The 199,595-nt window shown below is 68.9% G+C and carries 217 protein-coding genes and 3 tRNA genes (1 of these 220 cut by a window edge); 136 read left to right on the top strand and 84 right to left on the bottom strand.

Features of this window, described 5'->3' with window-relative positions; translation table 11 throughout:
• Nucleotides 1–67 precede the first annotated feature (67 nt).
• From HNO83_RS09470 to HNO83_RS09450, 5 genes are all read right to left on the bottom strand, one after another.
• Nucleotides 68–538, bottom strand: a complete 471-nt coding sequence (locus HNO83_RS09470; RefSeq protein WP_175337275.1) for a GbsR/MarR family transcriptional regulator — start codon at nt 536–538, stop codon at nt 68–70.
• A gap of 13 nt (nt 539–551) precedes the next feature.
• Nucleotides 552–2,246 carry an ABC transporter permease gene (locus HNO83_RS09465; protein WP_249776612.1) on the bottom strand — a complete coding sequence of 565 codons (1,695 nt, stop codon included), beginning with the start codon at nt 2,244–2,246 and terminating at the stop codon, nt 552–554.
• Complete coding sequence (locus HNO83_RS09460) at nt 2,243–3,199, bottom strand: ABC transporter ATP-binding protein (protein ID WP_175337274.1); 957 nt, start codon at nt 3,197–3,199, stop codon at nt 2,243–2,245. The genes HNO83_RS09465 and HNO83_RS09460 overlap by 4 nt, the downstream gene beginning before the upstream one ends.
• A 53-nt stretch (nt 3,200–3,252) precedes the next feature.
• Nucleotides 3,253–4,089 (bottom strand): hypothetical protein, encoded by an 837-nt coding sequence (locus tag HNO83_RS09455; RefSeq protein WP_175337273.1) that lies wholly within the window; start codon nt 4,087–4,089, stop codon nt 3,253–3,255.
• An 88-nt stretch (nt 4,090–4,177) separates the two neighbouring features.
• Nucleotides 4,178–4,798, bottom strand: a complete 621-nt coding sequence (locus HNO83_RS09450) for a hypothetical protein (RefSeq protein WP_175337272.1) — start codon at nt 4,796–4,798, stop codon at nt 4,178–4,180.
• Between the two features lie 70 nt (nt 4,799–4,868).
• Here HNO83_RS09450 and HNO83_RS09445 point away from each other — a divergent pair, with 70 nt between their 5' ends.
• Nucleotides 4,869–6,203 (top strand): MATE family efflux transporter, encoded by a 1,335-nt coding sequence (locus tag HNO83_RS09445; protein WP_175337271.1) that lies wholly within the window; start codon nt 4,869–4,871, stop codon nt 6,201–6,203.
• Nucleotides 6,204–6,274: 71 nt separating this feature from the next.
• On the opposite strand, the gene HNO83_RS09440 is transcribed toward HNO83_RS09445, so the two are convergent.
• Nucleotides 6,275–7,483 (bottom strand): amidohydrolase, encoded by a 1,209-nt coding sequence (locus HNO83_RS09440; protein ID WP_175337270.1) that lies wholly within the window; start codon nt 7,481–7,483, stop codon nt 6,275–6,277.
• Nucleotides 7,484–7,596: 113 nt separating this feature from the next.
• Nucleotides 7,597–8,667, bottom strand: a complete 1,071-nt coding sequence (locus HNO83_RS09435) for a LacI family DNA-binding transcriptional regulator (protein WP_175337269.1) — start codon at nt 8,665–8,667, stop codon at nt 7,597–7,599.
• A gap of 70 nt (nt 8,668–8,737) precedes the next feature.
• On the opposite strand from HNO83_RS09435, the gene HNO83_RS09430 reads away from it, so the two are divergent.
• Nucleotides 8,738–9,979: an MFS transporter gene (locus HNO83_RS09430; RefSeq protein ID WP_175337268.1), complete on the top strand. Its 1,242-nt coding sequence runs from the start codon at nt 8,738–8,740 to the stop codon at nt 9,977–9,979.
• A gap of 75 nt (nt 9,980–10,054) precedes the next feature.
• Here the strand turns inward: HNO83_RS09430 and HNO83_RS09425 are convergent, their stop codons facing one another.
• A complete protein-coding gene (locus tag HNO83_RS09425) occupies nt 10,055–11,101 on the bottom strand; it encodes a lactonase family protein (RefSeq protein ID WP_175337267.1) in 1,047 nt (348 codons plus the stop codon).
• A 63-nt stretch (nt 11,102–11,164) separates the two neighbouring features.
• On the opposite strand from HNO83_RS09425, the gene nucS reads away from it, so the two are divergent.
• Genes nucS through HNO83_RS09410 form a run of 3 tightly spaced genes read left to right on the top strand, consistent with a single transcriptional unit; the run spans nt 11,165 to nt 13,000 of the window.
• Nucleotides 11,165–11,860 carry an endonuclease NucS gene (gene nucS / locus HNO83_RS09420; RefSeq protein ID WP_175337266.1) on the top strand — a complete coding sequence of 232 codons (696 nt, stop codon included), beginning with the start codon at nt 11,165–11,167 and terminating at the stop codon, nt 11,858–11,860.
• On the top strand, nt 11,860–12,285 hold the full coding sequence (locus HNO83_RS09415; RefSeq protein WP_175337265.1) for an SseB family protein: 426 nt from the start codon (nt 11,860–11,862) through the stop codon (nt 12,283–12,285). The genes nucS and HNO83_RS09415 overlap by 1 nt, the downstream gene beginning before the upstream one ends.
• Before the next feature lie 37 nt (nt 12,286–12,322).
• Nucleotides 12,323–13,000, top strand: a complete 678-nt coding sequence (locus HNO83_RS09410) for an HAD hydrolase-like protein (protein ID WP_175337264.1) — start codon at nt 12,323–12,325, stop codon at nt 12,998–13,000.
• Here HNO83_RS09410 and HNO83_RS09405 read toward each other — a convergent pair.
• Complete coding sequence (locus HNO83_RS09405) at nt 12,978–13,598, bottom strand: VOC family protein (protein WP_175337263.1); 621 nt, start codon at nt 13,596–13,598, stop codon at nt 12,978–12,980. The genes HNO83_RS09410 and HNO83_RS09405 overlap by 23 nt on opposite strands.
• Before the next feature lie 121 nt (nt 13,599–13,719).
• On the opposite strand from HNO83_RS09405, the gene HNO83_RS09400 reads away from it, so the two are divergent.
• Entirely contained in the window at nt 13,720–14,163 is a 444-nt protein-coding gene (locus HNO83_RS09400; RefSeq protein ID WP_175337262.1) for a hypothetical protein, read from the top strand.
• A gap of 84 nt (nt 14,164–14,247) precedes the next feature.
• On the opposite strand, the gene HNO83_RS09395 is transcribed toward HNO83_RS09400, so the two are convergent.
• Nucleotides 14,248–16,152, bottom strand: a complete 1,905-nt coding sequence (locus HNO83_RS09395) for a BglG family transcription antiterminator (protein ID WP_175337261.1) — start codon at nt 16,150–16,152, stop codon at nt 14,248–14,250.
• A gap of 169 nt (nt 16,153–16,321) precedes the next feature.
• On the opposite strand from HNO83_RS09395, the gene HNO83_RS09390 reads away from it, so the two are divergent.
• The 10 genes from HNO83_RS09390 to HNO83_RS09345 all read left to right on the top strand — a co-directional run bounded on the left by HNO83_RS09390 (nt 16,322) and on the right by HNO83_RS09345 (nt 25,272).
• A complete protein-coding gene (locus tag HNO83_RS09390) occupies nt 16,322–16,630 on the top strand; it encodes a PTS sugar transporter subunit IIB (protein ID WP_175337260.1) in 309 nt (102 codons plus the stop codon).
• Nucleotides 16,631–16,693: 63 nt separating this feature from the next.
• Nucleotides 16,694–16,960, top strand: a complete 267-nt coding sequence (locus tag HNO83_RS09385) for an HPr family phosphocarrier protein (protein WP_175337259.1) — start codon at nt 16,694–16,696, stop codon at nt 16,958–16,960.
• 16 nt (nt 16,961–16,976) lie between these two features.
• Nucleotides 16,977–18,686, top strand: a complete 1,710-nt coding sequence (ptsP, locus tag HNO83_RS09380; RefSeq protein WP_175337258.1) for a phosphoenolpyruvate--protein phosphotransferase — start codon at nt 16,977–16,979, stop codon at nt 18,684–18,686.
• Complete coding sequence (locus HNO83_RS09375) at nt 18,683–20,311, top strand: PTS mannitol transporter subunit IIBC (RefSeq protein WP_175337257.1); 1,629 nt, start codon at nt 18,683–18,685, stop codon at nt 20,309–20,311. Before ptsP ends, HNO83_RS09375 begins: the two co-directional genes overlap by 4 nt.
• On the top strand, nt 20,308–20,748 hold the full coding sequence (locus tag HNO83_RS09370) for a PTS mannitol transporter subunit IIA (RefSeq protein WP_175337256.1): 441 nt from the start codon (nt 20,308–20,310) through the stop codon (nt 20,746–20,748). Before HNO83_RS09375 ends, HNO83_RS09370 begins: the two co-directional genes overlap by 4 nt.
• Nucleotides 20,745–21,914 carry a mannitol-1-phosphate 5-dehydrogenase gene (locus HNO83_RS09365; RefSeq protein WP_175337255.1) on the top strand — a complete coding sequence of 390 codons (1,170 nt, stop codon included), beginning with the start codon at nt 20,745–20,747 and terminating at the stop codon, nt 21,912–21,914. The genes HNO83_RS09370 and HNO83_RS09365 overlap by 4 nt, the downstream gene beginning before the upstream one ends.
• Before the next feature lie 131 nt (nt 21,915–22,045).
• Complete coding sequence (locus HNO83_RS09360) at nt 22,046–23,218, top strand: type III polyketide synthase (protein WP_175337254.1); 1,173 nt, start codon at nt 22,046–22,048, stop codon at nt 23,216–23,218.
• Nucleotides 23,219–23,243: 25 nt separating this feature from the next.
• Nucleotides 23,244–23,771 carry an isoprenylcysteine carboxyl methyltransferase family protein gene (locus HNO83_RS09355; RefSeq protein ID WP_175337253.1) on the top strand — a complete coding sequence of 176 codons (528 nt, stop codon included), beginning with the start codon at nt 23,244–23,246 and terminating at the stop codon, nt 23,769–23,771.
• Nucleotides 23,768–24,808 carry an NAD(P)/FAD-dependent oxidoreductase gene (locus HNO83_RS09350; RefSeq protein WP_175337252.1) on the top strand — a complete coding sequence of 347 codons (1,041 nt, stop codon included), beginning with the start codon at nt 23,768–23,770 and terminating at the stop codon, nt 24,806–24,808. The genes HNO83_RS09355 and HNO83_RS09350 overlap by 4 nt, the downstream gene beginning before the upstream one ends.
• Before the next feature lie 155 nt (nt 24,809–24,963).
• Nucleotides 24,964–25,272 carry a ParB family protein gene (locus tag HNO83_RS09345; protein WP_175337251.1) on the top strand — a complete coding sequence of 103 codons (309 nt, stop codon included), beginning with the start codon at nt 24,964–24,966 and terminating at the stop codon, nt 25,270–25,272.
• A 101-nt stretch (nt 25,273–25,373) separates the two neighbouring features.
• On the opposite strand, the gene HNO83_RS09340 is transcribed toward HNO83_RS09345, so the two are convergent.
• From HNO83_RS09340 to HNO83_RS09330, 3 genes are all read right to left on the bottom strand, one after another.
• The gene (locus HNO83_RS09340) at nt 25,374–27,002 is read right to left on the bottom strand and encodes a hypothetical protein (protein WP_249776611.1); all 1,629 of its coding nucleotides are present in this window, start codon (nt 27,000–27,002) and stop codon (nt 25,374–25,376) included.
• Between the two features lie 87 nt (nt 27,003–27,089).
• Nucleotides 27,090–28,025: a hypothetical protein gene (locus HNO83_RS09335; protein ID WP_175337250.1), complete on the bottom strand. Its 936-nt coding sequence runs from the start codon at nt 28,023–28,025 to the stop codon at nt 27,090–27,092.
• A 48-nt stretch (nt 28,026–28,073) separates the two neighbouring features.
• Entirely contained in the window at nt 28,074–29,279 is a 1,206-nt protein-coding gene (locus HNO83_RS09330) for an MFS transporter (protein WP_175337249.1), read from the bottom strand.
• Between the two features lie 114 nt (nt 29,280–29,393).
• Here HNO83_RS09330 and HNO83_RS09325 point away from each other — a divergent pair, with 114 nt between their 5' ends.
• Nucleotides 29,394–29,846 carry a MarR family winged helix-turn-helix transcriptional regulator gene (locus tag HNO83_RS09325; RefSeq protein WP_175337248.1) on the top strand — a complete coding sequence of 151 codons (453 nt, stop codon included), beginning with the start codon at nt 29,394–29,396 and terminating at the stop codon, nt 29,844–29,846.
• 3 nt (nt 29,847–29,849) lie between these two features.
• Here the strand turns inward: HNO83_RS09325 and HNO83_RS09320 are convergent, their stop codons facing one another.
• Nucleotides 29,850–30,350 (bottom strand): hypothetical protein, encoded by a 501-nt coding sequence (locus HNO83_RS09320; RefSeq protein ID WP_175337247.1) that lies wholly within the window; start codon nt 30,348–30,350, stop codon nt 29,850–29,852.
• A 47-nt stretch (nt 30,351–30,397) separates the two neighbouring features.
• Between HNO83_RS09320 and HNO83_RS09315 the strand changes: the two genes are divergently transcribed.
• Complete coding sequence (locus tag HNO83_RS09315; protein ID WP_175337246.1) at nt 30,398–30,760, top strand: nuclear transport factor 2 family protein; 363 nt, start codon at nt 30,398–30,400, stop codon at nt 30,758–30,760.
• A 35-nt stretch (nt 30,761–30,795) separates the two neighbouring features.
• Here HNO83_RS09315 and crcB read toward each other — a convergent pair whose 3' ends face one another.
• The 3 genes from crcB to HNO83_RS09300 are packed head-to-tail and all read right to left on the bottom strand — an operon-like array spanning nt 30,796 to nt 32,140.
• Nucleotides 30,796–31,173, bottom strand: coding sequence for a fluoride efflux transporter CrcB (crcB, locus tag HNO83_RS09310; RefSeq protein ID WP_175337245.1), 378 nt, complete (start codon nt 31,171–31,173; stop codon nt 30,796–30,798).
• Nucleotides 31,170–31,637: a fluoride efflux transporter FluC gene (locus HNO83_RS09305; protein ID WP_349627115.1), complete on the bottom strand. Its 468-nt coding sequence runs from the start codon at nt 31,635–31,637 to the stop codon at nt 31,170–31,172. The genes crcB and HNO83_RS09305 overlap by 4 nt, the downstream gene beginning before the upstream one ends.
• Complete coding sequence (locus tag HNO83_RS09300) at nt 31,616–32,140, bottom strand: universal stress protein (RefSeq protein ID WP_175337244.1); 525 nt, start codon at nt 32,138–32,140, stop codon at nt 31,616–31,618. Before HNO83_RS09300 ends, HNO83_RS09305 begins: the two co-directional genes overlap by 22 nt.
• A gap of 88 nt (nt 32,141–32,228) precedes the next feature.
• Here HNO83_RS09300 and HNO83_RS09295 point away from each other — a divergent pair, with 88 nt between their 5' ends.
• From HNO83_RS09295 to HNO83_RS09280, 4 genes are read left to right on the top strand one after another with little or no spacing between them, the layout of a single operon-like run.
• A complete protein-coding gene (locus tag HNO83_RS09295) occupies nt 32,229–32,657 on the top strand; it encodes a phage holin family protein (protein ID WP_175337243.1) in 429 nt (142 codons plus the stop codon).
• Nucleotides 32,654–32,932 carry a hypothetical protein gene (locus HNO83_RS09290; protein WP_175337242.1) on the top strand — a complete coding sequence of 93 codons (279 nt, stop codon included), beginning with the start codon at nt 32,654–32,656 and terminating at the stop codon, nt 32,930–32,932. Before HNO83_RS09295 ends, HNO83_RS09290 begins: the two co-directional genes overlap by 4 nt.
• Nucleotides 32,922–33,977 carry a YihY/virulence factor BrkB family protein gene (locus HNO83_RS09285; protein ID WP_175337241.1) on the top strand — a complete coding sequence of 352 codons (1,056 nt, stop codon included), beginning with the start codon at nt 32,922–32,924 and terminating at the stop codon, nt 33,975–33,977. The genes HNO83_RS09290 and HNO83_RS09285 overlap by 11 nt, the downstream gene beginning before the upstream one ends.
• A 9-nt stretch (nt 33,978–33,986) precedes the next feature.
• Nucleotides 33,987–34,658 carry an NUDIX domain-containing protein gene (locus tag HNO83_RS09280; protein WP_175337240.1) on the top strand — a complete coding sequence of 224 codons (672 nt, stop codon included), beginning with the start codon at nt 33,987–33,989 and terminating at the stop codon, nt 34,656–34,658.
• Nucleotides 34,659–34,668: 10 nt separating this feature from the next.
• Here HNO83_RS09280 and HNO83_RS09275 read toward each other — a convergent pair whose 3' ends face one another.
• From HNO83_RS09275 to HNO83_RS09265, 3 genes are all read right to left on the bottom strand, one after another.
• Nucleotides 34,669–35,658, bottom strand: coding sequence for a hypothetical protein (locus HNO83_RS09275; protein ID WP_349627114.1), 990 nt, complete (start codon nt 35,656–35,658; stop codon nt 34,669–34,671).
• 328 nt (nt 35,659–35,986) lie between these two features.
• Complete coding sequence (locus HNO83_RS09270; RefSeq protein WP_175337239.1) at nt 35,987–37,681, bottom strand: sensor histidine kinase; 1,695 nt, start codon at nt 37,679–37,681, stop codon at nt 35,987–35,989.
• A 4-nt stretch (nt 37,682–37,685) separates the two neighbouring features.
• Nucleotides 37,686–38,342 (bottom strand): response regulator transcription factor, encoded by a 657-nt coding sequence (locus HNO83_RS09265; protein ID WP_175337238.1) that lies wholly within the window; start codon nt 38,340–38,342, stop codon nt 37,686–37,688.
• Nucleotides 38,343–38,447: 105 nt separating this feature from the next.
• Between HNO83_RS09265 and HNO83_RS09260 the strand changes: the two genes are divergently transcribed.
• The 5 genes from HNO83_RS09260 (at nt 38,448) to HNO83_RS09240 (ending at nt 42,105) form a co-directional block, all read left to right on the top strand.
• Entirely contained in the window at nt 38,448–39,065 is a 618-nt protein-coding gene (locus HNO83_RS09260; RefSeq protein WP_175337237.1) for a hypothetical protein, read from the top strand.
• Between the two features lie 73 nt (nt 39,066–39,138).
• The gene (locus tag HNO83_RS09255) at nt 39,139–39,876 is read left to right on the top strand and encodes a YcnI family copper-binding membrane protein (protein WP_175337236.1); all 738 of its coding nucleotides are present in this window, start codon (nt 39,139–39,141) and stop codon (nt 39,874–39,876) included.
• Nucleotides 39,873–40,556: a copper resistance CopC family protein gene (locus tag HNO83_RS09250; protein WP_175337235.1), complete on the top strand. Its 684-nt coding sequence runs from the start codon at nt 39,873–39,875 to the stop codon at nt 40,554–40,556. The genes HNO83_RS09255 and HNO83_RS09250 overlap by 4 nt, the downstream gene beginning before the upstream one ends.
• A 116-nt stretch (nt 40,557–40,672) precedes the next feature.
• Nucleotides 40,673–40,816 carry a hypothetical protein gene (locus HNO83_RS09245; RefSeq protein ID WP_175337234.1) on the top strand — a complete coding sequence of 48 codons (144 nt, stop codon included), beginning with the start codon at nt 40,673–40,675 and terminating at the stop codon, nt 40,814–40,816.
• A 101-nt stretch (nt 40,817–40,917) separates the two neighbouring features.
• Nucleotides 40,918–42,105 carry a MarP family serine protease gene (locus HNO83_RS09240; protein ID WP_175337233.1) on the top strand — a complete coding sequence of 396 codons (1,188 nt, stop codon included), beginning with the start codon at nt 40,918–40,920 and terminating at the stop codon, nt 42,103–42,105.
• On the opposite strand, the gene HNO83_RS09235 is transcribed toward HNO83_RS09240, so the two are convergent.
• Together HNO83_RS09235 and HNO83_RS09230 are read right to left on the bottom strand one after the other, a co-directional pair.
• Nucleotides 42,077–42,601: a hypothetical protein gene (locus HNO83_RS09235; RefSeq protein WP_175337232.1), complete on the bottom strand. Its 525-nt coding sequence runs from the start codon at nt 42,599–42,601 to the stop codon at nt 42,077–42,079. The two genes, HNO83_RS09240 and HNO83_RS09235, sit on opposite strands and share 29 nt — an antisense overlap.
• A gap of 18 nt (nt 42,602–42,619) precedes the next feature.
• Nucleotides 42,620–43,312, bottom strand: a complete 693-nt coding sequence (locus HNO83_RS09230) for a hypothetical protein (protein ID WP_175337231.1) — start codon at nt 43,310–43,312, stop codon at nt 42,620–42,622.
• A gap of 308 nt (nt 43,313–43,620) precedes the next feature.
• Here HNO83_RS09230 and HNO83_RS09225 point away from each other — a divergent pair, with 308 nt between their 5' ends.
• Nucleotides 43,621–44,640 carry an NADPH:quinone reductase gene (locus HNO83_RS09225; RefSeq protein WP_175337230.1) on the top strand — a complete coding sequence of 340 codons (1,020 nt, stop codon included), beginning with the start codon at nt 43,621–43,623 and terminating at the stop codon, nt 44,638–44,640.
• On the opposite strand, the gene HNO83_RS09220 is transcribed toward HNO83_RS09225, so the two are convergent.
• Nucleotides 44,624–45,877, bottom strand: a complete 1,254-nt coding sequence (locus HNO83_RS09220) for an MFS transporter (protein WP_175337229.1) — start codon at nt 45,875–45,877, stop codon at nt 44,624–44,626. The two genes, HNO83_RS09225 and HNO83_RS09220, sit on opposite strands and share 17 nt — an antisense overlap.
• 88 nt (nt 45,878–45,965) lie before the next feature.
• Between HNO83_RS09220 and HNO83_RS09215 the strand changes: the two genes are divergently transcribed.
• The 3 genes from HNO83_RS09215 to HNO83_RS09205 are packed head-to-tail and all read left to right on the top strand — an operon-like array spanning nt 45,966 to nt 47,584.
• Nucleotides 45,966–46,511 (top strand): TetR/AcrR family transcriptional regulator, encoded by a 546-nt coding sequence (locus HNO83_RS09215; RefSeq protein WP_175337228.1) that lies wholly within the window; start codon nt 45,966–45,968, stop codon nt 46,509–46,511.
• A 30-nt stretch (nt 46,512–46,541) separates the two neighbouring features.
• Complete coding sequence (locus HNO83_RS09210) at nt 46,542–47,282, top strand: AzlC family ABC transporter permease (protein WP_175337227.1); 741 nt, start codon at nt 46,542–46,544, stop codon at nt 47,280–47,282.
• Nucleotides 47,279–47,584, top strand: a complete 306-nt coding sequence (locus HNO83_RS09205; RefSeq protein ID WP_175337226.1) for an AzlD domain-containing protein — start codon at nt 47,279–47,281, stop codon at nt 47,582–47,584. The genes HNO83_RS09210 and HNO83_RS09205 overlap by 4 nt, the downstream gene beginning before the upstream one ends.
• Before the next feature lie 432 nt (nt 47,585–48,016).
• On the opposite strand, the gene HNO83_RS09200 is transcribed toward HNO83_RS09205, so the two are convergent.
• From HNO83_RS09200 to HNO83_RS09180, 5 genes are all read right to left on the bottom strand, one after another.
• Nucleotides 48,017–48,670 carry a GntR family transcriptional regulator gene (locus HNO83_RS09200; protein WP_175337225.1) on the bottom strand — a complete coding sequence of 218 codons (654 nt, stop codon included), beginning with the start codon at nt 48,668–48,670 and terminating at the stop codon, nt 48,017–48,019.
• 225 nt (nt 48,671–48,895) lie between these two features.
• A complete protein-coding gene (locus HNO83_RS09195; protein WP_175337224.1) occupies nt 48,896–49,987 on the bottom strand; it encodes a substrate-binding domain-containing protein in 1,092 nt (363 codons plus the stop codon).
• Nucleotides 49,988–50,030: 43 nt separating this feature from the next.
• Complete coding sequence (mmsB, locus tag HNO83_RS09190; protein WP_175337223.1) at nt 50,031–51,383, bottom strand: multiple monosaccharide ABC transporter permease; 1,353 nt, start codon at nt 51,381–51,383, stop codon at nt 50,031–50,033.
• A 2-nt stretch (nt 51,384–51,385) separates the two neighbouring features.
• Nucleotides 51,386–52,933 carry a multiple monosaccharide ABC transporter ATP-binding protein gene (gene mmsA, locus HNO83_RS09185; protein WP_175337222.1) on the bottom strand — a complete coding sequence of 516 codons (1,548 nt, stop codon included), beginning with the start codon at nt 52,931–52,933 and terminating at the stop codon, nt 51,386–51,388.
• A gap of 119 nt (nt 52,934–53,052) precedes the next feature.
• Nucleotides 53,053–54,237, bottom strand: a complete 1,185-nt coding sequence (locus HNO83_RS09180; RefSeq protein WP_175337221.1) for an ROK family transcriptional regulator — start codon at nt 54,235–54,237, stop codon at nt 53,053–53,055.
• Nucleotides 54,238–54,355: 118 nt separating this feature from the next.
• Here HNO83_RS09180 and HNO83_RS09175 point away from each other — a divergent pair, with 118 nt between their 5' ends.
• From HNO83_RS09175 to HNO83_RS09135, 9 genes are all read left to right on the top strand, one after another.
• Nucleotides 54,356–54,727 (top strand): PIN domain-containing protein, encoded by a 372-nt coding sequence (locus tag HNO83_RS09175; RefSeq protein WP_175337220.1) that lies wholly within the window; start codon nt 54,356–54,358, stop codon nt 54,725–54,727.
• A complete protein-coding gene (locus HNO83_RS09170; RefSeq protein ID WP_175337219.1) occupies nt 54,724–55,083 on the top strand; it encodes a PIN domain-containing protein in 360 nt (119 codons plus the stop codon). The genes HNO83_RS09175 and HNO83_RS09170 overlap by 4 nt, the downstream gene beginning before the upstream one ends.
• Nucleotides 55,084–55,130: 47 nt before the next feature.
• Nucleotides 55,131–55,772, top strand: coding sequence for a LysE family translocator (locus HNO83_RS09165; RefSeq protein WP_175337218.1), 642 nt, complete (start codon nt 55,131–55,133; stop codon nt 55,770–55,772).
• Nucleotides 55,773–55,805: 33 nt separating this feature from the next.
• Nucleotides 55,806–56,621: a shikimate 5-dehydrogenase gene (locus tag HNO83_RS09160; RefSeq protein ID WP_175337217.1), complete on the top strand. Its 816-nt coding sequence runs from the start codon at nt 55,806–55,808 to the stop codon at nt 56,619–56,621.
• Nucleotides 56,622–56,703: 82 nt separating this feature from the next.
• On the top strand, nt 56,704–56,946 hold the full coding sequence (locus HNO83_RS09155; RefSeq protein WP_175337216.1) for a DUF6458 family protein: 243 nt from the start codon (nt 56,704–56,706) through the stop codon (nt 56,944–56,946).
• Nucleotides 56,947–56,968: 22 nt separating this feature from the next.
• A complete protein-coding gene (locus HNO83_RS09150) occupies nt 56,969–57,418 on the top strand; it encodes a MarR family winged helix-turn-helix transcriptional regulator (RefSeq protein WP_175337215.1) in 450 nt (149 codons plus the stop codon).
• A 63-nt stretch (nt 57,419–57,481) separates the two neighbouring features.
• Nucleotides 57,482–57,880: a MerR family transcriptional regulator gene (locus HNO83_RS09145; protein ID WP_175337214.1), complete on the top strand. Its 399-nt coding sequence runs from the start codon at nt 57,482–57,484 to the stop codon at nt 57,878–57,880.
• 146 nt (nt 57,881–58,026) lie between these two features.
• On the top strand, nt 58,027–58,287 hold the full coding sequence (locus tag HNO83_RS09140) for a hypothetical protein (RefSeq protein ID WP_175337213.1): 261 nt from the start codon (nt 58,027–58,029) through the stop codon (nt 58,285–58,287).
• A gap of 48 nt (nt 58,288–58,335) precedes the next feature.
• The gene (locus HNO83_RS09135; protein WP_175337212.1) at nt 58,336–58,890 is read left to right on the top strand and encodes a dihydrofolate reductase family protein; all 555 of its coding nucleotides are present in this window, start codon (nt 58,336–58,338) and stop codon (nt 58,888–58,890) included.
• Between the two features lies 1 nt (nt 58,891).
• Here the strand turns inward: HNO83_RS09135 and HNO83_RS09130 are convergent, their stop codons facing one another.
• The 5 genes from HNO83_RS09130 to HNO83_RS09110 all read right to left on the bottom strand — a co-directional run bounded on the left by HNO83_RS09130 (nt 58,892) and on the right by HNO83_RS09110 (nt 63,514).
• Nucleotides 58,892–59,824, bottom strand: coding sequence for a hypothetical protein (locus HNO83_RS09130; protein ID WP_175337211.1), 933 nt, complete (start codon nt 59,822–59,824; stop codon nt 58,892–58,894).
• Between the two features lie 66 nt (nt 59,825–59,890).
• Nucleotides 59,891–61,210 (bottom strand): sensor domain-containing diguanylate cyclase, encoded by a 1,320-nt coding sequence (locus HNO83_RS20590; protein ID WP_175337210.1) that lies wholly within the window; start codon nt 61,208–61,210, stop codon nt 59,891–59,893.
• A gap of 60 nt (nt 61,211–61,270) precedes the next feature.
• Nucleotides 61,271–62,032 (bottom strand): EAL domain-containing protein, encoded by a 762-nt coding sequence (locus HNO83_RS09120; protein WP_175337209.1) that lies wholly within the window; start codon nt 62,030–62,032, stop codon nt 61,271–61,273.
• A gap of 50 nt (nt 62,033–62,082) precedes the next feature.
• The gene (locus HNO83_RS09115) at nt 62,083–62,778 is read right to left on the bottom strand and encodes a hypothetical protein (RefSeq protein ID WP_175337208.1); all 696 of its coding nucleotides are present in this window, start codon (nt 62,776–62,778) and stop codon (nt 62,083–62,085) included.
• 46 nt (nt 62,779–62,824) lie between these two features.
• The gene (locus HNO83_RS09110) at nt 62,825–63,514 is read right to left on the bottom strand and encodes an SDR family NAD(P)-dependent oxidoreductase (RefSeq protein ID WP_175337207.1); all 690 of its coding nucleotides are present in this window, start codon (nt 63,512–63,514) and stop codon (nt 62,825–62,827) included.
• A gap of 101 nt (nt 63,515–63,615) precedes the next feature.
• Here HNO83_RS09110 and HNO83_RS09105 point away from each other — a divergent pair, with 101 nt between their 5' ends.
• From HNO83_RS09105 to HNO83_RS09080, 6 genes are read left to right on the top strand one after another with little or no spacing between them, the layout of a single operon-like run.
• Nucleotides 63,616–64,512 carry a helix-turn-helix domain-containing protein gene (locus tag HNO83_RS09105; protein ID WP_349627113.1) on the top strand — a complete coding sequence of 299 codons (897 nt, stop codon included), beginning with the start codon at nt 63,616–63,618 and terminating at the stop codon, nt 64,510–64,512.
• A gap of 47 nt (nt 64,513–64,559) precedes the next feature.
• Entirely contained in the window at nt 64,560–65,930 is a 1,371-nt protein-coding gene (locus HNO83_RS09100; protein WP_249776609.1) for a ferredoxin reductase family protein, read from the top strand.
• Nucleotides 65,927–66,457: an FMN-binding protein gene (locus tag HNO83_RS09095; protein ID WP_175337204.1), complete on the top strand. Its 531-nt coding sequence runs from the start codon at nt 65,927–65,929 to the stop codon at nt 66,455–66,457. The genes HNO83_RS09100 and HNO83_RS09095 overlap by 4 nt, the downstream gene beginning before the upstream one ends.
• A complete protein-coding gene (locus HNO83_RS09090; protein WP_175337203.1) occupies nt 66,454–67,215 on the top strand; it encodes an FAD:protein FMN transferase in 762 nt (253 codons plus the stop codon). Before HNO83_RS09095 ends, HNO83_RS09090 begins: the two co-directional genes overlap by 4 nt.
• Nucleotides 67,216–67,235: 20 nt before the next feature.
• Nucleotides 67,236–67,904: a response regulator transcription factor gene (locus HNO83_RS09085; protein ID WP_349627112.1), complete on the top strand. Its 669-nt coding sequence runs from the start codon at nt 67,236–67,238 to the stop codon at nt 67,902–67,904.
• Nucleotides 67,901–69,109: a sensor histidine kinase gene (locus HNO83_RS09080; protein ID WP_175337202.1), complete on the top strand. Its 1,209-nt coding sequence runs from the start codon at nt 67,901–67,903 to the stop codon at nt 69,107–69,109. The genes HNO83_RS09085 and HNO83_RS09080 overlap by 4 nt, the downstream gene beginning before the upstream one ends.
• 60 nt (nt 69,110–69,169) lie before the next feature.
• Here the strand turns inward: HNO83_RS09080 and HNO83_RS09075 are convergent, their stop codons facing one another.
• A complete protein-coding gene (locus HNO83_RS09075; protein WP_175337201.1) occupies nt 69,170–70,603 on the bottom strand; it encodes an APC family permease in 1,434 nt (477 codons plus the stop codon).
• A gap of 25 nt (nt 70,604–70,628) precedes the next feature.
• Complete coding sequence (locus HNO83_RS09070; protein ID WP_175337200.1) at nt 70,629–71,726, bottom strand: alcohol dehydrogenase catalytic domain-containing protein; 1,098 nt, start codon at nt 71,724–71,726, stop codon at nt 70,629–70,631.
• A gap of 113 nt (nt 71,727–71,839) precedes the next feature.
• Between HNO83_RS09070 and HNO83_RS09065 the strand changes: the two genes are divergently transcribed.
• Nucleotides 71,840–73,288 carry a PucR family transcriptional regulator gene (locus tag HNO83_RS09065; protein ID WP_175337199.1) on the top strand — a complete coding sequence of 483 codons (1,449 nt, stop codon included), beginning with the start codon at nt 71,840–71,842 and terminating at the stop codon, nt 73,286–73,288.
• 49 nt (nt 73,289–73,337) lie between these two features.
• On the opposite strand, the gene HNO83_RS09060 is transcribed toward HNO83_RS09065, so the two are convergent.
• The 3 genes from HNO83_RS09060 to HNO83_RS09050 form a co-directional block, all read right to left on the bottom strand.
• Nucleotides 73,338–74,351: a class C sortase gene (locus HNO83_RS09060; protein ID WP_349627111.1), complete on the bottom strand. Its 1,014-nt coding sequence runs from the start codon at nt 74,349–74,351 to the stop codon at nt 73,338–73,340.
• Nucleotides 74,348–75,946: a SpaH/EbpB family LPXTG-anchored major pilin gene (locus HNO83_RS09055; protein WP_175337198.1), complete on the bottom strand. Its 1,599-nt coding sequence runs from the start codon at nt 75,944–75,946 to the stop codon at nt 74,348–74,350. Before HNO83_RS09055 ends, HNO83_RS09060 begins: the two co-directional genes overlap by 4 nt.
• A 171-nt stretch (nt 75,947–76,117) precedes the next feature.
• Nucleotides 76,118–76,201 (bottom strand) — tRNA-Leu (locus HNO83_RS09050).
• A gap of 141 nt (nt 76,202–76,342) precedes the next feature.
• Between HNO83_RS09050 and HNO83_RS09045 the strand changes: the two genes are divergently transcribed.
• The 7 genes from HNO83_RS09045 (at nt 76,343) to pknB (ending at nt 85,262) form a co-directional block, all read left to right on the top strand.
• A complete protein-coding gene (locus HNO83_RS09045; RefSeq protein WP_175337197.1) occupies nt 76,343–77,080 on the top strand; it encodes an FHA domain-containing protein in 738 nt (245 codons plus the stop codon).
• Complete coding sequence (locus HNO83_RS09040) at nt 77,077–77,670, top strand: FHA domain-containing protein FhaB/FipA (protein WP_175337196.1); 594 nt, start codon at nt 77,077–77,079, stop codon at nt 77,668–77,670. The genes HNO83_RS09045 and HNO83_RS09040 overlap by 4 nt, the downstream gene beginning before the upstream one ends.
• 4 nt (nt 77,671–77,674) lie before the next feature.
• On the top strand, nt 77,675–78,925 hold the full coding sequence (locus tag HNO83_RS09035; protein WP_175337195.1) for a PP2C family protein-serine/threonine phosphatase: 1,251 nt from the start codon (nt 77,675–77,677) through the stop codon (nt 78,923–78,925).
• Nucleotides 78,909–80,315 carry an FtsW/RodA/SpoVE family cell cycle protein gene (locus HNO83_RS09030; protein WP_175337194.1) on the top strand — a complete coding sequence of 469 codons (1,407 nt, stop codon included), beginning with the start codon at nt 78,909–78,911 and terminating at the stop codon, nt 80,313–80,315. Before HNO83_RS09035 ends, HNO83_RS09030 begins: the two co-directional genes overlap by 17 nt.
• Nucleotides 80,316–81,770 (top strand): peptidoglycan D,D-transpeptidase FtsI family protein, encoded by a 1,455-nt coding sequence (locus tag HNO83_RS09025; protein WP_175337193.1) that lies wholly within the window; start codon nt 80,316–80,318, stop codon nt 81,768–81,770.
• Nucleotides 81,767–83,491, top strand: a complete 1,725-nt coding sequence (locus tag HNO83_RS09020; protein WP_175337192.1) for a serine/threonine-protein kinase — start codon at nt 81,767–81,769, stop codon at nt 83,489–83,491. Before HNO83_RS09025 ends, HNO83_RS09020 begins: the two co-directional genes overlap by 4 nt.
• Before the next feature lie 118 nt (nt 83,492–83,609).
• Nucleotides 83,610–85,262, top strand: a complete 1,653-nt coding sequence (gene pknB / locus HNO83_RS09015; RefSeq protein WP_349627116.1) for a Stk1 family PASTA domain-containing Ser/Thr kinase — start codon at nt 83,610–83,612, stop codon at nt 85,260–85,262.
• 27 nt (nt 85,263–85,289) lie between these two features.
• On the opposite strand, the gene HNO83_RS09010 is transcribed toward pknB, so the two are convergent.
• The 5 genes from HNO83_RS09010 to HNO83_RS20865 form a co-directional block, all read right to left on the bottom strand.
• Nucleotides 85,290–85,928 carry an anthranilate synthase component II gene (locus HNO83_RS09010; protein ID WP_175337190.1) on the bottom strand — a complete coding sequence of 213 codons (639 nt, stop codon included), beginning with the start codon at nt 85,926–85,928 and terminating at the stop codon, nt 85,290–85,292.
• Nucleotides 85,925–86,083: a hypothetical protein gene (locus HNO83_RS09005; RefSeq protein ID WP_175337189.1), complete on the bottom strand. Its 159-nt coding sequence runs from the start codon at nt 86,081–86,083 to the stop codon at nt 85,925–85,927. The genes HNO83_RS09010 and HNO83_RS09005 overlap by 4 nt, the downstream gene beginning before the upstream one ends.
• Before the next feature lie 2 nt (nt 86,084–86,085).
• Entirely contained in the window at nt 86,086–86,847 is a 762-nt protein-coding gene (locus tag HNO83_RS09000) for a class E sortase (RefSeq protein WP_217498854.1), read from the bottom strand.
• A gap of 77 nt (nt 86,848–86,924) precedes the next feature.
• The gene (locus HNO83_RS08995; RefSeq protein WP_175337188.1) at nt 86,925–88,199 is read right to left on the bottom strand and encodes an MFS transporter; all 1,275 of its coding nucleotides are present in this window, start codon (nt 88,197–88,199) and stop codon (nt 86,925–86,927) included.
• Nucleotides 88,196–88,585, bottom strand: coding sequence for a response regulator transcription factor (locus HNO83_RS20865; protein ID WP_502708426.1), 390 nt, complete (start codon nt 88,583–88,585; stop codon nt 88,196–88,198). The genes HNO83_RS08995 and HNO83_RS20865 overlap by 4 nt, the downstream gene beginning before the upstream one ends.
• Nucleotides 88,586–89,336: 751 nt before the next feature.
• On the opposite strand from HNO83_RS20865, the gene HNO83_RS08985 reads away from it, so the two are divergent.
• On the top strand, nt 89,337–89,597 hold the full coding sequence (locus tag HNO83_RS08985; protein WP_175337186.1) for a cell division protein CrgA: 261 nt from the start codon (nt 89,337–89,339) through the stop codon (nt 89,595–89,597).
• A 201-nt stretch (nt 89,598–89,798) separates the two neighbouring features.
• Here HNO83_RS08985 and HNO83_RS08980 read toward each other — a convergent pair whose 3' ends face one another.
• Nucleotides 89,799–90,653, bottom strand: a complete 855-nt coding sequence (locus tag HNO83_RS08980) for a rhomboid family intramembrane serine protease (RefSeq protein ID WP_175337185.1) — start codon at nt 90,651–90,653, stop codon at nt 89,799–89,801.
• Between the two features lie 23 nt (nt 90,654–90,676).
• Nucleotides 90,677–91,216: a peptidylprolyl isomerase gene (locus HNO83_RS08975; RefSeq protein ID WP_175337184.1), complete on the bottom strand. Its 540-nt coding sequence runs from the start codon at nt 91,214–91,216 to the stop codon at nt 90,677–90,679.
• 123 nt (nt 91,217–91,339) lie between these two features.
• Here HNO83_RS08975 and HNO83_RS08970 point away from each other — a divergent pair, with 123 nt between their 5' ends.
• Complete coding sequence (locus HNO83_RS08970) at nt 91,340–91,915, top strand: hypothetical protein (RefSeq protein ID WP_175337183.1); 576 nt, start codon at nt 91,340–91,342, stop codon at nt 91,913–91,915.
• Nucleotides 91,916–91,979: 64 nt separating this feature from the next.
• Nucleotides 91,980–92,180, top strand: coding sequence for a PspC domain-containing protein (locus HNO83_RS08965; RefSeq protein ID WP_175337182.1), 201 nt, complete (start codon nt 91,980–91,982; stop codon nt 92,178–92,180).
• Here HNO83_RS08965 and HNO83_RS08960 read toward each other — a convergent pair.
• On the bottom strand, nt 92,177–92,596 hold the full coding sequence (locus HNO83_RS08960; protein WP_175337181.1) for an NUDIX hydrolase: 420 nt from the start codon (nt 92,594–92,596) through the stop codon (nt 92,177–92,179). The genes HNO83_RS08965 and HNO83_RS08960 overlap by 4 nt on opposite strands.
• A 48-nt stretch (nt 92,597–92,644) precedes the next feature.
• Between HNO83_RS08960 and HNO83_RS08955 the strand changes: the two genes are divergently transcribed.
• Nucleotides 92,645–93,508, top strand: coding sequence for an Fpg/Nei family DNA glycosylase (locus tag HNO83_RS08955; protein WP_175337180.1), 864 nt, complete (start codon nt 92,645–92,647; stop codon nt 93,506–93,508).
• 22 nt (nt 93,509–93,530) lie between these two features.
• On the opposite strand, the gene HNO83_RS08950 is transcribed toward HNO83_RS08955, so the two are convergent.
• Nucleotides 93,531–93,965 (bottom strand): rhodanese-like domain-containing protein, encoded by a 435-nt coding sequence (locus HNO83_RS08950; RefSeq protein WP_175337179.1) that lies wholly within the window; start codon nt 93,963–93,965, stop codon nt 93,531–93,533.
• Between the two features lie 93 nt (nt 93,966–94,058).
• Between HNO83_RS08950 and HNO83_RS08945 the strand changes: the two genes are divergently transcribed.
• A complete protein-coding gene (locus tag HNO83_RS08945) occupies nt 94,059–94,523 on the top strand; it encodes an Lrp/AsnC family transcriptional regulator (protein ID WP_175337178.1) in 465 nt (154 codons plus the stop codon).
• 26 nt (nt 94,524–94,549) lie between these two features.
• Here the strand turns inward: HNO83_RS08945 and HNO83_RS08940 are convergent, their stop codons facing one another.
• On the bottom strand, nt 94,550–94,750 hold the full coding sequence (locus HNO83_RS08940; protein ID WP_175337177.1) for a hypothetical protein: 201 nt from the start codon (nt 94,748–94,750) through the stop codon (nt 94,550–94,552).
• Nucleotides 94,751–94,807: 57 nt separating this feature from the next.
• Here HNO83_RS08940 and HNO83_RS08935 point away from each other — a divergent pair, with 57 nt between their 5' ends.
• On the top strand, nt 94,808–95,311 hold the full coding sequence (locus HNO83_RS08935; protein ID WP_175337176.1) for a DUF3800 domain-containing protein: 504 nt from the start codon (nt 94,808–94,810) through the stop codon (nt 95,309–95,311).
• A gap of 66 nt (nt 95,312–95,377) precedes the next feature.
• On the opposite strand, the gene HNO83_RS08930 is transcribed toward HNO83_RS08935, so the two are convergent.
• From HNO83_RS08930 to dnaA, 10 genes are all read right to left on the bottom strand, one after another.
• Nucleotides 95,378–95,450: transfer RNA gene (locus HNO83_RS08930), tRNA-Ala, on the bottom strand.
• 11 nt (nt 95,451–95,461) lie between these two features.
• Nucleotides 95,462–95,538 (bottom strand) — tRNA-Ile (locus HNO83_RS08925).
• 50 nt (nt 95,539–95,588) lie between these two features.
• A complete protein-coding gene (locus tag HNO83_RS08920) occupies nt 95,589–96,002 on the bottom strand; it encodes a DUF3566 domain-containing protein (protein WP_175337175.1) in 414 nt (137 codons plus the stop codon).
• The gene (gene gyrA / locus HNO83_RS08915; RefSeq protein WP_175337174.1) at nt 95,992–98,544 is read right to left on the bottom strand and encodes a DNA gyrase subunit A; all 2,553 of its coding nucleotides are present in this window, start codon (nt 98,542–98,544) and stop codon (nt 95,992–95,994) included. The genes HNO83_RS08920 and gyrA overlap by 11 nt, the downstream gene beginning before the upstream one ends.
• Before the next feature lie 46 nt (nt 98,545–98,590).
• The gene (gyrB, locus tag HNO83_RS08910; RefSeq protein WP_175337173.1) at nt 98,591–100,591 is read right to left on the bottom strand and encodes a DNA topoisomerase (ATP-hydrolyzing) subunit B; all 2,001 of its coding nucleotides are present in this window, start codon (nt 100,589–100,591) and stop codon (nt 98,591–98,593) included.
• Nucleotides 100,592–100,714: 123 nt separating this feature from the next.
• Complete coding sequence (locus HNO83_RS08905) at nt 100,715–101,212, bottom strand: DciA family protein (RefSeq protein ID WP_175337172.1); 498 nt, start codon at nt 101,210–101,212, stop codon at nt 100,715–100,717.
• Nucleotides 101,205–102,371, bottom strand: a complete 1,167-nt coding sequence (gene recF / locus HNO83_RS08900) for a DNA replication/repair protein RecF (RefSeq protein ID WP_175337171.1) — start codon at nt 102,369–102,371, stop codon at nt 101,205–101,207. The genes HNO83_RS08905 and recF overlap by 8 nt, the downstream gene beginning before the upstream one ends.
• A 6-nt stretch (nt 102,372–102,377) precedes the next feature.
• Entirely contained in the window at nt 102,378–103,265 is an 888-nt protein-coding gene (gene gnd, locus HNO83_RS08895; RefSeq protein WP_175337170.1) for a phosphogluconate dehydrogenase (NAD(+)-dependent, decarboxylating), read from the bottom strand.
• A gap of 36 nt (nt 103,266–103,301) precedes the next feature.
• Complete coding sequence (gene dnaN, locus HNO83_RS08890; RefSeq protein WP_175337169.1) at nt 103,302–104,447, bottom strand: DNA polymerase III subunit beta; 1,146 nt, start codon at nt 104,445–104,447, stop codon at nt 103,302–103,304.
• 411 nt (nt 104,448–104,858) lie between these two features.
• Nucleotides 104,859–106,289: a chromosomal replication initiator protein DnaA gene (gene dnaA, locus HNO83_RS08885; protein WP_175337168.1), complete on the bottom strand. Its 1,431-nt coding sequence runs from the start codon at nt 106,287–106,289 to the stop codon at nt 104,859–104,861.
• 447 nt (nt 106,290–106,736) lie between these two features.
• Here dnaA and rpmH point away from each other — a divergent pair, with 447 nt between their 5' ends.
• The 8 genes from rpmH to HNO83_RS08845 all read left to right on the top strand — a co-directional run bounded on the left by rpmH (nt 106,737) and on the right by HNO83_RS08845 (nt 114,023).
• The gene (gene rpmH, locus HNO83_RS08880; protein WP_064110460.1) at nt 106,737–106,874 is read left to right on the top strand and encodes a 50S ribosomal protein L34; all 138 of its coding nucleotides are present in this window, start codon (nt 106,737–106,739) and stop codon (nt 106,872–106,874) included.
• Nucleotides 106,875–106,898: 24 nt separating this feature from the next.
• Nucleotides 106,899–107,282 carry a ribonuclease P protein component gene (rnpA, locus tag HNO83_RS08875; protein WP_175337167.1) on the top strand — a complete coding sequence of 128 codons (384 nt, stop codon included), beginning with the start codon at nt 106,899–106,901 and terminating at the stop codon, nt 107,280–107,282.
• Nucleotides 107,279–107,608, top strand: coding sequence for a membrane protein insertion efficiency factor YidD (gene yidD / locus HNO83_RS08870; RefSeq protein WP_115695806.1), 330 nt, complete (start codon nt 107,279–107,281; stop codon nt 107,606–107,608). Before rnpA ends, yidD begins: the two co-directional genes overlap by 4 nt.
• 9 nt (nt 107,609–107,617) lie before the next feature.
• Nucleotides 107,618–108,586 carry a membrane protein insertase YidC gene (gene yidC / locus HNO83_RS08865; RefSeq protein WP_175337166.1) on the top strand — a complete coding sequence of 323 codons (969 nt, stop codon included), beginning with the start codon at nt 107,618–107,620 and terminating at the stop codon, nt 108,584–108,586.
• Nucleotides 108,587–108,599: 13 nt separating this feature from the next.
• On the top strand, nt 108,600–109,151 hold the full coding sequence (locus tag HNO83_RS08860) for a Jag family protein (RefSeq protein ID WP_175337165.1): 552 nt from the start codon (nt 108,600–108,602) through the stop codon (nt 109,149–109,151).
• Nucleotides 109,152–109,166: 15 nt separating this feature from the next.
• Entirely contained in the window at nt 109,167–109,790 is a 624-nt protein-coding gene (gene rsmG / locus HNO83_RS08855) for a 16S rRNA (guanine(527)-N(7))-methyltransferase RsmG (RefSeq protein WP_175337164.1), read from the top strand.
• Between the two features lie 2,377 nt (nt 109,791–112,167).
• Nucleotides 112,168–113,064 (top strand): ParA family protein, encoded by an 897-nt coding sequence (locus HNO83_RS08850; RefSeq protein ID WP_249776625.1) that lies wholly within the window; start codon nt 112,168–112,170, stop codon nt 113,062–113,064.
• Complete coding sequence (locus HNO83_RS08845; protein WP_175337163.1) at nt 113,064–114,023, top strand: ParB/RepB/Spo0J family partition protein; 960 nt, start codon at nt 113,064–113,066, stop codon at nt 114,021–114,023. The genes HNO83_RS08850 and HNO83_RS08845 overlap by 1 nt, the downstream gene beginning before the upstream one ends.
• A gap of 57 nt (nt 114,024–114,080) precedes the next feature.
• Here the strand turns inward: HNO83_RS08845 and HNO83_RS08840 are convergent, their stop codons facing one another.
• The 6 genes from HNO83_RS08840 to HNO83_RS08815 all read right to left on the bottom strand — a co-directional run bounded on the left by HNO83_RS08840 (nt 114,081) and on the right by HNO83_RS08815 (nt 121,795).
• Nucleotides 114,081–115,037: a D-alanine--D-alanine ligase family protein gene (locus HNO83_RS08840; RefSeq protein WP_175337162.1), complete on the bottom strand. Its 957-nt coding sequence runs from the start codon at nt 115,035–115,037 to the stop codon at nt 114,081–114,083.
• Nucleotides 115,038–115,055: 18 nt separating this feature from the next.
• Nucleotides 115,056–116,381, bottom strand: coding sequence for an aminotransferase-like domain-containing protein (locus HNO83_RS08835; protein ID WP_175337161.1), 1,326 nt, complete (start codon nt 116,379–116,381; stop codon nt 115,056–115,058).
• Between the two features lie 137 nt (nt 116,382–116,518).
• The gene (gene trxA, locus HNO83_RS08830) at nt 116,519–116,845 is read right to left on the bottom strand and encodes a thioredoxin (protein WP_020076187.1); all 327 of its coding nucleotides are present in this window, start codon (nt 116,843–116,845) and stop codon (nt 116,519–116,521) included.
• Between the two features lie 14 nt (nt 116,846–116,859).
• Nucleotides 116,860–117,846, bottom strand: a complete 987-nt coding sequence (gene trxB / locus HNO83_RS08825) for a thioredoxin-disulfide reductase (RefSeq protein WP_175337160.1) — start codon at nt 117,844–117,846, stop codon at nt 116,860–116,862.
• An 84-nt stretch (nt 117,847–117,930) separates the two neighbouring features.
• A complete protein-coding gene (murJ, locus tag HNO83_RS08820) occupies nt 117,931–119,538 on the bottom strand; it encodes a murein biosynthesis integral membrane protein MurJ (RefSeq protein WP_175337159.1) in 1,608 nt (535 codons plus the stop codon).
• Nucleotides 119,531–121,795 carry a DUF6049 family protein gene (locus HNO83_RS08815; protein ID WP_249776608.1) on the bottom strand — a complete coding sequence of 755 codons (2,265 nt, stop codon included), beginning with the start codon at nt 121,793–121,795 and terminating at the stop codon, nt 119,531–119,533. Before HNO83_RS08815 ends, murJ begins: the two co-directional genes overlap by 8 nt.
• Before the next feature lie 95 nt (nt 121,796–121,890).
• Between HNO83_RS08815 and HNO83_RS08810 the strand changes: the two genes are divergently transcribed.
• The 10 genes from HNO83_RS08810 to HNO83_RS08765 all read left to right on the top strand — a co-directional run bounded on the left by HNO83_RS08810 (nt 121,891) and on the right by HNO83_RS08765 (nt 131,388).
• Nucleotides 121,891–123,315, top strand: coding sequence for a CCA tRNA nucleotidyltransferase (locus tag HNO83_RS08810; protein ID WP_175337158.1), 1,425 nt, complete (start codon nt 121,891–121,893; stop codon nt 123,313–123,315).
• Between the two features lie 253 nt (nt 123,316–123,568).
• Entirely contained in the window at nt 123,569–123,940 is a 372-nt protein-coding gene (gene rpsF / locus HNO83_RS08805; RefSeq protein ID WP_018189014.1) for a 30S ribosomal protein S6, read from the top strand.
• Nucleotides 123,941–123,944: 4 nt separating this feature from the next.
• Nucleotides 123,945–124,457, top strand: a complete 513-nt coding sequence (locus HNO83_RS08800) for a single-stranded DNA-binding protein (protein WP_175337157.1) — start codon at nt 123,945–123,947, stop codon at nt 124,455–124,457.
• An 80-nt stretch (nt 124,458–124,537) separates the two neighbouring features.
• Nucleotides 124,538–124,801 (top strand): 30S ribosomal protein S18, encoded by a 264-nt coding sequence (gene rpsR, locus HNO83_RS08795; RefSeq protein ID WP_018189012.1) that lies wholly within the window; start codon nt 124,538–124,540, stop codon nt 124,799–124,801.
• An 11-nt stretch (nt 124,802–124,812) separates the two neighbouring features.
• Nucleotides 124,813–125,265: a 50S ribosomal protein L9 gene (gene rplI, locus HNO83_RS08790; protein ID WP_175337156.1), complete on the top strand. Its 453-nt coding sequence runs from the start codon at nt 124,813–124,815 to the stop codon at nt 125,263–125,265.
• Between the two features lie 479 nt (nt 125,266–125,744).
• Nucleotides 125,745–127,118, top strand: coding sequence for a replicative DNA helicase (dnaB, locus tag HNO83_RS08785; RefSeq protein WP_175337155.1), 1,374 nt, complete (start codon nt 125,745–125,747; stop codon nt 127,116–127,118).
• A gap of 64 nt (nt 127,119–127,182) precedes the next feature.
• On the top strand, nt 127,183–127,779 hold the full coding sequence (locus HNO83_RS08780) for an SLATT domain-containing protein (RefSeq protein WP_175337154.1): 597 nt from the start codon (nt 127,183–127,185) through the stop codon (nt 127,777–127,779).
• 2 nt (nt 127,780–127,781) lie between these two features.
• Nucleotides 127,782–129,092 (top strand): nucleotide-binding domain-containing protein, encoded by a 1,311-nt coding sequence (locus HNO83_RS08775; RefSeq protein ID WP_175337153.1) that lies wholly within the window; start codon nt 127,782–127,784, stop codon nt 129,090–129,092.
• 549 nt (nt 129,093–129,641) lie between these two features.
• Nucleotides 129,642–129,971 (top strand): hypothetical protein, encoded by a 330-nt coding sequence (locus tag HNO83_RS08770; protein ID WP_175337152.1) that lies wholly within the window; start codon nt 129,642–129,644, stop codon nt 129,969–129,971.
• Between the two features lie 754 nt (nt 129,972–130,725).
• Nucleotides 130,726–131,388, top strand: coding sequence for a hypothetical protein (locus tag HNO83_RS08765; protein ID WP_175337151.1), 663 nt, complete (start codon nt 130,726–130,728; stop codon nt 131,386–131,388).
• A gap of 104 nt (nt 131,389–131,492) precedes the next feature.
• Here HNO83_RS08765 and HNO83_RS08760 read toward each other — a convergent pair whose 3' ends face one another.
• Nucleotides 131,493–132,551, bottom strand: coding sequence for a hypothetical protein (locus tag HNO83_RS08760; protein WP_175337150.1), 1,059 nt, complete (start codon nt 132,549–132,551; stop codon nt 131,493–131,495).
• A 1,080-nt stretch (nt 132,552–133,631) separates the two neighbouring features.
• On the opposite strand from HNO83_RS08760, the gene HNO83_RS08755 reads away from it, so the two are divergent.
• From HNO83_RS08755 to HNO83_RS08740, 4 genes are read left to right on the top strand one after another with little or no spacing between them, the layout of a single operon-like run.
• Nucleotides 133,632–134,330: a TnsA-like heteromeric transposase endonuclease subunit gene (locus tag HNO83_RS08755; RefSeq protein ID WP_175337149.1), complete on the top strand. Its 699-nt coding sequence runs from the start codon at nt 133,632–133,634 to the stop codon at nt 134,328–134,330.
• The gene (locus tag HNO83_RS20755; RefSeq protein WP_175337148.1) at nt 134,327–136,534 is read left to right on the top strand and encodes a TnsB C-terminal domain-containing protein; all 2,208 of its coding nucleotides are present in this window, start codon (nt 134,327–134,329) and stop codon (nt 136,532–136,534) included. Before HNO83_RS08755 ends, HNO83_RS20755 begins: the two co-directional genes overlap by 4 nt.
• Nucleotides 136,535–136,536: 2 nt before the next feature.
• Nucleotides 136,537–137,652 (top strand): ATP-binding protein, encoded by a 1,116-nt coding sequence (locus HNO83_RS08745; protein ID WP_175337147.1) that lies wholly within the window; start codon nt 136,537–136,539, stop codon nt 137,650–137,652.
• Nucleotides 137,649–139,637, top strand: a complete 1,989-nt coding sequence (locus HNO83_RS08740) for a TniQ family protein (RefSeq protein ID WP_175337146.1) — start codon at nt 137,649–137,651, stop codon at nt 139,635–139,637. The genes HNO83_RS08745 and HNO83_RS08740 overlap by 4 nt, the downstream gene beginning before the upstream one ends.
• Nucleotides 139,638–139,888: 251 nt before the next feature.
• On the opposite strand, the gene HNO83_RS08735 is transcribed toward HNO83_RS08740, so the two are convergent.
• Nucleotides 139,889–140,590 (bottom strand): DUF4238 domain-containing protein, encoded by a 702-nt coding sequence (locus HNO83_RS08735; RefSeq protein WP_175337145.1) that lies wholly within the window; start codon nt 140,588–140,590, stop codon nt 139,889–139,891.
• A 330-nt stretch (nt 140,591–140,920) separates the two neighbouring features.
• Here HNO83_RS08735 and HNO83_RS08730 point away from each other — a divergent pair, with 330 nt between their 5' ends.
• The 6 genes from HNO83_RS08730 (at nt 140,921) to HNO83_RS08705 (ending at nt 147,376) form a co-directional block, all read left to right on the top strand.
• Complete coding sequence (locus HNO83_RS08730) at nt 140,921–141,556, top strand: DNA-binding protein (RefSeq protein WP_175337144.1); 636 nt, start codon at nt 140,921–140,923, stop codon at nt 141,554–141,556.
• 121 nt (nt 141,557–141,677) lie between these two features.
• Complete coding sequence (locus HNO83_RS08725; RefSeq protein WP_175337143.1) at nt 141,678–144,038, top strand: PDDEXK family nuclease; 2,361 nt, start codon at nt 141,678–141,680, stop codon at nt 144,036–144,038.
• Nucleotides 144,039–144,174: 136 nt separating this feature from the next.
• Nucleotides 144,175–144,558, top strand: coding sequence for a hypothetical protein (locus tag HNO83_RS08720; RefSeq protein ID WP_175337142.1), 384 nt, complete (start codon nt 144,175–144,177; stop codon nt 144,556–144,558).
• Nucleotides 144,559–145,148: 590 nt separating this feature from the next.
• Nucleotides 145,149–145,532 carry a hypothetical protein gene (locus HNO83_RS08715; protein WP_175337141.1) on the top strand — a complete coding sequence of 128 codons (384 nt, stop codon included), beginning with the start codon at nt 145,149–145,151 and terminating at the stop codon, nt 145,530–145,532.
• A 100-nt stretch (nt 145,533–145,632) separates the two neighbouring features.
• Nucleotides 145,633–146,505: a hypothetical protein gene (locus HNO83_RS08710; protein ID WP_175337140.1), complete on the top strand. Its 873-nt coding sequence runs from the start codon at nt 145,633–145,635 to the stop codon at nt 146,503–146,505.
• Between the two features lie 22 nt (nt 146,506–146,527).
• A complete protein-coding gene (locus tag HNO83_RS08705; RefSeq protein ID WP_175337139.1) occupies nt 146,528–147,376 on the top strand; it encodes a hypothetical protein in 849 nt (282 codons plus the stop codon).
• A 78-nt stretch (nt 147,377–147,454) separates the two neighbouring features.
• On the opposite strand, the gene HNO83_RS08700 is transcribed toward HNO83_RS08705, so the two are convergent.
• The 3 genes from HNO83_RS08700 to HNO83_RS08695 are packed head-to-tail and all read right to left on the bottom strand — an operon-like array spanning nt 147,455 to nt 148,568.
• Nucleotides 147,455–148,108: a hypothetical protein gene (locus HNO83_RS08700; RefSeq protein ID WP_175337138.1), complete on the bottom strand. Its 654-nt coding sequence runs from the start codon at nt 148,106–148,108 to the stop codon at nt 147,455–147,457.
• Between the two features lie 36 nt (nt 148,109–148,144).
• Nucleotides 148,145–148,366 carry a DUF7957 family protein gene (locus tag HNO83_RS20860; RefSeq protein ID WP_502708425.1) on the bottom strand — a complete coding sequence of 74 codons (222 nt, stop codon included), beginning with the start codon at nt 148,364–148,366 and terminating at the stop codon, nt 148,145–148,147.
• A gap of 49 nt (nt 148,367–148,415) precedes the next feature.
• On the bottom strand, nt 148,416–148,568 hold the full coding sequence (locus HNO83_RS08695) for a hypothetical protein (protein WP_175337137.1): 153 nt from the start codon (nt 148,566–148,568) through the stop codon (nt 148,416–148,418).
• Nucleotides 148,569–149,013: 445 nt separating this feature from the next.
• Here HNO83_RS08695 and HNO83_RS08690 point away from each other — a divergent pair, with 445 nt between their 5' ends.
• The 3 genes from HNO83_RS08690 (at nt 149,014) to HNO83_RS08680 (ending at nt 150,784) form a co-directional block, all read left to right on the top strand.
• On the top strand, nt 149,014–149,478 hold the full coding sequence (locus HNO83_RS08690) for a hypothetical protein (protein WP_175337136.1): 465 nt from the start codon (nt 149,014–149,016) through the stop codon (nt 149,476–149,478).
• A 28-nt stretch (nt 149,479–149,506) separates the two neighbouring features.
• Nucleotides 149,507–149,689: a hypothetical protein gene (locus tag HNO83_RS08685; RefSeq protein WP_175337135.1), complete on the top strand. Its 183-nt coding sequence runs from the start codon at nt 149,507–149,509 to the stop codon at nt 149,687–149,689.
• A 309-nt stretch (nt 149,690–149,998) separates the two neighbouring features.
• Nucleotides 149,999–150,784, top strand: a complete 786-nt coding sequence (locus HNO83_RS08680; RefSeq protein WP_249776607.1) for a hypothetical protein — start codon at nt 149,999–150,001, stop codon at nt 150,782–150,784.
• A gap of 70 nt (nt 150,785–150,854) precedes the next feature.
• Here HNO83_RS08680 and HNO83_RS08675 read toward each other — a convergent pair whose 3' ends face one another.
• Nucleotides 150,855–151,406 carry a TetR/AcrR family transcriptional regulator gene (locus HNO83_RS08675; protein WP_175337134.1) on the bottom strand — a complete coding sequence of 184 codons (552 nt, stop codon included), beginning with the start codon at nt 151,404–151,406 and terminating at the stop codon, nt 150,855–150,857.
• A gap of 79 nt (nt 151,407–151,485) precedes the next feature.
• Here HNO83_RS08675 and HNO83_RS08670 point away from each other — a divergent pair, with 79 nt between their 5' ends.
• Nucleotides 151,486–152,478 (top strand): NADP-dependent oxidoreductase, encoded by a 993-nt coding sequence (locus HNO83_RS08670; protein ID WP_175337133.1) that lies wholly within the window; start codon nt 151,486–151,488, stop codon nt 152,476–152,478.
• A gap of 163 nt (nt 152,479–152,641) precedes the next feature.
• On the opposite strand, the gene HNO83_RS08665 is transcribed toward HNO83_RS08670, so the two are convergent.
• The 3 genes from HNO83_RS08665 to HNO83_RS08655 form a co-directional block, all read right to left on the bottom strand.
• On the bottom strand, nt 152,642–152,998 hold the full coding sequence (locus HNO83_RS08665; RefSeq protein WP_175337132.1) for a hypothetical protein: 357 nt from the start codon (nt 152,996–152,998) through the stop codon (nt 152,642–152,644).
• Between the two features lie 327 nt (nt 152,999–153,325).
• Nucleotides 153,326–153,613: a hypothetical protein gene (locus tag HNO83_RS08660; RefSeq protein WP_175337131.1), complete on the bottom strand. Its 288-nt coding sequence runs from the start codon at nt 153,611–153,613 to the stop codon at nt 153,326–153,328.
• A gap of 2 nt (nt 153,614–153,615) precedes the next feature.
• Nucleotides 153,616–154,194 carry a hypothetical protein gene (locus tag HNO83_RS08655; protein ID WP_175337130.1) on the bottom strand — a complete coding sequence of 193 codons (579 nt, stop codon included), beginning with the start codon at nt 154,192–154,194 and terminating at the stop codon, nt 153,616–153,618.
• A gap of 135 nt (nt 154,195–154,329) precedes the next feature.
• Between HNO83_RS08655 and HNO83_RS08650 the strand changes: the two genes are divergently transcribed.
• The 4 genes from HNO83_RS08650 to HNO83_RS08635 all read left to right on the top strand — a co-directional run bounded on the left by HNO83_RS08650 (nt 154,330) and on the right by HNO83_RS08635 (nt 156,379).
• Nucleotides 154,330–154,938, top strand: coding sequence for an RNA polymerase sigma factor (locus HNO83_RS08650; RefSeq protein ID WP_175337129.1), 609 nt, complete (start codon nt 154,330–154,332; stop codon nt 154,936–154,938).
• Nucleotides 154,935–155,441 (top strand): hypothetical protein, encoded by a 507-nt coding sequence (locus HNO83_RS08645; RefSeq protein WP_175337128.1) that lies wholly within the window; start codon nt 154,935–154,937, stop codon nt 155,439–155,441. The genes HNO83_RS08650 and HNO83_RS08645 overlap by 4 nt, the downstream gene beginning before the upstream one ends.
• Before the next feature lie 255 nt (nt 155,442–155,696).
• On the top strand, nt 155,697–155,969 hold the full coding sequence (locus HNO83_RS08640) for a DUF3892 domain-containing protein (protein ID WP_175337127.1): 273 nt from the start codon (nt 155,697–155,699) through the stop codon (nt 155,967–155,969).
• Between the two features lie 8 nt (nt 155,970–155,977).
• A complete protein-coding gene (locus HNO83_RS08635) occupies nt 155,978–156,379 on the top strand; it encodes an immunity protein CdiI family protein (protein WP_175337126.1) in 402 nt (133 codons plus the stop codon).
• Between the two features lie 57 nt (nt 156,380–156,436).
• Here the strand turns inward: HNO83_RS08635 and HNO83_RS08630 are convergent, their stop codons facing one another.
• The gene (locus tag HNO83_RS08630) at nt 156,437–157,081 is read right to left on the bottom strand and encodes a GNAT family N-acetyltransferase (RefSeq protein ID WP_175337125.1); all 645 of its coding nucleotides are present in this window, start codon (nt 157,079–157,081) and stop codon (nt 156,437–156,439) included.
• Nucleotides 157,082–157,165: 84 nt separating this feature from the next.
• Between HNO83_RS08630 and HNO83_RS08625 the strand changes: the two genes are divergently transcribed.
• A complete protein-coding gene (locus tag HNO83_RS08625) occupies nt 157,166–157,675 on the top strand; it encodes a hypothetical protein (protein ID WP_175337124.1) in 510 nt (169 codons plus the stop codon).
• A 3-nt stretch (nt 157,676–157,678) separates the two neighbouring features.
• Here HNO83_RS08625 and HNO83_RS08620 read toward each other — a convergent pair whose 3' ends face one another.
• The gene (locus HNO83_RS08620) at nt 157,679–158,386 is read right to left on the bottom strand and encodes a Pr6Pr family membrane protein (protein WP_175337123.1); all 708 of its coding nucleotides are present in this window, start codon (nt 158,384–158,386) and stop codon (nt 157,679–157,681) included.
• Between the two features lie 100 nt (nt 158,387–158,486).
• Between HNO83_RS08620 and HNO83_RS08615 the strand changes: the two genes are divergently transcribed.
• Both HNO83_RS08615 and HNO83_RS08610 read left to right on the top strand, forming a co-directional pair.
• Entirely contained in the window at nt 158,487–159,092 is a 606-nt protein-coding gene (locus HNO83_RS08615) for an HdeD family acid-resistance protein (RefSeq protein ID WP_175337122.1), read from the top strand.
• Nucleotides 159,093–159,118: 26 nt separating this feature from the next.
• Nucleotides 159,119–159,421: a hypothetical protein gene (locus HNO83_RS08610; protein WP_175337121.1), complete on the top strand. Its 303-nt coding sequence runs from the start codon at nt 159,119–159,121 to the stop codon at nt 159,419–159,421.
• A gap of 17 nt (nt 159,422–159,438) precedes the next feature.
• On the opposite strand, the gene purB is transcribed toward HNO83_RS08610, so the two are convergent.
• Both purB and HNO83_RS08600 read right to left on the bottom strand, forming a co-directional pair.
• Nucleotides 159,439–160,818 (bottom strand): adenylosuccinate lyase, encoded by a 1,380-nt coding sequence (gene purB / locus HNO83_RS08605; RefSeq protein WP_175337120.1) that lies wholly within the window; start codon nt 160,816–160,818, stop codon nt 159,439–159,441.
• Between the two features lie 69 nt (nt 160,819–160,887).
• Nucleotides 160,888–161,274: a phage holin family protein gene (locus HNO83_RS08600; RefSeq protein WP_175337119.1), complete on the bottom strand. Its 387-nt coding sequence runs from the start codon at nt 161,272–161,274 to the stop codon at nt 160,888–160,890.
• A gap of 125 nt (nt 161,275–161,399) precedes the next feature.
• Between HNO83_RS08600 and HNO83_RS08595 the strand changes: the two genes are divergently transcribed.
• From HNO83_RS08595 to HNO83_RS08530, 14 genes are all read left to right on the top strand, one after another.
• Nucleotides 161,400–162,509 (top strand): pyridoxal phosphate-dependent aminotransferase, encoded by a 1,110-nt coding sequence (locus HNO83_RS08595; RefSeq protein ID WP_175337118.1) that lies wholly within the window; start codon nt 161,400–161,402, stop codon nt 162,507–162,509.
• Between the two features lie 4 nt (nt 162,510–162,513).
• Nucleotides 162,514–163,653: a pyruvate dehydrogenase (acetyl-transferring) E1 component subunit alpha gene (gene pdhA / locus HNO83_RS08590; RefSeq protein WP_175337117.1), complete on the top strand. Its 1,140-nt coding sequence runs from the start codon at nt 162,514–162,516 to the stop codon at nt 163,651–163,653.
• A gap of 401 nt (nt 163,654–164,054) precedes the next feature.
• The gene (locus HNO83_RS08585; RefSeq protein ID WP_175337282.1) at nt 164,055–165,014 is read left to right on the top strand and encodes an alpha-ketoacid dehydrogenase subunit beta; all 960 of its coding nucleotides are present in this window, start codon (nt 164,055–164,057) and stop codon (nt 165,012–165,014) included.
• 50 nt (nt 165,015–165,064) lie between these two features.
• The gene (locus HNO83_RS08580; RefSeq protein WP_175337116.1) at nt 165,065–166,474 is read left to right on the top strand and encodes a dihydrolipoamide acetyltransferase family protein; all 1,410 of its coding nucleotides are present in this window, start codon (nt 165,065–165,067) and stop codon (nt 166,472–166,474) included.
• 95 nt (nt 166,475–166,569) lie between these two features.
• Nucleotides 166,570–167,481 carry a metal ABC transporter solute-binding protein, Zn/Mn family gene (locus tag HNO83_RS08575; protein WP_175337115.1) on the top strand — a complete coding sequence of 304 codons (912 nt, stop codon included), beginning with the start codon at nt 166,570–166,572 and terminating at the stop codon, nt 167,479–167,481.
• Entirely contained in the window at nt 167,478–168,338 is an 861-nt protein-coding gene (locus tag HNO83_RS08570; protein WP_175337114.1) for a metal ABC transporter ATP-binding protein, read from the top strand. The genes HNO83_RS08575 and HNO83_RS08570 overlap by 4 nt, the downstream gene beginning before the upstream one ends.
• Nucleotides 168,335–169,225, top strand: a complete 891-nt coding sequence (locus HNO83_RS08565; RefSeq protein WP_175337113.1) for a metal ABC transporter permease — start codon at nt 168,335–168,337, stop codon at nt 169,223–169,225. Before HNO83_RS08570 ends, HNO83_RS08565 begins: the two co-directional genes overlap by 4 nt.
• A gap of 9 nt (nt 169,226–169,234) precedes the next feature.
• Nucleotides 169,235–169,630, top strand: coding sequence for a Fur family transcriptional regulator (locus HNO83_RS08560; RefSeq protein WP_175337112.1), 396 nt, complete (start codon nt 169,235–169,237; stop codon nt 169,628–169,630).
• Nucleotides 169,631–169,662: 32 nt separating this feature from the next.
• Nucleotides 169,663–170,400, top strand: coding sequence for a PIN domain-containing protein (locus HNO83_RS08555; RefSeq protein WP_175337111.1), 738 nt, complete (start codon nt 169,663–169,665; stop codon nt 170,398–170,400).
• Between the two features lie 268 nt (nt 170,401–170,668).
• Complete coding sequence (gene rpmB / locus HNO83_RS08550; protein ID WP_115695840.1) at nt 170,669–170,905, top strand: 50S ribosomal protein L28; 237 nt, start codon at nt 170,669–170,671, stop codon at nt 170,903–170,905.
• 2 nt (nt 170,906–170,907) lie between these two features.
• Nucleotides 170,908–171,075, top strand: coding sequence for a 50S ribosomal protein L33 (gene rpmG / locus HNO83_RS08545; protein ID WP_175337110.1), 168 nt, complete (start codon nt 170,908–170,910; stop codon nt 171,073–171,075).
• A gap of 2 nt (nt 171,076–171,077) precedes the next feature.
• Nucleotides 171,078–171,383, top strand: coding sequence for a 30S ribosomal protein S14 (gene rpsN, locus HNO83_RS08540; protein ID WP_175337109.1), 306 nt, complete (start codon nt 171,078–171,080; stop codon nt 171,381–171,383).
• Nucleotides 171,384–171,603: 220 nt separating this feature from the next.
• Nucleotides 171,604–171,888: an HU family DNA-binding protein gene (locus HNO83_RS08535; RefSeq protein WP_115695842.1), complete on the top strand. Its 285-nt coding sequence runs from the start codon at nt 171,604–171,606 to the stop codon at nt 171,886–171,888.
• 172 nt (nt 171,889–172,060) lie between these two features.
• Nucleotides 172,061–173,971 (top strand): bifunctional copper resistance protein CopD/cytochrome c oxidase assembly protein, encoded by a 1,911-nt coding sequence (locus HNO83_RS08530; RefSeq protein ID WP_217498865.1) that lies wholly within the window; start codon nt 172,061–172,063, stop codon nt 173,969–173,971.
• A 12-nt stretch (nt 173,972–173,983) separates the two neighbouring features.
• Here the strand turns inward: HNO83_RS08530 and HNO83_RS08525 are convergent, their stop codons facing one another.
• Nucleotides 173,984–175,030: a hypothetical protein gene (locus HNO83_RS08525; RefSeq protein WP_175337107.1), complete on the bottom strand. Its 1,047-nt coding sequence runs from the start codon at nt 175,028–175,030 to the stop codon at nt 173,984–173,986.
• Between the two features lie 93 nt (nt 175,031–175,123).
• Here HNO83_RS08525 and HNO83_RS08520 point away from each other — a divergent pair, with 93 nt between their 5' ends.
• Both HNO83_RS08520 and HNO83_RS08515 read left to right on the top strand, forming a co-directional pair.
• Nucleotides 175,124–176,437: an ATP-dependent DNA helicase gene (locus tag HNO83_RS08520; protein ID WP_175337106.1), complete on the top strand. Its 1,314-nt coding sequence runs from the start codon at nt 175,124–175,126 to the stop codon at nt 176,435–176,437.
• Between the two features lie 36 nt (nt 176,438–176,473).
• Nucleotides 176,474–176,827 (top strand): FHA domain-containing protein, encoded by a 354-nt coding sequence (locus HNO83_RS08515; RefSeq protein WP_175337105.1) that lies wholly within the window; start codon nt 176,474–176,476, stop codon nt 176,825–176,827.
• 39 nt (nt 176,828–176,866) lie between these two features.
• Here HNO83_RS08515 and HNO83_RS08510 read toward each other — a convergent pair whose 3' ends face one another.
• The gene (locus tag HNO83_RS08510; RefSeq protein WP_175337104.1) at nt 176,867–177,409 is read right to left on the bottom strand and encodes a hypothetical protein; all 543 of its coding nucleotides are present in this window, start codon (nt 177,407–177,409) and stop codon (nt 176,867–176,869) included.
• 25 nt (nt 177,410–177,434) lie between these two features.
• Nucleotides 177,435–177,854: a DUF4383 domain-containing protein gene (locus tag HNO83_RS08505; RefSeq protein WP_175337103.1), complete on the bottom strand. Its 420-nt coding sequence runs from the start codon at nt 177,852–177,854 to the stop codon at nt 177,435–177,437.
• 162 nt (nt 177,855–178,016) lie between these two features.
• On the opposite strand from HNO83_RS08505, the gene HNO83_RS08500 reads away from it, so the two are divergent.
• Entirely contained in the window at nt 178,017–179,291 is a 1,275-nt protein-coding gene (locus tag HNO83_RS08500; protein ID WP_175337102.1) for a serine hydrolase domain-containing protein, read from the top strand.
• A gap of 18 nt (nt 179,292–179,309) precedes the next feature.
• Here the strand turns inward: HNO83_RS08500 and HNO83_RS08495 are convergent, their stop codons facing one another.
• The 4 genes from HNO83_RS08495 to flgN are packed head-to-tail and all read right to left on the bottom strand — an operon-like array spanning nt 179,310 to nt 182,497.
• Nucleotides 179,310–179,693: a flagellar assembly protein FliW gene (locus HNO83_RS08495; protein WP_175337101.1), complete on the bottom strand. Its 384-nt coding sequence runs from the start codon at nt 179,691–179,693 to the stop codon at nt 179,310–179,312.
• Nucleotides 179,690–180,580 carry a flagellar hook-associated protein FlgL gene (gene flgL / locus HNO83_RS08490; RefSeq protein ID WP_217498852.1) on the bottom strand — a complete coding sequence of 297 codons (891 nt, stop codon included), beginning with the start codon at nt 180,578–180,580 and terminating at the stop codon, nt 179,690–179,692. Before flgL ends, HNO83_RS08495 begins: the two co-directional genes overlap by 4 nt.
• Nucleotides 180,577–182,001 (bottom strand): flagellar hook-associated protein FlgK, encoded by a 1,425-nt coding sequence (gene flgK, locus HNO83_RS08485; RefSeq protein WP_175337100.1) that lies wholly within the window; start codon nt 181,999–182,001, stop codon nt 180,577–180,579. Before flgK ends, flgL begins: the two co-directional genes overlap by 4 nt.
• A gap of 4 nt (nt 182,002–182,005) precedes the next feature.
• On the bottom strand, nt 182,006–182,497 hold the full coding sequence (gene flgN, locus HNO83_RS08480) for a flagellar export chaperone FlgN (RefSeq protein WP_175337099.1): 492 nt from the start codon (nt 182,495–182,497) through the stop codon (nt 182,006–182,008).
• A gap of 386 nt (nt 182,498–182,883) precedes the next feature.
• On the opposite strand from flgN, the gene HNO83_RS08475 reads away from it, so the two are divergent.
• The 20 genes from HNO83_RS08475 to HNO83_RS08380 all read left to right on the top strand — a co-directional run.
• Complete coding sequence (locus HNO83_RS08475) at nt 182,884–183,696, top strand: sigma-70 family RNA polymerase sigma factor (RefSeq protein ID WP_175337098.1); 813 nt, start codon at nt 182,884–182,886, stop codon at nt 183,694–183,696.
• A gap of 95 nt (nt 183,697–183,791) precedes the next feature.
• Entirely contained in the window at nt 183,792–184,628 is an 837-nt protein-coding gene (locus HNO83_RS08470) for a flagellin N-terminal helical domain-containing protein (protein WP_217498850.1), read from the top strand.
• Nucleotides 184,629–184,710: 82 nt separating this feature from the next.
• Nucleotides 184,711–186,096, top strand: coding sequence for a flagellar filament capping protein FliD (gene fliD / locus HNO83_RS08465; RefSeq protein ID WP_175337097.1), 1,386 nt, complete (start codon nt 184,711–184,713; stop codon nt 186,094–186,096).
• Nucleotides 186,096–186,527 (top strand): flagellar export chaperone FliS, encoded by a 432-nt coding sequence (locus HNO83_RS08460; protein WP_175337096.1) that lies wholly within the window; start codon nt 186,096–186,098, stop codon nt 186,525–186,527. Before fliD ends, HNO83_RS08460 begins: the two co-directional genes overlap by 1 nt.
• Nucleotides 186,508–186,819 (top strand): hypothetical protein, encoded by a 312-nt coding sequence (locus HNO83_RS08455; RefSeq protein ID WP_249776606.1) that lies wholly within the window; start codon nt 186,508–186,510, stop codon nt 186,817–186,819. The genes HNO83_RS08460 and HNO83_RS08455 overlap by 20 nt, the downstream gene beginning before the upstream one ends.
• 358 nt (nt 186,820–187,177) lie before the next feature.
• Nucleotides 187,178–187,519 (top strand): flagellar basal body rod protein FlgB, encoded by a 342-nt coding sequence (gene flgB, locus HNO83_RS08450; protein WP_175337095.1) that lies wholly within the window; start codon nt 187,178–187,180, stop codon nt 187,517–187,519.
• Between the two features lie 25 nt (nt 187,520–187,544).
• On the top strand, nt 187,545–187,937 hold the full coding sequence (locus HNO83_RS08445; RefSeq protein ID WP_175337094.1) for a flagellar basal body rod protein FlgC: 393 nt from the start codon (nt 187,545–187,547) through the stop codon (nt 187,935–187,937).
• Nucleotides 187,937–188,242: a flagellar hook-basal body complex protein FliE gene (gene fliE, locus HNO83_RS08440; protein WP_175337093.1), complete on the top strand. Its 306-nt coding sequence runs from the start codon at nt 187,937–187,939 to the stop codon at nt 188,240–188,242. Before HNO83_RS08445 ends, fliE begins: the two co-directional genes overlap by 1 nt.
• Complete coding sequence (fliF, locus tag HNO83_RS08435; RefSeq protein WP_175337092.1) at nt 188,242–189,846, top strand: flagellar basal-body MS-ring/collar protein FliF; 1,605 nt, start codon at nt 188,242–188,244, stop codon at nt 189,844–189,846. The genes fliE and fliF overlap by 1 nt, the downstream gene beginning before the upstream one ends.
• Nucleotides 189,843–190,853, top strand: a complete 1,011-nt coding sequence (gene fliG, locus HNO83_RS08430) for a flagellar motor switch protein FliG (RefSeq protein WP_175337091.1) — start codon at nt 189,843–189,845, stop codon at nt 190,851–190,853. The genes fliF and fliG overlap by 4 nt, the downstream gene beginning before the upstream one ends.
• Nucleotides 190,843–191,448, top strand: coding sequence for a FliH/SctL family protein (locus HNO83_RS08425; RefSeq protein ID WP_175337090.1), 606 nt, complete (start codon nt 190,843–190,845; stop codon nt 191,446–191,448). Before fliG ends, HNO83_RS08425 begins: the two co-directional genes overlap by 11 nt.
• Nucleotides 191,445–192,758, top strand: coding sequence for a FliI/YscN family ATPase (locus HNO83_RS08420; protein ID WP_175337089.1), 1,314 nt, complete (start codon nt 191,445–191,447; stop codon nt 192,756–192,758). Before HNO83_RS08425 ends, HNO83_RS08420 begins: the two co-directional genes overlap by 4 nt.
• The gene (locus tag HNO83_RS08415) at nt 192,755–193,192 is read left to right on the top strand and encodes a hypothetical protein (RefSeq protein ID WP_249776605.1); all 438 of its coding nucleotides are present in this window, start codon (nt 192,755–192,757) and stop codon (nt 193,190–193,192) included. The genes HNO83_RS08420 and HNO83_RS08415 overlap by 4 nt, the downstream gene beginning before the upstream one ends.
• Nucleotides 193,189–193,842: a C40 family peptidase gene (locus HNO83_RS08410; RefSeq protein WP_175337088.1), complete on the top strand. Its 654-nt coding sequence runs from the start codon at nt 193,189–193,191 to the stop codon at nt 193,840–193,842. Before HNO83_RS08415 ends, HNO83_RS08410 begins: the two co-directional genes overlap by 4 nt.
• Complete coding sequence (locus tag HNO83_RS20750; RefSeq protein WP_175337087.1) at nt 193,839–195,227, top strand: flagellar hook-length control protein FliK; 1,389 nt, start codon at nt 193,839–193,841, stop codon at nt 195,225–195,227. The genes HNO83_RS08410 and HNO83_RS20750 overlap by 4 nt, the downstream gene beginning before the upstream one ends.
• Before the next feature lie 12 nt (nt 195,228–195,239).
• Nucleotides 195,240–195,698 (top strand): flagellar hook assembly protein FlgD, encoded by a 459-nt coding sequence (locus tag HNO83_RS08400; protein ID WP_175337086.1) that lies wholly within the window; start codon nt 195,240–195,242, stop codon nt 195,696–195,698.
• Between the two features lie 33 nt (nt 195,699–195,731).
• Complete coding sequence (locus HNO83_RS08395) at nt 195,732–196,904, top strand: flagellar hook protein FlgE (protein WP_175337085.1); 1,173 nt, start codon at nt 195,732–195,734, stop codon at nt 196,902–196,904.
• Between the two features lie 131 nt (nt 196,905–197,035).
• The gene (locus HNO83_RS08390) at nt 197,036–197,269 is read left to right on the top strand and encodes a hypothetical protein (RefSeq protein ID WP_175337084.1); all 234 of its coding nucleotides are present in this window, start codon (nt 197,036–197,038) and stop codon (nt 197,267–197,269) included.
• Between the two features lie 222 nt (nt 197,270–197,491).
• Entirely contained in the window at nt 197,492–198,391 is a 900-nt protein-coding gene (locus HNO83_RS08385; protein WP_175337083.1) for a site-specific integrase, read from the top strand.
• Nucleotides 198,392–199,595, top strand: partial view of a hypothetical protein gene (locus HNO83_RS08380; protein WP_175337082.1) — the 5' portion only. The gene runs 476 nt beyond the window's last position; 1,204 of the gene's 1,680 nt are visible here — the first part of the coding sequence; the start codon lies at nt 198,392–198,394; its stop codon lies beyond the right edge, outside the window.

The raw sequence follows: 199,595 nt of genomic DNA, 5'->3' as shown, positions 1-199,595 counted from the left end.
CCGCGAAGACTGCACGGTGGGCCGGCGTGTCGCGTGCAGTCTTCGCGGACTCGACGGCGGGGTGCGGCTAGGAGCCGGCGGCGCGGACCTGCTCCCACTCGGCGATGAGGGTGGGGAGACGGCGCTGCAGGAAGCGGTAGAAGCCGGCCATGTCGCGCAGGCGCTCGGTCGCGGGCGACTCCGGATCGCCGACGGCGGCGAGGCCTGCCTCCGCCTGATCCGCGAGGGTGCCGTAGATCGGGCTGTTGCGCACCATGAGCGCGTACCAGTCGCTGGGCAGCTCGTACCGGTCGCGCCGACTCCCGGTCTGCGAGAGGCGACGGATGATCCCCAGCGTCTGCAGGTAGCGGACCGCACCGGAGATCGCCGCGGCGCTCACCTCCAGCCGCTCGGCGAGCTCGGCGGCGGTCAGCCCCGGCGACTCCGTCACCGTGAGGGCCATCATGACGCGGGCCGGCATCTTGGGGAAGCCGGCCGCCGTCAGGACCGCGGCGGAGTGCTCCATCACCTCGGCGAGCGCCGCCTCGTCTGTGGCCATGGGCACCGTCTCTCTATCCGATTGCGAAGTCGCGCCGGCGGATCAGGGCCGCAGAGACCGCGAGGGCGACGACCGTGATGCCGAACATCCAGTATCCACCGGTCCAATCGACGTCGCCGACCACGACCGGCGCATCCGCGAACGGCGAGAGGTGCCGGACCCCGTCGGGCAGGTCGATCAGACCGCCGAAGAGGCCGATGAACGCGCCGAGGCCGAGAACCGACCAGGAGACCGGGATGGTCCACGACGGCAGCAGGACGAACACGAGCGTCAGCACCCCGAGGTAGACGAGCGCGACCGGGAGCTGCGCGGACGCGGCGGCGATCGAATCGCCGATCGTCGACGAGGGCTGCCCCGACGCGACCGCCGAGAGGCCGGACGCGATGGCCGCCGCGAGCAGCACCGCCACGATCGCGAGCACGCCGACGGCGACGAACGACATCAGCCAGCGGATGCGGCCGAGCGGCGTCGACATGAGCGTCTCGGCGCTGCCGGACGCCTCCTCCTGGCGCAACCGGATCACGGCCTGGACGGCGCAGGCCGCCGCGAGCACGCCCACGATCGAGAAGATCGCCGAGATGAACAGCTGCGTCAGCGGACCGGAGCCGCCCGCCCCGATCTTGCCGATCTCCTGCCGGATCCCGGCGAGGCTCGGGTCGTTCGCGATCGAGCTGCCGACCAGGCTGCCGAGCGCACCGGCGAGCAGGCCCGTGAGCGCGCCGCCGACCGTCCAGCCGACCACGATCGGCCACTGCAGCCGCCATGCCAACCCGAACGCCCCGCTCAGCAGCGGCGATGCGGACACCCGGCCCGCCCGCTCCGGGATCACGCCGGCGCCGGTGTCGCGCACGGCCTGGAGGCCGTACACGCCGGCCACCAGGACGGCCGCGAAACCGAGCATCAGCAGCAGCGGCCGCCAGTCGTTCGCCGTGTACGGGGCGAACTGCTCGCCCCACCCGATCGGGCTGAGCCAGGTGGGCCACGCCGAGCGCACGTGCGTACCGTCGCCGAACGGCGTCCCGGTCGCGTCGCCGATGCCGCGGAGGGCGAAGGCGAGCACCACCACGGCGGAGGCGAAGCCGTTGGCGCCGCGCGACGTGCTCATCAGCTGAGCGAGCAGCAGCCCGACGGCGAAGAAGGCGAGCCCTGCGCCGCCCACCGCGGCGCCGGCGACGAACGACCCGTAGACCGGCAGCCCGGCCGCCGCGAAGCCGAGCGCTGTCAGCACCGCGACGGCCGCGTCCGCCACCACGGCGTGCACGACCGTCGCCGTCGTCGGCAGCACCCGGCCCGCCTGAGTGGAGGCGACCAGCTCGGCCCGCCCCGACTCCTCCTCCGCGCGCGAGTGCCGCACGGCGAGGAACGTGTTCATCAGTCCGGCCAGCACCGCGAGGAACGCGAAGATCTCGAAGAAGGTGACGGAGGCCAGGCTGGTGCCCTGCGGCAGGCCGCGGAGCACGAGCACCGTCGGGTCGGCGATGGCGAGCCGGATGAGCTGGGTGCGCGCCGCGACGCTGCCGAAGGTCTGCTCGATGCTCCTGGCCGAGAACAGCCCGAGCGCCGCGATGACCAGCACCCAGATGAGCAGCTGCCAGCGGTCGCGGCGCAGGCGCTGGCGCAGCAGCGCGCGGAAGGTCGCGACCGGCCCCGCGCCCCGGGCGGCCTCGTGCGCGTGCGAGGGCTCGAGTCGTGCCGTCGCGGTGCTCATCGTGCCTTCGCCTCCTTCGCGGGTTCCGCGTCGGCCGCGGCGGCGCCCGCGAGGTCGTCGCCGTAGTGACGCAGGAAGAGCTCCTCGAGCGACGGGGGCGCGACGGTCAGCCCGCGCACGCGCAGCTGCGCCAGCGCGGCGAGCATGGGCGGGAGCGAGTCGCTGTCCGCCGTGAAGCGCACCCGCCCGTCCTGCACCCGCAGCTCGTGGGCGCCCGGGATCGTTGCGAGGGCGGCCTCGTCGTGGTCGCCGTCGGCGAAGGAGACCTCGGTGCGGGTGAGGTGGCGCAACTCCTCCAGGGTGCCGGTCTCGACGGTCTTCCCGGCGCGGATGATGCTCACGCGGTCGCAGAGCTGCTCGACCTCCGAGAGGATGTGGCTGGACAGCAGTACGGTCGCACCCTCGGACGCGACGCGGTGCACCTCGGACGCGAAGATGGCCTCCATCAGCGGATCGAGCCCGCTGGTCGGCTCATCGAGGATGTAGAGGTCGGCCGGGGTGGCGAAGGCCGCGACCAGCGCCACCTTCTGTCGGTTGCCCTTCGAGTAGGCGCGCCCCTTCTTGGTCGGGTCGAGCTGGAAGACCTCGATCAGCCGCTTGCGGCGGGCGGCGTACGCGGCCCGGTCGGCGGTGCCGCCGCGCAGCCGGGACAGCAGGTCGATCGCCTCGCCGCCGGAGAGGTTGGGCCAGAGGCTCACGTCGCCAGGAACATAGGCGAGTCGCCGGTGCAGCTCCACCGCATCCCGCCACGGGTCGCTGCCGAACACGGTCGCCCGGCCGCCGTCGGACTTGGCGAGGCCGAGCAGCACGCGGATGGTGGTCGACTTCCCGGCGCCGTTCGGCCCGAGGAAGCCGTGCACGTCGCCCTGGGTCACGGTGAGGTCGAGCCCGTCGAGAGCGCGGACCCGTCCGAAATGCTTCTCCAGCCCGGAGACGTCGATCACTGCGTTCATGGGCGGCATGTTACGCCCATTTCAGTAATTTGTGAAAACTGTGTTTTCTGAGATCAGGCCTGGCCGCACTGCACGGATTCGATGCCCGCGTAGTCGTAGGTGGAGGCGCTGTCCGGGATCGTGAAGGTGACCGGAACGCCCGCCGCGAAGTCGACCGTCGTGCTCCACTCGTCCAGGGTGTCGCCGTCGGGGGTGTCTGCGAATCCGGCGGTGACGGTGGCTGCGGCGCAGGAGTCTGCGGCCGTGAGCTCGAACGTCCAGCCGTCGACGTAGTGCACGTGGACGCCGTCGACGTCGTAATCCTCGACGGTCGTCGGCTCATCGGTCGGCCCATCGGTCGGATCCTCGGACGGATCGTCGGACGGTGCCTGGTACGGAGTGGGCCTGGCGGAGCTGCCGGCTTCGGCGACGCGCGCGGCACTCGCACCGATCGATGCGATGGCGAATACGGCCACCAAGAGGACGACCAGGCCCGCAGCGACACTCCCGAGAGTGATGCCGACGACGGCCCCGGTCGACATGGGCCGGCGACGGTTCGGCGGGGGAGGAGGCGCGTACCAGGCGCTCTGTGACGGCTGCGGCTGCGGCTGCGGCGCGGCGGGCTGAGAGGCGGGGTAGCCGGGTAGGGATCCGGCAGGCTGCTGCTGCGGCGGATACGCGGGCTGCTGCTGCTGCGGATACGCAGGCTGCTGCTGCGGAGAGGGCTGCGGGCCGGCGGGCGGGCGCCACGGCGACGCCGCGAGCAGCGCATCCCGGGCCGCCGTGAGCTCGTCGATCCGCCGAGGGTCGCCCCCGGCCTCCCGGAAGCGGGACGCATAGGCATACTGCACCTCGTCGGCGCTCGCGGTCGGCGGCACCCCGAGCAGCCGGGCCGCCTCGTTCGGACTCACCGCACTCCCCCGTTCGCCTCGACGCCGCCGTCCCTTCGGCGCGTCTGGGTCGATCGTAGTGGTCCGCCGCCACGGGGCGGCTGCCCGCTCAGGCGGGGATGTCGCTGAGCCCGCGGGTGAGCGCCCCGACGTCACGGCGTCCCGGACGCTCCGAGGTCGCGATCTCGCCCAGCTCCCGGACGACGCGGGCGAAGTACGCGCCCGCCACTCCCGAGCGGTAGGCCTTCGGCTGCAGGTCGGCCTCGTTGCGCAGGTGGATCTCGGCGCGCGCCGCCTCGATCGGCGAGATGATCTTGACCCCGGCGCGGTAGCGGATGAGGCGGTGCACCCACTGGTCCAGCGGCTCGGGCAGCCCGGCCGGGACGCGGTCGTGCTCCGCCGCGAGCGACACTCGCGGTCGCGCTCCGGAGCGCGCGTCGCTCACCGTGGCCACGCCGGATTCGCGCTCGGCCTTGCGGCGGTCGGCCGCGAGGACCGAGAGCAGGTCGTCGTGCCGGTTCGCCTGTCGCGACAGCACCTCGAGCTCGTCGAGCGCCGTCGCGTACTCCTCCTCGTAGCCGACGTACGACTCGGGATGCGCCGCCCGGTCGTTGGCGAGGTCCGTGCGCGCGGTCGCAGCCTGCGACCGGGTGAGCACCGTACGGCCGTTGCGGACGCGCTCCAGCCGCCAGCTCCAGGTGGCGAGAGGTTCCGGCATGAGGTGGCTCATGCATCCACTGTAGGAACGACCTCCGACATCGCTGCGGCGACACTCGAACGCCCGGGTAGCGTTGAGGGTCGTGAGCACCCGCCTGCGCCGTCCCGTCGATCGGGAGATCCTGCGGCTCGCCGTGCCCGCCCTCGGGGCGCTCGTCGCCGAGCCGATCTTCCTGCTCGCCGACTCGGCGATGGTCGGCCACCTGGGCGTCGAGCCGCTGGCCGGGCTCGGGATCGCGAGCGCGGTGCTGCAGACGATCGTCGGGCTCATGGTGTTCCTCGCCTACAGCACGACCCCGGCCGTCGCACGGCGGCTCGGCGCGGGCGACGAACGCGGAGCGGTCGCCGCCGGGGTGGACGGCTGCTGGCTCGCGCTGGGCCTCGGCGTCGTTCTGGCGGGCGCGGGATGGGCGGCCTCGCCGTTCCTCGTCTCCCTGTTCGGCGCATCCACCGGCGTGACGGAACAGGCCTCGGTCTATCTGGGCATCTCGATGCTCGGGCTCCCGGCTATGCTGCTCGTCTACGCGGCGACGGGCCTCCTGCGCGGCCTGCAGGACACCCGCACGCCGCTGGCCGTCGCCGTCGCCGGGTTCGCCGTGAACATCGTGCTCAACTACCTCTTCATCTACGTCGCCGGTCTCGGGATCGCCGGGTCGGCGCTCGGGACGGTCGCGGCCCAGTGGGGCATGGTGCTCGTCTACGTCGTGATCGTCGCCCGGCATGCACGCCGGGTCGGCGCGCCGCTCCTCCCCCACCACGCAGGGATCGGGCGCACCGCCCGCGCCGGCGGCTGGCTGCTCATGCGGACGGCGAGCCTCCGCGCGGCCATGCTGCTCGCTGTGTTCGCGGCGACGCAGCTGGGACCCGACGAGCTGGCCGCCTTCCAGGTGACGATGACCGTCTTCGCGACCCTCGCGTTCGCCCTGGACGCGCTCGCCATCGCCGCGCAGGCGCTCATCGGCAAGGGGCTGGGGTCGGGCGACCTCGAGACGGTCCGAGCGGTGCTGAGGCGCTGCATCCAGTGGGGTGTCGGGGCGGGGGCCGTGCTCGGCGCCGTCACCCTCGCGTTGAGCCCGTTCGCGGCGGGGCTGTTCACGAGCGATGCCTCCGTCGCCGCACTACTGCCGCTCTCCCTGGCGATCGTCGGCCTCGGCGCCCCCTTGGGGGGTTACGTCTTCGTGCTCGACGGGGTGCTCATCGGCGCCGGGGATGCGCGCTACCTGGCGCTGACGGGTCTGGTGAACGTCGCCGTCTTCGTGCCGCTCGCGGCGGCAGCCGCGACCTGGGGCGGCCACGACGCGGCCGGGCTCGCCGCCCTGACCGCCGCCTTCGCGCTCGGTTACCTCGGCGCCCGCGCCGTCACGCTCGGCGTCCGCGCCCGCGGGACGGCCTGGATGCGCGCCGGCGCCACCGTCTGACCCATCCGTGGGACGCAACACGCCGTAAATCGCGCGGGCTCACGGCGTGTTGCGACCCATGGATGCGCGGGCTACGCCAGCCACTCCCGGGCGGCGACGACCAGCGCGCGGACGCCGGTGTCGATCGTCGGCTGCGGGATCGGCGCGAAGAACGGCGAGTGGTTCGACGGGATGTCGGTGTCCGCCGTCCCCGCGGCCAGCGCCCGCAGCACGGTCTCGGGGTCTGCGCCGCCGAGCATCCAGTAGACGAGCGGTGCGCCGGCCGCGGTGGCCAGGTTGCCGACGTCCTCGCTGCCGGACAGCGCGCCCGGGTGCAGCACCTTGTCCTCGCCGAACTCCGCGGCGAAGGCGGCGTTGACCCGCGCGGTCGAGTCCGGGTCGTTGACCGTGACCGGGTAGCGCTCACCCCACTCGAGGTGCGGTTCCTTCGGCGCGCCGGAGGCCTGCGACTCCGCCGCGATGACGCGGTGCACGCCGTCCAGCACGCGCTGCCGCACCTCCTCGTTGAAGCTCCGCACGCTGATGCCGAGCGTCGCCTCCGCCGCGATGATGTTGTTCTTGGTGCCGGCGTGCAGGCTGCCGACCGTCACGACGGCCGTGTCGTGCGGCGCGATCTCGCGCGACACGACTCCCTGCAGCCGCATGACCGTCGCGGCGGCCATCACGACCGGGTCGATGGTCGTCTCGGGGCGGGAACCGTGGCCACCACGGCCGTGGAGGGTCACCTCCATGGTGTCGACGGCCGCCATCGCCGCACCCGGATGCGCGCCGACCATGCCGGCCGGGGCCGGGAGCACGTGCTGGCCGAGCACCACGTCCGGCACCGGCACCTTCTCGTACAGGCCGTCGTCGACCATGACCTGCGCTCCGCCGCCGTGCTCCTCCGCCGGCTGGAACAGCGCGACGAGGGTCCCCGACCACTCGTCCGTGGACCCCTGCAGCGCCTCGACGGCGCCGAGCAGGCAGGTGATGTGGATGTCGTGCCCGCACGCGTGCATGAGCGGCACGGCGTTCCCCGCCTCGTCGGTCACCGTCTCGGTGGAGGCCCAGGGCAGTCCGGTCTGCTCGCGGACCGGGAGAGCATCCATGTCGGCCCGCAGCAGGACCGTCGGCCCGTCGCCGTTCCGCAGGACGCCGACGACGCCGGTGGTGGCGATGCCGGTGTGGACGTCGAGGCCGAGGTCTCTCAGCCGCTCGGCGACGATGCCGGCGGTTCGGTGCTCGGTGAAGGCGAGCTCGGGGTGGGCGTGCAGGTCGCGGTACAGCGCTTCGAGATCCATGCCGCCAGCCTACGGCGGCCTCCCGCGCACGCAATCGAGTGGTGACTCGATGCGGGAAACCTGCTCGAGTGGCCACACCGTGTCACCACTCGGCGAGGACGGGACGAGCGCGGTCAGCGGGCCCGTGGGGCCGCCGTCGTGTTGCCCTGGTGGAACACGCTCGTGAAGACGGCGGGATGCGGCTCCTCGCCCTCCAGCATCTCGACGACCGCGCGTCCGGCTGCGCGGCCCTTGTCGACGGCGGGCTGCACCAGGGTCGTGAGGTCGTAGGGCCAGAGGCCGTCGACGCGCACGCCGTCGAAGCCGACGACGCTAACATCCCCCGGCACCTCCAGGCCGAGCTCCTCCGCGGCGCGGATGACGCCGGCCGCGAGGAGGTCGCTCTGGGCGATGATCGCGGTCGGCCGGGAGCGGGCGTCGGCGAGCAGCGCGCGCCCTGCCGCGCGGCCCTCCTCGACGAACGAGCCCCGCGTCACCCAGCCGCCGGCCTCGGGGAAGACGTCGCGGGCGCCCCGCAGCCGGTCCAGTGCCGTGGTGGAGCTCGCGGCGGCGAAGCGCTCCGGCGTCAGCGCGCCGCGCGCGCGGTCGCGGGTCAGCGAGAGGGTGACGATGGCGACGTCGCGGTGGCCCAGGTCGTAGAGGTGCTGGGCCGCGGTTCGGGTGGCCTCCCGGTTGTCCTGGCCGATGGTGGGGACGCCGTCGGCCGGGTCGCCCTCGATCGCGACGAGCGGGATGCCGCGCTGCCGGAGGGTGGCGACCGACTCGTCGAGCCGGGGGCTGCAGCCGACCAGCACCACGGCGTCCATCGGGGCGTCCTCGATGCGCTTGGCCGCCTCCCCCGCGTCGGTGAGGATGAGCAGCCCGGCGTCGATGCCGGCGATCTCCTCCGTGATGCCGTCGAGCAGGGCGATCTTGATCGGGTCGCGGAACGCGTCGCGCACCCGCTCCTCCATCACGACGCCGACGATCCCGGACCGGCCGCGCCGCAGCGAGCGCGCCCTCGGGTCGGGCCCGGCGTAGTTGAGGCGCTTCGCCGCGGCGAGCACGCGCTCCCGGGTGGCCTCGGAGACCGGGCCCGTGCCGGAGAAGGCCAGGGACGCCGTCGAGTTGGACACGCCTGCCAGGCGGGCGACCGCGGCCAGCGTCGGCCGGGGGCCCGCGGGGGCTGTGCTGGGTTCGTTCACGTGTGGTAGCTTAGTCGAATCGTTTCGAGTCGAAACGATTCGAGCCCCCGAAAAGCCCTGGAAAACGCCGATGTCACAGCCGACCCCGACCACCACGCGCTCCCGCTCGGAGCTCACCGCCTGGCGCAACGCGGTCTTCGTCATCTTCATCCTGTCCGGCCTCGCGCTCGCCACTTGGGTGGCCCGCATCCCGGGCATCCGCGACGACCTGGGGCTCGGCAAGGACCCCGCGGCGATCGGCCTCCTCATCCTCGGGATGTCGGTCGGCGCCATCCTCGGGCTCACGGTGTCGTCTCCGCTGCTGGTGCGGTTCGGACCCCATCGCGGGATGGTCGGCGGGCTCGTCATCGTCGCCGTCGGAGTGCTGCTCATCGGGTCGGGCGCGACACTCTTCCACTCCATCCCCTCGGTCGCCGTCGGACTCATCCTGCTCGGCTTCGGCAACGGGATGGTCGACGTGATGATGAACGTGGAGGCCACAGCGGTCGAGCGCGAGATCGGCAAGACTCTGCTGCCGCTGATGCACGCGTGCTTCAGCCTGGGCACGGTGCTCGGCGCCGGCATCGGCGCGGCCGCCGCGGCGCTCGGCGTGCCGGTGGTCTGGCACCTCGTCGGCATCGCCGTTGTCCTCGTCGTGATCGCGGTGGTGGCGGTGCGATACATCCCGCGCGAGGCGGAGCTGGGCGACGAGACCGGTCCGGCCGAGAAGCTCCCCTTCGGCGAGCGCATGCGCGCGACGCTCGCGGTGTGGGCGGACTGGCGCCTCATCCTGATCGGCGTCGTGATGCTCGGGATGGCGTTCGGCGAGGGCTCGGCGAACGACTGGATCTCGCTGGCGGTCGTCGACGGCCACGGCCAGGAGAACTCCATCGGCGCCGTGGTGTTCGGCTTCTTCGTGGCGGCGATGACGGTCGGCCGCGTGGTCGGCGGCCCGGTCGTGGACAGGATCGGTCGCGTCGCCGCCATCCGCATCACCGCCGGGATGGGCGCGGTCGGGCTGGTGCTGTTCATCCTCGGCGGACCGATGTGGGTCGTCGTGATCGGCACGGTGCTCTGGGGCTTCGGGGTCTCGCTCGGCTTCCCGCTCGGCATGTCCGCGGCAGCCGACGGCGCCGCGAACCCGGCCGCGCGCGTCTCCGCCGTCGCGATCATCGGGTACCTGGCATTCCTGGCCGGGCCGCCGCTGATCGGCTTCCTCGGGCAGCATTTCGGCATCCTGAACGCGCTCTTCCTCGTGCTCGCACTGCTGGTCGCCTCGTTCCTGGCCTCCCCCGCCGTGCGCCCCGCCGAGCCTGACCCGAGCTCGAGGTGAGAGTAATCGTCGGAATCCTGGGCGAGTGGTGACATCTTGTCGCCACTCGACCAGGCAGGCGGAGACCGGGGCGGCTCAGACGAAGGCCAGGTGGACGGGGGTCGGGACGGGCGTGCGGCCGAGGGGGCGCAGGGTGCGTGCCGCGTCGTCGAACGCGAAGACGGCGACCTCGTCGCTGTCCTGGCAGGCGGCGAGCACGCGGTCGCCCTCCGGCGCGATCACGAGGTCGCGCGGGGTGCGGCCGCCGACCTCCACGACGTCCACGAGGGCCAGCCGGGATGCGTCGCGATCGAACGCGAACACGGCGATCGTGTCGTCCCCGCGGTTGCTGACGAGGACGGTCCGCCCGGACGCGCTGATGCAGACGGCGGCCGGGGTGTTGTCGCCGCTCGCGGCATCCCCCCGCGTCGTCGTGCTCTGCACCCGCACGAAGCGATCGCCCTCGCGGCGCAGCACATCCACGCTGGAGTCCAGCTCGTCGACCAGCACCGCGTGGCGCCCGTCGGCGTCGAACGCGAGGTGGCGTGGGCCTGCCGACCCGAGCACCACGGTCGCGTCCGGGCGCAGCGTCAGCCGGCCGTCGTCCGTGAGCGCGTACCAGCGCACCTCGCCCAGGCCGAGGTCGACCACGACCGCATCGCCGGTCACCGGGTCGATGCTGAGCTGGTGGACGTGCGGCCCGTCCTGGCGCGCGGGCTCGGGCCCCGAGCCCTCATGCTGCACGAACGCGGTGCGCCCGCCGAGCGAGCCGTCCTCGCGGAGGGCGAAGACCGAGACCGTCCCGCCGCCGTAGGTGCCCGCGAGCAGCAGCGGGCGGGACGGGTGCACCACCAGGTGCGCGGGCGAAGGTCCACCGCTAGACACCGAGCCCAGCTCCGTCAGGGCACCGTCGGAGGAGCGCGCGAACGCGACGACGCGGCCGTCCGGCTCCGTCTCGCTCACCGCGTAAACCGCCGTCCCATCCGGTGCGACGGCCAGCCAGGACGGGTTCTCCACCCGCGCGGCGACGACGGGTTCGGTGAGTCCCGTCCCGTCGAACCGGGCGGACAGCACCCCCTCCGCGTGGCCGTCGACATGCGGGAGGCGCTCGGTGTAGGTGCCGATGAGGAGCTCACGGGTCATTGGCCCATCCAATCACCACCGCCGCCGGGGCGGCGCAGCGGCACCGCCCCGTAGGATGTTCCGGTGCGCCTCGTCATTGCCAACTGCTCCGTCGACTACGCCGGACGGCTCAGTGCGCACCTGCCGCTGGCGACGCGGCTGCTGATGCTGAAGGCAGACGGCAGCCTCCTCGTCCACTCCGACGGCGGGTCGTACAAGCCGCTCAACTGGATGAGCCCGCCCTGCACGCTGACGGTCGACCAGCCGGACGAGTTGCAGCAGGAGGCGGGGATCACGGAGGTCTGGCGCGTCACCCAGGCGAAGACGGCCGACATGCTGGTGGTGTCCATCCACGAGGTCCTGAGCGACACCTCGCACGATCTCGGCATCGACCCGGGTCTCCAGAAGGACGGCGTGGAGGCCCATCTGCAGAAGCTCCTGGCCGAGCAGATCCACCTCCTCGGCGACGGGCACGTGCTGGTCCGGCGCGAGTACATGACCGCTATCGGACCGGTCGACATCCTCGCGCGAGACGGCTCCGGCGCCGCCGTGGCCGTCGAGCTGAAGCGCCGCGGCGACATCGACGGCGTCGAGCAGCTCACCCGCTACCTGGAGCTGATGAACCGCGATCCGCACCTGGCGCCCGTGACCGGTGTGTTCGCCGCGCAGGAGATCAAGCCGCAGGCCAGGACGCTGGCGGAGGACCGCGGCATCCGCTGCCTGGTGCTCGACTACGACGCGATGCGCGGGCTCGACGACAGCGACAGCAGGCTGTTCTGATGGCGCAGCTCAGGCCCCGGTTCCCGCAGAGCTACGAGAACGTCCCTGTGCGCAAGGCGCTCACGGCGATCGCCGCCGAGCCGACCCTGGAGAACCTGGAGGCGCTGCTCGCCGCCGCGGTGAAGGGCGGCCTGGTGGTCGATGTGACCGGCTCGACCCCTCAGGACACCCGGCTGCGCACGATCAGCTCGACGACAGGCGAGGCTGTGCTGCCCCTGTTCACCTCGATGAACGCGCTGCGCGCGGCCGTCGCGCAGTCGGCGGAGGGCGAGGGCGCCAAGGTGCAGGCCGTCATCGTGCCGGCCGTGGAGGCGCTGGGCTTCATCCGCACCGCCGAGTTCGTCGCCGTGCAGTTCGACCCCGGCGCGACCCACACGATGGTGGTCGCCCGCTCGCACGTCGAGTCCGCTCTCGGCGAGCAGTGAACGGCCGCACAGGAACCTGACATACGCTAGGACGGCTATGACCAACCCGACCACCACCGTCACCCGGACGTGGACCTGCATCCTGTTCGACCTCGACGGCACCCTCACCGACTCCGCCCCCGGCATCACCTCGTCCCTCGCGCGCATGTTCGCGACGCTCGGGCAGCCGGTCCCCTCCCCCACCCAGCTGATCGAGTACGTCGGCCCGCCACTCCTCGACTCGCTGCAGAGCATCGGCGGGATGACGGAGCAGGCCGCGCGCCACGCCCTCGACGTCTACCGCGCCGACTACGCCGAGCACGGCGCCTTCGACTCCGCGGTCTTCCCGGGCGTCCGCGGGCTGCTGGAGCGGCTCCGCGGCGCCGGCATCCCGCTCGCGATCGCGACGAGCAAGCCGGAGGCTCAGGCCACGCGCATCCTGGAGCACTTCGGGCTGGCGCAGTTCTTCGACATCATCACCGGTGCGACCGAAGACGAGAGCCGCAGCGCGAAGGCGGACGTGGTCGCCGAGGCCCTCCGCCGGCTCGGCGAGCGCGGTGTCGACCTGGAGCACACCGTCATGGTCGGCGACCGCCAGTACGACGTCGAGGGCGCCGGTGCGCACGGCCTGCCGACCATCCTCGTCGAGTGGGGCTACGGCTCCCCCGCCGAGGCGGCCGGCGCGATCGCGGTCGTGCACTCCGCCGACCAGCTCAGTTCGCTGCTGCTCGGCTGAGCACCTCCCACGCGAAGCCGTCCGGGTCGGTGAAGGCGGCGTCCCCGCCGATCGCCACGCGGTGCGACCCGCTGCCCGCCTCCGGGACGCCGGCGTCCTTCGCCAGCGCCCGGCGCTTGTAGAGACCCAGCTTGATGGGCGAGGCGCCGGTGTCGAACTCGACGTACGAGCCGACGCTCTTGCCGGGCTTCAGCCCGTGCTCGACGTAGAAGCGCTTGCTCGCCCCGACGTCCTCGGCGCCCAGCAGGAGCACGATGCCGTCGAACCGCCGCTCGGCCGGGCGGGTGTCCTTCTTGGCGGTGGTCGCCACCTTCCAGAGGGTGCCGTCGGGCGCCTGGACCGTGCCGCCGAAGCCCCAGAGGGATTTGGCGGCCGGCTTGATCGCGCGCGCCCCCGCGGCCACGGCCGCGTCGAGGAGCGCTGCGGCGTCGCCGGGCTGCGCGACCGTGAGCGAGAGCGTGAAGCCGCGGAAGCCCTCCGTCGGCGCGTCGGACTGCCTGACCCGCACCTGGCCGTCGAGGCCGAAGGCCTCCCGGTAGAAGGTTGCGGCGGATGCTGCGTCTGCCACCTCGAGGGTGACCGCTTCGATTGTCGTCATGCCCTTCACGCTAGGGATCCGGCCGGGGCCGCCGCTTCTCCAAACCTGCTCGTCTTCGGACCGGGAGCCGGGTAGGGTTGTTGGTTGCGATAACGCACCACATACAGCACTAGGGATCACTATGCGCACACGTAATCCGTTCGTTCCGGCCGCCATCGTCGCGGCCCTCACCATCGGTTCGCTGGCGGCCTGTTCCAGCGACGGAAACAGCAACTACGTCACGCCGCAGACGCCCGGGGCGTCGTCCTCCTCGACGCCGGCGGCCGGGTCCTCGGACGAGGCGACCTCGGAGGAGCTGCCCTCCGACTTCCCGAAGGATGACGTGCCGCTCGTCGACGGCACGGTCGTGGTCGCCCGCGGCGACAAGGACAACGGCTGGTCCGTGACGGTCCAGCCGAAGGGCAAGGACGGCTTCGCCGAGGCGAAGTCGAAGCTGGAGGCGAAGGGCTTCACCGCGCAGCCGGATGCCACCGACAGCAAGGCCGTCTACACGAACGACAAGTACACGGTCGCCGTCGGCACCCCCGGCGTCTCGGTCACCTACGCCGTCACCGCCAACCAGTAACCCGCGCCCCGAGCCATCGGCTCCGGAGTTTTTCGAGCGAATCCGTCGATTTCGCTCGAGAAACTCCGGAGCTCTTGGTTTGGGTCAGGCGTCGATGATGCGGACGAGCTCGTCGATGAAGGCGGTGAAGGTGTCGGACCGGCGGATGAGGGCGAGCACGGCCTCGCGGTCGGAGAACACCTCGACGAACTGGTCGAAGACCGTCTGGAACGAGGAGCGCCCCTCCGCCGAGAACGCGATGAACGCGATCACGTTCACCCGGGCGTCCCCCCAGTCGATCGCCGTGTCGTTGACCACGATCGCGATCGCCGTGCGCTGAGCGCTCATGGACATGGCGTGCGGCACGGCGAGCGAGTCGGTGAACGCGGTGGACGACATCTGCTCGCGCTCGACCGTCTGGTCGACGTACTCCTGGTCGATCGCGCCGACCGCCATCATCCTGTCGCCGAGCGCCCGGATCATGGTGATCGGGTCGCGCGCGTAGAAGTTGCGCAGGAACAGGCGCTCGTCGAAGTACTCCAGCAGCTCGCTCTTGATCCGCGCCCTGTGCCGCTGGCGGCGGATGCGGGATGCGGCCTGACGGATGTGCTCCACATCCGTCTCGGTCAGGAACGGCTGCACGATGACCGTGTTCTCGCGCCTCCCGCGCGGATCGATCGTCGTGAGCACGAGGTCGGCGTCCAGGTCGTCCCAGTCGGCGTCGGTCGAGGTGATGACGCTGGTGATGTCGAGCTCGTCGCCGAGCGTGCTCTCCAGCCGGTCGCGCAGCAGGATGTGCATGTCGTAGTAGTTGGGGCAGACGACCGCGCAGGTGACCGCGTCCCTCCGCCGCGACTGCTGCTCCAGGTAGGCGCCGACGTGCATCGCGATGTACGCGATCTCGTCGTCGTTGACCTCGATGCCCTCCGCCGCCTGCAGCCGGCTGGCGATGTAGACGGCGAGCTCGTAGATCATCGGGTAGGAGCTCTTGATCGACCGGGTCAGCGGGTTGCGCGAGAAGGTGTTCTCGTGCGCGCGGGCCACCAGGTTCTGCACGTGCAGCGTGAGCCGGACGATGAAGTTCTCGTCGTGCAGGTCGACCAGGTACTCCGCCGAGGCGCGGTCGACGATGCCGCGCACGACCTCCAGGTCGGCGGGGCTCACGAACTCCTCCACGGTGTCGTGCCCAGCTCCCGGCGCGATCACCCGCGTGCGCATCAGGATGGCGAGGTAGCGCAGCTCGGTCGGGTCGAGTGCCGTGCCGAAGTGCTGCTCGATCAGCCGTCCGAGGTCGTGCGCGAGGGAGCGGATGGTCTCGCTCGTCTCCGGCTCCTCCACCGCCGGCAGGACGCGGTTCTTCGCCACCCGGTCGAGCGCGACGGCCATGTGCAGCAGCACGTCGTTGATGCCGTATTCGTTGACGAAGAAACCGCGCGCGTCGAGCATCGCGACCAGGTCGGACTTGAACTCGGAGAGCCCCTGCGACCCGAAGGCCTCCTGGATGCGGGCGACGTCCACCACGCTCTGCCGCATCTCGTCGCGGAACAGCCGGCTGAGCAGCTTCCGCCGCGCGATCTCCGGCCCGAGAAGGTGCACCACGGCGCCGTGGCGCTCGAGAGAGAGCTCCGTGCCGGAGAGGAGGCCGCGCATCCTGGTCAGGTCGGATTCGATGGTCGAGTCGGAGACGAACAGGCTCTCGGCGGTCTCGTAGACGTCGACGCCGTCCGGCTCGTCGAGCAGGCGCCGGACCAGGAACACCAGCCGCTCCTGCGGCGAGCCGGCGGTCCCCGTCTCGGAGGTGCCGTCGCCGGCGAGGTACGCCGCATACGCGTCGGGCTTGACGTGGTAGCCGTTCGGCCCCGACTCGACGATCTCGCCGAGGGCGGCGGCGTAGCTGCGGATGCTGCGGGTCGTCACGCCGAGGTCGTGCGCGAGCTCCGCGGCCGTCACCCAGGCAGCACGGCGCGCGAGGATGTCGAGCATCCTCGTCTGCTTCGCCGAGAGCGCCACGCGGAACCGCCTTTCCCGACGAGTCAACCACCCCGCGGGCGTACCACCGCGCGTTCCGGCCATCTTTCCGCACCCCCGGAAGAAACGCTGCTGGAGACCCGCGCCGCCCGCAAGACACCATTGCTGTCGTTCCATCAGCTCCACCCAGCACCTCGAAAGGCAAGGATCGATGAGGATCGTGGTCGTCTGCGGCGCCGGCGCGTCCAGCACCTTCGTGGCCGTCAAGCTGCGCAGCGCCGCCCGCGCCCGCGGCGCGGCCATCGAGGTCCAGCCGGGCAGCGCGAGCCAGCTGGGATCCCTCGCCGGTGTCGACGTCCTCCTGGTCGGAGCCCACCTCGAGGCCTCCGTCCCGTCCCTCCGCGAGCGCGCCGCCGCGACCGGCACCGCCGTCGCCGTGCTCCCTCCCGTCTCCCCGGCCGCCCTCGACGGAGAGCGCGCGCTGGACCTGGCCCTCGACGCCAAGGCGACGACACTATGAGCAGAGCCATCCCACCGATGGCGGCGGCCACCCGGCCGACACGGAGCGAAGGAGAACACCACCATGGCTGAACGGATCATCACCGTCGGATCGGCGCACGGACTGCACGCCCGCCCGGCGAAGCTCTTCGTCGAGGCGGTCAACGGCTCGGGCGCGAAGGTGCAGCTGTCGAAGGAGGGCGGCAAGACCGTCGACGCCGGCAGCATCCTCGGCGTGATCTCGCTCGGCATCGACCACGGCGACAAGATCGTGCTCACCACCGACGCGGACAACGGCGAGGCGGTCCTGGACGACCTCGCCGAGATCCTCGCGACGGACCACGACGCGTGAGCGGGGAGACGAGATCATGACGGACACGAGCATCCTCACCGGCGCCGGCATCGGCCAGGGCATCGCCGTCGGGCCGGTCCTGCGGATGTCGGCCCCGCTCCCCGAGCCGGCCGACGAGCGCAGCACCCGCACCCCCGACGAGGAGAAGGCCCGCGTGCAGCAGGCCGTCGCGGCCGTGGCCGCCGATCTGCGCGAGCGCGCCTCCACTGTCGAGGGCACCGCCGCCGACGTGCTCGAGGCGCAGTCGATGATGGCGGAGGACTCCACCCTCGCCGACGACGTCGCCTCCCGGATCGACGGCGGCAAGACGGCCGAGCGCGCGGTCTTCGAGGGCTTCGCGGTGTTCCGCGACATGCTCAAGGACCTCGGCGGCTACATGGGCGAGCGCGCGGGCGACCTCGACGACGTCTCGCAGCGTGTGGTCGCGGCGCTCCAGGGCAAGCCGGCGCCGGGCGTCCCCCACTCCGACAGCCCGTACGTGCTCGTCGCGCACGACCTCGCCCCCGCCGACACGGCCCTGCTCGACCTGACCAAGGTGCTCGGCCTCGTGACCAAGGAGGGCGGACCGACCTCGCACACGGCGATCCTCGCCCGCGAGAAGTCGATCGTCGCGGTCGTCGGGGCGGCGGGCGCCGACCGCCTGGCCGACGGCGACGAGGTCGTCGTGGACGCCGGAGCCGGCACGGTCACCGTCGCGCCGACCGACGACCAGCGGGCAGATGCGCTCCGCCGCATTGAGGAGCGCGCGGCAGCGCTCGCGGGCGGCGTCGAGCCGGGAGCCCTCGCCGACGGCACCGCGATCCCGCTGCTGGCCAACCTCGGCTCGGCCGAGGGCGCCGAGGGAGCCCTCGCTGCGGGGGCGGAGGGCGTCGGGCTGTTCCGCACCGAGTTCCTCTTCCTCGACCAGCGGATGGCGCCCACCGTCGAACAGCAGCGCGAGCAGTACACCAAGCTGCTGAGCGCGTTCGGCGGCGGCAGGAAGGTCGTCGTGCGCGTACTCGACGCCGGCGCCGACAAGCCGCTCGAGTTCCTCAACGACGCCCACGAGGACAACCCGGCTCTCGGCCTCCGCGGCCTGCGCTCCCTCCGGGCGAACGAGGACATCCTCCGCGAGCAGCTCACCGCCCTCGCCGAGGCGGACGCGCAGACCGACGCGGACCTGTGGGTCATGGCGCCGATGGTGTCCACCGTCGAGGAGACGCGCTACTTCACCGAGCTCGGGCGCGAGTACGGGCTCAAGACCGTCGGCGTGATGGTCGAGGTGCCGTCGGCCGCGCTGCTCGCCGACCGCGTTCTCCAGGTGGCCGACTTCGCCTCCATCGGCACGAACGACCTCACCCAGTACACGCTCGCCGCCGACCGCCTGCTCGGCTCGGTCGCCGGGTTCCAGGACCCGTGGCACCCGGCCGTCCTCCGCCTCATCGGCGAGGTCGGCGCTGCGGGAGCGGCGCAGGGCAAGCCGGTCGGCATCTGCGGCGAGGCGGCGGCCGACCCGCTGCTCGCGGTCGTGCTCGTCGGACTCGGCGCCACCACCCTCTCGATGTCGCCGGCGGCCCTCGCCGACGTGCGGCTCTCCCTCAAGCGCTACACCCTCGGCCAGGCCCGCTCGCTGGCCGAGACCGCCCTGGCCGCCGATGGCGCGGCCGAAGCCCGTGAGGCGGTCCGTGCGGCCGCCGACCGGTTCACCTCACCAGCCCCCGACAACAGAAACGAGGCCCCCCAATGACGACGGCGACAGCGACGACGCCGAACGCGTCCACCCCGAAGAAGCCGAGCAGCGCGCGCGTCCACGTGCAGCGCTTCGGCACCTTCCTCTCCAACATGGTGATGCCGAACATCCCCGCCTTCATCGCGTGGGGGTTCATCACCGCCCTGTTCATCGCCACCGGCTGGCTTCAGAACACGGGATGGGCCATCAGCCCGATCCTCGGCGGCTTCGGCGACCAGGCCAAGATCGGCTGGCAGGGCGCGGCGACCGTGCTCGCGCAGGACCCCAGCGGCCACACCTTCTCGCAGTACGTCGGCCTCGTCGGCCCGATGATCACCTACCTGCTCCCGCTTCTCATCGCGAACACCGGCGGCCGCATGGTCTACGGCGTCCGCGGCGGCGTGGTCGGCAGCATCGCCACCATGGGCGTCATCGTCGGCTCCACCATCCCGATGTTCATCGGCGCCATGATCCTCGGCCCGCTGAGCGCCTGGATCATGAAGAAGGTCGACCAGCTCTGGGACGGCAAGATCAAGGCCGGCTTCGAGATGCTGGTCAACAACTTCTCGGCCGGCATCGTCGGCATGCTGCTCTCGATCGGCGCCTTCTTCGGCATCGCACCGCTCGTCGAGTGGCTGAGCTCGGTGCTCGGCAACGCGGTGAACTGGCTGGTGTCCATGCACCTTCTGCCGTTCGCCAGCATCCTGATCGAGCCCGGCAAGGTGCTGTTCCTCAACAACGCCATCAACCACGGCGTGCTCACCCCGCTCGGCGTCGAGCAGGCGCAGCAGACCGGCAAGTCGATCCTGTTCCTGCTGGAGGCCAACCCCGGGCCCGGCTTCGGCATCCTGATCGCCTACTCGATCTTCGGTCTCGGCATCGCCCGCGCGAGCGCGCCCGGTGCCGCCCTGATCCAGTTCGTCGGCGGCATCCACGAGATCTACTTCCCGTACGTGCTGATGAAGCCGACCATCATCATCGCCGCGATCCTCGGCGGTATGACCGGCATCGCCACCAACGTCACCTTCAACTCCGGCCTGCGCGCACCGGCCTCCCCCGGCTCGATCATCGCGGTGCTGCTGCAGACCCCGGCCGACAGCTTCGTCGGGGTGACGCTCTCCGTCGTGCTGGCCGCCGCCGTCTCGTTCATCGTGGCGTCGATCATCCTGCGGGCCAGCCGCAAGCGCGACCTCGCAGCGGGCAACGCCGGCGACCTGTCGGCCGCGGTCGCCGCGACCGAGGCGAACAAGGGCAAGTCGTCCTCCGTCCTCGAGGGCCTGGTGCAGGAGGGCGAGCACGACACCGGCGACGCCCAGGGCGACGCGACCAACCGCCTGGTTCAGAACATCGTCTTCGCGTGCGACGCTGGGATGGGTTCGAGCGCGATGGGCGCGTCCGTGCTGCGCAACAAGATCAAGAAGGCGGGCGTCGAAGGGGTCACGGTCACCAACCAGGCGATCAGCAACCTCGACGGAACGGCCGACCTGGTCATCACGCAGCGCGAGCTGACCGACCGCGCGAAGGGCCAGTCGCCGAACTCGCTCCATGTGTCCGTCGACAACTTCATGAACAGCCCCAAGTACGACGAGGTCGTCGACCTCGTCGCCAACCAGCAGAAGGCAACGGAGGACGCAGCCAAATGACCGACACCACGATTCTCGACCGGGCGAACGTCGTGGCCGCGGGCTCCGCGGCCACACGGGAGGACGCGATCCGGGAGGCGGGTGCGCTGCTCGTCGCAGCGGGCGCCGTCGAGCCGGGCTACGTCGACTCGATGCAGGAGCGCGAGAACACCGTCTCCACCTTCATGGGGAACGGCCTCGCCATCCCGCACGGCACCAACGAGTCCAAGGACGAGATCAAGCGGTCGGCGCTCTCCTTCATCCGCTACTCCTCGCCGCTCGACTGGGGCGGCGAGGAGGTGCGGTTCGTCGTCGGCATCGCCGGGCAGAACAACGAGCATCTCGAGATCCTGTCCAAGATCGCCATCCTCTTCTCGGAGGAGGACGACGTGCAGAAGCTGCTCGACGCGCCGGACGCCGACGCGCTGTATGCGCTGCTAGGAGATGTGAACGAGTGAAGGCCGTCCACTTCGGTGCAGGCAACATCGGGCGCGGCTTCGTGGGGCTCCTGCTCCACGAAGCCGGCTACGAGGTCGTGTTCGCGGACGTCAACGCCGAGCTGATCGACGCGCTGGCCGCCGCCGACTCGTACCAAGTGCACCTGGTCGGCGAGGAGTCGGAGACGAAGACCGTCACCGGGTTCCGCGCGATCAACAGCGCGACGGAGGAGGAGGCGCTGGTCGCGGAGATCGCGTCGGCCGACGTGGTGACCACGGCCGTCGGCCCGCGCATCCTGCGGTTCGTCGCCCCGGTCATCGCGCGCGGTCTCGCCGCCCGGCCGGACGACGCTCCGCGGCTCGCGGTCATGGCCTGCGAGAACGCGATCGGCGCCTCCGACCTGCTGGCGGCGGAGCTGATGGACGGGCTCCCCGACGACGAGACCCGGGAGGCGCTGGCCGCGAAGGCGGTCTTCGCCAACACGGCCGTCGACCGGATCGTGCCCGCGCAGGCCCCGGACGCCGGCATCGACGTGACCGTCGAGACCTTCTACGAGTGGGTCGTCGACCGGTCGCCGTTCGGCGGGAACGTGCCGGATATCCCCGGTGCCCACTTCGTCGACTCGCTCGGCCCGTACATCGAGCGGAAGCTCTTCACGGTGAACACCGGCCACGCGACCGTCGCCTACACCGGCTTCCTGCGCGGCGCGACGACGATCAGCGAGGCGATCGGCATCCCGGAGGTGCGCGAGGCCGCCGAGGCCGCGCTGCGGGAGACGTCCGCCGCGCTGAGCGCCAAGCACGGCCTGCCGGAGGAGGAGCTCGCCGCCTACCGCGCGAAGATCCTCGGCCGGTTCGCGAACCCCTACCTGGTTGACGAAGTTACAAGGGTCGGCCGCGAGCCCCTCCGCAAGCTCGGGCGCAACGACCGCTTCATCGGCCCGGCGTCGGACTACGCGGAGTACGTGGGCGGCATCCCGGAGGCGCTGATCGCAGCCGTCGGCGCCGCGTTGCGGTTCGACGTGCCGGAGGACACGCAGAGTGTCGAGCTGCTGCGGCTGCTCGACGAGGCGGACGCGTCCGCGATCGTCGAGGAGGTCATGGGAGTGGCGGCCGGCGAGGCGTTGCACGAGCCCCTGACCCGGGTCGTGGCCGAGGCGCAGCGGGAGCGCGGGGCGTCCGCCTAGACAGCGTCGAAAGGGAGGAGTTCGCGGCCGGAACGGTCGCCGAACTCCTCCCTTCGCCGTTCCCGGGCACCCTCGCTGGGTATCCGCCGACCGCTGGCAGCGGCGGAGAAGGCTGGTGGTACGTTTCGCATGTGAGCCGAATCGTGTCGGTGGCGCCGGTGCTCCCCGCCCGGAGCTACAGCCAAGGGGAGATCACCGCTGCACTGCTCGCGATGATCACCTCCGACCCTGCGCGCCAGCAGGTGATGCGCCGCATCCATGCGTCCTCCGGGGTGCAGACCCGCAGCCTGGTGATGCCGCTGGAGCAGTACAGCTCGCTCGCGTCGTTCCAGGAGTCGAACGACTACTTCATCGCCGAGGGCACATCGCTCGCCGAGCGCGCCGTGACAGCCGCCCTCGCCTCCGCGGGCCTCCAGCCCGCCGACGTCGACTTCCTGCTGTTCACCTCGGTCACCGGCATCGCCACCCCGTCCATCGACGCGCAGCTGGTCTCCCGGCTGGGACTGCGTCCCGACGTCAAGCGACTGCCGAGCTTCGGGCTCGGCTGCGTCGCGGGCGCGGCCGGCATCGCGCGCGTCAACGACTACCTCGCCGGGCACCCGGACGAGGTGGCCGTACTGCTCTCCGTGGAGCTGTGCTCGCTGACCGTGCAGGCCAGGGACGACTCGATGGCGAACATCGTCGCGAGCGGCCTCTTCGGCGACGGCGCGGCCGCCGTGGTCATGGTGGGCGACGCCCGGGCCGAGGCCCTCGGGCTCCCCGGACCCGAGGTGGTGGACACCCGCAGCCACATCTACCCGGACACAGCGGACGTGATCGGCTGGGACATCGGCGGCACCGGCTTCCGCATCGTGCTGAGCGCCGGCGTGCCCGACGTGATCGACCGGAACTTCGCCGACGACGCCTGCGGCATCCTCGCCGCCCACGGGCTCGATGTCGACGACGTAGGGGCGTGGGCCGCGCATCCCGGCGGCCCGAAGGTGCTGGAGGCGTTCTCGCAGGCGCTCGACCTGCCGGAGGGGGCGCTGGACGCGAGCTGGCGGTCGCTGGCGAACGTCGGCAACCTCTCGTCCGCCGCGGTGCTGCACGTGCTCGCCGAGCAACTGGACGGGTACCCGCCCGACACGATCGGCCTCCTGTTCGCGCTCGGGCCGGGTGTGACCAGCGAACTGGTGCTGCTGCGCTGGGCGGAAGGATCCCGGAGCGCCGAGCGGGCCGCCGCACCCGCGACGGCGACTCAGGCCGTCCCGGCGTCGCTTCCTGCCACCCTGCCGGCGGCCGCGATGATCGAGCCGACCCTGTGAGCAGTTTCGTGAACGGGGCCGACGCGTGATCTGGTACACGCTGCTCGTGCTCGCCACAGGCGTCGAGCGCATCGCCGAGCTGATCGTCTCCACCCGGAACGCCAAGTGGTCGTTCGCGCGCGGCGGGGTCGAGTTCGGCCGTGGGCACTTCCCCCCGATGGTGGCCCTTCACACCGGGCTGCTGCTCGCCTGCCTCGCCGAAGTGTGGCTCCTGGACCGCCCGTTCCTGCCGTGGCTGGGCTGGCCGATGCTCGCGCTGGTCCTCGCCAGCCAGGCGCTGCGGTGGTGGTGCATCGCGACGCTCGGCCCGCGCTGGAACACCCGGGTCATCATCGTGCGCGACCTGCCGCTCGTCGCCGCGGGCCCCTACCGCTGGTTCAAGCACCCCAACTACGTCGCCGTCGTCGTCGAGGGCTTCGCCCTCCCTCTCGTGTACACCGGGTGGATCACCGCCCTGGCCTTCACCGTGCTGAACGCGTGGCTGCTGGCCGTGCGCATCCGGTGCGAGAACCGCGCCCTCGCGACCGTGCTCCCCACCGACGCCCGCGCATGAACCCCCAGGTCGTCGTGGTGGGCGGCGGCCCCATCGGCCTGGCGTGCGCGATCGAGGCGCGCGTGGACGGCCTGGACGTCGTGCTCGTCGAACCGCGCGTCGGGCCCATCGACAAGGCGTGCGGCGAGGGGCTCATGCCCGGGGCGCTCGCGGCGCTCCACCGCATCGGCGTCGACCCGCCCGGCCGCCGGCTGGACGGCATCGCCTACATCGACGCAGGCTCCCGGGTGGAGCACCGCTTCGCGGACCGTCCGGGACGCGGCGTGCGGCGGACCGTGCTGCACCAGGCGCTCGCGGAGCGGGCAGCCGAGCTGGGCGCCGACCGCATCCATGCCAAGGTCACCGGCCTGCAGCAGAGCGCGGACGTCGTCGAGCTCACCCTCAGCTCCGGGGAGACGCTCCGGACCCCCTGGGTGATCGCCGCAGACGGGCTGCACTCGCCGGTGCGACGGATGCTGAGGCTCGACGGTCGCTCCCAGCCGGGTACCCGTCGCCGCTTCGGTCTGCGCAAGCACTTCGGGGTCGAGCCGTGGACGTCGCTGGTCGAGGTGCATTGGGCGCAGGGCGCCGAGGCGTACGTGACACCGGTCGACGAGCGGACCGTCGGCGTCGCCGTGCTCGGCGGGCGGCCCCTCGATGTGGACGAGGTGATCGCCGGCATCCCCGAGCTCTCCGCGCGCCTCGACGGCGTCGCTTCGGTCACCGATCCGCGTGGGGCTGGTCCGCTGCTCCAGCGTGCGCGGTCACGCTCGTCGGGCCGGGTGCTCCTCGCGGGCGATGCCTCCGGATATGTGGACGCCCTCACGGGCGAGGGGATGCGCGTGGGGTTCGCACAGGCCAGGTCGGCGATCGCGGCGGTGAGCGCCGGCGACGCCGAGCAGTACGAGCGGGCATGGCGCACGACGACCCGCGACTTCCGGCTGCTGACGTCGGCCCTCGTGGTGGCTGCGCGCTCCCGGTTCCGGTCCCGGATCGTCCCGACGGCGGCTAGAAGGCCGGAGCTTTTCGGCTCGATCGTGGAGCGGCTCTCCCGCTGACCCGATGCCTCGGTCGTGGCCGGTCGCCGCCGCTAAAAATGCATGCATACTCACGCATTTAAAGCATGCTTAGCACCTGTGGATTATGGCCCTGCGGCGGGTGGAACGCTTAGTATGTGTGCCAACACCAGATTTCACACCCCGAAAGGCGCGACATGGAAGGACCCGTCCCGAACCCGACCGACGGCCAGCCGGCCCCGGCGAACGTCTCGAGCCCACCGCGACCGCAGCGCCCGGTGAAGAAGAGGACGACGGTCACCTTCTACCTCACCGAGGCGATGCGGAACCGGGCGCGGGCCGCCTATCGGCAGACCTCCTTCGACGAACGCGACAGCAGCTGGTCGGAGATGCTCAACAAGGCGCTTCTCGCCGAGGTGGAGCGCCGGGAGGCCGAATACAACGAGGGCCGCGCCTTCGTCGGCAACGGGGATCCGCTGACGCCGGGGCGACCGATCGGGTTCTGAGAGCCGGGGCGACTGCTCCCACATCCGCGCCGAGACATGGCGAGTTCCCGGCACGTCGGCGGCTGGGGAGAGCCGACGTGCCGGGAAGTCAGCACCGATCCTTAGCGCAGGTGGTGGTGGCGTCGTCCGCGGCCGGCCGCGACGAACGCCAGCATCACTCCGAGGAGCGCCAGCAGGGCGCCGAGGGCACCCAGCCCGAGCTCATTCGAGCCGGTCGACGCCAGCATGGCGGTCGACGTGCCGAGACCCGCCACCATGGAGACCGCACCCAGCCCGGCGACCGCGGTGGTGCCGGGGTCGGACGGCGTGGCGGGCGTACCCGGCGTCGTCGGGGTGGTCGGCGTCGTCGGGGTGGTCGGCGTCGTCGGGGTCGTGGTGGACCCCGTCGTCGTCGCGTCACCCAGAACGCTGATCGCGTTGCCGCCGACCGTCACCGGGACGCCGACATCGACCGGAAGGCCGATCCCGTCGAGCAGGCCGCCGCCGGTGCTTCCGGTCCCGCCGGTCCCGCCGCCCGCGGACGAGCCGCCGGTCGCCGGAGCCGAGGTGGAGGAACCGCCCGAGGTGGCGTCGCCGACGACCGACACGGCGTTGCCGCCGGCGGTCACCGGGACATCCGCACCGATCGGCGCGGCGACCCCGGAGAGCAGGCCGCCGTCCGAGCCGGAGCCGGAGGTCGCCGTGGTGTCGCCCGCGGCGGGAGCCGTCGCGGCCGAATCGGAGGTGGTTGCGTCGCCGAGGACCGAGACGGCGTTGCCGCCGGCGGTCACCGGGACATCCGCGTTGACCGGCGCCTGGATGCCGGAGACCAGGCCGCCGCCGGAGCCGGAGCCCGAGGTCGCCGTCGTGCTCCCCGCGGCCGGGGCCGCGACATCCGAACCGGACGTGGAAGCGTCCCCGATCACCGACACGGCGTTGCCGCCGGCCGTCACGGGAACCGCCGCACTGACGGGCGCGGCGACGTCGGAGAGCACACCGCCGCTCGAGCCGGAGCCCGAGGACGTTGCCGTCGTGTCACCAGCGGCCGGTGCGGTCACATCCGAACCGGACGTGGACGCATCCCCGAGCACCGACACGGCGTTGCCGCCGGCCGTCACGGGAACCGCCGCGCCGATCGGCGCCTGGACGCCGGACAGCAGGCCGCCGTCCGAACCGGACGATGTCGCCGTCGAGCTGCCGCCCGAACCGGGGGCGGCGGACGCGTCGGACGACGTCGCGTCACCGAGCACCGAGACGGCGTTGCCGCCCGCGGTCACCGGTACGTCCACCGAGACGGGCGCCTGGAGGCCGGAGGCCGTGCCGTCGGCACCGCCCGAGGTCGCCGTCGCACCGGAGTCGGCGGCCGGCGCTGCGGACGACGACGAGTCGGCGCTGGATGCGTCGCCCGCGACGCTGATCGCGTTGCCCGCGACCGTCACCGGGGCGCTGAGGTCGACCGCTGCCTGATCGCCGGTGAGCACACCGCCGAGCGAGTCGGGCGAGATGGACACCGACGGCGCGGGAGCGGCCGGGGTGGCGGTGGTGGAGCCGGAGCTCGTCGAGTCGCCGACGAGCGAGATCCCGTTGCCCGAGAGCGAGACGGGGACGGAGGCGCTGACGACCGCCTGGTCGCCGCTGGCGATGCCGTCGCCGGCCGGGGCCTCGGCCGCGTTCGCCGCAGCCGTCCCGGCGAGCCACAGGCCGCCGACGCAGAGGGTGAACCACAGCCCCCTGGAGACGTACTTGTTCATGGATCTGCCTTTCGAATGAGTGGGAGACCCGGGCACGGAGGTGCGCGGGAGCGATCGCGTGCTGCCATCGGGGCAGCTGCGACCCACTCAGTCGGGGCTGATGTCGTGGTCGGCGACGGGGCTCGCGGGGACGGTGTCGTCCGCGGGCGCGCCGCTCAGCCCGCTCCGCACGGATGCGGGCAGGAGGAAGCCATCGGGAGCCGCTCCGGCTCCGGGCACGGGGGCGCCAGGACCGGCGCCTCCGGACGAACCGGACGCACCGCCCGTGGGCAGACTCCCGCCGGGCAGGCCGCCGGGGACGCCTCCCGGGCTGTCGTCGCCGGGCAGGGCCGGGCCGCTCCCAGACGCACCGGGGTGGCCGAACGGCCCGGGAATCCCGGGCCGGGAGGCGAGGAGACGCGTGTCTGCCGCTGCCGGCGAGCCGCCCGCGACGGCCGCCGCGGCAGCATCCGCAGGGGCAGCCTGCGACCCGGGTGCGTCCGCGACGGACGTGCCGGGCGCGGCGGGCGCCTGCGGTTGGACGACGAGCGGCGCGACGGCCGCGTCGACGACACCCACGGCATCGGACGCCACCTGGTCCACTGCGCCGGCCACCGGCTGCGTGATCGCGGTGACGGGTGCGGCCGGGAGCACATCCCGGACCACCGGCACCTGGGCGACGACCTCGTCGACGGTCGATGCGACCGGCTCGACGACGCTCGCAACCGGCGACTGCTCGGCCACCTGGTCGACTGTGTCGGTGACCGGCGTCACGACGGCGGACACGACCTGCTGGACGGGAGCGGGAAGCGCTGGGGCCACAGCGGAGGTGACGGAGCCGAGGGCCTCGCCTGCCGCGCCGGTGACGTTCGACACGAGGCCGCTCACGACGCCGGGCGGCGGAGCCGGTTCGTCGGCCGAAGCCGGGGATCCTCCTGCGAGGAATCCGAGGACGGTCAGTCCGGCGCCGGCGATCAGGGAACCGATCAGCACGCGCGCCGGGGTGAGGATGCGGGTGCGCGGAACTTCGGGCACATCCGTCATGCGATCACCCCCTGACCGTTCGAGACGAAAGCGACCGTACTCCTCGTTCTACTGGACTGGAAGAGTTTCCCCGGAAAATTCTTCGCGGTTGTCCGACACCTGCCGGACTCGACGGCGGCCCGAGAGCGCCGCGGCGGCCACGACGACCACCGCACCGGCGGTCATCGCGGCACCCACCCACAGGGGCGAGCGGTAGCCGAGGCCTGCTGCGATGGTGAGGCCGCCGATCCACGCCCCCAGCGCGTTCCCGAGGTTGAAGGCGGCGATGTTCGCACCCGAGGCGAGGGTCGGTGCGTGCGACGCGTACGACAGCACGCGCAGCTGCAGCGCCGGTACCGTGGCGAAGCCGAACGCGCCCATCAGCACGAGCGCGATCACCGCTCCGACGGGCATGCCCGCGACGAGCGCGAAGGCCACGAGCACGACGGCGAGCGCCGAGAGCAGCCAGAGCAGCGTCCCGTCGATGGAGCGGTCGGCGAGGCGGCCGCCCACCCAGTTGCCCGCGAACAGCCCGAGCCCGAACAGGATGAGCAGCCACGGCACCGCGGCGGAGGGGAAGCCCGAGACGCCGGTGAGCGTGTAGGCGATGTACGTGAAGGCGCCGAACATCCCGCCGAAGCCGAGCACGGTCGCCGCCAGGGAGAGCCACACCTGGCCCGACCGGAAGGCGGAGAGCTCGCCGCGCAGCCCGGCGGAGGACCGCTCCCCCGCCGTGCGCGGCACCAGCAGGGCGACCCCGACCAGGGCCGCGACGCCGATGACCGTGATGGCCCAGAAGGTGGACCGCCATCCGAGCGCCTGGCCGAGCAGCGTCCCGAACGGAACGCCGAGCACGTTGGCCGCGGTGAGTCCGGTGAACATGATGGCGATCGCCCTCGCCTGCCGCTCCGGCGCGACCAGGCTCGCGGCCACTACCGAGCCGATGCCGAAGAACGCGCCGTGGCAGAGGGCGGCGAGCACGCGGCCGGCGAGCATGACGCCGTAGTCGGGTGCGAGGGCGGAGAGGAGGTTGCCCGCGATGAACAGCACCATGAGTCCCAGCAGTGCCGCCTTGCGCGGGATGCGGGTGGCCGCGGCCGTCAGCCCGAGGGCGCCGACCACGACGGCGAGGGCGTAACCGGAGATGAGCCAGCCCGCCGCGGCCTCGTCGACGCGGAAGTCGGCGGCCACCTCAGGCAGCAGCCCGGCGATGACGAACTCGGTCAGGCCGATGCCGAACCCTCCGAGCGCGAGGGCGATGAGACCTGCTGGCATGGACGTTCTCCTTGGTTTCCGGGACGATGCGCTACCCTGTTAGTTGCAGACGCGCCATAAATACTTGCACGTGCAACTAAATGGCGCAACCCGAGTCAGGGAAGAGGGACCCATATGGGCATCGCCGACGACGCCGTCGAGGTGCGCGCGCATGGCTGGCGCACGCTGGCGGCACTGCACGGCTACATCGAGGCCGAGCTCGAGCGCGACCTGAACCGCGACGTCCAGCTCTCGGTGGTGGAGTACACCGTGCTCGACGCGCTGGCCCGGCAGGACGGCTGGCACATGCGGATGCAGCAGCTCGCCCGCGCGAGCGCCCTCAGCCCGAGCGCCACCACCCGCCTGGTCAACAGGCTCGAAGAGCGCGACCTGCTCACCCGGGTGCTCTGCGCGGACGACCGGCGCGGCATCTACACCGAGCTCACGGCGTCCGGCCACCGGCTGCTCGACGCCGCCAGGCCGGTGCACGACGCCGCGCTCAGCCGGGCGCTCGACGGCGCTCGCGCGGTGCCGGAGCTCGCTCCCCTTGTCGACGCCCTGCCCGAGCTGACCGCCCAGCCGGCCTGACCGTCAGCGCAGCACCTCGACGAGCGCGACCCACGAGAACAGCACGGTCGTGACGATCGCGAGGATGGTGCCCACGGCGACGAGGACCAGTCCCGCGGATCCCGAAAGGCCGACGAGCATGACGCCGGCCACCGCGTAGAGCGCGGGCGGAACAGCGAACATCGCGATGCGCTCGGCCGAGTAGCGGCGGTAGCCCGTGCTCACGGCATCCCGGTGCACGGTGACCGCCGAGCGGACCACCACGATCGCACACAGCGCCGTGCCGACGAGCACCTGGAGTCCGTACCCCCAGGTGACCTGACCGGGGATCAGCGCGGCGCAGCACAGCGCGACCCCGAGGATGAGGGACGCGATCGAGGCGCCGGCGCGTGCGGCCAGCCCGCGCGACTCCGCGATCTTCTGGATGTTGACGGACAGCGCGACGATCAGCAGGCCGCCCAGCGCCGCACCCGCCCCGGCGACGGCGACGTTGAACTCCGACCACGACGCGAAGGGCTCCTCCATGCGGCCCAGCGTAGCGGCGGCTCGCGCCCAGGGCGTATAACGGGGGCATGGCGGACGCGATCACCAACTGGATCGATCTCTACCGGCGCGCGTGGGAGAGCAACGAGCCCGACGACATCCGGGCCCTGTTCACCGAGGACGCGAGCTACCGCACGGAGCCGTTCGCCGAGCCGTGGGACGGCCACGAGGAGATCGTGGAGGGTTGGCTCGACGCCCAGGACGACCCCGGCGCCGCCACCTTCGAGTGGCGCCTCCTCGGCCAGGACGGACCGGTGTGGTTCGTCGAGGGCGTGACCGACTACCGCGACGGCCCCATCTACAGCAACCTGTGGATCGTCCGGCTGGCCGACGACGGCCGCGCGGAGGAATTCACCGAGTGGTGGATGGAGCAGGAGCCCGACCAGGACTGACCGGCGGCCCGGCGACCTCCCTGCCGGCCGGCGGTTCAGGCCAGCTGCCCCAGCCACAGGCCGAGGCCTGCGGCGGCGAGCGCGAGCACGAGCATCCCGACACCGTTCGCCAGCGCCGCGCGGTACCGCCGCTGCTGCGCCAGCCGGACCGTCTCGTAGCTGGCCGTGCTGAACGTGGTGTACCCGCCCAGGAAACCCGTTCCGAGCGCGGCACGCCACTCCGGCGGCAGTCCGTGGGCCAGCGCGAGCCCGGTGACCAGCCCGAGCAGGAACGAGCCGGTCACGTTGATCACGGTCGTGCCGAGCGGGAAGGCGAGCCGCACCCGGGCGCGCAACAGGCCGTCGAGCACCAACCGCGCGACGGCGCCGACCCCGCCGGCGAGGCCGACGGCGACCACGAGCAGAACGGTCACGGCTTCCCCCTCCCCGCCTGCCGGCGCGCGATGGCCGAGGCCAGCGCGATGCCGGCGACGGACGCCGCAGCCCCGACGACGATCGTGGCGACGGCGTAGAGGATGCTGAGGCCGACGCTCTGCGCCGCGATCAGCCCGTCCGTGTCGACCGCCAGCGAGCTGTAGGTCGTGTACCCGCCCAGGATGCCCGTCCCGACGAACAGCCGCAGGTCGCGGCGGCCGCCCTCGTCCGGTCCGCGCAGTGCCAGCGTCTGCAGGAGCCAGCCGAGCACGAACGCGCCGGTCACGTTGATCAGGAAGGTGATGAGGGGGACCCCGGCGACCGGGGGCACCGAGAGCGTCAGCAGGTACCGGGTGGCGGCACCGAGCGACCCGCCCGCGAACACGAGCAGGATGGAGCGCCGGCGCAGGTGCAGGGGCGCCGGACCACGACCCGCCCGCACTAGCTCTGCGGGTCTTCCCACGGGAACTTCTGCGCCCCCGGGATCGGGTTCAGCGGCACCACGATGACCGGCCGGTGCTGGCGGTGGGCCAGGTGCACGGCGACAGAGCCGTTGAAGAACTCGCGGACGCTGCCGCGCAGACCGGCCTCGCGCGTCCCGACGACGATGTAGCGCGCATCCAGGTCGTCCGCCAGCCGGGCCAGCGACCAGGCCGGGTCGCCCGCCAGCTGCTGCAGCGAGTACGGGATGCCGCGTCCGTCGAGCACGCGGCGGATCTGCGCCTCCAGGTCGGGATCGAAACGCTCCTCCTCGGTCTCCGGGAGGTCGGGGTCGTACGGCAGCGCGACCACCGTGCCGTCGACGTAGCTCGACACGATGTAGCGGTCGGGGTCGACGTTCGCGCACACCAGCGGAACGTCGAGGTCGTCGGCGAGACGGGCCGCCGCCTCGAGCACCGCGACCGGCTGCCCCGGGACCACGGCCGCCAGGATTCCTCCGCGGCCGGCGAGCTCGTTGCCGTTCATGCCCCTAGTGTGCACCATCGTCCGGGTTCACTCGTGCGGTGCCGTGGGGTACGTTCGGGCCTACAGCGTCTGAAGGGAGCCCGAACCGATGGCCGACACGCCACCGCTGCCGCGGGAGCGCCGCCGCACCACCCGCGGACTGCGCCCCCTGCCGGAACTGACCAAGGACCTCGTCGCGCAGTTGCGCCGCCTGGTGGCCACGGAGCTCGCCCTCTTCAAGGCCGAGATGGCCGCGAAGGCGAAGGCGGCCGGGATCGGGGCCGGTCTGCTCGTCGGAGCCCTGCTGTTCCTCTTCTTCGCGTTCGGAGTGCTGGTGACCGCCGCCGTGCTCGGGTTCGCGCTCATCCTGCCCGCCTGGCTGTCCGCACTCATCGTCGCGGGCATCCTCATCCTGATCGCGGTCGTCGCCGGACTGATCGGCTGGAGCAGCCTCAAGAAGGGGCTCCCTCCCGTGCCGGACGACCTGGGCAGCGAGTTGAGCGCCGATGCGAAGGCGCTGAAGGGAGAGCAGCCGTGACCACGGAGACGACCCCCTCGGTCAGCAGGCAGGGCCAGCGGCCCGCCGGGCGGCCGCCGGTGCCGAAGGGCGCCGGGATCAACACTCTGAAGCTCGACCTCGAGGTGACGCGCGACGAGCTCGCGAGCACGCTCGACGACCTCTTCGCGACCTTCAACCTGCGCGTGCAGATCCGGTCGCATCCCGCCTTCTTCGCCGGGCTGTTCCTCGCGGTGGTGGGCGGCGCTGCCGGGATCGCGACGCTGCTCGTGCGGAGGCGCGGGCGTGCCGGCTGACCGCGGCGGGGTCGGCAGCGATAGGGCCGCGGCGGTTCGCAGGATCGAGGACCGCAGGAGCGAGCCGTGGTACCGGCTGCCGTGGGGTTTCATCCTGAAGCGCACCATGCGCAGCTACTCGACCGATCAATGCACCGACCTGGCGGCCGGGCTGACCTACTTCGCGGTGCTGTCGCTGTTCCCCGCACTGCTCGCGCTGGTCAGCATCCTGGGGATCGTCGGCCAGAGCAAGGCGGGCATCGACGCACTCTTCGGGATGGTGAACGACCTCGCGCCGGGGATGACGGACATCCTGAAGGGGCCGATCCAGAACCTCGCGTCCTCCCCCGCGACCGGCTGGGCCCTCGCGATCGGCATCGTCGGCGCTGTGTGGTCGGCGTCGGGATACGTCGGTGCGTTCGGGCGCTCGCTCAACCGCGTCTACGGGGTCCAGGAGGGCCGCGGCTTCATCACGCTCCGACCGGTGCAGCTGGGGGTGACCCTGCTCGCGCTGGTGCTGGTGTCGCTGCTGGCCCTGCTGCTGGTGATCTCCGGCCCGGTCGCCCAATTCCTCGGCAGCATGATCGGGCTGAGCGACGCGTTCCAGACGGCCTGGGACCTCCTGCGATGGCCGGTGGTCGTCGTCGTGATCGTGCTGCTCGTCGCCGTGCTCTACGCCGCGACACCCAACATCAAGCACCCGCGCTTCCGCTGGCTGACGCCCGGCTCGATCGCCGCGATCGTGATCCTCGGGATCGCGTCGGCGCTGTTCGCCTTCTACGTCGGCAACTTCGGCAACTACGACAAGACCTACGGCGCCCTGGCCGGGATCATCGTCTTCCTGCTCTGGATCTGGATCGCGAACAACGCGCTGCTGTTCGGAGCCGAGCTCGACTCGGAGGTGGAGCGGGCGCGGGAGCTGGTGGCCGGCATCGAGGCGGACGACGTGCTGCGGCTGCCGCTCAAGTCGGACAAGGCGCTGCTGAAGCAGCAGGAGGCGCGCGCGGGCGACATCCTCGCCGCTCGCGAGATCCGGCGGCGCTATCGGGACAAGGTGGGTCGCTAGGCTCGGAGGGTGAGCGACGAGCGGCCCGGACACGACAGGCCCGGACACGACACTCCCGACGGCCGCGGCCGCACCGGCCTGCACCGCATCGGCCGTGACCTGAGCGGCAACCCGGACGTCCGGGTGCGCGATGTGGAGGTCACCTCCGACGGCGGGCACGTCCTGCGGCGAACCACGTTCGACTACCGCGGCCGCGACGGCGAGTGGACGACGCAGACCCGTGAGACCTACGACCGCGGCAACGGCGCGACGGTGCTGCTCTACGACCCGGCCGGGCGCACGTTGCTGCTGTCGCGGCAGTTCCGCTTCCCCGCGTACGTCAACGGCCACCCGGACGGCCTGCTGATCGAGGCGGCGGCCGGCCTTCTCGACGGCGACTCGCCCGAGGAGGCCATCCGCCGGGAGGCCGCCGAGGAGCTGGGCGTGCGGATCGGTGAGTTCACGCACCTGTTCGACCTGTACATGAGCCCGGGGTCGGTGACCGAGCGCGTCCACTTCTACGCGGCTCCGTATGTCCCCTCAGACATCGCGGGCGGCGGCGGGCTGGCGGAGGAGGGCGAGGAGATCGAGGCCGTGGTCGTTCCCTACGACGAGGCGCTCGGGATGGTGGCCGACGGCCGGATCGCCGACGGCAAGACGGTCGTCCTGATCCAGTGGGCGGCGCTCAACCTCTTCGGGTGAACGCGCGCGATCAGCCGTAGCGGAGCGCGGAGCCGTCCGACTTCAGGAAGTCGATGTGCAGGTGGTTGCACGTGTCGTCGAACGGCTTGAAGTTGTCGAGGCTCATCGAAGCGCGGCAGCCGACCTGGCCGAGGCCGGTGCCGTTCGGGACCAGCGGGTCGAGGATCTTGATCAGCTGCACCGACTTCGCGTCGCCTCCGGTGAGGGGGGAGCCGTTGAGCAGGTAGAAGTCGACCGCGTGGCCGCCGCCGTCGGCGTAGTGGGCCGAGTCGGTTCCCGCACCCTCGATCTGCCCGGTGCAGCGGCGGTTGATGTCGCTGACGCCGACCTGGTTGAAGTTATCGAGCGCGATGGAGATGGCCTGCAGGACGCGGTAGTCGACGCCGCAGCCCGGATCGGCCTTGCCCTCGGCCAGGTTGGCGATCTCCGGGATGTGGTTGGGCGTCGAGCCGACGAGCCGGCCGGCGGCGACAGCGCCCATGATCTGCACCGCGAGCGCCTGGACCGTCGGCGAGACGGTCGTGTTCATCGTCGAGTCGAGCGCCTGCGGGCTCTCCTGGATGGCGAGGCCGTCGCGGGCGACGACCTGCGTCACGCCGCCGCCGGTGAGCGTCTGCACCGCGAGGGCCGTACGTGCGGAACCGACCGTCGATCCTTCGGCGGTCGTCGCGTAGGCGGGCAGGGCGGCCGTGCCGAAGAAGGCGGCGAGCGCCAGCATGACGACGGTGTGGACGCCCCAGCGGCGACGCTCGTGATGACCGACGGGACGCGGGGAACGTGCGGGACGGGCCTGGCGCGGCGCGCGCTCGGCACGCGGCTGCTTCGTGCGCTCCGCACGGGTCGGCTTGACCACGATGCGCTCGCGCTTGCGGGAACGCTCCTCGGCCTCACGCCGCTCGCGACGGCTGGTGAAGGTCTGGGTCGCAGTCAGCTCCTCGGGCGTGGTGAACGCCGTGACCGGATCGTCGGAGAGCTCCGGCTGCTGGTCCACATCCACCACGACGGGTGCCCTGAGTGTGCGGCGAGGCCGCACTGAGGGAGTGGACTGGGGCAAGCTGGTGGTACTTCCTGGGCGAGACGGTCGGGGGGACACGCACCGGGATGGGCGCTGAAGCGTACCGAACATTTCTACCCGATTTCGCCTGGATGTTCCATCAATGCAGACGAATAGATCCCGGCAGGGGGCTCATCCCGCGCGTTCGGGTCACGCAGGAGCCCCCATCCGGGACCGGCGACGAAGTCTCGCTCCATCACTGTCGAATGTAGGCATCCCGGCCGTGCGCAGGGGCTCGCGGTACGGCTGTTACGACCACGCCCGCAGCCGGCGTTCAGGGGATGGCGACCGCGAGCTCGACACGCCCGGCGTCTTCGCGGATCGCGACCGTCCCGTGTTCTGAGAGCTGTCGCAGACCGATGCCGGAGTGATCGCCGAGTGCACGGGCGCCGAGCGTTCCGCCGGAGACGATCACCACCCGCACCCCCTCGGGCTCGCCCGGGCGGAGTTCGAGCCGGACGGGAGCGCCGTTGCCGTGCCGCACGGCGTTCGCCAGCCCCTCCGAGATGGTGTCCGCCACTGCGGTCGCGCGGAGCGGGTCCGACAGGCGGTCCCAGGCGCCGTCGCGCACGCGCACGCTCAGGCCGATGGCCGACGACCAGCTGTCGAGGAGGGCTTGCACCTGTTCCGCCGGCTCCGGCTCCCGTGCCGCCCCCCGCAGGGCCGCGCGGGCGCGGTCGACGACGTCCGCGATCCTCTCCGCCGTCTCGGACGGACCGGCCGAGGGCGCCGCGGTCAGGGCGAGGGCGCCGGCGATCAGCTCGGACTGCACGCCCGCGTGCAGCAGTCGCGCGAGCGCCCCCCGCTCGCGCTCGTAGTCGGCGCGAATGCGGGCGGCAGCCGAGACGCTCGCCTGCACCGCGTGCTCCAGCTCGGCCTGGTCGAGGCGCACACGCGATGTCAGGGATGCGACGAACGCGACACCGACGGCGATGACGGGGTACATGCCCGCCTGGAACCAGACCGACTCCGGCTCGATCCCGATCCACTGCAGGACCAGCGTGTCCACGACCGACAGCAGCACTCCCGCAGCGACATAGAGGAGCACCAGGGCGGTCAGCCGGGGCGCCGCCCGGCGCGGGAGCGGAAGGCGCGCCACCGCCGTGTTGGCCGCGATCAGCACGAGCAGCCCGGCCGCGACCCCCACGAGGCTTCCGAACCCGGAGAGCGTGATCCCGTAGGGCACCACCAGCAGCGAGAACGTCAGCGCCGTGGCGATCGGAGGCGCCGCGCGCATCCCGCCGATGACCGAGGCGGACCACTCGCGCGGGCCGAGCGGGTCGAGCTCGGGTGCGGGCTCCGGGTCGCCGTCCGCGAACACGCGGTGGCTCGCCGGACGCACCACGTCCTCGGCTACCGCGCGCAGCAGCCGCGCGGCCTCGGGCGCCTGCATCGGGTGGGCGGCGGCCTCCTCCGCCGCCTCCTCCAAGGCCGCGACGACCCCGTCCACCGCAGTGGAGCGCAGCGCCTGCAGACGTTCGGCAGCCCGGGCCGCATCCCGCTCCGACGCGCGCTGCGCCGCGCGGAGCCGGCGGAACACCCCTCGGTGCTCGCGGACGAGGTCCACCCCGATCGCGATGAGAGCGAGCACGACGACGAGGCTCACGACGTTGATGGCGATCCGCCCGGCCAGGTCGCCCGCCTCCACCGGGATGCCGAGCAGTCCGCCGGCCTCCAGGAAGAGCAGGGGACGCACGGCCCCGACGACCACGTAGATCAGGAGGACGGCGACGGCCCGCCCGCGACCGCGCACGACACGGAGCACAGCGACGCCGGCCAGCAGGACCACGCCCAGGATGGCGTGCTGCAGACCGGCGACCGCGAGGATCGCCACGGGGCCGCCCGTGACGTACTGCTGGCCGGACATCACCGTCAGCGCGAACGGCAGCGTGATCAGCCAGCTCCACCAGGTGACGGCGGAGGGGCCGTAGATGCGGGCGAGGGAGCGCCGCAGGTTCGGGAGGTCCATCCGGTCAGAGCCCCGTGGCAGGGTCGCCGAACGTCGTCGTGTACAGCGTCGCCGCGGCTACCCGCGGCGTCGTCCGGTCGCCGCCCGACAGGTCGAGGGCCGCGAAGACCCGCTCGACGGTCTTCTCGACCGCGCGGACGGAGATGCCGCGCCGACGGGCGATCTCGGCGTTGGAGAGGCCCGCCGCGAGGAGTCGGGTCGTCTCGAGCTGGGCGGGGGTGAGCCGGAGCAGCCTGGCCTGGGCACCGGTCCCCGTGAGCTCCCGTGCGACCGGCCGGTCGGCGAGGACGGCCTCGGCCGCGTCCACCAGCTCGTCGACCGACTCGATGGCGCCCTTGTTCACGAACGACGCGCCCTCGACCGTGCCGCGCGCCTGCGCCGCCGCGGCCTCGCGCGACAGGTTGCTGAGGAACAGCACGGCGACGTGCGGAGCCCCCTGCCGCAGGATGGTGGCGAGCTCGACGCCGTTCGGCCGCAGACGGAGGTCGATGTCGGTGACGAGCAGGTCGGGGTCGAACCCGCGGGCCTGCTCCAGCGCATCCTGAGCCGAACCCGCCGAGGCGACCTCGAAGCCGCGCTGCCGGAATGCGTCGGCCACGAGCGAGCGCATCAGGGCGTGGTCCTCCACCACCAGCACCCTCCGCTGCCACACGCCCGCCATGGGCACAGGATAACGCGGCGTGTCGCCCGATCCGGACGGTTCGGTCACCCCCGTTGTGGGTTCCGTAGACTGGTCGCGGACGCCGACGACACGAGAGGGGCGCGCATGGGATCGAGGTGGGCACGCCTCACGCGCGGATCGCTCGCCTCCGGCACCGCCATCCTCGTCGCCGCACTGTTCCACGTCGCGGGCGGAGGGGCGACCCCGGGGGTCGTGCCGCTCGCGCTGAGCATGGCGTTCGCCACCCTCGCCTCCATCGCACTCACCGCCCGCCGCCTGTCACTGTGGCGGCTGGTGCTCGCCGTCGCGGTGAGCCAGTTCCTGTTCCACGCCCTCTTCAGCCTCGGCGACTCCACCGCGCGGTTCAGCGCGGAGGGCGGGATGTCGCACCTGCACGCGGGCTCCCACCTGACCATGACGCTCGGGGCGATGGCGGCTTCTCACGGGTCCGAGCTGAGCCCCTCGATGTGGGCGGCCCACGCCACTGCCGCGCTCATCACGGTCGTCGCCCTCCGCTTCGGCGAGCAGGCCTTCTGGGGCCTGTTCCGGACCGCACGGGTGCGCGTGGTGCGCGCCGCCCACCGGCTGCTCGTCGTGCCGGTGCCCGTCGTCGCGGCCGCGCCCGTCCCCGCCATGGCGGAGCCCGCGCGTCTCCGCGACCTCGGCCTCCCGCTCGCGCGGCTGCGGCATCGCGGACCGCCGCTGATCGCCTGCGCGCTCTGACGGCTCCCGGCTCCCCGGGATGTCGTCGCGCGCCCACGCGCTCACCGACGTTCCGACCTGCAAGGGAAAACCCATGAAGAAGACCACGTTCGCCGCGTCCGTCGCGGCGGCATCCACCTCTCTGCTCCTGCTCGGCGCCCCTCTCGCCGCCAGCGCCCACGTCCACGTCGACCCCGATCATGCGGATCCGGGCAGCTACACCAACCTCACGTTCAAGGTGCCGACCGAGTCGGCGACCGCGGGGACGGTGAAGCTCGTCGTCGACCTGCCGACGAAGACGCCGTTCACGTCCGTCAGCTATCTGCCGCTGGCCGGATGGACGACCACGGTCGACACCGAGAAGCTCGCCCAGCCGGTGAAGACCGACGACGGCACCATCACCGAGGCGCCGATCCGGGTCACCTGGACCGCGGACAGCGGCGTGCAGATCGCCCCGGGACAGTTCCAGCAGTTCACGGTCTCCGCGGGCGCGGTGCCCAAGACGGGCTCGGTGACGCTGCCGACGCACCAGTACTACTCCGACGGCACCGTGGTGGACTGGGACCAGCCGACCCCCGCCTCCGGGAAAGAGCCGGAGCACCCGGCCCCGACCCTCTACATCGAGGACTCGGCGCCCGCAGAGGACGGCGCGACGCAGCTCGTCGCCACTGCGGCGCCGCAGCCGGAGGCGGCAGGGGCCGGCACGACGGCGACGGTGGTGTCGATCGCGCTCGGCGTCGGCGGCCTCGCGCTCGGCGCGATCGCGCTGGTCGTCGCGGTGTTCGCCCTCACCAGGGCGGGTCGTCGCGTCGAGCGTAAGGTGCAGGGATGAGGACCGGACTGCTCGCCGGGGCCGCCGGCATCGCGGCGGCGGCCGCTCTCGCTCTGCTGCCCGCGGCCGCGGCGGACGCCCACGACTACCTGGTGGGCAGCGACCCTGCGGCGAACGCCACGGTGAGCACGGCGCTCGAAACGGTGACCCTGACGTTCAACGACCGGGTCCTCGACCTGTCGGGCACGGGGTCCACCAACCTGCTCACGGTCACCGGACCCGGCTCGGAGGCGACGCACTTCGAGACGGGATGCGCCACCGTCGCCGACACCAAGGTGAGCGCGCCCGTCGCGCTCGGCGGCGCGGGCGACTACACGGTGACGTATCAGATCGTGTCGGCCGACGGGCACACCGTCTCGTCGTCGTACACGTTCGGCTACCAGCCCCCGGCGGGCGCAGCCACGGCCAAGGGCTCGGCGACGAGCCCCTGCGGCGCGGACGGGTCGGCGGCACCCGCCACGACCGCGGCGACCGCGGCTCCCGGCGCGTCCTCGAGCACTCCGCCGGGCGCTGCGGCCTCCACGCCGCAGCCGACGGCCGCGTCGAACGGCACGGACCTGGGCCTCGTCATCGGCATCGCGATCGCGATCGTGGTGCTCGCCGTCATCGGCGTGGCGATCGTGCTGCTGACCGCGCGGCGCAAGCCGCAGGCGGCCGACGCACCGGACCAGGACGACTGACCCGACTGCTGCGGTCCGTCTCGTCTGCGCCTGCGCGAGCAGGGGCGGATGCGACGGACCGCGGCAGTCGCACGCAGGGGCTATACGCACCTCGGACGTCGGCGTAGCGTTCGCCCATGGCCAGACGGAGCACCGACCAGCAGACCGCGGACTTCCCGGACATCGTGCCGGAGGATCAGATGGATCCCGATATCGTCCCGGCACCCCAACCGGTGCCGGACGACGTCGACGACTCCGACGAGGAGGACGGCGGGTCGTAACGCGATGGACCGATGCCGCGCACTCCCCCGCTTCTGAAGGTCGATAGGCCCACCGTCGCGCAGTTGAGCCCGCACCCAGTCTCGTGGGGCAGGGTGAAACCGTGGAGATCGTTGTGGACGTCGTGCTCGTGGTGCTCGCCGTCCTCGCGGTCGCCGCCGGCTGGAGCAAGGGCGCGATCCGCTCGGCCGGCACTCTGATCGGCCTGGGGCTCGGCCTCTGGCTGGGTCTCACCCTCGCGCCCGTCGTGGTCGGGTGGTTCGCCGCGAGCGGTTTCGGCGCCGCCCTCCAGCGCTCCGTCGTCGCGGGTGTCGTCATCCTGATCTGCGCCGGTGTCGTCTACGCGATCGCGGGAGCCGTCGCCGGCATCCTCGGCAAACTCCTGCGGCACGGACCGATCCGCTGGGTCGACTCCCTGATCGGTTCGGTGCTGGGTCTGCTCACCTGGGCCGTGGTCGTCTGGCTGCTGGCGGGCTTCGCGATGGCCACCAGCCTCGCCACGGTCGTGCAGGCGGCCAGCTCGTCTCGCGTCGTGGCGACCCTCAACGGCATCGCGCCCCTCCCGCCGTCGACCGTGCTGGGCGCGGTGGACGACGCCCTCGCCGGAGCCGGCCTGCCGAAGGTCTTCGAGGGCGGCGAGACCATCAAGTCCGTCCCGGCCCCGGACGGCACGGTGCCGGCCGCCGTCGCGAAGGCGCAGGAGTCCGTCGTGACCGTGCTCGCGACCAAGCCCGCCTGCGGGGTCGACTCCGAGGGCAGTGGATGGGTCGTGCAGCGCGGCCGCGTCGTCACCAACGCGCACGTGGTCGCCGGAGCGTCCTCCGTCGTCGTCCGGCAGTCCGGCAGCACGTCGGTGGAGCGTGCAACGCTCGTCGCCTTCGACCCCTCGCGCGACCTGGCCGTGCTCGACGTGACCGACCTGAACGCGCCGGCGCTCGACATCGGGCCCGACCTCACCGCCGGTGCCGCCGCCTGGGCGGCGGGGTACCCCGGCGACGGACCCTTCACGATCTCGCCGCAGCGCGTCCGCGACCGCATCACCGCCCGCGGCACGGACATCTACCAGAGCGGCTCCGTCGACCGCGACATCTACTCGCTCCGCGGCGTCGTCCGTCCCGGAAACTCCGGCGGCCCGCTGCTCGATGCGGACGGCGACGTCGCCGGAGTGGTGTTCGCGCGAAGCGCCACCGACCCGGAGACCGGGTACGCCCTGACCCTCGCCGAGCTGCGACCCGTGCTGTCGTCGGTGGGTTCGGCGCCGATCAGCTCGGGGGCGTGCACCGCGGGGTGACGGGCGCTGCGAGACGGTCGAGGTATCGGACATCGAACGGCGACTCCCAGCCCGGCGACCCCGTGTAGAAGGCACCGAGGCCGCCGTCCAGGTCCGGCGGGGCGAGCGAGGATGTCGGCGTGCTTCCCAGGAGCAGCGTCACCGACCGCGCAACCAACGTCATAGAGCCGACGCGGGGATCCATCGCGTTCAGGGACACTTGGAGCACGGCGCCGGTATCCGTAACATCCACGGAACCGAGCTCCCAGTTGTCAGAGCTTCCGTGCGGCCGTCCTTCCGACGCGAAAGCCCGGACGTCGTCGGCAACGAGAAGAGCGGCCGAGCATCCCCGAAAGTCGCCCCAGGCCAACAGGATCCCTACGCGGTGCCGATACGCCAGGTGTCTGGATTCGAGTACGGACCATTCCGCAAGATCGGTCGATCGATCCCAGGTGACCCCGGCGCGCGGAAGGTCTCTCCTGTCTGCGCTCGACAAGAACTCGCTCTCGACGCTCATGCCCTCGATCCTCTCCGCTCAGGCCGCCCGGCTGAAGTCGGCGCTCGCGAGTGGGACGCCTCTATTGGAAAAGTCCTCCTCGATCGAACGCCGCAGCTGCCCGATGCCGAGCAGGCCGTCGAGTGACCACCCGGACGCGAGAGGTCCTCCGACCCGACCCGCGCTCGCGAACCCCACGAAACCATCCTGAACGGCGAGCACAATGACGCAGCCTGACATTCGGACCTCGACACCCGCGGCATGGATCTCCGACCACGGAATCATCGAAAGCTCTCCGGATCGGCCGAGCCGGTAAAGCCCACGATGCCCGAGCAGAAGACGCCGGCCGGAGTACGGCGTTCCGCCATCGAAGTATGCGACGACGCCCATCCTCTTCAGCGCGGTCAGCGCTGACCGATCCAACGTGATAGCAAGCGCCATCAGGACATAGAGCGCACCGAAGGGAATGGCGCCGCTCAATACCACCAGGACGAACTGCAGTCCCCCTGGGATCGTCGTCGGGTAGACGGCTCCCAGCGTCGCCAGCGAAAGGATGACTCCCGTTGCCACGCACGCCGCCTTCAGTCCGTTCGCCCTTCGGAGCGCGGCGGACGGTCGGGCGGCTGCCGCCATCATCCCATCGCCCAGCGGCCCCGCCCGACCTGCTGCCTGCGAGTCGCTCGCGTCGAGTTCGGCGATTCCCCGGAGGGCGTCATCAGTGAGGACGGTCAAGTAGATCCTCCAAGTGCCGGAGTTGGTCCGATTGCGGCAGCCTAGAGGCTGCGAGCATCCAGACCCGACAGTGACACCTGTTCCGGGACTTCCCTCGGCCCGAAGCCATAGAGCGCCTGGCATTTCTCCCTGAACCCGGCAAAACGGCCCGATCTCCGCGTGCTCGGACGCCCGGTTTGGACGAGAGGGGTGTGGACGTAGACATAGACCCGGAAATTCCCCCAACCGTCTCGCCGCATTTGCCGTGCGCCGCCTCGCAGCCTGTCCCACGCTGGAACCGGGCCCCCGCACGTGATTGGCTGGGTCCCATGAAGGCTGTCACCTACTCGTCCACCGGCGACTCGAGCGTTCTCACCCTCGGCGAGCGCGAGGAGCCGCATCCCGGTCCCGGCGAGGTGCGTGTGCGCATCCATGTCTCCGGGGTGAACCCGACCGACTGGAAGGCGCGCCGGGGCAGCGGCCCGAGCGAGCTGCCGCGGCCGCAGGTGCCGGACCAGGACGGCGCGGGCGTGGTCGACGAGGTCGGCGAGGGTGTGACGGCCTTCCGCCCCGGGGATCGCGTGTGGGTGTGGGATGCCGCCTACCAACGTCCGGACGGGACGGCGCAGGAGCTGGCCGTGCTGCCCGAGCGGAACGTGGTCGCCCTGCCCGACGGCGTGGGCTTCGACGAGGGGGCGTCGTTCGGCATCCCGGCCCTGACCGCGCACCGGGCGCTCACGTCGTACGAGCATGCCCCGGCCGAACTCTCGCCCGGCTCTCTCGACGGCAGGACCGTGCTGGTCGCGGGAGGCGCGGGCGCGGTCGGTCACGCCGCGATCCAGCTGGCGGTGTGGGCGGGGGCGACGGTGATCGCCACGGTCAGCAGCCACGAGAAGGCGGAGCTGGCGCGGGCGGCCGGAGCGCATCACGTCGTGAACTACACCGATCCGGACACCGCCAAGGCGATCGGCGCGCTGGCCCCGCGCGGAGTCGACATCATCGTGGAGGTGAACGTGACCGCCAACGTCGAGCTCGACGTGAAGGTCGCAGGCGCGAACGCCACGATCGCCAGCTACGCGAACTCGCCCGACGACGACTCGGTGACCATCCCGGTGCGCCCGAGCATGTCGAAGAACCTGCGCTGGCAGTTCGTGCTGACCTACACGGTCGCGCCGGAGTCGAAGGCGGCGGCGGTGCGCGCGGTGGCGGCCGCGGCGGCCGACGGGGTGCTGAAGGTCGGGGCCGAGCACGGCCTCCCGATCACGCGGTTCCCGCTGGAGCGGACGGCGGAGGCCCACGACGCCGTCGAGAACGGCGCCGTGGGCAAGGTGCTCATCGACGTGATCTGAGCGCCTGCACGACCAGGGCGACGATCGCGGCGGCCGCGATGGCGGCCGAGTAGCCGAGCGCGGTGGGCAGGAGGCCGATCCAGCCGATCAGTTCGCCCGCCACCAGCGCGGGCACGCCGTAAGCGAGGTAGCTGACCAGGAAGATCCCGGCGAAGAGCTCTGCGCGCTGGTCGTTCGGGGCGAGCGGCGCGAGCATCCGGAGCATCGCGGAGAAGCCGGCACCGAACCCTCCGCCCGCGACGGTCGCTCCGGCGAACAGCAGCGGGAGCGCCGCCGTGGCCATGCCGACCGCGGCGATCGCGACCCCGGCGACGATCGCGGCCATGGCCCACACGACCGTCCGGCGTGCCGGAGCCCGGGTGAGCAGCAGCCCGGCGACCGCGCCGACGGCCGGCGGCACGGCCACGATGGCGCCGTTCAGCAGGCCGCTGTCGAGGTGGAACACGCCGTGCAGGATGGACGGCGACAGTCCGATGAAGAGACCGGCGAGCATCCACGTGGCCAGGAACAGCGGGATGGCGCCGGCGAACTCGCTGCGCGCCTCCCGCGGGATCAGCACCCGGGGGATGAGCGAGCGCACCGCCCCTGGGCGGCGCGTGACCGTCTCGGGAGAGCCGACGACCACGAGGATGCCCGCCGCGAACAGCACCGCCAGCGTGACGAAGACGAGCGTGGTCGGCTGCGGGACGAACTGCACGGCCAGGCCGGTGAGGAAGGCGCCGATGGCGATGCCGCCGACCGGCGCGGTGCTCCCGATCGTGGCCCCCAGCTTCTTCTGCCGCTCGGGAGCCAGTTCGACCAGGGCGGCCGTGAAGGTGCTCATGGCGGCACCGGTCGCGACGCCCTGCACAGCGCGTGCGCCGACGATCCAGCCGATGTCGGGGGCGAACAGGAAGACGAGCATGGCGACCACCTGCAGGGCGAGCGCGCCGATCAGCACCGGGCGGCGTCCGATGTGGTCCGACAGGGAGCCGGCCACGAGCAGGGTGATCAGCAGGGTCACCGCGTAGATCGCGAACGCGACCGTGAGCAGCCACGGCTGGAAGCCCCACTCCTGTTCGTAGAGCACGAACAGCGGGCTCGGGGCGCCGACGGCGAGCGCCACGGCCACGAAGGCGAGCGCGGTGCCGGCGAAGGCGGCGGTCGGCCGCAGTCGCGGACCACGCCGGGCACTGCGTTCCGTCGTCCGGACGGCCATCATCCCGCCGGTGGCGAGGGATTCCTGGGCAGCGGTCATGTCGACTCCTTAAAGCAAATATGATTGCTTTTGCGACTATAGAAGAGGATGTGAGAAAAAGCAACAAGATTTGCTTTAAGCTATTCCCATGGAACCGACGACCACTCCCGCCCGACGCACGGGCGGCCGCAGCGCCGCGGTCATCCACAACGTGCGGACCGCGGTCGAAGAGCTCGTCGAGGAGAAGGGCCAGGACCGCGTCACGGTGCCGATGATCGCCGAGCGCGCCGGGGTGAACCCGACCAGCATCTACCGCCGCTGGGGCGACCTCCCGACCCTCATCAACGACATCGCCACCTACCAGCTCGACCCCACCCGGCCGCTGCCGGAGAACGGCGACCTGCGGGCCGACCTCACCGCCTGGGCGCGGGAGATCGTTGCGCACTACAGCAACCCCGTCAACGCCGCCCTCCTGCGCGGAGGTGCGTCGGCGGCCGGCGAGCAGCAGTCGAACTGCCTGCGGAACCGCCGCATCGAGGCGAACCTGTTCCTCGAGCGCTACCCCGACTCCGGGGTCACGGCGGAGGACATCCTCGACCTCGTGATCGCCCCGATCGTCTACCGCGTGATCTTCCTGCCCTGGACGCTGGACGACAGCACCGCCGAACACCTGGTCGCCCGGCTCTTCGAGTAAGGTCCACCGCGCGCGATAGTGTCGTGGACGATGCGCCAGGAACGGACCAGCGAGGAACGCGCCGCGGCCCGGTCGGGCTGGGCGGTCGGCGTCGCCACAGCCGCGTACGGCATCTCGTTCGGCGCCCTGTCGACGGCCTCGGGCCTCGACGTCTGGCAGACCTGCGTGCTCAGCCTGATCATGTTCAGCGGCGGCTCGCAGTTCGCGCTCATCGGCGTGCTGGCCTCCGGAGGCGGAGCGGCGGGCGGCACCGCCATCGCGAGCGCCGCGCTGCTCGGCGTGCGCAACTCGTTCTACGCGCTGAGGCTCTCGCGGATCATCGGGCGCGGGTTCTGCCGACGGGCGGCCGCCACTCAGCTGACCATCGACGAGTCCACCGCCGTCGCGACAGCGCAGGCCGAACCGCGCGCGCAGCGCATCGGTTTCTGGACGACCGGGCTCGTCGTCTACATCGGCTGGAATCTCACCACGCTGGCCGGCGCGCTCCTCGGCGACCTCATCGGGGACGTGAAGGCCTACGGGCTCGACGCGGCCGCCGCCGCGGCGTTCCTGGGCCTGCTCTGGCCTAGGCTCAAGGCCCGGCAGACGCAGGCCGTCGCGGTGGCGGCCGGGTTCGTCGCGACCCTGCTCACGCCGTTCCTCACGCCGGGACTGCCCGTGCTCGCCGCTGCGGCGGTCGCGATCGTGGTGGGCGTGCTGAACCTGTTCGGGCGCCGCGACGACCCGCCGCATCCCGAGGCGGTGCCGATGGAGCGGGAGGTGGAGCCGTGAGCACCTGGAACGTCATCCTGCTCGCCTCGATCGCGGTGCTCGGGCTCAAGGCGATCGGCTGGATGGTGCCGCCGAAGGCCCTCGACCATCCGACGGTCGCCCGCGTCAGCGACCTGCTGACCGCAGCCCTCCTCGCCGCCCTGATCTGCGTGCAGACCCTCGGCGCCGGGCAGTCGCTGCAGCTGGATGCGCGCCTCCCCGCCGTCGCCATCGCGGCCGGCCTCTACGCCCTCCGGGTGCCGTTCATCGTCGTGGTGCCGGCCGCGGCGGCCGTCGCCGCCCTCATCCGCCTCTTCACCTGAATCGCGACTGCTGCCGTTCGTACCGTTCGCGCGTGAGCGAGCACCCGCACTCGTTCCGCAGCACCGCAGAAGCGGTGTCGGCGGGTGCACGTAACGTGACGCCGTGAGCGCGGAATGGCACCCGGTGGCGAATGCGCAGCCCACCGAGTGGCTGCTCCGCCAGGGTGCGCTCGGCGCTCCGTACGCCGTCATCCGCCGCTTCGCCTTCGGGGATCCCAACCGACCCGACGTCTGGTTCCGCGTCGTCACCTGGGCGCCCACCTCGGAGGGCCGCGAGCTGATCGGCTGGTGCCGCACGCTCGAGGCGGCGGCAGCCGTGGCCTGGGATCACCGCTGCGCCGCCGAGTCGTGGCGTCACCACATGGCCGCGCGGCGGGTGGATGCGAGCACGATGACGGCCCAGCGGCCGCCTGCTGCCGAGCTGGTGCGCTTCTACCGTGCCGCGCTGCGGCGCGAGGCGAGCACCCCGTCGAGATCGTCGAGCACCCCGGTCAGGAGGGCCTCCGCGTCGCCTGCTCCGTCACAGAGCGCCCGCACGAGGGAGACCACCCGCTCGCGCTGAAGCAGCCCCCGCGCCTGCGGGACCAGCAGCAGGTAACGGACCACGCGCAGGTCTGCCGCGCGCAGAGCCTCGGCCAGCACCCGGTTGGGGACGGCCCCGGTCACGGTCGCCATGGCCTGGTGGAAGCCGGGAGCCGCCTCCACGTCGCCGCGCTCGATGCGCGCGATGAGCAGGGTGAGCTCGACCTGGGTGTCGAGCCGTGCGGAGGCGCAGATCGAACGCAGGGCCTGCGGCCAGAGCAGCCGCAGCACTTCCAGCGCGTCGGCCACGTCGCCGTCGTCGAGCGGCGAGACCTCGGTGTAGCGGTTGGGCGAGGTCTCGACCAGGCCGACCGCCGCCAGCCTGCTGATCGCCTCGCGCACCGGCGTGCGCGACACCTGGAGCCAGGCCGTGAGGTCGGCGTCGCGCAGCCGCTCGCCCGGCTGGTACTCCCCCGTCAGGATGCGATCGAGCACCAACTCGAAGACATCGTTGCGCAGCAGACGCCGCTCGCCGTAGCGGCCGTCGGGTGTGGTCTGATCCACGCGACCTCCAGACAGAAATGTTCACTCCTGTCTAACATACTGCGACCGCGAGCGGGCACGCATGGCCATATCCGTGCTGCCACCGATGCTGTCGCCGTAATGCCGGCAATAGCCTGGGGTCGTCTCGGCCAGGGGGAACCGATCCGTCGGGGGGCGGATCGGCAAAGGGCCCGGAGCAGCGAATGCTCCGGGCCCTTTCGTGTTCGCACCAGGTGCGGACGGGAGTTACTTGGTCAGCGGCTCCAGGGTCGGGTCGTTGGCGTACGCCTCGGCCGCGTTGGCCTTGGTGACGATGACCGGCTTCAGCAGGTAGGCCGGGACGATCTTCTTGCCGTTGTCGTACGACTTGTCGTCGTTGGTCTCGGGCTTCTTGCCCTGCTGCAGGTCCTTCACCATGGCGATGGCCTGCTTGACCAGGTTGCGGGTGTCCTTGTTGATGGTCGAGTACTGCTCGCCCGCCATGATGGACTTGACCGACTGGGCCTCCGAGTCCTGACCGGTGACGATCGGGACCGGCTTGCCTGCACCCTTCACCGAGGTGATGATGGCGCGGGCCAGGGTGTCGTTCGGCGACAGGACGCCGTCGAGCTCGGCCGAGCCGTAGCTCTTCGCGAGCAGCGTGTCCATGCGGGTCTGCGCGTTGGCCGGCAGCCAGCCCTGGGTCGCGGTCTGCTTGATGTCGGTCTCACCCGAGACGACCTTCAGCGTGCCGTCGTCGATCTTCGGCTGCAGGACCTTCATGGCGCCGTCGAAGAAGACCTTCGAGTTGGCGTCGTCCGGCGAACCCGAGAAGAGCTCGATGTTGTAGCTCTTCTTGTCCGGGAACTTGGCCTTCATGCCGTCGAGCAGGGCCTGACCCTGCAGCTCGCCGACCTTCTCGTTGTCGTACGCGACGTAGTAGTCGACGTCCTTGGTGTTCAGGATGAGGCGGTCGTACGCGATGACGGTCGCGCCGGCGTCGTGCGCGGCCTTGGCCTGCGCGGCGAGCTGGCCACCGTCGACGGCGCCGATGATGACGACCTTGGCGCCGTTGGTGATCATCGACTGGATCTGCGACTGCTGGTCGGAGACGCCCGAGCCACCGGCGTACTGCACGTCGCCCTTGAAACCGGCCTCCTTCAGGCCGTCCTCGAACAGGCCGCCGGCGAGCACCCAGTTCTCCGACGTCTTGGTCGGGAGGGCGACACCGATGGAGGAGTCCTTGGCGAAACCGGACGCCGTCGAGGAGCCCGAGCCACCGTCACGGCTGGAGCAGCCGGACAGGGCCAGCGCGGCGGCAGCTGCGACAGCCACTGTCGCGAGTGCGATCTTGCGCATTCTTTTCTCTTTCTTCTCTGTGGATGGTGCAGGGGATGTTGAGTCAGGAGGTGAGGGACCGCGAGGAGTCCTCGGCCGGGTCGGCGGTCGGCACGACGGCCGGCTGCTCGGCGCCCGCGGCGTCCGCCCCAGTCGGCTGGTTGCGGCCACGGCCGCCGAAGAGCCGGCCGATCAGCGAGGGGCCGCCGCGGCGGTGCGAGTAGACGTCGATGCCGACGGCGATCAGCAGCACGAGGCCCTTGATGATCTGGACCCAGTCGGAGGTGACGCCGAGCAGCTGCAGGCCGTTGTTCAGGACCGCGATGACGAGACCACCGACGATGGAGCCGGCGACCGTACCGATACCGCCGGAGACCGCGGCACCACCGATGAAGACGGCGGCGATGGCGTCGAGCTCCCAGCCGAGGCCGTCCTGCGGTCCCGAGGAGACCGAGCGGGCGACGGCGATCATGCCGGCCAGTGCCGCCAGCACCGACATGTTCATCATGACGAAGAAGTTGACGCGCCGGATCTTGACGCCCGACAGCTCCGCGGCGTGCGAGTTGCCGCCGACCGCGTAGATGTGGCGGCCGAAGATCGTGCTCCGCGTGATGAACGAGTACAGGATGATCAGGACGCCGAGGATGATGCCCGACACCGGGAACGAGGTGCCGACGCGGCCGCCCGCGAACAGGAACGTGAAGTAGATGACGACGGCGTCGAGCACGACGACCTTGAACACGCTCACCCAGAGCGGCGCCTTCTCGGAGCCCATCTTGGTCTGGTTGCGGCGGGTGCGGACCTCGAGCACCGCGATGACGACGGCGATGATCAGGCCGAGCAGCAGCGTCGAGTTGTTGTAGCCGGTGCTCGGGCCCCACTCGGGCAGGAAGCCGCCGCCGATGAAGGTGAAGCCGTCCGGCACCGGGATGGTGTTCGCGTTTCCGATGAGCTGGTTGAGGCCGCGGAAGATCAGCATGCCGGCCAGCGTCACGATGAAGGCGGGGACGCCGACGTAGGCGACCCACCAGCCCTGCCAGGCGCCGATGACCGCGCCGACCGCGAGACCGAGCACGATCGCGAGCGGCCAGGGCAGGTTCCACAGGTTCATCGCCTGAGCGACGATGATGCCGACGACCGCCGCCACCGAGCCGACCGACAGGTCGATGTGGCCGGCGATGATGACCATGACCATGCCGATCGCCAGCACCAGGACGTAGACGTTCTGGTTGACGAGGTTGATCAGGTTCACCGGGTCGAGCGTCTTGCCGCCGGTGAGCAGCTCGAACAGCAGCACGATGACCACGAGGGCACCGAGGATGCCGAACTGGCGGCCGGAGGACTGGCCGCCGCCGAACATCTTGCCGAGGTCCCGGATCCCGCCGGACTTCTTCTTTTCAGCGATCTGAGTGCTCATGGTTATCGGGCCACCCTCTTCTTTGCGGAAGTCATGCTTTTCAGGAGTGCTTCGGGGGTCGCTTCCGCGATGGGGAAGTCGTCGGTGATCTGACCCTCGAAGATCGTGTAGATGCGGTCGGAGATGCCGAGCAGCTCCGGGAGCTCGGACGAGATGACGATGACGCCCTTGCCCTGCGCGGCCAGCTGCTGGATGATCCCGTAGATCTCGAACTTGGCGCCGACGTCGATGCCGCGCGTGGGCTCGTCCAGGATCAGCAGGTCGGGGTCGGTGAACATCCACTTCGCCAGGACGACCTTCTGCTGGTTGCCGCCGGAGAGTGTGCTGACGCCGCGGTTCACGTCGGGCGTGCGGATGCGCAGGCGCTTGCGGTAGTCGTCGGCGACCGCGAACTCCTTGAGGTCGTCGACCACACCGCGCTTGGCGATCTTCGACAGCTTCGCGGAGACGATCGACTCCTTGATGTCGTCGAGCAGGTTGAGGCCGAGCACCTTGCGGTCCTCGCTCACGTACGCCATGCCGTTGTCGATGGCCTCTGCGACGTTGCGCACCTGGATCTCGTGGCCGTCCTTGTAGATCTCGCCCGAGATCCAGTTGCCGTAGGACCGCCCGAAGATGCTCATCGCGAGCTCGGTGCGGCCGGCGCCCATCAGGCCGGCGAAGCCGACGATCTCGCCGCGGCGCACGTAGAAGCTGGAGTTCTTGACGACCAGGCGGTCCGGCACCTGCGGGTGCTGGACGACCCAGTCGCGCACCTCGAAGAACGTCTCGCCGATGTTCGGCGTTCGCTCCGGGTAGCGGCTCTCGAGCGTGCGGCCGACCATCCCGCGGATGATGCGGTCCTCGTCGACGCCGTCGGCCTTCACATCGAGCGTCTCGATGGAGTGGCCGTCGCGGATGATCGTGATCTGGTCGGCCACCTGCTCGATCTCGTTGAGCTTGTGGCTGATGATGATGGAGCTGACGCCCTTGCCCTTGAGGCCGACGATCAGGTCGAGCAGGTGCTGCGACTCCGCCTCGTTGAGCGCTGCGGTCGGCTCGTCGAGGATGAGCAGCTTGACGTTCTTGTTGAGCGCCTTCGCGATCTCGACCAGCTGCTGCTTGCCGACACCGATGTTCTTGATCTGCGTGTCGGGGTCGTCGCTCAGCCCGACGCGGGCGAGCAGCTCGGTCGCGCGGACCTTGGCCTCGCGCCAGTTGATGACGCCGCCGCGGGCAGGCTCGTTGCCGAGGAAGATGTTCTCGGTGATCGACAGCTCGGGGATGAGCGCGAGCTCCTGGTGGATGATGACGATGCCCTGCGACTCGCTCGACTTGATGTCGCGGAAGCGCATGACCTCGCCCTGGTACACGATGTCGCCGCTGTAGGTGCCGTACGGGTAGACGCCGGAGAGCACCTTCATGAGGGTGGACTTCCCCGCGCCGTTCTCGCCGCAGATCGCGTGGATCTCGTCGGCGCGCACGGTCAGGGAGACATCCTCCAGCGCTTTGACACCGGGGAACTCCTTGGTGATCGCGCGCATCTCGAGGATGACTGCGTTCGACGGCATCGTCGCTCCTTGTTCGGGCTCGGAATGGATGTGCCTAAGTAGTAAACGCTATGTTCAGGCTTGTCGTCAAATAGTGAAGACAACGATGAGGTAACGGCGCTCTCCTGCTGGCCCGCTGCTCAGTCGTTGCCCGCGAGCGCGCCCTGGATGACGATCGCGGCCGCCCCGAGCGACTCCGCGCGGTCGCCGAGCGACGACACCCGGACTGTCGTGGTGCCGGCGATGATCGGGATGGCGTTCTGCCGGATCCCGTGCCGGATCGGGTCGAGCAGCGCGTCGCCGAGGCCGACCAGCGGACCGCCGATCAGCACGAGCTCCGGGTTGATGACGTTCGCTATGTTGCCGATCGCCTGCCCCACCGCGGTTCCCGCATCGCCGACCACCCGCAGCACCGCAGGGTCCTTCTCGAGGCCGCGGCGCAGGATGTCGGAGGTCGTCGTCGCACCGCTGCGGCCGAGCGACTCGAGCATCACGCTCGTGGATGCCACCGTCTCCAGGCAGCCGCGGTTGCCGCAGCGGCAGATCACGCCGTGCTCGGCGACCGGGGTGTGCCCGAGCTCGCCCGTGATGCCGAGGAAGCCGTAGTAGGGCTGGCCGTTCAGGATGAGGCCGGCGCCGATCCCCGTGCCGATCTTGACGAAGATCAGGTTCCGCTCGCCGCGGTTCGCGCCCCAGGTCACCTCGGCGAGGGCGCCGAGGTTGGCGTCGTTGTCGACGACCACCGGGAAGCCGAACGCGTCCTCCAGCTCGCGCCGCGTGATCCCGACCCACTCCGGCAGGATGGCGCCCTGCAGCACCGTGCCGGTGCGGCGGTCGATGGGTCCGGGGATGCCGACCCCGACGGCCAGCACGGACTGGCGGTCGTGGCCGCCGTCGACGAGCATGCGGTCGAGCAGCCCCGACGCCTGCGCCACCGCCTCGAGAACGTCGTAGCCGGGTTCGAGCGCGACCTGCTCCTCTGCGAGCACGTCGTAGCCGAGGGTGGCGAGCACGATGCGCACGTGCCTGCGGCCGAAGTCGACGCCCACGGCGATGTCGCCGGTGTCGGTGAGCTGCACGAGCAGCGCGCGCCGGCCGCTGGAGGTGACCGGGGAGGTCGCCACGACGCCCTTCGCCGCCATGTCGCGGACGATGTTGGACACGGTGGCGGTGGACAGGCCGGTCCCGCGCGCCAGCTCAGCCTGGGTGGAGGGGCCGTTGGCCAGGAGGTACTCGACGAGCCGCTCCTGGTTCAAGTGCCTGAGAGCGCCCTGCGACCCGGGATTGCGAGCGCCACGGGGGATCAGGCCCGGAGTGGCGGTCATGCGATAAGAGTGAACGATCCGCCTGTTGGAGTCAAGCTGTGAACGCAACAGTCCACCCCGCGATCGAGGGTGACCGGTATCGGCGCTTGCCGGAGAGTGAGAGTCCTACCATCGTCAGGTGACCGGGAAGCCGGCTGCAAACGTCTACGTCGACGGTTTCAACCTCTACCGCCAGAAAGTCGAGCACCACCCCGACGCGAAGTGGCTGGATCTGTACGCGCTCGCGCAGGCACTGATCCCGACGCACCGCATCAAGCGGGTCCGCTACTTCACAGCCCTCGTTCGACCAGCCCAGGGAACTGGTCCCCGCGCGCCCATCCGGCAGCAGACGTACATCCGCGCCCTTCTGACCAACGCCTGCGTCAGCGTCCATGAAGGTCAATTCCGCAACGACAAGCGGGCGATGCCGGCTATACCGATCTCTTTCGATGAGTCAGGAGAAATAGTCAAGGTCAAGGTGCGGAAGACCGAAGAAAGGGTTCGGACGTGAACCTGGCGTCCTACATGATCTTCGACGGCTGTCGCGACGACGCAGACCTCTTCGTGCTGGTATCCAACGACTCTGATTTCGCGACGATGCTGGCGATCTTGTCGGAAGAGTTGGGGAAGAAGTGGGCGTTGCTCAGCCCTGTCGAGCGCCCCAATAGCCGATTGCTCGAACGAAACCCTGCGTTCATCAAGCAGATCAGGCGGGGTGCGCTGATGGCGAACCAGCTCCCTGAGGAAATTCGGTCGCCGATCCATGGGGTGCTGCGCCGCCCGGATACGTGGAGAGTTAACGAAACAGGGGCCCGTAGGGCCCCGTACCCGGTAGCCGAAGCATCCGGGGGTGTCCTCACACTATAGACCCTTCTCGTTCCCGACCGAACGCCGATACTCCCTATGATCGACGCATGACGGTCCTCTCGCTGCTCGCGTTCGCCGGGCTGTGCCTGGTACTGGCCCTGACCCCGGGGCCCGACACGTTCCTCGTGCTGCGCTACAGCATGGGCCGGGCGCGCGACGGAATCGCCGCGGCGGCGGGGACGGCGATCGGGTCGCTCGTCTGGGCGGCGCTCGTGGGGATCGGGCTGGCGGCTCTGCTCGAGCAGTCCGCCGAGGTGTTCCGGATCGTGAAGATCGCCGGCGGCCTGTACCTGATCTACCTCGGCGTCGCTGCGTTCCTCGCCAGCCGGAAGAGCTCGCACGCGGCCGACCCGACCGCCGCGACGGCCGCGCAGGTCGCGCGCCGCCGGTCGGCGCCGAGTCTGCTCGCCGGGCTCCTCTCGACGATGCTCAACCCGAAGGTCGGGCTGTTCTTCATCGCCGTGGTGCCGCAGTTCGTGTCCGCGCACGCCGGGTTCGGCGAGACGATGCTGCTCGGCGCCATCGACGGCCTGATCGGGATGCTGTACCTCGTCGCGGTCGCCCTGCTGGCATCCCGCATGATCGCCTGGCTGCGCCGCCCACGGGTCACCCGTGCGCTGGAGCGGATCTCGGCCGGCGTGCTCTCGGTGCTCGGGATCGGGACCGTGATCGCCGGCGCGGAGGGCTGATCGCGGCCGCCGCAGTCCTGGGATGATGGGTGCATGCCCATCCTGAACAAGGACATGCAGGTCTGCATCTCCCTCGCCGGCCGCCCGAGCAACATCGGCACGCGGTTCCACAACTTCCTGTACGACGAGCTCGGCCTCAACTTCGTCTACAAGGCGTTCACGACCGACGACCTGGAGGGCGCGGTGCGCGGCATCCGCGCGCTCGGCATCCGCGGCTGCTCCGTGTCCATGCCGTTCAAGGAGGCCATCATCCCCCTGGTCGACAACCTGGAGCAGTCGGCGGTCGCTATCGAGTCCGTCAACACCGTGGTCAACGAGGACGGCTTCCTCACCGCCTCGAACACTGACTACGAGGCGGTCGCGCAGCTGCTCGCCGAGCACGAGGTCGACCCGGCGCAGCGGGTGCTGGTGCGGGGCTCCGGCGGGATGGCGAAGGCCGTCGTCGCCGCCTTCCGCGGAGCCGGCTTCGACGACCTGACCGTGCTCGCCCGCAACTCCGAGGCGGGCCCCGCCCTCGCCGAGCGCTACGGCTACGACTGGGTCGCCGACGAGCCGGCGCCCGAGTTCGACGTGATCGTCAACGTCACACCGCTCGGGATGCGCGGCGACGCGGAGGACGCGCTGGCCTTCGGCGAGCCGTTCATCGAGCGGGCCGCCACGGTGTTCGACGTCGTCGCCTTCCCGTCCGAGACGCCGCTGATCCGCGCCGCGCGGGATGCCGGCACGGCCGTCATCACCGGCGCCGAGGTCATCGCCCTGCAGGCGGCCCGCCAGTTCGAGCGCTACACGGGCGTCGCGCTGACGCCGGAGCAGGTCGCCCGCGCCTCCGAGTTCTCGCGCGCGGAGTAGGCGCCTTCCCGCCCGATGGTGGGATGCGCACACGACCGCCCGGGGAGTAGCTTGGGCCCACCAACCCGAAGGAGAGTGGCGCATGGGCATCGGCAGCGGCATCTTCATCTTCGTGGTCGGGCTCATCCTGGCCTTCGCGCTGCAGGTGCAGGTGAGCTGGATCGACCTGAAGCTGACCGGCTACATCCTGATGGGTGCCGGACTCGTCGTGTTCGTCATCTCACTGGCCTTCGCGCTCAGGCGCCGGCCGCGCACGACCGTGCGCCGCGAGACCATCGACCCCGCCACCGGTGAGCGGGTCGAGCGCCGCACCGATGAGTACTGAGGCGCGGCCATACAATGGCCCGATGCCGGACGACCTCCTCGCCCTCGAGAACCAGGTGTGCTTCGGGCTCGCCGTCGCAGCCCGGAGCGTCATCGCGCTCTACCGGCCGGTGCTCGAACCACTCGGCCTGACCCATCCGCAGTACCTCGTGATGCTCGCGCTGTGGGAGCGCGAACCCCGCACGGTGAAGGACCTCAGCGAGGCGCTGGCCCTCGAGCCCGCCACGCTCTCGCCGCTGCTCAAGCGGCTGGAGGCGACCGGGTACATCGAGCGCCGGCGGAGCGCCGCCGACGAGCGGGCACTCGAGGTGCGGCTCACCGCGAGCGGCCGGGCGCTGCGGGCGGAGGCCGAGACCATCCCGCCGCGGATCGTGGAACGGCTGGGCCTGCCGGTGTCGGAGCTGGAGAGCCTGCGCGAGAGCCTGCACGCGATCATCGGCGCGGCGGTGCGCGCCGACGTGCGCGCGGGCTGAACCCGGGAGCGGCATTGGACCCTCCCCCGCGGGTCAGGGCTTACGCTGTGCGGGGAGGAAGCCATGCGGATCAGCGAGCTGGCCGGACGCGCGGGCGTCACGGTCAAGGCGGTGCGTTACTACGAGCGGCTGGGGCTGGTCTCCCCCGCCCGCCTCGCCAACGGCTATCGCGAATACGACGACGAGCACCTGCGAGCGGTCCGGGAGATCCGTCAGCTGTCCGAGACGGGCATCCCGCCGGGCAAGGCCCGCCCCTTCATAGACTGCCTCGGGTCGGGGCACGCGCACAGCGACGAGTGCCCCGCCTCCCGCGATGCGTACCGAGAGGGCCTGGCCGAACTCGATTCCGCGATCGCCCAGCTGGAGCGCCGCCGCGAACTTCTCGCGAGCCGTCTCGCGGGGGCTGAGGACCGCATCCCGGAGTCTGCGCAGGGGTGCGGCTGCACGGTCGCCGCCGTCTGACTCCACCCCTCGGCGGCCCCGGGATCATCCCCCGGTATGACCCCTCCACGACCTCCGGTCGATGCCGCGAGGGGGGGGCCGCGCGGTTGACTCGACGTGTCGGCTCGGGCATTCGGCCCCGGAGATCGACGCGAAGGGGGACACCGATGACGACACTGGGCCACGGACTGCGGACAGCACCCACGCTCGGAGCGTCGTCCTCGACGACGGTGCGGCGGCGAGCGCGGGGGCTGCTCGCCGCCGTCACCGGGAACCCGTACCTGCAGCTGCTGGTCGCCATCGTGCTCATCGCGGTCGGTGCGGTGCTGCTGACGCTGGGCATCGCCGCGGTGCTGGACGTCGTGGTCCCCTGGGTGTTCGGCGACGAGCTGAACGCACTCAAGGTGCTCCTGCCGCAGCTCGGCTGACAGCGGCGGGCACTGGCCCTGCGGGCGCCGGGCCTCTAGAGTCGGCGCATGGCTCGGCTCATCTTCTCGGCGATCGCCTCGGTCGACGGCTACACGGTGGACGCCTCCGGCTCGTTCGAGTGGGCGCATCCCGACCGCGAGGTGCACGCGTTCGCCAACGACCTCGACCGCGGCATCGGCATGTACCTGTACGGCCGGCGCATGTACGAGACCATGCGCGTCTGGCAGGACATGCCGGAGGACGACCCGCTGATCGCCGACTACGCCGCGGTCTGGCGCGACGCCGACAAGATCGTCTTCTCCTCCTCCCTCGCCGAGGTCACGACCCCGCGGACCCGGCTGGAGGGCCGATTCGACCCGGACCTCGTGCGCCAGCTTCTCCGGACGAGCGACCGGGATGTGTCGATCGGCGGCCCGACGGTGGCGGCGGCCGCGTTCGACGCGGGCCTCGTCGACGAGGTGTGGATGATCCTCGTCCCGGTCGCCGTCGGCGGCGGGACGCCCGCGCTTCCGCCCGGCCGGTTCCTCGCGCTCGACCTGCTCGAGGAGCGGCGGTTCGGCAACGGGACCGTCGCGCTGCACTACGCCGTGAAGCGCTCCTGAGTCAGGCTGCGTCCCACCAGCGAAGCACGCGCAGCGCCCGCAGCGTCAGCCACTGGCTCGGGAAGCCCTCCAGCTCGAACTCGACGAGCACAGAGCCCTCGTGGAGGTTCTCCAGCACCCAGCGTCCGTCGGCGTCCGCCTTGCCGCGGACCAGCTCGACCGCCTGCGCGAGCCGCGGGTCGCGCAGGTCCTGCCTGCGGAAGTGCTCCAGCCCGCGCAGCACGTCGTGGTACCAGCGCACAGGGTAGGAGATCATCGTCATCCGCGGGTCGGCGACGGTCCCGTCCGAACGGCGCCGGAACAGCCCGCGCTCCAGCAGGTACTCCTCCCCCGCCTCGACCGTCTCGGTCACGCGCGGGTCGTCGCCGCCGGCCCGCTGCCAGTCGCGCAGACCCTCCACCGCGCAGATCGTGGAGTGGAACGACGAGACCCTCGCGCCGTACTCGGCCCAGCAGTTCCAGCCGCCGTCGCTCAGGCGTGAACCGACCAGCGTCTCGGCAATCGTGTCGCCGCCCTCGCCGAAGTAGGAGGCGATGGTCAGGGCGACACCGTTGATGCACGGTTCCGTCTCGCCCTCGAAGTACGGCTCGCCGGCATGCTCCCAGCGAACATTCTCCCTGACCCGGTCGATCGCCCGCCGGGCCTGCGGGCTCTCCGGATCGAGGCCGAAGTCGACCAGCTGCTGCAGGCTGAAGTGGGTGGCGCTCCACGCGTCGAACCCGTCGCGCTCCGGCGGGATCCACCCGGGACGATAGGTGCCGCCGTCCCACAGCCCGTCCTCGCCCTGTTCCGTGAGAACCCGGGCTCCCCAGCCCTCCGTGGCCACCTTCGCGCGCTCCGCGGAGACCTCCTCCGGGGGTGCGTCGGTCAGGTCGGCGAGGATCTGCCAGCGGATCGCGGGGTCGGAATCGAGAAGCCAGGCGACGGTGTCCACCGCGCTCACGGTAGTCGCAATCCCGCGACCCGCGCGAGCGGTAAAGGTGACGCGAACGCGCTGGAGTCAGGCGACGGGCAGGCCCACGACCCGGTTGCCTCCGGCGTTCTTCGCGGAGTACATGGCGTGATCGGCCTCGCGGATGAGGCGGTCCGGATTCCAGTCGGGGTCCTCGGTGCGTGCGATCGACATCCCGATGCTCGCGCTGATCGGGAACCCCTCAGGCAGGTCGTCGAACGGCTGCTCGATCGCCCGGCGGATACGGTCGGCGACGTCCTCGGCCGCGGCCAGCTCGGGCACCTCGCAGACGACGACGAACTCGTCGCCGCCGTAGCGTGCGACCAGGTCTTCCTGGCGCACCGTCGCCTGCAGCCGGTTGCCGACCTCGCGCAGCAGAAGGTCGCCGGTGTGATGGCCGAGACCGTCGTTCACTCGCTTGAAGCCGTCGAGGTCGATGAACAGGGTCGCCACCAGCGTGGACACGGACCGCTGGTACTCCAGCAGCTGCGTCTCCAGCCGGCGGCGGTTCGGGAGACCGGTCGTCTCGTCGTGCATCGCGGCGTGCTCCAGCTGCCGCTGCAGGCGGAGGGTCGTGATCGCCTGCGCGGCCTGGTTGGAGAGCGCGTCGGCCAGCGGGGCGGCTTCGGAGTCGAAGGAGCGGGGGTGCAGGAAGAACGCGACGAAGACACCGAACAGCACGTCGTCGTGCTGGATGGGCGACACCAGCACCGCGTCCACCGCGGCGTCGCGCATCGCCTGCCCGAGGATCGGCGAGAACTCGTCGCCCTCGATCGTCCCGCTGATCGCAACGACCGAGCGCAACGCCGAGACCTGGGAGACGAGGGACGCGGTCTGCTGCGGGTCGCGCAACGGGTTGCTGCCGGAGCTCTGGGTGAAGCCGCCGGTGTCGTCGTGGAGGAACACCGCGACCTGCTCGGCCTGATACGCCTTGGAGACGGTGCCGACCAGGATGTCGACCAGCTCCTGCTCCGTCGTCGCGGCGGAGAAGGCGATCGAGGAGTCGATGATCAGCTGGAGCCGGTTCCTTGTGCGCTCCTGGAGCGTCTGCGAGCGCACGAGCTCGAGCTCCCGTTCGGCGCGCTCTGTCGCATCCACCAGCACGAGGAGTTCACCGTCGTCTGTGGCGCGGCTGCCGACGATGACCGGACGAGAGGACCCGTCGACGTTCGCCAGGCGAACAAAACCGTCGGAGCGACCGCCCATCCCCGGGATCCGGGTGCGCAACGAAGTGAACGGACGGCCGATGAGCTCCGCGAGGGAGAGCCCCGTCCACTCCTCGAAAACGGCGTTCGCGTCCGTGATCCTGCCCTCTCCGTCAAGCGAGAGAAGGGCGCTGGGCACGTCGTCTGCAGCTATCGGCCGCACCGCTCACTCCTTCGGAATCGCCTCGGGGCCGCATGGCGGCGGGTGGATACCGATATGAACTTAGCGCACGAAAGAACGGAGCCAGTCCTCGAATTCCGCCGGTTGACAGGGGCGCGCGATGTAGTAACCCTGAGCGCGGTCGCACCCGGCCGCCGTGACCCTGTCGAGCTGCTCCCGGGTCTCGACGCCTTCGGCGACGACACGCATCCCGCTCTCCTTGGCCACCGTGACGGCGTCGCCCACGGACGCCCAGTCGCCCGCGGCGACGAGGCTGCGGTCGAGCTTCAGCTCTCTCGCGTGGACGGCGACGGCCCGGTCGATCGACGAGTGGCCGGACCCGAAATCGTCGATCGACACCGCGACGCCCCACTGCTGGATGATGTCGAGGCGACCCGCGACGACCGCGTAGTCCTCGATCCTCTCGGCCTCGGTGACCTCGACGATGAGGTCGGCCGGCGGCAGCCCGGATTCTGCCAGCTGCCGCTCGAGCTCGTCGAAGAAGCGGTCGGTCTGCAGCTGCAGCGGCGAGACGTTGACGGCCACCGCCAGCTCGATCCCGCGCAGGCGCCAGTCGCGGCCGATCCGGCAGCACTCCCGCAGGGCGAACAGTCCGAGGTCGTGGATGATGCCGCTCGCCTCGGCGAGCGCAACGAACTCCGCGGGCGGGATGGGCCCGAGGCGTGGATGCGTCCACCGGGAGAGCCCCTCCACCGCGACGACGTCGCCGGATGCCAGGTCGATCTGCGGCTGCACGTGCACCTCGAGCTCGTGGTCGGCGATCGCGCGGGCGAGCTCGTCCGCATCCACGTCGGCTGCTGTCACGCGCACCTCCTCAGTCACCCCCGCGATGTTCCCCGGCCCGGCGTGCGCTGTCAACGGGGTGGCGCCGGCCGCGGGCGGTAGTCGGCCTGCGGGAACTCGGCGTCCACGTCGCCGGTGGGCTCCTCCTGCCGGAGCGTGTCGCCGATGCTGGGGCCGCCGCCGACGCGCGAGAACGCCACGCAGTCGCCACGCATGCTGCTCTGGTAGGCGACCGACCGCCCGTCGACGGTGAGGTCGATCTCCGCGGGAGGATGGCCGTCGTCGAACGGCACCGCGCGCTGCGTCGCCGTGCCGTCCTGCTCCACGAACTCGGCGATCCCGAAGGTCAGCCGCCCGCGGTCGAACGAGACCCGCACGAGGAGATAGGTGCGCAGCTCGTCGTCGGACAACGCGTCCAGCTCGCCGACCAGCGCAGCCAGCGCCGCGGTCTCGCCCAGACGCGACTCGGCGTCCTTCAGCTCGCTCGCCCAGGCGCGGACGTGCGGGACGAGATCGCCGATCGCCGCCTCGTACGACTCCAGCGACTCCCCCCGGATGCCGTACTCACCGAACTCGGCCCAGTAGCGGTCGCGCTCGTCAGCGTGCCCGACGGGGACCCGCACTCGCGGCCGGCCGCCGCGCGACGCCTCCCAGGCCGCGAACTCGTCGGCGGTGAACAGCGCCCTCAGCTGCCGGATCGCATCGTCGTCGTCCGGGCCGGCCGCTGAGGCGAGGATCGCCCGCTCGAAGAACGCGTTGTCGTCCACGTCGTCTCCTCTTCGTCGATCCCAGCATCGCAGGCGACCGCCCGGCCTACCAGGGGACGGTGCCGTCGCGGTCGGTGAGCGTACCGGTCGGTGCATCGCCGCCGAGGAGGGCGAGCCGTACGATGGCGTCCGTGCCCTCCTGAATCGTCTGGGTGCCTTCGCGCCGATTGAAGTCGGTCGCGGTGTAGCCGGGGTCCACGGCATTGAAGCGGATGCCGGGAAGAGCGTGCGCGTACTGCACGGCGAGCATCGTCACCGCGGCCTTCGACGAGCTGTAGGCGACCGAACCGTATCGGCCCCACTCGGTCTCAGTGATCTGATGGAACGAGCCGAGCCCGCTCGTCACGTCGATGACGGCCGCCGCCTCCGCCGCCTGAAGCAACGGCAGGAAGGCCTGCGTCACGCGCACAATGCCGAACACATTGGTCTCGTATACCGCACGGACGTGGTCAGCCGTGAGGTCGGTGACCGGCACGCGGCCGCCGCTGATCCCGGCGTTGTTGATCAGGACGTCGACGCGGCCGGCCTCGCGGCGGAGCGTGTCCGCGGCGGCGGCGACGGACCTGTCGTCGGTGACATCGAGCTGGACGAAGCGCGCACCGAGTGCGGTCGCGGCGGCTCGTCCACGCTCGGGGTCGCGCGCGCCGATCCAGACGTCGTGCCCCGCCGTCGACAGACGGCGAGCGGCTTCGTGGCCGAGGCCCCTGTTGGCACCGGTGATGAGGGTTGTTGTCATGCCCTCAGCCTCGCCGCCCGCCAATGGTCGCGCCAGGCTCCTGCGCACCGTAGGACTCCCAGTACCAGCCGGTCCGGATGCTGGCGACGGATACTGGACGCGTGGCATCCGGAATCGAGCTCGGCGCGGCGGTGCGCGCGTGGCGCGAGCGCACCACGCCGGTCGAGGCGGGCCTTCCGGCCGGCGGCGACCGTCGGGTGCCCGGCCTCCGCCGAGAGGAGCTCGCGCTTCTGGTCGGAATCTCGGTCGACTACCTCGTTCGGCTCGAGCAGGGCCGGGCCACGAACCCGTCGGCGCAGGTGCTCGGAGCCCTCGCGCGGGCGCTGCACCTCGCAACGGGCGAGCGCGAACTGCTGTACCGGCTGGCAGGCGCGGCACCCCCTCCTTCCGGCTCGGTGCCCCGGGCGGTTCCGCGCGGTGTTCAGCTGATGATCGACCGGATGTCGGACACCCCGCTCGCTGTCTTCACCGCCGCGTGGGACACCGTGCAGTGGAACCCTCTGTGGGCCGAGCTGCTGGGGGACCCGGAGGCCCTGGACGCGCGCGCCCGCAATCTGATCTGGCGATACTTCATCGCGGAGGAAAGGAACCGCTCGCGCGTCGAGCGGGACGCGGCGCACGCGGCGGCTTTCGAAGGCGAGATGGTCGCGGATCTGCGTCGCGCCATGGACCGCTACCCCGACGACCGCGCCGTCCGCGAGCTCGCCGCCGCGCTGCGCGAGGGGAATCCGCGGTTCGCCGAGCTCTGGCGCCGCTTCGAGGTCGCGCCGAACGGCCCGTCGCGGAAGACCGTCCTGCACCCCGCTCTTGGGCCCATCACCCTCGACTGCGACGTGCTCACCATAGACGGGAGTGACCTCCGCATCGTGCTCTACTCCGCCGAGCCGGGCTCGCACGACGCCGAGCTGCTGGACCGCCTGCGCGCCGGGGAACGAGGACTGACAGGCGACGCCGACCCAACTCATATCGCGCGCATAGGCGGTTCCCAGGCCACGTAAGAATTCCACAAGAATGCGCCTGCATCCTGGGATGTATGGACCCGACGTTGACGGCACCGGCACCGGTCACCCGCCGCGAGCGCACCCGTGGCCGGCGCGCCGACCCGCGTGCCGGTTCGCGGACGGTCCGGTTCGCGATGGTGCTCGGCGTCGTCGCGGTGCTCGGGATGTGGTGGCTGAGCGTCCCGTCCGGCTTCGCCGCGACGCCCGCCGACGCGATGACGTCGCTCGGCGAGCTGAGCGGGATGGTCGGCGCCTTCCTCGTCTGCGCCCAGGTGCTGCTGATCGCACGGGTGCCGTGGTTCGAGAACGCGGTCGGACTCGACCGGCTCGTCTCGTGGCACCGCTCGCTCGGCGCGTCCGTCGTCTTCCTCGTGGTCGCGCACGTGCTCTTCCTCGTCATCGGCGGGGAGCTCCTCTCGCGCAACCCGCCGTGGACCGAGTTCCTCTCCCTCCTGAACTCCTACCCCGACATGACCGCCGCGCTCGTCGGCACCATCGCGTTCCTCGCGGTCGGCTTCAGCAGCGCACGCCTCATCCGCCGGAGGCTCTCGTACGAGGTCTGGTACTGGCTGCACGTGACGACGTACGTCGCGATCTTCCTCACCTTCCTGCACCAGCTGAGCGGCGGAGCCCACTTCGTCGCCTACCCCGTCAACCGGGTCATCTGGATCGCGCTCTACCTCGGCACCGCGGCCGCCGTCCTCACGTGGCGGTTCATCCTGCCCGGTCTCGACGCGTGGCGCGGCAGGATGCGGGTCGTCAGCGTCGTGCCGGAGAGCCAGAACGTCAACAGCGTCTGGCTGACCGGCCCGCACATCGACAGGCTTGGGGTGCGGGCGGGCAACTTCATGCTGTTCCGCTTCCTCACCTGGGGGCACCTCGCCACGGCGCACCCGTACTCGGTCTCCGCCGTGCCGGCGAACGGCTACCTCCGCATCACCGTCGGCGCGCTGGGCGACCACTCCAGCCGGATGCCGGCCCTGCGCCCCGGCTCGCTGGTCTTCGCCGAGGGCCCCTTCGGCCGCTTCACCGCGGACCGCGCCAGCCGCTCGCGCATCCTGCTCGTCGCGGGCGGCGCAGGGATCGGCCCCATCCGCGCCCTGGCGGAGGAGCTGGTGCGCCGTGGCGCCCGGCCGGTCGTGCTGTACCGCGCGCGGTCGGCGCAGCACCTGGCTCTCCTCGGCGAGCTGCAGTCGCTGCCCGGCGTCACGGTCGTGCCGCTCGTGGGCCGGCGTTCCGAGCTCGGCTACGACCCTCTCGACGTGGACCCGCTGCGCCGCATCATCCCCGATCTGCACGACTGGGAGGCCTTCATCTGCGGCCCGGAGGGCATGGGCGAGCGGGTCGAGGCGTCCCTGAGGATGCTGCGGATGCCGAAGCGCTTCATCCACCGAGAAGAACTGAGCATGTCATGAACAGCAGATCCTGGAGGGGCACCGTCCTCTTCACCGTCATCCTGGTCGTCATGGGTGCGACGGTGGGCCTCAAGCTCTACGGGGTCGGCGAGCAGGTGGCCGCCGCCCCGGCGGCCTCGACCTCGACCTCGACGGGGTCGGCCGGTACGTCGGGCACGGGCACGACGACCGGCAGCGGCTCCTCCACCGCGTCCGGCCCGGCAGCCACGGCGACAGCGACGCCGACCCCGAGCCCGTCGGCGAGCACTGCGACGACGACGAAGACGGTGACGGGGTCCGCGGTGGACACGCGCTACGGCGTCGTCCAGGTCAAGGTCACCTTCTCCGGCACCTCCATCACGGCCGTCGACACGGTCCAGGCGCCCAGCGGCAACGGCCGTGACATCGAGATCAACCAGCAGGCGCTGCCGATGCTGGAGCAGGAGGTGCTCGCCTCGCAGTCGGCGAACATCGACACCGTGTCGGGGGCCACCTACACGTCGGAGGGCTACATCCGTTCGGTGCAGTCGGCGATCGACCAGCGATGAGGTTCCTCGAGACCGTCATGGGCATCCCGATGTCCATCGACGTCCGCGACGGCGACGATGTCGGCGACGGCGCGCCCGCTGCCGAACGGGCTTTCGCGGCGCTGCGGGACGCCGACCGACGGTTCAGCACGTACCGGCCCGACAGCGAGGTGAGCCTCGCCAACGCAGCCGTCAGGGATGCCGCGGAACCGAGCGGCGACTTCCGCGAGGTCGTCGCGATCGGCGAGGGGGTGGCCCGCGCTTCGGGCGGCGCGTTCCGCATCCGGCATCCGGACGGCACCTGGGACCTCGACGGCGTGGTCAAGGGCTGGGCCGCCGCCCGGGCGGCGCGCGAGCTCGACGCGGCCGGACTGCACGACTACTGCCTGAACGCCGGCGGCGACGTCGTGGTCTCCGGCAGCCCGGGCGATGGGCGGCCCTGGACCGTCGGCATCCGCTCACCGCACTCCCCCGGCGGGATGCTGGCCGCCCTGTCCGTGCGCAGCGGCGCCGTCGCCACCTCCGGCGCCTACGAGCGCGGCGACCACATCGTCGACGGACGGGACGGCTCGATCCCGCGCACACTGCTCAGCGCGACGGTCGTCGCGGACGACCTCACGACCGCCGACGTCTGGGCGACCGCGGTCTTCGCCCTGGGTTCCGCGGGCATCCCGCTCGCCCTGCAGGCCGGTGCGCGCGGCGTCCTGGTGCTCGACGCGGCCGGCCGCCTCACCGGCGCCGGCGAGCTGACCTTCGCACCCCCGGCGAGCGCCGCGTGACCGAGACCTATACTTCGGACGTGAGCGGAAAGCCGCGTGTGCTGGTCGCGGAGGACGACAGCCGCCTCGCCGGGATGCTCGACAGCCTCCTCTCTTCCGAGGGCTTCGACGTCAGCCGGGCGGGCGACGGCCAGCGCGCCCTGCACCTGGGCCTGTCGGAGGCGTTCGACGTCATGGTGCTCGACCGGGGTCTGCCCGCGGTCGAGGGGCTGGACGTTCTCCGGCGACTGCGCGAGCACGGCGTCACGACCCCGATCCTGGTGCTCTCCGCGCTCGGCACCGCGCCGGACCGCGTCGACGGCCTCAACGCCGGGGCGGAGGACTACCTGGCGAAGCCGTTCGATATCGACGAGCTGGTCGCCAGGGTCCGTGCGCTCACCCGCCGCGCCGCCGCGGTGGTCCCGACCGTCCGGTTCCCCGGCGGCCGGATCGACACCGGCAGCCGCACGGTCACCCTCGACGACGGCAGCCGGACCGTCCTCTCCGAACGGGAGGCCGCGCTCCTGGAGCTGCTCGCCCGGCGACCGGAGCAGGTCTTCTCGCGCGCGCTCCTGCTCGAAGACGTGTTCGCCGCGGCCGACGACCCCGGCGTCGTCGACACCTACGTGCACCACCTGCGGCGGAAATTCGGCCGCACCCTGATCGAGACGGTCCGCGGGGTCGGCTACCGGATGGGCTCGCTCCCGTGACCAGCGCCGACGAGCGCGAGCTGCGCACCGCCTCGCGGCGCCTCGCCCTCCAGTTCGCCCTCATCATCGTGGGTCTCTTCGTCGCGCTCGGCGTCGTCGTCTTCTCCGTGGTGGCCGCGGGCCAGGCCGAGGCGGCGCACAAGGTCCTGGCCGACGCCTCGATGGTCGACTCGCCGCACGACGCGCCACGCAACCTCCTGGTGACCGCGGTGGCACCCGACGGCAGCAGGGACAGCTCACCCGATCTGCCGGACGGCCTCCCCGACGAACGGGCCCTCGCCCAGGTGGAGCAGAACGGTGGTTCGGTCTCCGGCGAGGTGCTGGCGGACGGCCGGCGCTACCTGGTCGAGACGGACGTGCGCAACGGCAGGGTCGTGCAGATCGCCTACGGCCTCGGCGAGCAGCAGGAGGAACTCGCCCGTCTCCTCGTCGCCCTGGTCGCCTCCGGCCTCATCGCCACCGTCGCGGCCGCCGCGGTCGGGCTCTTCCTCGCCCGCCGCTCGATCCGTCCGCTGGCCGACGCGCTCGCGCTGCAGCGACGATTCGTCGCCGACGCGGGCCACGAGCTCCGCACACCGCTGACCCTGCTGAGCACGCGCGCGCAGCTGCTGCGCCGCCACGTCGTCTCGACGGACGCCGACGAGGAGGTGCGGACCGGCCTCGACGAGATCGTGGACGACAGCCGCGCCCTCACCGAGATCGTGCAGGACCTGCTCACGGCCGCCGACCCCCGGCAGACCGCGGAGGCGGTCGAGGTCGACCTGGCCGAACTCGCCGGCGCGGTCGCCCGGGCCGCCGGGGGCCGCGCAGAAGAGCGGGACGTCACGATCGACGTCTCGCCGGAACCCGGCTCGCTCGTCACCGGCGCCCCGGTGTCGCTCCGCCGCATGATCGTCGCACTGATCGACAACGCCCTCGACCACGCCCGCTCGCACATCTCGGTCACCGTCCGGCCGCACCGCGACAGCGTGCTGCTCACCGTGCAGGACGACGGACCCGGCTTCTCGGAGGGCGTCGAGGATCGCGCGTTCGACCGGTTCGCCAGCGCGCGCGATGCGCAGACCGCCGAACCGCGCGGCCGCCACTACGGGCTCGGGCTGGCCCTCGTGGCCGAGGTGGTGAGCCGCCATCACGGCACGGTGGACGCGTCCAATCGCCCGGAGGGTGGCGCCGTCGTCACCGTGCGGCTGCCGAAGCGCCAGTGAACGCGCGAGGCCCGCGACGCCCCGGGGGGTGGACGACGCGGGCCGGTCTCGCGCGCCGGACTAGCCGACGCCCTCCAGCGCATCCGTCTCGGTGTTGCCGATGTTCTCGATCACCTGCGGGCGGCGCCTGCGCAGGTACGCGAACCACGCGACCGCGCCGGCCAGCGTCAGCACGAAGAGGTACGGGATGACGTTGAGCGGGAACGCCGGCACCGGCCAGACGTTCGCGAAGAACACGTACGCCATGGCGGCGACCGCCACGACGGCGCACACCCAGACCAGCCGGTTCGGGATGCCCGCACGCCGGGTGTAGACGATGCACGCGATAGCCACCAGCGCGTACGCGACCATGTAGCCGTAGGTGCCGTACGTGTCCACCCAGACGACGATGTCCATCGGGTTCGCGCCGATCGCGAGGAGGACGATGTCGAGCACGATCGCCGCAGGTCCCGCGACCAGGAGCACGCGGTGCGGGGTGAGGTGACGCTCGTGGGTGCGGCCGAAGCGCTCGGGCAGCACTCCCTCTTTGCCCATCACGTAGAGCACGCGGCCCACGACGTTCAGCGGGGCGACGACCACGGCGAAGAACGACGCGCCGACGCCGAAGGTGAGCACGGGTGCGAACCAGGACGGCATCCCGATCAGCTTCGCGATGTCCTCCAGCGGGCTCGCGCTGGTGGCGAGGTCGCCGTGCAGCACGGCGATCTGCGTGTAGGCGGCGAAGACGTAGAGCACGCCGACGACGACGGCGCTCCACATGATCGCGCGCGGGATCGCCGTGTACGGGTTCTTCGCCTCGCGCCCGAGCGCGTCGGCCGACGAGAATCCGACGAAGCCGAGGATGCCGAGCACCATCCCGGCTGCGATGCCCTGGAACGGCGCGCCCTGGGCGAAGACCTGGGCGGGGTCCCAGGCCGCTGGCCCTGCCCACACCAGAGCGGCGACCAGCAGGATGGTGATGATCGTCACCGACACCAGCTCCAGCACCAGCGAGACGCGGGCGGAGAGCCGGATGCCGCGGATGGTGAACAGTGTCGCCAGCCCGCCGAGCACGATCGCGAGGCCGATGTACCAGCCCACACCGCCCGCAGGGACGCCGAGCAGGACCAGGAACTGGTTGAAGTACGACACCGCGCCGCCGAGCGAGCCGGCCGCGATGCCCCAGCAGCCGATCACGAGCGTGACGCCGGCCAGGTAGGCGCCGGTCGGGCCGAGGCCCTTCGCCACGTACGTGTAGAGCGAACCGGCCGAGGCGTGCTTGCGGGCGAAGACGACGACGCAGTAGCCGACGCAGAGGATGACGATGGTGGCGAGGATGAACGAGTAGATCGTCCCGTTGCCCGCGCCGACGAAGATCGACATCGCGGTGAAGGCGATGACCGCGCTCGGCGCGATGTTGGCGATGGCCTGGGCCGCGAGCTCCGGGCCGCTCATCACGCCGTGCCGAAGCCCGGCGTCGGTCGGGCTGCTCGCCCGGGTCTGTGTGGTTGACATGGCTCTCCAGTGAGTCGTTTCGGGGCTAGGGGATGAGGAGGGTGCGGAGGACGGAGCCGGCCTCGAGGTCGTCGAAGGCCTCCGCCGCCTCGGCCAGGGGTCGGCGGCCGGAGATGAGCGGGTCGAGCTTCAGCTGGCCGTCCATGTAACGGTCGACCAGGGCGGGGATGTCGATGGACGGACGCACCGAGCCGTAGTTGGAGCCGAGGATGCGCTGGTCGGCCTCCGCCAGCACGAGCGGCTCGAACGACGCCTTCGCGCCCGTCGGCGGCAGGCCGACGATCACGGCCGCGCCGCCGAGGCCGAGCATCCGGATGGCCTGCTCGGTGGTGGAGGTGCGCCCGATCGCGTCGAAGGCGTAGTCGACGCCGTCCGGGATGAGCTCGAACAGCTGCTCGACCGCGTCCGCCTTGGACGCGTCGATGCGGTCGGTCGCGCCGAACTGCAGCGCCATCTGGGTCTTGTCGGCGAGCACGTCGATCGCGACGATCCGCTCGGCGCCGGCTAGCTTCGCGCCCTGCACGACGTTGAGGCCGACGCCGCCGCAGCCGATCACGACGACCGTCGAGCCCGGCTCGACCGCGGCGGTGTTGAGCACGGCGCCCACCCCGGTCGCGACGGCGCAGCCGACGACGGCGATCACGTCGAGCGGGGCGTCGTCGCGCACCTTGACGGCGCCGGAGGCCGGCACGACGACCTCCTCGGCGAACGAGGAGACCCCCAGGTAGTGGTGGACGGTCTCGCCGTCCCGGGACAGCCGCGAGGTTCCGTCGAACAGCACGCCCTTGGGCGCGACGATCGTCGCGACCTTCTGGCAGCGGGCCTCGTGACCGGACCGGCAGTAGCGGCACTCGCCGCACGGCGGCACCCAGCTGAGCACGACGTGGTCGCCCACCGCGAGCGACGTCACGCCCTCGCCGAGCTCGGTCACCACCCCGGAGCCCTCGTGGCCCATGACGAGCGGTGCCGGAGCGTCCCACTCCCCCCGCTTCACGTGCAGGTCGGAGTGGCAGACGCCCGCGGCGGCGATCTTCACGCGCACCTCGCCCGGGGCAGGGGCGGCGAGCTCCACCTCGGTGAACTCGATGGGGGCGGACGGTTCGGTGAAGATGACGGCCTGCATGGGTACTCCTTCGTGTGCGGGTCTCGCTCGATGCTAGGAATCGCCTCCTGCCGGTGTCATCCACAGAAATGTCGAATCAGAGCGGCGGCTTCGACTTTTCGTACACTGTGAACATGGCCCGCGACATCGCATCCATCGCCCGCACCCTCGGGGGCCGGGTCGTGGAGGGACGCCTGGATGCCGGGATGCCGGTCGACTCGGCGGTCGCGCTCGACGACTTCTCGGTGGTGGGTCATCCGGCGTTCGCCACCCTCGTGATCGCGCCCGCCGCCGCGCTCACGGCTGCCCTCTCCTCCTCGGATGGGCGGGCCGAGTCGCTGCGCGGAGCGGTCGTCGTCTCCCAAACCGAGAATGCGGCGCTGCTGCGGGCGCTCGAACGCACCGGCACGACGGCGATCGTCGGAACCGTCCCCGCCGACGACGTGCTCGAGCCCGTGCTCGCCGCGCTCCTTGCCGTGGACCAGGCCGCGGAGGACCGGGCGGTGACGAGCGCCATGAAGGTGCTCACCCTGGCCGCGCGGCGCGGCGGTGTCTCCGGCGTCGTCGCCGAGCTCGCCCACCGCATCGACGGCTGGGCGGTTCTGCTCGACCGGCACGGGCAGGTGATCACGAGCGCGGGCGCCGGCGCGCTCCATGTCCAGGATGCGATGGCCGTCGCGCTCTCGCGTCCCGTGCGCGTGCGACACAGGGCGCTCCAGGTGCACGTCGTGGGATCGGGCGAGGACCTCTCCGCCCGCCTGGTGGTGAGCCCGCGCACGGAGTCGTCCAGCCGGGCGCGGGAGCTCGGCTCGCAGGCCGCCGCCCTGCTCGACCTGGTGCTCAGGACGGACGACCCGACCCGGACGGAGCGGCTCGGGCGCGCGGTGATGATCGACGCGCTCCTCGCAGGCGGACCGTCGGCCGTGTCTCTGCTGCGGCAGTGGGGTGTGCACGAGAGCTCGCTCACCGCGTTCGCGCTGACCGCGCGATCGACGTCCGTCGAGCTGGAGCGGCTGGTGTCGCACTGGCTCGACGAGCTCGGTGCCGCCCACATCCTCACCGAGCGTCACGGCGTGGTCACGGGCTTCCTGCGCGACGACCAGGTGGATGCCGTGGCCGCCCGCGTCGAGGCGTACTCGTCCGCGATCTTCCTCGGCGTCGGGGACCCGGCGACGACGGACGCACTGGCCGGGAGCGCCGCCGAGGCCGGCCAGGCGGTCGAGTCGGCGCGCGCGGAGGGCCGACGCGTGGTGCGCTACCGCGCCATCCCGACGATCGAGCTGGTGCTGGACCGTCTCGCGGACGAGGATGCCGTCCGCGTCGCGCGGTTGCTCGATCCTCTGCGCGACATCGGCGGCCGGCACGGCGAGCTCACCGAGACGCTGCGGGTGTTCCTCGCCGAGAACGGCGCCTGGGGAGCGGCGGCCGACCGCCTCGGCGTGCACCGCCAGACCCTGACCTCCCGCATCCACCGCATCGAGGCGCTGCTCGGCCTGTCGCTCGCGGACGCGGACGACCGCACCTCCGCGTGGCTGGCCCTGCGTGCTCTCGGCGAATCGGCGCGGCCATCCGCTCGGTCCTGACCCCGGGATCGATCGACCGGAGTGCAGCCCGGGCCGGCGGACACCGGGTTCATCGGCCGTGCCGGTCGCGCGACTTCCGCCGGGGCGCTCGTCGGCGCCCCGAACGCTTCTTGCCGTCGGGCAGGGCCGTCTTGGGGTGACTGCGGCCCGCCCACCAGGTGTAGACGACGATCAGCACGATCGCGGTCAGGTAGACGACCGCCCACCAGGGGAACTGCAGGGTCGCCGTGGTGCTCTTCGCCGTGGCCACGTCTTTCGGCGGCGTGGGCGTGATGCGTTCGCCTGTCACCAGGATGCGATGGGTGTTGATGCCGAGGGGCGTGCAGGTCACCAGCGTGACCAGGTCCTCCCCCGCCCGCTGACGGAGCGTGGTGGTGTCGTCGGGGTCGACCACGCGGGTGTCGACGACCCGGTAGGTCAGGACCTGCCCGAAGGTCGTGAGGATGAAGCGATCGCCGGACTGGAGCTTGTCGAGGTCGGTGAACATGGTCGCGTCCGCGAGCCCGCGATGCGCCGTGATGACGGAGCGCGTGTCCTTCCCTCCGACAGGAAGGGACGTCCCTTGCAGATGACCGGCGCCCTTCAGGAGGGACTCCTCGCTGGTGCCGTGGTAGATCGGCAGATCGACGCCGATCTTGGGGATCTGGATGCGGGACATCGTGCGGTTCGGCGTGTCGAGCAGCTTCCAGTAGTCGAACTCGTCGGAGGTGCTCTTGCCGCTTCCCGTCGGGATGTTGACGTTGGCTTCGAGCACGGCGCCGCTGGAGAGTGCCCTGTTGTAGCGATGCGCCTCGGTGAGTTGCTCCGAGGCCTTCGGGCGCACCTTGTGGAGCGAGTCGCTGTACCTGCTGATGACCAGCGATTGGTTGTACGCCGAGAGCCAGCTCGCCGCCGGCGAGTAGGCGAGCACCGTCGCACCGATCACGGCCAGCACCGCGGTGATGATCAGGAGCGCACCCGGACGCCACCGGCGCTTCGGCGGCGCGTGACGCCGCGGGCGGCGAGAGGGCCGGGCGGACGCGCCGACCGGCCCTCTCACGCTCCTTCGAGGATCGTCGGTCACGCCTTCTCGTCGTTCGCGGCGCGGCGACGTCGGATGACCAGGATTCCACCCAGCGCGACCACGATCAGCGCGATGCCGCCGATGGTCATCGCCAGCTGCATGCTCGAACCCGTGAACGGCAGCTCGGGAACACCATGCTGAACGTTCTCGATCTTCACGAGCGGCGTGGTGCCGTTGGTCCCGGCCTTCACCATCACGGCGGTGAGCGCATCAGCACCGGTGGGCAGCACGAATCCGTTGGGCGCCTGGATCTCCTTCAGCACGTAGCAGCGCTGCTGGAAGTCGTGGCCCGGCTTCGTGGTGTTGGAGACGGTGCCGTCGGCCGCGACCGTGGTCGCCGTGTCACCGACCCACAGCCCCGGCACGAAGATCGTGCCCGAGTCGTCCGATGTGATTTCGTACGTGGTGCCGCTCGGGTCCTTCACCTGCGTGAAGCCGTTGCCGATGTCCGGGAGGCACTGGCCCTCCTGGTCGGTGGTCCCCTGGTAGAGCTCGAACTTCGCGCCCTTCAGGCCGTCGTTCGTGTCTGCCTTGCTGACCTTCTGGACCGTCAGGTCGCCCCAGCGCGTGACCTGACCTGTCGTGGGCGAGCCGTCCGGAGTGTTCGGGTCGCCCGGGGTGAGCTCGAAGTCGTTGACGTTGACGTACGCGGTGTTCTCGATCTCGCCGGGCGCGTTCGCCTTCGCCTGGAAGCCGACGACGATGTTCTTGGCCGGGACGAGCTTCGCGAGACCCGCGGCCGTCAGCGTGACCGTGAGCTTCTGGCCGGCCCAGACCGCGTTGAAGTCGGTCTTGTCGACCAGCGCCGTGCCGTCCAGCGTGACCGTCACCGTGCCCGCTGTCGTGATCGGGGTCAGCTTCGGGTCGAGATCGTCGACGACCGAGAACTTGGTGTAGCCCTGACCCGCGGCGAGCGCCGGGATCAGCTGCGTGACCTCGTACGTGATCGGAGCCCCGAGGACCGCGCCGCTGTCCTCCTGATCGGCCACGTTCTTCTTGGGCGCTTCGGCGACCGTGTTCTTCGGGTACACGTTGACGTCGTAGACCCAGTTGCCGTTGGAGACCTTGTGGTTCTCCGGCGTCGGCAGGGTGACGACGAACGGCGCGGCCTTCTCGACGACGCTGGCCGGGGCCGAGACCTCGCGGACGAAGTAGGCGCCGAGCGGGAGCTTGACCGAGCTCGCCGTGCCGCTCTGATCGGTCGCAGGCAGGCTCGTGCAGCCGCTGAGGGCGTAGGTGCCGAGCGATGCGACACCCTGCGCCGCCGCAGCGAGCTTCTGTGCCGTCGTGATGCCGTTGACCTTGTCCCAGCCGCTGTTGGTGCCGTCGAGGAGGTCGATGCCGTCGATGTGGCAGTACTCGAACACCACCCCGGCGACCGGGTTCGTGCTCGGCTCCGTGCCGGTGCCCGACGGGTTCTGGTCGCCGCCACCCGGGTTGGCGTACTTGTGGACGATGATCGATCCCTGCCGGTTGCCGTCGATCGAGGCGGCATTGGCGACGGCGGTCGATGCGATGGCGCCGAAGGCGCCCAGTGTCACGGCTATGCCGACGGCGACGGCCTTCCGCCTGCGGTGCTGTGTGAATCCGGTCATGCGTGGTTCTCTTCCTTTCCGGTCGACCGCGTGGTGCGATGCGAGGCCTCACTGGAAAGGACGAGCCGTTCTACCCATCGATGACGTGCACGACGGACTCGAGATCGGGCGACCGCTGGAGAAACGAAAAACGGCTGAGCCCCGGTAACCCGGGACTCAGCCGTCGTGTCGTGCGCGAGGGGGGACTTGAACCCCCACGCCCTTGCGGGCACTGGCACCTGAAGCCAGCGCGTCTGCCAATTCCGCCACTCGCGCGAACCAAGAGACTGTAACACGACGGCCGGATGCATCACGAATCGGGCATCCTCCCGAGGACGGATCTTCACCGGATAGCCAGGGCGTTTTCCAGGGTTCCGACTAACATGCATGTAGTCATCGAGCCGGAAGCGGGAGACTGTGGGCATTCTGGACAACTTCGAGCGGGGGCTCGAGCGTGCCGTCAATGGCGCGTTCGCGAAGACCTTCCGCTCCGGGCTGCAGCCGGTCGAGCTCACCAGCGCCCTCCGCAAGGAGCTGGACACCCGGGCCGCCGTGGTCAGCCGCGACCGCGTGCTCGCGCCCAATCGCTTCGTTCTGCGCATGTCGCCGCCCGACTACTCGCGCATGAGGTCGATGGGCGCCGCGCTGACCGACGAGCTGATCGACTTCGTGCAGAAGCATGCCCGCTCGCAGCACTACCAGTTCGCGGGCGGCATCTCGATCGAGCTGGAGGAGGACGCCGAGCTCTCCGTCGGGATGCTGCAGGTCGAGTCCGAGAACGTGAAGGGCGACGTCGCCTGGACGCCCGTGCTCGACATCGACGGCCGGCACTACCCGCTGACGCATTCGCGCACCGTGGTCGGGCGCGGCGCGGAGGCCGACATCACCGTCGACGACACCGGCATCTCCCGCCGGCACATCCTGGTCACGTGGGACGGCCAGCGCGCCCAGGTGGAGGACCTCGGCTCGACCAACGGGTCGAAGCTCGACGGCCAGCCGCTGAAGAAGGCCATCCTCCAGCCCGAGTCGGTCATCAGCATCGGCCGCACGCGCATCGTCTTCCGGGTGCTGCCCCAAGCCGCGCCCTCCTCGCCCGGACGGGTGGACGACGCGACCAGACGCCACGACGTCGGCAACTTCTGGGGTCCCTCGTGAACCCCAGCGAGCTGACCCTGCTGGTGCTGCGGTTCGGCTTCCTCCTGCTGCTCTGGCTGTTCGTCTTCGGCATCGTCTACGCACTCCGCACCGACCTCTTCGGCCAGCGCGTGCGCAAGCTGCCGGAGTCGCAGGCGGCGGCCTCGCCGTTCCCGGCGGCAGCCGCTGCGGCGAGCGCGCCCGCCGCTCCGCGCCCCGCCCCTGCCGGCCCGACGGAGCCGGTGATGAAGGCGGCTCCGGTCTCCACCCTCCCGTCCGGCGCCAACCGCGCGAGCGGCGGCACCAACGCCAGCGTGCAGACCGCGCGGCGCCTGGTGATCACCTCCGGCCCTCGTGCCGGCACCGAGCTGCCGCTGGGCCGCGACCCGATCACGATCGGCCGCTCCGGCGACTCCAACCTCGTCATCCGCGACGACTACACCTCCACCCACCACGCCCGCCTGCTTCTCTGGAACGACGAGTGGATGATCCAGGATCTCGACTCGACCAACGGCACCTTCCTCGACGGCCGCCGCGTCACCGTCCCGACCCAGGTCCCGCTCGACACGCCGATCAAGATCGGCACGACCACGTTCGAGCTGCGGCGGTAACCCGGTGGCGGCGAACAAGGCGGCGGCCATCTCCCATGTCGGGAAGATCCGCTCGAACAACCAGGACTCCGGCTACGCCGGACGGGACCTGTTCGTCGTCGCCGACGGGATGGGCGGCCACGCAGGAGGCGACGTCGCCTCCGCCATCGCCGTCACCCGCATCCGGGAGGCCGACCGCGAGTACGAGACGGCCGGGGAGGCGGAGTTCGCGCTGCAGTCGGCCCTGATCGCCGCGAACTCGCTGCTCGCCGAGACCGTGTTCGAGCATCCGGAGCTCACCGGGATGGGGACCACGGTCAGCGCCATGGTGCGCGTCGGCGACGAGATCGCCTTCGCCCACATCGGCGACTCCCGCATCTACCTGTTCCGGGACGGCGAGCTGAAGCAGGTCAGCACCGATCACACCTTCGTGCAGCGGCTCGTCGACAGCGGCCGCATCACGGAGGAGGAGGCGATGGTCCACCCCCGGCGCTCGGTGCTGATGCGCGTGCTCGGCGATGTGGACGCCTCCCCCGAGATCGACACCTGGACGCTGGACACGCGCCCGGGCGACCGCTGGCTGATCTGCTCCGACGGACTGAGCGGCGTGGTCAAGCACGACGACATGCAGGCAGCGCTCGCGTCGAAGGAGGGCCCGAGGCAGGTCGCCGAGCGCCTGCTGAAGCAGAGCCTCGACGCCGGCGCGCCCGACAACGTCACGGCCGTGGTGCTCGACATCGGCGACACGACCCGGGGCGACGTGCTGAAGGACCCGGTCACCGTCGGTTCGGCGGCGGCCCCGCTGCAGTTCGGATCGGAGCCAAAGCCCGCGACGCGCGCCTCGCGCCTTCCGGCCCTCCGGTTGCACCCCATCCGCCCGGCCACCGGCCCGACGCACTTCGAACCGCAGTCCGAGGACTACCTCGACGAGCTCATCGAGGAGGACGCCCGGCGCGTGAGGCGCCGGCGCCTCACCTGGATGGTCGGGCTCATCGTGCTCGTGGTCGCGATCGTGCTAGCGATCTTCTTCGGCTACCAGTGGACGCAGTCCAGGTACTACGTCGGAGAGTCGCAGGACGGGCGCGTCGCCATCTTCCAGGGCGTTCAGCAGGGCATCGGGCCGATCAGCCTCTCGCACCTGTACGAGGAGACCGACGTGCCGGTCGACGGACTTCCCACGTACGACAAGCAGCAGGTCGAGCAGACCATCAACGCCGACGACCTGCAGTCGGCCAGGAACATCGTGGAGCAGCTGGACAATGCCGGCGGACAGTAGAACGGCCGCGCGCGAGCAGGCCAGGCCGACCCGGAACGCCACCGGGCCGGTGAAGCGGCTGCGCCTTCCCGCGAAGCTGCGCAACCTCGAGCTCTTCCTGCTGGTCATCGCGTGCGGCATCAACGCGGCGGCGGTCGTGCTCGTGCAGCTGGGCGCGCTTGGGCACGTCGATCTCACCCTCGTCTACCTCGGGGCGGGCCTGTCGGCCCTCGTGATCGGGATGCACATCGCCCTCCGCTTCGTCGCGCCGCAGGCGGATCCGTTCCTGCTCCCGATCGCCACGCTGCTGACCGGCATCGGGATCGCCGAGATCTACCGCATCGACATCCACTACAAGGACGCGGGATGGGACAGCGCCGGCGTCAAGCAGATCGTCTGGAGCGCGATCGCCATCATCTGCGCGATCGCCGTCATCGTCCTCATCCGCAACCACCGCATCCTGCAGCGCTACACCTACCTCTTCGGCCTCGCTGCCCTCGTGCTCCTGCTTCTTCCGATGCTGCCGGGCATCGGCAAGGAGATCTACGGCGCACGGGTGTGGATCGGGATCGGGCCGTTCAGCTTCCAGCCCGGCGAGATCGCCAAGCTGTGCCTCGCCGTGTTCTTCGCGGGCTACCTGGTGCAGACGCGCGAGTCGCTGTCGGTGGTCGGCAAGAAGTTCCTCGGCATCCGGTTCCCTCGCGCCCGCGATCTCGGGCCGCTGCTGGTCGTCTGGCTGATGGCCATGGCGGTCATCGTGTTCCAGCGAGACCTCGGCACCGGTCTGCTGATCTTCGGCCTGTTCCTCGTCATGCTCTACGTCGCCACGGCGCGCATCAGCTGGGTCATCCTCGGTCTGCTCCTGATCGTCGGCGGCGCGGTCGTCGCCAGCCAGCTGCTGCCGTACGTGCACGACCGTTTCGCCAACTGGCTCACGCCGTTCTCGCCGAACGTCTACAACGCGCTCGGCGGCAGCTTCCAGCTGGTCCAGGGCCTGTTCGGGCTTGCGCACGGCGGCCTCATCGGCACGGGACTGGGCCAAGGCCAGCCCTGGATCACCCCGGTGTCGCAGAGCGACTACATCATCGCGAGCCTGGGCGAGGAGCTCGGCCTCGCCGGCCTGTTCGCCCTCTTCGCGCTCTATCTGGTGTTCGTGGCGCGCGGCCTGCGCATCGGCTTCGCCGGGCAGGACGACTTCGGCAAGCTCCTCGCGGTCGGCCTGTCGTTCACGGTCGCCCTTCAGTGCTTCATCGTCATCGGCGGCGTGACCCGCGTCATCCCGCTGACCGGTCTGACGACGCCGTTCCTGGCGGCCGGCGGCTCCTCGCTGGTGGCCAACTGGATCATCGTCGCGCTGCTGCTGCGGCTGTCCGACACCGTCCGCAACCAACCCCGGCTGGTGGTGAGCTAGATGAACCGCGAGATCAAACGGGTGAGCACGATCGTGGTCGCCATGTTCCTGGCGCTGCTGGTGTCGACCTCGATCCTCCAGGTGTTCCAGGCGGACAGCCTCGGGGCGGATGCCCGCAACACCCGCGCCCTCAACGACAGCTATCAGGCGCAGCGCGGGGCGATCCTCGTCGCCGGTCAGCCGGTGGCGCAGTCCGTGCCGTCGAACGACGTGTACAAGTGGCAGCGCGTCTACAGCAACGGCCCCCTCTACTCCGCGGTCACCGGCTTCTTCCCGATCAACGGGGAGCCCACCGGGCTGGAAGGGGCGCTCAACGACAAATTGAGCGGCTCGTCCAACTCGCAGTTCTTCGACCGCATCAACGCCGTCCTGACCGGAAAGAGTCCGCAAGGCGCGACGGTGGAGACCACCATCGACCCCGTCGCACAGCAGGCTGCCTGGGATGCGCTCGGCGACTACCAGGGTGCGGTGGTCCTCCTGCAACCCAAGACGGGCAAGATCCTCGCCATGGTGTCGAAGCCCACGTACGACCCCAACACGCTGGCCTCTCACGACGGCAAGACCGTGGAGTCGAACTACCAGCAACTGCTCGACGCCAAAGGCGACCCGCTCATCAACCGGACGATCGGCGGCGACCTGAACCCGCCGGGGTCGACGTTCAAGCCCGTGATGAGCGCAAGTGCGTTCGGCACCGGCGACTACACCAAGGACAGCCAGCTTCCGAACCCGGCCTCGCTCCCCCTTCCGGGCTCGCCGACGATCGTGAAGAACGACTCCCTCACCACCTGCGGACCGGGCGCGACGGTCTCGATCGCGACCGCGCAGATCTTCTCCTGCAACATCCCCTTCGCGGAGCTCGGGATGCAGCTGAAGCCGCAGGTCATCAAGGACCAGGCCGACAAGTTCGGGTTCAACCAGGACCTCAGCATCCCCATCCCGGTCGAGAAGAGCGTGTACCCGCTCTACACCGATCCGGCCAAGCGCGCCCTCGGCTCGTTCGGCCAGATGAACGACAAAGCGACCCCGCTGCAGATGGCGATGGTGTCGGCGGCGATCGCCAACGGAGGAACACTGATGGCGCCGAACCTGGTCGACTCCATCCGCTCGGCCGACATGCAGACGACCGAGGCCTTCCAGCCCAAAGAGTTCTCGCGACCCGTGAGCAAGGAGAATGCGGACACCATCAAGCAGATGATGGTGGACGGCGTCGATCGTGGCGTGGCGAGCAATGCAAGAATAAGTGGGGTCCAGGTCGGCGGTAAGACGGGGACGGCGCAGAACGGGGAGAACGACCCCTACACGCTGTGGTTCACCGGTTTCGCGCCGGCGAACGATCCCGAGTTCGCTGTGGCGGTGGTTGTCGAAAATGGCGGTGGACAGGGTCAGAGCGGCACGGGTAACTCCATAGCTGCTCCGATCGCGAGGAAAGTACTAGAGGCGGTGCTGAATAAATGAGACCCACAGCAGGGCTCACCTTCGGGGGACGTTACGAGCTGCAGTCGCGGATCGCGATCGGCGGCATGGGCGAGGTGTGGCAGGCCACGGACCTCGTCATCGGCCGTACCGTCGCCATCAAGATCCTGAAAGACGAGTACCTCGGCGACCCCGGCTTCCTCGAGCGCTTCCGCGCGGAGGCCCGCCACGCCGCCCTCGTCAACCACGAGGGCATCGCCAACGTCTACGACTACGGCGAGGAGGAGGGCAGCGCCTTCCTGGTGATGGAGCTGGTGCCCGGCGAGGCGCTCTCCAGCATCCTGGAGCGCGAGCACGTCCTCAGCACCGACCGCACGCTCGACATCGTCGCTCAGACCGCGGCGGCGCTGCATGCCGCCCACGCGGCAGGCCTGGTGCACCGCGACATCAAGCCCGGCAACCTGCTCATCACGCCGGACGGCCGCGTCAAGATCACCGACTTCGGCATCGCCCGCATCGCCGACCAGGTGCCGCTCACGGCGACCGGTCAGGTCATGGGCACGGTTCAGTACCTCTCGCCCGAGCAGGCTTCCGGCCACCCCGCCTCGCCGACGACCGACATCTACTCGCTCGGCATCGTGGCGTACGAGTGCCTCGCCGGCCGCCGCCCGTTCACCGGCGAATCGCAGGTCGCGATCGCCATGGCGCAGATCAACGAGGCACCGCCCGAGCTTCCCGCCACCGTGGCGGAGCCTGTCCGCAATCTGGTGTTCGCCTGCATCGCGAAGAACCCGGCCGACCGGCCGGCGTCCGCCGCCCACCTGGCTCGCGCCGCGCAGGCGCTCCGCCGCGGCGATGTGCGCGCCGCCGCTGCCGCCGTGCCCGCGATCCTCGGCGCAGCCGCGGCGACCGACGCCGCGACTGTACTCATGCAGTCGCCCGGGGCCGCGCCGACGCAGGCCACCACCGTGCTCCCCGCCACCGCCGCGATGGCCGTCGAGGAGGAGCAGACCGAGGCGCCGGTGGAGGAGCGCAAGCGCAGCCGCTGGACGTGGCCGCTGATCGCCCTCATCGCGCTGCTCGCCCTCGTGCTGATCGGCACGATCATCGCGCTGGTCGCCCAGCCGAAGGCCGCGCCCAGCCCGACACCCTCCACGACCCCCACGCAGACGCAGACCACCTCGCCGAAGCCGTCGCCCACCCCGACGAGCAACACCGTGCAGATCACCGAGAGCGACTTCCTCGGCCTCACCGCCGACCAGGCGCGCGACAAGCTGCAGGGCCTCGGGATGGTCGCCGACGTGTCGCAGGGCAACGCCGCGACCACCCAGGACCAGGCGAACAAGGTGTACTCGGTCAACCCGACCGGACCGGTCCCGAAGGGCTCGACCATCTCGGTCAAGGTCTACGGGCCGGTGGCGCCTATCCAGACGCCGACCGACACGGTGACCGCCAACCCGCCCTCGGGCCAGGGCACGCCCAACTCGCAGATCACGGTCAACTTCGGCTCGGCCACCTGCCCGGCGGGCCAGAACCTCGTCGGCCGCCGCCTGTTCGTCAACGGCCAGCCGCAGACCCCGGTCAACGACACGAAGATGATCTGGTCGCCGAGCGCCGCGGGCACCTACCAGCTCACCTACACGATCTTCTGCGGTGAGTCGGTCGAGTCCGACCAGTCGAAGCCGCTCTCCTACGAGGTGGTCTCGTCGACCCCGGCGCCCGGCGCGGGAGCCGGCGGCAGCAGCGGCGGCAGCAAGCCCTGACCCGCCCGGCCGCGCCCGAGGAGATACCCAGAAAGGCACCGCTACACTAGCCGGAGTCAGCACCCAGAAGGAGTCCGCATTGAGCCCAGATAGCCGCCTGCTCGCAGGCCGATATCAGGTGGGCGAACTCATCGGCCGGGGCGGCATGTCCGACGTGCACCGCGGGACCGACACCCGGCTGGGGCGCACCGTCGCGATCAAGCTGCTGAAGCCGTCGCTTGCGACCGACCCCGCGTTCCGCACCCGCTTCCGTCAGGAGGCGCAGGCGGCCGCGCGGATGACGCATCCCACGATCGTGCGCGTGTTCGACGCGGGCGAGGAGACCGTCCGCGAGCCGAACGGCCACGAGGCGCAGCTGCCGTTCATCGTGATGGAGCACGTCGACGGCGTGCTGCTGAAAGACCTGATCAAGAAGGGCCCGCTCGAGGTCCAGGAGGCCGTGCGCATCACGGAGGGCATCCTCACCGCGCTCGAGTACTCGCACCGCGCCGGCGTGGTCCACCGCGACATCAAGCCCGGCAACGTGATGATCACGAAGGCCGGCCAGGTGAAGGTGATGGACTTCGGCATCGCGCGGGCGATCAGCGACTCCTCCGCGACCGTGGCCCAGACGACCGCCGTGCTCGGCACCGCCAGCTACTTCTCGCCGGAGCAGGCGAAGGGCGAATCCGTCGACGCCCGCACCGATCTCTACTCCACCGGCGTCGTGCTGTTCGAGATGCTGACCGGTCGTCCGCCGTTCCGCGGGGACACCCCCGTCGCCGTCGCCTACCAGCACGTGAGCGAGACGGCCGTCGCGCCGAGCACGGTCAACCCGAAGGTCTCGCCGGCGATGGACGTCGTGGTCGCTCGTGCGCTGACCAAGGACCGCTTCGAGCGCTACCAGACGGTGGCCGAGTTCCGCGCCGACCTCGAGGAGGCCGCGTCCGGCCGGGTGCCGAAGCGCAAGCACGAGGACGAACTGGCCGAGACCCTGTTCGGTGCCCCGCCGAGCCAGATCTCGGGCCCCGAGGCCGCCTTCCGCCAGCTCGCCGAAGACCAGACCATGACGCGCACGCAGCGTCGCCCACCCGTCATCTGGGTCTGGGCCGGCATCGCGATCATGGCGGTGGTCATCGTCGCGGTGCTCGCCTGGGTGCTGCGGCTCGCGCCGAGCACGACCATGCCCGACACCTCGCGCAAGGTCCCGAACCTGTCCGGGCAGACTCTCGAGAAGGCCTCGGCCGAACTGGAGTCGATGAAGCTGAAGTGGGTGCAGAGCACGGAGCCGAGCCCCACCTACCAGTCCGGCGAGATCGTGCGCACGGACCCGGGCGCGGGGATCGTCGTCGCGACCGGCGACACCATCACGCTCTACGTCTCCTCGGGCAAGAAGACGGTCTCCGTGCCGGATGTGCACAACATGACCGTCGACGCCGCCAGCCAAGCGCTCCAGCAGGCCGGGCTCACCGTCGGTCCGACGACCTCGGAGAACTCGCCGACGATCCCCGCGAACATCGTCATCTCGACCGATCCGGCGGCCAATGCATCCGCGCACGAGGGCGACGCGGTCGGTTTGCACGTCTCGAGCGGCAAGGTCACGCTGACGGACCTGACCGGGCAGACCCTCCAGGCGGCGTCGGGGATACTGACGCAGCTGGGCCTGTCGTCGAACCCGAAACCCGACCCGAGCTGCCCGCAGGACAAGGGCGCGACGATGGTGCATACGCAGTCGCTGGTAGGGGACGTCCCGCAGGGTTCGACCGTCGACCTGACCTACTGCTCGGGCTGATCCGCCGCTCGCCTGCGTCGGCGCGATTCAGCCCAGCTTCACCAGTGGGTTGAGGGCACGAGCGGCCTCGGCCGCTCCGGCGAGGCCGGCGACCTCGAGCCAGTTGCCGAGCATCCGGTAGCCGCCCTCGGTCAGCACGGACTCCGGATGGAACTGGACGCCGTAAATCGGCGCCTCGCGGTGCTGCAGCGCCATGATGACGCCGCCCGCGGTGCGGGCCGTGACATGGAGGTCGTCGGGCAGCGTACCGTCGACAACCGCCAGCGAGTGGTAGCGCGTCGCCGTGAACGGCTGTGCGACACCGTCGAAGAGCGGGCTCTGGTCGTGGGTGACCTGCGAGGTCTTCCCGTGCATGAGCTCCTCGGCGTTGGTGACGACGCCGCCGAACGCCTCGGCGATCGCCTGGTGCCCGAGGCAGACTCCGAGGAGCGGCTGGCCGGTCTTCAGCGCCTGCTCGACGACCGGGATGGACACGCCCGCATCGGCCGGCTTGCCCGGCCCCGGCGAGACCAGCACCGCGTCGTACTCCGCCAGAGTCGACGGGAGGTCGTCCATCGCGATGTCGTCGTTGCGGACGACGACGGTCTCGGCTCCGAGCTCACGCAGGTAGCCGTTCAGCGTGTAGACGAAGCTGTCGTAGTTGTCGATGACGAGGACGCGGGTCACGGCCCCACGGTACCTTCCTGCGGGCCGAGGAGCGAATCCACCCAGGGGAACACCCAGGTGACGAGCGCGAAGAGCACGAGCGCGACCAGGACGAGAAGGATGAGGAGCCGGACCCACCACGGGCCGGGCAGGACACGCCACAATGCTGCGTACACGGTCAGCCTCCCTGCCCGACCGCCGCGGCGATCTCGCTCGGAATCTCCCGCGGCGGCGCGTAGGACTGGAACACGTTGTAGGCGATCAGCCGCTCGCCCGCGTGGAACGGCGGGTTGCAGGTCGTGATCGTCATCAGCCGGTCGGTCGGCGTCGCCTGCGGCTGGCGCGGCACCGGGAGCAGCACCTGGACGGCCGACGGCTGGACGTACTCGAAGTTGCGGAAGGTGTAGGTGTACCAGCCGTCCTTCGTCTGCACGTAGATGTGGTCTCCGATGTGCAGCTTCGACAGGTCGATGAAGGTGTTGCCCCAGCCGGAGTCGTGTCCGGCGACGGCGAAGTTGCCCACCTGCCCGGGCAGCTGCGAGTCGATGTAGTGACCGACGCCGGCGGTATAGCTGTTCAGCACCCGCTCCACGTCGACCGTCTGCCGGATGGTGCGCTTCCAGTCGGGGCCGAGTCGCGGCACGTAGATCACAGCGAACGGCTCGTACGGCGCCGGCTTCGCGAGCACCGGCGGATCGACCTGCGCCGTCGTGGTGTCGGGCTTCGGCTTCGGCACCTTCATGGCGTCGTCGATCCACTTCTGGCTCTGCTGTGCCGCCGCCGTGGTCTGCTGGCCCGCGAGGACCAGGTTGTTCCACCACACCTGCCAGCCGAGGAACAGCAGCACGAGCACGCCCGCGGTGATGAGCACCTCACCGGCGACGCCCAGCACGGTGGGCCGGCGGTGCGGCCGTCGCGTGCGGGGTCGGGTGGCGGTCATATGGTGGATTCTAGAGAGCGTCGCTGGGAAGAGACACAGTTCTCCACAGGCCTACTCGAGTTCTGCACACGAATAGCTCATGACACCGGGCCAAGCGCATGGTCGAGCTCTAGAGCCACCCGTCGACCACGTCGTCCGCTCGTCGCTACTGCCACCGCGAGGCCGACCAGCAGGAGGGCGAATCCCGAGACGATGAAGGTGGTCCGAGCCGAGGAGACGGCAGCCAGCAGGGATCCTGCGCCCATCCCGAGCGGCCCCAGGGCGATTGCGGTGCCGTAGAAGATGGAGTTCACTCGGCCGAGGACATCGTTGTCCACGAGGCGCTGCCGGAGTGTCGTCGCGGTGATCGCCCACATCATGAGCGGTAGTCCCTGCACGAAGAACACCGCACCGATGGCCCAGGGGTCGTGCAGGAAATATACGCCGATGAATCCCAGTCCATAAAGCGGAGTCGCTCCCCAGAGAACCGCCGTCCGGGTTCGCCTTCCGACGAACCCTCCGAGCGCCGAACCGACCAGCGATCCCAGCGCGGTCGTAACCAAGAGGAAGGCGAACGCCGCCTCTGTACCTCCCAGTTCGCGTGTGACGAAAATGACCAGCGGCCCCTCCGGCATCCATCCGAAGAAATTCCATCCGGCGGTGAGAACGAGCAGCGCGACGATCGCGCGCCTGGCGCGAACCGCGCGAATGCCTGCAGCGACGTCGCTCAGCAAGCGTGGTGCAGCCGTGTCGCGAACGGGCAGGGCACTGTCAGGCCGACAGCGCGCGGCTCCACGCGGGATACCCGCTGAGAGCAGTCCGCCGGACATCGCAAGCAGAGCGGTCGTCACGAGAAGGGAGAGCTGATGGTCGACGCCGAAGAGAACCGCGCCGAGGACCGGTCCTATCACTCCGTTGGCGAACGTCTGGCCGAATGAGATGTATGAGTTGTATCTCTGCAGGCGGTCAGGTAGCACGACCTCGGGAATTACCGCACTCGACGCTGTCTCGAACAGTGTCTCTCCAACACCGAGCAGCGCGGCGGCCGCCATGAGCAGTCCAATGCTGCCGAGTCCCGTACCCATCATGGCGACGACGGCGATCATCACCATCGCGCGGAACGCGTTGGCGAACGAGCTTGTGAGGAACCTGTCGTAACGGTCCGCGATCACCCCGAGCGGTGCGGTGAGCGCGACCGAGGAGACCACGCGAGCGATGGCGATCGCGCCGATGCCCAGCGGCGAGTCCGAGATGGTCAGCGCCAGAAGGGGGACGACGGCCAGCTGTACCCCGTCGCTCAGATTCGACGTGAACGAAGCAACCACAACGTTCGGCCCCGACCGCATCGGGTTCCGTGATCCGATGGCTGTCATCGGGGCTCGATCCGGCTCGTTGAGCAGGCGCAAGACCCCCCAAGACGGCCGCAGAGTTTTCCGCTAGGCACGGCTGGCCAGTGCTCGGCGTCCAGCAGGCCGGTGGTGATCGCGATGGCTACGAGTGCCGGCCTGTTCGAAGCCGCGAGGACCCGACCCATGGCGGCAACGTGGTGGGCAACGGTGTGCGTGGTAATTCTCAGGCGGGCACCGACCTCCTCATAGTTGAGGCCTTGACTGACAAGGGCAAGGACCTCTACCTGGCGGGCAGAGACCTTCCACTCACAGCGCCACTGAGTTCGTGCATTTCGAAATGTGCTCAAACGACCGATGTACCTCCCCGAACGGGCCAAATCTTTATAGCAAGCGTCAGTGAAGCGGCACACTAGCGATTCATGCCATCCCTTCCATCAAACTACCTGTATCGGGGATTTGAACATTGTCTTTTTATATTTCGCTTGTTCCATGCAATACATCGATACCTGCGGAACAAGAGATTTCTGGAGCGTGGCGGTCCCGTCTCTGACCCTCTCCCAGTGGGTCGAGCCCAGGCTTGCAGCCGGCACGGGCGTTGCGCACCACGCTCGCGCTCTCAAGGACGAAGGGGCGACCGTCGTTCGGCGGGCGGTCCCGTCTGCCCTGTGCGAGCGGCTTGAGCGAGGCATCCTGGAGGCGCGTCGTTCGTTCGGTCACGAGGTCTTCGAGCTTTCCGACCCACAAGCGGTCGGCAGGGCGGGCAACTTGGCGAGCCCACGCCATTGACTACTCCTGGGCCGAGGGTTTCGTGGATCCGCTGGACAGCACCAGAGACGAGCGCGTGACGGTATGGGATGAAGCGACAGGAACGATGCTCGAAGAAGTTCAGTTTCTCTTCTCTCCGTCCTTCGCCGACTTCCTTTCCCTTGCCGACTCCGCCGGATGGCAATGCGCGCGCGTCTTCGACGCGGGGGGCGAACCGTTCGACATGGCCGCAGAGCCATGCGCCGACGACGGGGGCTCGCGTTGGCTCCTCTTGCGAAACCGAGGACCGCGCCCCACAAGCGGCTCGGAGGAGTCATGACCAGCGGCATCCACAGGCCTATCCCCCGTTCGGGGGCATCAGGAACCCCGGGGGCTTCCCCGCTACACTGTGGTGCTATGGCACGCAGCAAGTCGAAGACCCGGATCGAGCGCCCCGCGCGCGCGGAGCGCGCACAGGCGACCTCCGGAGAGGACGCGCCGAACCCGGTCTGGTTCAAGCCGGTGATGTTCGGCTTCATGCTGCTCGGCCTGGTCTGGATCATCGTCTTCTACGTCAGCCAGAACCAGTACCCGATCCCCGCGCTCGGCGCCTGGAACATCCTGGTCGGCTTCGGCATCGCCTTCATCGGCTTCCTGATGACCACCCGCTGGCGCTGACGCCGCCACCCACCGACATCCCGAGACCCGGGCCGGCCCGGGTTTTCGCTTGTCCACAGTTCTCCACAGGTTCCATGTGGATAGTTGCGGCTCGTTCCCGCGCGGTTTCCCCAGTGTTAATAAGCCTGTGGAGAGTTACACCCGTGTAATTACCCACAGTGTTAATAAGCCTGTGGATAACTTATCCACGAGGTGTGGGAACTACACGAAGAAGTGGATGAGGCTCAGCGCGACGAACACCACGCACAGCACGACCAGGAGCGGAAGCTGCCAGCGGCGCCGCTGCGGCTGCCGGGTCTCCACGTAGATGAGGCCGACCAGGAAGCCGCCGATGAGTCCGCCGACATGCGCCTGCCAGGCGATGTTGAAGCTGGGCAAGAATCCGATGCCCAGGTTGATCGCCAGCAGCACCAGCATCTGTGTCGCATTGCCGCCCAGCCGCCGCTGGATGATGAGGAAGGCGCCGAACAGGCCGAAGATCGCGCCGGACGCGCCGACCACCGGTACGAGCGGCGAGGCGATCAGGAGCACGCCGAGGGAGCCGGCGAATCCGCTGATCAGGAAAAGGGCCAGATAGCGGGCACGACCGAGCAGAGGCTCGAGCGCGGAACCGAACACCCACAGCGTGTACATGTTCAGCAGCAGGTGCAGGATGTTGGCGTGCGCGAAGATGCTGGTGAGCATCCGCCACGGCTCGAACGCTCCGGAGACCGCTGCAGGGTAGGAGTACGCGCCCGCGTAGTGCAGGGCGCTCGTCACCGGCAGGCCGAGGAGGTCGCCGATGGTCTGCACGATGAAGACCGCGACGCAGATCGCGATGATCACGTAGGTCACCACGGGTGCGCCGCCGCCGGTCATGCGGGTCAGCCACGCGGGCTTGGTCCGCGGATGGGTCGCGCGCTGCTGCGCCATGCACTCGGGGCACACGACGCCGACCGCGGCGGGCGTCTGGCATTCCCCGCAGATCGTGCGCCCGCACCGCTGGCAGAGCACGTAGCTCTCGCGGTCCGGGTGCCGGTAGCAGTAGCCGGCGCGCGCGTCGACGGGCTGAGTCATCTGTGCTGCTCGCCCGCCGTCTCTCAGACCTGCTCGATGTCGATCGACTCGATCACGACGTCGTCGAGGGGCCGGTCGCGGGCGTCGGTCGGCACCTCGGCCAGCTTGTCGACGATCCGGCGCGACGCGTCGTCCGCCACCTCGCCGAAGATGGTGTGCTTGCCCTGCAGCCAGGTCGTCGGGCCGACGGTGATGAAGAACTGCGAACCGTTGGTGCCACGGCCGCCCTGGATGCCCGCGTTCGCCATGGCGAGCATGTACGGCTGGGTGAAGTCGAGCTCCGGGTTGATCTCGTCGTCGAACTGGTAGCCCGGGCCGCCGACGCCCTGGCCGAGGGGGTCGCCGCCCTGGATCATGAAGCCCGGGATGATGCGGTGGAAGATCACACCGTCGTAGAGAGGAGCGTTCGACTTCTCGCCCGTGGCGGGGTGCGTCCACTCGATCTCGCCCGTCGCCAGTCCGGTGAAGTTGCGGACCGTCTTCGGCGCGTGGTTGCCGAAGAGGTTGACCTTGATGTCTCCATAGTTAGTGTGGAGCGTGGCGACAGCGGTGTGCTTAGACATGGCACCAATTCTTGCACAGGGCGTATAGAGGACTCCGGAGGCCGAGATGACCTCTCGGGCCATCCTCAGCCCTTTCGGTGGCAAGATGGAGTCAGTCGCCACCCCGACGCAACGGAGGAACAGATGAGCCTGACACGGAAGCGCAAGAAGGAGCTCAAGCGACTGCGCAGCGGAGCCGAGGACCTGTGGACCCAGCAGCAGGAGGTGCTGGCGAATGCCAACGCCCTGGCTGCCGAGGCGCGTAAGCAGGCGGCCTACTACACACGCGAGGAGATCGCGCCGCGCGTCCGTGACGGCTACGACACCTATGTGCGTCCCGCCGCCGAGACCGCCAAGTCCACCGCCAGCCGGTACGCCGGTGCTGCCCGGGAGCGCGTCGTCGGCGACGTCATCCCGGCCGTCGGCACCGCCGTCGGGACGGCGCTCTCGGTGGTCGACCATGCGCGGGCCGCTCGCGCCGCCGCCTTCTCCGGCGATTTCTCGAAGGCCGCGAAGCAGCTGACCAAGAAGCCGGCGCCGAAGAAGTCGGGTCCCGGTGCGGGCGGTGTCGTCGCGATCGTCGTGGGTATCGTCGCCGCCGTCGGCGTGCTCTACGCGGTGTGGCAGACGTTCCGGGCCGACGACGAGCTGTGGGTCGCCGACGAGGAGCCCACGACGCCGGCCACGACGTCGGAATCCGCTTCCGGCGCCGAGCTCTGACCCCAGGGTTCTTTCGGGGGTTACCCCGATGGTGCGCTTCCGCGCGCGCTGAGACGCTGGAGGCATGAACACACTCATGCGTCCCCTCGACGGCCGGATCATCGGCGGCGTCTGTGCCGGGCTCGCGAACCGCTTCGGCCTGCGACCGTGGACGGTCCGCGTGATCTTCCTGCTCTCGTGCCTGCTGCCCGGACCCCAGTTCATCGCCTACCTGGCGATGTGGATCATCATCCCGGGCGAAAGGCAGCAGACGGCGACCGCCTAGTCGCGGAGTCCCGCCATGCGGAGTGCGATGTCGACGAGCTCGACCCGCCTGTTCGGGATGGCCGACAGGGCGAACCATGCTGCCTCGTCGGTCGTCCCGTCGCGTTCGTTGGTCAGCGTGCCGCCGACCACCCGTGCGCGGTAGACGATGCGCAGAGCGTGCAGCGGCCCTGCGTCGCTGACGAAGCGGTGCTCGGCCGGGATCACCTTCGAGTCGATCCCGAGCAGCTCACCGGCTTCGCCTGCATACCCGGTCTCCTCGGCGATCTCGCGCACGACCGCGTCTGCCGGGTCCTCTCCCGGGTCGATGCCGCCGCCGGGAAGCGTCCAGCCGGACTTGCCGCCTTCGTTCCAGTGCGCCAGCAGGATGCGGTCGCCCTCCGTGATCACTCCGTAGGCTGCGACTCTGATATCCATCGCATCACACTACTGCCGATGTCAGTGGTCAGGGGCAGACTAGGGGTGATGCCCGAACTTCCGGAAGTCACCGCCCTCGCAGCCGACCTCGACGGCCGGTTGAAAGGTCGTGTCATCGACAGGCTGAGCATTGTCGCCTTCTCCGCGCTGAAGACGTTCGATCCCCCTGCCGATGCCCTCCACGGCCTGACGATCGGCGGGGTCACCCGGCACGGCAAGTTCCTCGATCTCACCGCGGGCGAGTTGCACGTCGTGATCCACCTGGCCCGCGCCGGCTGGATCCGCTGGCGCGACAAGCCCCCGCCCCCTCCGACCGGACGGCTGGGCAAAGGCCCGCTCGCTGCGCGCCTCGTGCTCGACGACGGAACCGGGCTCGATATCACCGAGGCCGGCACCAAGAAGAGCCTCGCGATCTACGTGGTGCACGATCCCGCAGAGGTTCCCGGTATCGCGCGCCTCGGCCCCGATCCGCTCGACCCCGCGTTCACCGAGGAGGCGTTCGCCCGCATCCTCGCCGCGCAGGGTCGCGCTCAGATCAAGGGAGTTCTGCGCAACCAGTCGCTGATCGCCGGCATCGGCAACGCTTACTCCGACGAGATCCTCCATGTCGCCAAGATGTCCCCGTACAAGCCGGCGAGCATGCCGGCGGACGATGTGGCCCGCCTGTACCAGGCGACGCAGTCGACGCTGCGCGAGGCACTTGCGCGCGCCGACGGCCTCGCCGCGTCCGAGCTGAAGAGCGAGAAGAAGTCGAACCTCCGCGTGCACGGCCGCACCGGCGAGCCCTGCCCGGTGTGCGGCGACACCATCCGGCAGGTCATCTTCCACGACTCGACGTTCCAGTACTGCCCGACCTGCCAGACCGGCGGAAAACCCCTGGCAGACCGGGTGCTCTCCCGGCTGCTCAAGTAGCCGCGCTCAACCGTCGCAGACGTCAGCAGTCGCAGACGATCGAGCCGATCGGGGCGGTGAGCGGGTCGGCCGCGCGCGTCCCCGATCCGTCGTCGTCGACCACCGGCAGCCCCTCGCGGGCCCAGTACTCGTACCCGCCGATCATCTCGCGGACCTCGTACCCGAGCAGACTGAACGCCAGCGCGGCGCGGGTCGACCCATTGCACCCCGGCCCCCAGCAGTAGACGACCACCGGCATGCCGGCCGGGATGAGCTCGGCCGCGCGCCGCTCGATGTCCGCGGTCGGCAGGTGGATGGCGCCCTCGACGCGTCCCTGACGCCATGCAGCCTCGCCACGGGTGTCGACGAGGACGAAGCGCTCGGCAGCATCCATCGCGGCCTTGACGTCGGAGGGGTCTGTCTCGAATCGGAGCTTCGCGGCGAAGTGGCGGGCCGCTTCGGTGGTGTCGGTATCCATACCGTTGAGCGTAGGAAGACGGCGGCTGCGATTGAAGGCCGGTTCGACGGCGTTCGTTGCGGATCGCCGTCGATCTCATGGCAGAATCGCGCCATGGCCGTCAATCCCGCGAACACCGTCGACAGCACCGACCGGACACTGCTCGCCGAGCTGCAGCGCGACGGCCGCCAGTCGATCGCCGAACTGGCACGCACCGTCCACATGTCGAACAGCGCGGTCGCGGAACGCGTCCGCCGGCTCGAGGACGCCGGCATCATCTCGGGCTACCGCGCGGTGATCGATCCCGAGCGCCTCGGCTACGGCATCCTGGCGTACCTCCGCCTGCGCTACCCCAGCAGCCAGTACACGCCGCTGCACGACCTGCTGGCCGACATCCCCGAAGTGGTGGAGGCGCACCACGTCACCGGAGACGACTGCTTCATCATCAAGGTCGTTGCGACGTCGATGCGGCACCTGGAGCAGATCAGCGGCCGTGTCGGCACCCTCGGCAGCGTCACCACGAGCGTCTCCTACTCGAGCCCGTTCCCGACGCGTCCGATCACCCCACCGCAGAACTGAAATCACAGTTCCAATGTGATACTGCTCTACAATGACATCCCGTGCGTCTTGTCTACATCGATGAATCCGGCCGCGATGACCGCTAGTACTTCTTCGGTGCTCTGATCGCCGATGCTGCTGCTGTTCGCTCGGTCGAGCGAGGTCTGGATGAAGTAGCCGCGCTCGTTGCGCGACATGTCGCGACGTTCGATCGTGGAGCTGAGTTTCACGCCGTCGACATGTTCCACGGCAGGGCCGCATGGGCGAACGTCCCGCTCGTATGGCGTGTCAAGGCGTGCGATCTGGTGGCCAAGGTGCTGGCCCGTTCGTCGGCACTCTTCATCTTCCGAGGCGTGGATCTGCGCGCCCTTCGGGCGAGCTACTCGTCTCCATATCCGGCTCACCTCCTGACGCTGGCGCACACGCTCGAAGACGTCCACATGAGGCTCGATGGATTCGACCACGACTCGCTCGGCCTCATACTGGCTGACGAACACCACGCCGCCAACGACTCACGACGCAGCCTTCGGCACTTCAAGCTCGCTCGGGTGCCGGGCTACACCAGACGTCCGCTCCGCAGGATCGCCGACACGATCTACTACGGTCCTTCTCACGCCAGTCGGATGCTTCAGGCTGCGGATGTTGCAACGTACTTTCTGAACCGCGATCGCACCATCGTCGAAAGCGATCCCCGGTCGTCCAAGGCCGTCGCCAAGATCGCCGCCAACGTGAGGTCGATCACGGTGAGCGAATTCGTCTGGAGCCCGAGGCGAAAAACACAACGCCCCGCGAGGCGGGGCGTTGGCTAGGTGCGGGAGGCTCTCAGCGTCCTGCGAGATAAGCATATCGCATAACATCGTTGCGACGGCGAGATGTGGAGCCTAGGAGATTCGAACTCCTGACATCCTGCTTGCAAAGCAGGCGCTCTACCAACTGAGCTAAGGCCCCGAGTGAGTGGATGGTGGGGATACGAGGACTTGAACCTCGGACCTCTTCGTTATCAGCGAAGCGCTCTAACCGCCTGAGCTATATCCCCGAATGGGCAGATACGAGACTACCCGATCTGCCCAGGCATTGCGAAATCGGTCAGTTGTTGGTGAAACCGACCAGAAGACCGCCCGTGATCTTCACCGACAGGTTGTAGAGCAGCGCGAAGACGGCGCCCAGCGCGGTCACCACGACGATGTCGAGGATGGCCACGATCAGCGAGAAGCCCATCACCTGGCCGAGGCCGAAGATGGAGCGCAGGTCGCTGCCGCCGGCACCCGAGATGTCCTTGAACAGGCTGTTCACCTGGTCGAAGATGCCGGTGCGGTCGAGCACCGTCCAGATCAGGAAGGTGCCGACGATCGCGATGATCGCGAGGCAGATCCCCGCGAGGAACGACAGCTTCACGGTGGACCAGAAGTCGACGTAGACCAGCTTGAGCCGCACCTGCTTGGCGGACGCGGGTCGACGGGACGACTTCTTGGCGAGCTTCTCGGCGACGCTACTGCTCATCTACGGTTTCATCCTTCCCGACGGACTCATCATCCTCCGCGAGAGAAGCGGAGACGAGGTCTCGTTCGGTGTTCTTCGCCAGTGCGATGATCTTGTCCGACTCGGCGAAACGTGCAAAGACGACACCCATGGTGTCGCGGCCCTTGGCGGGTACCTCGGCCACGGCAGAGCGTACCACCTTGCCGCTGGCAAGAACCACAAGGACCTCGTCGTCCTCCCCGACGATGAGAGCACCCACAAGATCGCCCCGGTCGTCGTTCAGCTTGGCCACCTTGATGCCCAGACCGCCGCGGTTCTGCAGGCGGTACTGGTCGGCAGCGGTGCGCTTGGCGTAGCCGCCCTCGGTGACGACGAAGACGTAGCCTTCGTCGGACACGACCGACGCATCCAGGAGGCGGTCCTCCCCACGGAAGTGCATGCCGATGACGCCGGAGGTCGAGCGGCCCATCGGACGCAGCGCCTCGTCGGATGCCGTGAACCGGATGGACATGCCCTTGCGCGACACCAGCAGCAGGTCGGAGTCCTCCTCCACCAGCAGCGCGGAGACGAGCTCGTCGCCCTCGCGCAGCTTGATGGCGATGATGCCGCCGGTGCGATTGGTGTCGTACTCATCCAGCGCGGTCTTCTTGATCAGACCCTGGCGGGTGGCGAGCACCAGGTACTTCGCCGCCTGGTAGTCCCGGATGTCGAGGATCTCGGCGATCTCCTCATCCGGCTGCAGCGCGAGCAGGTTGGCGACGTGCTGGCCCTTGGCGTCGCGGCCGGCCTCCTGCACCTCGTACGCCTTGGCGCGGTAGACGCGCCCCTGGTTCGTGAAGAAGAGCAGCCAGTGGTGCGTCGTCGTGACGAAGAAGTGGTCGACCACGTCCTCGCCGCGCAGCTGCGCACCCTTCACGCCCTTGCCGCCGCGGTGCTGGCTGCGGTAATTGTCGCTGCGCGTGCGCTTGATGTAGCCGCCGCGGGTGACGGTGACCACCATCTCCTCTTCGGGGATGAGGTCCTCGACGCTCATGTCGCCGTCGTAGCCGAACATGATCTCGGTGCGGCGGTCGTCGCCGAAGCGGGTGACGATCTCGCTGAGCTCTTCGCTGATGATCGAGCGCTGGCGGGCCGGGTCCTCGAGGATCGCGTGGAACTCCTGGATCTGCTTCTCGATCTCGTCGTGCTCGTCGATGATCTTCTGGCGCTCCAGCGCGGCCAGCCGGCGCAGCTGCATCGTGAGGATGGCATCCGCCTGGATGTCGTCCACCTCGAGCAGCTGCTTGAGGCCCTCGCGGGCGTCGTCGACGGTGGCCGAACGGCGGATGAGCGCGATGACCTCGTCGAGGGCGTCGAGGGCCTTCAGGTAGCCGCGCAGGATGTGTGCGCGCTCCTCGGCCTTGCGCAGCCGATAGCGCGTGCGGCGGACGATGACCTCGATCTGGTGGTCGACCCAGGCCGTGATGAAGCCGTCGAGCGACAGCGTGCGCGGCACATTGTCGACGATCGCCAGCATGTTGGCGCCGAAGTTCTCCTGCAGCTGCGTGTGCTTGTACAGGTTGTTGAGCACGACCTTCGCGACGGCGTCGCGCTTCAGCACGATCACGAGGCGCTGGCCGGTTCGGCCGGAGGTCTCGTCGCGGATGTCGGCGATGCCGCCGATGCGGCCGTCCTTCACCAGGTCGGCGATCTTGATGGCGAGGTTGTCCGGGTTCACCTGGTACGGCAGCTCGGTGACCACGAGGCAGACGCGGCCCTGGATCTCCTCGATGTTGACGACGGCACGCATCGTGATCGAGCCGCGGCCCGTGCGGTAGGCGTCGTGGATGCCCTTCACACCGAGGATCTGAGCGCCGGTCGGGAAGTCCGGTCCCTTGATGCGCTTGATCAGCTCTTCGAGGAGCTCCTCGCGGGAGGCCTCCGGATGCTGCAGGTGCCACAGGGCGCCGTCCGCGACCTCGCGGAGGTTGTGCGGGGGGATGTTGGTCGCCATGCCGACCGCGATACCGACCGAGCCGTTGACCAGGAGGTTCGGGAACCGCGCCGGAAGGACGATCGGCTCCTGCGTGCGGCCGTCGTAGTTGTCCTGGAAGTCGACGGTCTCCTCGTCGATGTCGCGGACCATCTCGAGCGCGAGCGGAGCCATCTTCGTCTCGGTGTACCGGGGAGCGGCCGCGCCGTCGTTGCCCGGGGAGCCGAAGTTGCCCTGGCCGAGGGCCAGCGGGTAGCGGAGGCTCCACGGCTGCACCAGGCGCACGAGCGCGTCGTAGATCGGCGCGTCGCCGTGCGGGTGGAACTGCCCCATCACGTCGCCGATGACGCGGGTGCACTTCGAGAACGCCTTGTCGGGGCGGTATCCGCCGTCGAACATCGTGTAGATCACGCGCCGGTGCACCGGCTTGAGGCCGTCGCGCACCTCGGGCAGCGCGCGCCCGATGATGACGCTCATGGCGTAGTCGAGGTAGGACCTCTGCATTTCCGACTGCAGGTCGACCTGGTCGATCCTGCCGTGGATGCCGAAGCCCTCCTCCTGCTCGCCGGTACCCGTCTGCTCGTCCGTCACAGTCTTCTCTCCCTCGCGGTTCGTCTCGTCGTCTGGCGCTCGTGCGTCAGATGTCGAGGAATCGCACGTCCTTGGCGTTCTTCTGGATGAACGAGCGACGCGACTCCACGTCCTCCCCCATCAGCGTGGCGAAGATCTCGTCGGCCGCCGCCGCGTCGTCGAGCGTCACCTGGAGCAGCGTGCGCGTCTCCGGGTTCATCGTGGTGTCCCACAGCTCCTGGTAGTCCATCTCGCCGAGACCCTTGTAGCGCTGCACCCCGTTCTCCTTCGGGATGCGCTTGCCCGACGCGATGCCCTCGGCCAGCAGCGCGTCGCGCTCGCGGTCGGAGTACACGTACTCGTGCTCCGAGTTCGACCACTTGAGGCGGTAGAGCGGCGGCTGCGCGAGGTACACGTAGCCGAGCTCGATGAGCGGACGCATGTAACGGAACAGCAGCGTCAGCAGCAGCGTGGTGATGTGCTGGCCGTCGACGTCGGCGTCGGCCATGAGCACGATCTTGTGGTACCGCGCCTTCTCCGGGTTGAAGTCCTCGCCGATGCCGGCGCCGAACGCCGTGATCATGGCCTGCACCTCGTTGTTGGCGAGCGCACGGTCGAGCCGGGCCTTCTCGACGTTCAGGATCTTGCCGCGGAGGGGCAGGATCGCCTGGGTCTCGGGGTTGCGGCCCTGGACGGCCGAGCCGCCGGCCGAGTCGCCCTCGACCAGGAAGATCTCCGAGATCGTCGGGTCCTTCGACTGGCAGTCCTTGAGCTTGCCGGGCATGCCGCCGCTCTCGAGGAGTCCCTTGCGGCGAGCGGTCTCGCGCGCCTTGCGGGCTGCGATGCGAGCGGTCGCCGCCTGCAGCGCCTTGCGGATGATCTCCTTGGCCTGGTTCGGGTTGCGGTCGAACCAGTCGCCGAGCTGATCGCCGACGACCTTCTGCACGAACGCCTTCGCCTCCGTGTTGCCCAGCTTGGTCTTGGTCTGGCCCTCGAACTGCGGCTCGGAGAGCTTGACCGAGATGACGGCGGTCAGTCCCTCGCGCACGTCATCGCCGGAGAGGTTGTCGTCCTTCTCCTTGAGGATGCCCTTCTCGCGCGCATACCGGTTGACCAGGGTGGTCAGCGCGGCGCGGAAGCCCTCCTCGTGCGTCCCGCCCTCGTGGGTGTTGATCGTGTTGGCGTAGGTGAAGACGCTCTCGTTGTAGCTCGTCGTCCACTGCATCGCGACCTCGAGCGCGATCTTGCGCTCGGTGTCCTCCGACTCGAACGAGATGATCTCGTCGTGCACCACTTCCGCCTTCTTGGCGGAGTTGAGGTACTGGACGTAGTCCTGCAGACCGCGCTCGTAGAGGAAGACCTCGTGACGCGGGGCCACTTCCTCGTCGACCTCGCCCTCGACAGGCTCGATCTCCGGAGCGCGCTCGTCGGTGATCGCGATGCGCAGGCCCTTGTTCAGGAACGCCATCTGCTGGAAGCGGGTGCGGAGAGTGTCGTAGTCGAAGTCGATCGTCTCGAAGGTCTCCGAGCTCGGCCAGAACGTGATGATCGTGCCGGTGCGCTCCGACGCCTCGCCCTGCTCGAGCGGCGCCTGGGGGACGCCGTCGCGGTAGCTCTGGCGCCAGACGGATCCCTGGCGGTGCACCTCGACGTCGAGCCGGCTCGACAGCGCGTTCACGACGGAGCTGCCGACGCCGTGCAGACCGCCGGAGACCGCGTACCCGCCGCCGCCGAACTTGCCGCCGGCGTGCAGGATGGTGAGCACGACCTCCACGGTCGACTTCTTCTCGGTGGGGTGCTCGTCGACCGGGATGCCACGGCCGTTGTCGTCCACCCGCACCGCGCCGTCGGGGAGGATGGTCACCTCGATGTTGTCGGCGTAGCCGGCCAGGGCCTCGTCGACGGAGTTGTCGACGATCTCGTAGACAAGGTGGTGGAGCCCGCGAGGACCGGTCGAACCGATGTACATTCCGGGTCGCTTGCGGACGGCTTCGAGACCTTCCAGGATCTGGATCTCGTTCGCGCCGTACTCGTGTTCCGCGCCGGTCCCGTTCGGTTCCATCGTCATATGAAATTAGGCTCCTGACCGCACTCGACAGTGACTCTCCATTCTACCAAGAGCCAGCGGCGGAAATGCCCGGAAACGGGCGTCTGAGAGGTTTTCTTCGCCAGAGCGACCTCTTTTGTCTTCTCAGCCGTAGGTATCCCGCGGACCGCGCCCTGGAATCGACCTGGGGCCTCTTTTCCAGGAGGGGGCGTCGGGTCCTTGGAAACGGATCGACTGGATGTCCGCGTCGGGGAACCGCTCCGCGATTCGCACGAGCAGCTCGGAGCGCATCATCCGCAGCTGCGTCGCCCACGCCGTCGACTCGCACCGGACCACCAGGACGCCGTCGCTGATCTGGTCCGGGACGGCGTGCTTCGCGGTCTCCTCGCCGGCCAGTTCGCGCCATCTTTCGAGCAGTTCCGACTGCGCGAGGGCAGAGGTCCAGCCCAGCTGCGAGGCGAGCGCGTCCATGACGTCGCCGATGTCGTGCGGGTCTCGTCCGGAGCCGAAGGGCCTGCTCGCCGCCGTGTCCTCCTTGCGGGGAGACGTCCGCCGGCTGCGCGAGCTGGTCCCGGCGAACAGAGCCTTGAGCCGCAGGTAGACGGCGGATGCCTCGGTGGATGCGCCCGCGCGCTCAGGCATCGGTGGCCTCCACGATCGCACCCGCCTCGATCCGGACGGTGTGCGCCGTGAGCTCGTCGGGCACGTCGTCGTACACCGCCGCTGTGATGAGCACCTGCTCGTAACCGGACACGGCGGTTGCGAGCATGCGTCGCCGCGCCTGGTCGAGTTCGGCGAAGACGTCGTCGAGGATGAGCACCGGATCGCCGGTGGTGGATTCGCGCCGGAGCAGCTCGGCCGATGCCAGCTTGAGAGCGAGAGCGAACGACCACGATTCGCCATGGCTCGCGTATCCCTTCGCCGGAAGGCCGTTGAGCTCGAACAGCACGTCGTCGCGGTGCGGGCCGACGAGGGTGAGGCCCCGCTCCAGCTCCTTGCGGCGGACGTTCGTGAGCGCGCGGCGGAATGCCTCGGTGGTGGCGACACCGGCTGACCCCGTTACGGTCTCATCGTCGCTGTCGTCCTCGTCCTCGACGTGCGCGCCGAAGATGGTGAGCTGCGGCAGCAGCCGCGGGTGGTGGTCGTCGCCGGCGACGGAACGGTAGGCGGCCACGAGCGGATCGCTGAGCCGGCCGACCAGGTCGAGTCGCGCATCCATGAGCTCGGACCCGAGCTGGATGAGGCGCTCGTCCCAGATGTCGAGCGTCCCGAGCTGGTCCTCCCTTACGCGGGACGCGCGAGCGGACTTGAGAAGCGTGTTGCGCTGTTTCAGCACCCGCTCGTAGTCGCCGATGACCCCGGCGAAGCGGGGATTCCGCTGAATCAGCAGCTGATCGAGGAACCGCCGGCGGATGCCGGGTTCCCCGCGGACCAGCGCGAGGTCTTCCGGGGCGAACAGCACGCTGGAGAAGTAGCGCGGCAGCTCGCGCGGCTTGATCGCGGCCCGGTTGACCTGCGCGCGGTTGGGCGAGCTGCGGTTGAGCTGCAACTCCACGAGCAACTCGCGGCCGTCGTGGCGGATGCGGGCCCGCACGATCGCGGCGTCCGCATCCTTTCTGATCATCGCCTGGTCGCTCGACACCCGGTGCGACCCGAGGGTGCTCAGGTAGCCGAGCGACTCGACGAGATTGGTCTTCCCCTGGCCGTTGCGGCCGACGAACAGATTCGCGCCGGCCGCGAACGGCACCTCCGCGGTGCGGTAGTTGCGGAAGTCGGTCAGGGAAAGATGCGTAACTCTCAACGAGGGTTAGTCCACGGCCTTCACAGCGTGGCCGCCGAACTGGTTGCGCAAGGCGGCGACGGCCTTCATCGCAGGAGAGTCCTCCTGGCGCGAGACGAACCGCGCGAAGATCGAGGCGCTGATCGTCGGCACCGGGACGGCGTTGTTCAGCGCCTCCTCCACGGTCCAGCGACCTTCGCCCGAGTCCTGCACGTAGCCCTCGATGTGCTCGAACTCCGGGTCCTGCTCGAGAGCGCGGACCAGCAGGTCGAGCAGCCAGGAGCGGACGACGGTTCCCCGCTGCCAGGCCTTGAACGTGCCGGTGACGTCCTTGATGATGTCCTTGCGCGTGTCCAGGAGCTCGTAGCCCTCGGCGTATGCCTGCATCAGCGCGTACTCGATGCCGTTGTGCACCATCTTGGCGTAGTGGCCGGCGCCGACCTCGCCGACGTGGACGAAGCCCTCGTCGCGCGGACCCTCCGGGCGCAGCGCGTCGAAGACCGGCATCACGCGCTCGACCTGCTGGGCGGAGCCGCCGACCATCAGGCCGTAGCCGTTCTCCAGACCCCAGATGCCGCCGGAGACTCCGACGTCCATGAAGTCGACGCCGCGCGGGGCGAGAAGCTCCGCGTGCTTGAAGTCCTCGGTGAACTTCGAGTTGCCGCCGTCGATGACCAGGTCGCCCTTCTCGAGCAACGGCTCGAGGTCGCGGATCACCGAGTCGGTGATCTGACCGGCCGGCACCATGACCCAGATGGTCCGCGGCGCGGGGAGCGCTGCCACGAGGTCTGCGACGGTCGCGACGTCGGAGACCTCCGGGTTCGTGTCGTACCCGGTGACGTCGATGCCGTTCTTCTCGAGGCGGGCGCGCATGTTGTTGCCCATGCGCCCGAGGCCGATGAGGCCGATGTGCATGATTGTCCTTCTCTTCTCTTCTTCCGGCGCCGGGTTCTAGCGCAGGAGCAGGTTCGGCTGGAGCAGATACTTGTAGGAGTCCGCGCCTGCCTGATCCTTGGATGTCTGGCTCGTGATGAGCACAGGCCCCGGCTTGTTGGGGTTCTCGGTCTTCGTGAAGGAGATGCGCACGAACTCCGAGTGCACCGCCCCCAGACCGTCGAGCAGGAACTGCGGCTTCAATGAAACCACCGTCTCCTGGCCAGTGAGAAGAGCGTCGATGCTCTCGGATGCCTGCGCCTGCTCCGAACCGATCGCTTCCAGCGTCAGCCCGTCGGCGGTGAAGGTGTAGCGGAGCGCTGCTTCGCGCTCCAGGACGAGGGCGACTCGGCGGGTCGCCTCGATGAGCTCTGCGGTGTTGACCACCGCGTAGTTGTCGACCTGCTCGGGGAACAGCCGGCGGACCGGCGGGAAGTTGCCCTTGATCAGCAGTGAGGTCACCGTCTTGCGGTCGGCGGTGAACGCGATCAGCTCGCGGTCGTCTCGGTTGGTGATCGAGATGGACACGTTGCCGCTGTGGCCGAACGTCTTGCCGATCTCTGTCAGGGTGCGGGCCGGGACCAGTGCGGTGACCGGCTCGCCGGAGGTGGTGCCGTTGTCCCAGTCGATCTCACGGACGGCGACGCGGTAGCGGTCGGTCGCCACGAGCCCGAGCGTGTTGTCGCCCACTTCGAGCTGGACGCCCGTGATGACGGGGGTGACATCGTCCCGCGAGGCGGCCACACCCACCTGGGCGACGGCCTCCGCGAACTCCTCGGCGGGGACGAGTCCTGCCTCGCCGCTCACCTGCGGGATGCTCGGGTATTCCTCCACCGGCATGGAGAGCAGCGTGAAGTTGGCGGAGCCTGCGCGGACGACGATCTTCGACTCCTCGGTCGAGAACTGCACAGGCGCGTTCGGCAGTTTCGACGCGATCTCGGCGAGCAGCCGGCCGGAGACGAGCACTCGTCCCGGCTCCTCGACCTGCGCGGCGATCTCGGTCTGAGCCGAGACTTCGTAGTCGAAGGACGAGAGCTGGAGCCCGTTGTCGGTCGTCTCGATCAGCACACCGCTCAGGATGGGGAGGGTCGTCCGCTGCGGAAGGAGCTTCACCGCGAAGGAGACGGCCTCGCTGAACACATCCCGATTGGCTTGGAACTTCACGAAGGCACCTCTGTCGGCTCGACGGTACGGACGACACAAATCCTAGCGCCTGGCATCCGACGGGGAAGCGGCGGTGCGTCGACCCCGAAGGTTGTCGGCCGGACCCTTCTAGAAGAGTTAAGGATTAATCGTGTTAACCGCTGTGGAAAATGTGGATAACTCTGTTGAAGGCAGGAAATGACAGGGAACTACAGGTCGGTGACTTGTTGATGGCCTGAGGAATCCTGTTGTTCACAAGGGCTGTCGACGCGAGGTCGTGTCGTTCGCTTTTCACAGGCCGGTGGATCCCGTCCCCATTAAGTCGCGAGTTCTCCGGAACCTTTCCACAAGTTATCCACAAGTGTTAATAACGCACTGTCCCCACTCTGGGGATGGATATGTGGATAAGTCGTGCGCTATCGAGCGGCGCGCCTACTTGCCGTAGCGATGGTTCTGCTTGATCCGGCTGGTCAGCTCGGTGACCTGGTTGTAGATCGAGCGTCGCTCCTTCATGAGCTCGCTGATCTTCTTGTTCGCGTACATGACCGTGGTGTGGTCGCGGCCGCCGAACAGCTGCCCGATCTTCGGCAGCGAGAGATTGGTGAGTTCGCGGCACAGATACATGGCGATCTGCCGCGCGGTGGCCACCGCCTGCGAACGGCTGGAGCCGTAGAGGTCGTCGACGCTGAGCTTGAAGTACTCGGCGGTGTTCGTGATGATGTCGGTCGGCGCGATCACGTTGTCGTCGTCGAGCGTGATCAGATCCTTGAGCACCGTCTGGACGAGCGGCATGTCGACCGGCGTGCGGTTCAGGCTGGCGAACGCGGTGACGCGGATCAGCGTCCCCTCCAGCTCCCGGATGTTGCTCGACACCTTCGTCGCCATGAACTCCAGGATGTCGTCGGGCACCTGGATCTTCTCGCTCTGCGCCTTCTTGCGGAGGATGGCGATGCGGGTCTCGAGGTCCGGCACCTGGACGTCGGTGATCAGGCCCCACTCGAAGCGGGAGCGCATCCGGTCCTCGAAGCCCGTCAGCATCTTCGGCGGCAGGTCGCTCGTGATGACCACCTGCTTGTTGTGGTCGTGGAGCGTGTTGAACGTGTGGAAGAAGGCCTCCTGCGTCTCGACCGCCCGCTGCAGGAACTGGATGTCGTCGATCAGCAGGATGTCGATGTTGCGGTACCTGGCCTGGAAGGACGAGCCGCGGTTGTTCGCGATCGAGTTGATGAAGTCGTTGGTGAACTCCTCGCTCGACACGTAGCGGACGCGGATGCCCGGATACAGGCTCATCGCGTAGTGCCCGATCGCGTGGAGCAGGTGGGTCTTGCCGAGTCCCGAGTCGCCGTAGATGAAGAGCGGGTTGTAGGCCTTCGCCGGCGCCTCGGCGACAGCGACAGCCGCCGCATGGGCGAAGCGGTTGGACTGGCCGATGACGAAGTTGTCGAAGCTGTACTTGGAGTTGAGGCGGGTGTCGCCGCCGCGGGGAGGCGCGGTGATCTCGGTCGGCGGGGAGACGACCGGCGCGACCTGCTCCGCATAGGCGGGCGCGGATTCCTGTTCGGCCGAGGGCCCGGCCATGCTCTCCTGCTGGATCTCGGGGTTCACCACAATCGCGAAGGTGTTCACCTCGAAGGCGTCGTCGAGCGATCCGATGGCGTTCAGCAGAGGAAGCCGGCTGCGCTGCTCGATCATCCCGCGGGTGAACTCGTTCGGCACCTCCAGATAGAAGGTGCCCGCCATGATGCCCTTGGGCTCGACCAGGCTGAGGAAGCCGTACAGCTGCGGAGTGATCCGGTCGTCCGTCCCGAGCTTGCCGAGCACGTCCTGCCATGCCGCAGCTATGGACTCTTCGCCGCCTGCCATCGTTCCCCGTCTTCGTCTGTGTTGCGGATGCCGTCAGCCCGACGAGGGGACGAGTCGGCCCCCGGTGACTCTCGCCGGGTTGGCGGCTTCGGATGCCGCCGGTGGGTATTCACAGAGTTATCCACCGCTGTGTGAGCAATACCGTAGCGATCTCCGGCCAGAATTGGCATGGCCTGGGGATAACTTTCGACCTCACGGTAACTTGTCCACAGAAGAGCGATCAAATCCGATGCGCGGAATACGTCGGCGCGTCGGGCGATGCTTCCCTGCCAATACCGTGCATAATCAGTGGATTTGGCGCCATCGGTTTGACCAAGCGCATACCGAGGCCGTAGTTTTAATCAGTTGACTTGTAGCCGTTCCGGCTGCCCTCTAATTTTCCTGGCCTCACCATGCTGGCTGTTCCACTCAGCGCAGGCCTGTGAAGAGACCACCACGGAGATAGATATGAGCAAGAGAACGTTCCAGCCGAACAACCGCAAGCGCGCGAAGACCCACGGGTTCCGCCTCCGCATGCGTACCCGTGCCGGCCGTGCCATCCTCTCGGCGCGTCGCAGCAAGGGCCGCACGAAGCTCTCGGCGTAAAGCCTCCACGGCAGAGGCCGACCGGTGCTCGCCAAAGCCAATCGCATCACGCGAGGGGTGGACTACCGGGCGACTGTTCGACGCGGCGCACGCTTCACCGGAGCGAGCACCGTGACCTACATCCGTCCGACGTCAGACCCCGACGTGGTGCGATTCGGCTTTATCGTGAGCAAGTCGGTCGGCAATGCGGTGAAGCGCAACCTCGTGCGGCGCAGGCTCAAAGCAGCCGCGTACGACCTCCTCCCCCAGTTCTCGGCCGCGGCCGGAGATGGCGGGATCGACGTGGTCGTGCGCGCATTGCCAGCCTCCGTTCAAGCGCAGTGGGCTAGCCTGCACGAAGAGCTTCTCCGGGCCTCTGCCCGCCACACCAGCCGCAGTCATCTCAGTAAGGGCAGCGTCCGTCCATGAACACCGCGATCGCAGCAGTGCTCCTCGCGCCGCGGAATGCGGCGGTGCTGGTGCTGCGCGCGTATCGCGCTGTGATCTCGCCGCTCTACGGAGACGTCTGCCGGTACTACCCGTCGTGCTCGGCCTACGCGTTGCAGGCGATCCAGCAGCATGGCGTCGTGGTCGGCTCGTTCCTCGGCATCCGCCGCATCGCCCGCTGCCACCCCTGGGCCGCGGGCGGGGTCGACGACGTCCCGCCGGCGAGGAAGCCGCGCTACCGGGTGACCCCGTTCGGATTCGTCGTCGCCACCAGCTCTCAGCCCATCGTCGGCCACGGAAAGGCCTAGTTAGAAGTCATGCCTGACATCATCGGACTCGTTCTCTGGCCCATCAAGTGGGTCGTTGAGCTGATCCTCGTCGCCTTCCACTGGCTCTTCACCCAGATCGGGCTCGACCCGGCAGCCGGTCTCACCTGGGTGCTCTCGATCGTCGGCCTCACCGTGGTGGTCCGCGCAGCGCTCATCCCCATCTTCGTCCGGCAGATCAAGAACCAGCGACGGATGCTGGAGATCGCTCCGCAGCTGAAGAAGATCCAGGACAAGTACAAGGGCAAGAAGGACCAGTTCTCGCGGGAAGCCATGTCGCGCGAGACGATGGAGCTCTACAAGAAGACCGGCACCAACCCGCTCAGCTCGTGCCTCCCCCTGCTGCTGCAGATGCCTGTGTTCTTCGCCCTGTTCCAGGTGCTGAACGGGGCTCAGAGCGGCAAGGCGGGCGTCGGTCCGCTGAACGAGGTGCTCGCCCAGCAGTTCGGCAACGCGACCCTGTTCGGCGTCGCCCCGCTGCACCAGAGCTTCCAGGGTGCGATGAATGCGCACCCGCCGCAGGTCGCGGTCATGATCATCGCAGCTGTTATGGTTGTGCTGATGACGGGGTCGCAGTTCCTCACCCAGCTGCAGATCGTCTCGAAGAACATGTCGCCGGAGACCAAGGCGAGCCCGCAGTTCAAGCAGCAACGCATCCTGCTGTACCTGCTCCCGTTCGTCTTCCTCTTCTCCGGCTTCGCCTTCCCGCTCGGCGTCATGTTCTACTGGCTGACCTCGAACCTGTGGACCATGGGTCAGCAGTTCCTCGTCATCCGCAACATGCCGACGCCCGGATCGGATGCTGCGAAGGCTCGCGAGGCGCGCCTCGCCAAGAAGGGCAAGCTCGTGCAGCCGGACGGTGCGACCGTATTGACGGTCGAGGAGCAGCCGAAGAAACAGCCGACCCAGCGTGTGCAGCCCGTCAGCAAGTCCCGCGCCAAGAAGCAGGCCGGAAAGTAAGGACCTCGAACCGATGACCGACGTGCAGACCTCCTCCCCCGAGCCGACCGACGCGCCTGACGCCGTCGACGTGGATGTCGAACTGGCCGCCGCCGACTCGTCTACACCGGCAGACCTCGACCGTGAAGCCGACATCGCTGCGGACTACATCGAGGAGCTGCTCGACATCGCCGACATCGACGGCGACATCGATATCGACACCCGGAACGGTCGCGCCTACATCTCGGTGAACTCCGATGAGGAGTCGAACCTTTCGTTGCTGGCCAAGGCGGACACCGTCGCCGCCCTGCAGGAGCTGACGCGTCTTGCGGTTCAGAACGAGACCGGCGGCTACTCGCGGCTCATCCTCGACATCGCCGGCTCGCGCGACGCCCGCCAGGCGGAGCTCGGTCGTCTGGTCGAGCGTGCGATCGCGCGGCTCGAGGAGGGCGCGGCGGAGGCTGCGCTTCCGCCCATGTCGTCCTACGAACGCAAGCTGGTCCACGACATCGTCTCGGAGCGCGGCTACGTCTCGACCTCGCATGGCGAGGGTCGCGACCGCTACACGGTCATCACCGCTGCCTGAGTTTCACGTGAAACCGTGAGCCTCGAACCTGAACCCACCGCTGCCGCCACCCTCTTCGGGGACCGCATCGAAGTCGCGCGCCGTTTCACCACGAATCTCGCCGAGCAGGGCGAGGAACGTGGGTTGATCGGACCGCTGGAGTTGCCGCGCCTCTGGTCGCGCCACATCCTGAATTCGGCCATCGTCGCTCCCCTCCTCCGCCCCGGAGTGGTCGGGGATGTCGGCAGTGGCGCGGGGCTGCCAGGCCTTGTGCTCGCGATCGCGCGCCCGGACGTCTCATTCGTGCTCATCGAGCCGATGGAACGTCGGGTCGCCTGGCTGAACGAGCAGGTGGCAGAACTCGCACTCGACAATGTCCTGGTAGTCCGGGCCCGTGCCGAAGAGGCTCGGTTGGACGGACCTCTGGACCAGGTGACGGCCCGTGCCGTGAGCGCCTTCCGGAAGCTTCTCCCCCTCACGGCACCCCTGCTCCGCGACGGTGGCGAACTCGTTCTGATGAAGGGCGCCGCCGCTCCGGCCGAGGTCGAGGCCGCCGGCAAGGAGATCCGGAAGTACAAAGTGCACGACATCGAGGTGTTGACCCTCGGGGAAGGTGTGCTGTCGGAGGTCACCCGCGTCATCCGCGCCGCCGTTCGCTGATCCGATGCGCCTCCCGAGCCGCTGAGGATGGCTCTGTGCGCAGCGAACCAGATGCTTCCGTTGTGTGGGAGCGATCCTAAGCGGCTGCCGTCTCACCCGGACGTGTCGTAATTGGGGTCGCGCAAGCAGCATCTAGGCGGTTGATGCGTTCTTCGGGCGATAGAGAGGATGGCTGGGGCCATTCGGGAGAGTTCGGCGAGCTGAACGATGTTCAGCGCCGACGGGCTTCTTCACGGCCGAGGAATCACCGCCCGTACGGATTCTTACTCCGGGACTCATCCATCACGGGCCTCGGGGCGGATGCGGCCCTGCGCTACTGGTCGCGTTGACTTGAGCGAGTCGTGAGGATTCGGGAGGGCTGAAGGAGTCGCCGGTCACCTGAGTGAGCGACCGAGCTGTTGCTCGTGGGTTCGCCCCCGCGCTCCCCGTACGTTTCACGTGCAACGAATCGGGCGCATCTCTGTCGGACAACCACCGACGAAGACACGCCCCCTCCCCCGGTCGGATCGAATGTCTCGCGCCGTAGTCGGCCTGAGTCGTCATTGATCCCAATCGCGTTGTAGCCGGTTCAACGATGAACTCTCCTGGACCGCGGGCTTGAGAACCGGTGTTGGCTAGGAAGGCGTTTCACGTGAAACCTAGCCAAACCGTCTTGCGACGATTCCCCCGTCGCAGGAGCGGTTCGTGCATGGCACGCCGCGAGCGGACGGTCTTGGGCGTGAAGTCGTCGGGGCCAACGTAGAGGTTGTGGCCGGCAGGTCTTGGCGCGGCCACCTCGAGTTGGAAGGGCCTCATACCTCTCGACGAAATCACGCGGAGCGGGGCCTGGGTCGCGGGGTCGAACTGCCTGACGCAATCGGGTCTATCTTCTGGGGACCCTGAGCGCGGGACTAGCCGACCTGCGGACCACTTCCCAGACCTTTGCGGCACGCAGAGGTCGCCTGGAGGTTGATCGGCGAGCCGCGTGGCACGATCGGGCAGACTCGTCGCGCCTACGTGGGGGCCTGGGAAACGCTGTCGATCTTGGTTCGTTGCGTGCAGTCCTTTCGGGAGTGAGTGCAGTCTCGAATAGGTCTTTCTGGGTCGTGTTGGAGACCCGTCGAGATTATGCGGGGGCCGCCGGCAAATCCACGGGCCCTTGCTCTGCCTCGCCAGACCGTCTGACTGCCACTTGCCCGCTGGTCGCCGGGGGTGCGGGTCACTACTCCAAGCGCCCGGAACGGTTGGCCTGCCAGGAAGTGGCCACTGGCCGATAGGCCGCGCTAGTCCAGGGGCGCGCTGCCGGACAACGATCGTTCCGAGCCGGATCGCGCAGATGAAGAGGTCCGGTGCACGTGAACGCATGTGCCCTCCAGGGATGGCTGGCGCGGCCAATCCGATTCACAGCGGTGCCGATGTTTCACGTGGAACCGATCCACCGCGCGTGCCGCGCAGGCAGCTGTCCGGAGTGAGATCGGGGGAAGTGAGGAGGCATGCGCCTCTGGTGCTGGTTCTGCGAACTCTACCCCGGGGGCCGACGATCCACTCGCGTGAGATCGGTTGGACCATCTTCCTTTGGTCGGGCCGACTGAAGGGAGTTCCCTTGACCACGCCGATCAAAAGGGTCCGATTATGACTTTGATGACGCAGGGTCTGGCCATCGAGCTCATCGTGGGCGCCCCGTCGCCTCTGCGATCTGCTCGAGCGATCCGATCCCCGTTGCGCCTCGCCTCTCGGCTCCGTGGTGACTCCCATAACTCGGCCTCCCCCGCTGGGCACAATGAGGCACTCGGGCAAGGAGCAGGTGGGAGCGTTTCACGTGAAACGCATCCGAACGCAGAGGGGGCCTCCTGTTGATGCGTCTCTCGGCTCCGTCGCTGACTACCAGCGACCCGAGCTTGTCCAGCGCAGCGCGAACCGAGGCACTCGGGCGAAGAGCACGCGGGGGCGCTTCACGTGAAACGCGAAGGAACGAAGGAGGCCGCGATGCTGCGGGGGTCTGATGGGCGGGGACGGGACGTGATGACAGCGGCCCGCTGATCGTGTGCGCGCGCACGCTTGGCCGCACGTGTCGACGCAAGAGCCAGCCCGCCGGTCATCTCCTGCCGTAAAAGCGACGACCCGGACGCGACGGCCTTATCCCACCCATCGCACCGGAGGTATCCCGAACAGCGTCCCGAAAGCCTGGCCACGTCGACCCGCTCGGGGCACAGTATCCACAGGGTGCGCGGCGCGGCAGAAAGCGTCGGACATCCGAGTTAGAGTTGATCATTGGGTGCGCTGCTGGTGTGCCGAAGACCGACGGAAAGCCGGTGCGAAGCACCACGGAGCGACGAGGTTTCACGTGAAACAACCCCACCAGGACGAGCACGGCGGAGTAGGTGAGATCGAAAGCGATATGGATGCGCAGGCGCCCGAATCCGACTTCGACGGAGCTACGCCTCTCGCCCAGGAGATCGCGGACCTGGCCCGCCGTCGACAGGTGATCGCCTCGACGACACTCCCCCTCCCTTCGCGCACGCGCATCTTCACGATCTCCAACCAGAAGGGTGGGGTCGGAAAGACGACGACCGTGGTCAATCTGAGCGCGGCGCTGGCGAAGTCGGGTGCCCGCGTGCTCGTCATCGACCTCGATCCGCAGGGGAACGCCTCTACCGCGCTCAGTGTCGAGCACCGTGAAGGCACTCCGAGTGTGTACGACGTCGTCGTCAACGATCGCGAACTGGACGAAGTGATCCAGAAGTCGCCCGAGTTCGACGGGTTGTTCGTCATCCCGGCGACGATCGATCTCGCTGGCGCGGAGATCGAGCTCGTCTCCATGGTCGCCCGCGAGCAGCGACTCTCCCGCGCGCTCGGGCGCTTCCTCGATGAGTACGACATCGACTACGTCCTCATCGACTGCCCTCCCTCTCTCGGGCTGCTCACGATCAACGCGTTCGTCGCAGCGACCGAAGTGCTCATCCCGATCCAGTGCGAGTACTACGCGCTGGAAGGGCTCAGCCAGCTGCTGAAGAACATCCAGCTGATCGAGCGGCACCTCAACCCGAAGCTGCGCGTCTCCACCATCCTGCTGACCATGTACGACTCGCGAACCAACCTGGCGCACCAGGTGGCCGCGGACGTGCGTGAGCACTTCCCCGACGAGGTCCTCGACACGATCATCCCGCGCTCTGTTCGGATCTCCGAGGCTCCCAGCTACGGGCAGAGCGTCATCAGCTACGACACCAACTCCAGCGGATCCCTCTCCTACATGGAGGCGGCCGCCGAGATCGCACGAAGAGGAGTACCCCGCTAATGGCAGCGAAGCGCACCGGATTGGGCCGAGGCATCGGCGCTCTCATCCCCACCAGCGATCAGTCCAGCAGCCGCCCGGTCGACGTGTTCTTCCCGAACGCCCCCGCGGGAACCGCGACGGCGGTGGCGGAACGGCCGGAAGAGCTCGTGGCTGTGCCGGGTGCCCGGCTGGCAAGCCTCGCCCCCGACGACATCGTCCCCAACCGGGTCCAGCCGCGCACCGAGTTCGACCGCGACGCCCTCGACGAGCTGGTGGCGAGCATCCGCGAGGTGGGCGTGCTGCAGCCGGTCGTGGTCCGTCCCCTGCCGGATGAGCCCGGACGCTACGAACTCATCATGGGCGAGCGCCGGCTCCGGGCGACCAAGGAGCTCGGTCTCGACACCATCCCGGCGGTCGTCAAAGACACCGCCGACGAGGACATGCTGCGCGACGCCCTCCTTGAGAATCTCCACCGCAGCCAGCTCAACCCGCTGGAGGAGGCGTCGGCCTACCAGCAGCTCCTCGCCGACTTCGGCATCACGCAGGAGGAACTCGCCTCGCGCATCGGTCGGTCCCGTCCCCAGATCACCAACACCATCCGGCTGCTCAAGCTGCCCGCCGTGGTCCAGTCCAGGGTGGCCGCCGGAGTGCTCAGCGCCGGTCACGCACGGGCGATCCTCTCCCTCGGCGACGACCACGACGCGATGATCCGGCTCGCCGACAAGATCGTCAACGAGGACCTCTCGGTGCGCCAGGCGGAAGCGGCGGCGAGCAGCACGCCCAAGCCCACCCGCACCAAGGTGACCGCCGGCCGGCACCGCGGACACCTCGACGAGATCGCCGGCACCCTCGGCGACCGGCTCAACACACGCGTGAAGATCACGCTGGGCGCCCGCAAAGGTCAGATCGTCGTCGACTTCGCGACCATCCAGGACCTCAACCGGATCCTCGACGAGATCGGCCAGCCGCACTTCAACTGAGACCATCCCTCCCGGACCCCGCTGGCCCAGCGGGGAACAGCCCCACAGGAGGCCCGCTCAGGCGTCGGCGATCGCCTGTGCAGCGAGCGCGGCGTAGACCTCGCCGGTCTCCCGCCCGGCGGCGACGATCGCCTGCGGCATGATCGAGGTCTCCGTCAGTCCGGGAAGCACGTTCGCCTCCAGGAACCACGGAGTCCCGGCGGCATCCACGATGAGGTCGATGCGTGAGAGGTGCCGCAGGCCCAGCGCACGGTGGGCGGTCACGGCTGCGGCGGCGACGGACTCAGAGACGTCGGTCTCCAGCCGGGCCGGCGCGTAGAAGCGCGTCTCCCCCGCGTTGTAGCGCGCGTCGAAGGTGTACGCGCCCTCCACCGGCTCGATCTCGACGGCGGGCAGAGCCTCCGGCCCTTCCCCCGCGTCCACCACTGCGACGGCGACCTCGACACCGTCGACCTTGCGCTCGATCAGCGCCACGTCGCCGTACGTGTACGCATCCACCATCGCCCGGGGAAGCTCCTCGGTGCCGGTGACGATGGTGACTCCCTGGGCGGAGCCGCCCTGGGCCGGCTTCACGACGAGCGGCAGCTCGAGACCGCCGAGCACGGTGGCGAGCACGCTCCCGGCACCGAGCTCCCGGAAGGTCTCCTGCGGCAGCGTCACCGATGCCGGCGTGGACACGCCGGCCCGCCCCACCAGCGTCTTCGCGGTGGGCTTGGACCACGCGAGCCTGGAGGCGTCCGCGCGCGACCCCACGAACGGGACGCCGGTCAGCTCAAGCAGTCCTCGCAGGGCACCGTCCTCACCGCTCGCGCCGTGCAGCGCGGGCCACACCACATCCGGCCGCGAAGACTCCAGGAAGGACAGCAGCGTCCCGTCCGGCTCGCGGAACGTCACGCGGTGGCCGAGTGCGTTCAGACCGTCGGCGACGCGCCGCCCGCTGCGCAGGGAGACGTCCCGCTCGTGCGAGATCCCACCGGCGAGGACGACGATGTCGAGTGCGTCATTTTGTGGCATGATCAGGGCTTTCCCTTATTAGAGCAGGTCGGTGGGCGGATTGGCGCTCGTGCGGCTCCTGCGCGGTGCCGCCTCCAGCGGGCCCGTGCCCGCGAAGGTGTCGAGGAGGTCCTGCTCGCCGCCGATGACATTCGCGAGCCGGCGGACGCCGACGCGGATGTTCTCGGGCGTGGGATAGCAGAAGGACAGCCGGATGTTCTGGGCACCGGAACCGTCGGCGAAGAACGCGGTCCCCGGAGTGTAGGCCACCAGCTCCGTCACGGCCCGCGGGAGCATCGCCTTCGAGTCGAGGTGCGGCGGCAGGGTGACCCAGACATAGAACCCGCCGTTGGGGTTGGTCCAGCTCAGCTCGGGGAGGTGCTCCTCCAGCGCGGAGATCATCGCCTCCTTCCGCTCGCGGTACACACCGCGGAAGGTGTCGATCTGCCCGCGCCAGTCGGCGTCTTTCAGATACTCCGAGATCACCAGCTGGCTGAACGAGCTCGGGCTGAGCACCGCCGCCTCGTTGGCGAGGATGAGCTTCTCGCGGATGGCGTGCGGCGCCAGCGCCCAGCCAACCCGGAAGCCGGGAGCGAGGGTCTTCGAGAAGGTGCCGAGGTAGACCACGCCGTCCTTCTCCACCGACCGCATCGCCGCCGGGGGCTTCTCATCGAAGTACAGCAGGCCGTACGGGTTGTCCTCCAGCACCAGGATGTCGTTCTGCCGCGCGATCTCGAGGATCTCCAGCCGGCGCTCCCAGGTCAGCGTCACCCCCGCAGGGTTGTGGAACGTGGGAACCGTATACAGGAACTTCACTCGGCGACCGGCCGATTTGAGCCGTGCGATGTGCTCCCGCAGCGCCTCCGGGATGAGCCCGTGCTCGTCGCTCGGGACGTGGTCGACCTCCGCCTGGTACGACTTGAAGATCACCATCGCGGTCACATAGCTCGGCCCCTCGGCGAGCACGACGTCACCGGGGTCGATGAAGAGCTTGCTGAACAGTTCGAGCGCGTGCTGCGACCCGGTCGTCACGATGACATCGTCGGCACTGCCGCTGATGCCCTCGAGCGCCATGACCTCGAGGATCTGCTCGCGCAGCGCGGGTACGCCCTGCCCCGATCCGTACTGCAAGGCGACAGCACCCTGCTCGCGCATGACCCGCTCCATCGCTCCGGAGACGAGATCCTGAGGGAGGGCGGAGACGAACGGCATGCCGCCGGCCAGCGAGACCACCTCGGGCCGGCTGGCGACGGCGAACAGGGCTCGGACCTCGCTGGCGGCCAGGCCGCTCGTGCGCTGCGCGTAGTGGTGGTACCACGGGTCCAGATTGTTGCCCCGCTGCTGCGAGGTGCCCTGTTCGATCACGTGTGAATTCCGTTCATCCGCCGTTGTGCAATGCTATGGGCGCCGCCCGCGCCGGAGAAAATCGGGCAGCCTCCCGGGTACGAAAAAGACCCGCCCGGCGGGTGAGCGCCGGACGGGTCTGAAGAGGACGGGTCGCGCTACGCGAGGTAGGCGGCCAGGTCGGCCTCGAGGGCGGGCTTCGGCTTCGCGCCGATGACGGTCTTGACGACCTCGCCACCCTGGTAGACCTTCATCGCGGGGATGGAGGTGATCTGGTACTTCGCAGCGGTCTGCGGGTTCTCGTCGACGTTGAGCTTGACGATCTCGATCTTGTCGGCGTGCTCGGAGGCGATCTGGTCGAGGATCGGGCCCACGGCGCGACACGGGCCGCACCACTCGGCCCAGAAGTCCACGAGGATGGTCTTCTCGCTGTTGAGGACGTCCTGCTCGAAGCTGGAGTCCGTGACCGAACGTGCTGCTGACATTTTCTTGTTTCTCCTTATGCGGTGGTCGTGAGTTCGAGGTCACCCGACGCGCCATCCGCTGCGCTGTCGAGTAAGTTCTGCGGGAGCGTGGTCAGGTAGTGCTCCGCGTCGAGGGCGGCGACCGTGCCGGACGCCGCGGCGGTGACCGCCTGGCGGTAGGTCGGGTCGATCACGTCGCCCGCGGCGAAGACGCCGGGGAGGTTGGTCTTCGAGCTGCGCCCGTCGACTGCGATGGTACCCTCCGGGGTCAGGTCGAGCTGACCGTGGACCAGGTGGACGCGAGGGTCGTTTCCGATCGCGATGAACAGGCCCTGCAGCTGGAGCTCGCTCTCCTCGCCTGTGACGAGGTTGCGGAGCTTCACATCCTGCACCTGCTCGTTGCCGCCGATGCCGATCACCTCGGTGTTCCAGATGAACTCGATCTTCTCGTTGGCGAACGCCCGCTCCTGCATGATCTTGGAGGCGCGGAGGCTGTCGCGACGGTGGATGACGTAGACCTTGTCGGCGAAGCGGGTGAGGAACGTGGCCTCCTCCATCGCCGAGTCGCCGCCGCCGACGACCGCGATCGTGCGCTGACGGAAGAAGAACCCGTCGCACGTGGCGCACCACGAGACGCCGTGGCCGGAGAGTCGCTCCTCGTCGGCCAGGCCGAGCTTGCGGTAGGCGGAACCGGTGGCGAAGATCACGGCAAGCGCCTCGTGCACCGCGCCGGAACCGAGGGTGACCTTCTTGACCTCACCGGTCAGGTCGACCGATACGACGTCGTCGAGAACGATCTCGGTGCCGAACTTCTCGGCCTGCGCCTGCATCTTGAACATGAGGTCCGGTCCCATGACCGCCTCGGGGAAGCCGGGGAAGTTCTCGACCTCGGTCGTGTTCATCAGCTCGCCGCCCGCCTCGACGGAGGAGGCGATCAGGAGCGGCTTCAGGTTGGCGCGGGCCGCGTACACGGCCGCGGTGTAACCGGCAGGGCCGGAACCGATGATGATGATCTGCCGCACGGCGGAACTCCTTGACCTTTTCGCGACACCTTCGTCCGGAGGCGTCGACCTGTAGAACACATCCTAGGCGGATGCTATTCCGTGTCACCTGGGTGTGCGAGCACGCCCTCCGGCGCGGTTCAGGATGGGCGCGAGACCGCTCTCCAGATCGGACGAGCGCAGCAGCCCGAGGATGCCGACGTAGACCACCAGCATGACGACGCCGACGATGGCCGTCGCGACGACCGCGGGGATCGCGCCGCTCACCGGGAAGGCGCCGGGCTCCACACCGCCGAGGATGACGAGGAAGCCGGCACCCGCGGCGATCGCGGCCAGCCCGGCGACGGCGAACCGCCAGAGCGAGCCCAGGATGCGGCCCGCATCCACTCCCCCGGTGCGTCGCCGCAGCAGCGCGAACGCGAGCACCGCCTGGATGACGCTGGAGAGCGAGACGACGAGCGCGACGGCGGCGGCCCGGCTCTCGCGCGGGACGGCGAAGCACAGCAGCACGCCGACGACGATGATCGCCGACTGCGCGACGGTGAAGAAGAAGGGCGTGCGGGTGTCGCCCAGCGAGTAGAAGGCGCGCTGGGCCATGAAGACGAGCGAGAACGGAACGAGGCCGACGAGGTAGGCGATGAGGACGGGGCCCATCGCCTGGTAGTCCGAGGTGAAGACACGCGCGATCGGGTACGCGGTGACGATCAGCGCCGCCGAGGCGAACACGATGAACAGCATGATCGAGCGGGCGGCGGAGGAGAAGTCCTCGCGGAAGGCGGCGACCGATCCCCGGTGGGCGTGCTCGGCCATGCGCGTGTAGTACGCGGTGACGATCGAGACGGCGATGATGCCGTGCGGGAGCATGAAGATGAGCCAGGCGTTCTGCATCACGAAGAGGCCGGGGTAGCCCTTGCCGACGGAGTTGGAGACGTTCGTCTCCACCAGCCCGGCGAGCTGGGTGACGATGAGCATGGCGAAGGTCCACCCCGCGGCCTTGCCGGCCGTCCCGAGGTTGACGCCGCGCCAGCCGAAGTCCGGGCGGAAGCGAAGGCCCACCCGGCGCCAGAACACGAACAGGATGAGGGCCTGCACCGCGATGCCCAGCGTCGCTCCTCCGGCAAGGAGGGCGACCATCCCGAACGTCCAGTCGCTGTGCTTCGCACCGGTCGCTGCGGCACCGAACGCGAGGATGAAGGCGCCGAGCGTGACGATGGCGACGATGTTGTTGACCACCGGCGCCCAGGTGAACGGACCGAACGACTTGCGCGCGTTCAGCACCTCGCCGAGCAGCGTGTAGAGGCCGAGGAAGAAGATCTGCGGCAGCGACCAGTAGGCGAAGGCGACCGCGAGATCGCGCTGGGCGGGCGGGACGCCGAACAGCGTGATGAGGACGGGAGCGAGCACCGTGGCGACGACCGCGACCGCGGCGAAGACGACCATCCCGAGCGTGACGAGCTTGTTGATGTACGCGCGGCCGCCGTCGGGGTTCACCGAGGCGCGCACGATCTGGGGCACCAGGATGGCGTTCAGCACGCCCTGGGCGATGATCGCGTACAGGCTGTTCGGGATGTAGGTGGCCGTGCCGTAGGCGTTCGCGGCCAGCGACACAACGCCGATCGCCTGCACCAGGAGCCACGCCTTGGCGAAGCCGAGGAGACGTGAGACCAGGGTGCCGGAGGCCAGCATCGCGCTGGCGCGGCCGACGCTAGCCACCGGGATGCTCCTCGGGCGGAGCGGAACCGTCAGACGGGGTTACCGCTTCCGTGGGCGCGTCCGTCTCCGTCTCTTCGCCCTCTCCACGCTTCGACCTGCGGCGGAGGATGTTGCGCACGATCCCGAACCCGAACAGCAGCACGAGCAGGATGCCGAAGACCAGGGCGCCGATGCCCTCCCAGTCCGCGTGCACGTCCACGGTGACCGAGGTCGGGTCGCCGATCGGCACGCCGGTCGGGCTGTAGAGGTGCAGCGAGAGCACGACCTGGCCGTTCCCGACCTTCGCCTTCACGGGGACGAGGACGGTCGCGCGGGAGTCCTTGAGGATGCGCTTCGTGGTCGACTGATCCACCTCGAGCCGGCTGTTCGACGGGGAGGCCGAGAGGACGATGGTGGCCGCGTCGTCCGGGAGCTCGTTGCTCACGGTGAACGGGATCGAGCCCTGCGCGCTCACCAGGTTCACGTTCTCGGTCGGCAGGATCTTGATCGAGTGGAGCGTGTCGTCGGTGGCTTTGCGCGCCTTCGTGACCGCTGCGCTCCAGTCTGCGCGCGGGTTCTCCCAGCTGATGGCGAGGAGGGTCAGCAGTTCGGCCCTCGTGCGCCCGGTGAGCCGCGTCGGGTCGTCGAGGACGGTGGCGAACTGCCCGAGGGATCCCTCGTCCTGGACGAGCGAGCGGATGAGCGAGACGCGTTCTGTCGACTCGGGGGTGTCGATGAGGTCCACACCGGACGTGGCCTGGGCCGACGCGACGGTCTCGTAGTCGGCGGGCGACGACCACGGCGACGAGAAGAGGGAGTCGAAGGTGCGCTCGAGCTGCGTGCCGCTCGACGGCCAGGACCGCCCGAGAGCCACGAGCAGCCTGCGCGCGTCGCCGGACTCCTGCGAGATCAGCGCGAGCTGCGCGTTCACCTTCGACATGGCGGAGTTCCAGGCGACGTCACTCGGCGCCGAGGCGGCCTGCTGCAGGGCGTCGCTCAGGCGCTGGTCGGTGGCGAGTACGTGCGTGCTGCCGGAGGCGAAGGGCGCGTTCGGCGTCGAGCCGAGGTCGCTCGCGTTGGTGTTGCCGCCGGAGACGATCGCGGTGGTCAGGCCCGCCGCCGCGAGCGGTGCCAGGTCGGCGCGGCGCACCGTCTTCTCGCCGGGCCAGGTGAGGCTGGTGAACGTGTAGTCCCAGGCGAGCAACTGGTCCGTGGTCGGGAGCGAAGGGCCGGGCGTGGAGGTCGGTGTGGGGCTCGGCGTCCCGGCCTTCGGTGCAGCCGTCTTCGGTGCGGGGGTGCGAGTCGGGGTGGAGGGCTCCCCCACCGATGTGGGCTGCGGCGTGAAGTTCTTGGGGTCGATCGCGTAGTCGAGGGAGGTGGGCTCGAGCGGCGCGGGAAGGCCGGACTGGATCTGGCCGGCGGTGTCGGCATCGCCGTAACCCAGTGAGAAGGTGTCGTTGGGGAGGTCGGCGAGGCGGGACAGCCACTCCACCGCCGAGGGCGGAGCAGCGTTGCCGAGCACACGGATGGAGGCGACGATCATCGGGTCGATCCCGACCGTCACCGTGGTGTGGCCGGCCAGGCCGTCGAGCTCACGCGTGAGGATGCCGTTGGGTGCGGTGTACGTGGCGAGGTCGTCGGCCGCGATCAGGCCGTCCGAGCCGGGAGGGGTGACGATCGGCATGACGACGTTGACGGCGGACTGCTTGGGCGTTCCGCCCGGGTACCAGACCACCGAGCCGCGGGGGGAGGCCTCCGCGGAGCCGGCCTTGACGGTCGCTCCGATGCCGAAGACGGCGGAATCGGTCCGCGTGCCGAACGGCACCGACGCAGCAGGGACGGTGATCCGGACGACGGTCGTGCCCCCCGGCTCCAGCGTGTCCAGCGGGGCACGGCCCACCTCGACCGGGTCGGCCACGGCGTCCGTCGAGGTGAGCCAACCCGAGAGCGCCGCGCGGTCCTTGGCGGGGGCCGGGTCGACCCAGAGGCTCACCGAGCCGGACTGGTACGCCGTCCCGGTCGGATTCGAGACCGTGACGGAGACCGCCAGGTCTTTGCCCGGAGAGAGCACACCGGCCTGGTCGGCGGTGAGTGCGGCGGCCAGTTTCGCGCCGGACGTGGCGGTCGGGGTGGGGCTCGAGGTCGCCGCGTTCGTGGGCGCGGCGACGGCGACCGCGCCGGTGACCGAGAGCGCGCCGATCGCCAGCGCGGCGGCGAGACGCCGGACGCGGGCGCGGAACGTCGCACCCCGTCGGAGGGTGGGGGAGGCTCCGCTCATGCGTCGACGCGCGATCCCGACTCGGCCTCCATGACGACGATTCTAGAGGCCGCCCCCTGAGAGCCCGGGGAGCGGGACCGTTAAACTGGGGCACCATGCAGAGCGTCGCCGAATCCCTCGAACGTCTCGGCGACCTCGCGCGGACGCCCGCGGTCGCCCGTCTGGCCGAGGCGTTCCAGGCCGCAGGGCACGAGCTCGCCCTGGTCGGAGGGCCGGTGCGGGACGCGCTGCTCGGCCGCTCTGTGCACGATCTCGACTTCACGACAGACGCGCGTCCGGACGACATTCTGCGCATCGTGGCGCCGATCGCGGACGCGCATTGGGACATCGGACGCCAGTTCGGCACCATCGGTGCCCGCTTCGGCGACGACACGGTCGAGATCACGACCTACCGCAGCGACAGCTACGACGGCACGACGCGCAAGCCGGAGGTGGAGTTCGGCGACACCCTGGAGGGCGACCTGCTGCGCCGTGACTTCACCGTGAACGCGCTCGCCCTGCGCATTCCCGAGGTGCGGCTGGTCGACCCGTCGGGCGGCGTGGAGCACCTCATCGCCGGCGTCATCACCACGCCGAGCACGCCGCAGATCTCGTTCGGCGACGACCCGCTCCGGATGATGCGGGCGGCGCGGTTCGCCGCGCAGCTGGGGTTCACGGTCGACGACGAGTCCCGCGACGCCATGGAGGCGATGGCCGACCGCATCGAGATCGTCAGCGCGGAGCGCGTGCGGGACGAATTGACGAAGCTTCTCCTTGCGGACGAGCCGCGACCCGGCATCGGGCTTCTGGTGGACAGCGGGCTCGCCGAGCACGTGATCCCCGAGATCCCCGCGCTGCGGCTCGAGGCCGACGAGCACCACCACCACAAGGACGTCTACCAGCACAGCCTCACGGTGCTCGACCAGGCGATCGGCTACGAGAAGGAGCGTCACCCCGGCGAGGCGCCCGATCTCGTGCTGCGGCTCGCGGCGATCCTGCACGACATCGGCAAGCCCGCGACGCGGCGGTTCGAGCCGGGCGGTGCCGTCAGCTTCTACCACCACGACGTGGTCGGGGCGAAGCTGGCCAAGAAGCGCCTGACCGCCCTGCGGTTCGACAAGGCCACGATCGACGCCGTGGCGCGCCTGATCGAGCTGCACCTCCGCTTCTTCGGCTACGCCGACGCCCAGTGGACCGACTCGGCCGTGCGCCGGTACGTGCGCGACGCCGGTCCGGAGCTGGAGCGCCTGCACATGCTGACCCGCGCCGATGTCACGACCCGCAACCGCCGGAAGGCCGACCGCCTGGCGTTCGCCTACGACGACCTCGAGGCCCGCATCAAGGAGCTGAAGGAGCAGGAGGAGCTGGATGCCGTCCGGCCCGACCTCGACGGCGAGCAGGTCATGCGGGTGCTCGGCATTCGGCCGGGACGTGAAGTCGGTCAGGCGATGAAGTACCTGCTCGAGCTGCGGCTGGATGAGGGACCGCTCGGCGAGGAGGAGGCGACGCGGCGGCTGCTGGAGTGGTGGGAGCAGCGCTGACGGGGACGTCCCCCGATGTGCACACAGCCCGCCGCGTCCACGGGTTCTCCACAGATGCGGACGCCGACGACCGGCGCGGCGGCGCCCCCGCGAGAGTGGTGGCATGACCGAGATCACCGCCGGCTGGCGTCCCGTAGCAGCATCCGTTACCCTAGATAAGCTGCCTGGGCACCATTCTGCCCGTGGCACGTCAATGACACCCTCCTGCTGCAGACCGTCTGCAGCCGCTGAGACCAGAGGAGGTGGGTTAGTCATGCATCAGTACGAGTTGATGGTCATCCTCGATCCAGAGATCGATGAGCGCACCGTGGCTCCGAGCCTTGACAAGTTCCTCAACGTCGTTCGCAACGACGGCGGAACGATCGACAACGTCGACATCTGGGGCCGTCGTCGCCTGGCTTACGAGATCAACAAGAAGTCCGAGGGCATCTACGCCGTCGTCCAGCTCACCGCCGAGGGCGACACGACCAAGGAGCTCGACCGCCAGCTGAAGCTCAGCGAGGCCGTCATGCGCACCAAGGTCCTCCGCGCCGAAGAGGCGATCGCCCAGGTCGCGGCCGCTCAGAAGCGCGCCGACGAGAAGGCCGCCCGCAAGGCCGCCACCTCCGAGAAGGCCGGCGCCTAGTCCCATGGCCGGCGAGACCGTCATCACCGTGGTGGGAAACCTCACGGCCGACCCCGAGCTGCGCTACACGCAGAACGGGCTGGCAGTCGCCAACTTCACCATCGCGTCCACTCCCCGCACGTTCGACCGTCAGGCGAACGAGTGGAAGGACGGTGAGGCCCTGTTCCTCCGCGCCAGCGTCTGGCGCGAGTTCGCCGAGCACGTCGCCGGTTCGCTGACCAAGGGGTCGCGCGTCATCGCGCAGGGCCGCCTGAAGCAGCGCTCCTACGAGACGAAGGAAGGCGAGAAGCGCACCAGCATCGAGCTCGAGATCGACGAGATCGGCCCGTCGCTGCGCTACGCCACCGCTCAGGTCACCCGCACGCAGTCCTCCGGTGGAGGACGCGGTCAGGGCGGCTTCGGCGGCGGTGCGCCTGCCGTCGAGGAGCCGTGGGCGGCTTCCGCTCCCGCGGATCCGTCCGCCGGTGCGGATGTCTGGAACACCCCGGGCTCCTACAACGACGAGACCCCCTTCTAACGAGACTCGCCTCTCGGTCGAGGGGCACACATCATCAGCCCGACGGACGTGATCCGGACGGGCGGAAAGCAAAGGAAACCATGGCTGGAAAGTCGAGCGGCGACCGCCGCAAGCCGATCCGCAAGGGCAAGGACGGCAAGAACGCCGCTCCCGCGAAGTCCGTTCGCGTCGGCGTCATCGATTACAAGGACGTCGCAACCCTTCGGAAGTTCATCTCGGAGCGTGGAAAGATCCGCGCCCGCCGGATCACCGGTGTCTCCGTCCAGGAGCAGCGCCTCATCGCCCGCGCGGTCAAGAACGCGCGCGAGATGGCGCTCCTCCCCTACGCCGGCTCCGGCCGTTAAGGAGCAACGACATGTCGAAGGTTATTCTCACGCACGAGGTCACCGGCCTCGGCTCTGCCGGTGACGTCGTCGACGTCAAAAACGGCTACGCGCGCAACTACCTCGTCCCCCAGGGCTTCGCGATCGCGTGGAGCCGTGGCGGCGAGAAGCAGGTCGAGCAGATCAAGGCGGCCCGCGCCGCCCGCGAGCTCCACACCGTCGAGCAGGCCCAGGACCTCAAGGCCAAGCTCGAGGCGACCAAGGTCAAGCTGACCGTGAAGGCGGGCCGCGAGGGCCGTCTCTTCGGTTCGGTGAAGACCGGCGATGTCGCCGACGCCGTCAAGGCGGCGGGCATCGGCGAGCTCGACAAGCGCAAGATCGAGCTCCCCAACCCCATCAAGGTGGTCGGCGACCACGAGGCCACCGTGCGTCTGCACGACGACCTCTCCGCCGTCATCACCCTTCAGGTGGTCGCGGCCAAGTAGGCGCGAAATAGACGGAAGTGTAGCGGCGGGCCACGGCCCGCCGCTACACCTCGTTAAGGGACTTTTCCCCTCTTTTGTGCACAGGTCGTGACCCATCCCGGGCAACGTTGAACACAGGCTTCAAGGAAGTTTTTACACACAGCCTGGGGAGAGATAAAAAGCAGATCAGCTCGGTAATCCTCAGCACAGATTCTTTTCTCTCCACAGGGTTCCACACATCTTCTACACACGCTCCGCGGCGTTTCGCGCAGATTCTCCACACTGTTATCCACAGGCCGAGTTGTGAGTGGGCGTGACGCCTCCATAGGGTGGAGCGACGTCGACGGACACGCGGCCGCTCAGCGCGGCGATGTCGGAGGTCGCCCCGACAATCGGACCAGGAGGATCCCACCGCGCATGGCGCGGGACGATCGTTCCTGGCGGCTTCGCCGTGCCCGGGACCACCTGATCCGTACGACCGCGAGCAGTGAGGAGAGAACGTGTCGATCGCCCATATCGGTCTCGCAGACGGTCGTGACCCGGGCGATGCCCGTTCACCGGAGCGGACGCCCCCGCACGACCTGCTCGCCGAGCAGAGCGCGCTCGGCGGCATGCTCCTCAGCAAGGACGCCGTCGCCGACGTGGTCGAGGTCATCCGTGGCACCGACTTTTACATCCCGAAGCACGAGATCATCTACGACGCGATCCTGTCGCTCTACTCGCACGGAGAGCCGACCGACGTCATCACGGTCACCGACGAACTGACCAAGATCGGCGAGCTCTCCCGGGCCGGCGGCGCCGAGTACCTTCACACGCTGACCAGCCTCGTGCCGACCGCCGCCAATGCCGGTTACTACGCCAACATCGTCGGCGAGAAGGCCCTGCTCCGCCGCCTCGTCGAGGCCGGCACGCGCATCACGCAGATGGGCTACAAGGCCGAGGGCGAGGTGCTCGACCTGGTGAACAACGCGCAGGCCGAGATCTACTCCGTCACCGGCACGCAGGAGACCGAGGACTACGTCCCGCTCACCGAAGCCGTGACCGTCGCGATCGACGAGATCGAGGCCGCGAAGCACAAGGACGGCTCGATGACGGGCGTCCCCACCGGCTTCGCCGAGCTGGACGAGCTGACCAACGGCCTGCACCCCGGCCAGATGGTCATCGTCGCCGCGCGGCCCGCCCTCGGAAAGTCGACCCTCGCGCTCGACTTCGCCCGAGCGGCCGCCATCAAGCACGACATGCCGACCATCTTCTTCTCCCTCGAGATGGGCCGGAGCGAGATCGCGATGCGCCTGCTCTCGGCCGAGGCGACCGTTCCACTGCAGAACATGCGCAAGGGAACGGTCGACAACCGCGACTGGACCACGATCGCCTCCACCCGCGGCCGCATCAACGACGCCCCGCTGTACATCGACGACAGCCCCAACATGACGCTGGTGGAGATCCGCGCCAAGTGCCGCCGCCTCAAGCAGCGCGTCGGACTCAAGATGGTCATCATCGACTACCTGCAGCTGATGACGAGCGGCAAGCGCGTCGAGAGCCGCCAGCAGGAGGTCAGCGAGTTCTCCCGTGCCCTGAAGCTGCTCGCGAAGGAGCTCCAGGTCCCGGTCATCGCCCTGTCGCAGCTGAACCGTGGCCCGGAGCAGCGAGCGGACAAGCTCCCCGCCCTCAGCGACCTCCGCGAGTCCGGCTCCATCGAGCAGGACGCCGACGTCGTCGTCCTGCTGCACCGCGAGTCCGCCTACGAGAAGGACAACCCGCGCGCCGGAGAGGCCGACCTCATCGTCGCCAAGCACAGAAACGGCCCGACCCGCACAGTGACCGTCGCCTTCCAGGGCATGTATTCGCGCTTCGCGGACATGGCGCCGATCTGATTGTGAACTTGCCACGCAAAGTGTCGTTTGACCAAGCAAAGTGTCGTCGAGTGATCGGAGCGAGTTGACCGACGAGGATGCTGCGGCCGCCGGCCGTGACCGGTTCCTGCTCGCCCAGGTGCGCGAGGCCTTTGGGCGCGTGGCGTACACCCACAAGACCCACGAGAAGCAGGCGGATATTTGCTTTACCAAGCACCGCTGGCAACAGGGCGTTCTCATTGCGCTGACCGCAATCAGCTCGGGTACGTTCCTTGTCGCCGTGGTGAGCAAGTTCGCTCCCACGACGGTGACTAGCCTCGTGACGTCCACCGTCGCCGTCCTTGTGACCTGGGTGACGCTCGGGGCCAAGACGTTCCGGTTCCACGAAGAGGCCGAGGCGCACCGGGACATCGCCTCGCGGCTGTGGGACGTGCGCGAGTCCTACGTCTCGCTCATCGCCGATCTCATGTCCGCCGTGATCGCAGACGACGCTGCCCGGGCTCGCCGCGACGAGCTGCAGCAGACCACCCGCGCGGCCTACTCCTCCGCGCCGCGGACCACCCAGAGAGCGTACGACCGCGCTAAGGAAGGCCTGAAGAATAACGAGGAGCTGACGTTTTCCTCCCGTGAGCTCGACCTCCTGCTCCCCGAGACACTGCGGCTTGATGAAAGCGAGGTCTGAGAATGGAGACCTCCGAGATCTTTGACGGGTTGCTGGCGAACCTCAAGGTGGGGGAAAAGGTCTCGACGATCCGAGCTCGCCGTGACGAGATCACCAAGGCCCTGAACAGGAACTTCCGCGACAAGGACGCCTGCGTCGAGTACAAGCTGATGATCGGATCCTTCGGACGCCACACGGCCATCAAGTCAATTTCCGACCTCGACATGATCTTCATCCTGCCGTCGGGACTGCGCGACGACTATAGCGACCCCAACGGCCCACGCCGGATGCTCGAGCGCGTACGTTACGTGCTCAAAGCGCGGTACCAGAACACCGACATCCGGGTCGACCAGTGCGTCGTACGCGTGCAGTTCGCGTCCAATGCGTTCAAGTTTGAGGTTCAGCCGGTGTTCGAGAACCCCGACGGCAGCTTCGACTACCCGGACACCAAGGCCGAGTACTGGAAGACCACCAACCCGCGCGCAGAGATCGCCGCGACGAAGGAGTGCAACGACCGCACCTCCACGAACATGCGTCACCTCGCGCGCATGGCCCGGGCCTGGAAGAACGCGAACGGCGTGAACATCGGTGGGCTGGTCATCGATACGTTGGTCTACAACTTCTTCGCGCAAACCGGCGAATACGATTTCGCGAATACTGCCTCGTTCGATCTGATGTCCCGGGACTTCTTCGCGTTCCTCATGGATGAGCCGGAGAAGGACTACTACCTGGCGCTCGGCAGCCGCCAGCGCGTCCACGTCAAGGCAAAGTTCCAGGCCAAGGCCAAGAAGGCTTACAACCGTTGTGTCTCCGCGATCGAGAACGAGGGCACGTCCTCGTCGGTCAAGAAGTGGCGCGAGATCTTCGGGACCAATGTGCCACGGACGGTTACCGAGGCCGTTCTCAAGGCCTCGGCCGGCAGTCGGACCACGGGCGCCGAGGAGTTCATCGAGGATCGGTACCCGGTCGATATCACGGAGAGTGTGTCCATCGACTGCGAAGTCACCCAGGACGGCTGGCGACCGCTGTGGCTCGGCGCGATGGGTCGTGTCGGACTCCCGCTCAAGGCTGGCAAGCACCTGAAGTTCCAGGTCACGAGCTGCACGGTTCCCGAACCGTACACACTGAAGTGGAAGGTGCTCAACCAGGGCCCAGAGGCGGAGCGCCGCAACATGATCCGGGGCGACATCATCGACTCGACCCAGCCCGGTGTGCGCAAGGAGATCTCAACCTTCCGCGGCGAGCACATCGTGGAGTGCTACGTCATCAAGGACGGAGTCGTGGTCGCGCGAGACCGCATCGATGTGCCGATCACGACCACCGCGGACGCTTGAACAAGGGCGAGCGCCACCGCCAGAGCTCTCCGCCGAGAGTCCTCCCAAGGCCCTCGGTGGTCGCCTCCGCCTCGCTGGTGAACACGGCCGTGGTGATCGGGGCAATCATTAGGCTCTCGGCTCGCTGGAGGTGGCGTGGCCGAACATCACCGGCAATGTTGTCTCCCACCGACCACCCGGATCATCGCGAGTTACGCTCGAACGGAATCACGGCCCGAATCGCCCCGGTGAGCCTCGTGCTCGCAGGGGCTTCTCCTTTGACTAGTTTGACGACTGACCCCTAGACCGGGGAGTACGCCCCGGCCACGGTCCGACGATACGCTCGGCACCATGACAGACAGCCAGGACGCGCCAGCGAAGCGGTCCGCATCGACGCACCTGGGCGAACCGCAGACTGCGGTCACGCCCGCCGCACCCCGCACGCCTGCTGTCGTACAGGGTTTCCAGGGCCCGGGTGGAGAGCAGACAAGCTCTGCGTGGGCCAATCATCACCAAGCGCCACCGGCCGGGGGAAATCTACTCGTGGCGCGATCCCCGAGGCTGGGATGGGTGGCGATGCTCATCGCTATATGCGTTATGGGCCTCTCTGTCGTGGCATCGGTCCTGATAGGACTGACGTCCACGACGCTCTATCTGTATAACACCGGCACCAGCGCCGGCTTCAATATGCGTCCGGACCAAGGGACATTCGCTGCCCAGATGTTGCTTGGCTCGATCCTGGGCGTTTGGCCGCTGACTCAAGGCATCGTGGCTGTCGTTCAGAATCGGGGGCGGCGCCAGGGCATCGTGGCGATCGTCCTGGCGGCGGCGGCGCCGCTCGTCAGCCTCGTAGTCTGGGTTGCCCTCGGGTTCGCGTTCGGGCATCACGTACAGGCCTGAGGCCCGGAGGCGCGGGCGACTGGGTGGGCTAACCGCGGACATTACGAGGGGTTGTGGATGCGTATGGTGAGCGCCAGATTTCGGCCGCGGCGTGCGGAGCGCCTGCTAGAGGCGCGGCTCGATGACGTGCTGCAGCTTAGTACACGCCTTTCTCCCCGCTCGCGGCTTCAACTCACCACAAGCCCTACAGGAACACTTCAATCGCGATGGGGAGATAAACGTGCGAGAAGGGGGTGCTGAGATGACTACAAGTGACAGCAGAATTGCGTCGCCAACAAGGTCGGGACTGCTGATCGCTTGGCTTTGGCCGAGCCTTCTACTCGGTCTGTTGTCGCTCGCCGCGGTGATCGCTACGGGAATTGACTACTCCCATTCATGGCAAGTTCCATTCGCCCTTGCGGAGTATGTTGTGTTCGGTCTCCCTGTTGGGTTCTTGTATGGCCTGTTTGTCTTTGGGGTAGTTGTCCTCGTCCGGCATTTTGCTTACTCCCATTTCACCTTTCGAACCCAAGGGTCGCTCTATGGAGCGGTGGGATTCATCGTCTCGGCCGGAGGCCTTTACGGCTTGCTGACTCTGTTTCGTGTGTCACTTCCCCTGCTTTGTGCTCACTCGGAGCAGGGCTCGCGTTCGGGCTCGCCTCTTTCATTCAATTCCGGCGCAAGGGGCCCGGGGCCTGATGAAGGTTTCTCCATCAGGCCTTATTGGAGCCCGAAATCGTTGGAAGCAGCAGGGATGAGCCGAGGAAGATAACGCATGATTGACAGCAAGAGCACCTCAGGCGGAAGACGCCTGTGGGTTGCGTCCATCCCGTTCGCCGTGCTCGCCGTGCTCGCTCTGATCGCCTTGGTGGTCTCGGCATTCGGGGCGTCACAGTACAGGGGTCTGTCGACGCTCCTCGCGATACTGGGCACCCTGTTGGGACTGCCGCTTCTCATCCTGCTGATGCTGCTCCCGATCCTTGGCCCTCAGCTCAGCCGCAATCGGCGGCTTAGGCACCGGTTCCCGACAGCGACCGTTCTCACTTCCCAGAAGGCTGCGGGGCTTGATGAGGCGCTCGCTGCGCTCGGCTTCATCCCGCGACCGATCACTCACGCCGACGCTGCCCCGCAATTCTTTGGGGTGGTCTTGGATGAGCACGAGGTCAGCTTGTGGTTCGGGACGCGGGAGCCGGTGAAGGTCGCCCAGTTTGCTCGGGCGTCGATCTCGAATGCGGTCGTTGCTAAGCGAGAGCGGTATTCCGGACTGAGCTGGGCACTAGTGCTTCATTTCGCCAGTGACGGCGAAGCCGTGGAAGTCCCGCTCATGCCGAGGTTCCGGGGCTGGTTCGGAGCGTTCCCGATGTCGAGAGCCTCCCTGGAGCGGCTGGCTCACTCGCTCACTGAGGATTCCGACGAGCGACCGTCTCTTTCGCGCTGAACAGCTCGGCGTCCTGGCAGATCATCGTCCCGGACGGTGCGCGTTGCCATTGGGCGCGCTACGTGCCCTTCGGTCCTCGGCCTCACTGCCTTACTCGCCCGCGTTTATCCGCGCTCGGACTGCCTCCATTGCAGCATCGCCCAGAGTCGCTCCCGCCAAACAGGCTGTGACTTCTGTTGCGCTATGCGTTCCTGCACGACTTGTAGATCGTCGGCGTACTTGGCCCGCGAGCGCTCCAAAGTTCGGGCAGCAGAAGAGGCTGCCCCGCTACGTAGCGACCACCCAAGAAGCCGCCATCTCCCCGCCCGCCGCGGCTGTCGCAGGGACACGATCACAAGGATGTTGGGCACCGCGAAGCTAATACCGCCAGCGACCGGATTTAAATCTGCCGTGGTCGTGAGCCCAATCAGGATCCCGCCGGCGACCAAAACCCACAGCCCAACCACGATTAGCAAAGGCACCCATCGCGTTCGCGATAGGTCAGCGAAGTACGAGCGCAGTGCGGCCGCCAACAACGCCGCAACCACGGCGAAATACACCCCGACTCCTACATAGCTCGCGACTAGTTGTCCCGAGGTCTGAGGGCTCGACTCGGGTAGGGGAACTCCAAGTGCCCGGAGGACCTGGACGCTGCCGAAAGCAAGGAGAACGTGCGTTGCCATTAGAACGATCACGTTCACTGCGATCGCGCCGATCAAAGGCCGCTGCGCAATCGGCGCCAGCTCTGCGATTCGCTTCTCGCGCTGGTCGATTCGCTTGCAGAGCTCCCGCACGCGCGCCTGGTCATCGAGCGCGTTGAACCGTCCGAGCTGCAGACTGAGGAAGACAATAAGCCCAAAAGCGGGGACGACGGTGATGAGGCTCGCCCAGTCCTTGGGAGACGTGAGGCAGTAGACGCTGACGTACACCATCACAGGCACACCAGCCGCAGCGATCGACTCGGCAGTGAAGCCCAGGGTGCGCCTCAAGCGGTCCGAATCCTCCTGGCTCGCGAACAGTTGGCCACCGATCAGAACGGCGAAGAAGCCCAGGAGAACCGTGATCGTCAGGGGGAACGACCAACCCACCTGGGCCAGCAGCGACTTGCCGGCGTTAGTGAAGATGTGGGCGAGGTTGGTGCCTTGTGGCGAGAAGTTCGCGAACTCAATGAGTGGAACCACCACACCCGCAAAGACTGCTATCGCGCAGAGCCCGGCGAACTCATTCGCCGTCTCCCGGAGAGTTCGCGATGAGGGTGCGCCCGACGGTCTAGAGCTCATACGTGCAGACAATCAGAAACGGCCGACACTTGTGCCTGGGGTACGCCGCCATTACTGAAATACGCAGGGGAGGGCGTCTCGGACTAGCCATAGCTGCGAAAATGCTCGTATACGAGCAGAAGCGCAGGTGATGAATGGGACATCCAGCCATCGCGAGCGCGGAGAGGGCCGGATGGCTAACATTGTCGCTGGGCATGCTTCGCAACCGTCACCGTTGACGGTTCGAAACGCGACTTGCAGGTCGCGTGCACTGCCCGTTGCAACCGAAGAAGGCCACCCGGATCCGAACGAGTATCGTGTCGGATCATTCCACGCGCCTTCGCGCGTTGCAACCACCGGTCCGGCATCTGGCTTTCGGATCGGAACGGATAAATGACATCACCAGTGCCCGCACGGCGAACCCGCAAACCCCGGAAGATCGTCAGCGACCCGGCGCGCGCGGACGAACTCCTGGAATCCCTCAGCGCAGCCGAGCTCCAGATCAGGGAGTTAACCGAGCGCCGACTAGAACTCGTCGTGGAGGCCAGCGAGATCGGGCTGACTATCGCAAAGATCAGTGAGGCGGTCGGCGCCAGCCAAGCGTCGGTCTCGAATTGGTTGCGCAGCGCGCGGGAGCAGCGGGACCAATCCGCATAACGTTCAATGTTTGGGTATTAAGAATGGCTTAAAAGGTTGTAGTCTGCGGACTATGTTCGTTACGTCCGATGGTTGTGACCGACCACCGCCGTGCAGCCGGCTTTGTCAGGCGGCATGGTGAACCCTGCACCTATAGACTCGGCGAACTCCGTTGTGAGCGCTTGGGAAGCGGCTGTCGCGCGGACTGCGTCACCTGCCGCGATGCCGGGCGAGTTGACAGCTGCTCTTGACTTGTTGAGGGCCGAGATACGTCTTGGTGAGGGGCGCCGCGCTCGCCTGTTTCGGCCGGTGCGGGGACCGCGACGAATCCGGTTGCCTCAACGGCAACCGCATGAGTCAGGTGTTCGCGTGCTGTTGTCTCGGGACGGCAGTACCGGGTACGCGCGGCCGATCTCGCAGGTCAGTTGGGCTGATCTGGTGTTCTGCCACCCGATGCGGGATTTCTCGAGGCGACATGGTCAGGTCAACAAACCGGTCGCGTTCTTCAGCCGCACGGTCGGTGATCTGATTGCGTGCGAGTCGCAGCACGAGCGACGGTTCATGATCCTTGTTGACTGGAACCTCGATGTGGTGCACATCGCTGCTCAACCGTTCACTATCGACTTCCCGGTGGGACATGAGCTGGACTCACACACCCCCGACTTTGTGCTGATCACGCGGACGGGCGGCGTGGTCGTCGTCGATGTGAAATGGCACACGGCCGCTGAGACGGCGGATGTGCTTCGGCGCCACGCGGTTGTCGATAAGGTGCTTGCGAGCGCGGGGATACAACACGCGGTCTGGGTCGGAGCACCGCAGGTTATCACTAGCAATCTTGCGCTCTTTGCCTCGGCCCGCGTCCCCGAGCCGACGCTGGCGATCATCGGTCCTGAGGTGCTCAAGGCGGCCCGTTCCGGCGCGCGTGTCGGCGAAGTCGTTAATCAGGCTGCCGAGTTTTTGCAGGTGCCGGCGCCGGTTGTGCTGGTTGTTCTGCGCCGATTGCTCTGGGATCACGAACTCACCATCGATCTGAGCCGACCGTTCGATACGGAGACGATACTGCTGTGACACCGACGGAGGTGCATTGGATTCGGGCCGGCGTCGAGGTCGACTGGCAGGGCGAGCGTGCCGTGATCACCAAGGTCGGCGCGATGGTCACATTGACCAGCCCCGACGGCTCTTCCACAGGTCAGGTGCCAGCCGCCGACATCGCGAGCGCACTGCGGGGCACTACCGCCCCCGCCGACTTGCCGCAGCTACATGACATCCAAGAGCGGCTGTCGGAGTCCTCGGCGACTCGGCTGCGCGAAGATTCTGAATTGCTGCACATCATGCTCACGGGGCGTCGCACTAGCCAACCGGACACCGACCGGCCACCAGCGGATCTGGACCCCGCTCGAACACCGCTTGGCGAGCGTCGCCGCCGACTCGCTGTACTCCTCGCCCAGCAACCTCGCACAAAGGGCAAGCGCAAGGGGTTCACCGTCACTGTCGCTTCAGAAATGCGGAGACTGCAACGGATTATGAAGCGTTGGGAGGACAAACAAAGCCTTCTCGATGGCCGCTACCTGAAGCCACACACCTGGCGCACCCAAGACGCCGTCCTAGACGCGCTGCTGACCTTCCTGAATGACCACGCGCTCAAGTCCACGAAATCTGACGTCGCTCTCGTACGCGCCTTCCAGATCCACTGCGCGAAGCAACTTCCTGCACTGGAGCTCCCATCGATCACCACGCTGCGCCGACGGGTGAAGGTACTGCGTAGCGGCTGGTCGCATCTGGGTGCGAGCGCCAAGAACCGTATCTCCGAATTGAACGTTCCTGAATCCTCGGGTATGACGCGTTTGGCGACCAGGCCGGGCGAGTTGGTGCTGGTCGACACGACGAAAGCGAACGTGTGGGTGCAGGATCCGCGGACGGGCAAGAAGCTGCGGCTGGATGTCACTCTTGCTCTTGACCTGGCCACCCGCTGCATCGTCGGGATCGCGATCACCCACACCACCACGAAATTCGCCATCGGCCTGTGCTTGGCCGACGTGCTGCGACCTAAGACCGCGGCGTTGGCGAGCGAGTGGGCCGAGAAAACGGGTGAGGTCGCTCAACAACCGTTCATCGGAAGGCCGTCTGCGTTCATGACTTTCTACTCGGCTGCGTTCCATCCTGAGGGGGTCGTGGTCGACAACGGCAAACCGTATGTCTCCGACTACGTCACCGCGCAAATGGCCCGGTTGGGTATCCACTACGAACCGCAACGCTCCTACAGCCCGACTGACAAGCCGCAGGTGGAACGAGTCTTTCGCACCATCAAAGACATGTTTGAGGCGCTGATGCCCGGCTTCACTGGGGGGTCCGTGCATGAGAAAGGCAAGGACCCCCAAGCAGAGCAGCTGATGTCGCCGTCGCAGTTCGAGCAGCGGCTGCGCCAGTGCATCGACCTTTATAACCATCGAACGCATCACGGGTTGACGCTGCCCGAGGACCCGAACAAACAACTCAGTCCTTACATGATGTACGAAATCCTCACCGAGCGCGTGGGTGCCATTCCCGATATCGACTACCAGTACGACTGGGTGCGTTTCCTGCCGTCAGTGAAAGTGAAGATCTCGCCCAGCCGTGTCCGGGTGTGCCGTTTGAACTACAAGAGCCCGATCCTGCGCAGCCTGCAGGGTGACCCGGTGGCGATGAAGACCGGAATGTTGCGGGTGTACTACGACCCTTTCGATCTGCGGATCACCTGGTGCTTCGACGCCGAAGGAGTCCTGCACCTACTTCGGTGGCAATACCTGACCGAGGGCACCCCCCGCTTCGGAGAGTTCCACACCAGTCACATCGTTGACCAGCACGCCGACAAGAAGATCAGCAGCCAAGAAATCGAACGCATCCTCGTCCAAATCTTCACCGGCGTCTACGACAACGGGGAAGCACTCGAAGCCATCCGACACGCGGACCTCGCCGACGATCTGATGCGCAGGAACGCCGCCCACCTCACCGCAGGAATAGCCGAAACCAGCCCGTCCGGCACCGTGATCCTCGCCCCCGCACCCGTCGAACAGGACGACCGCACCGACGGACTTCTGCGTGCACGCGCCGCAACCCCTCCCGTGGAAGTCGCGGTCCAATCCCCCTCCAGCCATCGACCGGCGGAAATCTCAGTAGCGTCGCCCGGAGAGCACCGAAGAGAAGCTGAAGCGGGTACGGTCGCAGAACCGCCAGGGACTCCACCTCCGCGCGCCCGACGGGCGCTGCAGCCGTATGCCAGGAATCGATTCTGACGATGACTCTCGGCCCCAACCTTCAGGCAGCCACCGCGGATCACCTTGACCTGCTTACCCCTACAGACCGCGCCTGGATCAGCGAGATCAGCGCGGACCACGTCTTGGACCCGGGACGTCCTACCGGGGCCGCGCTCGCATCCATGAACCGCCGCCAACGCGAGCGCTTCCGGATCGGCCGGACACGCTTTCTCCGGACAATGCCATTGCTCGAGACGCCCGTCGTTACCGACGTAATGGGTCGGCTCCGATTGCTGGCACACTCCTCCGTCCGATCGGATCTCCACCAACAGGACATTCCCATCCTGAACGGCGACCCCGGCGTCGGAAAAACGCACATCGTTAGAACTCACGCAGCGGAGGAAATGAGCAGGCTCGCACTCCACCGCAGCATCGACCTCGAGGACGGAAACGCAGACCCACTCGTCGTCTTCCGCCCGGTCCTTTACATCCACCTCCGCGGACCAATGACACGGCACGACCTCCTGCGACTGCTGTGCGCCGAACTGCGCTGGCCATCCGATCGCAACCCTCAAGTCGCTTTCGAAACCGCGATCAAGAAGTGCGGGGTGCAACTGATCATCATCGATGAGATTCAGCACGTGAACTTCGACGGCAAGACCGGGCGTGACGTGCACAACATCATCCGATGGATGTCTAACTACGGGCTTCGCGTCATCCTCGCCGGCACAGACATCGACTGGGTGCTCAATGGCGCCGGCTCCGCCGCCGTCGAGGTGGCCGCGCGCAACTCTCGTGGACGCTGGATTCGGGTCGATGTCCCGAAACTGGAGATCGGCACGACCGCACAACGCGACGCGTGGCTCGACCTGGTATACGCATTCGAGAACCGGCTGCGCCTGGCCCACGCTCCCTCTGAGGACGGATGGCTCAGCGACGGCTTCGGCATGTACATGTGGGCTCGCACACAGGGATACCTGAACGCGCTGGTCTTATTGATCAATCTTGCGTCGGCCCACGCAATCGACACCGGGCAGGAGACGATCAACCGCAAAATCCTCGACAGCATCGACCTCGAATACGAGGTCGAACGGCAACGCACGCAGCGCGTCGCACTCTTCGACAACGGCATTCGTCCCGAAGCGGCGCGGCGATGACGCCGACCTTGGGAAAAGCCGTTCAACTTGGCGCCCCCGTCGAGCTGGCTGCTGGCGAATGGCTGCACACAGCCATCAGCCGATGGGCTTGGGAAACGTTCGGCGTCTCGCGAGGTGCATTGTTGGATTCGTTCGGGCTCTCCCGGCTACCGTTGCCTCGCATATCCGCGATTGGGACAGGGATTTCTCCGGAAATCGCAGCCAATATCGCCGCGGCGACAGGCATCCCCGAAGACAAACTCAGTGACGCAACGATGGCCAGCCTCCACGGCAAACTTCTATGGCTCGCTGCAATGGGGTCCAAGCGCGCCCTTCCGACGGTTGCCACCAAAGGCTTCTGGTCCTGGCAAGCCGGCACACGGTACTGCCCGGACTGCCTCAAAAGCAGCCCCGGCGTCTTCCATCTCAACTGGCGAAGCCCGTGGCTGTTCGCATGCATCCTTCACCGCCGACTCCTTCACGACGCCTGCCCGGCGTGTCAAGGCGCCCTCGTTGAGATGCGTGGCCGCAATAGAGACCGCTTTGACCCCTCCATGTGCCGAGCGAATGTCGCACCCCCGGGGGCGACGCGAACCGTGCCGTGTGGTGCCCCGCTTGTGGAAACCTGGGGAGCGACTCACCTCGATGAGGAGTCGCCGACGATGCGCGCACAACGAAGCATCATTCGAAGAGTCGACGCTGGTACCTCGATTGAACTGCTGAGCTACCTGCAACCAATCGCCATCGGGCTACGGGCCGCGCGAGCGTTTGAGGACATCGCGCAGCTGAGCGGCCTCGACCACGTAGAACTACGAGGGCTCCTCGACGACGAGAAACGCATCGGCGTCAGCGCTCCAAGAAACGCCTACGCCATGGCCGCCCTCGTTAGCGCGGCGTTCGAACTCCTCCACACTGACGAAGCCCACGCAAAAGCCATCATCCGAAACGCGACGTTCAACAGAACTCCCGCATCCGTCCCACGAGACGTAGGGTTTGGGCCAGGGAGTCCACGAGAACTCCTCGGAAGGTGGCCGTCCGCTCCCCAACCGTTCCGGGCTCAAATCCTCCGGGCTCTCGACCGCGATCTCACTACTGGCCAACGCCTCCTGTGGGATAGCGCGGCCACGCCGGCCACGATATCCGAGCACTCGGCGGTGGGCTACGACCGCGCGAAACGCATCGCGAGCATTCCTACGTTGCTGTGGCCAGAGTGGTGCAGCCGGCTTGATGTTGACGGGCCGGTCGACGCGCCGACTCTCGCCCGTTCGTTAGCCTCCGTCGTGCGCGTTGCGGGCTCATGGGACTGGTCAACCTTGCCCGAAGACACCCATTTCGCCGCCATGCTTCGACCGAACATGCTGGGCCGGCCCACCCAGGCCGACATGTTGCTAGCAGGCGTCAGCGAACTCGCCCACATCGTCGACGAAAGCGACGTTGTCATCAACTACCCGCGGCGACGCGAACTGCCCTCTCGCCAGCTTCTCCCGCTCGAGCATTGGAAGCTACTGGCAGAGAGCATCCGAATCAACCGCGGTGGAAGTCGACGCCCACTCAACGCGCGCCGATACCTGTGGCAGCGGATCACGGGTACCGGTCTACGAGAACTGCCCGATGACATGCGGGTCGGGACTAGCCACGATGACACCGCTGAGTACACGATGTTCTGCACGAAACTGACTACGGACTTACAGACGGCGCTCGACCGATACGGCCAGGCATTCTTGCTGAATCAAGGAATCGAAGAACCAATCACTTGGTCACCCAAACCGGTCACGAGCATCAAATGGCCTGGTCAAGAGATCTTGGATCTCGACCTCGGGCGGCTCCACTACCTCTTGATGAGTGGCGTCTACAGCCTCCGGCGCCTGTCCGAGCAACTTCAGGTGTCACCTCGGCGGATTCAACGGGCAATCGACGCTGCCCCCCGCCCCGCTCCGCACCGGATCACGCATCGGGAGTGGCGAGACGTATTGCCCCCACGGCTCAAGGAAGGAAACCAATCATGACCGCGATTCCATTGACGGACGATGACTGCGGGGCTGGCCCGCACCTGTCGCACACGAGGGGTGAATTCGTGGACATTACGTCCTTTGGCGAAGTAGGGGTTGGCGTATTGGTGAACGCGGCTGCCGTCCACGGGGCATGGCCAATCGGCTTCGACTCGCGTGGCTAATGGGTGAGCTGCCGGTCGATATCGTCTCCTTCGCCGCGGTTGTACGCGATCACTGCGGGAAGCGTGCAGCAGACGATCGTGAGATCAGTCCTCAGATCGTCGAGCCGCAACAACTGCAGCCTGAATTCGATTGAGTGTTCCGAGGACTCCCACGATCCACCGCCTGCAGTTCCTTGCGAGCAATGTGTTGAGCGGAACGTCGTTCGGGAGATCCTGGCCGATCACCAGAAGTTGCGTCGGGGACAGCGGGAACGAAACGGTCGAGATCTCGGCACCATTGGTTTCTCGCCAAAGGAGCACCGCACCGTCTCCGGTTGCAAGGTGTTGTGCCTCTCTCACTTGCCACGGCCATTGTTCGAGTCCGAGCGCGGTCAGCCTGGTGACATCTCCGAGGTACTGCGACAGGAGCAGTCTGTCCCCCAGGCTCAGTTCGGCATACTCGATCTGTCCATCCGTCTTTAGCAGTAAAGCGGGGGTGCGGATCTTGACCTGATCCGCGTACCGACCCCGATCGAGGTGCATATCGAGGAAGGAGACCATTGCGCTCTTTTCGACGGGCGTCAACATATGTGCGTGGCGCAACTTCAGGATCACCGGGACACTGCGGTCTTCTATACGCGCGTAGTCGTTCTCCAGGTCCTGGGTCAGGACCTCCGGGTCATATGCGTAGCTCACGACAGTGGCATTCTCGACAGAGGAGGGAAAGCCACGACCCTGTTGGATATCGAGGACGTCGACGCGGCCCCTCGCGTCTGCCCATGCTCGGATATAGCTCTTAGACACCATGTGCGCACGTTTCACCTTCACTGCAGCGCCTCCTCGAGTCTCAGAGTATGCAATGCCTTAGGCGGTTATCCCAAAACGCGTGGGCAAGGACTGACAGCGCCGCGAACAATGTCTGGCGTATCCACCGAGAACGCTTGATCCGAAGGGTGCGACCCGGATGCGGTCGTTCGAATCGTCGACAGCTTCCCGAAGCTCTGACCGCGCCTGATGTAGCCGAGACCTCCGAGAGCGTCTTTGCGCAAACAGAGGGCTCGATCAGAGCAACGGAGAGTCGCCATGTGCCTTACCTCAACTCAAACGATGCATACAATCCAGAGCAGAGGAGGCGACGTGTCCATCGAAGCAACACCCGAAGGGCTAGAGGCCAGCGTGCACTACCTCATGGACACGGCCCGGTCCCAAGGCCGCGACGAGGAGCTGGTCATCGCGCTGATTCGCGAATCCGCCGATGTCCTCAAGCGGCGCCAGCCGCGCGGCGGCGCGTTGACCGAGGAGCAGGTCGCCTTCCTGATCGAATCGGGCACCTTCACTCCGGAGCGCCTGGCCGAGGTGGAGGCGAGCGTCGCCCGCGGGGACCTCGCCGAGCTTGAGCGTCGGACGCGCCTGGAGGCGGTCACCGGCTCGCTCAGCGCTGCCGAGGCCGCCCAGCGTCTTGGCATCGATTCCTCGCGGGTTCGTCACCGTCTGAGCAAGGGCGGCCTGATCGGCTTCATGATCGGCGGCAAGCGCCGACTCCCGGCCTGGCAGTTCACCGACGACCCGAAGCAGCCTGTGCTGCCCGGGCTGTCGCAGCTGATCGCTGCGGTGCCCGCCGACATGCACCCAGCGAGCCTGCAGAACTTCATGGCCACGCCGCAGGAGGACCTCCTGATCGACGGCCGCGAAGTGACGCCGGTCGAATGGCTGCGCCTCGGCGGCGACCCGCAGGAGGTCGTCGACATCCTCGACTCCTTCCTGCAGTCGTGAAGGTCCCGGCCACACGCCGAGCGCTTTCAAGACCGAGCCTCGCAAGGTGCATTGGATCGGTGAGGGTGCCGGTTGTGTGGCGCCCGCGCTGTCTTGAGAGTTTCTGCCTAGGAGGCACAGAATGGCTTCGTCGATGACGCCCGGATACCGAACCGCCATGATCGGTCTGCGTCCACCGCGGGTAGCGCTCCTCTTTCCGGGCTGGGAGAACTGGCGCGGTTGGGCACGCCTCGCACTCGAAACCGTCACCGGCGAATGGGGCGGCGGCGGCCACCTAATCGTCCCCTATGACGAAGATGGCAGTGTCGATGAAGAACTCGTCCGAGCCTGCACTGCATTCGACCCCGACCGGATAGAGCTGCTCACTGCTCCGCCAAGCACCTGGGCCAAGCTGTCACCGGAGTGGGTTGCCCGCACCCAGCCGCGAAGTGAGGACTGGTCCACGATTTCCCAGGGACGGGTATCTGGCGGCGACACTCAGATGGCTATCACCCGGCTACTTGAGGCGACTTCGGTTATGCAGTCCAGCATCGGAGGGGTACCGCCGATCGGCCACCCCAGGCTGTCGCCGAACAACGACACCGAGACGGCCAAACAGCTGGAAGCCACCGAGTACTTCGCCACGGACCCGTCGTGGACTGGCGACGCCGCGCTCTTTGCGGGAGCGGTTGCCGGGGTCGTACGCCACGAATCCCCCAACACTGAGCCCTCGAACGACGCGCTCATCTGGTGGCTCATGAACCCGACAGTTGACCGGCTGCCGGCACAGATGGAGTGGGGACAATCCGCGGCAGAGCAGAAACAAGTCCGTAGCGCGTTTGAAGCCCTCTCCGACGACACGACGGCGTTGCGTCGCGGTTGGCCCACCAACGGCCTCGTCATCGTCATCGGCGACACTGCCCAGGACTTCGGTCTTGCATTGGCGTTCCTGAGGCTTCATGGCTCTGCGATTTGGCTGACGCCCGAGAACGTCCGAGAGGCTTTCCCGCGGTCATGGCAGCTGCGCTCCGAACTTCAAACACTTGTCCACGGGACGCAGACTATCCACCTCATCAGCGCGTCCCTCAAAGAGTCCGAAGTGGACGCCCTTGCGCTCACGTTCGATGACCATCACATCGTCACGATGAATGGACGACCGCTGGATACCCGCGTTTCTCCACGTCTGAGCCGCGATTGGCCTCCCTTCGACGACGCGCCGCTTCGACTCATGCTCACCGATCACATCTCGACCCGGACGACTGTGGCCGTCCCGGTAAATGAATCGGAAAGGGGCACGTTCGAACTGGTGACGCCACTAGACTCCCCTCTGCCCCAACGACCACGCTTCCAACACATACAAAGGCCAGCGTGGATTGTTGACGTCGACTTTGACCAGACCGCGATGCCTGGGGGTCGCGGGCTCCCACCCCAGTCCCTCCTTGCCGCGAGCAATGATCAACCGGTCAGCATTCGGGCTTCGATGCGCGGGGTGAGTTTCGAGGCGGGATCAGACGGTGTGACCCTCGGCGGGACGGTGCTACCGGGTCGCGTTGCACGACCCACCCTTCGCATACCAGGACTGGAGGACTGGGTGACGGAGATGGCCCACACCAGACAGCTCACCACTCGCATCTCACAAGCAGGGCGGCATGCTGCCCTGCTTGCCCGTCGCCTAGGTGGACGCGATCGACTGATCGATGTTGTGAGCGGGCCACTCCACCCATACCTTCGCGAATACCTCATGCCGAACGGCAGCAGACCCCTTATCAGCGAAATGTTCCCCGCCCGAGACGGGGTAGTCGTGTCGGACAGAATCCTCCTCAACTACCAAGCGCTCAAGCGTCTCACCCCCTCGATAAGAGACCAGAACCGACGAGACCATTTGGATAATCTGCTGGCCGCCGAGATCGTAACCCAAGGGTTGGTCCTCAACTGTGCTGAGTGCGAGGAGGTCTTTTTTGTCACGATGGACGATCTTGGGATCCGCTACCCCTGCCCACGTTGTGGCGCCATCAACACGCTCTCCAGTCCACGATGGCGTCGAGATGGAGAAGAGCCGTCGTGGTTCTATGATCTCCATCCCGCCCTTCGCGCCCTAATGAAGTCAAACGGGGATGCTGTCCTACTCGCGGCGGCTCATTTCCGAGGCCAAACATGGCTCTACCGCGATACGCATGAGCTCGAATTCATGACGCTTTCCCAGCCGCCCAAGAAGCAGTTCGAGATCGATTTGATCGCTCGCATGGGCGACCGACTTGTCGTTTGCGAAGTGAAATCGAATGGTGAAGTCGGTGGGGGTTCCAAACGCGCAGAAGAAATCCGGAAACGGTTTAAGGCGGCAACCCTCCTCAGAGCAGATCAGGTGTCCTTCGTGTCGATTGACCAGCCCTGGGCGGACGGCACCAAAGACGCGATCAGCAGAATTCAGAAGGATGAGTACCCGCGCCTGGTGGCCGACGCGATCCACATCGCCCGTCCGACGACCACTGGCGGCGAGCCGTAAGGGTCGCGTGCCAACGTGTGCTCCTTCGCCCGCACCGTGACCGCGGCTCGACCGCTGTCAGCTGCGTGTTCTTTTGGTGGATTTTTGGTTGAATCTTGCACCGGTGGGCAGTTAAGCTGACTGGGAGGAGTTCTCAATGGACATGGGTACGACGACACGCAAAGCACACGTCGCGTCCGCGAAGACCGATATCCGGGAGATCACCCGTCGCTTAAACTCTGCCCTCGGCGCGACGCTTGTCGCCTCGCTGGCCGGCAGCAAGGACCCCAAGATCAGCTACAAATGGGCCCGCGCAGATGGACCTGAACCTAGAAATGACGTGGTGCGACGCCTGCAGTTCGCGCACACTCAGTGGCTTGCCATAACAGCTTCTGAAGGTGACCAGGTTGCCCGCATGTGGTTTATCGGGTCGAATCCCCTGCTGGACTACGACACCCCGGTGGATGTGATCCGTGAGGACCGATTCAAGGAGGCAGCTACGGCGGCCGCGGCGATGGTCGAAGACGGCTTCCTCGGGTAACGACTCGGCTTGATCTAGCATCACGGCAGGCCATTGCTCAGAACATCCACACCGCCCGCGTTGAGCGGGCAAGGGAGGGCGTCAAACAAGGCGCGGATCATCGGAAAGCGCGGGGCGACCGGCGCGGGGCCGATAGCACCGGCCGCACGTGCGTGCTTTAACGGAGGGAGCTGCCGGATGGTTTACGACCCGCCTTCGGCGGGGACCCGGTCGTCCTGTGGGACACGTTGGAGTTCGCACACAGGTTTGCTGCGGCGTCTACGCCTCCCGAATGAATTAGAACGAGACCACCATTTCGGCAAACGTGGAGCGAATCGTGCGAGTCCGGGAGCGCTACCGAACCACCGGCGCTCGGGATTTTCCCGAGCACGAGCGGCGGCGCGCTGTCCTCCGAGCCCTCTATCCGCAGCTTCAAGCGGGCGAAGACCCGGATCTCCATGCGATGCTCATCTAGGCCTGGGTGCAGATAGGCTCGCATCCGCCGAAGTCGCAGAAGTACATGTTGGCCGCGGAACGGGCGCTACCCGGTAGGTCGCGACCGGTCGCACCGCTTCACGCGGGCCCGGCGATAAGTACCTAGACTGCGTTGCATGACGAACCCGACTGGCGACTGGGCGCGCGAGACGCTGTCAGCGTTTGAGGAGTTTTACGCGGCCACTGAGCAAATGGCGTTAGAGGCAGGCGCCGCCGGTGATTCGGTGAAGGAAACAGGGAGCTTGGAGCAGGCGGCGCCGTCCATCGACATTGCGCGCGAGCGTGTCGCCCGTGCGGCCGCCGCGCTCCGTCAGTGCCCGCCGCCGCCCGATGAAGCAAGTGCCCTTCATCTGAGTTCCTGTCTGGACGCATTGGAGGACTTCCGGACAGCCGAACGGTTCGACGCGTGGGTACACGCTTGGTCCCGTGCTATGGAAGAACGCGACGAATTTATTCGGGCGTTTGCCGCGGCTGACGGTCAGAAGCCGCCAGCCTGGTGAGCCGAACCCCGCGACTTCCCGAACCTCTTCGCTCGCCGCGCGATCAGATGACCTTGCGGTGCGCGAGAAGCGTTGCTGTAGTGCTGGCTAGCATGTGCTCATGCTTCATAACCAGCGGCGGCTACAGCGTCAGCGCGAAGAGGAAGAGGGCGCTGGCGCAGACTTCTGGGTCGACACCTTCCCGGAACCGTTCCGGATCCAACTCGACCGCTATTCATCGAGAACGTACGGTGTGAATGCTGATTTCATCCTAGGAACGGCTCGTGAACTCATTCTCGATGACGAGGGACTTCGGACCCTAACCGGTAAAGGGGAAGCCGACGCGGACATGACCGCGTACATCGAAACTTGCGATGACGCGATGATGCCGACCGCGATTGAGGCGTTAGGAAAAGCAATTACCCGATTCATTCGGCTGTCCAACGCCCACGACCCCTTCCTAGCTCAAAAGCTCCGGGAGGCGAGTGAGCACTACGAAGCGTTCGTCAACGAACGCCTGCAACGCCATCGCATTCGCTTCGAGCTCATCGACCGCAAGATGGTCGAGAAGAACTCGCTCGAGTTGCATGCCGCGGTCGTCTCGCCCGCACTCCGGTTGCTCGGTGATCGCGGGGGCTGGGAGAAGGTCGAGACCGCCTACAAGAACGCGCTGGATGAGCTGCACCGCGGCTCGGCAGAGAACGCGATCACCGACGCCGGCGCAGCTCTACAGGAGGCCCTGGAGGCCGTTGGTTGCAAGGGCAACGCTCTCGGACCACTCATCGTTGACGCGCGCAATCGTGGCCTGCTTGCCGCGCATGACCAACGCCTGGCTCGGAGTATCGAGGATCTCATGCAATGGGTGTCCGCCGACCGGAGTGCAAAGGGCGACGCGCACCATGCAACTGCCCCCGCCCCGGAGGATGGCTGGCTGATCGTGCACGTCGTCGGCGCCCTCATCGTGCGCCTTGCCAGCGGCTCCGCCCGCGGCTGAGGGCTGTCTAGCGAGCCGCAGCATGGCCCACGAATACATGCCAGAACACGTCCGGTTGGATTCTCCCGAATCCTCCGAGGAGGAACGGCAGGGAAGACTGGTTCTCGAGGTCGCGTTCGACCGAGTGACGCAGCTGATCGAGAGTGAGCGCTATCTGGGTTTCACGGTGGTGGAAGGCTCACAACTCTGGGGCGATGATCGTCATACCCCGTACAACCCTGTGAGCTACCAAGTCGCCTGGTATGCCATGGTCGCGATCGATCATCTTCGGTTCGTGCGTGATTCGCTGATCGCGCGCGGTGAGTTCGCGGTGATGGCGGAGTACACCGTCGTGCGGAGTGCGATCGAGGCTTGTGGATACGGGTATTGGCTTCTCATGGGCGGGACGCAGGCCAAGAGAGTTCAGAATTCGCTGCGAATCGGTTGGGACTCCATTTCGGATGTTGAAAGCCTTCTCGGTGCGACGGGCGGCCCCGCGGATGGGGCATCGCGTGTCCGCGATCGCCTCAAGGAGATCCACTCGGCGGGACCAGCGAGGCACGCATCGATCGAGAACATGCCGACCGTAACTCGAATCCTTCAACTCACGGATAGCTCCATGAAGTTCACACGGATGACGGGGCTCGAGGCCTGGCGCATCTGCAGCGGAATGGCTCACTCAAACACGCCGGTCGCGATCGCACTACTCGAACACCAGCAGGTGGAGCGCGTGGACACCATCGGGGCGGTGTCACGCCTCACCAACCGCATCGGGCTACTCGCGACCGTCTACGAAATCGCAACAATCTATCTCGAACGGTTCCTGGACCTCTGGGAGGCGGCGGCGACCACATCGGTTACACGAAGCTCCACTCGAAGTCGACAGCAATAGCGGCCCCGGCGGCGCTGGCCATTTTCATAGCGGCCGGCGCAGTCTCGCGTCAGATGCTGACGAGTCCGAAGCGGAGGGCTATTTCGCGCTTGCGACAGGTATCCCGTACAGGTCCGCGGTCCTATCTAGCGGATGTTGCGCTGGATGCCAGCGAAATGAGTAGCCAGCCTTCTGCAGGCTCTCCAATCCCTCCATTGCCACGACGCCGATGTCGAGATCGAGGGTTCGTTCTTCGGCGTTCTCGCCTCGGGCGGCTGAAACCTGACACCCATTGGAGGTCAGGAGCGTCTCCAGCTTCGCCGCCTGATCCCGGTCAGCCGCCCATACCCAGGTGGCCCGAGGGCTCTTTGACAGTTCCAGTTCGGTGGGGTGTGTCCATGTCATCGGGACAGTGTCGGAAACGTGGTCCGGGCTCGGCAGGTCGATCACCGAAACCCCGTCGCGTTCGTCCAGTTCGTAGGCGTCAACCCAGTTCAGCACCATCGCCACGAGTGGGAGCCGTTCAACCAGCGGGAGGTCAGCCGTGATGGGTCGATCTAGAACGGAGCCCGTCCGCTCGAGCTCTTCCGTGTTCACCACGTCTGCGAGCGTCGCCCCGCCGTGGCCGATGAGAGAGAAGCCGCCCACTTGCCACGGGAGGCCTTCGTCGTCGAGCTGCCAGTGGATGCGGATTTCCGCGACCTCTGGCAATAGCTCCATAAGGTCCGAGTAGGTCTTCCCGGTGTCGGCCACCAGCACATTCTGCCGGATGCGTCGTGCGAGTCGCGCTCATTGAGTGAAGGAATTATCGGAGATCGATCCATCCTGCGCGGAGATCGTTACCCAAAATCCGCTCCATGAGTTCGCGAAGAGGCTGTCGCCCACATGCTCCATGCGTACATACGCGTCGGTTGAATTCTCGGTTGGGAGTGATGCCTGCCAGAGCACCGACCCCGCAACGTCAATGCAAATGAGGTACTGGAACGGCCCGGTTTTGCGGATGTAGTCCATCAATACGGCAGCGCGCCGCAACGGCAGAGCTCGCCGAGGCGGCGACGGGTCACCGACCCAACAGGACACGGACGAGCTCAGTCGCGTACTGCGCCGTGCCGACGCCGAACACCGGCCCTCCGATCGCGATCGCAACAGCCAGGAGCACGACGAAGATGCCGCACGCCAAGATGCGCTGAGCGGACTTGTGGACGTAACGCATGGTGGATCTCCTGATCCGGTAGAGGGCTCTTTGGCCCGAGGTGGACATACGGCGAGAAACCGTTCTGGTGTCAGCTATGCGCTGACTCGCGGTTCGGCTGGGGCTCGCCGTTCCATGGGCGGTCCGCGCATCCTTCTAACGGCGTCGGCGGGCGCCTCGGAGGAGTGCGCCACCAGGTCGTCCACCCCCTCGAGCGGGATGATCGGCATGTCTGCCTCCAAATGGTGCAAGGAACCGGGTTCGGTCGCATCCACTGGAGGTCATGCGGCGGAAACGCCGCCCTCTTTTCAACTGTCATGCGGTTCTATACGCCTCAGCGAGCCGGATGCGTCACACCGGCCGAGATTTCTCGCCGGCCGATCCGCCGACCCCGTGTCGACGCTTCGAGGTTGATGTTCTCTGCGCGCAAAACGCCGGACGGCGAGTCTCTCGATACTCTGACGCCATGACCACGACGTCATCCACCAAGCAGCGGACGCGTCTACATCGGACGACGGCCGTCGTTATCGCGGCCCTTCTCGCATGCACCTACGCGAGCGTGCTGATCGGGCTCGCCGTGACGCTCACGATCGCCTGGGCCAGCGGCCGCGGCACGGTCGGCACCCTCGACAGCAACGCCGCCAACCGCGGCGTCGCGTTCTTCATCGTCGTGTGCCTGGCCGGCGCAGCTGCTTTGGTGCTCGGCGCGGTCGGCGCCTGGCGCGGTCGGAGAGGAATTCCTGCGATCGTTCCGCTAGCGATCGTGGTGCTCGTCGGATGCATCGGCGAGCCGGTCGATATCGTCTCGGGCAACCCGCCGCTCGACAACCTCATCGGCGCCGGGATCATCATCGCGGCAGCGCTGCCACTCGTATTGCTTCTGCTTCCAAGGAGAGCACCAGCGGAGAGCGCAGCCAGCGAAGCGGCATAGTCGGGTGGCTCGGCGTAGCCTGACAGCCATGAGCCCGGGCGTGCACACCGCGATCCACGTCGTCCTACTGGCCCTCCTGACCGGGTCCGCCGCTTACGTCGTCATCCGGCTGGTGAACGATGGCAAATGGAAAGACCGCGGCGTGCGAGTCGCAGCAGCGCTGTTCGCGTTCGCACTGATCGGCTACGTGCTGTTTCTCGTTCTGGCGTAGCCGAAGTCAGGTCCAGTGCAGCGATCCGGACCGCCGACCGTCTAAAGAATCTAAACAATCTAAAGGAATCTAAACGGGCTTCCAGATACCATGCTGCGGCCGCGCTACGCGGCGACAAGTTATCTGGACAATGGCGGCGACAGTTTATTTGGCATGCCGCTCAAGCTCGGGGCCCGCGGCGACAACTTGCGTGGCCGTTCACACTGATCCACATCTGTCGACCTCGATGAGGCAGGATCATGAAGGGTCATGCGGGATGACCTCGGGATCACGATTCGACGGGGGATCATGAAGCGCTGGCGTCCTTGTATGGTGTCGGGGATTTCCGTGGTCGCGGCGCTGCTACTGACGGCGTGCACGGTGACCGGACCGGTGGGCGCCCCGTCGCACACGGCTGAGGCAGCGGCCGGTGCGGCCCATTCGGTGCCCTCGTCGCCGGTGGCGTCGAGCGGGACGGCGTATGCGAACGAGTTCCAGTACCTCCCGCCCGCGGGAACCGTGATGGGGACGGGGACGCTCCACGATGTCGCCGGTCACGCGACGGGCGACGTCGCCGTCAGCGTCGCGAGCGACCTTCGCTTCCAAGTGGCGATCACCCGATTCACCACGACCGCCGACCCGGGTACGGCGGTCGCGCTCAGCGTCGACCGCTTCGGAGCGGCGGCGGGAGAGCCGACCGTGCCCGCGCCCGACGATCCGGTCGGCTTCACCCAGGGCACGAGCGGCGACGAGGTGCTGCCGTTCGACTCGAGCGGTCGCCGCGATCGTGGGAACGTGTCCTACTTCAACAGCGTGGAACTGGTCAGCGACGGCACCGTCCTCGCAGCGGCGCCGATGACGTGGAGCATCCCGGACTTCTATCCCGGGCTCGCCGTGAAGGATGCCGGTCCCCGACCGTATGCGCGCGGCACCGTAACCTCCTACAACGGCCAGCCGGCCAGCTATGCGGTGTGGGGCGACGACAACTCTCAGGCGGTCGCCGCTCGATTCGGGATCACCCAAGATCAGCTCTTCTACCTCAACCCGCAGTTGCGGCGCGGCGACACAGAACTCCTGCGGGACACACGCTTGAACTTGAGCGTCGCCTACCGCTGACCTCCGCTGTATCCGTCACGACACGACGGTCTCCGTCACGCGCGGGGAACGCGCCCATGCGATGCGCGCGTCAGAGCTGACGCACCTCGTCCACGGCTTCGCGCACGAGAGCAGTGAGGTCGAGTGACGGGTCGGCGTACCACTGCGCGCCGGCGCGCTGGAACGCTGCGGCGCCCACCTGCGCGGCGAGGCGGCCGGTCGGCTCCGGGATCCCGCGCGCCGTCAGGGCCCCGACGATGGCGTCCGCGAGCGCGGCGGTCTTGGCGTGGGCCCGTTCCCGGAGGGCGGGCGTCGCGTCGATGAGTTCGGCGCGCCGGAGCGCGACCGGGCGACCGGCGACGAACAAGGGAACGGCGGCGAGGTAGGCGCCCATCACCAGGTCGAGGGGCGTGGTCTCCGCCGGTGCTCCCGCGATGGCGCCGGTCATCGTGTCGCGGAGTTCGGTCTCGCCCTCGAAGAGCACTTCGCGCTTGTCTGCGAAGTGCCGGAAGTAGGTGCGCTCGGTGACGCCGGCCCTGGCGGCGATCTGCGCGGTGGTGGTCGCGTCGTAGCCCTGCCGGCGGTACAGCTCGAGCGCCGCCTCCCGCAGGCGGCGGCGCGCCTCCTCGCCGCTTCTCGGCATCCTGGCTCCTTCGTAGTGACAGTCACTGACTTAACGTGATAGCGTCAGCGACTGTCACTACGATACCGAGGAGAAGCGCATGGCCGCCACCCGATCCCGCACCGTCCGTTTTCACGAGTACGGCGAGCCGTCCGACGTGCTGCGCCAGGAGTGGTGCGAGGTGCCCGACCCCGGTGAGGGCCAGGTGCGCATCCGGGTCGCCGCGGTGGGCCTGAATCCGGCCGACTGGGAGGTGTGCCGCGGCTTCCAGGCCGGGCAGCTCCCGCGCGGCATCGGCTTCGACGTCGCCGGGACCGTCGATTCCGTTGGAGATGCTGTCGAGGGCGTCGCCGTCGGCGACCGCGTCCTCGGAACGGCCGACGTCACCGGGCAGGCCAGCGGCGGTCTTGCGGATATCGCGATCCTGCGCGAGTGGTTCCCGCGTCCCGACGGCCTCGACGAAGCGCACGCCGCGACGCTCCCGATGGTCGTCAAGACCGCGGTGTGGACGCTCGACGCGATGGGTGTGGAGAGCGGCACCACCCTCCTGGTCCACGGTGCGGGTGGCATGGTCGGCTTCGCCGCCGTGCAGGTGGCTCTCCGGCGCGGCGCACGCGTCATCGCCACCGCCGGCCCCAGCCTCGCCGGGCAATTGGAGGAGTTCGGCGCCCAGGTCACTCCGTACGGCGAGGGAATGCCCGCCCGCGTCCGGGCGCTCGCAGGCGGCGACGTCGATCTGGTTCTGGACACTCCGCGTCCGAGCCCGGGCACCATGACCGGCCTCATCGCACTCGCCGGCGGTGTGCCGTCCCGCGTCGTGACGATCAGCAATCACGACGAGGCTAGGGAGCTCGGCGCGCGCGTCAACCTCGACCTCCTCCTGGCCTCCGGCGCCTTCCCGGACTCGGGCGTCGTCGGAGACTACGCGGAGCTCGCGGCGAAGGGCGAGTTCCGGCTCCCCATCGCCGCCACGTTCCCCCTCGGTGGATGGCGTGAAGCCGTGGCGACGAGCGTCGCGGGCGCTCCGCACGGCAAGCTCGTGCTGCTGCCGCAGGAGGACGCACCGGCCGTACGCGAGGAGACCGGGCGCTAGGGCGTGTTTGTCAAGAGGCTTCTCGCTCGGCTGGGCGAGCCTTGAGTTGTGATGCGACGGGAGGTCTCAGACGAGACGTGGGCTGCTATGGAGCCGATGATCCCGACGTTGTCCGGCCGGTCGAGGCCGTGTACCGACCATTTAGGACTGATCCCAGTTGGACTCAGGTGTCAGATAGCTTGACCCATGGTGCGATGCGTTCGCCAGGAAGCAGTTGCGTACCGCGGTCGTAGTGATAGACCATGCCGAGCGTTATTTGCGCCCTGGCTGCGACGATCTCGAACTCGCAACCGTCGGCTTGGAACGCGAACCGGCCGGAAGAGGTGGGTTCGCGGAAGATCGGCGTGTGGAACCACGTCGCACAGTTGACTGACTGAACATCGAAAAATCGGATCTCGATGTAGTGGTAATAACTCAGATCGAAGCTACCGACGATGAGCAGGTTCTCCCCGTCGAAAGTCTGCACATGGAAGTCCGAATGGTATTCAGCAACACTGGTCAGTTCGGCGAAGGTCGTCATTTCCTTAGCACTACCCACCCTTCGCGCTGCGTCGATCGGACGACCAACAGGGTCCCAGTTCCACTGACGGACCACCTTAGCCTGGGATCGCATCCGTGACTTGGGAGCGTGGAGCGGTTTCGGGTTCTCTCGGATGCTCAGTGGTCGTTGATCGAGGCTGCCGCGCCCGACTGGCCGGAAGGGGCGCCCGTTTGCGGAGGCACGGCGAACTAAACGAATCTGCGGGAACAGCCGCCTGATCAGGGCATCGGCCGCTCCTGTGGCGCAACCGCTGATTGCCCAGCTGCGCGTCGGGCGGGAGGTCGGGCGGCCCGGACCCGGCATTTATCAGACACGCCCTAGCCGCCGTTCGAGCGGCCGCCGATCCAAATGGGCACGCGGCGCCGGATGCCCATGATGAAGAAGCCGATGACCGAAACGGCCGAGCGTCTGCCCGCCGAAGATGGCGGCGATTAGCAGCACGACCAGCGTCCAGAGTGCAGCAACGCCGAGACCGAGCGCCAGCAGGTCGTCGTTGCGCAGGATGAGGCCGAACAACGCCAGGACGACGCCGACCGCGAAGCCGGGGAGCAACGCGTAGACCAGCCCGCGAGTCCATCGCAGGAATCCGGTCACCGTCACCTCATGGTGACCGAGTTCGCTTGATCGTTCATCGAGCCGAGGCTCGCCGCGTTCACGGCGTAGCCGTACGAGGCGCCGCTGTAGCTGGTGCCCTGCCACAGCTTCGTGCTGCAGCCCGAGAAGCTCTTGAACGAGCTCACCCTGCCGGACCAGCCGACGTTGCCGAGCGGGCCGAAGTTCCAGGTCGTGCTGCCGTTGCAGGCGCTGGAGTGGGTGATCTGGAAGAACGAGCCGCCGTAGTTGGCGTCGTCGTAGAGCTGGCTCTGGATGTAGGTCGCCTGCACGCCGGCCGGTGCGAACGCGGCGCGGGCACCGGCTCCCCCGGCGCCGCCGGGCGCGACGACCTGGAGGTGGGCTTGTTCGAGCACCGCCTCGTTCAGGTCCTCCCCCGCGTCGACGCAGACCAGCGAGCCGGTGCCGAGGTCGTACGAGCACGACCGCGCCTGCGTCCCGGCCTGGTCCGGTGTGGCGGCATTCGCCGCGCCGCCGACGGACACGAGGCCGACCGAGAGCGCTGCGATCGCCAGTGCGGATGCCAGCTGACGGCGCGCGCGAGCAGAGGTTCTGTTTGCCATTCGACTTCTCCCCCGAAGTAAGACTTCCCGGCCCAGCGCCGGGCACGGTCAGTCTGTCGGCGCATCGTGTCCGTCGCAACCGGGGAGATTTCAATCGGGTTGAGAGGATTCGGCGGGGAGGCACATTTCTTAGGTATGAGCGACACAGCCGAGGCGGACCCGACGAGGGGGGAGGTGTCGCGGTCCGAGCGCTCGGACCGCGACCTCCTGCTCGACCTCGTCGACGGCCGCCGCGGCGCCATCGGTACGCTCTACGACCGGCACAGCCGCGTCGTCTACGCCTACATCGCGGCGCGCCTCGACGCCCGCGAGGACATCGAGGAGATCAGCCAGGACGTCTTCGTCACCCTCTGGAGGAAACGGGCGACGATCGTCGTCGCGGGCGAATCCGTCCTGCCATGGCTGCTCGTCACCAGCCGTAACCTGATCGCGAACCGACGGCGCGCCATCCAGGCCGCTCAGAAGCGGCGATCCGGCGATGCGTTGGATGAGACCCATCCGGACTCCCGTCCCGGCCCCGACGAGATCGCAGAGCGGAATCAGCTGCTCGCCTACGTCGAGACGGTGGCCGCCGCCCTGCCGGAGCCGGATCGGACCGTGTTCGAGCTCTGCATCCGCGGCGACCACAGTTACGACGAAGCCGCCGCCCAGGCCGGCATCACCCCGGCAGCCGTCCGCAACCGGCTCTCGCGCCTCCGGACACGGCTCCGCAACGAACTTCACACCCTCAGGGGGAAGCCATGACCAACCACGACCTCCTGCCCGCAGACGAACACTTCCACCAGCTCAAGCTCCGCGTCCTCGACACCATCGCCGTCGGCGAGCGGCGAAGGACCCGGAAGCACCGCCTCATCGCCATGGGCATCGCAGGCACACTTGCGCTCGGCACGACGGCCGGGGCGATCGCCATCGCCCGTGCCTCCCAGGGGCAGATCAACTACCTGATGGACTGCTACGCCAGCGCCGATCTCGACTCCCGCCACGCCACGTCCGTCTACCTGCCCGGGGACCAGAGCTCGAAGACCCCGACGCCGTTGAGCGAGCGGGTCACGCTCGCCGAGGACATGTGCGCCGCGACGTGGCGCATCGGCAGCTTCTCGCCCGGCGGCTCCACGAGCGACCGAGAGTTCCCGGTCCCCGACCTGCAGACCTGTCAGCTGCCGGACGGGCGACTGGGCGTGTTCCCATCCGAATTGGCCGCGAGCGAGCTGTGCACGCGACTCGGCCTGGCAAGCCCGCACGAATGAATAAGGGGATTCTCATCGTGCGGACTGGGGGCGGTGCCCGCCGCGTTGTCGCCTGGGGGGGGGCGGCGGCGGGCACCTACCGTCCCGAGGCGATCAGTACCGGACCGGCGGCCGACGACTGCGGCAGCCACTGAACAAGGAAGAGGATAAAGAATGAGCGCAATCGACCCGGCAGCTCTCGAGCTGCCGCCCACCGAGCCCATCGACATCACGGCGCTGATCAGCAGCGCGCTGGCCGAATCCGGGCGCGGCTGAATGTTCGAGATCACCGCCATCACGGTCTCGAGGACGCCACCCACCCTCGGCGCGATCACCAAGTACTACTTCCAGGGCCGCTCGGGCGAGCCGAGCCAGTGGGTGGTGAAGGCCGACGCCGTCACCTACGTGCGAGCGAACCCGGGCTTCGTGTACGTGAGCGGCGGCGGTGCGACGGCGGAAGTGGAGGTCGTCGAGGCGGACCCGCCCTATCTCCGCACCGCGGGGGACGGAACGCCGAGCGACGACCTGCTGTCGCTCCCCGTCTCTTAGTGGCGGCCGTGGACATCGCCGAGCGCCGTCGGATCGTCGACCCGGTCACGCAGCAGGAGATCCTCGTGCCTGCCGGGATCTCGGATGAGCGTGCGATCGAACACGCGCGCCGGGAGCGCGAGGGCGAGCTGCATCGACTCCGTTTCTTCGTCGACTGGGGGCACCGCTATCCACTCTGGGAGAGCTTCACCGACAAGTACGCGATGGAGCCGGTCGATTACGGGGTCTCGCCTGAACTGGAACGCAGGCTGGGCGAGTGGGTGCTCTTCTGGACAGCGCACTTCGAGCCGGCGGAGGGGTGGGACGATCCCGACAGCCGGGCCCAGTGGCTGGCCGTCGGCGACGACCTGGTGCGAGAACTCGAACTCGAGGTCTACGACATCGCAGTGGTCCTGCCGGAGTTCCGCTGATGTCCAGAAGGGCTCAGCTCACGGAACCGGTGACGTCGGTGAGATCGTCCGTCGCGCTCACGCGTCCAGGCCGATGAACCGGCGGAACGCCTCCACTCCGGTGACCTCGATCGGCTCGCCGCGCACGAGTTCGTCCGGGGTCAGCCGCAGGCGCTGGTTGACGGCAGGCTCCCCGCGGCGGGCAAGGCGCGCGGTTCCGTCGGGGCGGTAGCCGACCTTTCTGCTGACCGCGAGGGATGCCGGGTTGTCGGTGAACGCACCCGACGTGATCTCTTCGGCGTCGAGGTGGTCGAACAGGAAGGCACAGATCGCCTGTCGCGCCCTCGTCCCGATGCCTCGGCCGTGGAACCGGCGGCCCAGCCACGAGCCGGTCTCGCCGGTGCGGGTGACGAGGTAGTCGCGCGTGCTCACTCCCTGCGATCCGACGATCGTTCCTTCGAACTCGACGGCGAACTCCAGCGTCCACGACTCCGGGGACCACCGTGAGCGCGTGCCCCAGTGGTACTGCGCGAACTGCGTGGGCAGCTGGTCGGCCGGTGCGTCGGTCCACGGGAAATAGAAGGGCATGAGCGCCGGGTCGTGCACGCCGGCCAGCACGACCTCGATGAGGGCGGGGACGACGTCGTCGGCGATCGGGCGGAGCACCAGCGGCCCGGCCTCGATCCGGAGCCCGAAGGGCGGGAAGGCGGTGGTCAGGTCCATGCGGTTCAGTCTGTCGTACGTCGCACCCGCGAGATCATCCTCCCGAACGACGCCCAGCGCTCCGGGGAGGAGTTGAATGGAGGCATGTCGGGCATCCTCTTTCCGGTGCTGCAGGGCGCGGGCAGCGTGGCGCTCTCCCTCGTCGCCTTCGCACTCGCCTTCACCTGGCCGTCCCTCACGCAGCCGATCCTGCGGCTTCGGACCGACGGCGGCCGCGCGCTCGGGTTCGCCGGGCTGGTCGTCGTCCTCGCGCTCGCCGCAGGACTCCTCTATGCGACGCCCGGTGTGCTCCTGCGCGACTCGCTGAGCGTCCTGCTCTCCACGCCCGTCGTCCTGTTGTGGCTGATCGGGGTCGTCGCCCTCGTCGTGCGCGGACTGCTCCAGCACGGCGCGGCGCGCGCGATCTCGTTCGCCTTCGCCGTCGCCAGCGCCTCCGGGGTCATCGCGGGCCTGGTGTCCGCCGCGCTGACCCAGCACGGGAGGCCCGACACGGTCACCCCGACCGGGGCCTTCCTGCTCGCGCTCGCCGCCCTGGCCGCTTTCGTCTTCTGGGCTCGCGCAGAGGAGCCCGAGCCGCGTCCCTCGGTCGGCTGACCCTCAGCCCGCAGAGGCGGGCTCTGACGTGGCCGGTAGCGGTCGTCCCCCGCGCCAGCGGCGCGACACCCACACCACGCCGTAGCCGGCGGCCAGGATGACGACCGCGATCAGCACGACGTAGAAGGCCACCGACAGGTACCCGTTCGGACTGGTCGCCGGGTTCAGGAACGGATACGGATACCAGGGCTGCCTGCCCGACACGGGGTCGGCCGCGATCGGGGCGCGCAGCAGCGTGTACACCGCCCAGACGATCGGGAACGCGGCGATGCCCCAGACGGTCCGCAGCCGCAGCGGCGTCCGCCCGGGCGCGAACAGCCAGTCGATCAGCAGGTAGGCGGGCGCGATGACGTGCAGCACCTCGTTCGACCAGGGCACCGTCGCACCCTGCGGGAGCGGGATGTTTCGCAGCAGCAGGTTGTAGACCACACCGGTCGTGACCAGGTAGGTGACCGCGGCCGCACGGAGCGCCGTGAACCAGTTCGGGTCGTCGCCGCTGCGCACGACGAGCAGCACCGCCCCGATGGCCAGCACGACGAGGCCGAGCACGTTCGAGTCGATCGTGAAGAAGCTGAAGAAGTTCACCAGCAACCCGGCGACGCTCCCGCCGCCCGCGCCAGTCGTCTGGATGCTGCGCGCCAGCTGCGCGACGACGGCGGCGACCATGAGCACGACGACGAGGGCCCGAACGACCGCGAAGGCGATCCGCATGACGCGATCGTAGCCACGGGAGGGCCCAACGATGCGGCGAACGCGCAGGAACGCGACGACTAGACTGGACGCCGAATCCCGTATTTGAAAGAGGGCCCACGTGGCTACCGCCGTCCCCGCCCAGCGTCCGAGCCTCCACGCGCACAACCGGTACTGGGTCGTCCCCGCCGTCCGCGCCGTGCTGGCGCTCGCCGCCGCCGCCGTCATCACGTTCACCCGGGATGCGCACACACCGGCCTTCGGCCTCGTCGTGTTCGGCGTCTTCGCGGTGCTCGACGGGCTCGTGACCGGGATCCTGAGCGGAATCCTCGCCGGCCGTCGCATCACGCGCACGCTGTTCGCGGTGCAGGGCGGCATCGGCGTCCTCGCCGGCGTCCTCGCGCTCGCGCTGTCCGGCGCGGGTCTCGGCCTCTACCTCTACCTCGTCACGGTGTGGGCGGCGCTGACCGGCATGCTCGAGCTCTACAACGGCGTCCGGGAGCGCGGTCGGGATGCGGCCGCGCGCGACTGGCTGATCACCGGCGCGATCACGGCCGTGCTCGCCCTCGCCCTGCTCTTCTCCCCCGCCGACGCCGTCCTGGTGATCGGCCTGTTCGGCGCGTGGGCGGTGATCGTCGGCGTGTTCCAGGCGATCGGCGCGGCCACGCTGCGGAGCGCGGCGCACGGGCACACCGGCGGTCCGCACGGAGCGGAGCGCGCATCGTGACCTCCCGCGACAGGAAAGACCCCCGAGTGACCCAGAACCTCCAGCCCAGCCGGCGCGACCGGTTCCTCCCCGTCGAGCTTCTCGCCATCTCGGGCGGCCTCGCGGTGTTCGTCGGGCTGATCGTGCTCGTCGCGACCCGCGAGTTCATCCTCGCCGCGGTCGGTCTCGGCGTCACGTTCATCGTCGCCGTCGTGCTTCTCGCCCTCTTCGCCCTGGCGTTCAAGCCGACGGAGGCCGAGGTGGAGGACATCCACGAGCAGGACGCGGAGGCGCGGGCCAAGGCCGCGCGCGACCGTGCCGAAGGGGACGACCGGCCGCGCGGTCACTGAGCGGCCGGCTCTGCCATTCAGAGGTAGTCGACGAGCTCAGACGCCAGGCCGATGTAGCCGGCGGGCGTGAGCGCGAGCAGGCGGTTCTTCGCCGCCTGGCCGATCTCGAGGCCGTTCACGAACTCCGTCAGGGCCGCGTGATCGACGCGCTTGCCGCGGGTCAGCTCCTTGAGCAGCGCGTACGGGTCGGAGATGGTCGACCGGCCGGCGGTCACCTCTGCGCGGATCACCGTCTGGATCGCCTCCGCGAGCACCTCCCAATTGGCGTCGAGGTCGTCCGCGAGCGTCTGCCGGTCGATGGCGATCTGGCCGAGACCGCGCTGGATGTTGTCCAGCGCCAGCAACGAATGCCCGAGACCCACGCCGATGTTGCGCTGCGTGGTCGAGTCGGTGAGGTCGCGCTGCAGCCGGCTGGTCACGAGCGTTGCGGCGAGCGAGTCGAGCACCGCGCTCGACAGCTCCAGGTTGGCCTCCGCGTTCTCGAAGCGGATCGGGTTCACCTTGTGCGGCATGGTCGACGAGCCGGTCGCCCCGGGCTCCGGGACCTGGCGGAAGTAACCGAGGGAGATGTACGTCCAAATGTCGGTGCACAGGTTGTGCAGGATGCGGTTGGCGTGCGAGATGCGCGAGTACAGCTCGGCCTGCCAGTCGTGCGACTCGATCTGCGTGGTCAGCGGGTTCCAGTCGAGGCCGAGGCTCTCCACGAACTCGCGCGAGATGCGGGGCCAGTCGGCGTCGGGGTCGGCCACGAGGTGCGCCGCGAAGGTGCCGGTCGCGCCGCTGAACTTGCCCAGGTGGACGCCGCCCTCGATCTGCTCGCGCACCCGCTCCAGGCGGTGCACGAACACGGCGAGCTCCTTGCCCATGGTGGTCGGGGTCGCCGGCTGGCCGTGGGTGCGGGCGAGCATCGCGTCGGCGCGGTACTGCTTGGCCTGGGCGCGCAGCTCGGCGATGACCGCGCGGAAGGCCGGCAGCCACGACTCGCGTACCGCGGCGCTGACGGTCAGCGCGTAGGAGAGGTTGTTGATGTCCTCGCTCGTGGCCGCGAAGTGGGTCAGCTCGGCGATCTGGTCGAGTCCGAGCGCGTGCAGCCGCTCGCGCACCAGGTACTCGACCGCTTTGACGTCGTGCTTGGTGGTGGCCTCGAGCTCGGCGAGCCGGTCGATCTCCGGCTGGCCGAAGTCGTCCGCCAGGGCCCTGAGCGCCTGCTTCTGCTCGGCGGTGAGCGGCGACGAGCCGAACATCCTGTGCTCGGTCAGGTAGATCAGCCACTCGACCTCGACCTGCACGCGCGCACGGTTCAGACCGGCCTCGGAGAGGTGGTCGCCGAGCCCGACGACGGCGGAGCGGTAGCGGCCGTCGAGCGGGCTGAGCGGCTGGGGAGGCAGGGCGGTCATGGTGCTCCTCGCGGGATCGTGCAGCGGGTACCCCACCATTCTCCCGCACCGGCGCGGGCGCCGTTGACGTCAGCCGCGGCGGGCGGGCCGGAAGATCAGCCCGAGCAGCCAGGCGATGATACCGAGCACGAGCGCGCCGAGCACGCCCGCCCAGAACCCGTCGATGTGCAGGCCGAAGCCGATGGCGTCGCTGATCCAGGACACGATGAACAGCAGGAAGGCGTTGACGAGCAGGGAGATGAGGCCCAGCGTCAGGATGTAGAGCGGGATCGCGACGATCCGGATGACAGTGCCGATGACGGCGTTCACCACGCCGAAGATCAGGGCGATGAGCAGGTACGTCAGCACTGCTGCGACGGTCCCGGACGCGTACGGGTGCACGGTGACGCCGCTGACGATCAGCGTCGTGAGCCAGAGGGCGAGGGCGTTGATGATCAGTCTGAGCAGGAATCGCATGGCCTCATCCTCCCAGGGCTTCGCGGCCGGGACCAGGGGCGCAATGGAGTGGGGCGCATGACGGCGTTATCCACAGGGTCCACGGAATTCCCCTGCCGGAATGCGGGCGCGGCTAAGTTGGGTCTGTGAGTTCCGAAGACACGCTCGGCGTCAAGCTGCGCCCCGAGATCGTCGCCGTCCCCGCCTACCGGCAGGGGCGCCCGGCGCCGGCGGACGGCTTCAAGCTGTCCAGCAACGAGAACCCCTATCCGCCCCTCCCCTCTGTGGTGGAGGCGGTCGCAGCGACGCTCGGCGACCTCAACCGCTACCCGAACGCGGGCGGAGCCGACCTGCGCGAGCGCCTGGCCGAGCGGCACGGCGTCACCGTCGGCGAGGTCCACCTCGGCAGCGGGTCGGTCGCCCTGCTGTCGCAGTTCATCTCGGCGGCGGCCGGTACAGGCGACGAGGTCGTGTACCCCTGGCGGTCCTTCGAGGCCTACCCAGGCCTGGTCACCGTCGCTGGTGCCACCAGCGTCCAGGTGCCCAACCGGCCCGATGGCAGCCACGACCTGGAGGCGATGGCCGACGCGATCACCGAGCGCACGCGGGTCGTCGTGGTCTGCACGCCCAACAACCCCACCGGCACGATCGTCACCGCGGGCGACTTCGAGGCGTTCATGGCACGGGTGCCGTCCGACCTCCTCGTGCTGCTCGACGAGGCCTACTACGAGTTCGTGACCGACGACGAGGCGGTCGACGGCATCCCGCTGCTCTCGCGCTACCCCAACCTGGTCGTGCTGCGCACGTTCTCCAAGGCGTACGGCCTTGCCGCTCTCCGCATCGGGTACGCCGTCGGCCCGCAGGCGGTGCTCGACGCCGCCCGTTCGGCCGCCGTGCCGCTCTCGGTCACCGATGCCGCGCGCGTCGCCGCTCTCGCCTCGATCGAGGCCGAGGAGGAGCTGATGGAGCGCGTCGCGCGCATCGCGATGGTGCGCGACCGGCTCCGGGATGCGCTGCTCGAGCAGGGCTGGGCGGTGCCGGAGGCGCAGGGCAACTTCGTCTGGCTGGCCACGGGCGAGCAGACGGCGGAGGCCAACGACGCGTTCTTCGACGCCGGGCTCACCGTGCGGGCGTTCCCGCCGGAGGGTATCCGGATCAGTGTCGGCGAGGAGGAATCTGTGGAGAAACTCCTGCAGGTCACGGGTGATCTTGTGCGGAACCTACCAAATGGCCACCCGGGCAAGCGGTTAGGTTAGTACGGTGGTTGCGACGAACGATATCCCGCGCCCGGCGAACACCGTCCAGCTGCTGACGGCCGACGGCCGGTTCCAGCCGAGCGAGACCTCCGCCGAGTACCTCCCCTATCTGGAGAGGCTCGACGAGAACGACTACCGACGCTTCTACCGCGACATGGTGCGCGTGCGCGCCCTCGATCACGAGGCGGCCAACCTGCAGCGCCAGGGCCAGCTCGGCCTGTGGGTGCCGAGTGTCGGCCAGGAGGGCGCCCAGGTCGGATCGGCCCACGCGGCGAAGCCGCAGGACCACCTGTTCCCGTCGTACCGCGAGCACGTCGTCGGCATGGTGCGGGGCATCGACCCCATCGGCATCATCGGGCTGCTGCGCGGCACCACGCACGGCGGCTGGGATCCGACCGACCCCGCCGTCGGCAACTTCCACCTGTACACGCTCGTGATCGGCTCGCAGACGCTGCACGCGACCGGCTACGCGCTGGGCATGAAGCTCGACGGCAAGGTCGGAACGGGCGACCCCACGGTCGACGAGGCGGCGATCGTCTACTTCGGCGACGGGGCGACCAGCCAGGGCGACGTCAATGAGGCCTACGTCTTCGCGGCGAGCTACCAGACTCCGCAGGTCTTCTTCCTGCAGAACAACCACTGGGCCATCTCCGTGCCGGTGTCGACGCAGTCGCGCACTCCTCTCTATCTGCGCTCCAGCGGCTTCGGGATCCCGGGCGTGCAGATCGACGGCAACGACGTCCTCGCCGCCTACGCAGTGACGGCGAAGCACCTCGACGACGCCCGTAACGGCGAGGGCCCGAGCATGATCGAGGCCCTGACGTACCGGATGGGCGCCCACACCTCCAGCGACGACCCGAGCAAGTACCGCACGGACGAGGAGCTCGCCTACTGGGCTGAGCGCGACCCCATCGTGCGCTTCCGCACGTTCCTGGAGCAGCAGGGCGTCGGCCAGGCGTTCTTCGACAGCGCGGACGAGGAGGCGACCGACCTGGCCGCCGATATCCGCCGGCGCACCCTCGAGCTGACGTCACCGTCCGTCGCCTCGATGTTCGACCACGTCTACAGTGAGCCGCATCCCGTGACGGAGGAGCAGCGACGCTGGCTCGAAGGCTACGAGGCGTCGTTCGGAGGTGAAGCATGAGCGATGTGAGAAGCGAGGCCGAGTACGTGGAGGCCGAACTGGTCGACGGGCGCCCCGAGGAGGGGGGCACCGCCGCAGGCGATGCGTCGTTCGACAGCGCATCCCTCGACACCCAGGCGATCGACGTCGTCGAGATCGTCGAGAGCGACCCCGGGTCGCGCGTGCTCGAGGAGCACGTCGCGGAGCAGGAGTGGACGCGCGAGTTCGTGATCGAGGACGAGACTGCTGAGCTCCCCGCGGCGAACGCCGACGGCGAGGCGGCGGCCGCGACCGCGCACCAGGACGCCCAGTCGGCGGCAGAGGTCGGCGAGGAGGCGGCCGCGGCGGAGCACGTCGAGGTCTCCGACGCTCGGGAGCAGCAGGCTCCTGCCGCACCGGAGCCGCGCATCCAGTCGCTGCCGATGGTCAAGGCGCTGAACGCCGGCCTCCGGCGGGCGCTCGCCGAGGACGACCGCGTGCTCATCATGGGCGAGGATGTCGGCCCGCTCGGCGGTGTCTTCCGCGTCACCGAGGGCTTGCAGAAGGAGTTCGGCCCGCAGCGCGTGCTCGACACCCCGCTGGCCGAGGCCGGCATCATCGGCTCGGCGATCGGCCTGGCCATGCGCGGCTACCGGCCGGTGGTCGAGATCCAGTTCAACGGCTTCGTCTTCCCGGGCTTCGACCAGATCACGACGCAGCTCGCCAAGATGACCAACCGGCACAGTGGCCGCATGCGCTTCCCGGTCGTCATCCGCATTCCGCACGGCGGCCACATCGGCGCGGTCGAGCACCACCAGGAGGCCCCGGAGGCGTACTTCGCCCACACCGCCGGCCTTCGCGTGGTCGCGCCGTCGACGCCGCACGACGCGTACTGGATGATCCAGGAGGCCATCAAGTCCGACGACCCCGTCGTCTTCTTCGAGCCCATGAGCCGCTACTGGCCGAAGGGCGAGGTCGACCTGGTCGAGAACCCGACGCCGCTGCACGCGAGCCGGGTGGTCCGCACGGGTACCGACGCCACCGTTGTGGCGTGGGCCGGGATGGTCAGCGTCGCGCTGCGCGCCGCAGAGCTCGCGGCGGAGGAGGGGCGCAGCATCGAGGTCGTCGACCTCCGTTCGCTCTCCCCCGTCGACTACGGTCCCGTCGTCGCCTCCGTGCAGAAGACCGGCCGGCTGATCATCGCTCAGGAGGCGCCCGGCAACGTGTCGGTCGGCTCCGAGATCGCCGCGACGGTCACCGAGAAGGCGTTCTACTCGCTGGAGGCGCCCGTGCTGCGCGTCGCCGGCTTCGACGTCCCGTTCCCGCCGGCGAAGCTGGAGGAGCTCTACCTCCCCGACGCCGACCGCATCCTCGAGGCCGTCGACCGGGCGCTGGCGTACTGACGTACCCGGGCCCGCCGACCCAGGCCCCCACTGACAGAGAGAAGTCGCAGATGAGCGAGTCCAAGTTCCTCCTGCCCGACGTGGGCGAGGGCCTGACCGAAGCCGAGATCGTCGCGTGGAAGGTGGCACCGGGCGAGCAGGTCGCCGTCAACCAGGTGATCGTCGAGATCGAGACGGCCAAGTCGCTGGTCGAGCTGCCGTCGCCGTTCGAGGGCACCGTGGGCGAGCTCCTGGTCTCCGAGGGCGAGACGGTCGAGGTCGGCACGCCGATCTTCACCGTCACCGCGGGCGGCGAGGAGCAGGCGACGCCGGCTCCCGAGCCGGAGCCTGCGGAGCAGATCGTCGCGGACGCAGCCGCGACCGTCTCCCACGAGGAGGAGCCGAAGGCGGGCGCCGTGCTCGTCGGGTACGGGTCCGCCGGACACGGGTCCAGCCGACGGCGTCGGGCGACGCACCCGGGGACCGCATCGATTCCCGTGTCGTTCTCGGGCAGCGTCGCGCAGACGTCCACCGCTGCTCCCACCGCCGCGACAGCGCCGGCTGCCGCTCCCGCCCCGGCCGCAGCCTCCGCTCCCGCGGCGCCGATGTCCCGGCCCGCGGGTCCCGTGGTGGCCAAGCCGCCGATCCGCAAGCTGGCGAAGGACCTCGGCGTCGACATCTCGGCGGTCACTCCGACCGGCCCGATCGGCGACGTCACTCGCGACGACGTGCTGCGCGAGGCGACGCAGGTGACGGTCTTCCGCAACCTCCAGACCCCGGAGTGGCCGAACGACCGCGAGGACCGCATCCCGGTCAAGGGAGTGCGCAAGGCCATCGCGAGCGCCATGACCACCAGCGCGTTCAGCGCGCCGCACGTCAGCCTGTTCGTCGACGTGGACGCGACGCGCACCATGGAGTTCGTCAAGCGGCTGAAGAACTCCGCCGACTTCGCGGGCGTCAAGGTCTCGCCGCTGCTCATCATGGCCAAGGCCATGATCTGGGCTGTCCGCCGCAACCCCACCGTCAACTCCACGTGGACGGACGAGGAGATCATCGTCCACCACTTCGTGAACCTCGGCATCGCCGCGGCGACTCCGCGCGGGCTCATCGTCCCCAACGTCAAGGAGGCGCAGGCGATGACGCTGCTCGAGCTCGCGAAGGCGCTCGAGGAGCTGACCCTCACCGCCCGCGACGGGAAGACCCAGCCGGCGGACATGAGCGGTGGGACCATCACGCTCACCAACATCGGCGTCTTCGGTATGGACACGGGCACGCCCATCCTGAACCCCGGCGAGGTCGGGATCGTCGCGCTCGGCACGATCAAGCAGAAGCCGTGGGTGGTCGACGGCGAGGTGCGCCCGCGGTACGTCACGACTCTCGGCGCGTCGTTCGACCACCGCGTGGTGGACGGCGACGTCGCGTCGCGGTTCCTGGCGGATGTCGCATCCATCATCGAGGAGCCGGCGCTGCTCCTCGATTGAATTTGACAATCATTTTCAATAAGACGTAATCTGAGCCGGTGCCTGCGACCGCAGGCACATCCCTTCGTGTCGTTCGCGACTTAGACAGGCTCACCTTGAAGACGCGCTCCCTCGTCTCCGTTCTGGCCATCGCCGCCGCCTCGGTTGTGGCGCTCGCCGGCTGCTCCTCCTCCGCCGGATCCTCCGGGTCCGGCGACGGCACCGTCCGTGTCGTCGCCAGCACCAACGTGTACGGCGACATCGCCGAGAAGATCGGCGGCGACGCCGTCAGTGTCACCTCCCTCATGTCCGACCCTGCGCAGGACCCGCACTCGTTCGAGGCCAGCGCGCAGAATCAGCTGGCCGTGTCCAAGGCCCGCATCGTCGTCGAGAACGGCGGCGGGTACGACGACTTCATGCAGACGCTGCTGAAGGGCGCCAAGAACAGTGACGCGACCGTGCTGAACGTCGTCGACCTGTCCGGTCTGAAGCCGACCGACGGGCAGCTCAACGAGCACGTCTGGTACGACTTCCCGACCGTCCAGAAGTTCGTCGACGCGCTCACCTCCGCTCTGAGCAAGGCCGAGCCCGCCCACAAGGCCGACTTCGAGAAGAACGCCGAAGCGTTCGGCAAGCAGCTCTCCGGCCTCGAGGCCTCCGCGGCGAAGCTCAAGACCGAGCATTCCGGCCAGGGCGTTGCGATCACCGAGCCCGTCCCGCTGTACCTGCTCGACTCCATGGGTCTCGTCAATAAGACGCCCGAGCGTTTCAGCGAGGCGATCGAGCAGGAGAACGACGTCTCCCCGGTCGTCCTGAAGGAGACGCTCGCGATCTTCAGCGGGCACGAAGTCAAGCTGCTCGCGTACAACGAGCAGACCACCGGCGCCGAGACGGAGCGCGTGCTCTCGGCGGCGAAGCAGGCCGGCATCCCCGTGGTCCCGGTCACCGAGACGCTCCCGGCGGGCAAGCACTACATCGACTGGATGCAGGGCAACGTCGACGCGATCGGGAAGGCCCTGTCGAAGTGACCGAACCGCTCGAGCTCGTCACCCCGCCGGAGCGGCGCGAGGTCGTCCTCCGCTTGCGCGAGGCGTCCCTCGGTTTCGGCGACCGCACGCTGTGGAGCGGGCTCGACCTGGACGTCCACGCCGGCGAGTTCGTCGCCGTGCTCGGCCCGAACGGCTCGGGCAAGACCAGCCTGCTGCGCACGATCCTCGGCCAGCAGAGACTGGACGCGGGCGAGATCTCCTTCGAGGGACACCCCGTGCGGCGCGGCGACCGGCGCATCGGCTACATCCCGCAGCAGAAGCTCATCCCGGCGGGCACCCCGATGCGCGCCCGCGACCTCGTCGCGCTCGGCGTAGACGGGCATCGCTGGGGGCTGCCCATCCCCCGCCGCTCCGACCGGGCCCAAGTCGACCGGCTGATCGACGCCGTCGGCGCCCGGCGCTATGCGAACACCCCGGTCGGCTCGCTGTCCGGCGGCGAGCAGCAGCGGCTGCGCGTTGCGCAGGCGCTCGCCGGCGACCCGGCACTGCTGCTGTGCGACGAGCCGCTGCTGTCGCTCGACCTGCAGCACCAGCGAGGGGTCAGCGAACTGATCGACCGCCGCCGGCGCGAGCACGACAGCGCCGTGGTGTTCGTCACGCACGACGTGAACCCGGTGCTCGGGATGGTCGACCGCGTCCTCTACCTCGCCGGCGGCCGGTTCCGTGCGGGGACGCCGGACGAGGTGCTGCGCAGCGACGTGCTGACCGACCTGTACGGCACCCCGGTCGACGTGATCCGCAGCCGCGGACGCATCGTGGTCGTCGGAATCCCGGACGCCGAGACGCACGACCACCACGAGCACAGCCGCGAGGCGCACCCGGAGCCTGCGGCATGATGCACGCGGATCTCTGGCAGCAGCTGTTCGACTTCACGGACTACGGCGAACTCCTCGCGCTCGTGAAGAACTCGATCTTCGCCGGAGCGGTGCTCGGGATCGTCGGCGGACTCATCGGCGTCTTCGTGATGCAGCGCGACATGGCGTTCGCCGTGCACGGCATCAGCGAGCTGTCGTTCGCGGGTGCCGCCATCGCCCTCCTGCTCGGGGTGAACGTGGTCGCCGGCTCGCTCGTCGGCTCGCTGATCGCCGCGGTGCTGATCGGGTTGCTCGGGGCGAAAGCCCGGGACAGGAACTCGATCATCGCGGTGCTGATGCCGTTCGGTCTGGGCCTCGGGATTCTGGCTCTCGCGCTCTACCCCGGCCGCAGCGCGAACAAGTTCGGCCTGCTGACCGGTCAGATCGTCTCGGTCGACGACCCGCAGCTCGGTTCGCTCCTCGTCATCGGCGCGGTCGTGCTCATCGCGCTGCTGCTGATGTGGCGTCCGCTGACCTTCGACAGCCTGGATGCCGACGTCGCCGCCTCGCGCGGCATCCCGACCCGGTTCGTCGCCCTCGCCTTCATGGTGCTGCTCGGCCTCGCCGTGGCGGTGTCGGTGCAGATCGTCGGCGCGCTGCTGGTGCTGTCGCTGCTGGTGACGCCGGCCGCGGCCGCGATGCGCATCTCCTCGTCGCCGCTGGGGGTGCCGCTCATCAGCGTCGGCTTCGCGTTGCTGTCGGTCGTCGGCGGCATCCTGCTCGCGCTGGGGAGCGCGCTGCCGATCAGCCCCTACGTGACCACGATCTCGTTCCTCATCTACGTGGTGTGCCGGATCGTCGGCGGGCGCCGCGCCAGGCGGCGGACCGCGTCCTCGTCTTCTCGGCCACTCGTGAGCCAGGCGGGCTAGCCTGGAACAGTGAAGCGGAACACCTGGCAGCGCGAAGCCGTCCGCGAGGCGTTGACCTCGACGGAGGGCTTCATCAGCGCGCAGGGGCTCCACCTCAGCCTGCATGAGGCCGGCTCCCCCATCGGCCTGGCCACGGTCTACCGCGCCCTGGCCGACCTGGCCGCCGAGGGCGACGCGGACTCCCTGCAGTCGCCGGAGGGCGAGAGCCTGTACCGCGCCTGCACGACGGGCCACCACCACCACCTGATCTGCCGCAACTGCGGGCTGACGGTCGAGATCGAGGCGGATGCGGTGGAGCAGTGGGCCCGGCAGGCGGCGGCAGCGCACGGATTCACCCAGGCGCAGCACGTCGTCGACGTGTTCGGGCTCTGCGCATCGTGCACGGCGAAGAGCGGCACGCAATAATACATGTAATTGTCTGTCGGTAGAGTGGCCGAGTGCGCATCGGAGTCTATGTCGACGGGTTCAATCTCTACTACGGGGCCCGGAAGCACTGTGGCAGAAGCACGCCGGGATGGCGCTGGCTCGATCTGCGATCGCTGGTGGAGCCGCTCGCGGGATGGAGTGGCTCCCGAATCGATCGCGTGGTCTACTGCACCGCTCGTGTGGATGCGGCAGACAACCCGAGCGGACATGTCGATCAGGCTGCCTACCTGGACGCGCTTCTCGCGCACGGATCCGTCGATGTGATCGCAGAGGGTCGATACGTGTCGTGGGCGAAAGACGAGCCTCTCGTCAACGAGTCGCGCGGCTCTTTCCGCCCCACGGTCTATCGACACTCGGACGAGACCTGGGACGAAAGGCTGCCCTTGCGGATCGCACCCGCCGGCGCTGCTGAGTCGAATCGTGTCATGGCAACGGTGCAGAAGCGCGAGGAGAAAGGGTCGGACGTAAATGTCGCGTCGCACCTCTTGTTCGATGTGCTCACTGCGCGTGTCGACGCCGCGATCGTCGTGACCAACGACTCGGACTTGGAGCTGCCGCTTCGTATGGCACGCCACAGGGTTCCGGTCGGGACAGTCAACCCATCGACGAACCCGACCGCCGGTGCGCTCAAGGGTCGAAGCGACGACGGTGTCGGCAGGCACTGGTGGCGCCGGCTCACTGCGGCGGACTACCTGTCCAGTCAGCTGCCCGAGCAGGTGGGGAGACTTCGCCGGCCTGCAGGATGGTAAAGAAAAGACCCGCCCTCACGTGGAGGAGCGGGTTGGCACTAGCGACTATATCGCACTGCGAAACCTACGACAAACGCGACTCGTCGCGTTCGCGAGGATACGATTCGTCGTATCGGCCCTCCATGCCGTAGCATGGTTGTTTGGCTGAGTGGGCTCCTCCCGCTCAGATCGTGTACGAAACCCTCAACCTCAAACGTCGGGGAAGTCGTGCGCCGACAAGTGACCTTGGGTGGTGCCGTCCGGCACCACGGTATTGGAGAAGAAAGCAATGGCAGCAGTGTGCCAGGTGACGGGAGCCACCCCAGGCTTCGGTCACAACATCTCGCACTCGCACCGACGCACCAAGCGCCGGTTCGACCCGAACATCCAGAAGAAGACGTACTACGTTCCGTCGCTTCGCCGTAACGTCACCCTGACCCTGAGCGCCAAGGGCATCAAGGTCATCGACGCCCGTGGCATCGAGGCAGTGGTCAAGGACCTCCTGGCCCGTGGGGAGAAGATCTAACAATGGCGAAGCAGCAGGACGTCCGTCCGATCATCAAGCTCCGTTCGACGGCAGGCACCGGTTACACCTACGTGACCAAGAAGAACCGTCGCAACGACCCCGACCGCCTCGTGCTCAAGAAGTACGACCCCATCGTGCGCAAGCACGTCGACTTCCGAGAGGAGCGCTAATCATGGCCAAGAAGTCCAAGATCGCCAAGAACGAGCAGCGCAAGGTCGTCGTGGCTCGCTACGCCGCCAAGCGCGCGGAGCTCAAGAAGGCCCTCGTCGACCCGAACGGCACCGACGAGTCCCGCGAGGCCGCCCGCCTCGGCCTGCAGAAGCTCCCCCGCGACGCTTCGCCGATCCGCGTCCGCAACCGCGACGCGGTCGACGGCCGTCCGCGCGGTAACCTCAGCAAGTTCGGCATCTCGCGTGTCCGCTTCCGCGACATGGCGCACCGAGGCGAGCTGCCCGGCATCACCAAGTCGAGCTGGTAAGCCAGCGCGACGACGCTTGAGAGGGCGTCCGGCTCCGGCCGGGCGCCCTTTTGGCGTTCTCATGGTCGGAAAAGGCTGGAAAAGGCCGGAAATCCGCGTGTTTCCGGGGGTTTCTGATACATTCAATGCGGTCAACCGACCAAACGTAATGGCCCAGCGTGGCCTCAACCGTTCCACAAGATAGCTGTAGAACCAGCACAAGGTCCGAGGAGGACACTCAATGGCTGACAACCTGAACAAGACCGAGCTCGTTGCCGCCGTCGCCGCGGCGTCGGGTCAGAGCCAGGCCACCGTCTCGAGCGTCGTCGACGCGTTCTTCGCCACGATCAGCGAGACCGTCGCCAAGGGCGGCAAGGTCACCATCCCGGGCTGGCTCGCCGCCGAGCGCAGCGAGACCGCTGCCCGCACCGGCCGCAACCCGCAGACCGGCGAGGAGATCTCGATCCCGGCCGGCCACCGCGTCAAGCTGACCGCGGGCTCGAAGCTCAAGGCTGCCGTCAAGTAACCTTTCCAGCTTGCCCGAGGGCGGTACCGCACAGCGGTGCCGCCCTCGTCGCGTTATCCACACCCCTCGTCCTCCGGGCGGCCGCCCAGCGGCGGGGACGTAGGCTTGGACGGTGCCACGAATCCTCCGCGTGATCGGCCCCGCCACGCTGCTGCTCGCAGCCGCGGTGGCGATGATCGCCGCCCTCGCGTTCGGCGGCGGCGCAGCCGCGCCGCTGCTCGCCGACCCGGGCGCCCTGGTGCGCTGGGGCCTGCCGGCGGCGACGCTCGTGGTCAACCTCAGCCTGGCCGGAACGGTCGGCGCGCTCGTGCTCGCGTGCTTCGCCTTCAGCCCCGACCGCAGCGAGTACGGCACGGCGCTCGACTTCGCGGCCGGCAGCGCGGCGGTGATGACCGTCGCGTCGGCGGCGACCGGGCTGTTCACCTTCGTCAGCGTCTCCAACGTCCCGTGGTCGTTCGACGCGACCTTCAGCAACGGACTCAGCTCGTTCATCACGAGCGTGTCGCTCGGCCAGGCCTGGCTCGGCATCACGCTGATCGCCGCGGCCGTCACGGTGCTGTGCTTCGCGGTGCGGAACCAGACGGCGATCGTGTTCGTCACCCTGCTCGCGATGGCCACCGTCGTCCCGATGGCGCAGCAGGGGCACAGCGCGGAGGCCGCCGGGCACGATGCCGCGGTCACCTCGTTCGGCCTGCACGTGCTGTTCGCCGCGATCTGGCTCGGCGGCCTGGTCGCGCTGATCGTCGTCAAGAACACGTTCGGCAAGGGGCGGCTCGTGACCGTCCTCGAGCGCTACTCGACCGTCGCGCTGATCTGCTTCATCGTCGTGGCCGCCTCCGGGTACGTGAACGCCGAGCTCCGGGTCGGGACGCTGCAGCAGCTGGCCACGCCGTACGGCATCCTGGTACTGGTCAAGGTGGCCGCGCTCGTCGTGCTCGGGCTGTTCGGGCTCACCCAGCGGCGCTACCTGATCGCCCGCCTCAAGACCACGGGTGAGCCGCGCAGCTTCTGGTGGCTGGTCGTGGCGGAGCTCGCCTTCATGGGCATCGCATCCGGCGTCGCCGCTGCGCTCGCCCGCACCGTGACCCCCGTCGCCCAGACCCGCGCGGCCACACCGACTCCCGCCGAGATCCTGACCGGAGAGAAGCTGCCGCCGGAGCTCACCTGGGGGCGTCTGTTCACCTCGTGGAACTTCGACCTGCTCTGGGTGCTGGGCTGCGCGTTCGCGCTGTTCTTCTACTTCGCCGGGGTGTGGCGCCTGCGCCGCCGCGGCGACAACTGGCCGATCTACCGCACGGTGCTGTGGACACTGGGCATCGTCCTGCTGTTCTACATCACCAACGGCGGGGTCAACGTCTACGAGAAGTACCTCTTCTCGGCCCACATGTCCGCCCACATGGTGCTCACGATGGCGGTTCCGCTGCTGCTCGTGCCGGGAGCGCCGGTGACGCTCGCCGCGCGCGCGATCCGCAAGCGGAACGACGGCTCGCGCGGCGGCAGGGAGTGGATGCTGCTCGCGGTGCACTCGCGGTTCGCAGGCGTGATCTCGAACCCGATCGTCGCCGCCGTCCTCTTCGCCGGGTCGCTTTGGGTCTTCTACTACACGCCGATCTTCCGCTGGGCGACGACCGACCACATCGGCCACGAGTGGATGGTGGTGCACTTCCTCATCACCGGCTACCTCTTCGTGCAGTCGCTGATCGGCATCGATCCGGTCAAGTACCGGCTCCCCTACCCGTTCCGGCTGCTGCTGCTGCTCCTGACCATGGCCTTCCACGCCTTCTTCGGTCTGTCGATCATGCAGATGCACGGCCTCATGCTCGCGGACTGGTTCGGCGCCATGGGCCGCACCTGGGGCGACAGTCCGCTGGTCGACCAGCAGGCCGCAGGCGGCATCGCGTGGAGCATCGGCGAGATCCCGACGGTCATCCTCGCGATCGTGGTCGCCGTCCAGTGGAGCCGGAGCGACGAGCGCGAGACGAAGCGGCGCGACCGCAACGCCGACCGCACGGGGGACGCGGAGCTCCAGGCGTACAACGAGCGGCTCGCCCGCATGGCCGAGCGCGACGGAGCGAGCCGCTGAGGCGGAGCGTCGCTACGGGTCCTGCGCGACGACGATCGACAGCGAGCCGTCCGGGCGGATGACGATGCTGCTCAGGCTCATCGAGAACGGCTCGTCCTCGCTGCGCGTGCTGACCGAGCCGTCGAAGAGCGACTGGACGGTCGCCGTCAGGTGCGCGACCCCGACCGTCCGGGAGGCCGTCCAGCCGCTGTCGCCCGCCGTCAGGTGCACCGCCGGGTACGTCACCATCGACCAGGTCGGGTCGCCCTGCACCCGGTCGTCGATGACCGCCCCGAACGGGCAGCCGGCGGGCTGAAGCACCCGCTGCTTGGCGCACTCGTCGAGGAACCCGTTGACCTCCTTCTGCACGGCCTTCGTGAAGGCGGCCGTCGGCTGGGCGTCCACGGTCGTCTCGGTGATCTCGCCGGGCGACGGCTCGGTCAGAACACGGCCGGCGGTCACGTACCGGGAGTCGTGCCCCAGCTCGACCGGGGCGAGCGGGAGCACGAGGTAGTCGGCCGAGACGCTGAAGGCACCGGCCGGCTGGTCGGGCGAGGCTGCGCGCGGACTGACGGTGTGAGAGCCGACGGTGAAGTTCGTCGCGTGCGCCACGGTGATGCGGGAGACCCCGAGCGGTGTGGAGGCGAACGACCACAGCGGAAGCACTCCGAGCACGGAGCCTGTCTGCCGCACGTGCAGGGTCGCGGTCACCGGTGCGCCGTCGGCGGTCGCGTGCACCACCACCGCGTGCACGCCGTCGCGGCCGGGTGTGTCGGAGACGACCGACACATCCTGGAGCGTCGGCAGGAGGTCGGAACGCAGCAGCTCGCGGGAGGCACCCGTAGGCAGCTTGGCGGCGGCGAGGGTGGTCTTCGTCGGCGCGGCGCCGGGCATCGCCAGGGCAGAGGTCACATCGTGCGCGGCGACGGACCGGGCGAACGCCTCCACGAACCCGCTCGGGCTGTAGTACGCCCGTTGGACGGCGGCGAAGGTGCCGCCGAACGCGATCAGCAGCAGCACGCCCAGGCCGGACCAGAGCAGCACGACGCGCCGGAGCGCCCGCGTGTCCCCCACAACCATGAGCCAATCCTAGGTTGCTGTGGATGAGCGCCGGCCCCCGCGCGCCCCGGGTTAGAGTAGTCCGGCAGGTCGGGTGAGTCGGAAGGGGCGGTCATGGGCCGGCTTTCTCTCTCGCCTGAGCAGCAGGCGGTGTTCGACCTCATAGAGCACACGCGCGAGCACGTCTTCGTCACCGGGCGCGCGGGCACCGGCAAGTCGACGCTGCTCAACCACCTGTCGTGGAACACCGAGAAGTCGCTCGTCATCGCGGCCCCCACGGGCGTGGCCGCTCTGAACGTCGGCGGCCAGACCATCCACTCGCTGTTCCGGCTGCCGATCGGCGTGATCGCCGACCACGCCATCGATCAGAGCGCCGAGCTCCGCAAGCTGCTCAACAGCATCGACACGCTCGTGATCGACGAGGTCTCGATGGTCAACGCAGACCTGATGGATGCGATCGACCGGAGTCTCCGCCAGGCCAGGCAGCGCGCGGGCGAACCGTTCGGCGGCGTCCAGGTCGTGCTGTTCGGCGACCCGTACCAGCTGGCGCCGGTGCCGGGCGACAGCGAGGAGCGCGCCTACTTCGCCGACACCTACCGGTCGATGTGGTTCTTCGACGCGAAGGTTTGGCAGGAGGTCGACCTCCGCATCGTCGAGCTGCTCCAGGTGCACCGCCAGCACGAGTCCGACTTCCGCTTCATGCTCAACGCCGTCCGGCACGGCCAGGTGACGAAGGAGATCGCCGACCGTCTGAACGAGGTCGGCGCCCGCCCCGCCCCGGACGACGGCACGATCACGCTCGCCACGCGCAACGACACCGTGAACCGCATCAACGCGCAGGCGCTCGGCCGCCTCCCGGGCCGCGCCCTCACCGCGAAGGCCGAGGTGAGCGGCGACTTCGGCGGTCGCAACTACCCGGCGGACGAGGCGCTCGAGCTGAAGGTCGGCGCGCAGGTCATGTTCCTGCGCAACGACGTGGGCCAGGGTGACGGTCCGCGCTGGGTCAACGGCACCATCGGCACCGTGACCAAGATCGACTCCAACGTCTACGTTGACGTCGACGGCGAAGTGCACGAGGTGGAGCCGGCGATCTGGGAGAAGTTCCGCTACACCTGGTCACCGGAGACCAAGAAGCTGACGAAGGACGTCGTGGCCGAGTTCACGCAGTTCCCGCTGCGGCTGGCGTGGGCTGTCACGATCCACAAGTCGCAGGGCAAGACCTACGACGCCGCCATCGTCGACCTCGGCTCGCGGGCGTTCACCTCGGGGCAGACGTACGTGGCGCTCAGCCGCATCACGACGCTCGACGGGCTCTACCTGACGAGGCCGCTGCGACCCAGCGACATCACCGTCGATCCCCATGTCGAGCGCTTCATGCGGGACGCCCGGCCGGTGACCATGCCGGTGTCGGGCGCTGCGGCGCGGTAGGTGCGCGGTGAGACCGGAACGGGAGAGGGGACGGACGTGGCGGTGACCTTCGTGCTGGACTTCAGCGACGGGCAGCGGGTCGAGACGAGCGGGAACGGCGTCATCGGCCGCAGTCCCGGCGTGCACACGCCGGGCACGGAGATGGAGGACCCGGCGCACGTGGAGCTCGTCACCGTGGAGGACGACGCGAAGTCGGTCTCCCGGGCGCACCTGGCCTTCGGGCAGTACGACGGCATCTTCTGGGTGATGGACCTGGGCTCGGCGAACGGCACGACGATCACCTATCCGGGCGACGGAACGTTCGCGTGCGATCCCAACACGCGGCACGAGGTGGACCCCGGCTCGGTGGTGCGCTTCGGCAACGTCTCGTTCGCGCTCACCCGGCGCTGAGTCGCTGGGCGCGCTCGGCCCGCTCCGCGCGAGCCGGCCTCAGTGGTGGTGCTGCACTGTCACGGCGGCGATGCCGGCGTCGGTGAGCCCGAGCGCCGGGATGGTGACGGCGCACACCGCGCAGGCGCTGATCGCCAGGGAGAGGAAGAAGCGGAGGCCGCTCTGGTCGCGCGCCGCGCGCCCGCGGCGGAGCAGGACGGCGGAGGTGGCCGCGACGGCGACATCCAGCAGCGAGGCGACGCCCATCGGCACGAGGGGAAGGGCGATCGCCGTGCCGCCCGACGCCGTCGCCCCGGCGACCGCGAGCGCAGCCCACAGCCCGACCGGGAGGAGCGCGAGCGCCGGCACGGCCCGGAACACGAAGGGCCGGTCACGGGCGAGCGTCGCCGCCGCCCAGCCGAGTTCGGCGACCGCGATCGTGAGGAACGCGGCGAGCAGCGCGGGGGGTGCGCTGGGGGCGAGGGCCGCATGCAGCAGCCCCGCCCCCAGCGCGGCCACGGCGAGGAACGCGCGCGCCGCCGGGCCCACCGCGACGGCCGTGGCGACCGAGGCGGCGGGGGCGGCCCGCAGTGTTCCCGTCATCCTGCTCATGGGAGCCGTGGCCTGCCTAGCGGGCGGTCGCGGCCGTGGTGGCGCGCGTGCCGCGGTCAGCGCCGAGTCCCGTGCCCAGCAGGACGATGGCGCTCACCAGGTGCAGGAAGTGGTCGGGCGTGTTCAGCGCGAGGATGTTCGCACCCGTGCCGACCAGGAAGAAGCCGACGATACCCAGCAGCAGGTAGACCGCGCCGATCGTGGTGTTGACGGCCTTCGCCGCGGCGACCCGGGTCAGACCGGCGATCAGCAGGGCGGCGCCGATGAGGAGGTGGGCGATGTTGTGCAGCGGGTTCACCTCGAAGATGCCGAGCAGCAGTCCGCCCTTGGTGGCGACGAAGCCGACACCACCGGTGACGGCGAAGCCGAGGAGGCCGACCAGGAGGTAGACCGCACCGAAGATGGTGGCCAGCAGACGATTCGGTGAGTTGCGCATGACACGTTCCTTCCGTAGGGACGGCGCACGGATGCGCGCCTCACATTCCATTCGCAGCATCGCCCGAATCGGATTGCGGACACAGCCCCTTGCGCCGGAGCCCGGATTCTGCCCCACGTATAATCGCTGGACACGCAGGGCCGACCCCCGGGGGATTCAACGATGCGACGTCAGAGCAGGTTCGGGCGGTTCGCGCTCGCCGCGACCGCCGGGCTGGCGTTGCTCGCCCTCGCCGGGTGCACGGCCGCGGCGGGCAGCACCGACCTGCCGTCGCAGCAGCCGGGCGGCCTGGGATCCGACGTCGAGAAGCGCCTGACCGCCGCAGTGACGGACGCGATGACCTTGGCCGACGCCTCCGCCGGCGTGGCGGGGGTGTGGGCGCCATGGACGGGCAGCTGGACGACGGCCGTCGGCACCACCACGCGCGGCGGCTCGACCCCGGTGACCGAGGACATGACCTTCCGGATCGGCCAGAACACCACCCCGATGACGTGCACGGTCCTCCTCCGCCTGGTCGACGAGGGGCGGGTCGGCCTGGACGACCCGCTCACCAAATGGGTGCCCGGGCTCGTCGGCGTCGAGGGCGTCACCCTGCGCGAGCTGTGCCAGGACACCTCCGGCATCGCCGACTACTCCGCAGCGCTGTCGGGCAAGTTCCTGATGAATCCGACCCGGCAGTGGCCGCCCCTGGAGCTGGCGAGCGACGGCATCGCCATGCAGAGCTACGGGAAGCCGGGCGAGAAGTACGGCCGCTCGGCCACGAACGCCGTGCTCGTCGGGATGGCGCTGCAGAACGCCACCAACCGCAGCTGGCCCGAGCTGTACAAGCAGTACCTCTTCGACGAGCTGGGGATGAAGGCGACGACGCTGCCGGAGAGCTCGCAGTTCACCGTCCCGGGGAAGCATCCGGCGGGATACGCGGCCGGGGTCGACGGCGCGGGCGCCGTCGAGTGCGAGCCGATACGGGACGTGAGCCGCCTCTCCCCGTCGCAAGGGTGGACCTCGGGCGGGGTCGTCTCCGACCTGGCCGACCTGAAGACCTTCGGGCAGGCGCTCGCCGCGGGCAGCCTCCTGAGCGACAAGAGCGAGAAGGCCCAGGTGGATGGGGTGGTCAACGGTCAGTCGTGGCAGCGCTACGGGCTCGGCGTGCAGCTGCTCGGTCCGCTGCGCGGGAGCAGTGGGGCCGTCCCGGGCTACCTGTCCGCCGTGTTCTCGGATCCCTCGTCCGGTCTGACCGTCGTCGTGGCGCTCAACAACTCCACGCCGGGCGCGGGGTTCGCTCAGGCGCTGGCGCAGCGTCTGGCCTCCATCGCGTCCAAACTGCCCGCGGATCAGAAGGGCGCGAAGGTGGTCGCCGCGCTTCCGTGGTCGGAGCAGCAGACCGTCGAGGCGATGACCAAGGCGGCGCCGTGCCCCGCCAAGAAGGCCGCCGGCTGAGCGGAGACCGGCTGGACCCTAGGCGCCGGCGAGAGCGGCGAGCTCGGCCCGCACGGGGAACGCGTCGTCGTCGAGCACCAGCTGCAGTGCCGCACCGGTCGCACGATTGACGATCACCGGCGCGAGCAGGTTGACCGTGCTCCCGCCCTGCGACGGAGTGACGACGACCAGCAGGAGGGCCTCCGAGGCCTCGTGGATGCCGAGCTCGGCCGCGCGCTCGTCGGGCAGTTCGGGCGAGTAGCCGGGCAGGTGGCGCTCCGCGTCGATCGTGAACAGGCGGATCTCGGGACGCTCGGTCGAGGCGAGCGTGTAGAGCCCGTCCGCGCCGGACACAGGCTCCAGCTCGAAGGCGTCGAGGGGCTCGAGCCCGGGAGGCGGTGCGAGAAAGGAGATCGCGGTCATCGGAGGAAGTCCATCAGGGTCGGCTGGAGCACACGGGCGGTCACCGCGATGGCGGTCTGGTAGTTCACGTCCTGGGTCTTGAGGTCGAGGATCACCTTGCTCAGGTCGACGTCCTCCAGCGAGGAGCGCTGACCCTCGAGGGCGTTGGCGCCGACGGCGAGCGCGTCCTTCGCCTTGTCGATGCGGGTCTGGCGGCCGCCGATCTCCGCGTGCTCTCCCACGATGGCCTTCATCCTGTCGTCGATCTCCCCCAGGCGAGGACGGACGTTCACGCCGGTCCGGAGGTCGTTCACGGTGTTGTCGATCAGCGAGAACACCGACGATGCGCCCGTTCCGAAGACCGCGGCGCCGTCGGCATCCACCCGCACCGTGGTGTCGGGGCCGATCCTGCGCTCCACTGTACTTCCCGCCACTCCCGTGAAGGAGTAGTCGGGCTGGAACGCGACGCCCGCGTCCGAGTTGCCGGCGAAGACCGTGCGTCCGAGGTACGTGGTGTTGGCGAGTGCCAGCAGGCTCTTCTTGATGCCGTCGAGCTCCGTCGCGATCGACTCCTTCGCCTCGGGCGACATGGCGCCGTCGTTCGCGCCCTGGACGGTGAGGTCCCGGGCGCGGTGCATGAGCGACTCGACGGAGGACAGTGCGGAGTCCGCCGTGTTCAGCCAGGCGTCCCCGTTGTCCACGTTGCGCTGGTACTGCGCCGTCGCGGCCTGGTCGGAGCGCACGCCGAGGGCGCTGGCGGTGGCGGTGGGGTCGTCCGACGGCTTGTTGAGCAGGCGCCGGCTGGTCGCCTGGTCGTACAGCGCCGCCTGGCGCTGGAGGCTCAGCTGCAGGTTGCGCTGGGCGTTGAGGGTCTGGGTGGCGTTGGTCACTCGGCTGATCACGGTCATCTCCCGACGAGTCCGGTGTGGTTGATGAGCACGTCGAGGGCCTCGTCCACGGCGGTCATCACGCGCGCGGCTCCCTGGTAGGCATGCTGGAACGAGAGCATGTTCATGTTCTCCTCGTCGAGGTCGACGGATGCGCCGGACAGCTGGGCGTTCGTGGCGGCGCCGGTGGCGAGGTCCGCGAGGTCGGACTGCTGCTTCTCGGTCTTGCTGGCGACGCCGACGCGGACCACGAAGGCCGACCACTGCTTGTCCACTGCGTTCGCTCCGGTGCCGAGCTGGCCGATCGCGTCGGCGATGCTGCCGTCGGAGCCGCCGGCCCCCGGAGCCCCGGTGGCGACCTGGGAGACTCCGGTCGGCACGACGGAGAGTCCGAGAGCCGCGGGCTTGCTCGCGTCGATGGCGAAGAAATCGAGCCCGGTCGTGCCGGTGGGCGTCACGCCGGTCTGGTGCACGGCGTTGACCCGCTGCGCGAGCGTGACGGCGAACGCGTTGTAGCTCGCGGCGGCCTCGGCGAGCACGCCGCCGGTCCCCGAGGCGTCGGCGGGTGCGAGGGTGGAGACCGCGCCCGCGATGGAGCCGCCCTCGAGCGCGATCGCGGCGCCGGGACGGTAGGCCCACTCCAGCCGCGCCGGGTCGGCGCCGGCATCGGCCATGCGGGTCGCGCCGGCGGCCTTGACCGCATTGGCGGTGGTGCCCGCGACGAGCGCATTGCCGCCGACCAGCACATCCACCGTGCCGTCGTCGTTCGGCCGCACCACTCCCCCGGCCAGCTTGGCGATGGAGGTGGTGAGCAGGTCGCGGCGGTCCATCAGTTCGTTGGGCGATTGGCCCGACATGAGAGCCGAGCGGATGCGCCCGTTCAGGTCGGCCACCTCGGTCGCGGCCGAATTGAGGTCGGCGGCCATGCCGTCCATCGACGTCCGCACCGAGCTCCACTGGTCGTCGACGGCGCGGTACCCGGTCTGCAGTTGCGTCACCAGGCTGCCCGCCTGGCCGAGCAGCACGCCGACCGGCGCCTGCTCCCCCGCCTGGTTGGCGACATCGCCCCAGGCGGACCAGAACTTCTGCAGCTGCGTGGACAGGCCGTTGGTCCCCGGTTCGTTCAGCGACGCCTCCAGCGTGGAGAGCGCGTCGGCACGGGTGTTGGTGTACCCGGAGAGCGCCGTGGTGCTCCGGACCCGGGCGTCGATCGCTGCGTCGTCGAGCCGCTGGATGCCGTCCACGCTGACGCCCTGACCCGGGCGGACGCCGCCGGAGAACAGGCCGGCCGAGTTGAGGGCCGGCACTCCGGAGGTGCTGACGCGCTGCCGCGTGTAGCCCGGCGTGTTCGCGTTGACGAGGTTCTGGCCGACGACATCGAGCCCCGCCTTGGCGGCGACGAGCCCGGTGTACGCGGTGTTCAGGCCGCTGAAGGTGCTCATCCGGTCAGGCCTCCGTGTCGAAGAAGCGGGCCGTGTCGCCGGTGCTCCCCGCTCCGCCCGCTCCGTACACGCCGGGGTCCTCGCCCGCGCCGGAGAGCGAGCTCAGCGTCTCCTGCGTGGAGCGCGCCGCCTCGCGGAGCAGCCGCTCGTTGGTGTCGCGCACCTCGGCGATCTGCGCGGTCAGCTCGGTCATGGCGGCGAGGTGCGAACCGAAGATGTCGGACCAGATGCCGTCGGGCGCGGCCGTCGCGAGCTCGCGCAGGGTCGCGTCCTGACCGAGCCCCCACTCCTCGGCCACGGCGGAGACCTCGACGGTGCGGGCGAGGCCCACGGCGCGCATCCGCTCGACGACCTGCTCGACCTCACGGGTGGCGTGGGAGATCCACCGCGACTTGCCGGCGATGAGGAGCAGCTGCTCCTCCTCGAGCTTGAACAGCAGGAGTTCCAGGAGCTCGCGCTCCTTCCACAACTGCGCGGAGAGCTCGCTCGCGGCCATGTCGCTACCAACTTCCTCGTGAGTCGATGTGCGCACCTGGTCTCCTCGGGTCTGATGCCGGGATCCTGTGCCGGCGTACCAGACCATCGGCACGCTTTCGCCCGATGTTAGGCGCGGGTGCGCGTCCGAGCGAGGCGCGACGTACCTCTTCTCGGCGGCATGCCAGTATTCCCCGTACTGGGGGTACGGGTTGACCCGTAATGGGGGCATCGGGAGGGCAACCTGAGTGGATTCGCATTGTTACCGTGAACAACGTAAGGCCCCTAGCACCGCGATCGGCACCCGAAGTAAGCCCGGTCGCGAACCGCACCGCCCGAGTACCAGCGATGGCTCGCCCGATCGAGACATCGCGACGTATCCGTCCGATGAATGAGGGGTCGCCCAGCGTGAACCGCACAGAACGCAACGCGCTTGTCGTCGAGAACCTGCCGCTGGTCGGCTACCTGGTGTCCGACCTCTGCTCCCGCGCCACCCACCTGTCGCGCGACGACCTCGCCTCGGCCGGCGCCGTCGCGCTGGTGACGGCGGCCGATGCCTTCGACCCGACTCTCGGCGTCCCGTTCGGCGCCTACGCCCGCACCCGCATCGTCGGCGCGCTCGCCGACGAGCTGCGTGCCTCGGACTGGGCGACGCGGTCCGCCCGCAAGCGCATCAAGGAGACGCTGGCGGTTCAGGAGAGCCTGACCGCCGCCCTGGGGCGCGGCCCGAGCGTCGACGAGATCGCCAACGCGCTCGGCGTCGACCGCGCGACGGCCGAGGCCGGCCTCGCCGACGCCTCCCGCACCGTGACGGCGCTCGACGAGACCATCGAGCCGCTGCTGGTCTCCGAGACGGTCGGTCCGGAGGACTCCCTGCTGGCGAGCGAGCAGACGGCCTACGTCCGCGCCGCCGTCGCCGCGCTGCCCGACCGGATGCGCTCCATCGTCGAGGCGATCTACTTCGACGACCGCACGGTCACCGAGATCGCGGAGGAGCTCGGGATCACGCACTCGGCGGTCTCGCAGCAGCGGTCGGAGGCGATCCGCCTCATGCGCGAAGGCATGGCCACGCACTACGCCGACGAAGGAGACCCGGTGGTCATCGAGGCGAAGACCTCGCAGGCCCGCCGCAGCGCCTACCTGGCACGCCTGGCGCAGCACGCCGTCGCGGGCGTCTCGCTCCTCTCCCCCACCTCGCCCAGCTCAGCGCGGGCGTCCTGAACCTCGTCCCTAACGGGACGGGAACCCCAGCCGATAGAGGCTGATGCGGACCACGGAAGGGCCGCGGACCACCACCCAGTCATGGAGGAAACATCATGGGTATGCAGATCAACACCAACATCGCGGCGAACAACGCCTACCGCAACCTGAACAACACGCAGGGCGACCTCTCGAAGTCGCTCGAGAAGCTGTCCAGCGGCCTCCGCATCAACCGTGCGGCGGACGACGCGGCCGGTCTCGCCATCTCGGAGGGCCTGAAGTCGCAGGTCGGCGGTCTGACCGTCGCCGCCCGCAACGCTCAGGACGGCATCAGCGTCGTGCAGACCGCTGAAGGCTCGCTGACCGAGGTCCACTCCATCCTGCAGCGCATGCGCGACCTCGCGGTGCAGGGCGGCAACGACTCGAACAACGCGACCTCGCGCGCGGCGATCAAGACGGAGGCCGACGAGCTGGGCAAGGAGCTCGACCGCATCACCAACGGCACGAACTTCAACGGGATCGACCTCCTCAAGGGCGGCTCGCTGAACTTCCAGGTGGGCGCGGGCTCGACCGCCAACGACACCATCGCGGTCAACCTGGCCGACGTGGCGACCTCGGTCGGCACGCTGGCCGGCGCAGCCGGCGCCGCCGGCTTCGACGTCACCAGCAACGCCACGGCGAACACGACGATCACCGCGATCGACACCGCGATCACCGCGATCTCGACCGCCCGCTCGGAGCTCGGTGCTTCGCAGAACCGCTTCGAGTCGGCCGTTCGCAGCCTCAACGTGTCGAAGGAGAACCTGTCGGCCGCGTCCAGCCGGATCACCGACACCGACATGGCGGAGGAGATGGTGAAGTACACCCGCTCCAACATCCTGTCGCAGGCCGGCACCGCGATGCTCGCTCAGGCCAACCAGTCCAACCAGGGCGTCCTGCAGCTGCTCCGCTGATCAGGCCCGGCGGCCGGGGCGTCGTTCTGACGCTCCGGCCGCCGAACCATCCGAACCACCGACGTAGGAGGGAGAGACCCGCATGGGCATGGCGGTCGACGGCCTCATCAGCGGCCTGAACACGACGCAGCTGATCAACAGCCTGATGCAGGCCGAGGCGATTCCGCAGACGCTGCTCAAGAACAAGCTCTCCGACTCCACGGCCTACATCACGGCCATGCAGGCTCTGAACACCAAGGTCGCGGCCCTCGCGACTTCGGCGGGCGCGCTCGCGAAGCCGACGGGCGTCGACCTCCACACGGCCTCCACCACCTCGACCGCGGTCACGGCGACAGCGGGCACCGGAGCAGTGGACGGCACCATCGACTTCACCGTGGACCGACTGGCCCAGGCCCAGGTCATGGTCACCGGCCCGCTCACCCAGTGGCCGGACCAGCCGCCGACGCTCACCTTCGTCGCGGCCGACGGCACCACCAAGCAGGTCACAGCGGCGAGCGGCTCGCTCGCGGACGTCGCCGCGGCGATCAACCAGGCCGGTGTCGGTGTCAGCGCCACCCGCGTCGCCGCGGGCCTCGATCCGTCGACGGGCCAGCCGCTGTACCGGTTGCAGCTCAGTTCGACGAAGACCGGCTCGGCCGGCGCGTTCACCGCCTACCGCGGCACCGCGGCGGACGTGGCGGCGGGCACCGCGACGAACCTGCTCTCCGATCCGGGCGCCGCTCAGGTGCGCGCCGCTCAGGACGCGCAGCTGACGCTGTGGGCCGGAAGCGGTGCCGCGCAGACGGTCACCAGCTCCACCAACACGTTCTCGGATGTGCTCCCCGGGGTCTCGGTCACCGTCACCGCGGCGTCGTCCACTCCGGTCACGCTCACGGTCGCACGCGACGACAAGGGGCTCACGGCCGCGGCGAACTCGCTCGTCACCTCCGTCAACGACATCCTGTCGCTCATCTCCCAGAAGCAGGCGGTCAGCACCTCCACCGACTCGGCCGGGGGCACCGTCGTCACCGGCGGCCCGTTCACCGGCGACTCGACGGCCCGCGACGTCAACCAGAAACTGGTGGATGCGATCAGCGCCCCGGTCAACGGCGTCTCCCCCTCCACGTACGGCATCAGCATCCAGCGCGACGGCACGGTCACGTTCGACCAGAACGTCTTCGCGACGGCGATGGCAGCCGACCCGGACGCCGTGAAGGGCGCGCTCACCACGATCGCCCAGCGTGTCGCCGACGCCTCGACTGCTGCGAGCGACACCTACACCGGCTCGGTCTCCCTCCGCATCAAGGGCGAGCAGTCGACCGTGAAGGACCTCAACGACCAGATCACCGACTGGGACACGCGCCTGGCCGACCGTCGGTCCACGCTCGAGAAGACCTACGCGAACCTCGAAGTCCAGCTGCAGCAGCTGCAATCCCAGTCGTCCTGGCTGACCGGCCAGCTGTCGTCCCTCCCCACTGCGAGCGCCTGATGAATGCACTGACCTCCGCCGCCGCCAAGCTCTCCGCGTACAACCGCGACAGCGTGCTCTCGGCCAGCCCTGCGCGACTGCTCACGATGCTGTACGACCGCCTGCTGCTCGACCTCACCCGCGGCGAGACCGCGCTCGAGGCGTCGCAGTGGCCCACCGCGTGGGAGAACCTGCGGCACGCCGACCAGATCGTCGCGGAGCTCGCCGGCACCCTCCGGGTCGACCTGTGGGACGGCGCGGAGGGCCTTCTGCAGCTGTACGGCTACCTCGCCGACCTGATCGTGGGCGGGATGATCGAGCGCGACGTGACCAAGGTGCGCGAGGCGATCGCGCTCGCGGAGCCGCTGCGCCAGACCTGGCACGAGGCGGCGGCGCTGCTGCCGTCCGCCACCAGCGCCACCGGGATGACGAGTGACCTCGGCGTCGCCTGAGCCGTCGCGCTCCGACCTCGCCGGCTGGTCGGAGGCGCTCGACCGGATGGAGCGGGAGCTGCACGGAGCGCTCGCCCAGGCCGACCCTGTCCCCTGGCGTCCGCCGATCGGTCTCGGGCCCATCCCGGCGGAGCTGCAGGAGCGCGCGGCGCGCCTGATCGAGGCGCAGCTGCACACGATGCGCTACCTGGAGGACGTACGGCAGACGACCGCGCGCCACCTCGCGGCGGTGCGCTCTGTACCCCGGCAGGAGGCCGGGCCGCATCCGGTGTACTTCGACCTGATCGGCTGACTCCCCCGCAGGTTGTCCACTTGTGGATAACTCTGTGCACAACGCGTGGAGTACTCCCGCGATCGTGTGGAGGACACGCGCGGGATGTGTGGACTCTCAGATTCTCAGGCAATAGAAAAGCAGCTTGACCGGCCGTTTTAATCTCGGTCGCGCGCATTCGAACCTGTCTTCGAAAACACACTGGTGTAATTCACAACGGGGTACAGACTGTGGATGACGGTGTGGGCAATCGGATCCCGAACAGGTTCTCAGCGAAGTCCCTAACGGCCGGGGGAGAGGTGCCGATAGCTCAGATCGAGCACGGATCGCTCACCGATTTGGCCACGGATGGGCCGCCCCACCACCCTGGAGTGCAGCTGTGCTCGAATCCGTGACCAGCGCCGCCCTCGCGAGTGCCCTCGACGGCCTCGCCGCGCGGCAACGCGCCATCGCGAACAACATCGCCAACGTCAACACCCCCGGCTACACGGCCGAGCGGGTGTCGTTCGAGTCCGCGCTCGCCGCGTCCGTCGCCGAGCACGACGGGCACGCTGCGGCGACGACCCAGCGCTCGCTCGAGCCGACGCGCCTCGACGGGAACAACGTCAACCTCGACACCGAGACCCTCTCGAACGTGGACACCGTGCTGCGCTTCCAGTTCGCCTCCCAGGCGGCCGGCAACCAGTTCTCCGCCATCCGCGCCGCCCTGAAGACCATCTGACGCCGGACCCAGAGGAGCACTTCGCATGACTTTCGACGCCATCGGGATCGCCGGCACCGGCCTGACCCTGCACCGCCACTGGCTGGACGCCATCTCGGACAACCTCGCCAACATCAACACCGCGAAGCCGACGAACGGCTCCGCCTTCCAGGCCCGCTACGTCGTCGCCCAGGAGGGCGAAGGCGTCTCCGGCGTCTACGTGGCGGGCGCCGCCTACGGCAGCGCCGAGGGCCGCATGGTCTACGAGCCGACCAACCCCGTCGCCGACGCGGACGGCTACGTCCGCTACCCGGACATCGACCTGTCCGAGCAGATGGGATCGCTGATCATGGCGCAGCGCGGCTACCAGGCCAACGCGGCGGTCGTCGACCGCGCGAAGGAGACATACCAGGCCGCGCTCCAGATCGGGAGGAACTGATGCCCATCCCCGCCATCGGCGCACTCTCCGGCATCGGTGCGAGCACCGGCGTCCAGCCGGCCTCCACGACGCAGCCCACCGGGGGAGCGGCCTTCGGGAACGCCCTCACCGGGGCGATCGACAACCTGCAGCAGCTGCAGGGCACGAGCGACAAGCTCGCCATCCAGGCCGTCACCGGCAACCTCGACGACATCCATGACGCCACCCTGGCCTCGACGCGCGCCCAGGTGACGCTAGAGCTCGTCGCCGGTGTGCGGAACAAGGCCGTCGACGCGTTCAACGAGATCATGCGGATGCAGGCCTGATGCCCCAGCAGGTGACCAGCTTCTTCCGGCGGCTCGGCGACTCGATCCGCGGCTTCAGCGTGGCCCAGCGGGTCATCGCCATCATCGGTGTCGCCGTCGTGGCCCTCGGCGTGACCGGGATCGCGATGTGGGCGTCCCAGCCGTCGTACACGCCGCTGTTCTCCGGCGTCGCCGCCTCGGACGCCTCCGCGATCGTCGACCAGCTGCGCACCGACGGGGTGCCGTACCAGCTGACCGACGGCGGTGCGACCATCCTGGTGCCCCAGGAGAAGGTCTACGACGAGCGGCTGAAGGCGGCGTCGGCGGGGCTGCCCGCATCCACCACGGGCGGGTACTCGCTGCTCGACAAGATGGGCGTCACGTCGTCCGAGTTCCAGCAGAACGTGACCTACAAGCGGGCGATGGAGGGCGAGCTCGGCAACACCATCGCGGCGATGAAGGGCGTCAAAGCGGCCTCCGTGCGGCTCGCCATCCCGCAGGAGACGGTGTTCGCCTCGGAGAAGAAGGACCCGACCGCGTCCGTCTTCGTCGAGACGCAGAGCGGGGTGACGCTGACGGCAGACCAGGTGCAGGCCATCGTGCATCTCACCAGCGCGGCTGTCTCCGGCATGAAGCCGACCGACGTCGCGGTGGTCGACGCCGACGGGACCGTGCTGAGCACGGTCGGCGGCGGCGCGACCGGGGGAGCGGACAAGCAGGCGAGCGACTACGAGACGCGCGTGAAGTCCGCGGTGCAGCAGATGCTCGACAAGGTCGTCGGCCCGGGCAACGCGACGGTCGCCGTGGCGGCCGATGTCAGCACCGAGAGCGCCCAGCGCACGGAGGAGTCCTTCACCGCACCGACGAACGCGCCGTCGCTGAGCGAGACCACCCAGAAGGAGACCTACACGGGCTCCGGCAGCGGCGGGAACGCGGGCGTGCTCGGACCGGACAACATCGCCGTGCCGAACGGCACCAACGGCAACGGCACGTTCAACTCCGAGTCGAGCACGAAGGACAACGCGGTCGACAAGGTCACCGAGCAGCGCACGATCCCTGCCGGTGCCATCAACCGGCAGACCGTGTCCGTCGCGCTCAACTCCGATGCTGTCGGCGGTGTCAGCGCGAACGAGATTCGCAACCTGGTGAACGCGGCCGCCGGCATCGACGTGAAGCGCGGCGACTCGGTGAGCGTCGAGATGGTGCCGTTCAGCAAGGCCGGGGCGACCGAGGCCGCGAAGGCGCTGCAGGAGGCGAAGGACGCCGCCGCAGCGGACCAGCTCACCAGCATCATCCGCACCTCGCTGATCGCCGGGGCCATCGTGGCGGCGGCGATCATCGCCTTCGCGCTGTTCCGCCGCGGCCGCAAGCGCGCAGCGGAGCTCGCCGCACTGGAGAAGGACACGGGTTCGCTCGAGTTCGAGGCCGGCTCGTTCCCGATCGCGCTCGAGCAGACGGCGCCGACCGTCCCGATGCAGCTGGACCCGGTCCCCGACCCGACGCCGGACCCGGCCGAGCTGGAGGCCGACCGCCGGCGCGCCGAGATCGAGGCGCTCGCCGAGCGCGACCCGCAGCGGACGGCCGAGTTCCTGCGCAGCCTGATGGATGACAAGGCCGGCGTATGAACGCGGCACTGACCGGGGCGCAGAAGGTCGCCGTCGTCCTGATGAACATGGACCAGCAGCGCGCCGCCCAGGTGATGAAGCAGTTCTCCGACGAGGAGGCCGACGAGATCACCGCCGAGATCCTGCGGCTGCGCCGGGTGGACCCGGGTGTGGCGGAGACGGCGCTCAACGAGTTCCACGAACTCGCCACCCACGGCACGGTGACCACCCGCGGCGGACGCGACATCGCGGTCGGACTGCTGGAGGCGTCCTTCGGCGCCGAGCGCGCGACCGGCGTGCTCAACCGGGTCGCGTCGAACCTCGCAGGCAAGCAGTTCGAGTTCCTGGACGCGGTGGAGCCCGCGCAGGTGCAGATGCTGCTCGCGGGCGAGTTGCCGCAGACCAGCGCCCTCGTGCTGGCGCACCTGCGCGCCGACCACGCGTCCCGCATCCTCGCTGGCCTGGACGACGGAGCGCGCACCGAGGTCGCCCACGCGATCGCCACCATGGGCTCGCCGAGCCCGGACGCGGTGCGGGTCGTCGCCGAGACGCTCAAGCAGCGCGCCGGCGCGGTCGTCTCGTCGCGGACCGCCTCCGACGCGGTCGGGGGAGTCCAGCCGCTCGTCGACATCATCAACCGCGCCGACGCCGCCACCGAGAAGGCCCTGCTGGAGGCGCTGGAGCAGCGCGACCCGCAGCTGGCCGAGGAGGTGCGCTCGCGGATGCTGACCTTCGACGACATCGTGCGCCTGGAGGCGCGGGACGTGCAGCAGGTGCTGCGCGGACTCGACGCCGCGGTGCTGGCCGTCGCGATGAAGGGTGCGACGGCCGCGGTCGTCGAGGTCATCACGTCGAACCTGTCGGAGCGCAACCGCGAGGTGCTGGAGGACGAGGTCCGCATCCTCGGCCCGGTGCGCCTCTCTCAGGTCGAGGACGCGCGCGCCGAGATCGTGCGCGCCATCCGCGACCTGGAGGCGACCGGGGCGATCACCGTGCAGCGAAGCGACGAGGACACCTATGTCGAGTGACGCCGCCGCGCTCTTCGAGCCGCTGACCGTCCCGGTGATCGCCGAGACGGAGCACGAGCGCGCGGCGATGACGTCCGCTCGCTCGCGCGGATACGCGGCCGGCTTCGCGGAGGGGATGCGGGCGGCTGCCGCCGAGCAGGCGCGCTGGCTCGCCGAGGCGGAGGACGGCAGGGCGGCGGAGAGTGCGGAGGCCGCCGACCGGTTCGCCGTGCTCGCGGCCGCGCTGAGGACTGCGGCCGTCGAGCTGCGCGAGGCGACCGTGCCGGTGCTGGCCGAGGCCGAGGCGGCGCTGACCGCTGCGGCGTTCGAGCTCGCCACCGCCGTCGTCGGTGTGGCGCTCGACGACAGGCTCGCCGCCGCGCGCGCCGCCGTCGCGCGCGTGCTGGCGGCGGCCGCGCCGGGACCGGTGCCGGTGGTCCGCCTGCACCCGGACGATGTCTCGGCGCTGCAGGGCTCCGGCTTCGCCGCCGATGGTGTGCAGCTGGTCGCCGATCCGGCGCTCCACCGCGGCGATGCCGTCGGGGAGCTGCCGAACGGGTGGCTGGACGCGCGCATCCACTCGGCGCTGCGGCGCGCGAAGGAGGCGCTGTCGTGAACGCCGTGCTGACCCGCTGGCGAACCGCTGTGGACGCCGCCGCCGTCGAACGCGTCGGCCGCGTGACGGCGGTGCTCGGCCTGAGCGCGGAGCTGGAGGGGGTTCCTGCGGCCATCGGCGATGTCGTCGTCATCGGATCGGACCCGGGTGTGCACGCCGAGGTCGTCTCCACCACGGCCGACCGCGTCCGGGTCATGCCCTACGGGCCGCTCACCGGTGTCGCCGCCGGGGCCCCGGCGCGCGCGGTCAGCGCTCCACTGCTGGTGCCGACCGGGCGCGGGATGCTGGGGCGTGTCATCGACGCCCTCGGCCGGCCGGTCGACGGCCGCGGACCGATCGAGCCCGACGGCTTCGTGCCGCTCGGCAACCGCGCGCCGGACGCCATGCGCCGCGCGCGCATCCTGCAGCCCCTCGGCCTGGGCGTGCGGGTGCTCGACACCATGGTCACCACCGGTCGCGGTCAGCGGCTCGGCCTGTTCGCGGGATCCGGCGTCGGCAAGTCGTCGCTGCTGTCGATGATCGCGCGTGGGACGGACGCCCAGGTGTCCGTGATCGCCCTGGTGGGGGAGCGCGGCCGCGAGGTGCGCGAGTTCCTGGAGGACGACCTCGGCACGGCGGGCCTCGCCCGCTCCGTCGTGGTGGTCGCGACCTCGGACGAGCCGGCCGTCATGCGCATGCGGGCCGCCTTCGCTGCGACGCGGATCGCCGAGGCATTCCGCGACGAGGGCGCCGACGTGGTCCTGATGATGGACTCGCTCACCCGCGTCGCCATGGCCCAGCGCGAGATCGGCCTCTCGGCCGGTGAGCCGCCGGCGACGCGCGGCTACCCGCCGTCGACGTTCTCCCTCCTCGCCCAGCTGCTCGAACGCGCGGGCACGGGAGAGACCGGGTCCATCACGGGGCTGTACACCGTGCTCGTGGACGGCGACGACCACAACGAGCCGATCGCCGACGCCGCACGCTCCATCCTCGACGGGCACGTGGTGCTCGACCGGCGGCTGGCCGTGGTCGGCCACTTCCCGTCCGTCGACGTGCTCGGCTCCGTGTCCCGGCTCGCGTCGCGGGTGACCACGCCGCAGCAGCGCGCCGCCGCGGTGGCGTTGCGCAGCATCCTCGCCGCGAAGGTCGGCGCGCAGGACCTGCTCGACGTCGGCGCGTACAAGCCGGGGACGAACCCGAAGGTGGATGCCGCGGTCACCCACGCCGACGCCATCGACGCGTTCCTGCGGCAGGCGATCGACGAGCCGGCGCCGCCGGCCGAATCGTGGGCGCGGCTCGACGCGCTCACCGGGATGCTGGGAGGCGCATGATGGCACGGGCATTCGCACTCGCCGGTCTGCTGCGGTTGCGGCAGATCGAGAAGGAGCACGCGGCGAGCGACCTGGCCGCCGCCAACGCGCTGCGGCGCGATGCCGGTGAGCGGCAGGCGCGGGCCATCGCGGCGCTGCACGCGGTCCCGGCCGAGGCGACCGACGCGGGCACGCTGTTCGCGATGGCCGCGGCACGCGCGTCCAGCCGCAGCATGCTCGCCGACCTGACCGCGCTCGCCGCCGAGGCGGAGGCGGAGGCCGCGGCCGCACGCGAGGCGTTCACGGAGGCGAAGAAGCGCGCGGTCGGGCTGGAGAAGCTCGAGACGCGTCACCGCGAGCAGCTGGTCGCGGGAGACCTGAGTGCCGAGCAGGCGGCCATCGACGAGATCGCGACCGGCGCCTGGCAGCGCGCCAGGGAAGGGGGAGAGGCATGACCGTGACGGATGCGATCGGGCGCATCGCGCAGATCCAGGCGACGCTGGTGCAGCTCGACAGCGTCGGGAAGACGGCGGCCACCGGCTCGGCCTCGGGGACCTCGGCGTCCTCCGGGACCTCGGCGACGGACTTCGCGTCCGCCCTCTCCGGAGCGCTCGGCGCCACCCAGGGCACCCCGACCGGCGCGGTGACAGGCGCCGACGTGGTGGCGGACGCGAAGAAGTACCTCGGCGTCCCCTACGTCTTCGGCGGCACCAGCGCCTCCGGCCTGGACTGCTCCGGGCTCGTGCAGCGCGTGTTCAAGGATCTCGGCATCGACGTCCCGCGCCTGGTCTCCGGCCAGTCGACGGTCGGCACCGAGGTGCCCTCGCTCGCCCAGGCCCAGCCCGGCGACCTGATCGTCACCAACGGCGGCGAGCACATCGTGATCTACGCGGGCGACGGGAAGGTCATCCACGCCCCGAGCGAGGGACGCAACGTGAGCTTGGTGGACAACTGGATGAAGGACTCCGACATCGTGACCATCCGCCGGGTGGTGCCGCAGGCGGCGCCCGTGGCGAGCGGTGCCTCTGCGCTGTCGGGCTCGACCGCGCAGGCAGACTTGCTGCGTTCGCTGTTCGCGTCGATGACGAGCGGAGGCTCGCTGTGAGCCCGGCGACTGTGACGGCCGCCCCGCCCGCCGCGGCCGCGAGGCCTGCCGCGCCGCCGGGGGCGAAGGGGTCCGGCGACGCGTTCGACGGATTCCTCAAGGGCGCGGTGGATGCGTCCCCGCGCGGATCGAAGATCGGCGGGCGACCCGACGCTCCCGGTCGCCCGGCGGAGGCGAAGACCGAAGCGGACGATACCGCGAAGCCCGCCGGCGCCTCGACCGACGATGCGCAGGCGACGGCGCCGGTCCCCCCGGCCCAGACGGACCAGGTGACGGCGGCACCGTCTGCGGCACCGGTGCTCGCGACGGCCGCGGCAACCGTGCCTGCTGTGGCCACCGTGGCCACCGTGCCGGTGGACGGCCAGGCGGCAACGGCGGCCGCTGCCGCCGACGGGACGCAGGCTGTCACGCCCGCCACCGTCAGCGGGACCGCGGCTGTCGCCTCCGCGGCCGTCGCATCCACGGCCGCCGGCGCGCTTCCGGGCGCTTCGTCGCGACAGGCCGCAGGCCCAGCGTCCGCCGCTCCCGCCGGGACCGCCGCGCAGGTCCCGGCGCAGGGGATGACGGCGTCCTCGGATCCGACGCTCCCGACGCGCACGGACACCCCGCCCGCCGCCTCCGTCACGGCGGCTCCGGCCGCGACCCCCGCCGACGCCGGCCCGACGACGCCATCGACGCCCGCGGCCGCCACGACGCAGGGCGCGGCCGGAGCCGGCAGCCGCGGCGTGCAGCCGCCGTCTCCCGCGGCCCCTCCGTCGGATGCGGTCGCGGTCTCCACCCCCACGGTTCCGGCGGCCACCGCCCCGCTCGCGGAGGCCGCGGCCGTCGCGAAGCCCAAGACGGCGGCGGTCGAGGCTCCCGCACCGCCACCCGCCGCAGCGCCGGCCCCTGCACCCGTCGCCGTCGACCGCACCGCCCCGGCGGCGCCCGCCGCGGCGCCGGCGCCGGCGGCATCCACCCCGCAGCCGCTCGCCACCCAGCTCGCGCGACCGGTCTTCACCCTCGCCGCCGCGGGCGCGGGCGAGCACGTCATGACCGTGCACGTCCGGCCCGACAACCTCGGCCCGGTCACCGTGCGGGCGCACGTCGGGGGCGAGGGCGTCCGCGTGGAGCTGTTCGCGCCGACCGACCTCGGCCGCGACGCGCTGCGGGCGATCCTGCCCGACCTGCGCCGCGACCTCACCGGCGCCGGGCTCACCGGCACTCTCGACCTGTCCTCCCAGAACCAGCCGACGGCCCAGCAGGACGCCCGGGACGGTGGCAGGCAGGACCCCGCACCGCACGGGACCGAGCCTCGACCGACCGTCGCCGCCGCAGCATCCACCCGCTCCACCCCCTCCGCACCCGCGGACGGGTCATCCCACAGCATCGACCTGATCGTCTAGAAGGGAGCCACCGTGGCCGTCGACCCCGTCACCGGAGCAGACACCGCCTCCACGGGAGGCATCTACTCCACCCCGCCCACCCGCACGCCGAAGCAGTCGCTCGACAGCGAGGCGTTCATGCAGCTGCTGGTCACCCAGCTCCGCAACCAGGACCCGAGCTCGCCGATGGACACCAACCAGATGATCTCGCAGACGACCCAGCTGGCCATGATGGAGAAGCTCACCAACATGGACACCACCGCGCAGGAGGGCTTCGCCCTGCAGATGCGGCAGGCCGCCGCCGCGCTCGTCGGCCACACCGTGAGCTACCTCGACAAGAACGGCGACACCAAGACCGGGGTCGCCTCGTCGGTCTCCTACGCGGGCGCCGTGCCGGTCGTCACCGTCGGCGACCAGAAGCTCGCCCTCGACGCCATCCTCGGTGTCGTCACCCCGGCCGAATCGGGCGCGCCCGCCGCGCCGGCCGCCTGACCTCCCCTCGAACGTTCCACGAAAGGATCCGCCATGCTCCGCTCGCTCTACTCCGGAATCTCCGGTCTCCGCTCGCACCAGACCATGCTGGATGTGACCGGCAACAACATCGCCAACGTCAACACTACGGGCTTCAAGTCGTCGGCGGTGCAGTTCCAGGACACGCTGTCGCAGCTCGTCCGCGGCGCCGGTGGCGCACAGGCCGAGACCGGCGGAACCAACCCCGCCCAGATCGGCCTCGGCGTGCTCGTCGCGGGCATCTCGACGAACTTCACGCAGGGCGCGGCGCAGGCGACCGGCCGCTCCACCGACATGATGATCAACGGCGACGGCTTCTTCGTGATGAAGGTGGGCGGCGAGACCGTGTACTCGCGTGCCGGCTCGCTCGACCCCGACTCGCTCGGCCGCCTCGTCGGCCCGGGCGGCGCCATCCTGCAGGGCTGGAACGCGGTCAACGGTGTCATCCAGCAGGGCGGCGCCCTGAGCGACATCACCATCCCGCTCAAGGCCGTCACCCCGGCGGCCGCCAGCACGGCCTCGAACGTGACGGGGAACCTGCCGTCCGACGCCGCCAACGGCGACCAGCTGGTGCGCGACGTCACCGTCTACGACGCGAGCGGCACGGCCCGCAAGCTGACGCTCACCTTCACCAAGACGGGGACCGGCTGGGATGTCGCCGGTGCCGACAGCAACGGTGCCACGGGCGCGGACACGCTCACCTTCACCAACGGCGTCCTCACCGCCGGCGGCAACCTGACTGTCGGCGGCGTCGCCGTCGACCTCACCAAGGTGACCGGATACTCGGGCATCACCTCCGTCGCCTTCAAGGACCAGAACGGCCGCGCCGCCGGCACCCTGGAGTCGTTCACACTCGACAAGGACGGCACCATAACCGGCCTGTTCTCGAACGGCGACAAGCAGGCCGTCGGCCGCATCGCGCTGGCCACCTTCGTGAACCCGGGCGGCCTGGAGAAGGCGGGCGGCTCGACCTACCGCGCCACCGTCAACTCCGGCACCGCCCAGCTCGGCGGCCCCGGCCAGGACGGCCTCGGCCAGCTCCAGGCCGGCTCGCTGGAGATGTCGAACGTCGACCTGTCGCAGGAGTTCACGAACCTGATCGTCGCCCAGCGCGGCTTCCAGGCGAACGCCCGCATCATCACCACGTCCGACGAGGTCCTTCAGGAGCTCACCAACCTCAAGCGCTGAAAAGTCGGGACTCTTAACTGTCTCTTAGACTGGCTATGTAACAGGAGGGCTTCCCGCGAAACGCCGGGAGCCCTCCTGTCTTGCCTTTACGGCCTCGCCATACTGAAGCAAATACGGGCGAGGGGACGACCATGCGACGGGTCGAGATGCAGCGAGGCGGCACCTGGGATCCTGCCGTCATCGAAGACATCCTCGGCGTCCCACCGCTGAACGTCCGCCCCGTGGACTCGCCCGTCATCACCATCGACGGCCAGATCGAGCCCGACGCCACCGGCTGGCTCGCCAACGTCACCGCCCGCACCGGCGGACCCCACTCGACCAAGACCGCCGAGTCCTACGCCGAGAGCCTCCGCATCTTCATCTAGTTCCTCACCAACCGCAACAGCTCGCTCCGGGGAGCCACCCGCCAGCACATCATCGACTACGTCAACCACCGCACCGTCGAGATCACCCGCGTCTCCGGCACCACCTGGAGCCGCGACCGCACGGCCATCAAACAGTTCTACGAATGGCTCCGCGAAGAACACTCCATCGCCCCACCCATCACCATCGAATACATCCGATCGCCCCGCGGCACCGTCTCCTCAATGGTCGAAGGCCGCAACATCCCCAAAGCCAGCGCCGCCGGCACACCGCTCGAACCCCCGCAAGTCGGCGAACTCCTCGCAGCCGCGCTCACCTACGGGGCAAACCGCGGCGAAACCGGCTCATACACCGGAGCACGCGACGCCGCGTTCATCTCCCTCGGCCTCGCCTGCGGCGCCCGTGCGAACACCCTCACCCATCTCACCACTTACGAGATCCCCCAAGGGCACGATGGCGAAGGAGACCTCATCGAGATGACCTTGCCTGGCGCCACATCAAAGACGCGCCGGGAGGTCCGGCTCGCCGCGTTCACGCACCACCTGAGACGCGTCCGCCTGTTCATCGATCCGAAGCGTGGCGCCCGCCGCCATCAGCTCCACGGCTGGCAACCCGACCGGCCAATCCACATCGCGGAGGAACCGACGCCCCGATTTCGCGGCATCGTCGACACTGACGGCGTCCGTCGCCCTTTCAGGGACATGACCGCCGACGAACGCCGCCGACTCGTCACGCCGACCGGCGAACCGGCGATGATCTTCCTCGGCTTCCATTCCGGCGCACCACTCGCCGTCAAAACCGCCCGTGAGTTCGTCGGTGACATCTCTGCCATGCGCGAACGCGACGCCGCGCTTGCCGGACAACACTTCCCTCACGTCCACACCCACGACCTTCGCCATACCTACGCCACCCATCTCGCCGCCGTCTTCTACCTCGGCGTCCCATACGGCCCCGGACGCGACCTACGCGGACGCCCCCACCGCATCGACATCCACAGCGCTATCAAAATGGCAAGCGCCGGCCTCGGCCACCTCGACGAAAGCACCACCGCCCTCTACACCCAACAAGTCGGCATGATGGCCCTCCGCTACACCGCCGACGACTTCCTCGGACGGAACAACTAGATGGCAACCAGAACCGACCGCGACGTCCCCCGCCGGCGGATAGCCGACGACCGCGGAGTCCACGTCGCCTCCATCACCAACGCAACCTTCAACGAAGGCGGCTGGATCGACGCGCATCTCCGCGGTCACAACAGGTTGCGACGAACTGCTCGCCTGGGCCGCTCCATCGCAGCTGACCAAGTCAATCAGAGCCTCCTCGCGCATCTTCACGTCGGAGGCGGGACCTGGACATCGTTCGAGACTCTTTACAAGCACAGCGACCTCTGCAAGCACTTCCTCAGGCGGCTCCGGGATGACTTCGACATCCACGACCTCACCGATCCCAACCTCAACCACCAAGTCGTGTGGGAGGGCATTCTTCTCGCGAGCCCCGCAGGTGGCTCACAGAGGAACTTGCGCACCTTTCTCGCTGAGACGTTCGCGGTAGCGCGCAGGGACGGAGAGACCTACCGCGATTACCTCTACGCACGAACCCTTGTCGTCGACGAGAGCGACGTAGAGGGATATGCCCCAGAAGTCGCAGATGCCATTGAAGCCTTCACTAAAGGGCACGTCGGGGACTGGTTCCTACGCCACCGCCGAGACGTCGAAATGGCGCTCGGAACGCTCCCGAGGGACTGGATGACGCGGCCAGCCCAAGAACTGATCAGCGGTCACCCACACGGCGCGGCAGCCTTCCGAGTAACCTCTGCCGACCTTGCCGCCGCAATGATTCTTCTTGCCCTGATCGACAACAAAGGCCCGAACCTCTCCACCATCCAGTCGTACACGGTCGACTCCGTCGAACGATCAAACGAAGACGCTGCCTTCGTCACCGGCATCAAAGCCCGAAACCACCAAGTCCTGAAAACCCCGGCACCCGCAGGCGGTATCTTCAGCTACGCCGGCCTGCTCGAGTTCGTCGCGGCCGCAACCCGGGTTGCACGCCATCTCCGCGACCAGAACGAAGACTTCAGCCGCCTCCTCTTCGTCACCAGCCGGGGCCAGCAGCCGATGAGTGGCGCAAACGTCAACAACTGGTGGGAGCGGACCGAGTCCGAGCGCGACAAACTCGGCCAGCTGTTTCCCGACACCATCAGCTTCCAACGACTTCGCAAAGCCGCGCTCCTCCGAGGCCCTCACAAAGACTTCGCCGTCATCGGTCAGAAGAAAGCCACCACACGGCTCTACCTCGCAGACGCAGTCCCCGACGTCATCCTGATTC

The organism is Leifsonia sp. C5G2 (assembly GCF_013359685.1).
Taxonomy (GTDB): Bacteria; Actinomycetota; Actinomycetes; order Actinomycetales; family Microbacteriaceae; genus Leifsonia.
The sequence above is the reverse complement of the archived record's forward strand: the minus strand, read 5'-3'. Positions and strand labels throughout refer to the sequence as shown.

Bases quoted from the DNA above. Each gene is read 5' to 3' on its own strand.
- HNO83_RS09470 (WP_175337275.1), bottom strand. From the start codon at position 538: ATGGCCACAGACGAGGCGGCGCTCGCCGAGGTGATGGAGCACTCCGCC.
- HNO83_RS09465 (WP_249776612.1), bottom strand. From the start codon at position 2,246: ATGAGCACCGCGACGGCACGACTCGAGCCCTCGCACGCGCACGAGGCC.
- HNO83_RS09460 (WP_175337274.1), bottom strand. From the start codon at position 3,199: ATGAACGCAGTGATCGACGTCTCCGGGCTGGAGAAGCATTTCGGACGG.
- HNO83_RS09450 (WP_175337272.1), bottom strand. From the start codon at position 4,798: ATGAGCCACCTCATGCCGGAACCTCTCGCCACCTGGAGCTGGCGGCTG.
- HNO83_RS09440 (WP_175337270.1), bottom strand. From the start codon at position 7,483: ATGGATCTCGAAGCGCTGTACCGCGACCTGCACGCCCACCCCGAGCTC.
- HNO83_RS09430 (WP_175337268.1), top strand. From the start codon at position 8,738: ATGTCACAGCCGACCCCGACCACCACGCGCTCCCGCTCGGAGCTCACC.
- HNO83_RS09425 (WP_175337267.1), bottom strand. From the start codon at position 11,101: ATGACCCGTGAGCTCCTCATCGGCACCTACACCGAGCGCCTCCCGCAT.
- HNO83_RS09415 (WP_175337265.1), top strand. From the start codon at position 11,860: ATGGCGCAGCTCAGGCCCCGGTTCCCGCAGAGCTACGAGAACGTCCCT.
- HNO83_RS09410 (WP_175337264.1), top strand. From the start codon at position 12,323: ATGACCAACCCGACCACCACCGTCACCCGGACGTGGACCTGCATCCTG.
- HNO83_RS09405 (WP_175337263.1), bottom strand. From the start codon at position 13,598: ATGACGACAATCGAAGCGGTCACCCTCGAGGTGGCAGACGCAGCATCC.
- HNO83_RS09400 (WP_175337262.1), top strand. From the start codon at position 13,720: ATGCGCACACGTAATCCGTTCGTTCCGGCCGCCATCGTCGCGGCCCTC.
- HNO83_RS09390 (WP_175337260.1), top strand. From the start codon at position 16,322: ATGAGGATCGTGGTCGTCTGCGGCGCCGGCGCGTCCAGCACCTTCGTG.
- HNO83_RS09385 (WP_175337259.1), top strand. From the start codon at position 16,694: ATGGCTGAACGGATCATCACCGTCGGATCGGCGCACGGACTGCACGCC.
- ptsP (WP_175337258.1), top strand. From the start codon at position 16,977: ATGACGGACACGAGCATCCTCACCGGCGCCGGCATCGGCCAGGGCATC.
- HNO83_RS09375 (WP_175337257.1), top strand. From the start codon at position 18,683: ATGACGACGGCGACAGCGACGACGCCGAACGCGTCCACCCCGAAGAAG.
- HNO83_RS09370 (WP_175337256.1), top strand. From the start codon at position 20,308: ATGACCGACACCACGATTCTCGACCGGGCGAACGTCGTGGCCGCGGGC.
- HNO83_RS09350 (WP_175337252.1), top strand. From the start codon at position 23,768: ATGAACCCCCAGGTCGTCGTGGTGGGCGGCGGCCCCATCGGCCTGGCG.
- HNO83_RS09345 (WP_175337251.1), top strand. From the start codon at position 24,964: ATGGAAGGACCCGTCCCGAACCCGACCGACGGCCAGCCGGCCCCGGCG.
- HNO83_RS09340 (WP_249776611.1), bottom strand. From the start codon at position 27,002: ATGAACAAGTACGTCTCCAGGGGGCTGTGGTTCACCCTCTGCGTCGGC.
- HNO83_RS09335 (WP_175337250.1), bottom strand. From the start codon at position 28,025: ATGACGGATGTGCCCGAAGTTCCGCGCACCCGCATCCTCACCCCGGCG.
- HNO83_RS09330 (WP_175337249.1), bottom strand. From the start codon at position 29,279: ATGCCAGCAGGTCTCATCGCCCTCGCGCTCGGAGGGTTCGGCATCGGC.
- HNO83_RS09325 (WP_175337248.1), top strand. From the start codon at position 29,394: ATGGGCATCGCCGACGACGCCGTCGAGGTGCGCGCGCATGGCTGGCGC.
- HNO83_RS09320 (WP_175337247.1), bottom strand. From the start codon at position 30,350: ATGGAGGAGCCCTTCGCGTCGTGGTCGGAGTTCAACGTCGCCGTCGCC.
- HNO83_RS09315 (WP_175337246.1), top strand. From the start codon at position 30,398: ATGGCGGACGCGATCACCAACTGGATCGATCTCTACCGGCGCGCGTGG.
- HNO83_RS09300 (WP_175337244.1), bottom strand. From the start codon at position 32,140: ATGAACGGCAACGAGCTCGCCGGCCGCGGAGGAATCCTGGCGGCCGTG.
- HNO83_RS09295 (WP_175337243.1), top strand. From the start codon at position 32,229: ATGGCCGACACGCCACCGCTGCCGCGGGAGCGCCGCCGCACCACCCGC.
- HNO83_RS09270 (WP_175337239.1), bottom strand. From the start codon at position 37,681: ATGGACCTCCCGAACCTGCGGCGCTCCCTCGCCCGCATCTACGGCCCC.
- HNO83_RS09265 (WP_175337238.1), bottom strand. From the start codon at position 38,342: ATGGCGGGCGTGTGGCAGCGGAGGGTGCTGGTGGTGGAGGACCACGCC.
- HNO83_RS09260 (WP_175337237.1), top strand. From the start codon at position 38,448: ATGGGATCGAGGTGGGCACGCCTCACGCGCGGATCGCTCGCCTCCGGC.
- HNO83_RS09255 (WP_175337236.1), top strand. From the start codon at position 39,139: ATGAAGAAGACCACGTTCGCCGCGTCCGTCGCGGCGGCATCCACCTCT.
- HNO83_RS09250 (WP_175337235.1), top strand. From the start codon at position 39,873: ATGAGGACCGGACTGCTCGCCGGGGCCGCCGGCATCGCGGCGGCGGCC.
- HNO83_RS09245 (WP_175337234.1), top strand. From the start codon at position 40,673: ATGGCCAGACGGAGCACCGACCAGCAGACCGCGGACTTCCCGGACATC.
- HNO83_RS09235 (WP_175337232.1), bottom strand. From the start codon at position 42,601: ATGAGCGTCGAGAGCGAGTTCTTGTCGAGCGCAGACAGGAGAGACCTT.
- HNO83_RS09225 (WP_175337230.1), top strand. From the start codon at position 43,621: ATGAAGGCTGTCACCTACTCGTCCACCGGCGACTCGAGCGTTCTCACC.
- HNO83_RS09220 (WP_175337229.1), bottom strand. From the start codon at position 45,877: ATGACCGCTGCCCAGGAATCCCTCGCCACCGGCGGGATGATGGCCGTC.
- HNO83_RS09215 (WP_175337228.1), top strand. From the start codon at position 45,966: ATGGAACCGACGACCACTCCCGCCCGACGCACGGGCGGCCGCAGCGCC.
- HNO83_RS09210 (WP_175337227.1), top strand. From the start codon at position 46,542: ATGCGCCAGGAACGGACCAGCGAGGAACGCGCCGCGGCCCGGTCGGGC.
- HNO83_RS09195 (WP_175337224.1), bottom strand. From the start codon at position 49,987: ATGCGCAAGATCGCACTCGCGACAGTGGCTGTCGCAGCTGCCGCCGCG.
- mmsB (WP_175337223.1), bottom strand. From the start codon at position 51,383: ATGAGCACTCAGATCGCTGAAAAGAAGAAGTCCGGCGGGATCCGGGAC.
- mmsA (WP_175337222.1), bottom strand. From the start codon at position 52,933: ATGCCGTCGAACGCAGTCATCCTCGAGATGCGCGCGATCACCAAGGAG.
- HNO83_RS09180 (WP_175337221.1), bottom strand. From the start codon at position 54,237: ATGACCGCCACTCCGGGCCTGATCCCCCGTGGCGCTCGCAATCCCGGG.
- HNO83_RS09165 (WP_175337218.1), top strand. From the start codon at position 55,131: ATGACGGTCCTCTCGCTGCTCGCGTTCGCCGGGCTGTGCCTGGTACTG.
- HNO83_RS09160 (WP_175337217.1), top strand. From the start codon at position 55,806: ATGCCCATCCTGAACAAGGACATGCAGGTCTGCATCTCCCTCGCCGGC.
- HNO83_RS09155 (WP_175337216.1), top strand. From the start codon at position 56,704: ATGGGCATCGGCAGCGGCATCTTCATCTTCGTGGTCGGGCTCATCCTG.
- HNO83_RS09150 (WP_175337215.1), top strand. From the start codon at position 56,969: ATGCCGGACGACCTCCTCGCCCTCGAGAACCAGGTGTGCTTCGGGCTC.
- HNO83_RS09145 (WP_175337214.1), top strand. From the start codon at position 57,482: ATGCGGATCAGCGAGCTGGCCGGACGCGCGGGCGTCACGGTCAAGGCG.
- HNO83_RS09140 (WP_175337213.1), top strand. From the start codon at position 58,027: ATGACGACACTGGGCCACGGACTGCGGACAGCACCCACGCTCGGAGCG.
- HNO83_RS09135 (WP_175337212.1), top strand. From the start codon at position 58,336: ATGGCTCGGCTCATCTTCTCGGCGATCGCCTCGGTCGACGGCTACACG.
- HNO83_RS09110 (WP_175337207.1), bottom strand. From the start codon at position 63,514: ATGACAACAACCCTCATCACCGGTGCCAACAGGGGCCTCGGCCACGAA.
- HNO83_RS09095 (WP_175337204.1), top strand. From the start codon at position 65,927: ATGAACAGCAGATCCTGGAGGGGCACCGTCCTCTTCACCGTCATCCTG.
- HNO83_RS09090 (WP_175337203.1), top strand. From the start codon at position 66,454: ATGAGGTTCCTCGAGACCGTCATGGGCATCCCGATGTCCATCGACGTC.
- HNO83_RS09075 (WP_175337201.1), bottom strand. From the start codon at position 70,603: ATGTCAACCACACAGACCCGGGCGAGCAGCCCGACCGACGCCGGGCTT.
- HNO83_RS09070 (WP_175337200.1), bottom strand. From the start codon at position 71,726: ATGCAGGCCGTCATCTTCACCGAACCGTCCGCCCCCATCGAGTTCACC.
- HNO83_RS09065 (WP_175337199.1), top strand. From the start codon at position 71,840: ATGGCCCGCGACATCGCATCCATCGCCCGCACCCTCGGGGGCCGGGTC.
- HNO83_RS09055 (WP_175337198.1), bottom strand. From the start codon at position 75,946: ATGACCGGATTCACACAGCACCGCAGGCGGAAGGCCGTCGCCGTCGGC.
- HNO83_RS09030 (WP_175337194.1), top strand. From the start codon at position 78,909: ATGCCGGCGGACAGTAGAACGGCCGCGCGCGAGCAGGCCAGGCCGACC.
- HNO83_RS09025 (WP_175337193.1), top strand. From the start codon at position 80,316: ATGAACCGCGAGATCAAACGGGTGAGCACGATCGTGGTCGCCATGTTC.
- HNO83_RS09020 (WP_175337192.1), top strand. From the start codon at position 81,767: ATGAGACCCACAGCAGGGCTCACCTTCGGGGGACGTTACGAGCTGCAG.
- HNO83_RS09000 (WP_217498854.1), bottom strand. From the start codon at position 86,847: ATGACCGCCACCCGACCCCGCACGCGACGGCCGCACCGCCGGCCCACC.
- HNO83_RS08995 (WP_175337188.1), bottom strand. From the start codon at position 88,199: ATGACAGCCATCGGATCACGGAACCCGATGCGGTCGGGGCCGAACGTT.
- HNO83_RS08985 (WP_175337186.1), top strand. From the start codon at position 89,337: ATGGCACGCAGCAAGTCGAAGACCCGGATCGAGCGCCCCGCGCGCGCG.
- HNO83_RS08980 (WP_175337185.1), bottom strand. From the start codon at position 90,653: ATGACTCAGCCCGTCGACGCGCGCGCCGGCTACTGCTACCGGCACCCG.
- HNO83_RS08975 (WP_175337184.1), bottom strand. From the start codon at position 91,216: ATGTCTAAGCACACCGCTGTCGCCACGCTCCACACTAACTATGGAGAC.
- HNO83_RS08970 (WP_175337183.1), top strand. From the start codon at position 91,340: ATGAGCCTGACACGGAAGCGCAAGAAGGAGCTCAAGCGACTGCGCAGC.
- HNO83_RS08965 (WP_175337182.1), top strand. From the start codon at position 91,980: ATGAACACACTCATGCGTCCCCTCGACGGCCGGATCATCGGCGGCGTC.
- HNO83_RS08960 (WP_175337181.1), bottom strand. From the start codon at position 92,596: ATGGATATCAGAGTCGCAGCCTACGGAGTGATCACGGAGGGCGACCGC.
- HNO83_RS08955 (WP_175337180.1), top strand. From the start codon at position 92,645: ATGCCCGAACTTCCGGAAGTCACCGCCCTCGCAGCCGACCTCGACGGC.
- HNO83_RS08950 (WP_175337179.1), bottom strand. From the start codon at position 93,965: ATGGATACCGACACCACCGAAGCGGCCCGCCACTTCGCCGCGAAGCTC.
- HNO83_RS08945 (WP_175337178.1), top strand. From the start codon at position 94,059: ATGGCCGTCAATCCCGCGAACACCGTCGACAGCACCGACCGGACACTG.
- HNO83_RS08920 (WP_175337175.1), bottom strand. From the start codon at position 96,002: ATGAGCAGTAGCGTCGCCGAGAAGCTCGCCAAGAAGTCGTCCCGTCGA.
- gyrB (WP_175337173.1), bottom strand. From the start codon at position 100,591: ATGACGATGGAACCGAACGGGACCGGCGCGGAACACGAGTACGGCGCG.
- HNO83_RS08905 (WP_175337172.1), bottom strand. From the start codon at position 101,212: ATGCCTGAGCGCGCGGGCGCATCCACCGAGGCATCCGCCGTCTACCTG.
- gnd (WP_175337170.1), bottom strand. From the start codon at position 103,265: ATGCACATCGGCCTCATCGGCCTCGGGCGCATGGGCAACAACATGCGC.
- dnaA (WP_175337168.1), bottom strand. From the start codon at position 106,289: ATGGCAGGCGGCGAAGAGTCCATAGCTGCGGCATGGCAGGACGTGCTC.
- rpmH (WP_064110460.1), top strand. From the start codon at position 106,737: ATGAGCAAGAGAACGTTCCAGCCGAACAACCGCAAGCGCGCGAAGACC.
- yidD (WP_115695806.1), top strand. From the start codon at position 107,279: ATGAACACCGCGATCGCAGCAGTGCTCCTCGCGCCGCGGAATGCGGCG.
- yidC (WP_175337166.1), top strand. From the start codon at position 107,618: ATGCCTGACATCATCGGACTCGTTCTCTGGCCCATCAAGTGGGTCGTT.
- HNO83_RS08860 (WP_175337165.1), top strand. From the start codon at position 108,600: ATGACCGACGTGCAGACCTCCTCCCCCGAGCCGACCGACGCGCCTGAC.
- HNO83_RS08850 (WP_249776625.1), top strand. From the start codon at position 112,168: ATGGATGCGCAGGCGCCCGAATCCGACTTCGACGGAGCTACGCCTCTC.
- HNO83_RS08845 (WP_175337163.1), top strand. From the start codon at position 113,064: ATGGCAGCGAAGCGCACCGGATTGGGCCGAGGCATCGGCGCTCTCATC.
- HNO83_RS08840 (WP_175337162.1), bottom strand. From the start codon at position 115,037: ATGCCACAAAATGACGCACTCGACATCGTCGTCCTCGCCGGTGGGATC.
- trxA (WP_020076187.1), bottom strand. From the start codon at position 116,845: ATGTCAGCAGCACGTTCGGTCACGGACTCCAGCTTCGAGCAGGACGTC.
- HNO83_RS08815 (WP_249776608.1), bottom strand. From the start codon at position 121,795: ATGAGCGGAGCCTCCCCCACCCTCCGACGGGGTGCGACGTTCCGCGCC.
- HNO83_RS08810 (WP_175337158.1), top strand. From the start codon at position 121,891: ATGCAGAGCGTCGCCGAATCCCTCGAACGTCTCGGCGACCTCGCGCGG.
- rpsF (WP_018189014.1), top strand. From the start codon at position 123,569: ATGCATCAGTACGAGTTGATGGTCATCCTCGATCCAGAGATCGATGAG.
- HNO83_RS08800 (WP_175337157.1), top strand. From the start codon at position 123,945: ATGGCCGGCGAGACCGTCATCACCGTGGTGGGAAACCTCACGGCCGAC.
- rpsR (WP_018189012.1), top strand. From the start codon at position 124,538: ATGGCTGGAAAGTCGAGCGGCGACCGCCGCAAGCCGATCCGCAAGGGC.
- rplI (WP_175337156.1), top strand. From the start codon at position 124,813: ATGTCGAAGGTTATTCTCACGCACGAGGTCACCGGCCTCGGCTCTGCC.
- HNO83_RS08775 (WP_175337153.1), top strand. From the start codon at position 127,782: ATGGAGACCTCCGAGATCTTTGACGGGTTGCTGGCGAACCTCAAGGTG.
- HNO83_RS08765 (WP_175337151.1), top strand. From the start codon at position 130,726: ATGATTGACAGCAAGAGCACCTCAGGCGGAAGACGCCTGTGGGTTGCG.
- HNO83_RS08745 (WP_175337147.1), top strand. From the start codon at position 136,537: ATGACTCTCGGCCCCAACCTTCAGGCAGCCACCGCGGATCACCTTGAC.
- HNO83_RS08740 (WP_175337146.1), top strand. From the start codon at position 137,649: ATGACGCCGACCTTGGGAAAAGCCGTTCAACTTGGCGCCCCCGTCGAG.
- HNO83_RS08735 (WP_175337145.1), bottom strand. From the start codon at position 140,590: ATGGTGTCTAAGAGCTATATCCGAGCATGGGCAGACGCGAGGGGCCGC.
- HNO83_RS08725 (WP_175337143.1), top strand. From the start codon at position 141,678: ATGGCTTCGTCGATGACGCCCGGATACCGAACCGCCATGATCGGTCTG.
- HNO83_RS08720 (WP_175337142.1), top strand. From the start codon at position 144,175: ATGGACATGGGTACGACGACACGCAAAGCACACGTCGCGTCCGCGAAG.
- HNO83_RS08715 (WP_175337141.1), top strand. From the start codon at position 145,149: ATGACGAACCCGACTGGCGACTGGGCGCGCGAGACGCTGTCAGCGTTT.
- HNO83_RS08710 (WP_175337140.1), top strand. From the start codon at position 145,633: ATGCTTCATAACCAGCGGCGGCTACAGCGTCAGCGCGAAGAGGAAGAG.
- HNO83_RS08705 (WP_175337139.1), top strand. From the start codon at position 146,528: ATGGCCCACGAATACATGCCAGAACACGTCCGGTTGGATTCTCCCGAA.
- HNO83_RS20860 (WP_502708425.1), bottom strand. From the start codon at position 148,366: ATGGACTACATCCGCAAAACCGGGCCGTTCCAGTACCTCATTTGCATT.
- HNO83_RS08695 (WP_175337137.1), bottom strand. From the start codon at position 148,568: ATGCGTTACGTCCACAAGTCCGCTCAGCGCATCTTGGCGTGCGGCATC.
- HNO83_RS08690 (WP_175337136.1), top strand. From the start codon at position 149,014: ATGACCACGACGTCATCCACCAAGCAGCGGACGCGTCTACATCGGACG.
- HNO83_RS08685 (WP_175337135.1), top strand. From the start codon at position 149,507: ATGAGCCCGGGCGTGCACACCGCGATCCACGTCGTCCTACTGGCCCTC.
- HNO83_RS08680 (WP_249776607.1), top strand. From the start codon at position 149,999: ATGGTGTCGGGGATTTCCGTGGTCGCGGCGCTGCTACTGACGGCGTGC.
- HNO83_RS08675 (WP_175337134.1), bottom strand. From the start codon at position 151,406: ATGCCGAGAAGCGGCGAGGAGGCGCGCCGCCGCCTGCGGGAGGCGGCG.
- HNO83_RS08670 (WP_175337133.1), top strand. From the start codon at position 151,486: ATGGCCGCCACCCGATCCCGCACCGTCCGTTTTCACGAGTACGGCGAG.
- HNO83_RS08665 (WP_175337132.1), bottom strand. From the start codon at position 152,998: ATGACGACCTTCGCCGAACTGACCAGTGTTGCTGAATACCATTCGGAC.
- HNO83_RS08655 (WP_175337130.1), bottom strand. From the start codon at position 154,194: ATGGCAAACAGAACCTCTGCTCGCGCGCGCCGTCAGCTGGCATCCGCA.
- HNO83_RS08650 (WP_175337129.1), top strand. From the start codon at position 154,330: ATGAGCGACACAGCCGAGGCGGACCCGACGAGGGGGGAGGTGTCGCGG.
- HNO83_RS08645 (WP_175337128.1), top strand. From the start codon at position 154,935: ATGACCAACCACGACCTCCTGCCCGCAGACGAACACTTCCACCAGCTC.
- HNO83_RS08640 (WP_175337127.1), top strand. From the start codon at position 155,697: ATGTTCGAGATCACCGCCATCACGGTCTCGAGGACGCCACCCACCCTC.
- HNO83_RS08630 (WP_175337125.1), bottom strand. From the start codon at position 157,081: ATGGACCTGACCACCGCCTTCCCGCCCTTCGGGCTCCGGATCGAGGCC.
- HNO83_RS08625 (WP_175337124.1), top strand. From the start codon at position 157,166: ATGTCGGGCATCCTCTTTCCGGTGCTGCAGGGCGCGGGCAGCGTGGCG.
- HNO83_RS08620 (WP_175337123.1), bottom strand. From the start codon at position 158,386: ATGCGGATCGCCTTCGCGGTCGTTCGGGCCCTCGTCGTCGTGCTCATG.
- purB (WP_175337120.1), bottom strand. From the start codon at position 160,818: ATGACCGCCCTGCCTCCCCAGCCGCTCAGCCCGCTCGACGGCCGCTAC.
- HNO83_RS08600 (WP_175337119.1), bottom strand. From the start codon at position 161,274: ATGCGATTCCTGCTCAGACTGATCATCAACGCCCTCGCCCTCTGGCTC.
- HNO83_RS08585 (WP_175337282.1), top strand. From the start codon at position 164,055: ATGGTCAAGGCGCTGAACGCCGGCCTCCGGCGGGCGCTCGCCGAGGAC.
- HNO83_RS08580 (WP_175337116.1), top strand. From the start codon at position 165,065: ATGAGCGAGTCCAAGTTCCTCCTGCCCGACGTGGGCGAGGGCCTGACC.
- HNO83_RS08565 (WP_175337113.1), top strand. From the start codon at position 168,335: ATGATGCACGCGGATCTCTGGCAGCAGCTGTTCGACTTCACGGACTAC.
- rpmB (WP_115695840.1), top strand. From the start codon at position 170,669: ATGGCAGCAGTGTGCCAGGTGACGGGAGCCACCCCAGGCTTCGGTCAC.
- rpmG (WP_175337110.1), top strand. From the start codon at position 170,908: ATGGCGAAGCAGCAGGACGTCCGTCCGATCATCAAGCTCCGTTCGACG.
- rpsN (WP_175337109.1), top strand. From the start codon at position 171,078: ATGGCCAAGAAGTCCAAGATCGCCAAGAACGAGCAGCGCAAGGTCGTC.
- HNO83_RS08535 (WP_115695842.1), top strand. From the start codon at position 171,604: ATGGCTGACAACCTGAACAAGACCGAGCTCGTTGCCGCCGTCGCCGCG.
- HNO83_RS08530 (WP_217498865.1), top strand. From the start codon at position 172,061: ATGATCGCCGCCCTCGCGTTCGGCGGCGGCGCAGCCGCGCCGCTGCTC.
- HNO83_RS08525 (WP_175337107.1), bottom strand. From the start codon at position 175,030: ATGGTTGTGGGGGACACGCGGGCGCTCCGGCGCGTCGTGCTGCTCTGG.
- HNO83_RS08520 (WP_175337106.1), top strand. From the start codon at position 175,124: ATGGGCCGGCTTTCTCTCTCGCCTGAGCAGCAGGCGGTGTTCGACCTC.
- HNO83_RS08510 (WP_175337104.1), bottom strand. From the start codon at position 177,409: ATGACGGGAACACTGCGGGCCGCCCCCGCCGCCTCGGTCGCCACGGCC.
- HNO83_RS08505 (WP_175337103.1), bottom strand. From the start codon at position 177,854: ATGCGCAACTCACCGAATCGTCTGCTGGCCACCATCTTCGGTGCGGTC.
- HNO83_RS08500 (WP_175337102.1), top strand. From the start codon at position 178,017: ATGCGACGTCAGAGCAGGTTCGGGCGGTTCGCGCTCGCCGCGACCGCC.
- HNO83_RS08495 (WP_175337101.1), bottom strand. From the start codon at position 179,693: ATGACCGCGATCTCCTTTCTCGCACCGCCTCCCGGGCTCGAGCCCCTC.
- flgL (WP_217498852.1), bottom strand. From the start codon at position 180,580: ATGACCGTGATCAGCCGAGTGACCAACGCCACCCAGACCCTCAACGCC.
- flgK (WP_175337100.1), bottom strand. From the start codon at position 182,001: ATGAGCACCTTCAGCGGCCTGAACACCGCGTACACCGGGCTCGTCGCC.
- flgN (WP_175337099.1), bottom strand. From the start codon at position 182,497: ATGGCCGCGAGCGAGCTCTCCGCGCAGTTGTGGAAGGAGCGCGAGCTC.
- HNO83_RS08470 (WP_217498850.1), top strand. From the start codon at position 183,792: ATGGGTATGCAGATCAACACCAACATCGCGGCGAACAACGCCTACCGC.
- fliD (WP_175337097.1), top strand. From the start codon at position 184,711: ATGGGCATGGCGGTCGACGGCCTCATCAGCGGCCTGAACACGACGCAG.
- HNO83_RS08460 (WP_175337096.1), top strand. From the start codon at position 186,096: ATGAATGCACTGACCTCCGCCGCCGCCAAGCTCTCCGCGTACAACCGC.
- HNO83_RS08445 (WP_175337094.1), top strand. From the start codon at position 187,545: ATGACTTTCGACGCCATCGGGATCGCCGGCACCGGCCTGACCCTGCAC.
- fliE (WP_175337093.1), top strand. From the start codon at position 187,937: ATGCCCATCCCCGCCATCGGCGCACTCTCCGGCATCGGTGCGAGCACC.
- fliF (WP_175337092.1), top strand. From the start codon at position 188,242: ATGCCCCAGCAGGTGACCAGCTTCTTCCGGCGGCTCGGCGACTCGATC.
- fliG (WP_175337091.1), top strand. From the start codon at position 189,843: ATGAACGCGGCACTGACCGGGGCGCAGAAGGTCGCCGTCGTCCTGATG.
- HNO83_RS08425 (WP_175337090.1), top strand. From the start codon at position 190,843: ATGTCGAGTGACGCCGCCGCGCTCTTCGAGCCGCTGACCGTCCCGGTG.
- HNO83_RS08415 (WP_249776605.1), top strand. From the start codon at position 192,755: ATGATGGCACGGGCATTCGCACTCGCCGGTCTGCTGCGGTTGCGGCAG.
- HNO83_RS08410 (WP_175337088.1), top strand. From the start codon at position 193,189: ATGACCGTGACGGATGCGATCGGGCGCATCGCGCAGATCCAGGCGACG.
- HNO83_RS08395 (WP_175337085.1), top strand. From the start codon at position 195,732: ATGCTCCGCTCGCTCTACTCCGGAATCTCCGGTCTCCGCTCGCACCAG.
- HNO83_RS08390 (WP_175337084.1), top strand. From the start codon at position 197,036: ATGCGACGGGTCGAGATGCAGCGAGGCGGCACCTGGGATCCTGCCGTC.
- HNO83_RS08385 (WP_175337083.1), top strand. From the start codon at position 197,492: ATGGTCGAAGGCCGCAACATCCCCAAAGCCAGCGCCGCCGGCACACCG.